Annotated in this window: 199 protein-coding genes, 1 tRNA gene, 1 other RNA gene, 15 pseudogenes and 1 riboswitch (1 of these 217 cut by a window edge); of the genes and pseudogenes, 102 read left to right on the top strand and 114 right to left on the bottom strand. The window is 70.3% G+C overall.

Annotated features, from left to right (window positions below; all coding sequences use genetic code 11):
* The 3 genes in view from H1D24_RS24505 to H1D24_RS24495 are tightly spaced (at most 26 nt apart) and all read left to right on the top strand, a layout consistent with a single transcriptional unit that may run on beyond the window.
* Window positions 1-344: the final stretch of an MBL fold metallo-hydrolase gene (locus tag H1D24_RS24505; RefSeq protein WP_181659814.1), read on the top strand. Its footprint begins 1036 nt before the window's first position; 344 of the gene's 1380 nt are visible here — the last part of the coding sequence; its start codon lies beyond the left edge, outside the window; the stop codon is at window positions 342-344.
* A 26-nt stretch (window positions 345-370) separates the two neighbouring features.
* Window positions 371-742, top strand: coding sequence for a rhodanese-like domain-containing protein (locus H1D24_RS24500; protein WP_181659813.1), 372 nt, complete (start codon window positions 371-373; stop codon window positions 740-742).
* Window positions 739-1509: a sulfite exporter TauE/SafE family protein gene (locus H1D24_RS24495; protein WP_181659812.1), complete on the top strand. Its 771-nt coding sequence runs from the start codon at window positions 739-741 to the stop codon at window positions 1507-1509. The genes H1D24_RS24500 and H1D24_RS24495 overlap by 4 nt, the downstream gene beginning before the upstream one ends.
* A 40-nt stretch (window positions 1510-1549) precedes the next feature.
* Here H1D24_RS24495 and H1D24_RS24490 read toward each other — a convergent pair.
* Window positions 1550-1701, bottom strand: a pseudogene (locus H1D24_RS24490) (metal-sensitive transcriptional regulator); the annotation flags it as partial.
* Window positions 1702-1715: 14 nt separating this feature from the next.
* Between H1D24_RS24490 and H1D24_RS24485 the strand changes: the two are divergent.
* Window positions 1716-2057: pseudogene (locus tag H1D24_RS24485) on the top strand (YgaP family membrane protein); the annotation flags it as partial.
* 105 nt (window positions 2058-2162) lie between these two features.
* Here H1D24_RS24485 and H1D24_RS24480 read toward each other — a convergent pair.
* The 5 genes from H1D24_RS24480 to H1D24_RS24460 form a co-directional block, all read right to left on the bottom strand.
* A complete protein-coding gene (locus H1D24_RS24480; RefSeq protein WP_181659811.1) occupies window positions 2163-3041 on the bottom strand; it encodes a F510_1955 family glycosylhydrolase in 879 nt (292 codons plus the stop codon).
* Window positions 3042-3174: 133 nt separating this feature from the next.
* Window positions 3175-3837: a DUF305 domain-containing protein gene (locus H1D24_RS24475; protein ID WP_181659810.1), complete on the bottom strand. Its 663-nt coding sequence runs from the start codon at window positions 3835-3837 to the stop codon at window positions 3175-3177.
* A 94-nt stretch (window positions 3838-3931) separates the two neighbouring features.
* Window positions 3932-4387, bottom strand: a complete 456-nt coding sequence (locus H1D24_RS24470) for a DUF6153 family protein (protein WP_181659809.1) — start codon at window positions 4385-4387, stop codon at window positions 3932-3934.
* A gap of 224 nt (window positions 4388-4611) precedes the next feature.
* A complete protein-coding gene (locus H1D24_RS24465; RefSeq protein ID WP_181659808.1) occupies window positions 4612-6894 on the bottom strand; it encodes a heavy metal translocating P-type ATPase in 2283 nt (760 codons plus the stop codon).
* Between the two features lie 119 nt (window positions 6895-7013).
* On the bottom strand, window positions 7014-7310 hold the full coding sequence (locus H1D24_RS24460) for a heavy-metal-associated domain-containing protein (protein ID WP_181659807.1): 297 nt from the start codon (window positions 7308-7310) through the stop codon (window positions 7014-7016).
* Window positions 7311-7583: 273 nt separating this feature from the next.
* Between H1D24_RS24460 and H1D24_RS24455 the strand changes: the two genes are divergently transcribed.
* The 3 genes from H1D24_RS24455 (at window position 7584) to H1D24_RS24445 (ending at window position 10609) form a co-directional block, all read left to right on the top strand.
* Window positions 7584-8045 (top strand): hypothetical protein, encoded by a 462-nt coding sequence (locus H1D24_RS24455; RefSeq protein WP_181659806.1) that lies wholly within the window; start codon window positions 7584-7586, stop codon window positions 8043-8045.
* A gap of 150 nt (window positions 8046-8195) precedes the next feature.
* On the top strand, window positions 8196-9326 hold the full coding sequence (locus H1D24_RS24450; protein ID WP_181659805.1) for a PLP-dependent cysteine synthase family protein: 1131 nt from the start codon (window positions 8196-8198) through the stop codon (window positions 9324-9326).
* Window positions 9323-10609 carry an MDR family MFS transporter gene (locus H1D24_RS24445; protein ID WP_258564271.1) on the top strand — a complete coding sequence of 429 codons (1287 nt, stop codon included), beginning with the start codon at window positions 9323-9325 and terminating at the stop codon, window positions 10607-10609. The genes H1D24_RS24450 and H1D24_RS24445 overlap by 4 nt, the downstream gene beginning before the upstream one ends.
* Before the next feature lie 15 nt (window positions 10610-10624).
* On the opposite strand, the gene H1D24_RS42580 is transcribed toward H1D24_RS24445, so the two are convergent.
* The gene (locus tag H1D24_RS42580; RefSeq protein ID WP_309484427.1) at window positions 10625-10972 is read right to left on the bottom strand and encodes a DUF3105 domain-containing protein; all 348 of its coding nucleotides are present in this window, start codon (window positions 10970-10972) and stop codon (window positions 10625-10627) included.
* A 273-nt stretch (window positions 10973-11245) separates the two neighbouring features.
* Here H1D24_RS42580 and H1D24_RS24435 point away from each other — a divergent pair, with 273 nt between their 5' ends.
* The 6 genes from H1D24_RS24435 (at window position 11246) to H1D24_RS24410 (ending at window position 16673) form a co-directional block, all read left to right on the top strand.
* Window positions 11246-11833: a hemerythrin domain-containing protein gene (locus H1D24_RS24435; protein WP_309484422.1), complete on the top strand. Its 588-nt coding sequence runs from the start codon at window positions 11246-11248 to the stop codon at window positions 11831-11833.
* Window positions 11834-12078: 245 nt separating this feature from the next.
* Complete coding sequence (gene ctaD, locus H1D24_RS24430; protein WP_181659802.1) at window positions 12079-13809, top strand: aa3-type cytochrome oxidase subunit I; 1731 nt, start codon at window positions 12079-12081, stop codon at window positions 13807-13809.
* On the top strand, window positions 13806-14165 hold the full coding sequence (locus H1D24_RS24425; protein ID WP_181659801.1) for a hypothetical protein: 360 nt from the start codon (window positions 13806-13808) through the stop codon (window positions 14163-14165). The genes ctaD and H1D24_RS24425 overlap by 4 nt, the downstream gene beginning before the upstream one ends.
* A 154-nt stretch (window positions 14166-14319) precedes the next feature.
* Window positions 14320-14877 (top strand): DUF1360 domain-containing protein, encoded by a 558-nt coding sequence (locus H1D24_RS24420; protein WP_374064342.1) that lies wholly within the window; start codon window positions 14320-14322, stop codon window positions 14875-14877.
* A gap of 11 nt (window positions 14878-14888) precedes the next feature.
* The gene (locus H1D24_RS24415; RefSeq protein WP_181659799.1) at window positions 14889-16244 is read left to right on the top strand and encodes an FAD-binding oxidoreductase; all 1356 of its coding nucleotides are present in this window, start codon (window positions 14889-14891) and stop codon (window positions 16242-16244) included.
* 63 nt (window positions 16245-16307) lie between these two features.
* Window positions 16308-16673, top strand: a complete 366-nt coding sequence (locus H1D24_RS24410; protein WP_181659798.1) for a VOC family protein — start codon at window positions 16308-16310, stop codon at window positions 16671-16673.
* A gap of 46 nt (window positions 16674-16719) precedes the next feature.
* On the opposite strand, the gene H1D24_RS24405 is transcribed toward H1D24_RS24410, so the two are convergent.
* The gene (locus tag H1D24_RS24405; protein WP_181659797.1) at window positions 16720-17757 is read right to left on the bottom strand and encodes a rod shape-determining protein; all 1038 of its coding nucleotides are present in this window, start codon (window positions 17755-17757) and stop codon (window positions 16720-16722) included.
* A 152-nt stretch (window positions 17758-17909) separates the two neighbouring features.
* Between H1D24_RS24405 and H1D24_RS24400 the strand changes: the two genes are divergently transcribed.
* Window positions 17910-18167 carry a hypothetical protein gene (locus tag H1D24_RS24400; RefSeq protein WP_181659796.1) on the top strand — a complete coding sequence of 86 codons (258 nt, stop codon included), beginning with the start codon at window positions 17910-17912 and terminating at the stop codon, window positions 18165-18167.
* A 77-nt stretch (window positions 18168-18244) separates the two neighbouring features.
* Here the strand turns inward: H1D24_RS24400 and H1D24_RS24395 are convergent, their stop codons facing one another.
* The 3 genes from H1D24_RS24395 to H1D24_RS24385 form a co-directional block, all read right to left on the bottom strand.
* Window positions 18245-19681, bottom strand: coding sequence for a carboxyl transferase domain-containing protein (locus H1D24_RS24395; RefSeq protein ID WP_181659795.1), 1437 nt, complete (start codon window positions 19679-19681; stop codon window positions 18245-18247).
* Window positions 19674-21179, bottom strand: a complete 1506-nt coding sequence (locus tag H1D24_RS24390) for an acyl-CoA synthetase (RefSeq protein WP_181659794.1) — start codon at window positions 21177-21179, stop codon at window positions 19674-19676. The genes H1D24_RS24395 and H1D24_RS24390 overlap by 8 nt, the downstream gene beginning before the upstream one ends.
* A gap of 150 nt (window positions 21180-21329) precedes the next feature.
* Complete coding sequence (locus H1D24_RS24385; protein WP_181659793.1) at window positions 21330-22670, bottom strand: SLC13 family permease; 1341 nt, start codon at window positions 22668-22670, stop codon at window positions 21330-21332.
* Window positions 22671-22887: 217 nt separating this feature from the next.
* Here H1D24_RS24385 and H1D24_RS24380 point away from each other — a divergent pair, with 217 nt between their 5' ends.
* Window positions 22888-23607, top strand: a complete 720-nt coding sequence (locus tag H1D24_RS24380) for a FadR/GntR family transcriptional regulator (protein WP_181659792.1) — start codon at window positions 22888-22890, stop codon at window positions 23605-23607.
* Window positions 23608-23668: 61 nt separating this feature from the next.
* On the opposite strand, the gene H1D24_RS24375 is transcribed toward H1D24_RS24380, so the two are convergent.
* The 3 genes and pseudogenes from H1D24_RS24375 to H1D24_RS24365 form a co-directional block, all read right to left on the bottom strand.
* A complete protein-coding gene (locus H1D24_RS24375; RefSeq protein ID WP_181659791.1) occupies window positions 23669-24082 on the bottom strand; it encodes a PIN domain nuclease in 414 nt (137 codons plus the stop codon).
* Entirely contained in the window at window positions 24079-24339 is a 261-nt protein-coding gene (locus tag H1D24_RS24370) for a type II toxin-antitoxin system VapB family antitoxin (RefSeq protein ID WP_181659790.1), read from the bottom strand. Before H1D24_RS24370 ends, H1D24_RS24375 begins: the two co-directional genes overlap by 4 nt.
* 78 nt (window positions 24340-24417) lie before the next feature.
* A pseudogene (locus H1D24_RS24365) lies at window positions 24418-24940 on the bottom strand (hypothetical protein).
* Here H1D24_RS24365 and H1D24_RS42575 point away from each other — a divergent pair.
* The 8 genes from H1D24_RS42575 (at window position 24929) to arfA (ending at window position 32900) form a co-directional block, all read left to right on the top strand.
* Window positions 24929-25315 carry a hypothetical protein gene (locus H1D24_RS42575; RefSeq protein WP_258564269.1) on the top strand — a complete coding sequence of 129 codons (387 nt, stop codon included), beginning with the start codon at window positions 24929-24931 and terminating at the stop codon, window positions 25313-25315. The pseudogene H1D24_RS24365 and the gene H1D24_RS42575 sit on opposite strands and share 12 nt — an antisense overlap.
* Window positions 25291-26061 carry an IclR family transcriptional regulator gene (locus H1D24_RS24360; RefSeq protein WP_181659789.1) on the top strand — a complete coding sequence of 257 codons (771 nt, stop codon included), beginning with the start codon at window positions 25291-25293 and terminating at the stop codon, window positions 26059-26061. The genes H1D24_RS42575 and H1D24_RS24360 overlap by 25 nt, the downstream gene beginning before the upstream one ends.
* Entirely contained in the window at window positions 26061-26909 is an 849-nt protein-coding gene (locus tag H1D24_RS24355) for an SMP-30/gluconolactonase/LRE family protein (protein ID WP_181659788.1), read from the top strand. Before H1D24_RS24360 ends, H1D24_RS24355 begins: the two co-directional genes overlap by 1 nt.
* 203 nt (window positions 26910-27112) lie before the next feature.
* Window positions 27113-28462 (top strand): extracellular solute-binding protein, encoded by a 1350-nt coding sequence (locus H1D24_RS24350; protein WP_181659787.1) that lies wholly within the window; start codon window positions 27113-27115, stop codon window positions 28460-28462.
* The gene (locus tag H1D24_RS24345) at window positions 28459-29397 is read left to right on the top strand and encodes a carbohydrate ABC transporter permease (RefSeq protein ID WP_181659786.1); all 939 of its coding nucleotides are present in this window, start codon (window positions 28459-28461) and stop codon (window positions 29395-29397) included. The genes H1D24_RS24350 and H1D24_RS24345 overlap by 4 nt, the downstream gene beginning before the upstream one ends.
* Complete coding sequence (locus H1D24_RS24340; protein WP_181659785.1) at window positions 29394-30257, top strand: carbohydrate ABC transporter permease; 864 nt, start codon at window positions 29394-29396, stop codon at window positions 30255-30257. The genes H1D24_RS24345 and H1D24_RS24340 overlap by 4 nt, the downstream gene beginning before the upstream one ends.
* Before the next feature lie 21 nt (window positions 30258-30278).
* Window positions 30279-31256, top strand: coding sequence for an arabinan endo-1,5-alpha-L-arabinosidase (locus H1D24_RS24335; protein WP_181659784.1), 978 nt, complete (start codon window positions 30279-30281; stop codon window positions 31254-31256).
* A 126-nt stretch (window positions 31257-31382) separates the two neighbouring features.
* Window positions 31383-32900, top strand: coding sequence for an arabinosylfuranosidase ArfA (gene arfA / locus H1D24_RS24330; RefSeq protein WP_181659783.1), 1518 nt, complete (start codon window positions 31383-31385; stop codon window positions 32898-32900).
* Here the strand turns inward: arfA and H1D24_RS24325 are convergent.
* The 8 genes and pseudogenes from H1D24_RS24325 to H1D24_RS24290 all read right to left on the bottom strand — a co-directional run bounded on the left by H1D24_RS24325 (window position 32806) and on the right by H1D24_RS24290 (window position 43263).
* Window positions 32806-34533: pseudogene (locus H1D24_RS24325) on the bottom strand (pyridoxal phosphate-dependent aminotransferase). The gene arfA and the pseudogene H1D24_RS24325 overlap by 95 nt on opposite strands.
* Window positions 34534-34652: 119 nt before the next feature.
* Window positions 34653-35714 carry an aldose epimerase family protein gene (locus H1D24_RS24320; RefSeq protein WP_181659782.1) on the bottom strand — a complete coding sequence of 354 codons (1062 nt, stop codon included), beginning with the start codon at window positions 35712-35714 and terminating at the stop codon, window positions 34653-34655.
* A gap of 182 nt (window positions 35715-35896) precedes the next feature.
* Window positions 35897-37141, bottom strand: a complete 1245-nt coding sequence (gene mmsB, locus H1D24_RS24315) for a multiple monosaccharide ABC transporter permease (RefSeq protein WP_181659781.1) — start codon at window positions 37139-37141, stop codon at window positions 35897-35899.
* The gene (gene mmsA / locus H1D24_RS24310) at window positions 37138-38688 is read right to left on the bottom strand and encodes a multiple monosaccharide ABC transporter ATP-binding protein (protein WP_181659780.1); all 1551 of its coding nucleotides are present in this window, start codon (window positions 38686-38688) and stop codon (window positions 37138-37140) included. The genes mmsB and mmsA overlap by 4 nt, the downstream gene beginning before the upstream one ends.
* 45 nt (window positions 38689-38733) lie before the next feature.
* Entirely contained in the window at window positions 38734-39846 is a 1113-nt protein-coding gene (chvE, locus tag H1D24_RS24305) for a multiple monosaccharide ABC transporter substrate-binding protein (RefSeq protein ID WP_181659779.1), read from the bottom strand.
* Between the two features lie 135 nt (window positions 39847-39981).
* A complete protein-coding gene (locus H1D24_RS24300; protein WP_181659778.1) occupies window positions 39982-40944 on the bottom strand; it encodes a hypothetical protein in 963 nt (320 codons plus the stop codon).
* A 151-nt stretch (window positions 40945-41095) separates the two neighbouring features.
* A complete protein-coding gene (locus H1D24_RS24295; RefSeq protein WP_181659777.1) occupies window positions 41096-42106 on the bottom strand; it encodes a zinc-dependent alcohol dehydrogenase in 1011 nt (336 codons plus the stop codon).
* Window positions 42103-43263, bottom strand: a complete 1161-nt coding sequence (locus H1D24_RS24290) for a mandelate racemase/muconate lactonizing enzyme family protein (RefSeq protein WP_181659856.1) — start codon at window positions 43261-43263, stop codon at window positions 42103-42105. Before H1D24_RS24290 ends, H1D24_RS24295 begins: the two co-directional genes overlap by 4 nt.
* Window positions 43264-43485: 222 nt before the next feature.
* On the opposite strand from H1D24_RS24290, the gene H1D24_RS44400 reads away from it, so the two are divergent.
* A complete protein-coding gene (locus tag H1D24_RS44400) occupies window positions 43486-44172 on the top strand; it encodes an SCO2400 family protein (RefSeq protein WP_445194923.1) in 687 nt (228 codons plus the stop codon).
* Window positions 44173-44231: 59 nt separating this feature from the next.
* Here H1D24_RS44400 and H1D24_RS24280 read toward each other — a convergent pair whose 3' ends face one another.
* On the bottom strand, window positions 44232-45263 hold the full coding sequence (locus H1D24_RS24280; protein WP_181659775.1) for an NADP-dependent oxidoreductase: 1032 nt from the start codon (window positions 45261-45263) through the stop codon (window positions 44232-44234).
* 90 nt (window positions 45264-45353) lie between these two features.
* Here H1D24_RS24280 and H1D24_RS24275 point away from each other — a divergent pair, with 90 nt between their 5' ends.
* A complete protein-coding gene (locus tag H1D24_RS24275; protein ID WP_181659774.1) occupies window positions 45354-45839 on the top strand; it encodes a MarR family winged helix-turn-helix transcriptional regulator in 486 nt (161 codons plus the stop codon).
* 862 nt (window positions 45840-46701) lie between these two features.
* Here H1D24_RS24275 and H1D24_RS24270 read toward each other — a convergent pair.
* Window positions 46702-47637 carry a hypothetical protein gene (locus H1D24_RS24270; RefSeq protein ID WP_258564267.1) on the bottom strand — a complete coding sequence of 312 codons (936 nt, stop codon included), beginning with the start codon at window positions 47635-47637 and terminating at the stop codon, window positions 46702-46704.
* 223 nt (window positions 47638-47860) lie between these two features.
* Between H1D24_RS24270 and H1D24_RS24265 the strand changes: the two genes are divergently transcribed.
* Window positions 47861-48673: an EI24 domain-containing protein gene (locus H1D24_RS24265; RefSeq protein WP_181659773.1), complete on the top strand. Its 813-nt coding sequence runs from the start codon at window positions 47861-47863 to the stop codon at window positions 48671-48673.
* Between the two features lie 43 nt (window positions 48674-48716).
* Here the strand turns inward: H1D24_RS24265 and H1D24_RS24260 are convergent, their stop codons facing one another.
* Together H1D24_RS24260 and H1D24_RS24255 are read right to left on the bottom strand one after the other, a co-directional pair.
* Window positions 48717-49274, bottom strand: coding sequence for a TetR/AcrR family transcriptional regulator (locus H1D24_RS24260; RefSeq protein WP_181659772.1), 558 nt, complete (start codon window positions 49272-49274; stop codon window positions 48717-48719).
* Between the two features lie 79 nt (window positions 49275-49353).
* The gene (locus H1D24_RS24255) at window positions 49354-50151 is read right to left on the bottom strand and encodes an ArsR/SmtB family transcription factor (protein ID WP_181659771.1); all 798 of its coding nucleotides are present in this window, start codon (window positions 50149-50151) and stop codon (window positions 49354-49356) included.
* Between the two features lie 231 nt (window positions 50152-50382).
* Here H1D24_RS24255 and H1D24_RS24250 point away from each other — a divergent pair, with 231 nt between their 5' ends.
* The gene (locus H1D24_RS24250) at window positions 50383-52839 is read left to right on the top strand and encodes a glycoside hydrolase family 3 protein (protein WP_309484421.1); all 2457 of its coding nucleotides are present in this window, start codon (window positions 50383-50385) and stop codon (window positions 52837-52839) included.
* A gap of 52 nt (window positions 52840-52891) precedes the next feature.
* Here the strand turns inward: H1D24_RS24250 and H1D24_RS24245 are convergent, their stop codons facing one another.
* Together H1D24_RS24245 and H1D24_RS24240 are read right to left on the bottom strand one after the other, a co-directional pair.
* Entirely contained in the window at window positions 52892-53884 is a 993-nt protein-coding gene (locus H1D24_RS24245) for an aldose epimerase family protein (RefSeq protein ID WP_181659770.1), read from the bottom strand.
* A 99-nt stretch (window positions 53885-53983) separates the two neighbouring features.
* A complete protein-coding gene (locus H1D24_RS24240; protein WP_181659769.1) occupies window positions 53984-54895 on the bottom strand; it encodes an SGNH/GDSL hydrolase family protein in 912 nt (303 codons plus the stop codon).
* A gap of 408 nt (window positions 54896-55303) precedes the next feature.
* Here H1D24_RS24240 and H1D24_RS24235 point away from each other — a divergent pair, with 408 nt between their 5' ends.
* Entirely contained in the window at window positions 55304-55798 is a 495-nt protein-coding gene (locus H1D24_RS24235; protein ID WP_181659768.1) for a DUF3145 domain-containing protein, read from the top strand.
* 174 nt (window positions 55799-55972) lie between these two features.
* Here the strand turns inward: H1D24_RS24235 and fabF are convergent, their stop codons facing one another.
* From fabF to H1D24_RS24210, 5 genes are all read right to left on the bottom strand, one after another.
* Window positions 55973-57235, bottom strand: a complete 1263-nt coding sequence (gene fabF, locus H1D24_RS24230; RefSeq protein ID WP_181659767.1) for a beta-ketoacyl-ACP synthase II — start codon at window positions 57233-57235, stop codon at window positions 55973-55975.
* Between the two features lie 125 nt (window positions 57236-57360).
* The gene (locus H1D24_RS24225) at window positions 57361-57609 is read right to left on the bottom strand and encodes an acyl carrier protein (protein WP_181659766.1); all 249 of its coding nucleotides are present in this window, start codon (window positions 57607-57609) and stop codon (window positions 57361-57363) included.
* 65 nt (window positions 57610-57674) lie between these two features.
* Window positions 57675-58706, bottom strand: coding sequence for a ketoacyl-ACP synthase III (locus H1D24_RS24220; RefSeq protein WP_181659765.1), 1032 nt, complete (start codon window positions 58704-58706; stop codon window positions 57675-57677).
* Window positions 58707-58722: 16 nt separating this feature from the next.
* Window positions 58723-59643, bottom strand: a complete 921-nt coding sequence (locus H1D24_RS24215; RefSeq protein WP_181659764.1) for an ACP S-malonyltransferase — start codon at window positions 59641-59643, stop codon at window positions 58723-58725.
* Between the two features lie 89 nt (window positions 59644-59732).
* A complete protein-coding gene (locus H1D24_RS24210; protein WP_181659763.1) occupies window positions 59733-60938 on the bottom strand; it encodes a PucR family transcriptional regulator in 1206 nt (401 codons plus the stop codon).
* A gap of 61 nt (window positions 60939-60999) precedes the next feature.
* On the opposite strand from H1D24_RS24210, the gene H1D24_RS24205 reads away from it, so the two are divergent.
* The 4 genes from H1D24_RS24205 to H1D24_RS24190 all read left to right on the top strand — a co-directional run bounded on the left by H1D24_RS24205 (window position 61000) and on the right by H1D24_RS24190 (window position 63879).
* Window positions 61000-61659, top strand: a complete 660-nt coding sequence (locus tag H1D24_RS24205; RefSeq protein WP_181659853.1) for a pirin family protein — start codon at window positions 61000-61002, stop codon at window positions 61657-61659.
* A gap of 67 nt (window positions 61660-61726) precedes the next feature.
* Window positions 61727-62212, top strand: coding sequence for a helix-turn-helix domain-containing protein (locus tag H1D24_RS24200; RefSeq protein WP_181659762.1), 486 nt, complete (start codon window positions 61727-61729; stop codon window positions 62210-62212).
* Window positions 62209-62763, top strand: a complete 555-nt coding sequence (locus H1D24_RS24195; RefSeq protein WP_181659761.1) for a PIN domain-containing protein — start codon at window positions 62209-62211, stop codon at window positions 62761-62763. The genes H1D24_RS24200 and H1D24_RS24195 overlap by 4 nt, the downstream gene beginning before the upstream one ends.
* 336 nt (window positions 62764-63099) lie before the next feature.
* Window positions 63100-63879 (top strand): alpha/beta hydrolase, encoded by a 780-nt coding sequence (locus H1D24_RS24190; protein ID WP_181659760.1) that lies wholly within the window; start codon window positions 63100-63102, stop codon window positions 63877-63879.
* Between the two features lie 146 nt (window positions 63880-64025).
* Here the strand turns inward: H1D24_RS24190 and H1D24_RS42570 are convergent.
* The 4 genes and pseudogenes from H1D24_RS42570 to H1D24_RS24170 all read right to left on the bottom strand — a co-directional run.
* Window positions 64026-64597: pseudogene (locus tag H1D24_RS42570) on the bottom strand (ATP-binding cassette domain-containing protein); the annotation flags it as partial.
* A 224-nt stretch (window positions 64598-64821) separates the two neighbouring features.
* A pseudogene (locus H1D24_RS24180) lies at window positions 64822-66585 on the bottom strand (ABC transporter transmembrane domain-containing protein).
* A gap of 406 nt (window positions 66586-66991) precedes the next feature.
* On the bottom strand, window positions 66992-67807 hold the full coding sequence (locus H1D24_RS24175) for a serine hydrolase domain-containing protein (protein WP_181659759.1): 816 nt from the start codon (window positions 67805-67807) through the stop codon (window positions 66992-66994).
* Between the two features lie 19 nt (window positions 67808-67826).
* Window positions 67827-68297, bottom strand: coding sequence for a GNAT family N-acetyltransferase (locus H1D24_RS24170; protein WP_181659758.1), 471 nt, complete (start codon window positions 68295-68297; stop codon window positions 67827-67829).
* Between the two features lie 107 nt (window positions 68298-68404).
* Here H1D24_RS24170 and H1D24_RS24165 point away from each other — a divergent pair, with 107 nt between their 5' ends.
* Complete coding sequence (locus H1D24_RS24165) at window positions 68405-68941, top strand: MerR family transcriptional regulator (protein WP_181659757.1); 537 nt, start codon at window positions 68405-68407, stop codon at window positions 68939-68941.
* Between the two features lie 5 nt (window positions 68942-68946).
* Window positions 68947-69917: pseudogene (locus H1D24_RS24160) on the top strand (aldo/keto reductase).
* Window positions 69918-70037: 120 nt separating this feature from the next.
* Here the strand turns inward: H1D24_RS24160 and H1D24_RS24155 are convergent.
* The 3 genes from H1D24_RS24155 to H1D24_RS24145 form a co-directional block, all read right to left on the bottom strand.
* A complete protein-coding gene (locus H1D24_RS24155; protein ID WP_181659852.1) occupies window positions 70038-70946 on the bottom strand; it encodes a DUF4429 domain-containing protein in 909 nt (302 codons plus the stop codon).
* 57 nt (window positions 70947-71003) lie between these two features.
* Entirely contained in the window at window positions 71004-72263 is a 1260-nt protein-coding gene (locus tag H1D24_RS24150; RefSeq protein WP_181659756.1) for an alpha/beta hydrolase, read from the bottom strand.
* 107 nt (window positions 72264-72370) lie between these two features.
* Entirely contained in the window at window positions 72371-73093 is a 723-nt protein-coding gene (locus tag H1D24_RS24145; RefSeq protein WP_181659755.1) for a TetR family transcriptional regulator, read from the bottom strand.
* Between the two features lie 114 nt (window positions 73094-73207).
* Here H1D24_RS24145 and H1D24_RS24140 point away from each other — a divergent pair, with 114 nt between their 5' ends.
* Window positions 73208-74833, top strand: a complete 1626-nt coding sequence (locus H1D24_RS24140; protein ID WP_181659754.1) for an MFS transporter — start codon at window positions 73208-73210, stop codon at window positions 74831-74833.
* 191 nt (window positions 74834-75024) lie between these two features.
* On the opposite strand, the pseudogene H1D24_RS24135 reads toward H1D24_RS24140, so the two are convergent.
* Together H1D24_RS24135 and aceE are read right to left on the bottom strand one after the other, a co-directional pair.
* Window positions 75025-75739: pseudogene (locus H1D24_RS24135) on the bottom strand (potassium channel family protein); the annotation flags it as partial.
* A 101-nt stretch (window positions 75740-75840) separates the two neighbouring features.
* A complete protein-coding gene (gene aceE / locus H1D24_RS24130; RefSeq protein WP_181659753.1) occupies window positions 75841-78588 on the bottom strand; it encodes a pyruvate dehydrogenase (acetyl-transferring), homodimeric type in 2748 nt (915 codons plus the stop codon).
* A 513-nt stretch (window positions 78589-79101) separates the two neighbouring features.
* Between aceE and H1D24_RS24125 the strand changes: the two genes are divergently transcribed.
* From H1D24_RS24125 to H1D24_RS24100, 6 genes are all read left to right on the top strand, one after another.
* Window positions 79102-79539, top strand: coding sequence for a DUF3052 domain-containing protein (locus H1D24_RS24125; protein WP_181659752.1), 438 nt, complete (start codon window positions 79102-79104; stop codon window positions 79537-79539).
* A 158-nt stretch (window positions 79540-79697) separates the two neighbouring features.
* Window positions 79698-80156, top strand: coding sequence for a peroxiredoxin (locus tag H1D24_RS24120; protein WP_181659851.1), 459 nt, complete (start codon window positions 79698-79700; stop codon window positions 80154-80156).
* Between the two features lie 167 nt (window positions 80157-80323).
* Complete coding sequence (locus H1D24_RS24115; RefSeq protein WP_067270746.1) at window positions 80324-80899, top strand: TerD family protein; 576 nt, start codon at window positions 80324-80326, stop codon at window positions 80897-80899.
* A 173-nt stretch (window positions 80900-81072) separates the two neighbouring features.
* Window positions 81073-81648, top strand: coding sequence for a TerD family protein (locus H1D24_RS24110; RefSeq protein WP_181659850.1), 576 nt, complete (start codon window positions 81073-81075; stop codon window positions 81646-81648).
* Between the two features lie 85 nt (window positions 81649-81733).
* On the top strand, window positions 81734-82882 hold the full coding sequence (locus tag H1D24_RS24105) for a DUF475 domain-containing protein (RefSeq protein WP_181659751.1): 1149 nt from the start codon (window positions 81734-81736) through the stop codon (window positions 82880-82882).
* 218 nt (window positions 82883-83100) lie between these two features.
* On the top strand, window positions 83101-83844 hold the full coding sequence (locus H1D24_RS24100; protein ID WP_181659750.1) for a TerD family protein: 744 nt from the start codon (window positions 83101-83103) through the stop codon (window positions 83842-83844).
* 305 nt (window positions 83845-84149) lie between these two features.
* Here H1D24_RS24100 and H1D24_RS24095 read toward each other — a convergent pair whose 3' ends face one another.
* Entirely contained in the window at window positions 84150-85016 is an 867-nt protein-coding gene (locus H1D24_RS24095) for a TerD family protein (RefSeq protein ID WP_181659749.1), read from the bottom strand.
* Between the two features lie 187 nt (window positions 85017-85203).
* On the opposite strand from H1D24_RS24095, the gene H1D24_RS24090 reads away from it, so the two are divergent.
* From H1D24_RS24090 to H1D24_RS24075, 4 genes are all read left to right on the top strand, one after another.
* Window positions 85204-86385 carry an HpcH/HpaI aldolase/citrate lyase family protein gene (locus H1D24_RS24090; protein WP_181659748.1) on the top strand — a complete coding sequence of 394 codons (1182 nt, stop codon included), beginning with the start codon at window positions 85204-85206 and terminating at the stop codon, window positions 86383-86385.
* A 3-nt stretch (window positions 86386-86388) separates the two neighbouring features.
* Window positions 86389-88881 carry a phosphoribosyltransferase gene (locus H1D24_RS24085; RefSeq protein WP_181659747.1) on the top strand — a complete coding sequence of 831 codons (2493 nt, stop codon included), beginning with the start codon at window positions 86389-86391 and terminating at the stop codon, window positions 88879-88881.
* Window positions 88881-89711 carry an HAD family hydrolase gene (locus tag H1D24_RS24080; protein ID WP_181659746.1) on the top strand — a complete coding sequence of 277 codons (831 nt, stop codon included), beginning with the start codon at window positions 88881-88883 and terminating at the stop codon, window positions 89709-89711. The genes H1D24_RS24085 and H1D24_RS24080 overlap by 1 nt, the downstream gene beginning before the upstream one ends.
* A 157-nt stretch (window positions 89712-89868) precedes the next feature.
* On the top strand, window positions 89869-90528 hold the full coding sequence (locus tag H1D24_RS24075) for an O-methyltransferase (protein ID WP_374064317.1): 660 nt from the start codon (window positions 89869-89871) through the stop codon (window positions 90526-90528).
* 244 nt (window positions 90529-90772) lie between these two features.
* Here H1D24_RS24075 and H1D24_RS24070 read toward each other — a convergent pair whose 3' ends face one another.
* The 3 genes from H1D24_RS24070 to H1D24_RS24060 all read right to left on the bottom strand — a co-directional run bounded on the left by H1D24_RS24070 (window position 90773) and on the right by H1D24_RS24060 (window position 93473).
* Window positions 90773-91009, bottom strand: coding sequence for an FmdB family zinc ribbon protein (locus H1D24_RS24070; protein WP_181659745.1), 237 nt, complete (start codon window positions 91007-91009; stop codon window positions 90773-90775).
* 85 nt (window positions 91010-91094) lie between these two features.
* Window positions 91095-91724 (bottom strand): DUF4383 domain-containing protein, encoded by a 630-nt coding sequence (locus tag H1D24_RS24065; protein WP_181659744.1) that lies wholly within the window; start codon window positions 91722-91724, stop codon window positions 91095-91097.
* A 258-nt stretch (window positions 91725-91982) separates the two neighbouring features.
* Window positions 91983-93473 (bottom strand): hypothetical protein, encoded by a 1491-nt coding sequence (locus H1D24_RS24060; RefSeq protein WP_181659743.1) that lies wholly within the window; start codon window positions 93471-93473, stop codon window positions 91983-91985.
* A 178-nt stretch (window positions 93474-93651) separates the two neighbouring features.
* On the opposite strand from H1D24_RS24060, the gene H1D24_RS24055 reads away from it, so the two are divergent.
* A tRNA-Val gene (locus H1D24_RS24055) sits at window positions 93652-93726 on the top strand.
* Between the two features lie 76 nt (window positions 93727-93802).
* Here the strand turns inward: H1D24_RS24055 and H1D24_RS44490 are convergent.
* The 3 genes and pseudogenes from H1D24_RS44490 to H1D24_RS24040 all read right to left on the bottom strand — a co-directional run.
* A pseudogene (locus tag H1D24_RS44490) lies at window positions 93803-94174 on the bottom strand (tyrosine-type recombinase/integrase); the annotation flags it as partial.
* Between the two features lie 66 nt (window positions 94175-94240).
* A pseudogene (repSA, locus tag H1D24_RS44485) lies at window positions 94241-94846 on the bottom strand (replication initiator protein RepSA); the annotation flags it as partial.
* Between the two features lie 297 nt (window positions 94847-95143).
* Window positions 95144-95680: a hypothetical protein gene (locus H1D24_RS24040; RefSeq protein WP_220137147.1), complete on the bottom strand. Its 537-nt coding sequence runs from the start codon at window positions 95678-95680 to the stop codon at window positions 95144-95146.
* 561 nt (window positions 95681-96241) lie between these two features.
* Between H1D24_RS24040 and H1D24_RS24035 the strand changes: the two genes are divergently transcribed.
* Window positions 96242-96697, top strand: coding sequence for a DUF6228 family protein (locus tag H1D24_RS24035; protein ID WP_220137146.1), 456 nt, complete (start codon window positions 96242-96244; stop codon window positions 96695-96697).
* Between the two features lie 185 nt (window positions 96698-96882).
* Here H1D24_RS24035 and H1D24_RS24030 read toward each other — a convergent pair whose 3' ends face one another.
* Both H1D24_RS24030 and H1D24_RS24025 read right to left on the bottom strand, forming a co-directional pair.
* Complete coding sequence (locus tag H1D24_RS24030; RefSeq protein WP_181659741.1) at window positions 96883-97461, bottom strand: SMI1/KNR4 family protein; 579 nt, start codon at window positions 97459-97461, stop codon at window positions 96883-96885.
* Window positions 97462-98534: 1073 nt separating this feature from the next.
* Window positions 98535-99344 (bottom strand): universal stress protein, encoded by an 810-nt coding sequence (locus H1D24_RS24025; protein WP_309484426.1) that lies wholly within the window; start codon window positions 99342-99344, stop codon window positions 98535-98537.
* A 153-nt stretch (window positions 99345-99497) separates the two neighbouring features.
* On the opposite strand from H1D24_RS24025, the gene H1D24_RS41770 reads away from it, so the two are divergent.
* Window positions 99498-99881, top strand: a complete 384-nt coding sequence (locus tag H1D24_RS41770) for a hypothetical protein (protein ID WP_220137145.1) — start codon at window positions 99498-99500, stop codon at window positions 99879-99881.
* Window positions 99882-100233: 352 nt separating this feature from the next.
* On the opposite strand, the gene H1D24_RS24015 is transcribed toward H1D24_RS41770, so the two are convergent.
* On the bottom strand, window positions 100234-100530 hold the full coding sequence (locus tag H1D24_RS24015; protein WP_181659740.1) for a GYD domain-containing protein: 297 nt from the start codon (window positions 100528-100530) through the stop codon (window positions 100234-100236).
* A 402-nt stretch (window positions 100531-100932) separates the two neighbouring features.
* Here H1D24_RS24015 and H1D24_RS24010 point away from each other — a divergent pair, with 402 nt between their 5' ends.
* The 3 genes and pseudogenes from H1D24_RS24010 to H1D24_RS24000 all read left to right on the top strand — a co-directional run.
* Window positions 100933-101163, top strand: coding sequence for a response regulator transcription factor (locus H1D24_RS24010; protein WP_181659739.1), 231 nt, complete (start codon window positions 100933-100935; stop codon window positions 101161-101163).
* A 348-nt stretch (window positions 101164-101511) separates the two neighbouring features.
* Window positions 101512-102246, top strand: coding sequence for an SDR family NAD(P)-dependent oxidoreductase (locus H1D24_RS24005; RefSeq protein ID WP_181659738.1), 735 nt, complete (start codon window positions 101512-101514; stop codon window positions 102244-102246).
* A gap of 36 nt (window positions 102247-102282) precedes the next feature.
* Window positions 102283-103097, top strand: a pseudogene (locus H1D24_RS24000) (ISL3 family transposase); the annotation flags it as partial.
* 118 nt (window positions 103098-103215) lie between these two features.
* Here the strand turns inward: H1D24_RS24000 and H1D24_RS23995 are convergent.
* Window positions 103216-104418 carry an MFS transporter gene (locus H1D24_RS23995; RefSeq protein ID WP_181659737.1) on the bottom strand — a complete coding sequence of 401 codons (1203 nt, stop codon included), beginning with the start codon at window positions 104416-104418 and terminating at the stop codon, window positions 103216-103218.
* 95 nt (window positions 104419-104513) lie between these two features.
* Window positions 104514-104966: a carboxymuconolactone decarboxylase family protein gene (locus H1D24_RS23990; RefSeq protein WP_258564266.1), complete on the bottom strand. Its 453-nt coding sequence runs from the start codon at window positions 104964-104966 to the stop codon at window positions 104514-104516.
* Between the two features lie 46 nt (window positions 104967-105012).
* Here H1D24_RS23990 and pdxR point away from each other — a divergent pair, with 46 nt between their 5' ends.
* Window positions 105013-106518 carry a MocR-like pyridoxine biosynthesis transcription factor PdxR gene (pdxR, locus tag H1D24_RS23985; protein WP_181659736.1) on the top strand — a complete coding sequence of 502 codons (1506 nt, stop codon included), beginning with the start codon at window positions 105013-105015 and terminating at the stop codon, window positions 106516-106518.
* 673 nt (window positions 106519-107191) lie between these two features.
* Window positions 107192-108169, top strand: a complete 978-nt coding sequence (locus H1D24_RS23980) for a serine hydrolase (protein ID WP_258564265.1) — start codon at window positions 107192-107194, stop codon at window positions 108167-108169.
* A gap of 217 nt (window positions 108170-108386) precedes the next feature.
* Here H1D24_RS23980 and H1D24_RS23975 read toward each other — a convergent pair whose 3' ends face one another.
* Both H1D24_RS23975 and H1D24_RS23970 read right to left on the bottom strand, forming a co-directional pair.
* Window positions 108387-108563, bottom strand: coding sequence for a hypothetical protein (locus H1D24_RS23975; protein WP_181659735.1), 177 nt, complete (start codon window positions 108561-108563; stop codon window positions 108387-108389).
* A 200-nt stretch (window positions 108564-108763) separates the two neighbouring features.
* Window positions 108764-109111, bottom strand: a complete 348-nt coding sequence (locus tag H1D24_RS23970; RefSeq protein WP_181659734.1) for a DUF8825 domain-containing protein — start codon at window positions 109109-109111, stop codon at window positions 108764-108766.
* Between the two features lie 244 nt (window positions 109112-109355).
* On the opposite strand from H1D24_RS23970, the gene H1D24_RS23965 reads away from it, so the two are divergent.
* Both H1D24_RS23965 and H1D24_RS23960 read left to right on the top strand, forming a co-directional pair.
* Complete coding sequence (locus H1D24_RS23965; RefSeq protein ID WP_181659733.1) at window positions 109356-109856, top strand: FBP domain-containing protein; 501 nt, start codon at window positions 109356-109358, stop codon at window positions 109854-109856.
* Window positions 109857-110057: 201 nt separating this feature from the next.
* Complete coding sequence (locus H1D24_RS23960) at window positions 110058-110327, top strand: DUF2277 domain-containing protein (RefSeq protein WP_181659732.1); 270 nt, start codon at window positions 110058-110060, stop codon at window positions 110325-110327.
* A 51-nt stretch (window positions 110328-110378) separates the two neighbouring features.
* Here H1D24_RS23960 and H1D24_RS23955 read toward each other — a convergent pair whose 3' ends face one another.
* From H1D24_RS23955 to H1D24_RS23935, 5 genes are all read right to left on the bottom strand, one after another.
* On the bottom strand, window positions 110379-110990 hold the full coding sequence (locus H1D24_RS23955) for a DedA family protein (protein ID WP_181659731.1): 612 nt from the start codon (window positions 110988-110990) through the stop codon (window positions 110379-110381).
* 277 nt (window positions 110991-111267) lie between these two features.
* Window positions 111268-111726 (bottom strand): DoxX family protein, encoded by a 459-nt coding sequence (locus H1D24_RS23950; RefSeq protein WP_181659730.1) that lies wholly within the window; start codon window positions 111724-111726, stop codon window positions 111268-111270.
* Window positions 111727-111773: 47 nt separating this feature from the next.
* Window positions 111774-114083 (bottom strand): FAD/NAD(P)-binding protein, encoded by a 2310-nt coding sequence (locus H1D24_RS23945; RefSeq protein WP_258564264.1) that lies wholly within the window; start codon window positions 114081-114083, stop codon window positions 111774-111776.
* A gap of 219 nt (window positions 114084-114302) precedes the next feature.
* The gene (locus H1D24_RS23940) at window positions 114303-115958 is read right to left on the bottom strand and encodes an alkaline phosphatase D family protein (RefSeq protein ID WP_181659729.1); all 1656 of its coding nucleotides are present in this window, start codon (window positions 115956-115958) and stop codon (window positions 114303-114305) included.
* Between the two features lie 196 nt (window positions 115959-116154).
* A complete protein-coding gene (locus H1D24_RS23935; protein ID WP_181659728.1) occupies window positions 116155-116799 on the bottom strand; it encodes an HNH endonuclease family protein in 645 nt (214 codons plus the stop codon).
* Between the two features lie 409 nt (window positions 116800-117208).
* Between H1D24_RS23935 and H1D24_RS23930 the strand changes: the two genes are divergently transcribed.
* Both H1D24_RS23930 and H1D24_RS23925 read left to right on the top strand, forming a co-directional pair.
* Window positions 117209-117793 (top strand): TMEM165/GDT1 family protein, encoded by a 585-nt coding sequence (locus H1D24_RS23930; RefSeq protein WP_181659727.1) that lies wholly within the window; start codon window positions 117209-117211, stop codon window positions 117791-117793.
* A 119-nt stretch (window positions 117794-117912) separates the two neighbouring features.
* Entirely contained in the window at window positions 117913-118578 is a 666-nt protein-coding gene (locus H1D24_RS23925; RefSeq protein ID WP_181659726.1) for an HAD family hydrolase, read from the top strand.
* A gap of 311 nt (window positions 118579-118889) precedes the next feature.
* On the opposite strand, the gene H1D24_RS23920 is transcribed toward H1D24_RS23925, so the two are convergent.
* Window positions 118890-120029 (bottom strand): peptidoglycan-binding protein, encoded by a 1140-nt coding sequence (locus H1D24_RS23920; RefSeq protein ID WP_181659725.1) that lies wholly within the window; start codon window positions 120027-120029, stop codon window positions 118890-118892.
* Window positions 120030-120209: 180 nt separating this feature from the next.
* On the opposite strand from H1D24_RS23920, the gene H1D24_RS23915 reads away from it, so the two are divergent.
* Complete coding sequence (locus H1D24_RS23915) at window positions 120210-122279, top strand: MDR family MFS transporter (protein ID WP_181659724.1); 2070 nt, start codon at window positions 120210-120212, stop codon at window positions 122277-122279.
* A 73-nt stretch (window positions 122280-122352) separates the two neighbouring features.
* Here the strand turns inward: H1D24_RS23915 and H1D24_RS23910 are convergent, their stop codons facing one another.
* Window positions 122353-122934, bottom strand: a complete 582-nt coding sequence (locus H1D24_RS23910) for a GNAT family N-acetyltransferase (protein WP_181659723.1) — start codon at window positions 122932-122934, stop codon at window positions 122353-122355.
* A 198-nt stretch (window positions 122935-123132) separates the two neighbouring features.
* Between H1D24_RS23910 and H1D24_RS23905 the strand changes: the two genes are divergently transcribed.
* Complete coding sequence (locus H1D24_RS23905) at window positions 123133-123834, top strand: hypothetical protein (RefSeq protein WP_181659722.1); 702 nt, start codon at window positions 123133-123135, stop codon at window positions 123832-123834.
* Window positions 123835-123839: 5 nt separating this feature from the next.
* Window positions 123840-124142: a hypothetical protein gene (locus H1D24_RS23900; RefSeq protein WP_181659721.1), complete on the top strand. Its 303-nt coding sequence runs from the start codon at window positions 123840-123842 to the stop codon at window positions 124140-124142.
* Between the two features lie 216 nt (window positions 124143-124358).
* Here H1D24_RS23900 and H1D24_RS23895 read toward each other — a convergent pair whose 3' ends face one another.
* Window positions 124359-124763, bottom strand: a complete 405-nt coding sequence (locus H1D24_RS23895) for a DnaJ family domain-containing protein (protein ID WP_181659720.1) — start codon at window positions 124761-124763, stop codon at window positions 124359-124361.
* 154 nt (window positions 124764-124917) lie between these two features.
* On the opposite strand from H1D24_RS23895, the gene H1D24_RS23890 reads away from it, so the two are divergent.
* Entirely contained in the window at window positions 124918-125310 is a 393-nt protein-coding gene (locus tag H1D24_RS23890) for an FHA domain-containing protein (RefSeq protein WP_181659719.1), read from the top strand.
* A 444-nt stretch (window positions 125311-125754) separates the two neighbouring features.
* The gene (locus H1D24_RS23885) at window positions 125755-127788 is read left to right on the top strand and encodes a bifunctional glycosyltransferase 87/phosphatase PAP2 family protein (RefSeq protein WP_181659718.1); all 2034 of its coding nucleotides are present in this window, start codon (window positions 125755-125757) and stop codon (window positions 127786-127788) included.
* Here the strand turns inward: H1D24_RS23885 and H1D24_RS23880 are convergent.
* Both H1D24_RS23880 and H1D24_RS23875 read right to left on the bottom strand, forming a co-directional pair.
* Window positions 127745-129454, bottom strand: a complete 1710-nt coding sequence (locus tag H1D24_RS23880) for a DUF8823 domain-containing protein (protein ID WP_181659717.1) — start codon at window positions 129452-129454, stop codon at window positions 127745-127747. The genes H1D24_RS23885 and H1D24_RS23880 overlap by 44 nt on opposite strands.
* 172 nt (window positions 129455-129626) lie before the next feature.
* Window positions 129627-130871 (bottom strand): cytochrome P450, encoded by a 1245-nt coding sequence (locus tag H1D24_RS23875; protein WP_181659716.1) that lies wholly within the window; start codon window positions 130869-130871, stop codon window positions 129627-129629.
* A gap of 343 nt (window positions 130872-131214) precedes the next feature.
* Here H1D24_RS23875 and H1D24_RS23870 point away from each other — a divergent pair, with 343 nt between their 5' ends.
* On the top strand, window positions 131215-132384 hold the full coding sequence (locus H1D24_RS23870) for a steroid 3-ketoacyl-CoA thiolase (protein WP_181659715.1): 1170 nt from the start codon (window positions 131215-131217) through the stop codon (window positions 132382-132384).
* A 203-nt stretch (window positions 132385-132587) separates the two neighbouring features.
* Here the strand turns inward: H1D24_RS23870 and H1D24_RS23865 are convergent, their stop codons facing one another.
* From H1D24_RS23865 to H1D24_RS44125, 8 genes are all read right to left on the bottom strand, one after another.
* Window positions 132588-133007, bottom strand: a complete 420-nt coding sequence (locus H1D24_RS23865; RefSeq protein ID WP_181659714.1) for an aggregation-promoting factor C-terminal-like domain-containing protein — start codon at window positions 133005-133007, stop codon at window positions 132588-132590.
* Between the two features lie 520 nt (window positions 133008-133527).
* Window positions 133528-134388: an ECF transporter S component gene (locus tag H1D24_RS23860; protein WP_181659713.1), complete on the bottom strand. Its 861-nt coding sequence runs from the start codon at window positions 134386-134388 to the stop codon at window positions 133528-133530.
* Window positions 134385-136247, bottom strand: coding sequence for an ABC transporter ATP-binding protein (locus tag H1D24_RS23855; RefSeq protein WP_181659712.1), 1863 nt, complete (start codon window positions 136245-136247; stop codon window positions 134385-134387). Before H1D24_RS23855 ends, H1D24_RS23860 begins: the two co-directional genes overlap by 4 nt.
* Complete coding sequence (locus H1D24_RS23850) at window positions 136244-137569, bottom strand: energy-coupling factor transporter transmembrane component T (protein ID WP_181659711.1); 1326 nt, start codon at window positions 137567-137569, stop codon at window positions 136244-136246. The genes H1D24_RS23855 and H1D24_RS23850 overlap by 4 nt, the downstream gene beginning before the upstream one ends.
* Before the next feature lie 14 nt (window positions 137570-137583).
* Window positions 137584-138222: an SCO2322 family protein gene (locus H1D24_RS23845; protein ID WP_220137169.1), complete on the bottom strand. Its 639-nt coding sequence runs from the start codon at window positions 138220-138222 to the stop codon at window positions 137584-137586.
* A 32-nt stretch (window positions 138223-138254) separates the two neighbouring features.
* Window positions 138255-139484: an SCO2321 family membrane protein gene (locus H1D24_RS23840; protein ID WP_181659709.1), complete on the bottom strand. Its 1230-nt coding sequence runs from the start codon at window positions 139482-139484 to the stop codon at window positions 138255-138257.
* A 137-nt stretch (window positions 139485-139621) separates the two neighbouring features.
* Window positions 139622-139711, bottom strand: a riboswitch (cobalamin riboswitch).
* A gap of 53 nt (window positions 139712-139764) precedes the next feature.
* Window positions 139765-140439 (bottom strand): P-loop nucleotide/nucleoside kinase family protein, encoded by a 675-nt coding sequence (locus H1D24_RS23835; RefSeq protein ID WP_181659708.1) that lies wholly within the window; start codon window positions 140437-140439, stop codon window positions 139765-139767.
* A gap of 44 nt (window positions 140440-140483) precedes the next feature.
* Window positions 140484-141092, bottom strand: coding sequence for a helix-turn-helix domain-containing protein (locus H1D24_RS44125; RefSeq protein WP_374064315.1), 609 nt, complete (start codon window positions 141090-141092; stop codon window positions 140484-140486).
* On the opposite strand from H1D24_RS44125, the gene H1D24_RS44120 reads away from it, so the two are divergent.
* Window positions 141027-141611 carry a phosphotransferase gene (locus tag H1D24_RS44120; RefSeq protein WP_374064345.1) on the top strand — a complete coding sequence of 195 codons (585 nt, stop codon included), beginning with the start codon at window positions 141027-141029 and terminating at the stop codon, window positions 141609-141611. The two genes, H1D24_RS44125 and H1D24_RS44120, sit on opposite strands and share 66 nt — an antisense overlap.
* A gap of 56 nt (window positions 141612-141667) precedes the next feature.
* Here the strand turns inward: H1D24_RS44120 and H1D24_RS23820 are convergent, their stop codons facing one another.
* Window positions 141668-142705 (bottom strand): Strvi_7410 family MBL fold metallo-hydrolase, encoded by a 1038-nt coding sequence (locus H1D24_RS23820; protein WP_181659706.1) that lies wholly within the window; start codon window positions 142703-142705, stop codon window positions 141668-141670.
* A gap of 277 nt (window positions 142706-142982) precedes the next feature.
* Here H1D24_RS23820 and H1D24_RS23815 point away from each other — a divergent pair, with 277 nt between their 5' ends.
* Window positions 142983-144470, top strand: coding sequence for an aldehyde dehydrogenase (locus tag H1D24_RS23815; RefSeq protein ID WP_181659705.1), 1488 nt, complete (start codon window positions 142983-142985; stop codon window positions 144468-144470).
* On the top strand, window positions 144470-144703 hold the full coding sequence (locus H1D24_RS23810; RefSeq protein ID WP_181659704.1) for a ferredoxin: 234 nt from the start codon (window positions 144470-144472) through the stop codon (window positions 144701-144703). The genes H1D24_RS23815 and H1D24_RS23810 overlap by 1 nt, the downstream gene beginning before the upstream one ends.
* Before the next feature lie 137 nt (window positions 144704-144840).
* On the opposite strand, the gene H1D24_RS23805 is transcribed toward H1D24_RS23810, so the two are convergent.
* Window positions 144841-145455: a TetR family transcriptional regulator gene (locus H1D24_RS23805; RefSeq protein WP_181659703.1), complete on the bottom strand. Its 615-nt coding sequence runs from the start codon at window positions 145453-145455 to the stop codon at window positions 144841-144843.
* A 242-nt stretch (window positions 145456-145697) separates the two neighbouring features.
* Here H1D24_RS23805 and H1D24_RS23800 point away from each other — a divergent pair, with 242 nt between their 5' ends.
* Genes H1D24_RS23800 through H1D24_RS23790 form a run of 3 tightly spaced genes read left to right on the top strand, consistent with a single transcriptional unit; the run spans window position 145698 to window position 149037 of the window.
* Window positions 145698-147203 (top strand): glycosyltransferase family 4 protein, encoded by a 1506-nt coding sequence (locus H1D24_RS23800; protein ID WP_181659702.1) that lies wholly within the window; start codon window positions 145698-145700, stop codon window positions 147201-147203.
* Window positions 147197-147967, top strand: coding sequence for a class I SAM-dependent methyltransferase (locus H1D24_RS23795; protein ID WP_181659701.1), 771 nt, complete (start codon window positions 147197-147199; stop codon window positions 147965-147967). Before H1D24_RS23800 ends, H1D24_RS23795 begins: the two co-directional genes overlap by 7 nt.
* The gene (locus H1D24_RS23790) at window positions 147964-149037 is read left to right on the top strand and encodes a prenyltransferase/squalene oxidase repeat-containing protein (RefSeq protein WP_181659700.1); all 1074 of its coding nucleotides are present in this window, start codon (window positions 147964-147966) and stop codon (window positions 149035-149037) included. Before H1D24_RS23795 ends, H1D24_RS23790 begins: the two co-directional genes overlap by 4 nt.
* 48 nt (window positions 149038-149085) lie before the next feature.
* Here H1D24_RS23790 and H1D24_RS23785 read toward each other — a convergent pair whose 3' ends face one another.
* The 5 genes from H1D24_RS23785 to H1D24_RS23765 form a co-directional block, all read right to left on the bottom strand.
* The gene (locus H1D24_RS23785; protein ID WP_181659699.1) at window positions 149086-149379 is read right to left on the bottom strand and encodes a hypothetical protein; all 294 of its coding nucleotides are present in this window, start codon (window positions 149377-149379) and stop codon (window positions 149086-149088) included.
* 63 nt (window positions 149380-149442) lie between these two features.
* Entirely contained in the window at window positions 149443-150453 is a 1011-nt protein-coding gene (locus tag H1D24_RS23780; protein WP_181659698.1) for an LLM class F420-dependent oxidoreductase, read from the bottom strand.
* A gap of 128 nt (window positions 150454-150581) precedes the next feature.
* Window positions 150582-151394 (bottom strand): DUF5336 domain-containing protein, encoded by an 813-nt coding sequence (locus H1D24_RS23775; RefSeq protein WP_181659697.1) that lies wholly within the window; start codon window positions 151392-151394, stop codon window positions 150582-150584.
* Between the two features lie 185 nt (window positions 151395-151579).
* A complete protein-coding gene (locus H1D24_RS23770) occupies window positions 151580-152578 on the bottom strand; it encodes an N-acetylmuramoyl-L-alanine amidase (protein ID WP_181659696.1) in 999 nt (332 codons plus the stop codon).
* A gap of 21 nt (window positions 152579-152599) precedes the next feature.
* On the bottom strand, window positions 152600-153193 hold the full coding sequence (locus H1D24_RS23765; protein ID WP_181659842.1) for a class I SAM-dependent methyltransferase: 594 nt from the start codon (window positions 153191-153193) through the stop codon (window positions 152600-152602).
* A gap of 315 nt (window positions 153194-153508) precedes the next feature.
* Between H1D24_RS23765 and H1D24_RS23760 the strand changes: the two genes are divergently transcribed.
* Together H1D24_RS23760 and H1D24_RS23755 are read left to right on the top strand one after the other, a co-directional pair.
* Window positions 153509-155773 carry an acyl-CoA dehydrogenase family protein gene (locus H1D24_RS23760; protein ID WP_181659695.1) on the top strand — a complete coding sequence of 755 codons (2265 nt, stop codon included), beginning with the start codon at window positions 153509-153511 and terminating at the stop codon, window positions 155771-155773.
* Between the two features lie 121 nt (window positions 155774-155894).
* Complete coding sequence (locus tag H1D24_RS23755) at window positions 155895-157373, top strand: MFS transporter (RefSeq protein WP_181659694.1); 1479 nt, start codon at window positions 155895-155897, stop codon at window positions 157371-157373.
* 38 nt (window positions 157374-157411) lie between these two features.
* On the opposite strand, the pseudogene H1D24_RS23750 reads toward H1D24_RS23755, so the two are convergent.
* Window positions 157412-157483, bottom strand: a pseudogene (locus tag H1D24_RS23750) (DNA-binding response regulator); the annotation flags it as partial.
* 215 nt (window positions 157484-157698) lie between these two features.
* Between H1D24_RS23750 and chsH3 the strand changes: the two are divergent.
* The 3 genes from chsH3 (at window position 157699) to H1D24_RS23735 (ending at window position 160805) form a co-directional block, all read left to right on the top strand.
* Entirely contained in the window at window positions 157699-158571 is an 873-nt protein-coding gene (gene chsH3, locus H1D24_RS23745; protein ID WP_181659693.1) for an enoyl-CoA hydratase ChsH3, read from the top strand.
* Window positions 158572-158714: 143 nt separating this feature from the next.
* A complete protein-coding gene (locus tag H1D24_RS23740) occupies window positions 158715-159791 on the top strand; it encodes a Zn-dependent alcohol dehydrogenase (protein WP_181659692.1) in 1077 nt (358 codons plus the stop codon).
* A 54-nt stretch (window positions 159792-159845) separates the two neighbouring features.
* Window positions 159846-160805: a 3-oxoacyl-ACP reductase gene (locus H1D24_RS23735; RefSeq protein WP_181659691.1), complete on the top strand. Its 960-nt coding sequence runs from the start codon at window positions 159846-159848 to the stop codon at window positions 160803-160805.
* A 106-nt stretch (window positions 160806-160911) separates the two neighbouring features.
* Here H1D24_RS23735 and H1D24_RS23730 read toward each other — a convergent pair whose 3' ends face one another.
* Together H1D24_RS23730 and H1D24_RS23725 are read right to left on the bottom strand one after the other, a co-directional pair.
* Window positions 160912-161082, bottom strand: coding sequence for a hypothetical protein (locus H1D24_RS23730; RefSeq protein WP_181659690.1), 171 nt, complete (start codon window positions 161080-161082; stop codon window positions 160912-160914).
* Between the two features lie 46 nt (window positions 161083-161128).
* Entirely contained in the window at window positions 161129-162373 is a 1245-nt protein-coding gene (locus H1D24_RS23725; RefSeq protein WP_181659689.1) for a hypothetical protein, read from the bottom strand.
* Window positions 162374-162650: 277 nt separating this feature from the next.
* Here H1D24_RS23725 and H1D24_RS23720 point away from each other — a divergent pair, with 277 nt between their 5' ends.
* From H1D24_RS23720 to H1D24_RS23710, 3 genes are read left to right on the top strand one after another with little or no spacing between them, the layout of a single operon-like run.
* Entirely contained in the window at window positions 162651-163505 is an 855-nt protein-coding gene (locus H1D24_RS23720; protein ID WP_181659688.1) for a Nif3-like dinuclear metal center hexameric protein, read from the top strand.
* Window positions 163502-164245, top strand: coding sequence for a zinc ribbon domain-containing protein (locus H1D24_RS23715; protein WP_181659841.1), 744 nt, complete (start codon window positions 163502-163504; stop codon window positions 164243-164245). The genes H1D24_RS23720 and H1D24_RS23715 overlap by 4 nt, the downstream gene beginning before the upstream one ends.
* Window positions 164246-164267: 22 nt before the next feature.
* Entirely contained in the window at window positions 164268-165953 is a 1686-nt protein-coding gene (locus H1D24_RS23710; RefSeq protein ID WP_181659687.1) for a bifunctional RNase H/acid phosphatase, read from the top strand.
* A 74-nt stretch (window positions 165954-166027) separates the two neighbouring features.
* Here H1D24_RS23710 and eda read toward each other — a convergent pair whose 3' ends face one another.
* On the bottom strand, window positions 166028-166690 hold the full coding sequence (gene eda, locus H1D24_RS23705; RefSeq protein ID WP_374064312.1) for a bifunctional 4-hydroxy-2-oxoglutarate aldolase/2-dehydro-3-deoxy-phosphogluconate aldolase: 663 nt from the start codon (window positions 166688-166690) through the stop codon (window positions 166028-166030).
* 83 nt (window positions 166691-166773) lie between these two features.
* Window positions 166774-167583 (bottom strand): peroxide stress protein YaaA, encoded by an 810-nt coding sequence (gene yaaA / locus H1D24_RS23700; protein WP_181659685.1) that lies wholly within the window; start codon window positions 167581-167583, stop codon window positions 166774-166776.
* A 422-nt stretch (window positions 167584-168005) separates the two neighbouring features.
* On the opposite strand from yaaA, the gene H1D24_RS23695 reads away from it, so the two are divergent.
* Complete coding sequence (locus tag H1D24_RS23695) at window positions 168006-169466, top strand: RNB domain-containing ribonuclease (protein WP_181659684.1); 1461 nt, start codon at window positions 168006-168008, stop codon at window positions 169464-169466.
* Window positions 169467-169502: 36 nt separating this feature from the next.
* Here the strand turns inward: H1D24_RS23695 and H1D24_RS23690 are convergent.
* Window positions 169503-169739, bottom strand: a pseudogene (locus H1D24_RS23690) (MerR family DNA-binding transcriptional regulator); the annotation flags it as partial.
* A 190-nt stretch (window positions 169740-169929) separates the two neighbouring features.
* Between H1D24_RS23690 and H1D24_RS23685 the strand changes: the two are divergent.
* Window positions 169930-170499 carry a Uma2 family endonuclease gene (locus H1D24_RS23685; RefSeq protein ID WP_181659840.1) on the top strand — a complete coding sequence of 190 codons (570 nt, stop codon included), beginning with the start codon at window positions 169930-169932 and terminating at the stop codon, window positions 170497-170499.
* Window positions 170500-170600: 101 nt separating this feature from the next.
* Window positions 170601-171010: RNase P RNA component class A (gene rnpB / locus H1D24_RS23680), an RNA gene on the top strand.
* Window positions 171011-171106: 96 nt separating this feature from the next.
* Here the strand turns inward: rnpB and H1D24_RS42565 are convergent.
* Window positions 171107-172957, bottom strand: coding sequence for a serine/threonine-protein kinase (locus H1D24_RS42565; protein ID WP_181659683.1), 1851 nt, complete (start codon window positions 172955-172957; stop codon window positions 171107-171109).
* A gap of 174 nt (window positions 172958-173131) precedes the next feature.
* Between H1D24_RS42565 and H1D24_RS23670 the strand changes: the two genes are divergently transcribed.
* Window positions 173132-174094, top strand: coding sequence for an ATP-binding protein (locus tag H1D24_RS23670; RefSeq protein WP_181659682.1), 963 nt, complete (start codon window positions 173132-173134; stop codon window positions 174092-174094).
* A gap of 39 nt (window positions 174095-174133) precedes the next feature.
* Here the strand turns inward: H1D24_RS23670 and H1D24_RS23665 are convergent, their stop codons facing one another.
* Window positions 174134-174316, bottom strand: coding sequence for a hypothetical protein (locus tag H1D24_RS23665; RefSeq protein ID WP_181659681.1), 183 nt, complete (start codon window positions 174314-174316; stop codon window positions 174134-174136).
* Between the two features lie 323 nt (window positions 174317-174639).
* Between H1D24_RS23665 and H1D24_RS23660 the strand changes: the two genes are divergently transcribed.
* A complete protein-coding gene (locus tag H1D24_RS23660; RefSeq protein ID WP_181659680.1) occupies window positions 174640-175233 on the top strand; it encodes a DoxX family protein in 594 nt (197 codons plus the stop codon).
* An 88-nt stretch (window positions 175234-175321) separates the two neighbouring features.
* Window positions 175322-176347 carry an aldo/keto reductase gene (locus tag H1D24_RS23655; protein ID WP_181659679.1) on the top strand — a complete coding sequence of 342 codons (1026 nt, stop codon included), beginning with the start codon at window positions 175322-175324 and terminating at the stop codon, window positions 176345-176347.
* Between the two features lie 133 nt (window positions 176348-176480).
* Here the strand turns inward: H1D24_RS23655 and H1D24_RS23650 are convergent, their stop codons facing one another.
* Complete coding sequence (locus H1D24_RS23650) at window positions 176481-176951, bottom strand: lamin tail domain-containing protein (protein WP_181659678.1); 471 nt, start codon at window positions 176949-176951, stop codon at window positions 176481-176483.
* 241 nt (window positions 176952-177192) lie between these two features.
* Between H1D24_RS23650 and H1D24_RS23645 the strand changes: the two genes are divergently transcribed.
* Window positions 177193-178839 (top strand): alkaline phosphatase D family protein, encoded by a 1647-nt coding sequence (locus H1D24_RS23645; protein WP_181659677.1) that lies wholly within the window; start codon window positions 177193-177195, stop codon window positions 178837-178839.
* Window positions 178840-178890: 51 nt separating this feature from the next.
* Here H1D24_RS23645 and H1D24_RS23640 read toward each other — a convergent pair whose 3' ends face one another.
* A complete protein-coding gene (locus H1D24_RS23640; RefSeq protein WP_181659676.1) occupies window positions 178891-179916 on the bottom strand; it encodes a Gfo/Idh/MocA family protein in 1026 nt (341 codons plus the stop codon).
* Window positions 179917-180009: 93 nt separating this feature from the next.
* Here H1D24_RS23640 and H1D24_RS23635 point away from each other — a divergent pair, with 93 nt between their 5' ends.
* The 3 genes from H1D24_RS23635 to H1D24_RS23625 are packed head-to-tail and all read left to right on the top strand — an operon-like array spanning window position 180010 to window position 183593.
* Window positions 180010-181431, top strand: coding sequence for a multidrug effflux MFS transporter (locus H1D24_RS23635; protein ID WP_181659675.1), 1422 nt, complete (start codon window positions 180010-180012; stop codon window positions 181429-181431).
* A gap of 56 nt (window positions 181432-181487) precedes the next feature.
* On the top strand, window positions 181488-182579 hold the full coding sequence (locus tag H1D24_RS23630) for a serine hydrolase domain-containing protein (RefSeq protein WP_258564262.1): 1092 nt from the start codon (window positions 181488-181490) through the stop codon (window positions 182577-182579).
* A gap of 9 nt (window positions 182580-182588) precedes the next feature.
* Complete coding sequence (locus H1D24_RS23625) at window positions 182589-183593, top strand: small ribosomal subunit Rsm22 family protein (RefSeq protein ID WP_181659674.1); 1005 nt, start codon at window positions 182589-182591, stop codon at window positions 183591-183593.
* Between the two features lie 27 nt (window positions 183594-183620).
* Here the strand turns inward: H1D24_RS23625 and H1D24_RS23620 are convergent, their stop codons facing one another.
* Entirely contained in the window at window positions 183621-184445 is an 825-nt protein-coding gene (locus H1D24_RS23620; RefSeq protein ID WP_181659673.1) for a glycerophosphodiester phosphodiesterase, read from the bottom strand.
* 149 nt (window positions 184446-184594) lie between these two features.
* Between H1D24_RS23620 and H1D24_RS23615 the strand changes: the two genes are divergently transcribed.
* On the top strand, window positions 184595-185320 hold the full coding sequence (locus H1D24_RS23615) for a bifunctional DNA primase/polymerase (protein ID WP_181659672.1): 726 nt from the start codon (window positions 184595-184597) through the stop codon (window positions 185318-185320).
* Window positions 185321-185610: 290 nt separating this feature from the next.
* Here H1D24_RS23615 and H1D24_RS23610 read toward each other — a convergent pair whose 3' ends face one another.
* The 4 genes from H1D24_RS23610 to efeO form a co-directional block, all read right to left on the bottom strand.
* Entirely contained in the window at window positions 185611-186594 is a 984-nt protein-coding gene (locus H1D24_RS23610) for an SCO2278 family lipoprotein (protein WP_181659671.1), read from the bottom strand.
* A 172-nt stretch (window positions 186595-186766) separates the two neighbouring features.
* Window positions 186767-187621 carry an iron uptake transporter permease EfeU gene (efeU, locus tag H1D24_RS23605; RefSeq protein WP_181659670.1) on the bottom strand — a complete coding sequence of 285 codons (855 nt, stop codon included), beginning with the start codon at window positions 187619-187621 and terminating at the stop codon, window positions 186767-186769.
* A gap of 1 nt (window position 187622) precedes the next feature.
* Window positions 187623-188957, bottom strand: a complete 1335-nt coding sequence (efeB, locus tag H1D24_RS23600) for an iron uptake transporter deferrochelatase/peroxidase subunit (protein ID WP_181659669.1) — start codon at window positions 188955-188957, stop codon at window positions 187623-187625.
* 37 nt (window positions 188958-188994) lie between these two features.
* On the bottom strand, window positions 188995-190152 hold the full coding sequence (gene efeO, locus H1D24_RS23595) for an iron uptake system protein EfeO (RefSeq protein ID WP_181659668.1): 1158 nt from the start codon (window positions 190150-190152) through the stop codon (window positions 188995-188997).
* Window positions 190153-190414: 262 nt separating this feature from the next.
* On the opposite strand from efeO, the gene H1D24_RS23590 reads away from it, so the two are divergent.
* On the top strand, window positions 190415-191104 hold the full coding sequence (locus tag H1D24_RS23590; RefSeq protein WP_181659667.1) for a PhzF family phenazine biosynthesis protein: 690 nt from the start codon (window positions 190415-190417) through the stop codon (window positions 191102-191104).
* 84 nt (window positions 191105-191188) lie between these two features.
* Here H1D24_RS23590 and H1D24_RS23585 read toward each other — a convergent pair whose 3' ends face one another.
* Window positions 191189-191857 carry a biliverdin-producing heme oxygenase gene (locus H1D24_RS23585; protein ID WP_181659666.1) on the bottom strand — a complete coding sequence of 223 codons (669 nt, stop codon included), beginning with the start codon at window positions 191855-191857 and terminating at the stop codon, window positions 191189-191191.
* Window positions 191858-192041: 184 nt separating this feature from the next.
* The gene (map, locus tag H1D24_RS23580) at window positions 192042-192899 is read right to left on the bottom strand and encodes a type I methionyl aminopeptidase (protein ID WP_181659665.1); all 858 of its coding nucleotides are present in this window, start codon (window positions 192897-192899) and stop codon (window positions 192042-192044) included.
* Between the two features lie 88 nt (window positions 192900-192987).
* Here map and H1D24_RS23575 point away from each other — a divergent pair, with 88 nt between their 5' ends.
* Entirely contained in the window at window positions 192988-193218 is a 231-nt protein-coding gene (locus H1D24_RS23575) for a hypothetical protein (RefSeq protein WP_181659664.1), read from the top strand.
* A gap of 81 nt (window positions 193219-193299) precedes the next feature.
* On the opposite strand, the gene H1D24_RS23570 is transcribed toward H1D24_RS23575, so the two are convergent.
* Window positions 193300-193902: a hypothetical protein gene (locus H1D24_RS23570; RefSeq protein ID WP_181659663.1), complete on the bottom strand. Its 603-nt coding sequence runs from the start codon at window positions 193900-193902 to the stop codon at window positions 193300-193302.
* A 153-nt stretch (window positions 193903-194055) separates the two neighbouring features.
* Between H1D24_RS23570 and H1D24_RS23565 the strand changes: the two genes are divergently transcribed.
* The 3 genes from H1D24_RS23565 to H1D24_RS23555 all read left to right on the top strand — a co-directional run bounded on the left by H1D24_RS23565 (window position 194056) and on the right by H1D24_RS23555 (window position 196265).
* Window positions 194056-195138 carry a sialidase family protein gene (locus H1D24_RS23565; protein WP_181659662.1) on the top strand — a complete coding sequence of 361 codons (1083 nt, stop codon included), beginning with the start codon at window positions 194056-194058 and terminating at the stop codon, window positions 195136-195138.
* Between the two features lie 107 nt (window positions 195139-195245).
* Window positions 195246-195962, top strand: coding sequence for an NADPH-dependent F420 reductase (npdG, locus tag H1D24_RS23560; protein WP_181659661.1), 717 nt, complete (start codon window positions 195246-195248; stop codon window positions 195960-195962).
* 27 nt (window positions 195963-195989) lie between these two features.
* Window positions 195990-196265, top strand: coding sequence for a hypothetical protein (locus H1D24_RS23555; RefSeq protein ID WP_181659660.1), 276 nt, complete (start codon window positions 195990-195992; stop codon window positions 196263-196265).
* Between the two features lie 13 nt (window positions 196266-196278).
* On the opposite strand, the gene H1D24_RS23550 is transcribed toward H1D24_RS23555, so the two are convergent.
* Window positions 196279-197079, bottom strand: coding sequence for a site-2 protease family protein (locus tag H1D24_RS23550; protein WP_181659659.1), 801 nt, complete (start codon window positions 197077-197079; stop codon window positions 196279-196281).
* A gap of 182 nt (window positions 197080-197261) precedes the next feature.
* On the opposite strand from H1D24_RS23550, the gene H1D24_RS23545 reads away from it, so the two are divergent.
* Complete coding sequence (locus tag H1D24_RS23545; protein WP_181659658.1) at window positions 197262-200663, top strand: AfsR/SARP family transcriptional regulator; 3402 nt, start codon at window positions 197262-197264, stop codon at window positions 200661-200663.
* Window positions 200664-200804: 141 nt separating this feature from the next.
* Here the strand turns inward: H1D24_RS23545 and H1D24_RS23540 are convergent, their stop codons facing one another.
* The 3 genes from H1D24_RS23540 to panB all read right to left on the bottom strand — a co-directional run bounded on the left by H1D24_RS23540 (window position 200805) and on the right by panB (window position 204018).
* Window positions 200805-201629: an ABC transporter permease gene (locus H1D24_RS23540; RefSeq protein WP_181659657.1), complete on the bottom strand. Its 825-nt coding sequence runs from the start codon at window positions 201627-201629 to the stop codon at window positions 200805-200807.
* Entirely contained in the window at window positions 201626-202648 is a 1023-nt protein-coding gene (locus tag H1D24_RS23535; protein WP_181659656.1) for an ATP-binding cassette domain-containing protein, read from the bottom strand. Before H1D24_RS23535 ends, H1D24_RS23540 begins: the two co-directional genes overlap by 4 nt.
* 485 nt (window positions 202649-203133) lie before the next feature.
* On the bottom strand, window positions 203134-204018 hold the full coding sequence (gene panB, locus H1D24_RS23530; RefSeq protein WP_181659655.1) for a 3-methyl-2-oxobutanoate hydroxymethyltransferase: 885 nt from the start codon (window positions 204016-204018) through the stop codon (window positions 203134-203136).
* Between the two features lie 307 nt (window positions 204019-204325).
* On the opposite strand from panB, the gene H1D24_RS23525 reads away from it, so the two are divergent.
* The 4 genes from H1D24_RS23525 to H1D24_RS23510 all read left to right on the top strand — a co-directional run bounded on the left by H1D24_RS23525 (window position 204326) and on the right by H1D24_RS23510 (window position 209407).
* Window positions 204326-205915, top strand: coding sequence for an MFS transporter (locus H1D24_RS23525; RefSeq protein ID WP_181659654.1), 1590 nt, complete (start codon window positions 204326-204328; stop codon window positions 205913-205915).
* 138 nt (window positions 205916-206053) lie between these two features.
* The gene (locus tag H1D24_RS23520) at window positions 206054-206656 is read left to right on the top strand and encodes a TetR/AcrR family transcriptional regulator (protein WP_181659838.1); all 603 of its coding nucleotides are present in this window, start codon (window positions 206054-206056) and stop codon (window positions 206654-206656) included.
* A gap of 326 nt (window positions 206657-206982) precedes the next feature.
* Window positions 206983-208005 (top strand): endonuclease/exonuclease/phosphatase family protein, encoded by a 1023-nt coding sequence (locus tag H1D24_RS23515; protein ID WP_181659653.1) that lies wholly within the window; start codon window positions 206983-206985, stop codon window positions 208003-208005.
* A 187-nt stretch (window positions 208006-208192) separates the two neighbouring features.
* A complete protein-coding gene (locus H1D24_RS23510) occupies window positions 208193-209407 on the top strand; it encodes an MFS transporter (RefSeq protein WP_181659652.1) in 1215 nt (404 codons plus the stop codon).
* 385 nt (window positions 209408-209792) lie between these two features.
* Here the strand turns inward: H1D24_RS23510 and H1D24_RS23505 are convergent, their stop codons facing one another.
* The 4 genes from H1D24_RS23505 to H1D24_RS23490 form a co-directional block, all read right to left on the bottom strand.
* Window positions 209793-211547: an NAD+ synthase gene (locus H1D24_RS23505; RefSeq protein WP_181659651.1), complete on the bottom strand. Its 1755-nt coding sequence runs from the start codon at window positions 211545-211547 to the stop codon at window positions 209793-209795.
* 224 nt (window positions 211548-211771) lie between these two features.
* Window positions 211772-213382 (bottom strand): multicopper oxidase family protein, encoded by a 1611-nt coding sequence (locus H1D24_RS23500; protein ID WP_181659650.1) that lies wholly within the window; start codon window positions 213380-213382, stop codon window positions 211772-211774.
* Window positions 213383-214150: 768 nt separating this feature from the next.
* The gene (locus H1D24_RS23495; protein WP_181659837.1) at window positions 214151-214756 is read right to left on the bottom strand and encodes a DUF305 domain-containing protein; all 606 of its coding nucleotides are present in this window, start codon (window positions 214754-214756) and stop codon (window positions 214151-214153) included.
* Window positions 214757-214833: 77 nt separating this feature from the next.
* Entirely contained in the window at window positions 214834-215499 is a 666-nt protein-coding gene (locus H1D24_RS23490; RefSeq protein ID WP_181659649.1) for a thioredoxin-like domain-containing protein, read from the bottom strand.
* 351 nt (window positions 215500-215850) lie between these two features.
* Here H1D24_RS23490 and glnA2 point away from each other — a divergent pair, with 351 nt between their 5' ends.
* On the top strand, window positions 215851-217212 hold the full coding sequence (gene glnA2, locus H1D24_RS23485) for a gamma-glutamylpolyamine synthetase GlnA2 (RefSeq protein WP_181659648.1): 1362 nt from the start codon (window positions 215851-215853) through the stop codon (window positions 217210-217212).
* A 75-nt stretch (window positions 217213-217287) separates the two neighbouring features.
* Here the strand turns inward: glnA2 and H1D24_RS23480 are convergent.
* Window positions 217288-217632: pseudogene (locus tag H1D24_RS23480) on the bottom strand (tyrosine-type recombinase/integrase); the annotation flags it as partial.
* Between the two features lie 217 nt (window positions 217633-217849).
* Between H1D24_RS23480 and H1D24_RS23475 the strand changes: the two are divergent.
* Window positions 217850-218476 (top strand): GNAT family N-acetyltransferase, encoded by a 627-nt coding sequence (locus tag H1D24_RS23475; protein ID WP_181659647.1) that lies wholly within the window; start codon window positions 217850-217852, stop codon window positions 218474-218476.
* A 97-nt stretch (window positions 218477-218573) separates the two neighbouring features.
* Here the strand turns inward: H1D24_RS23475 and H1D24_RS23470 are convergent, their stop codons facing one another.
* The 4 genes from H1D24_RS23470 to H1D24_RS23455 all read right to left on the bottom strand — a co-directional run bounded on the left by H1D24_RS23470 (window position 218574) and on the right by H1D24_RS23455 (window position 222577).
* The gene (locus H1D24_RS23470; RefSeq protein ID WP_181659646.1) at window positions 218574-219161 is read right to left on the bottom strand and encodes a GNAT family N-acetyltransferase; all 588 of its coding nucleotides are present in this window, start codon (window positions 219159-219161) and stop codon (window positions 218574-218576) included.
* A gap of 835 nt (window positions 219162-219996) precedes the next feature.
* Window positions 219997-220752, bottom strand: a complete 756-nt coding sequence (locus H1D24_RS23465; RefSeq protein ID WP_181659645.1) for a metallophosphoesterase — start codon at window positions 220750-220752, stop codon at window positions 219997-219999.
* 553 nt (window positions 220753-221305) lie between these two features.
* Entirely contained in the window at window positions 221306-221821 is a 516-nt protein-coding gene (locus H1D24_RS23460) for a DUF6188 family protein (RefSeq protein ID WP_220137141.1), read from the bottom strand.
* Window positions 221822-222211: 390 nt separating this feature from the next.
* Entirely contained in the window at window positions 222212-222577 is a 366-nt protein-coding gene (locus tag H1D24_RS23455; protein WP_181659644.1) for a hypothetical protein, read from the bottom strand.
* Window positions 222578-222713: 136 nt separating this feature from the next.
* Between H1D24_RS23455 and H1D24_RS23450 the strand changes: the two genes are divergently transcribed.
* Both H1D24_RS23450 and H1D24_RS23445 read left to right on the top strand, forming a co-directional pair.
* Entirely contained in the window at window positions 222714-222905 is a 192-nt protein-coding gene (locus H1D24_RS23450) for a ribbon-helix-helix domain-containing protein (RefSeq protein ID WP_181659643.1), read from the top strand.
* 73 nt (window positions 222906-222978) lie between these two features.
* Window positions 222979-223422 carry a PIN domain-containing protein gene (locus H1D24_RS23445; RefSeq protein WP_181659642.1) on the top strand — a complete coding sequence of 148 codons (444 nt, stop codon included), beginning with the start codon at window positions 222979-222981 and terminating at the stop codon, window positions 223420-223422.
* Window positions 223423-223458: 36 nt separating this feature from the next.
* On the opposite strand, the gene H1D24_RS23440 is transcribed toward H1D24_RS23445, so the two are convergent.
* Entirely contained in the window at window positions 223459-223881 is a 423-nt protein-coding gene (locus H1D24_RS23440) for a VOC family protein (RefSeq protein WP_181659641.1), read from the bottom strand.
* 84 nt (window positions 223882-223965) lie between these two features.
* Window positions 223966-224558 (bottom strand): annotated as a pseudogene (locus tag H1D24_RS23435) (pyridoxamine 5'-phosphate oxidase family protein).
* Window positions 224559-224791: the final 233 nt, after the last annotated feature.

The raw sequence follows: 224791 nt of genomic DNA, 5'->3' as shown, positions 1-224791 counted from the left end.
AGAGCGAGCCGCTCCGCTCCTTCCGCCGCGCCACCTTCGCCGACCTGGCCTCTGTGACCCGAGAGGAGCGCGAGCGGATCGTGGTGCTGGACGTGCGCCGGCGGTCCGAGCGGGCCGGCGGATATGTCGTCGGCTCGGTCCACATCCCGATCCATGAGTTGCACGGTCGCCTCGGTGAGGTGCCGCCCGGGGAGGTGTGGGTGCACTGCGCCGGCGGTATGCGCGCGGCGACCGCCGCATCGCTGTTGGATGCCGCCGGACGCCAGGTCGTCGCCGTCGACGACGGCTTCGGCGCCGCCGTGCACGCCGGCCTCACCATCACGCAGCCCGACAGCACCCGCTGAACACCGCCCCACGGAACGAACCACTCATGAACTCCCTCCGGGATTCCGGCCGTCCTGACGGCCGCCGCCTGACTCCCGTTCAGGCTCACCAGCAGTTCACGGACGGCCAAGCCGTCCTCCTTGACGTCCGCGAGACGGATGAGTGGAACGCCGGGCACGCCCCCGGCGCCCTGCACCTCCCGCTCAGCCGCCTGATCGCCGAGGCCGGCCTCCCGCCCGCCACGCAGGGCAGACCGGTGGTGGTCATCTGCCGCTCCGGGAACCGCTCCCGGCAGGCCGCCGAGGTGCTGGCAGACCAAGGCGTTGAGGCGTGTGACGTGATCGGCGGCATGAAGGACTGGGCCGCGCAGGGCCTCCCGGTCCTCGACGCGGACGGCCGCCCCGGAGTCGTCGCGTGAGCACACTGATCCTCGCCCTGATCGCCGGGGCCGTGGCCGGTCTCGCCCTGGGCGCACTTGGCGGAGGCGGCAGCATGCTCGCCGTCCCGGCGCTCATCTATCTGCTCGGCTTCACCCCGGCCACCGCGACCACCGCCGCCCTGATCATCGTCACGATCACCACGCTCACCGCCCTCTTCGCTCACGCCCGCGCCGGAAACGTGCGATGGAAGGCCGGTGCGGCCTTCGCCGCCGCCGGAATCATGCCGGCTGCGGCGGCCGGAGCCGTCGCCCCCCACCTGCCGCAGCCCCTGCTGACGGCGGCCTTCGCCGTCATCGCCGCCGTCTCGGCCGCGGGCATGCTGCGCCCTGCCCGCGTACCGGTCTCGGCAGGAGCCGGCACCGGCACCGACGCGCCTGTCGTGAGTCCCGGCAAGGCTGCCGGGACAGGCGCGGGACTGGGGGCGCTGACCGGACTGCTCGGAGTGGGCGGCGGCTTCCTTGCCGTACCGGCACTGGTCACGGTGCTGGCATTCGAGATGCAAGCGGCTGTCGGCACGAGCCTGCTGGTCATCGCGGTGAACTCGCTGGCATCTCTGGCCACCCGCGGGGCCACGGCGACCGGGCTCGACTGGGCCCTGATCGCCCCGTTCACCGGGGCCGCGATCCTGGGCGCCTGGGACGGCAAACGCCTGGCATCCAAGGTCTCGGGCCCGCATCTGAAACGGGCCTTCGGGATCATGCTGCTCGCCGTGGCGGCGTTCATGCTCATCGATGCCCTGGTCTGACGGTGCTCTCCGCCAGAGCGGCACCGTCAGACCAGGCAGATCAGGCCAGGGAGAGGAAAAGCTTTTCCAGCCGAGCCCGCATCTGCTCACGGCTGCCGGACTCGGCCATGTCGGAGTCGGTCAGGCAGTGCTGCAGACCGTGGCGATGATCGCGAATCCGGCCCGGTCCAGGGCGCGGGACGCCGCGGAGAGCCCGAGGCGTCGAGCGCCTCGCCGCACACGGCATTGCCGCGGCCACCCTCACCGGCGGCACTCAGGCCTGGGCCCAGCGTGGTCACGGCCTGGAGCGTCCCGCCGGCGCCCGCGAAGTCTGGGGCATGGAACGCCAGGTCCGCCTCGTCGCCGGCTCACTGGTCCTGATCGGCGTCCTGCTGGGCCTGGTCTCCCCGTGGTTCCTGATCCTCTCCGGCGGTGTCGCGGCTGGTCTGGTCTTCTCCGCGGTCACCAACACCTGTGGCATGGCAGCCGTTCTTGGAAAGCTTCCCCACAACCGCCCGCCGTCCGGCACCCCCGACCTCGACACGACCCTCGCCGCCCTCACCTCCTGAAGGCGCCTGCGGCGTACCCGGCGCGGCCAACCGGCCCAGTGGCCTCGGTTGCCCGCGCACTCGCGTGCTGCCCTGGCGGCCGCCGACCGGCGCGCGGAGGGTGGGTCAATGCCCGCCAGTCGACTCGACGGCTAGGCGCTTGGTGAAGGTCTTGCCGCCGTCCTTCGACTCGTACACCCCGTCCTGGGTGGCGGCCAGGACGTGCTCGGAGTCGATGCTGTTGAGGGCCTGGGGCTGGCCACCGGGGACGGCGGTCAGCGTCTTCCATGTCGCGCCGCCGTCCGTGCTGCGGTTCAGTCCGCCGGAGGGGTCGATGCCATAGAGAGCGTCCTCCGCCTTCCAGGACAGGTAGGCCATCACGGGCTGCTCGGCCTTGGCGAAGGTCTTGCCTCCGTCCGTGCTGCGGGCGACGCCATCCGCGGTCGTGGCGAGTACGAGGTCGGCGTCATTGGGGCTGACCGCGATGTCGAGCGCCTCCAACTGCGCCCCGTCCTTCCAACTGGACCCGTCCTCGCTGGTGCGCAGCAGGCCGTTCGTGGCGTCGTAGCCGTAGACCGTGTCGTGCGCGTAGTCGAGGGCGTGGAAGTCAGACTCTCCGGACAGGGACAGCGACGTCCAGGTCTTGCCGGCGTCGGTGCTCTTGATCAGCCCCTTGTTGCCGGGGCCGTCGGACCCGGAGGACGGGTGGCCGCTGGCGTAGAACGTCTTGTCCTGGGCCACCGTGAATCCCATGAAGTCGTCCTTGCTTTCGCCGACCAGCTCGGGCTTGCCGTTGGCGTCCGGGGTGTAGACGCCTTCGTGGGTGGCGACGTACAGGCGCTGGTCGGAGGGGTCCAGGCCCAGGCCGTGGATGTGGCTCACCGTTGTCCCGGACTCGGCGGAGGAGGCGGACGAGTCCGCGCCGTCTCCGCCGCTGGAGCAGGCGGCCACGGTGAAGGCGAGGGTCAGGGCAGTGGCGGCCGCGGCGGCATGGCGCTTGTTCATGGTTCCTCGGTGTCGTAAGTGCCCGCCGGGCGGGAGGCGGCCGGGCGCGGTTACGTGGATGGCTGGAGGCGCGACCGCCGGGCTCCTCGACGTGTCCGCCTCGGAGCCCGGAACGGTCAGTGTTCGATGCGACTCAGAGCCGGTCGAGGATGCTCTGGAGCTGCTTGACCTCGGCGGACTGGCCTTCGATGATGGCGTCGGCCATCTTCTTGGCGTCGGCGTTCTTGCCGTTCTTCTGCTCGTCCTCGGCCATGGCGATCGCGCCGTTGTGGTGGTCGATCATCATCTCGGCGAACAGCTTGTCGAAGTCCGTCCCCTTGGCGGCCTTGAGCTCCTTCATGTCCTCGTCGGACATCATCCCGTCCATGCCGGAGTGTCCGGAGTGGTCCATGCCGGGCATGGACTCCATCTCGGTCGGCTTGCCCCAGGACTTCAGCCAGCCCTGCAGCGTCTTGATCTCGGGGTCCTGGGCCTTTTCGATCTGGGCGACGAGTTCCTTGATCTCGGAGTCGGATGCGCGGCCGTCGGCCAGCTCGGTCATCTCCAGGGCCTGCTGGTGGTGCGGGATCATCGCCTGGGCGAAGGTGACGTCCGCGTCGTTGAAGTCCGCGGCAGCGGCGCTCTTGCCGGGCTTGGATGTCGCCGTGGCCGAGGCCGTGCTGCCGTGGTCCATGCCGCTCATGTCGTCGCCGTTGTCACTGCAGGCGGAGAGCACCAGGGCTCCCGCTGCGACAACGCCGACGGCAGCGATACGGCGGGAGGACTTGCGGCGCAGGGCACGCGTGAAGGCAGTCATCGTTGATTTCACCTCATGTGTTGGTTCTTTGGCTGTTTTGGCGTACGCGAGATCGCGGGGTCACGCGTGATGCGCGCCCGCGAGGCGGTTCGGCCTACAGCCGCAGGACTGACAACTGGGTGAGATCAGGTCCGCGTGGCGGAGGGTTGGGCCGCTGCGCGACGGGGCCCTGGGTGAGGAGGTTCGCCAGCCCGCCGCGGCGACGGGCGAGCGCCGCCCGCAAGAGCGTGGCGAGCACCCACGCGCCGAGCAGTACCGCAAGGCACAGCGACATGGTGTCCATCGACATGGCAGGCATGTGTGCGGACGACGACTGCGCTGGGTCCGTCGCGTGGCTCGATCCAATGGAGGTGTGAGCCTCGGCGGGATCGTGAGCCGCAGGGGCCGTATCCGTCGTCGATGCCGAGGCGTGGGACGTGGTGCTCATCTGGGCGGACGAGTCGGCTGGGTGCCCCACTGTGTGCATGACGAACACGCCGAGCGCGAGCACGACGACGAGCAGCAGGTGCCCGAGGGCGCCTCCTGTCCGTACGTATCGGCTCACGTTCACTGTGGGACCTCCGAGTCTGGCCGCTCCAGACGATCTGTTCTCCGACGATACAGAAGTAGACGGAGCGCCAGCGTGCCGCGACGGGCCGGCCTTATCCTACTAAGTTGCTTGGTGGCCAGTGGTCAGCCACCCACGTCCGTGCGCTCGCCTCGGCGAGCACCGAGGCGATTGCGGAATGCCGATGCGCCCAGCCGGTTGTCGGGCGCATCGGCATTGCTCCGTGCCTACTTGAAGGACCTCAGTCGCAGGCTGTTGGTCACGACGAAGACCGACGAGAACGCCATCGCGGCGCCCGCGATCATCGGGTTGAGCATGCCGGCGGCAGCCAGGGGCAGTGCGGCGACGTTGTAGCCGAAGGCCCAGAACAGGTTGCCCTTGATGGTGGCGAGCGTCCTGCGGGAGAGCCGGATGGCGTCCGCGGCCACGCGCAGGTCACCGCGTACGAGCGTGAGGTCGCCTGCCTCGATCGCCGCGTCCGTGCCCGTTCCCATCGCCAGACCGAGGTCGGCGGTGGCGAGGGCGGCCGCGTCGTTGACGCCGTCGCCGACCATCGCGACGGTACGGCCCTCGCGCTGCAGCCGCTTGATCACGTCCACCTTGTCCTGAGGCAGCACTTCGGCGATCACCTCGTCGATGCCGACGGTCCGGGCGACGGAGTCGGCGACGGCCTGGTTGTCGCCGGTCAGCAGGACGGGCTTCAGGCCGAGCCTGCGCAGTTCGGTGATCGCCTCGGCGCTGGTCTCCTTGACCGCGTCGGCGACGGTGAGGACGCCGCGCGCCTTGCCGTCCCAGGCGACCGCGACCGCCGTACGGCCCTCGCCCTCCGCTGCGGCCCTGGCCTCGGCAAGTTCCCAGTGGAGACCGATGACCCAGTCCTCCATGAGCTTCTCTCGCCCGACGAGCACCGCGCGCCCCTCGACCACACCCTGGACGCCGAGACCGGCGACGTTCTCGAAGCTCTCCGGGACGGGCAGGCTTCCGGTCCGTTCGGCGGCGCCTGCGGCGATCGCCTGAGCGATCGGGTGTTCGGAGGCGTGCTCCAGCGCGCCCGCCAGCCGCAGCACTTCGCGCTCGTCCTCACCCGGTGCGGCGACGACGTCCCGGAGCTGCATACGGCCCGTGGTCACCGTCCCGGTCTTGTCGAGGACGACGGTGTCCACACGCCGGGTGGACTCAAGCACCTCCGGGCCCTTGATCAGGATGCCCAGCTGAGCGCCGCGCCCGGTGCCGACCATGAGGGCGGTCGGCGTCGCGAGCCCCAGCGCGCAGGGGCAGGCGATGATCAGCACCGCGACGGCCGCAGTGAACGCGGCAGCCGGGTCGCCGGTTGCGAACAGCCAGGTCAGCAAGGTGCCCAGAGCGATGACGAGGACCACCGGGACGAAGACGGCGGAGATGCGGTCGGCGAGGCGCTGCACCTCGGCCTTGCCGTTCTGGGCGTCCTCGACGAGCTTCGCCATACGGGCGAGCTGGGTGTCGGCACCGACCCGGGTCGCCTCGACGACCAGCCTGCCACCGGCGTTCACCGTGGCACCGGTGACCGAGTCGCCGACCGTCACGTCCACCGGCACGGACTCGCCGGTCAGCATCGAGACGTCGACCGCGGAGCCGCCCTCGACGACGACTCCGTCGGTCGCGATCTTCTCTCCGGGCCGGACGACGAACCGGTCGCCGAGCGCCAACTGCGCCACGGGAATGCGTACTTCCCTGCCCCCGCGCAGTACGCAGACGTCCTTGGCGCCGAGCTCCAGCAGCGTCCTCAGTGCCGCACCGGCCTTCCGCTTGGACTTCGCCTCCAGATACCGGCCGGCGAGGATGAACGTGGTCACGCCGGCCGCGGCCTCCAGGTAGATGGAGGACGAGCCGTCCGTACGGGAGATGGTGAACTCGAACGCGTGCCGCATGCCCGGCATCCCGGCGTGCCCGAAGAACAGCGCCCACACCGACCAGCCCAGCGCGGCGAGCGTGCCGATGGACACCAGGGTGTCCATGGTCGCTGCGCCATGACGGGCGTTGGTCCAGGCGGCCTTGTGGAAGGGGAAGGCGCCCCAGACGACGACCGGAGCGGCCAGGGTCAGAGACAGCCACTGCCAGTTGTCGAACTGCAGGGCCGGGACCATCGCCATCAGCACGACGGGCACGGACAGGACCAGCGACACGAACAGCCGCTGCCGCAGAGACACGAGCTCACTGTCCGGCGCCGCCGTGGGCTGCGTCTCGCCCTCGTACACGGTCTCGGACGGGGGCGGAGGCGGCTCCTCGGCCGTGTAGCCGGTCTTCTCGACGGTGGCGATGAGGTCGGCGACCTCGACCTCTGCCCCGTAGGAGACCTTGGCCTTCTCCGTGGCGAAGTTGACGCTCGCCGTGACGCCGTCCATGCGATTGAGCTTCTTCTCGATACGGGCGGCGCACGAGGCGCAGGTCATACCGCCGATGGAGAGCTCGACCTCAGCGGTCGTCGCCGGCGTCGTCCCCGGCACCGTCTTCTCGGGAGCCGTGCTCGTCATGTGCGTATCTCCTTGTGGAGGCCGGTACGTACGGCGTCCGTATCAGCGGAGCGGCACGTACAGGCGCGGGAGGGAAATAGCGTTCCGGGCGGGGCGGGCAGCCCCGGCGGAGCTGTACTTCAGGCGCGGCCGATGAGCTCGTAGCCGGCCTCGTCGACGGCGGCGCGCACGGCTTCCTCGTCGAGCGGGGCGGTGGACGTGACGGTCACCTCGCCGGCCGCGGCGGCGGCCTTGACCGCGATCACGCCGGCCAGCGCGGAGATCTCCTGGGAGACCGCGCTCTCACAGTGGCCGCAGGTCATACCGGACACCTTGTAGACGGTGGTGACGCCGACGCCCCGGACGTCGACCGTGGCGCCGGAACCGCAGGAACCGTGGGGGGAGCAGCAGGAGCCGGAGTTCGTCTGGGAGGTCATGGCTTCTTCCTCAGGTGTGGATGCGTGGGCGGTCCTCGGGAGTGAGCGTCGTTCCCCGCTCCCTCCGTCGTCGGTAACACTATACCCCCGGGGGGTATTTTGCGCCCCTGGTTATGACCACAGAGGCCCATTCGTCGGCGACCTGCTCCCTCGCCCGCAACCCGCCGGATTCGAGTCGTTAGTGCGCTCCGTCGAGTGATGTGGGAACGGAATTGCTCACCCATACGTGGGCGAAAGCTGCCAGATCGTGACGGCCTGCTTACGATCTGTCGCATGCCGCAGGAATCTGCCGGCTGCGCGAGGGTGCGCAAGCCGGCCCTCGCCATCCTCGTGTGTCTCGTGCTGATGCTCCTGGCCCACGTGGTGGCGTGCGCCATGCATCCGGCCGACGGGCACGGGCATGCCCTGGCGACATCGCCGACGCACCACGAGGTGGCCGGTTCCGGCATCCCGCAGATCGTCCCGGATGCCATCGCCTGCTTCGAGATCCACGGAGCCGATGAGCACCCGGGCCACGGGCCCGCGTGCTGCGACCCAGCCGACTGGCCCGCCGATGTACGCGTAACCGCCGGGACCCTGCTCCTGGCTCTCCTGCTGCTCGCCCTGATTCGCCTGCGCCACCGTGCGGGGGACCCGGTCACGTCCGGCGCGCCACCGGGCCGAGGGGATACGACCGGTGCGTCGGCTCCCGCCGGACTCCACCTGCTGCGACTCGTCTGCGTCAGCCGTACCTGATCGTGCGCGCCCGGCTGGGGATCGGTGCCCGCGGCATCCGCCGCTGATGGCACAGCCCCCGGAAAACACAGCCCCCGGGCCTTCGAGCACACCCACCCGTACGGCGATGACACGCGGCCGCGTCAGCCCGGGCCGCGGAAGGACTACGTCATGAGCACGGCCCTGCGCAGCATCTCCTCGCGCGACATCAAACCCTTCCTCGCAGCACACGAACTACCCGAACCGGCCGCAACCCCGCGCCGATCTCCGGCCGGCATGGTCGGCAACACACCAGTCCTCTGGGTCGGCGAACCGTTCAACTCCCCGGGGCGCGGCTTCTGGGCCAAGCTCGAGGGCGCCAATCCCGGCGGAATCAAGGACCGCCCTGCGCTCCACATGATCGCGGTCGCCCGTGAACGTGGCGACCTCGCCCCGGGTGCCCCGATCATCGAGTCCACGAGCGGGACTCTGGGTCTTGGCCTCGCGTTGGCCGGGATCACCTACGGCCACCCGGTCACGCTGGTCACCGACCCCGGGATGGAACCGCTGATGGTGCACCAGTTGCGTGCCCTCGGCGCGCACGTCGACATGGTCACGGAGCCCCATGCGAGGGGCGGCTGGCAGGAGGCGCGCCGACAGCGCGTGCACGAGCTGCTCGTGGCCCAGCCCTCGGCCTGGTGTCCCGACCAGTACAACAACCCCGACAACGTCGCCGCGTATGCCGCGCTCGCCCTCGAACTCGTCGTCCAGCTCGGCCGGATCGATGTCCTGGTGGCGGCAGTCGGCACCGGGGGGCACTCGGCCGGTATCGCCCGCACCCTGCGCACCTTCAATCCCGAGCTCAGGCTCGTCGGCGTCGACTCGGTGAACTCGACCGTCTTCGGCCAGCCCGCGGGCCCACGCCTGATGCGCGGGCTCGGCAGCAGCATCCATCCGGGCAATGTCGACCACGCCGCCTTCGACGAGGTCCATTGGGTCGCGCCCGGAGAGGCGGTGTGGGCCTGCCGCGAGCTGGCCCGCGGCCACTACGCCAGCGGTGGCTGGAGCGTGGGCGCCGTCGCGCTCGTGGCGAAGTGGCTGGCACGTAAGGAACCTGAGAAGACCCGCATCGTGGCGGTCTTTCCCGACGGCGTCCACCGGTATTGGAACACCGTCTACAGCGACGACTTCTGCCGTCGGCACGGCTTGCTCGGCCGTGTCCCGGCCGCGGAGCCGGACGAGATCGCGCATCCAGATGAGGCCACGGTGCATCGCTGGACCCGCTGCACCAACGTCACCGTGCCGGAAGGGGCCGCGCGATGAAGCAGAAGTCCCTTATGACGCAGTTCTGTTCGTTCAACGGATGCATCCGGCTGCTGATGGTCCAGCAGTTCACCATCAACACCGCCTTCTACATGCTCATGCCCTACCTGGCAGTCCATCTGGCGGACGGACTGGGCATGGCCGCCTGGGCGGTCGGTCTGGTGCTGGGAGTGCGCAACTTCACCCAGCAGGGCATGTTCCTCGTCGGCGGCACGCTCGCCGACCGGTTCGGCTACAAGCCAGTGATCATGGCGGGGTGCGTGCTTCGGACCCTCGGCTTCGGCCTGCTCGGCTTCGTCGACTCGCTGCCCGCACTCGTCGCTGCGTCGGCGGCGACCGGCTTCGCGGGGGCCCTGTTCAATCCCGCCGTCCGTGCGTACCTCGCCCAGGAGGCGGGGGAACGGCGCGTGGAAGCCTTCGCCACCTTCAACGTCTTCTACCAGGCCGGGATGTTCGTGGGGCCACTCGTCGGCCTGGCTCTGTTGGCAGCCGACTTCGCACTCGTGTGTTCCGTCGCCGCGGTGTTCTTCCTCGCCCTTACGGTCATCCAGTTCCGCATGCTGCCTGCCCGGAGGGGCGCCCGGTCGGCTGAGCCGGCCGGTGTCTTGGCCGACTGGCGCACCGTCATCGGCAACCGGCCGTTCGTTCTCTTCTCAGCAGCCATGATCGGCTCATACGTGCTGTCCTTCCAGGTCTATCTGGCGCTCCCCTTGCAGGCGCACCGCGCGGTCCCGGATGGCGGCGACGCGGTGACCACGGGCCTGTTCGCGGTCTCCGCCGCGGTGACCGTGGCCGGGCAGCTGAAGATCACCGCGTGGGCTCGGGCCCACTGGACACCTCAGCGCACCATTGTCTACGGCATCGCCCTCATGGGCGGAGCCTTCCTCCCGCTGCTTCTCGATTCCGGCACGGTGACTGCGGACTCCGGCCTCACGGACTGGTTCACGGCGCTGGCGCCCTTGTTCGCCGCGGTTGTCCTCCTTGCCCTGGGGACTGCCGTGGTCTACCCGTTCGAGATGGATACAGTCGTCTCGCTCGCCGGTGGACGGCTCGTCGCTACCTACTACGGCCTCTACAACACCGTCTCTGGGCTGGGCATCACGCTGGGCAACCTGACTACCGGCGCCGTCTGGGACGCCGCCGCCCGCATGGGACACCCGGAGCTGACGTGGTGGGTACTCGCGGCGACGGGCGCGCTCTGCGCCGCTTGCCTCGGTGCTCTGTCCAGATCGGGACGTCTGGCTGCTCGCACCGAGCCGGAACTCACCCCGGTGACCGCGTGATGACGACGAGCACAACTAATGATTTCGCAGGGGGAATTGAGGCGAATCCGCTGAGCCCCTCATGCGCTGCAGTCCTGGCGCGCGCGGAGCACGCATGAATCGGTCTTGCGCATGTTGGTGCCGTCCCAGGGTGCTCATGAACTGGGCGACCCGTGGATCGGACGCCGTGTCGAACTTGAGCTGGTGACCCCAGGCGGTCAGCACGATCGGCGAGGACTGGTCCTGGTGAGGGCTGAGGAAGGAGTACTGGGTGGCGGAAACCGTCTTGCTCAGCGTCTCGACGTCGTCTTCGAGTCGGCCGTGGGTTCGAGTCCCACCCGCCTCACCAGCGCACTGCAGCAGGATCGTCTCTAGCTGCGGCATTGAGAGAACGAGGGTCGCCACGCGGATGCGGCGGCTCTCGTTCACCGTTCTGGACCAAGAAGACGGCTCGGCCGTCCCTCCGGATGTCGTCCTCCTCCCACCCGGGGCAATGAGGTGGTCCCACGCGGCGTCGTGCGGTTTGAGCGGACCCGTCAGGGTCACCCGCGCCGTGATGGCCGTACCTGCACCACACGGCATCCGGCATGCGGCATTCCGCATCCGGATGTCCGGTGGGGCGGGAAGATGATCTCCCGAGGAACGGAGGGGAGTGCCGTGAGCAGCGCGGAGACAGAGCGTGCCGAGGCGGCGAGGCTTCCGGAAGGCGACGTGGTCGGCGTCCTGCTGAATCAGCACGCCCGCATCCGGGATCTGTTCTCGGATGTGAAGAGCGCCGAGGGCCAGCACAAGCGGCAGGCCTTCGACGAACTGAGGGCCCTGCTGGCGGTGCACGAGACGGCCGAGGAGATGGTCCTCCGGCCGGTCGCGAAGGACGCCGCAGGCCAGGACGAGACCGAGGCCCGCAACCGCGAGGAGGAGGCGGCCAACAAGGTCCTCGCCGACCTGGAGAAGATGGACGTTTCCAGCGGAGATTTCGACACCACGTTCGCGAGGTTCGAGCAGTCCGTCATCGACCATGCCGAGCACGAGGAGCGGGAGGAGTTCCCCTTCGTGGTCCGCGAGTGCGCCGAGGGCAAGCGCAAGGGCATGGGCACGATGCTGCGGGCGGCCGAGAAGATCGCCCCCACCCACCCGCACCCTGGAGCAGCCGGATCTCCGATGGCTCAGTGGACGGTCGGGCCGTTCGCTTCCCTGGTCGACCGGACGAAGGACGCGCTGAGGGCCGCGGCACCCGGCGGCTGACCAAGACCAGGGCTGATCTACGCGAGGGAATTCCGTTACGGTCCGGACGGCGGAACAAGGCGGGCAGGGTCCGCTGTGCCTGGGGTTATTCGGCGTTTCGCCATCGCGTCTGTATCAAACGTTTAATGCCGAACGCCGTGGCGTATCCGAATGCGGGCGGGTGGCAGGCATAGGTTGCGGAGTCGGCTGGGTGCTTTTACTGCTCGCCCGGCCGGCTCACCGACCGTCTGCGCATCGAGGATTCCATGGCCACATCTACCGAGCCGGTAACGCCTGTTCCGGTAAAAGGTCGCGGGCCTGGAGCGGTGATTGCGGCATGGCTGAGCACCACCGATCACAAGAAGATCGGTCACCTTTATCTCATCACTTCTTTCATCTTTTTCCTCTTCGCCGGGGCGCTCGCTCTTGTGATGCGTGCCGAATTGGCCCGGCCGGGAATCCAGCTCATTTCCAACGAGCAGTACAACCAGGCCTTCACCATGCACGGCACCGTGATGCTGCTGCTGTTCGCCACCCCGACGTTCGCCGGTTTCGCCAATGCGATCATGCCGCTGCAGATCGGCTCCCCCGACGTGGCCTTCCCGCGTCTGAACATGCTCTCGTACTGGCTGTTCCTCTTCGGCGGTCTCATCGTCGTAGGGGGCATGCTGACCAGCAACGGCACGGCCGACTACGGCTGGACGGCGTACACCCCGCTCAGCCGGGGGGAGCGCACCCCCAACATCGGCGCCGACATGTGGATCATGGGGCTGGCGATGTCCGGATTCGGGACCATCCTGGGCGCCGTCAACTTCATCACCACGATCATCGGCATGCGGGCCCCCGGGATGACGATGTTCCGGATGCCGATCTTCACCTGGAACGTGCTGCTGACCTCGGTGCTGGTCCTGCTGGCCTTTCCGGTGCTCGCGGCCGCGCTGCTGGTGCTGGAATCGGACCGCCGCTTCGGGTCTCACGTTTTTGCGGCGGAGAACGGCGGGACGCTTTTGTGGCAGCACTTGTTCTGGTTCTTCGGCCATCCGGAGGTATATGTCCTGGCGCTGCCCTTCTTCGGTGTGGTCACCGAGATCATCCCGGTGTTCGCCCGCAAGCCGATCTTCGGGTACATGGGGCTGGTCGGGGCCACCGTCTCCATCACCGGACTGTCCGCGACCGTCTGGGCGCATCACATGTTCGCCACCGGCGCCGTATTGCTGCCGTTCTTCTCCTTGCTGACCTTTCTCATCGCCGTACCCACCGGAGTGAAGTTCTTCAACTGGATCGGCACGATGTGGAACGGTTCACTGTCGTTCGAGACGCCGATGCTATGGGCCATCGGATTTCTTGTGACGTTCCTTTTCGGCGGGCTGACCGGTGTAATCCTGGGGTCGCCCCCACTGGACTGGCATGTCACAGACACCTATTTCGTCGTGGGTCATTTCCACTATGTGCTGTTCGGCACCATCGTTTTCGCGATGTTCGGCGGATTCCATTTCTGGTGGCCCAAGATGACCGGCACCATGCTCGACGAGAGACTGGGAAAGATCCACTTCTGGACGCTGTTCGTCGGCTTCCACATGACCTTCCTCGTCCAGCACTGGCTCGGCGCGGAGGGCATGCCCCGCCGCTACGCCGACTACCTGGCATCGGACGGGTTCACGGCGCTGAACACGTTGTCGACGATCGGGTCCTTCCTGCTCGGCCTGTCGACGCTGCCATTCCTCTACAACGTGTGGAAGACCGCCAGGTACGGCAAGCGGATCGACGTCGACGACCCCTGGGGCTGGGGCCGCTCGCTGGAGTGGGCCACGTCCTGCCCGCCGCCGCGCCACAACTTCGTCGCCCTCCCGCGAATCCGCTCCGAGTCGCCGGCGTTCGTCATGAACCACCCCGATGTGCAGATCCAGCAGGAGGACATCACTCTGGGCAAGCGGGACGTCGTTGAGCCGGACAAGCGAGCTGCCCAGCCGCTGACCGGTGACGAGGACAGCCGATGAGCCGTCGCCCCCCGGAGGACGCCGAGGCAGCGGCCGGTATCGCGCAAGTCGAGGGGTACCTGCTGTGCCAGGCAGAGATCCGGACGGCGCGGGCGGAGGGGGATGCCTTCGCCCGGCGTATGGCCTGGCTGACCACAGCCCAGCACGAAGAGGTCGCCCGGCACTACGCCGACGAGCGGCTCGCGCTGTCCAAGGAAATGCTGGGGGCGGTGGCGGCTCGCTGCGCCGAACTGCAGGACGAGTACGAGGCGCGGTACCTGGCTCTTCGTCAGCGGCTGTTGTGCAGGTGCGTGGCCTTGCTGCTGGTCTCCTGTGCACTGTCGGCCGCGGCCGGCTTTCTCACCCTGTACCGCTGAGCCCGACGCCTCTGCCGATCGCGCCGGTTCTGTCCGATCGCCTTACTGTGATGTCGAGGGCAGCCCGGTCCTTTGAGGTGTCGATCTGTGCGAAACCGAGACGGGAGCGGCACGGCGAATGGGCACAGCACCTGGTGGCCGAGCCGGACGGCACGTGCAGAGGCTTCTCCGGCGTACTGAGCAGGCCTACTCGGTCGGACACGAGCGGCCGCTGGGCGGTTACGTGGCGACTTTGGCGGGGTTCGGCGCGTACACGGGGGCGTGGGCCGCGGTGGTCCGGCACCGTGGCCGGCCGTTGCCCGACCGCCCCGATCCGTGGGACGTGGCGTTGGCCGCCGTGGCGACCTTCCGGCTGAGCAGGCTCCTCAGCAAAGCGCCCGTGACCAGCCCGCTGCGTGCTCCCTTCACGACCTACGCCGGTGCGCAGGGGCCGGCCGAACTGCACGAGACACCGCGTACCGAGGGCAGAGAGACGGTGGGCGAACTGGTGTCCTGCCCCTTCTGCATGAGTGTCTGGATCGTTTCCACCCTCACCGCCGGCCAGTTGCTGTGGCCGCGTGCGACGAGGACGGCCATGGGTGCGTTGACGGCGCTGGCCGGGGCGGATGCGCTGCAATTGGCGTACAGCAGGGTCGCGGACAGAGTCACCGACACGGCCGCCGAGACGGCCGGCGACAAGGACACAACCGGCTCCGACCTGATCGGGGGCTGAAGGAACTGATCATGACCCAGGCGAAAATCGTCCGGCGAGGCGACAGCGCGTATGAAGCCGTCCTGTCGGAGATGGTCTGGAACGACCTCAAACCGCAGCGGTTCCCCGAGATGATCGTCCGGGCCGAGTCGGAGCAGGACGTTCAGGAGGCCCTGCGACTGGCCCGCTCCAGAGGGCTCCGCATCGCCGTACGCGCGGGCGGCCACAGCTGGATCGGTTCCCCGGTCCGCGACGGCGGCATGCTCATCGACCTGTCCGGGCTCCGCCAGTGCGTCGTGGACCCGGAGGCACGGACGGCCGCCGTGCAGCCCGGCGTCACCGGAAGCTCGCTCGCCGCCCAACTCGCCCCGTACGGCCTCGCCTTCCCGGCCGGGCACTGCGGGAGCGTGGCCGTGAGCGGCTACCTGCTCAGCGGTGGCCTCGGCTGGAACTCCAGCGCATGGGGACCGGGCTGCGCAAGCGTCCGGGCGATCGAAGCCGTCACCGCGGACGGGCACGGCGTCCGGTGCAGCGAGCACGAGAACCCCGACCTGTTCTGGGCGGCCCGCGGTGCGGGCCCCGGCTTCTTCGCCGTCGTCACGCGCTTCCATCTGCGGCTGTGGGATCTCCCGGCCGCGATCCTGGAGACCACCTACACCTTCCCGCTCGCGGAGCTCGGGGCCGTCGCGGCATGGGCCACGGAAGCCGCGGACCGGCTCCCGCCCACCGTCGAGTCGTCCTTCCTCCTGGGGACGGCCGATCCGTCCGACTCGGCCGCGCCGTACCGGCCCAAGGTGGTCAAGGTCACCGCCACCGCCTTCGCCGCCTCGCGCGACGAGGCGGTCAGGTCCCTGGAACCGCTGCGGACCTGTCCCCTCGCCGACCGGGCCCTCTCCCGGCAGGTCGACAAGCCGACAACGTACGAATCCCTCTACGCCACCTCCGGGACCCTGTGGCCCGAGGGACACCGGTGCGCGGTCGACACCCTGTGGTCCGACGACACCTTCGAGACGCTGCTGCGCAGGCTCGCGCCCTTCGTTGCGGAAGCCCCCTCCGAGCGGTCGGTCGTCCTCGCACCCTTCTGGCCCGCGTCCAGGGACAGGGGCCTGTCGCGGAACATGGCCTTCTCGGCGCTCGGCGACACCTACGTCGCCCCGTTCGCCATCTGGAGCGATCCCGAGGACGACGACCTCAACATCCGCTGGCTTCGCGACACGATGGGCGCCGTCGAACCCCTCGGCACCGGCCACTACGTCGCCGAGGCCGACCTCACCGCCGCGCCCTCGCGTGCCGAGCGCTCCTATACGCCCGAGGCGTGGCAGCGTCTGCAGGCCCTGCGGGCGCGGTACGACCCGGAGGGCCTCTTCCACACGTACCTCACGACGTGAGCGGCGGCGTACCCCGGCGTGGGCCGTGTGGCCCCGGCCCTGAACCCGTGTGACGATGAAGCCATGATCAATGGCGCTCACGTCATCCTCTACAGCCGGGACGCGGTCGCCGATCGTGCCTTCATCCGGGACGTGCTCGGGTTTCCGGGAGTCGACGCCGGCGGCGGCTGGCTGATCTTCGCGCTGCCGCCCGCGGAGGTCGCGGTTCATCCCTCCACGGAGCGGCCGAGCCACGAGCTGTATCTCATGTGCGACGACATCGAGGGCACGGTGGCGCAACTGAGGGACAAGGGGGTGACGGTGGGACCCGTGAACGATCAGGGGTGGGGACTGCTCACCGCGGTGACGCTGCCCAGCGGCGCGCAACTCGGTCTGTACGAGCCGCGGCACACGGTCGCGCACGGCGGGGCCGGCGGGGCCGGCGCCTGAGGGCCGCCGCGGCGGAGGGTCTGCTGTGTAGCCGTTGCCGTTGCCGTCAGCCCGCCAGTTGGTCCAGGACCAGCGGCCGGACCCTGCCCTCCAGCATCGCGCCCAGGCCTAGGATCGCGCACACCTCGGGGCGTTCCGCGATGGTCACCGGCATACCCGTGGCGTCCCGCAGCATCTGGTCGAGTCCCGGCAGCAAAGCACTGCCGCCGACCATCATGATGCCGCGATCGGCCAGATCGGCCACCAGGTCCGGCGGGCAGTCCCGCAGCACCTTGCCGATGCCGTCGAGTACGGCGGTCAGCGGCGGGTGGATGGCGTCGCGCACCGCCGCGGTGTCGACCTGTACGGAGCGGGCGAGGCCCGTGGCCACGTCACGGCCATGGATCTCCGTGGTCGACGGGCCGTACGGCGTGAGGCCGTTGCCGGAGAGCGCGATCTGCAGCGGCCGCACCGACTGGGACGGCAGCATCAACTCGTGGTGGTGGCGCAGATGCTGCACGATCGCGTGGTCGATGGCGTCACCGCCCACCGGGATCCGCTCGGCGGTCACGATCGAACCCAGTGAGAGCACGGCGACCTGAGTCGTGGCCGCCCCGCACACCATGATCATGGTGGCCTCGGGCAGCTCGACGGGCAGTCCGCAGCCGACCGCCGCGGCGATGAGGGTGTCCACCAGCTCCACACGGCGCGCACCGAGACCCACCAGCGTCTCGACGGCGGCGCGCTGCGCGAGCGGGTCGGCCTCGTACGGGGTGCAGGCGGCGGCCCGCAGCCGGGGTTTGCGGCGAAGGTTGCGGCGGAGCTTCTCGCCGATGAGGCCGCGCAGCATGCGCTGGGCCATGTCGATGTCGACGACGGTGCCGCCGGAGACGGGACGTACTACACGGATGTACGAGGGTGTGCGGCCCGTCATCTGCTCGGCGAACGCGCCGACCGCGATCAGCGCGCCGGTCCGGGTGTTGACGGCGGCGGCACTCGGCTCGTCCACGACGAGGCCCGCCCCCTTCACGTACACCCGGGTCCTGGCAGCCCCCAGGTCCACGGCGACATGGCAGCGACGCAGCTGATCCAGATTGACGGTCATGGCGAGTCCTCCCGAGAGCACAGACCGTTCGGGCCGCCGGACGGCGGTCCTTCTCTGCATCGTCAGGCGCTGGTGCGGGGTGCGCGCGCTGGGATGGGCCGGGAGGGTGGACGGCCGTACGGGTGATCTCGAACGCGGTGCTTGGAGCCCGTGTGGGGGTAGATCGGCCGGTTCCGGACGGCAGGGCAGGATCCGCTGGCGGAATCGGCGGCGGCTCGCTCGAGGTGTCGTACGACGACGGCGCGACCTGGACGGCCGTCGACCTGGAACGGGATGGAGAGAAGGCCGCTTGGCAGGGGCTTCTGAAGGTGCCGGACAGTGCGGAGTTCGTGTCGCTGCGCGCGTCGGTGAGCGATGACCGGGGCGGGTCCGTCACCCAGGAGATCATTCGGGCAGTGGGGGTGAGGTAGCCCGGCGCACATGGGTGTGCGGCGCCGTCCTCCTTCCGGCCCTTCGGGGTCCGGGTGGAGGCGGCGCCGCACGTGTCTCAGCGTGTCTGTTCCGGTTCCTGCTCCACGATGCCGCGTACGACACCGAGCTCGGCCAAGTCCTGCGGGCGGAGGCGGAGTTGGTCGGCCGTGGAGCGGATCTCGTCCCCCGGGCGCTTGAGTATGGCGGCCGCGAGCTCGGGGGCGATGACCGAGAAGTAACTGTCCGGAGTGGCCCAGGTGTTGTCGGGCGCCGCCAGCGCCAGCGCGCCGCCCGAGCCGCCCTCGCCGATGACCAGGCTGGTGATCGGCACGGGTGACGCGGCGACGGCCGCGAACAGGTCCGCGATGGCAGCTCCGGCCGCGGCCCGCTCGGCCTCCGCGTCATTGGCGGCACCCGGCGTGTCCACCAGCGTCAGTACCGGGATCCGCAGCCGCCCGGCCAGCCGGACCAGCCGCGCCGCCGTCCGGAATCCCGCGGGCCGAGTGGCCGTACCGCACTGAGCGGCGTACGCGACGGTCCTCCCGTCGTGCTTCCCGAAGCCGCACACCATGCCGGGATCGGCGCCGCCGCAGCGGTCGCCGCTGATGGCGGCCCGCCGGGTGAAGTACGCATCCAGGTACGCCTGGGCGCGGGGGCGCTCGGGGGCCCGGGCCTGCTGGACCGCGTCCCAGCCGGTGCGGGGGAGTGGGGTGGCGGCGAGGGCGTGGGGTGGGGGAGGTGCGACCCGTTCGGTCGCCGGGTCCACGGTCGTCAGCAGCTCCAGCCACAGGGCGACCTCGGCCCGGAGCCGGTCCGGGGCCACGACCGCGTCGATCGCTCCCCCCTCCAGCTGCGCCTCGGCCGTGTACGCGTACGGGTCCGCGTCCTGCGGCCGTACGCGTGCGCCGGCGAAGCCCACCTGAGCGCCCGGGAGGGCCAGGATCACGTCGGCGCCCGCGCCGAGCGTGGCCCAGCCGCCGCCCGTCGTCGGGTCGCGGAGGACGGCGAGCTGGGGCAGGCGGGCCTCGCGGGTGAGGACGGACTGCCAGGCGACCCGCTGGAGTTGGGCAAGGGCGCGCATGCCCTCCTGCATACGGCTGCCGCCCGTCGCGATGAGGGAGACGACGGGGAGGCGTTGCTCGCGCGCGTACGTGTAGGCCGCCTCCAGGCGGTCGCCGGTCCGCTCGCCGAGTGAACCGCCGAGGAAGCCGAACTCGAAGGAGATCAGGACGCAACGCGTGCCGCCCACGCCGTTGTCGCCGCCCACTCCCTCCGTGCCGCCCACGGTGGCCGTGCCGCAGACCACCGACTCCTGCTCGCCGGTACGGGCAGCGGCACGCGCGCGTGAGTCGTCGTAGCCCTGCCAGGAGAGGGGGCCGTCGGGGGCGTACTCGGCGGTGGGGGAGACGAGTTCGTGGAAGTCGTCAGCCAGGAGGGCGACGGCTTCGCGGGCGGTGAACCGGGCGTCGCCAGGCCTTCCGCTCCCGGGCCGCCCGGTGCCACCGTCAGGCATGGAGCGCCCGCTTCATGATCTTGCCCATGTCGTTGCGTGGCAGCGCGTCCAGATAGCGCACGATGCGCGGCCGCTTGTGCGGGGCGAGGCGGCGGGCGACATGATCGGCCAACTCATCCGAGGACGGCGGGGAATCGGGTGCGGCGGGCACGATCCACGCCACGATCCGCTCGCCCAGATCCTCGTCCGGTTCGCCGGTCACGGCCGCCTCCCGCACCCCTGGGTGCTCGAGCAGCGCGTTCTCGATCTCACCCGCGCCGATCTTGTAGCCGCCGCTCTTGATGAGGTCGGTGGCCTTGCGGCCGACGATGCGTACGTATCGGTCGGGGTCGCGTACCGCCATGTCCCCCGTGCGGAACCAGCCGCCCTCCGCGAAGGCGGCCGCGGTCGCGTCCGGCCGATTCAGATACTCCGTGAACAGGTTGGGCCCGCGCACCTGGATCTCGCCGACGCTCGCCCCGTCATACGCCTCGACGGTGGCACCGTCCTCGTCGACGAGCCGCAGCTCGACGCCCGGGAGGGGGACGCCGACCGTGCCCGCGCGCGGCTCGCCGTCCGCCCGGACGCTCGGCCGGGGGTCCGGGGGTGTCCACCGGGATGAGCACAGCATGAGCGTCTCCGTCATGCCGTAGCGCTCGATGACGCGGCGGCCGGTCGCGGCCGCGATGCGCTCGTGGTCGTGCACCGGGAGCGCGGCGGACCCCGACACCAGTAGCCGGGCCTGCGCAAGGCCCTTGGCCAGCTCGGGCTCGGCGGGCAGCACCTCGGCGATGCGGTGGTACATGGTCGGCACGCCGAACAGCATCGTGGCGCCGGAGTTCAGCTCCCTCGCAACACCCTCGGTGCTGAACCGGCCGAGATGCCGCACCGAGCCGCCCCGCCGCAGCGGACCGAGGATCCCGAGGATCAGACCGTGCACATGGAACAGCGGCAACCCGTGCACCAGCACGTCGTCGCCCGTCCACTGCCAGGCGTCCTCCAGCGCGTCGAGCGTCGCGGCGACCGCGCGGCGGGGGAGTACGGCGCCCTTGGGCGGGCCGGTGGTGCCGGAGGTGTAGACGACGAAGGCGGGGGCCTCGTCGTCGATCTCGTCGGCGGGGCGTGATGCCGGGCCGTCCGCAGCCGCCGCCCGTTCGCCGGCATCCACATCGATACGGGGCAGCGCGGCGAGCGCCGGAGGGAGCTCTTCTCCGGGCGCCGCGAGCACCAGCGACGGCGCGCTGTCGGAGAGGATGTGCGCGAGCTCCTTCTCACCCGACTTCGGGTTGAGCGGCACGGCCGCGACTCCGGCCTCCAGCGCGGCCACCACCCCGACCGCGGTCTCGAGGGCGGGCGTGGCCCAGACGGCGACACGGCCCGCACCGCGGATGCGCTCGGCGAGGGAGCCGGTCACGGCGGCCAGTTCGCCGTACGTCAGGGCGCGGTCACCGAACCGCAGGGCGGGCCGGTCCGCACCGGCGCCCGGACCTGCGCTCAAGGCCGGAAAGAGAGAGGACACGCGTCGTACTCCTTGCTGGTCGCTGTCGCTGTGGCTGTGGCTCTTGGGTGTGGCTCTTGGCTCGGTTGTCGTGGGGTCGGTCGTCGGCAGGTGCCAGGTTTGCTCTACCAGTAATGTTCCGTGCCCGGCGGGTCTGTGCCGTGCCGCAGGTCACCCGAATCCCGGCACGACCATCGCCAGCCACACCACGGCGGGGACCACGGCCACCACGATCCCCCCGTAGATCATCAACTGCCGGAAGAAGCGCTCGCGATCGACGTCCGGTGCCGCGGCCAGTACCAGCGCGCCGTTCGTCGAGAACGGGCTGACGTCCACGACCGTCGCCGACACCGCGAGCGCCGCCACCATCCCGATCGCACCGATCTCGCCCTGTGCGAGGAACGGCACCGCGAGCGGGATCAGCGCGCCCATGATCCCCACGGATGAGGCGAACGCCGAGACGATCGCGCCGATGTAGCAGAGCAGGACCGCCGCCAGCAGCGGGACGCCGATGCCACTGACGCCCTCACCGGCCCATGTGATGGTGCCCATCTCGTCCAGGACGCCGACGTACGTGAGGACACCGCAGATCAGCAGCACCGTCGGCCAGGCGATCTGGCCCACCGCGTTCCGGCTGTCCGCCGGCCAGCAGGCGCTGAGCAGCACGGCCAGGGTGATCGCCGTCAGACCGGCGTCGAGGTCGAAGGCGAGGACGGCGACGACGAGTGCGACCAGGGCGGCGAGCGTGGCGATGCGGGCCGGAGTCAGGAGGGCGTCATCCCCGGTCCCCGTCCCGGTTCCGTTCCCGCTGCCCGTACCCCCGTTCCCGCTGCCCGCAATCCCGCTTCCGCCGTTCGTGACCCCCACCGCCGCGGGGACCTGCTCACCCTTCGTCGCGCTGCCCTTCGCCCAGAGCTTGAGCCCGCCGAAGAGGACGAACACGATGCCCGCGATGACGAGATTGACCACGAGGGATGCCAGGAAGAGCGTGATCTCGCTGCCGGGCAGCTTCTCGCGCTCGACGATGCCGTTGACGATCGAACCGTAGATGCTGATCGGCGAGAAACCGCCGGCCTGCGCGCCGTGCACCACCATCGCACCCATCAGCAGCGGGCTGATCGAGTAGCGGGCGGCGAAGCTCAGCGCGATCGGCGCGACGATGGCGACGGCGGCCGGACTGACCGCGCCGATCGCCGTCAGCGCACCCGTGAGGGCGAACATCACCCAGGGAATCAGCGCCACGCGGCCGCGCACCAGCCGGATCGAGGCGTGCACGAGCCAGTCGGTGGTGCCGTTGGCGCGCGCGATCGCGAAGAGATACGTGACGCCGACGAGGACGACGAAGAGGTCCCCGGGGAAGCCGGCGAAGATGCCGTCGGCGTCGAGGCCGGCAACCAGCTCACCGACCGCGAACGCAGCGGCGAAAGCGAGCGCGCCCATGTTGATGGAGCGGGTGGTGGCGATGACGAACACCACGACGAGCACGAGGATCGATATCAGTTCGGCGGACATGCGGGCTCCCGTCCCTGGGTCCCTTGTGTGAGGTGGATCAGTGGCTGAGCCACTGATCCATTTGGCCAAGCGGTTGCCCCACATTGGGCGTCGTTCCGAGGGAGCGTCAAGGGGTCGGACATAAATTGGCTCAGCCACTTGACCAATGAGCCACCTAACCACTGCCCGTAACCCGGTGTTACGCTCGCCACGGGCGGATCACGCGAGGGGGAACCACATGACCGACGCACTGCGCCCGATGGCCAAACCGCGCCTGTACGAGCAGGTTCTCGAGCGGCTGCGCCGTTACGTGGCCGAAGGCGGCCTGAAGGCCGGCGACCGCCTGCCGCCCGAGCGCGATCTGGCGCAGCGCCTGGGAGTCAGCCGGGCCTCCGTGAAGCAGGCGATCGTGGTCCTCGAGGTCCAGGGCCTGGTGGAGGTCCGCCACGGCGGTGGCACCTACCTGGTGCGGGACAGCCTCGACGCGGAGCCCGTGGAGCGGTTGGTCGAGCGGCGGCGGCGCCTTCCCGATGTACTCGAAGCACGCGAGGCGCTCGAGACCAAGCTCGCCGAACTCGCCGCGGAGCGCCGTACGGAGGACGATCTCGCCGCCCTGAGCCTCGCGCTCTCCCACATGGCCGACGAGATCGCCGAGGGTGCACACGGTGTGGAGGGCGACCGCCTGTTCCACGCGGCGGTGACGGCCGCGGCGCACAGCAGCCTGCTCGCCGAGTTCATGCGCTCCATCGCCGACCAGATCACGGAGAGCCGCAACGAGTCGCTCCGCCAGCCGGGCCGCCCCGCCCGGTCCCTGGCCCAGCACCGTGCGATCCTGCGCGCGATCGAGGCACAGGAGCCCAAGCAGGCGGCCGCGGCGATGCGCCGCCATGTACGGACGGTCGCGAAGGTGCGGTTGTTGGACTGGAACCCGGACGACGAACGCGCGCCTGTCGACTGACGGCCGCGTCGTGCGGGCCGCCGGCGGCTTCAGCGCGGCCGGCCTCGGCCCCCTCCAGAACCTAGTCCTTGAGGTCGATCATGCGGACCGGCTGCCCTGTCGTCCGGGCGATCGTGTCGAAGTCGTGGTCGTAATGGAGAAGGGTGAGGTCGGCCTCTTCGGCGACGGCGGCCACGAGGAGATCGATGGGTCCCCCGCTGCGGTGCTCGCCCTTGGCGGTGAGCTGTCGCTGGACGACGCGGGCGCGCCGGTAGATGCCATCGGGCATGGGACACCACGCGTACTGGGTGCTGAACGCCTTCTCCATCCGCTCGCGGTCTCTGGCCGAGCGAGCCGAGTAGAGGACTTCGATCTCTGTGATGTCGCAGATCGCGACAAGACCGGCGGCGATCTTGTCGTCCCACTCGGTCGTGGTGTGGCCGAGCAGGACGCGAGCGAGGGCGGAGGTGTCGATGAGGTAGTCGGCGACGTTCACTCAGCTCCTCCCGTGCCGCCGACGTGCTCCGCTTCGCGAACGCCACCGCGGTACTTGCGCTTGTCCAGGAGGATGTCCATGTCCAGAGCGCCGTCGGCGACCAGCTGGCGCGCTTCCTCGAGGGCCCGCAGTCGCCGGTAGCGGGCGGTGACCTCTCGCAGTGCCGTGTTGATCGTGTCGCGCTTGGTCTTGGTTCCCAGCTCTATGGCGGCTGCTTCCAGGGCTTCGTCGTCGAGGTCGATGACGGTACGGCTCATGGCTGCCTCCTGAGATATACGGGGATCGACATCATGATACATGACCTGCTGTATATCAGCGGCTGCGAGATGCTCGGCTCACTCCACCGACGTCAGCCGCTGCAGCAGCCCCCAGGTGAACTCGGCGACGGCCCGCCGTCGTGCCCCATCCTTGTCCGGCGCCGTGAAGCCGAGGCGCCAGCGCGTGGGGGCCGTGCCCTCCATCGGCCGGGCGGGCGCGAAGGCGCGGGCCACCTCGTCGACCGTGCAGGACCACGGGCGCAGGTCCTCGACCGTGCGCAGCGCCGGGCCCGGGGCGCCGGGCGCCCGGATCAGCCACTCGTTCCACACCGCGCCGTTCGGGGCGAGGAGCACCTCGAAGCGGAGGTCGGGCCAGAGGGGGACCGGCCACAGCAGGGCTTCGCATTCGAGGTCGCCGATCCTGCGGACCGTGGTCGACTCGGGAGTGCCGAGGACGGAGCGGTACCGGGAGGCCGCGCCACGCGCGCGTGGGGAGCGGACCATGGCCTGCCAGCGGCGATTCGCCTCGCGCATGTCCGCGAGCGAGACCCCCCAGCTCGCGCCGGGCATCCTCGACGAGGTCCGGATTGTGGTCCGCCATGCGGCGAAGCAGCACCAGCTGGAAGTCGCGGCGCGTGAATGGGCTGCCTTTCGGGCGCCCACCATGATCTGGACGGTCAGGCTGGTCACGACGGTCAGGCTGGTCACTACGGTCGGACTGATCGGGCTGATCCGGCTGATCCAGGTGCTCGAAATGCGCGGGCATGCCGCCTATCGTCGCGCACGGGTGGGCGCCCTGGGCCCGGGCGGGGAGCGGCACCCGGCCCTGCGCCGGGAGCGCGCGGAGAGCGACACCCTGCCGCCCGCCCATTGCCCTGCAAAGAGCGCTCCGCATAACCTGTGTTCGTCATTCCGGTCGACCGTTGAAATTTCGAACATGAGGGAGGGGTCGTGGGCCGCCTCGTACCCGCCGTGACCCGGGCGCTCGACATACTCGAGCTCTTCCTGGACGGTGACGGCACCCTGTCCGCGCCGGACATCGTCCGCAAGCTACAGCTGCCCCGCACGACGGTGCACGAGCTGGTCACCACGCTCGCCGCCCGGTCCTACATCGTCCCGGTCCAGGGTCAGCCGGGCCGCTACCGGCTCGGCGTGCGCCCGTACCAGCTCGGCAGCCGGTACGCCGAGCAGCTGGACCTCGCGGCCGAGGGCCAGCAGGTGGCCCGTACCGTCGCCGAGACCTGCGACGAGACGGTGCACGTCGCGATCCTCGAGGGCACCGACGTCATCTATATCGCCAAGGTGGACTCCACGCACGCCGTCCGCATGGTCTCCGCCGCGGGCCGCAGGCTGCCCGCGCACTGCACGTCCGTCGGCAAGATGCTCCTGGCCTCCCTCCCGGACGACGATCTCGCCTCCCGTGTCCCGGACGACGCGGATCTGGTCGCGATGACCGCCAACAGCATCACCGACCCGGCCGCGCTGCGCGAGGCCCTTGCGGTGATCCGCGAGCGCGGTGTCGCCGTCGAGAGCCGCGAGTCGAACCCGGACGTGAGCTGTGTCGCGGCGCCGGTGCGCGACCGTACGGGGCGCGTCGTCGCCGCGCTCTCCATCTCCGTACCCATGATCCGCTGGAGCGACGAGCGCCGGGTCGAGCTGGAGCAGCTCGCCGCCAAGGGTGCGGCCGACCTGTCCGAGCGTCTCGGCTACCGGGGGGTGTGATGGGCGTCGAGCTTGCGGTGCGCGAGTACGCCGAGCTGGGTGAGGGTCCCACGTGGGACGTCGACGCCCGGCGGCTGATCTGGGTGGACATCCTGCAGTCGCGTGTCCATACGTACGACCCGGCCGACGGCCGCCGGACGGTCATGGTCACGGAGCAGCACGTGGGTGCCGCCAAGCCCCGCGCGGGTGGCGGCCTCGTCGTCAACCTCCGGGACGGTGTCGGGCTCTACGGCCCGGACGGCCGTGACTTCCGCTGGCTGCACCACGATCCCGTGCCCGGCCGCCGCGCCAACGACGCGGCCGTCGCGTCCGACGGCTCGCTCTGGGCCGGGACCATGCGCTACGACGAGGCGCCGGGCGGTGGCACGCTGACGCGGATCACCGGCGACGGCACCACGCAGGTCGTCCTCGACGACGTCGCCGTCAGCAACGGCACCGGCTGGAGCACCGACGGGCGGCTGATGTACTACATCGACTCGCCGACGCGGCGGATCGACGTCTTCGACGTCGAGGATCCCGAACACGTGGTGAACAGGCGCCCGCTGGCCGTCATCGAGGACGGCGCCGGCTTCCCCGACGGGCTCACCGTCGACGCGGACGGGTGCGTCTGGGTCGCGCTGTGGGACGGCGGAGCGATCCGCCGCTACACACCCGCAGGCGAGCTGGACCATGTCATCGAACTGCCCGTGCGCCGGCCCACGGCGTGCGCGTTCGGCGGCGCCGGCCTGACCGACCTGTACATCTCCACCGCCCGTACGGGACTTGAGGCACCGCATCCACTGTCCGGCTCGCTGCTGGTGGTGCCGGGGGCGGGGAAGGGGCTGGCCCAGCCCGCCTTCGTGGGTTAGCCGAGCAGGCATCTGTCCCGGAAGGCCCTCGCCCGCGCGTATGCCGGCGAGGGCCTTTCTGCTGCTCTGACGGCCTTCAGGGCCTTGGAAATCCATGGAACTTGAAAGTTTTGCGCAACCCATTGACGCGAAACCTGTTCGACTCTACGGTCCGGTTCGAAGTTACGGGCACCATTCGGAATATCGAACAGTAAGGGTGGGGTATGGGACGACCTTCCCTGAGCCGTAGGCAACTCCTGGCCGGTATCGGCGGGTTGGGCGTAGCCGGGAGTTTCGCCTTCGCGGCGGGCGGCACCGGCGCGGACGCGCTCGCCTCGAGTGCGAGCACCCGGGTCCGCTACTGGAACCTCTTCAGCGGCGGCGACGGCTCCAACATGATCGCGATGCTCGACGCCTTCCGTAAGGCGAACCCCGCCATCGACGTGAAGGACTCCACCCTCCAGTGGGGCAACCCCTTCTACACCAAGCTCGCCATGGCGGCCGCGGGCAACCGTGCCCCCGAGCTCGGCGTGATGCACATGGGACGGGTCACCGGGTTCTCGCCCGGCCGCCTCCTGGACCCCTGGGACGTCGAGCTGCTAGCCAAGTACGGCGTACGGCAGGAGGACTTCAACCCCGCGCTGTGGAGCCGCGGCGTCATCGACGGCAAGCTCTACGCCCTCCCGCTCGACATCCACGTCCAGCTCTGCTTCTACCGCAAGGACGTGCTGAAGAAGGCGGACCTGCTCGGCGACGACGGCCGGATGATCCCGGTCACCTCCACCGACGAGTGGTTCGACGTCCTGAAGAAGGCCAAGCAGGCCCAGAAGAAGGGCCTGCAGACGATCGGCCTGTGGACCAACGACCAGAACTTCCAGTGGTGGTTCTTCGTCGCCTTCTACACCCAGCTCGGCGGCGAGTGGTTCGACGACGCCCGCACCGAGGTCCTCTTCGACGCCGACAAGGCCACCCAGGTCCTGGAGTTCCTCCGGCAGCACGTCACCGACGGCTACGTCATCCCCGGCGCCCCCACCGGCGAGCAGTTCATCAACGGCGCCCCCTTCACCTGGGAGGGCAACTGGTCGGTGCCGGTCTTCTCCGGCGCCAAGCTGGACTACGGCGCGACCCCGCTGCCGCCCGTCTTCGGCAAGCAGGCCACCCACGCCGAGTCGCACGCGTTCGTCCTGCCCCACCAGGCCGGCCGCGGCGGCGCCACCAACGAGGCCGCGCACCAGCTGGCCGCGTACGTCGTCCAGCACGCCCTGCAGTGGGCGGCCGGCGGCCACATCCCCGCCTATACGCCGACGCTCTCCACGCCCGAGTACCAGAAGCTCACCCCGCAGAACGAGTACGTGAGCGCCATGGACCACCAGGCCACCGAGCCGAAGGTGTGGTTCGCGGGCTCCACCGGCGTGCTCGCCCAGGACCTCGGCCCGGTCGTCGTCTCCTCGACGATGGGCTCCGCCAAGCCGGCGGCCGTCGCGCAGACGATGAAGAAGCGTCTCGCCAAGCTCCTCGTCTCGAAGAACCCGATGGACGGCAGGACCGCCGCGCAGGGAGGTGCGGTCGTATGACGACCAGTGCTCAGACCGTCGTCGCGCCGGCGCGCGTGAAGTCCGCGACCGCGGTCGCGACCGTCCGCCGCAAGCAGGGCTTCCAGCACGGGGGCTGGTTCATCGCCCCGTTCCTGGCGCTCTTCGCGCTTTTCGTGATCTGGCCGCTGCTGCGCGGCGTCTGGCTCAGCTTCACGGACGCCAACATCTCCGGAGAGGACACGAGCTTCGTCGGCCTCGACAACTACCGCGAGGCCCTGGGCGACTCGGCGATGTGGGACGCCCTCGGCCACAGCGCGTACTTCACGCTCCTCGTCGTGCCCTGCATCACGGTCATGGCCTTCCTGCTCGCGATGCTCGCGCACCACATCGAGCGCGGGAAGTGGCTGTGGCGGCTGTGCTTCTTCGTGCCGTTCCTGCTGCCGTCGACCGTCGCCGCCAACATGTGGCAGTGGCTGTTCACCCAGGGCATCGGCCTGTTCAACGAGACCCTCGGGATCGACACGCCCTGGCTGACCGACAAGTCGTACGCGATGCTCGCCATCGTCATCCAGACCCTGTGGTGGACGGTCGGCTTCAGCTTCCTGCTCTACCTCGCCGCGCTCCAGGGCATCCCCGGCCACCTGTACGAGGCCGCCAAGCTGGACGGCGCGAACGCCTGGCACCGCATCGTCCACATCACGCTGCCGATGCTGCGCAACATCACCGGCCTGGTGATCGCGCTCCAGATCCTCGCCTCGCTCCAGCTCTTCGACCAGGCCGTCGTGATGATGGACTTCAGCCCGGGGCCGGAGCTGAGCACCCGCTCCTTCGTCCAGTACACCCTCGAACAGGGCTTCACCAGCTACCGCGTGGGCTATGCCTCCGCGATGTCCATCATCTTCTTCGTGATCATCGCAGTCGTCGCCCTGGCGCGGATGTGGCTGCTGCGCAACCGTGAGGAGGGCGGCCGATGACCACCGCCGCGACGACCGTACCCACCAAGTCCCGCAAGCCATGGACGCCCAGCCAGATCGTCCTCACGCTGATCGGCGTCGCCGTCTCCGCCGTCTTCGTGGCGCCGATCGCCGCGTCCCTGTTCACCTCGCTCAAGTCCGAGGCCGAGGCGGCCGAGATCCCGCCGCACTGGCTGCCGAAGGTCTGGACGGGCCAGGCGTGGAAGGCCCTCTTCGAGACCGGGAACATCACCAACTGGTTCGTCAACTCCCTGGTCGTCTCCGTCTGTGTGACGTCCATCGTCCTGCTCGTGAGCGCGCTCGCCGGATACGGCTTCGCCCGCACCGAGTTCCGCGGCAAGGCCGTCCTGATGGGCCTCGTGATGAGCGGCCTGATGATCTCCCCGGCCGTCCTCGGCGTCCCCCTGTTCACCACGGTCCAGCAGATGGGGATGGTCGACACCTACTGGGGCATGATCCTTCCGCAGTGCGCCCCCGCTGCGATGGTCTACATCCTCTACAAGTTCTTCCAGGGCATCCCCCGCGAACTGGAGGAGGCCGCCTTCATCGACGGCGCCGGCCGCTGGCGGGTCTTCTTCACCATCGTGGTCCCGCTCGCCCGGCCCTCGCTCGCCGCGGTCGGCATCTTCACCTTCATCGCGTCCTGGAACAACTTCCTGTGGCCGTACATGGTGACCAACAACCCCGACCTGATGACCATGCCGAACGGCATCGCGACCGTCATGAACTCCTACGGCATCCAGTGGGCCCAGCTCATGGCCGGCGGCCTGATGGCCGGACTCCCGCTGATCATCGTCTTCGTCTTCTTCCAGCGCCAGATCGTGGCGGGTGTGGCCCACACCGGCCTCGCCGGCCAGTAACGCCCGAGAGGAACCACGCAGTTGAAGCGCCTCAGATACGCGGCGGTCCTCGCCGCCGCCCTCCTCGCCCTCCTGCCCACCACCGCCCAGGCGGACACCGCCTACCCCGACCCCCTGCCGATCACCGGCCAGGAGATCATCCACGACCCCTCCGTCATCCACCTCAAGAACGGCCAGTACGTGGCCTACTCGACGGGCGGCGTGATCGGCGCCCGCCTCTCGGCGGACCTCGAGCACTGGGCGGACTCCGGGAACGCCTTCGCCGAGCCGCCGAGCTGGTGGTACGAGTACAACGACACCGGTGACCCGTGGGCGCCCGACATCTCGTACCGCGACGGGAAGTACTGGCTGTACTACTCCGTCTCGTCCTGGGGCTCCAACCACTCCGCGATCGGCGTCGCCACCTCGCCGAGCGGCCTGCCGGGGACCTGGACCGACCACGGCAAGGCCTTCAGCTCCGAGAGGACCGACAGCTGGAACGCCATCGACCCGGCTGTGATCAAGGCCGAGGGCAAGCTGTGGATGGCCTTCGGCTCGTACTGGACCGGCATCCGCATGGTTGAGCTCGACCCGGAGACGGGGAAGGCCCTGCCGGGCGAGGCCGTCCACCACCTGGCGACCCGCCCCGACGCCCCGTACGCGGTGGAGGGCCCGTACATCGTCAAGCACGGCCGCTACTACTACCTCTTCGCCTCGTACGACGCGTGCTGCTCGGGCGTGAACTCCACGTACAAGATCCGGGTGGGCCGGTCGGAGTCCGTCACCGGGCCGTACGTCGACAGCGACGGCACCCCGCTCCTCCAGGGCGGCGGCGACCTGCTGCTCGCAGGGCACGGCCGGTTCATCGGCACCGGAGGCGAGTCCGTCTTCCGCGACAAGGGCCGCGACATCCTCGCCTACCACTACTACGACGCGAACGACAACGGCACGCCCAAGCTGGCCCTGAACCCGCTGAGCTGGGGCAGGGACGGCTGGCCGACCGTCGCGGCCTGGGACTGAGACCGGCCCGGGACCGAGCGCGACAGATCAGGCGGGCGCGACCCATTGACCAGTGGTCGCGCCCGCCTTAACGTCTGTCCGATGTTTCGGTCAATGTGCGCAATATCGAACATAATTGAGGGAGAAATGACCACACCCGCCCGCTTCACCCTGGACCCCGCCTTCACCGTCGGCGACGTCAACCCCCGTATCTTCGGCTCCTTCGTCGAGCACCTCGGCCGCTGCGTCTACACCGGCATCTACGAGCCGGACCACCCGTCGGCCGACGAGGCAGGCCTGCGCACCGACGTGCTGGAGCTGATCCGTGAGCTCGGCGTCACCGCCGTCCGCTACCCCGGCGGCAACTTCGTCTCCGGCTACAAGTGGGAGGACTCCGTCGGCCCGGCGGACGAGCGGCCGCGCCGGCTCGACCTGGCCTGGCGGTCGACGGAGACCAACCGCTTCGGCCTCTCCGAGTACATCGCCTTCCTGAAGAAGATCGGCCCCCAGGCCGAGCCGATGATGGCGATCAACCTCGGTACGCGCGGCGTGGCGGAGGCCCTGGAGCTCCAGGAGTACGCCAACCACCCCTCCGGCACCGCCCTTTCGGACCTGCGCGTCACCCACGGGGACAAGGACCCGTTCGGCATCCGCCTGTGGTGCCTCGGCAACGAGATGGACGGCCCCTGGCAGACGGGCCACAAGACGGCCGAGGAGTACGGCCGTCTCGCTGCCGAGACCGCCCGCGCGATGCGCCAGATCGACCCGGAGCTGGAGCTGGTCGCCTGCGGTTCGTCGAGCCAGGGCATGCCGACCTTCGCCGACTGGGAGGCGAAGGTCCTCGCCGAGACCTACGACCTCGTCGACTACATCTCGCTCCACGCGTACTACGAGGAGACCGACGGCGACCGCGACTCGTTCCTCGCCTCCGCCGTCGACATGGAGTCCTTCATCGAGAACGTGGTCGCCACCTGCGACCACATCGGCGCCCGCCTGAAGTCGAAGAAGAAGATCAACCTCTCCTTCGACGAGTGGAACGTCTGGTATGCGTCCAAGCTCCCAGCCCAGATGGAGGAGAACACCCGCGACTGGGCCGAGGCCCCGCGCCTGCTCGAGGACAACTACAGCGTCACGGACGCCGTCGTCTTCGGCTCCCTGCTCATCGCCCTGCTGCGGCACGCGGACCGGGTGACCGTCGCCTGCCTCGCCCAGCTGGTCAACGTCATCGCGCCCATCCTGACCGAGCCGGGCGGCCCGGCCTGGAAGCAGACCACGTTCTTCCCCTTCGCGCAGGCGTCCCGGTACGGCCGCGGGCAGGTCCTCGACGTACGCGTGGACTCGCCGACGTACGAGACGAAGCGGTTCGGCGAGGTGCCGCTGCTGCACGCGACCGCCGTCCGGGACCCGGAGACGGGCGCGGTGACGGTGTTCGCCGTCAACCGCAGCCAGACGGAGCCGCTGCCGCTCGAAGTGGGCCTGCACGGGCTCGAGGTGACGTCGGTCGTCGAGCACACCGCGGTGGCCGACGCCGATCCGGAGGCCAGTAACACGCTCGACGAGCCGGAGCGGGTCACCCCGCACGCGGTCGCGGGGACGGCCGTCCAGGAGGGCACGCTGAGCGCCACCCTGGAGCCGCTGTCGTGGAACGTGATCCGGCTGGCCTGACCGACCGACCCGACCTGAGGACATGCCGGTCCCGGGCGCCGTAGAAATCGCTTGCCCGGGACCGGCAACTTTCCAGTAGTACGCGGCGACACGGATATGACGTTGCCTCAGTACGGAAGGGACATCCGGAAATGAGCACGAACCCCAACACGCGCCGCTTCATGGTCATGTCCGTCGGAGCCGCCGCCGCCCTCGCCGCCCTCGGCGGCCTCCCGCAGTCCGCCTCGGCCGCCGAGACCGCCCCCATCGGCTTCGGCGCCGGCACGACGGGCGGCGGCAGCGCCGCACTGGTCACCGTCTGCACGAGCGACGTATCGCCCAGCACGGCCGCCAGCGCACGGCCGGCTCACCTCCCCGGCAGGGGCTGGGGGGAAGCGGCCAGGCCCGCCGACCGGACCTGCGCGGCCAGCCCCACCAGGCCGGCGCCGTTCGTGGAACCGACCAGCCGGTCCACCGCCGCCGTGCCCGAGCTGTACTGGGTCCCTCGGCCCAGCTCGGGCACGGCGGCTCCCCTCCCGCTCCCGTAGAGCACCTGTTCAAGGCCGGACACCAGGCGCAGGACGTCCGGCTGCGGGCGCACCACGAGGCGCAGGAAGCGGCTGGAGCTGCCGATCTTGTTGCCGCACTCGCGGACCATGATCCGGTGCTCGGTCAGCAGGCGGTCGCGTACCTCGGTGCCGTCGGTGCCCACGGGCAGCCGTACGAAGAGGAAGTTGCCCTGCGAGGGGTAGACGGTGAGGCCGGGCAGCGCCGCGAGAAGGCGGGACATCTCGATGCGGTCGCGGCGGACCAGGTGGAGGCTCTCCGCGTACTCCCGGCCGTGCTCCTTGAGCATGAACACCACCGTCTCCGCGAAGGAGTTGAGGTTCCATTTCGGCAGGGCGGCGCGGACCTTGCCCGCCAGCGCCGGATTGGCGACGAGATAGCCGAAGCGCACGCCGTGCAGCCCGAAGTTCTTGCCGAGGCTGCGCAGCACGATGACGTTCGGGCGCAGCATCGCGTCCTGCACGACGCTCGGTTCCGTCTCCGCGTCGGAGAACTCCAGGAACGACTCGTCGACGACGACCAGGTCGAGGTCTTGGAGCGCGTCGAGGAGCGAGAGCACGGCCCGCCGCGACTGGTAGCCGCCGTCCGGGTTGTTGGGGTTGCACAGCACCGCCACGCGGGAGCCTCTGGCCCGTATGAACTGCACGTACGCGGCCGGGTCCAGCGCGAAGCCGTCCGCCTCCGGCAGCGGGAACATGTCGACACGCTTGCCCGTCTCCATCGGCTGGTCGGTCCAGCGGCCGAAGGTCGGGACGGGCACAGCGAGCGACTCGCGGACCAGCAGGTGGTCGATCCAGGTGATGAGCTCGGTGGAGCCGTTGCCCATGGCGACGCACTGCGCGGGCAGTCCGAGCACCGCGCACAGCTCGGCGGTGATGGTGTCCGCGCTGCTCGGGTAGTACGTCAGGATCTCGCGCAGCCGCACCGACAACTCGTCGAACATGGCGGGCGACGGGAAGTACGGGTTGCACGGGATGCAGAAGTCCGTCGGGCCGCCCCCCTCGCTCTCCCTGGTGAGCGCGGCGTACGAGGGGCTGTGCGCTGCGGTGGCGCGGAACAGCGAGGTGACGTTTCCTGCCGGTGCCAAGGGATCTGCCTCCCGTCCGTGGGCGGCCCGCAGTGGCTGCGTGGCCGCCCCTTGGTACGGATACGGCAGGGGGCGCGTTCAACCAGAGGGGCGCATGAGGCGCACCTCCCACAACGGTTTTACGCGCTGAACGAGTGCACCGTCGTCGATCGGTATGTCTCGCCCGGGCGCAGTACCGTCGAGGGGAACGACGGCTGGTTGGGGGAGTCCGGGTAGTGCTGGGTCTCCAGGCATACGGCGTCGCCCTGGCGGTAGATGGTGCCGCCCGTGCCGACCAGAGTGCCGTCCAGGAAGTTGCCGGAGTAGAACTGCACGCCCGGCTCGGTGCTGGCCAGCCTCAGCGCCCGGCCGGACGACGGGTCCTTCAGAGTCGCGATGTGCTCGGGCTCCGCCGTGACGCCCTTGTCCAGTACCAGGTTGTGGTCGAAGCCCTGGGCGTACAGCAGTTGCTGGTGAGCGACACGGATGTCCTTCCCGACGGTCTTCGCACGCCGGAAGTCGAACGGCGTGTCCGCCACGTCCGCCAGGTCACCAGTGGGGATCAGCCCCGAGTCGACCGGCGTGTAGCGGGAGGCCGCGATCTCCAGCTCGTGGTCGTGGATCGAGCCGCTGCCCTCGCCCGCGAGGTTCCAGTAGACGTGGCTGGTCAGGTTGACCACCGTCGCCCTGTCCGTGGTCGCCTCGTAGTCGATGCGCCAGTCGCCGTCCGCGGTCAGCGTGTACCTGACCTGCGCCTCCAGAGTGCCGGGATACCCCATCTCGCCATCGGCGCTCGTGTGGGTCAGGACGAGCCCGACATCGGAGTCCGAGGCGAACGGCTCGACGTCCCACACCCGCTTGTCGAAGTCCCCACCGCCGTGCAGCGAGTTCTCGCCCTCGTTGGCCGACAGCCGGTGGCTTGCGCCGTCGAGCGTGAAGCGGCCCTTGGCGATGCGGTTGCCGAAGCGGCCGATGAGCGCCCCGAAGTAGGGGCTGGACGCCACGTAGTCGTCGAGGCCGGCGAAGCCCAGCGACACGTTGGCGTACCGGCCGTGGCGGTCCGGGAGCTCCAGCGACTGGACGATCCCGCCGTACGACAGGACCTTCATCCGCGTGCCGCCGTTCGCCAGCGACCAGCGGTGCACCTCGGTGCCGTCCGCGAGCCTGCCGAAGAGTTCCTTCACCGGGATCACCGGGCTCACCGGTCCCCTCCTGTCCTCTGTCCTTGTTGCTGTTGTTGCTCTTGCTGCTCTTGCTGCTCTTGTTGCTGTGTTGCGTTGCGTACGCCGTGCGCGCCGCGGCGGCGGCAGCGAGTCCCGCTGCCGCCGCCGCGACGATCACTGTGCGTCTGTACCTTGCCCGTGCGGCTCAGAAGCCGAGGGGGTCAGGAAACGCCCTTGCGCTTGTTCCACACGTCGAAGCCGACGGCCGCCAACAGGGCCATGCCCTTGATGACCTGCTGCCAGTCGGTGCCGACGCTGAGCAGGTTCATGCCGTTGTTCAGCACGCCGAGGACGAGACCACCGATGATCGCGCCGAGGACAGTGCCGACACCGCCGCTCGACGATGCGCCACCGATGAACGCCGAGGCGATAGCCTCGAGTTCGTAGTTCAGGCCCGCCTTCGGCGAGGCCGCGTTCAGACGGGCGGCGATCGCCAGACCCGCCAGGGCCGCGAGCACGCCCATGTTCACGAAGACCAGGAAGGTGACCTTCTTGTCCTTCACGCCGGACAGCTTCGCCGCCGGCAGGTTGCCGCCGATCGCGTAGATGTGCCGGCCGAAGATGGCGTTGCGCATGACGTAGCCGTAGCCGACCACCAGTGCGCCCAGGACCAGCAGGATGATCGGCGCGCCCTTGTAGCTGGCGAGCAGCAGGGTGACCACGAGGATCGCGGAGACCATGGCGACGATCTTCAGCAGGAAGATGTTGCGCGGCACCACGTCCAGCGCGAACTCCTGCTGGCGCTTTCGGTCGCGGACCTCCTGGAGGACGATGAAGGCGATCAGGCCGAAGCCCAGCAGCAGCGTGATGTTGTGATAGTTGGTCGTCGGGCCGACCTCGGGCAGGAAGCCGTTGCCCATCTTCTGCAGCCCCTCGGGGAAGGGGCCGAGGGTCTGCCCCTCCAGGAGGATCTCCGTGACACCGCGGAATACCAGCATCCCGGCGAGGGTGACGATGAACGACGGTATGCCGAGATACGCGATGAAGTAGCCCTGCGCCGCGCCCGCCACCGCGCCCGCCAGCAGACAGAGCACCACGGCGACCGGCCACGATATGTGGTGCTGCACCGTCAGCACGGCCGCGAACGCGCCCACGAACGCCGTCAGCGAACCGACCGACAGGTCGATATGGCCCGCGATGATCACCAGCATCATGCCGATCGCGAGGATCAGGATGTAGCTGTTCTGCAGGACCAGGTTGGAGACGTTGCGCGGCAGCAGCAGGTCGCCGTCGGTCCAGATCGCGAAGAGGGCGACGATCAGGCCGAGGGCGAGCAGCATGCCGTACTGCCGCATGTTGCGGCGCAGGCCGTCCAGCATCAGCTGCAGCAGGCCTCCGCCCGCACCCGATCGTGTCCCGCCCGGCGGCGCCGGGGCCGGGCTCTTGGCGGTCAGTTCCGTGCTCATCGCGTTACCTCTTTGTCCTTCGTCATCTGGCGCATCAGCGATTCCTGCGTGGCCTCGGCACGCGGGAACTCAGCCGTCAGCCGCCCCGCGGCCATCGTGTAGATGCGGTCACACATACCGAGCAGCTCCGGCAGCTCGGAGGAGATGAAGACGACCGCCTTGCCCTCGGCCGCCAGTTGGTCGATGACCGTGTAGATCTCGTACTTGGCGCCGACGTCGATCCCGCGCGTCGGCTCGTCCAGGATCAGCACGTCCGGACCCGCGAAGATCCACTTGCTGAGGACGACCTTCTGCTGGTTGCCGCCGGACAGCTTGCCCACCGGCTCGAACACGGTCGGCGCCTTGATGTTCATGGACTTGCGGAACCGCTCGGCGACCTGCCGCTCCTCGTGCTCGTCGACCACACCCCGCTTGGCGACCTTGCTGAGGGCGGTCAGCGAGATGTTGCGGTTGATGGTGTCGATGAGGTTGAGGCCGTAGTGCTTGCGGTCCTCGGTGACGTACGCGATCCCGTGCCCGACCGCCTCGGAGACGGTCTTCGTACGGATCTCCTTGCCGTCCTTGAGGACCGTGCCGGTCCCGTACAGGCCGTACGTCCGCCCGAACACGCTCATCGCGAGCTCGGTGCGGCCGGCGCCCATGAGGCCCGCGATCCCGACGATCTCCCCGCGCCGCACGTTGATGGACACATCGTCGACCACCTTGCGCTGATGGTCGATCGGGTGGTGCACCGTCCAGTTGCGGATCTCCAGCGCCGGGGCGGCGCCCGTCTCCGGCTCGTGCGGGGTGCGCTCCGGGAAGCGGTGGTCGAGGTCGCGGCCGACCATGCCGCTGATGATCCGGTCCTCCGTGGTGTCCGGCGCCTTCACATCGAGGGTCTCGATGGACTTGCCGTCGCGGATGATCGTCACCGAGTCGGCGACCTTGCGGATCTCGTTGAGCTTGTGGGAGATGATGATCGAGGTGATGCCCTGCTTCTTCAACTCCAGGATCAGATCGAGGAGTTTGCCGCTGTCCTCGTCGTTCAGAGCCGCGGTCGGCTCGTCCAGGATGAGGAGCTTCACCTTCTTGGACAGAGCCTTGGCGATCTCCACGAGCTGCTGCTTGCCCACGCCGATGTCGGCGACGCGGGTCTCCGGGTGGTCGGAGAGACCGACCCGGCGCAGCAGCTCGGTGGCGTGCCGCAGTGTCTCCCTCCAGTCGATGAACCCGCCTTTGGCGTGCTCGTTGCCGAGGAAGATGTTCTCCGCGAGGGAGAGGTACGGCGACAGCGCCAGCTCCTGGTGGATGATGACGATGCCGTGGTGCTCGCTCGCCCGGATGTCTTTGAACTCGCAGACCTCGCCCTCGAAGAGGATGTCCCCTTCGTAGGTGCCGTGCGGGTGGACGCCGGAGAGGACCTTCATCAAGGTCGACTTACCGGCGCCGTTCTCCCCACAGATGGCGTGGACCTCGCCCTGCTGGACGGTCAGCGTGACGTCCGAGAGCGCCTTGACGCCGGGAAAGGTCTTGACGATCGAGCGCATTTCCAGGACGGGTCCCGCCATGGTCTTGCCTTCCAATCAGTGGTGAATCGTCGGTTGGTGGCGGGGTTACTTGAGGTCGCTCGCCTTGATGTAGCCGGAGTCGACGACGACCTTCTGGTAGTTGGCCTTGTCGACGGCGACCGGCTCGAGCAGGTACGCCGGGACGACCTTGGAGCCGTTGTCGTAGGTCTCGGTGTCGTTGACCTCGGGCTTCTTGCCGTTGAGCACGGCGTCGACCATGCTCGAGGCCACCTTGGCGAGCTCGCGGGTGTCCTTGTACACGGTCATCGACTGCTCGCCGGCGATGATCGACTTCACCGAGGCCACCTCGGCGTCCTGCCCGCTGATGACCGGCAGCGGCTTGTCCTTGGAGCCGTAGCCGTCCGACTTCAGCGCCGAGAGGATGCCGATGGAGATGCCGTCGTACGGCGAGAGCACCGCGTCGACCTCGTCGGTCTTGTACGACTTGGTGAGGATGTCGTCCATGCGCCGCTGCGCGGTGGCGCCGTCCCAGCGCAGGGTGGTGACCTGCGTCAGCTTGGTCTGGCCGGACTTGACGACGAGCTGCTTCTTGTCGATGTACGGCTGCAGGACCTTCATCGCGCCGCCGAAGAAGTACCGGGTGTTGTTGTCGTCGTTGGAGCCGGCGAAGAGCTCGATGTTGAACGGGCCCTTCTCGCTGCCGTCCTTCAGGCCGAGCTTCTCGACCATGTAGGTGGCCTGGAGCTCGCCGACCTTCTCGTTGTCGAAGGACGCGTAGTAGTCCACGTTCTCGGTGCCGAGGATGAGGCGGTCGTAGGAGATCACCGGGATGTCGGCGTCCTTGGCCTGCTGCAGGACGTTGTTCAGCGACTTGTTGTCGATCGCCGCGACGATCAGCGCCTTGACGCCCTGGGTGATCAGGTTCTCGATCTGCGAGACCTGCTGGTCGGGGTCGTCCTCGCCGTAGACCAGCTTGGTCTTGTAGCCCTTGGACTCCAGGTCCTTGACCACGTTGTTGCCGTCGGCTATCCAGCGCTCGGAGGACTTCGTCGGCATCGCGATGCCGATGGTGCCGCCCTTGGCGCTGTCCTTGGTCTCCTCGCTGCCGCCCTCGCTGCTCTGGCCGCAGGCCGTGAGGGTGAGTGCCATGGCTGCGGCCACGGCGGTGGCGAGGGTGACGGCTCTGCGATTGCGCATGATCAACATCCTTGGTGTGGGGTGACGCTCGGTCTGGCGAGAGAGCGCGACGAGCGAGATGTGGCGGACCCGTGTAGGTCGTGTCGGATTCTGCGCGGCCGTGTCATCTTCTGTGAAGAGGGTTTGGCCGGAACGTTATGTGGGAATTGCGAACCGGTTCAGCTGGCCGGGCAGTCGGGAGCCTAGCGGGGACATGCCACCGTCGGCGCCGTGTCGGGCAAGAAGATCCAGAACGAGGCGGCCGCGTCGCACCCGCTCACGCGCGGTCGCGAGCACGGTGTCCCGCATATGGGCGCCGTACGGGTAGATGCCGGGGGCCTTGGAGAGCCCGAACTTCAGGTACAGCGGGGCACCGCGCCGGATGAGCTCCGCCGCGTCGTACATCCGCACGTAGCCGCCCAGGTCGTCCGGAGCCTCGACATACAGGTCCATCGGCGCGCGACTGACCCGCCGGATCTCGGTGAGGTGCTGGAAGGTGAGATCCGAGGGGATGTTGATCGAGTCGCCGCCCAGCTGCTCCCAGACCGAGTACGAGGCCGGGTTCACGGGGCCGACCAGCGCGGACACCTTGAAGGTGGTGTCGGCGGGCAGCACGCCCTGGGCGCGCATCCGGTGCAGCAGCCACAGCACGCCCTCGTCGGCGACGAGCAAGCACTTCACGCCCAACTCGGTGGCGCGCAGGGCGTCTTCGACACAGCCCGCGAGGGCGTCGTGGCCGCGCGCCCGCAGACCGGCGCCGCCGGACTGGGTGCGCGTCGCCGCCCCGATGTCCCAGGTGCCGCGCGGACCGGTGAACAGGCAGAGCTCGATGTCGCGTTCGGCGCAGGCCTCGACCATCTCGGTGATCTCGGCGTCGGTGAGCATCCAGACGCCGCTGCCCTGGCTGATGCGGTGGACCGGCACATCGAGCCGGGAGGTCTCCTTGAGGACCACGGCGAGCGCCTCAGGCCCTTCCACGGACGGGATTTCGGTGCGCCAGGTGCCGCCGTCCGGGAAGGAATGCGGTGAGGCGTCGGCCGGTTCCGGTGCGGGTGCGCCGAAGCCGAGCGGGCCGAGGGCGCTGTCGCCGGGGCGGCGGGGGGCGATGGGCTCGGGCACGGTTCTCCTCGATAAGTCGTTCAGCTGTGTTGATAGTCGATCAACGGCGTCTGTGCGGCCGCGTTTACGCGTTTGATATCTCGTACGAGGTTCGGAGCTGTGGGTGTACGCCGGTACGGGGGTGTCAGGAGCCCCCGTACCGGCGTACGGTCTAGGCCGCCGGCTTGAGCAGGACCTTGCCGACCTTGGGGTCGCCCGAGCCCACCAGCTCGATGGCCTCGGCGAAGCCCGTGAGGGGCAGCTCGTGGGTGACCAGCGGCAGCGGGTTCAGCAGCCCGGCGCCGAAGGCCCGTACGGTGTGCGCCCAGGCCGCGGGCGGGGCGCCGAAGACGGTCTGCACCTCGAGCTGGCGCACGACGAGGTCCGTCGGGTCGAGCCCGTCGGCGCCCGGCGCGGGGATGCCGGTGAGGACGAGCCGCCCGCCGCGCCGGAGCAGGGCGGCCGACGTACGGGCGGCCGAGGCCGATCCCGCGGTCTCGATCACCACGTCGAAGTCGTCGGGAAGCTCCTGATCGCGCGTACGGAAGTCGGTGGCCCCGAAGGACAGCGACATCTCGCGCCGGTCCGGGCGGGTGCCGACCACAAGGAGTTCGGCGGGCGATCCCGCCGCGAGGAACTGCACGGCGAACATCCCGAGCGTTCCGGTGCCCACCACGGCGACCCGCTCGCCGGGCCGCGCGTTCGCTTTCAGCGCAGCCGCGGCGATGCAGGCGGCGGGCTCGAGGAGCGCGGCGCCCGTCAGATCGGCGTCGTCCGGCAGGATGTGGAGAAGCCGGGCCGGAAGCGTCAGCGTGGCGGCCATGGCGCCGGGCTGCGTGAACCCGGTCTCCTCGTAGCCCGCGGTACACAGCGTCGTCTCGCCCGCGTGGCACCGGTCGCACACCTGGCAGTTGCGGAAGCCCTCGCCGACGACCTTGCGGCCGACGAGCCCGGCGGGCACGCCGTCGCCGACCGCCTCGACGGTCCCGGACCACTCGTGGCCGGGCGTGAGGGGGAAGCGCACATAGCCCTCGGGCCGGTTGCCCTGGTAGATCTCGCGGTCGCTGCCGCAGATCCCGCTCGCGTGCACGCGGACGAGGGCCTCGCCGGGCGCGGGGTCGCGCGGCGTGTGCGCGACCAGCCGGTAGGAGCCGGGCGCGTCCAGTACGACGGCGGTGCTCACTGCTGCCCCTTCTTCGGGGCCCGCTTCTCCCAGCCCTCGGCCCACAGGTCGAACCGGGCCTGCTGCTGCGGGAACTCGGCGGCCGCGTCGGTGTCGAGCTCGACGCCGAGACCGGGTGCGTCCGAGATGTGGAAGTAGCCGTCGACGACCTGCGGGGCGCCCTTGACGACCTTCTTGATCTCCGCGTCCGCGAAGTCGTTGAAGTGCTCCAGGATCTTGAAGTTGGGCGCGGTGAAGCCCACCTGGAGGCTCGCCGCCGTCAGCACCGAGCCGCCGACGTTGTGCGGGGCGACCAGCATGTAGTGCGTCTCCGCGGTCGCCGCGAGCTTGCGGGTCTCCCAGATGCCGCCGATGTGGCCGACGTCGGGCTGGATGATGTCCACGGCCTGGCTCTCGAAGAGCTCGCGGAACTCGATCCGGTCGTGGATGCGCTCACCCGTCGCGACCGGCATGTCGACCTTCGCGGCGACCTTCTCCAGCGCCTTGAGGTTCTCCGGCGGCACCGGCTCCTCCAGCCACGCGGGCTTGAAGGGAGCGAGCTCGCGCGCGAGCCGGACGGCGGTCGCGGGCGAGAAGCGGCCGTGCATCTCCAGCATCAGCTCGGAGTCCGGGCCGATCGCGTCCCGCACGGCCTCGATCAGCGACACCGCGTACAGGCTCTGCTCGTGGTCCAGCTCGAAGTGCCCCGTCCCGAACGGGTCGATCTTCAGCGCCTTGTAACCGCGCGCCATGACCTCCTGCGCGGCCTTGTGGTACGCCTCCGGGGTGCGCTCGGTGGTGTACCAGCCGTTGGCGTACGCCTTGACCTTGTCGGTGACCTTGCCGCCCAGGAGCTGCCACACGGGCACCCCGAGGGCCTTGCCCTTGATGTCCCAGCAGGCCATCTCGATCACGGCGATGCCGGACATCACGATCTCGCCCGCGCGGCCGTAGTCGCCGTACTTCATGCGGCGGACCAGGTCCTCGACAGCGAACGGATCGGAACCGATGATGTGGTTGGCCTCGGCCTCGCGCAGATAGCCGAGCAGCGCATCGGTGTGGCCGAGCATCCGGGTCTCGCCGACACCTGTGATGCCCTCGTCGGTGTGCACCTGGACGTACGTCAGGTTGCGCCAGGGCGTCCCGACCACGTATGTGCTGATTCCGGTGATGCGCACGGAAATTGCCCCCAGTGCTTGTTCGAAATTTCGGCTCACGTTCGAAATGCTGGCGAGACAGTAAGGACGGCGCAGGTCGAGTGTCAATGGTTCAGGCACATATGTGTTGCGGCGACATGCCGCAGAGGTCTCGCCCGGCGCACCGGAACGATCTATTCCCTACACAATTTTCACACCAGTCACTTTCTCCGTAACCGGCGCTGCACCTAGCCTGCGTGCGTCATGGACTACTGCCACCCGTGCCGAAGGCACCTCAATGGCGCCCTCGCCTGCCCGGGGTGCGGAACGCCCGCCGAAGCCTGTCGCCAGTATGCGGAGGCCGTCGCCTCCCAGGAGGCCGCGGACGGATTGGGCGAGGCGTACGACGAAGAGACGGAGTACGCCCAAGGGGATCGCCGCGGCAGGGGAGGCCGAGCCTCCGCCCGGGCGCGCCGCCGCAGGCGCCGCCGAACGCTGTTGATCACCGCGGGACTTGTGCTCGCGGTCGGCGGCCTGAGCCTGGCCGAACTGGCCTCCGAGGCGCCGGGCGACAGTAAGACCTCCGCGGCGCCCGGCGGTGCGGCGGACGATGCCATGGACGACTTGCCGACCGCTGCGAGTACCGCGGAGTCGATCGGCGGCGAGGTGGGCTCAGGCGTGGACTCGGCGGATGCGGAGCCCTCCGGTGCCTCGCCGTCGGCGTCGGCATCCGAGAAGGGCAAAAAGAAGAAAAAGGACGAAGAGGATAAGGCGGGGGAGGATCAGTCAGGCTCGGAATCCGGCTCGTCGGCCCCGGCCGCGACGCCCTCGTCCCAAGGCTCGACGATGACCGCGCCCCCGGCGTCGGCACCTCGGCCGACCGCTTCCGCGCCGACGCCGGACCCGGAGCCGTCGGAGACGTGCACACGCTTTCTGTGGTGGTGCGCCTGAGCTGATGGCGGGACCGTGGGGCGTCGGCCGCATCGGCCCACGCCCCACGGCCGCAACGGTCAGCTCTCGAGCGTGACGATCATCTTCCCGGTGTTCTCGCCGCGCAGCACCCCGAGGAACGCCTCCAGGTTGTTCTCGATGCCCTCGACGACGGTCTCGCGGTACTTCAGCTCACCGGAGCGGACCCAGGCGCCGACCTCCTGGACGAACTGCGGCTGCAGGTCGTAGTGGTCGCCGACGAGGAAGCCCTCGATACGGCCGCGGGTCTGGATCAGGCGGGCGAGGTTGCGCGGGCCCGGCGCGGGCTCGGTGGCGTTGTAGACGGAGATCATGCCGCAGACGGCGATCCGGCCGCCCCTGTTGAGGGAGCCGATAGCGGCCTCGAGATGGTCACCGCCGACGTTGTCGAAGTAGACGTCGATGCCGTCCGGGGCGGCCTCGCGCAGCTGCTGGGAGACCGCGCCGTTCTTGTAGTTGAAGGCCGCGTCGAAGCCGTACTCCTCGACGAGCAGCTTGACCTTGTCGTCCGAGCCCGCCGAGCCGATCACGCGCGCCGCGCCCTTGAGCTTGGCGATCTGGCCGACCTGGCTGCCGACGGCGCCGGCCGCGCCGGACACGAAGACCGTCTCGCCCTCCTTGAACCCGGCGACGCGCAGCAGTCCCGCGTACGCGGTCAGGCCCGGCATGCCCAGCACGCCGAGGTAGGTGCTCAGCGGCGCCGCCTCGGGGTCGACCTTCACGGCGTACTTGGCGTCCACCGCCGCGTACTCGCGCCAGCCCTCGTAGTGAAGGACGTGGTCGCCGGCCTGCAGGCCCTCGACGTCCGACGCGACGACGCGGCCGACGGCACCGCCCTGCATCGGCTCGTTGAGCTCGTACGGCGCGACATAAGACTTGGCCGCGGACATCCGGCCACGCATGTACGGGTCCACGGACAGGACGAGGTTACGCACGAGCACCTGGCCCGGGCCGGGCTGCGGCATCTCCACCTCGCGCAGGGCGAAGTCCTCCGGCTTGGGCCAGCCGTGCGGGCGGCTGACCAGGTGCCATTCGCGGCTGGTCGCGGGAAGCTGGTCGGGGCTCACGGACATGGGAGGCGCCTTTCAGAGATGTTTCATGTTCTGAAACAACCATGCTCCTGAATATTTCAGGGTGTCAAGTAAAGCGGTAGCCTGGGGGCCATGACCGGCCCGAACACCCGCACAGACTCATTGACCCTCGAGGTCGTCGAACTCATCGGCGCCGTCGTGGCGCGCTACCACGAGGAGTACGAGCAGGCGGCGGGCCGGCATGCGCTGACGGGCGCGCAGGCCCGTGTACTGGGGCTGCTGTCCCTGGAGCCGCTGCCCATGCGGCAGCTCGCACAGAAACTGAAGTGCGAGCCGTCGAACGTCACCGGGATCATCGACCGGCTGGAGGCCCGCGGCCTCGTGGAACGCCGCCCCGACCCCGCCGATCGCCGGGTGAAGCTGGCCGCACCCACGGAGGAGGGCCTGCGCACGGCGCGAAGCCTGCGCGAGTCACTGGACTTCGCACGGCGGCCCCTGGCGGGCCTGTCCCAGGACGAACGGGTGTCCCTGCGGGACATGCTGCGCAGGATGGTGGGCGCCGGCGGTGACGTCGCCGACGCCGTGAATGTGGGTACGGACGGGGACAGCGGCGTCTGACCGGGCTCTGGGGGGGCGCCGACGTCTGATCGGGCCCCGGCCGGGGGCGCCGACGTCCGACCGGGGCTGAGGGGGTGCCGTGCGGGGCTGACGGGGTGCCGTGACCGACTGGCCCTGGCGTGGTTGCGGCGGCGGACGGGCCGGTGCCCTGGCTGCGGGCAGGGCGCGTCGTGGTCGGGGCGCGATGGACTGGCCCCGGCGTGGTTGCGGCGGCGGACGGGCCGGTGCCCTGGCTGCGGGCAGGGCACCGGCGTGGTCGGGGCGCGATGGAATGGTCCTGGCGTGGTTGCGGCGGCGGACGGGCCGTGCTGAGGCTGGTGCCCTGCCCGGGCGGGCAGGGCAGTCGCCCGATCGCGACCACCACCCCTGCGCTCGGGGGCGATGGTGCGGTGGCAGCCGCGTGTGCCGCCGGGCCTCGGGCTCGTAGCGGGCTGCGCCGGGTGACGTCGGCACCCCCAGCGCGCTGCGGAGGGGGAGCCGGCTCGGTGGCGTGGGGCCGTGGCGTGCTGCGCTTGGGTGACGGCACGCGCAGTGCGCTGTGGAGGGGGAGTCAGCGCGGTGGCGCGAATGGCGGCGGAGCCGCCGATGTAGCCGCGCTGCCCGGACATCCCGGCGGCGGGCTTGGCCGCCCGGCCCTGCCGAATGGCGGCCTGGCCCGCGCGCGTGGTGGCCTGGCCCGCGCGCGTGGTGGCCTGGCCCGCGCGCGTGGCGGCCTGGCCCGCGCACGTGGTGGCCTGGCCCGCGCGCGTGGTGGCCCGGCCGACCTGCGGCGCGTAGCCCACCCGCGCCGCGGCTCCCGCCGACGCCCGTCGTCACGTCGCGTGGACGGTCACGTCGCGTCGCCCTCACGTCACGCGGACTCTCACGTCGCGTGGACCGCCACCACCACCCCCTGGTCCGCCGCAGGCGCAGCCGCCGCCGTGACGCGGACCGCGGCGGCGCGGGCCAGGTGGCCCGTGCGGGCCGCGGTGGCGAGGAGGAGGGGCTGGAGCCGCTCCAGGCCGGAGACCAGGAGCTCCTCGCCTGCGATCAGGACCGGGCGGAACGTCTTCATGGCCTCGGCCGCGGCCTCGACGACGTCAGCGAGGGGTGGGAGCGCGGAGCGGACCACCCCGGCCCCGGCACCCGCCGCCCGTTCCGCCAGCGCGACCTGGAGCGGCAGCAGCGGGGCGAGCGCCGCCGTGAGCGCGTCGGCGATCCGGCGCAGCTCGGGACCCGAGTCGCGCAGTACATCGGCGGCGGCCAGCAGAACGGGTGTGAGGACGAGCAGCGCCCCGGCCGCCACCCCCGCCGCGGCCGGCAGCAGCGGCGACGACGCCTCGACCAGCTCACTGATCGCGGCCGCGCACTCTTCGACCGCGGGCTCCACCGCGTCGAGCAGCGGCAGCAGGCTGTCTCCGAGCGCGGTGAGCAGCGCCTGCGTGGGCTGACTCACGGGGTGAACGGCAAGCGGCGCACCGGTCGCGCCGAGCCGCGTGAGCGTGTCCACGATCCGGTAGAAGGCCTCCTGCGCCTGCGGCGACGCACTGGCCTCGGCGAGCTCTGCGGTGGTCTCCTGCAGCATGCGCAGCATCTGGGAGCCCGAACCGTCACGCGGATCAAGGGTGTTGACGACGATCCGCGTGATGTTCCCCGCGGTGTCGAGCAGCCGGCCGGAGAGCTCCCCCGTGCTGCGCGCCATGCGCACCACGGACTCCACACCGGGGACGGACGGGATCTGGATCGGCATCGCGATCGGGATCTGGATCGGCATCGCGATCGGGATCTGACTCGGGATCGGGATCTGAATCGGGTTCATGGCCCTCCTCGTTGCTCCGGTGCGGCGCGTGGCGGCGGCCGGTTCCGCACTCAGCATGCCCTCCCCATGTGAACGTACGGGTTCCGTCGGGGCAGTCGTTGCCTCAAAGCCTTCTCGTTGCAGGTGAGTTGAATCGGCACCGACGCCGGCGACAGCTACGGGAAGCAGCTACCAGTCCAGGCACCGGCCCACCCAAGTCGCCCCGCCAGGTATCGTTCGGGCCATGCATGATCTTGGGGTGGGGTTCGCATACCTGGCCAAGGGCCAACGCTGGGTTGCCCGACACAGGCGCCAGTACGGGTTCGGGCTGCTGCCCGGCCTGATCACCCTCGTGCTGTACGCCGCCGCACTGACCGCGCTCGCCCTCTGGGGCGGGGACTTCGTCGGCTGGGCCACACCCTTCGCCGACGACTGGGCCTCGCCGTGGCTCGGCCTGTTCCGCGGCTTCCTGACCGCCGTCCTGTACGCCCTGGGGCTGCTGCTCGCGGTCCTCACCTTCACGGCGGTGACCCTGCTCGTCGGACAGCCCTTCTACGAGGCGCTGTCCGAGAAGGTCGACCGCTCCGTGTCGCCCGACGGCTCCGCGCCGGAGTCGGGGCTGCCGCTCTGGCGGGAGCTGTGGATCTCCGCCCGGGACAGCCTCCGCGTGCTCGTCAGGGCCGGACTCTGGGGCGTACTGCTCTTCGCCCTCGGATTCATCCCGTTCATCGGCCAGACGGTGATCCCGGTGCTCGGCTTCTTCGTCACCGGGTTCTTCCTCTCCCAGGAGCTCACGTCGGTCGCGATGCAGCGCCGCGGTGTCGAACTCCGCGACCGGCTCGTCATGTTGCGCGCCCGCAAGGCGCTGGCCTGGGGTTTCGGGACGCCGCTGGCCGTGTCCTTCCTGGTCCCGTTCGTCGCGGTGTTCCTGATGCCCGGCGCGGTGGCCGGCGCGACGCTGATGGCGCGGGACCTGCTCGGGGAGAGCGCCCGGGACGACAGCGACGACGAAAAGGCGGACGACGAGATGGCGGAAGGCGAATCAACCGCCTCATGACCGCGGGGCGGTACGGGTCAGCCGCACCGCGGGGCGGTACGGGTCAGCCGCCGCCCAGCAGCCGGAGGAAGTCCCGGAACACCTCCGGCATGTCCACCTCGTCCGGGGCCAGCAGCCACTGGAACTGCAGCCCGTCCATCACCGCCACCATCAGCGGAGCCGCCTGCTCGGGGGTCAGCCCTCCGGGCAGCCGGTCGCCGTACTCGGCGCGCAGCACCTGCGCCATGTTCCCGCGCACCGCGGCGTACCGCCGCGTGAAGAACTCCCGCGCCGGATGCCCCTCGGTGACGCTCTCGCCCAGCAGGGCCGAGAAGGTCTGCACGATGCCGGGCCGCATCGCGTTGTACTCGACGAGTGAGCCCAGCAGGTCGAGCCGCCACTGGGAGTCCGGCACCGAGTCCCACTGGTCGCGTTCCTCCAGTACGGCGACGAGCAGCGCCTCCTTGGTGGGGAAGTAGTGCAGCAGCCCCTGCTGCGTGAGCCCGACCCGCTCGGCGACCGCCGCCAGGCTGGCGCCCCGGTAACCGCGCTCGGCGATCACCTCCAGGGCGGCGCGCAGAATCTCCGCACGGCGCTCCTGGCTTCTGGCCCTGGCAGCCATGGTGTCGGTCTCCTTCCCCTGGCCTGCCGCCTCCTCGCTCGCCGGGGGCGGCTCGGCCGGACCAGTAGAACAGCTGCGGTTACTCGGACGCGGGCTCCGGCAGTGCCTCGCCCGTCTCCAGCAGCGTCTTGAGGCTGGACAGCAGCGCCGGCCAGCCGCCGCGGATCATGTCCAGGACGGTGCTGCCCGGGTCGAAGCCGTCGTGGACGACGGTCAGCTTGACCATCTGCCCGAGCGGTTCGATCTCGAAGGTCACCTTGGAACGGCGCTCGGCGGAGATCCTGGCGAGCACGTCGTCGCTCACCCCGGCGGACTTCGCCCACTCCGGTGTGAAGGTGTGCCAGGTGTAGGACAGGCGGCGGAAAGGCTCCGACTCGAGGACCACCTGAGCGGGATCGGCGGTCCTGTTCCCGCCCTCCTCCCAGACCATCGCCGAACCGGTGTTCCAGTCCGTCTCGAAGGCCACGCCCCAGTAGCGGCGGGTGAAAGCCGGGTCGGTCAGCGCCTGCCAGAGCCGTTCCGGTGTGGTGTTGATGTAGGTCGTGTAGACGAACTCGTCGCTGGTCATGGGCTCTTGCTCCAATGCTCGCTTCAGGTCGGCGAGCGCGCGCACCCGCTCACGGTCGTACTGGTGGATCCAGCGCTCGGCGATGGCGTTGATCGGTGCCGCGTTGAGGTAGTGCAGCTTCTCGCGGCCGCGCCGCACCGTGGTCACCAGGTTCGCCGTCTCCAGTACCGCGAGGTGTTTGCTGACGGACTGGCGGGCCATGGAGAGCCCGGCGCACAGTTCGCGCAGGCTCTGCCCGTTGCGGGCGTTCAGGCTGTCCAGCAGCCGGCGGCGACTGGGATCGGCCAGTGCCTTGAACACCTCGTCCATCGTCTCTCGCCATCCCCTTCATGCAGCCGTATGGCTGCCTGAACCATAGGCAGCCATACGGCTGCATGTCAACGGGTACCCCTGGTACCCCTGGGTCCAGGAGGGTCCGATGCCTCCAAAGCCGGGGAAATATAACGAGAGCATAACGAAACCTACCACTCTACAGGCCGCCAGGTGCAGGATGGGTGGGCGTCCAAGGGACGTCAGGGACTTCAACGAGGAGGTGCCACCGTGGCGGAGACCCACGCGGACCAGGCCCGCGAGGCGGCGGTGCAGGCCGCGCTCGGCAGGCTCGATCTCGACGCGAAGGCGCGGCTGCTCGCCGGACAGGACATGTGGTCGCTGCCCGCGCTGCCGGAGATCGGCCTCGCGTCGCTCGTGATGTCGGACGGTCCCATCGGTGTCCGCGGCGTCCGCTGGAGCGCCGACGACCCGTCCATCGCGCTGCCGTCCCCGACGGCGCTCGCCGCCACCTGGGACCCGGACCTCGCCCGCCGCGCCGGCACCCTTCTGGCCCAGGAGGCCCGCCGCAAGGGCGTCCACATCCTCCTCGCGCCGACCGTCAATCTGCACCGCTCCCCGCTCGGCGGCCGCCACTTCGAGGCGTACAGCGAAGACCCGTATCTCACGGGCCGTATGGGCACGGGTTATGTGCAGGGCGTGCAGTCCGGCGGCGTCGGTACCACTGTGAAGCACTTCGTGGCGAACGACGCCGAGACCGACCGCTTCACCGTGAACAACGTCGTCTCCGCCCGCGCCCTGCGCGAGCTGTACCTCGCCCCCTTCGAGGCCATCGTCGAGAACGCCCGCCCATGGGGCATCATGACCGCCTACAACTCGGTCAACGGCACGACGATGACCGAGCACCGCCGGCTCGTGAACGAAGTCCTGCGCGGCGAATGGGGCTTCGACGGGTTCAACGTCTCGGACTGGTTGGCCGCCCGGTCGACGGCGGGTGCCATCGATGGCGGCCTCGACGTCGCCATGCCCGGCCCGGTGACCGTGTACGGCGAGGCGCTGGCCGCCGCGGTCCGCGCGGGCGAGGTCGAGGAGGCGAAGGTCGACGAGGCCGTACGCAACGTGCTGCGGCTCGCCGCCCGCGTCGGCGCCCTCGAAGGCGCCGACCCCGTCGTGACCGAGCCGCCCGCCGAGATCGACGGTGAGGCCCTGGCCCGCGAGATCGCACGCCGTTCCTTCGTGCTCGTACGCAACAAGGCCGTTCAGAGCGGCCCCGTCCTTCCCATCGACCCCGCCCGCGTACGCAAGATCGCGCTCCTCGGCGCCGCCGCCCGCGACGCGCGCGTGCTCGGCGGCGGATCGGCGAGCGTCTTCCCGAGGCGCATCGTCTCCCCGCTCGACGGCCTCACCGCGGCACTGCCCGCCGCCACGCTGACGTACGCACTCGGCGCCGATCCGACCGAGGAACTCGCCGCCGCCGGGAAGGGTTTCGAGCTGCGGGCCGTGTGCCGCGACGCCGCGGGAGAGATCATCGGTACGGCGTCCGTGCCGGGCGGCCAGATCCAGTGGCTCGGCGGCGACCTGCCCGAGGGCGTCTCCTACGACGCCCTGCACAGCGTCGAACTCACCGGCACCTTCACCCCGCGCGAGAGCGGCGCCCACTCGTTCGGCACCCGCGGCCTCGGCGGCTTCCGGCTCACCGTCGCGGGCGAGGTGCTCTTCGAGGGGGCGCAGGGACTCGGGCCGGAGTCCGACCCGTTCGAGGCGTTCTTCGGCGCGCCGGTCGAGCGCGGCCGGGCCGAGCTGACGGCCGGCGAGCCGGTCGAGGTCTCCCTCCAGCACATCGTCGCCAAGATCGACGACGCCCCCGTCCAAGCCGTCGGCTTCTCTCTCGTCCACCGCGAGCCGCAGCGCGACGCCGACGAGCTGATCACCGAGGCCGTCGAGGCCGCGCGCGAGGCGGACACGGCGATCGTGGTCGTCGCCACCACCGACCGCGTCGAGTCCGAGGGCTTCGACCGCACGGACCTGCGGCTCCCGGGCCGCCAGGACGATCTCGTACGAGCCGTGGCCGCCGTCAATCCGAACACGGTCGTGGTCGTCAACTCCGGCTCCCCGGTCGAGATGCCGTGGCGCGAGGACGTCGCGGCCGTCCTGCTCAGCTGGTTCCCCGGCCAGGAGGGCGGCGCCGCGCTGGCCGACGTCCTGCTCGGCGCGTACGAACCGGCCGGCAGGCTGCCCACGACCTGGCCCGCGACGCTCGAGGACGCCCCGGTCACGCAGGTCACCCCCACCGACGGCGAACTCCATTACTCCGAGGATGTGTTCATCGGCTACCGGGCCTGGGACAAGACGGGCACGACACCCGCGTACCCCTTCGGCCACGGCCTCGGCTACACCGACTGGACGTACGAATCGATCGAGACGGACGGCACCACGGTGACGGTCCGCGTCCGCAACTCCGGCGGGCGCGCGGGCCGCGAGGTCGTCCAGATCTACGTCGCTCCCGCCGAACCCGCCGCCGACCGGCCGGTGCGCCAACTGGCCGGTTTCACAGGCGTCGAGGCGGCACCGGGCGAGACCGCCGAGGTCACCGTCGAACTCCCGCGCCGCGCCTTCGAGATCTGGGACGAGCAGTCCGGCGCCTGGGCGGCGGTGAAGGGGGCGTACGAGATCCAGGCGGGCCGGTCGGTCGCGGACCGCCGCCTGAGCGCGACGATCGAGGTCTGAGCGAGAAGATCAAGGTCTGAGCCGGTCCTCAGGGGGCGGGGTGCGGCGTGCGTCAGCCCCGCACCCCGAACCCGTACACCGTCTCCGACCGGTACACCTCGCCCGGCCGCAGCACCGTGCTCGGGAACTCCGGCCGGTTGGGGGAGTCGGGGAAGTGCTGGGTCTCCAGGGCGACACCGGCGCCCGGGGCGTAGCGACCGCCGTCGAGGTGGTCCCCCGTGTAGAGCTGGAGGCCCGGCTCGGTCGTGGCGACGGTCACCACCCGACCCGATGCCGGGTCAAACAGCTCCGCGACCGGCTCGGGAGCGCTCGTGACCCCCTTGTCCAGCACGAAGTTGTGGTCGTACCCGCTGCCCACCTTGCGCGGTGTGCGGAAGTCGAACCGGGTGCCGGACACCTCCGCCAGCTCGCCGGTCGGGATCAGGTCCGCGTCGACCGGTGTGATCCGGGACGCCGCGATCCGCAGCTCGTGCCCGGCAGCGGCGGCGGCACCGGCGTCGGCGCCGGACAGGTTCCAGTAGCTGTGGTTCGTCAGGTTCACCACGGTCGGTGCGTCGGTCACCGCCTCGTACGCGATGCGCAGCGCGCCCGACTCGTCCAGGGAGTACGTCGCCGAGACCTCCAGACGGCCCGGGAAGCCCTCCTCGTCGCCCGGGCTCACCCGTGACAGCCGCACTCCCTGCTCCACCGGCTCCGCGTCCCACACCCGCTTGTCGAAGCCCTGCTCACCGCCGTGCAGGCTGTTCGGCCCGTTGTTCTGCGCCAGGTCGTAGAGGGAGCCGTCGAGCCGGAAACGGCCGTGCGCGATCCGGTTCGCATAGCGTCCGACCAGGGCGCCGAGGTACGGCCCGGAGTTCTCCAGATATCCCCGGAGATCGGGCAGCGCCAGCGCCACCTGGGCGGTACGCCCATCCCGGTCCGGGACCTCGGCCGACTGTACGATCCCGCCGTACGTCAGGACGCGGACGCGCACACCGGCGCGCTCCAGGGTCCAGCGGTGGACGGGCGTGCCGTCGGGAAGCGTGCCGAAGAGTTCGCTGTGCATGATCAGGACCCTACGCCCGGGCCATGGGCGGCGCGTGATCAGGGCGCCCGCTGCCGACCGGTACTACACCGCTGACCGGTACTATCCCGCCGACCGGTGCTACTCGGGCGCGTTCTTCGCCGTCACCGTGCGGTAGGCGATGGAGGCCAGGCGCGACTGCCCGTCCTTGCTGGGGTGGAACCAGTCCCAGTGGCTCAACTGCTGGGTCCCGAACCGGTACTCGAACACCGCCCCGCCGTCGAACCGGCAGCGGTCGTCCTTCGCGCACACGTCCCTCAGCACCTTGTTGTAGGCGACCACGCGCTTCTGCACCTTGTCCCGCCGCTTCATCGCGGCCGCGTCCACCACATCGGCGTCTCCCAGCATCGACGGGCAGATGCCCAGCTTCCACACCTGCTTGCCCATCGGATTGGTGCGCCCCTGGGACCAGAGCCGCTTCAGGTTCGGCACGCTCGCCACGTACACCTGCGCCTTGGGCAGCTCGCGGCGCAGCGTCCGCATCGCGTCCTCGAACTGGTCGCGGAAGTCGCTCACCTTGGTCATCGCGGACGTCGACGAGCGGCATGCGTCGTTGGCACCGGCCATCACCGCCACCAGTGCGGGACGGCGCGCCGCCGCCTTCTCCATCTGCGCGGCCACGTCCGCCATCCGGGCACCGGTCACGGCGTAGTTCCAACTGTGTGTGGCGGCACGCTGCTTCCCCAGCAGCCGCACCGCCAGGCTGCGCACCTTCGTGTCACTGCCCGTCGCCCAGGACACCTCGGGACAGTCGGAGAGAACCGAACACGCGTCGAACCCGCGGGTGATGGAGTCCCCGACGGCGGCCACCGAAGCCGGGCTGCGGTCCCAGGCCGGGGTGGGCTTGGGGGAGACAGCCGCCTGACGCTTCGAGGAGGCGCCCGGACCGGGGGAGTTGCCGCCGGCACTGCAGGCGACCAGACCGGAGGCGCCCAGAAGAACCGCCGTCACCCCGGCGACGGCGGCATGCACGCGGTGGCTGCGCTTCCGCATTCCTGCTCTCCTCTGTCGTTCGGACCACCCCTTGGGAACGTTGCACCTGGGGCAGCCGTTCCCGGGGACCCGTATGCGACAGGATCCCCGGACCGGACGCGAGGGGACGCGCCCCGCCCCCCGGGCGGCGGCACCTGGGGGTCCCGCCGGGTGAATGCCGGGCGTTTCCCGGCAGCGGGACCGACGGTACGTCACACTCCTTGCCCCGCCGCACGGTAGCCTCGGCCCCGTGGCGCCCGGCCACTGCCCGCTCGGCAGCGACAGGGCGGCCGGTCGACCCAGCGGCACCCCGCGGTACCGGTTCCGCTAAATTACAACAAGTCTGCTCTGCCCCTTTTGAGGAATATCGCTCGGCACGGGCGCGAGGCCGCCGGGAACGGCGCACCTCGTCCCACACTGGAGGTCCCGGTGACGACACGTGGAGTTCTGTACGTGCACTCCGCTCCGCGCGCGCTGTGCCCGCACATCGAATGGGCAGTCGCGGGCGTGCTCGGCACGCGCGTCAACCTCGACTGGGTCAGGCAGCCCGCATCGCCGGGCACGTGGCGGTCCGAGTTCTCCTGGCAGGGCCAGGTGGGCACGGCCTCCCAACTCGCCTCCGCGCTGCGCGGCTGGCATCTGCTGCGCTTCGAGGTCACGGCCGAGCCCTGCGCCACCGCGGAGGGCGAGCGCTACAGCGCCACGCCCGAGCTGGGCATCTTCCACGCCGTCACCGGCATCCACGGCGACATCCTGATCCCCGAGGACCGACTGCGCGCCGCGCTCGCCCGCGCGCAGCACGGCGAGACCGACCTCGAGGCCGAGATCACCAAGCTCCTCGGCAAGCCCTGGGACGACGAACTGGAGCCCTTCCGGTACGCGGGCGAGGGCGCACCGGTGCGCTGGCTCCACCAGGTAGTCTGACGGGACCCCTCTTTGCGCCTAAACCGGCGCCGCTCTCGCGGACCTGGTTGCTCGCCGTGCGGGTTCCAATTGATGGTTTGGGTGTTCTTCGCTTTCAAACACCGCGCGCAGCGCGCAATACGTTGAAGGCCCGCCCCGGGATGACGGGGCGGGCCTTCAACGTACGTACGGTTGCTAGACCGTCCGGAAGGCCAGTACCACGTTGTGGCCGCCGAAGCCGAACGAGTCGTTGAGCGCCGCGATCCGGCCCTCGGGCAGGGCGCGGGCCTCGCCGCGGACCACGTCGGCGTTGACCTCGGGGTCGAGGTCGTCGACGTTGATCGTCGGCGGGGCGATGCGGTGGTGGAGCGCGAGGACCGTGGCCACGGTCTCCACGCCGCCGGCGCCGCCCAGCAGGTGACCGGTCATCGACTTGGTGCCGGAGATCGCCATGTGGTCGACGTCGTCGCCGAACACCTTGCGCAGCGCCTTGATCTCGGCGACGTCGCCCTGCGGCGTCGACGTGGCGTGCGCGTTGATGTGCGCGATCTCGGCCGGCTTGAGGTCGGTCCCGTCGAGCAGGTGCTGCAGCGCGTTCGCGATGCCGTTGCCGGACGGCTCGGGCTGCGTGATGTGGTGGCCGTCGGCCGAGATGCCCTGGCCGACCGCCTCCGCGTAGATCTTGGCGCCGCGGGCCCTGGCGTGCTCCTCCGACTCGAGGATGACCACGCCGGCGCCCTCGCCGAGGACGAAGCCGTCACGGCCCGAGTCGTAGGGACGCGACGCGCCCTGCGGGTCGTCGTTGTTCTTGGACATCGCCATCATGTTGCCGAACGCGACGATCGGCAGCGGGTGGATGGCCGCCTCCGTGCCGCCCGCGACGACGACGTCCGCACGGCCGGTGCGGATCATCTCGATCGCGTAGCCGATGGCCTCCGCGCCGGACGCACAGGCGCTGACCGGTGTGTGGACACCGGCGCGGGCACCCACCTCCAGGCCGACGTTGGCGGCCGGGGAGTTGGGCATCAGCATGGGGACGGTGTGCGGCGAGACACGGCGTACGCCCTTTTCCCGCAGCACGTCGTACTGGTCGAGGAGGGTCGTCACGCCGCCGATGCCGGAGGCGATGACCGCACCCAGGCGGTCCGGGTTGACCGAAGCATCCTCGCCGGCCTTGCCGGTGAAACCGGCGTCCTTCCAGGCCTCCTGAGCCGCGATCAGCGCGAACTGGGCCGAGCGGTCCAGCTTGCGGGCCTGCGGCCGCGGGATGATCTCACCCGGGTCGACGGCGATCTGCGCGGCGATACGGACCGGCAGTTCGGCGGCCCACTCCTGCTCGAGGAGGCTGACGCCGGAACGGCCGGCGACCAGTGCCTCCCAGGTGGAGGCTGCGTCGCCACCCAGCGGTGTGGTTGCGCCGATACCGGTGACGACCACGGTGCGATTGGTCGAGCTCACAGGAATTCTTTCTCCAACGGATAAGAGGATTCAGCGGCGCCACCGCCGGGTGGCGGAGCGGCGGGCACTTGGTCCTTGATCCGGGCACAGCCCCTGATCACGGACCCAAGCCCTTGATCGGTCGATCAGGCCTGGTGCTTGAGGATGTACTCGGTGGCGTCGCCGACCGTCTTGAGGTTCTTGACGTCGTCGTCCGGGATCTTGACGTCGAAGCGCTCTTCGGCGGCGACGACGACCTCGACCATGGACAGCGAGTCGACGTCCAGGTCGTCGGTGAAGGACTTGTCCAGCTGGACGTCCTCGGTGGGGATCCCGGCGATCTCGTTCACGATCTCGGCGAGACCGGCGACGATCTCTTCCTGAGTGGCGGCCATGTTGGCGCTCCTTCGTATGTATCCAGAGGGTGTGGCGGTTTCCGCCCGGAAGATCCGGACGGTGCCTAGGGGAGGGTAACGACCGTTGCGGCGTATGCGAGACCCGCCCCGAAGCCGATGACGAGCGCGGTGTCGCCGCTCTTCGCCTCGCCGGTCGCCAGGAGCCGCTCCATCGCGAGCGGAATCGAGGCGGCCGAGGTGTTGCCGGTGGTTTCCACGTCACGGGCGACCGTGACGTGCTCCGGCAGCTTGAGAGTCTTCACCATCGAGTCGATGATCCGCATGTTGGCCTGGTGCGGAATGAAGACGTCCAGGTCGTCCGGGGCGATTCCGGCCGCGTCCAGCGCCTGCTGCGCGACCTTCGCCATCTCGAACACGGCCCAGCGGAACACCGCCTGGCCCTGCTGGGTGATCGCGGGGAACTTGATCTCGCCCTTGTCGTCGAGCGGCAGCTGCGCCACATCGCCGACGCGGAAACGGTCCCACGGGACGGTCTGCTTGATCGTCTCGGACTTGTCGCCCTCCGAACCCCACACGGTGGGGCCGATGTTGGGCTCCTGGGAGGGGCCGACGACGACCGCGCCCGCGCCGTCGCCGAACAGGAAGGCCGTCGCGCGGTCCTCCAGGTCGGTCAGGTCACTGAGCCGCTCGACGCCGATGACAAGTACGTACTCTGCCGAGCCCTCGACGACCAGGCCCTTGGCGAGCGTCAGACCGTAACCGAAGCCCGCGCAGCCGGCCGAGATGTCGAACGCAGCGGCCTTGTTCGTGCCGATCTTGTCGGCGATCTCGGTGGCGACGGCCGGGGTCTGGCTGAAGTGCGAGACGGTGGAGACGACCACGGCGCCGATCTGCTCGGCCGTGATCCCGGCATCGGCGATCGCCTTGCCGGAGGCCTCGATCGACATGGCCGCGACCGTCTCCTCGGGCGATGCCCAGTGGCGGGTCGCGATGCCGGAGCGCGAGCGGATCCACTCGTCGGACGAGTCGATCTTCTCGAGGATCACCTCGTTGGGCACCACCCGGGTCGGACGGTAGCCGCCGACACCGAGGATGCGCGCATACGGGGAACCCTTGCTGGGCTTGATCTTCGACATGCTCCGGGGCTCCTTCTCAGGCCGTCTGCGCGCTGTGCTCGGCGATGAGTTCGCGGGCAGCGTCGAGGTCGTCGGGGGTCTTCAGCGCCAGCGTGTGGACGCCGGGCAGCGCGCGCTTGGCGAGGCCGGTCAGCGTCCCGCCCGGGCACACCTCAAGCAGCGCGGTCACACCCAGCTTCTGGAACGTCTCCATGCACAGGTCCCAGCGGACCGGGTTGGCGACCTGGCCGACCAGGCGCGAGACGACCTCGGCACCCGTTGTGACCGTCTCGCCGTCCTTGTTCGAGACGTATGCGACCGTCGGATCGGCGGGCGTCAGGGCCTGAGCCGCCTCGGCGAGCTTGTCGACCGCGGGCGCCATGTGCCGGGTGTGGAAGGCGCCGGCGACCTGCAGCGGCACCACGCGGCGTACGCCCTCGGGCTTGTCATCGGCCAGCGCGGCGAGTTGCTCGACGGTGCCGGCGGCCACGATCTGGCCCGCGCCGTTCACGTTCGCCGGGGTCAGGCCGAGCTTCTCCAGATGCGGGACCACGGTCTCGGGGTCCCCGCCCAGCAGGGCGGACATACCGGTCTGCGTGATGGCGGCGGCCTCGGCCATGGCCAGGCCCCGCGTGCGTACGAGCTGGAGGGCGGCGGTGTCGTCCAGGACGCCCGCGAAGGCGGCGGCGGTGATCTCACCGACGCTGTGTCCTGCGACCGCGCCCGGCGTCACCTCGAGTGCGGAGGCCGACAGAAGACCGGCGGCGACCAGCAGCGGCTGCGCCACGGCGGTGTCGCGGATCGCGTCCGCGTCGGCCTGCGTGCCGTAGTGGGCGAGGTCGAGCCCGATGGCGTCCGACCATGTGGCGATGCGGTCGGCGGCGCCGGGAAGATCGAGCCAGGGGGTCAGGAAGCCGGGCGTCTGAGCGCCTTGGCCGGGAGCGACGAGTACGAGCACTCTCACACTCTCTCTTGTGGACGGCCGCAGCCGCCCGTGGGGACAGGGACGAAGAACCGCAGGGGGAATTGTAGGCCCCCGACAATTGGCTACGACTGAGGATCGCCGTTGGTCAAGCGCCCGAGAATCAGGGCGATGCGCAATGTGAACGCGGAGCGTACATCGGAAGGCGACCAGCCGGTGACGTCAGTCACACGTCGGAGCCGGTAGCGGACGGTGTTCGGGTGAACGAAAAGCATTCGGGCAGCCCCTTCGAGGGAGCTCGCCTGCTCCAGATAGACGCTCAGGGTCTCCAGGAGCGCCGAGCCGGCCTCCTCCAGCGGTCTGTAGATCTCCTCCACCAGTTGTTCGCGTGCGGAGGGATCCATGGCGATCGCACGCTCCGGAAGCAGATCGTCCGCGAGCACAGGACGGGGAGCGTCCTGCCAAGCGAGGCACGCCTTGAGCCCGGCCGCGGCGGCCTGCGCGGACCTGGTGGCGGCCAGCAGGTCGGGGACGATGGGTCCTGCCACCACCGGCCCCGGGGCATACGGCCCGATCAGGGCTTTCGCGACCCGGAGCGGATTGTCGTCGCCGCCCGCGATGACGACCAGGCGGTCGCCCAGTACCCCGGTGAGGACCTGCAGCTTGGCATGGCGGGCCGCGCGGCGGATCGCCTCGACCGTCAGCTCGCTGTCACCGTCGGGAGCCGTTCCCAGCACCACGCACACATGCTCGGGGGAGTTCCAGCCGAGGGCGGCGGCCCGCGAGACGGCGCCCTCGTCGGCCTCGCCCGACAGCACCGCGTTCACCACCAGCGACTCGAGGCGGGCGTCCCACGCACCGCGGGCCTCGGCCGCCTGCGCGTACACCTGCGCGGTGGCGAAGGCGATCTCCCGCGCGTACACGAGCAGGGCCTCGCGCAGCACCGACTCGTCACCGGGCGCCGCGACCTCCTCGATCGCGGACTCCATCACCTCGATGGTCGTACGCACCATCTCGACGGTCTGCCGCAGGGTGATCGCCCTGGTCAGCTCGCGCGGCGCCGTGCCGAAGACATCCGTGGAGATCGCCTGGGGCGCGTCCGGGTGCCGGAACCACTCGGTGAACGCGGCGATACCGGCCTGTGCGACCAGACCGATCCAGGAACGGTTCTCCGGGGGCATCGCCCGGTACCACGGCAGCGTCTCGTCCATCCGGGCGATGGCCTGCGCGGCGAGGCTGCCGGAGGATTTCTCCAGCCTCTTCAGTGTCGCGGCATGCGGATGCGGGACGGATGCGGGATGCGCAGGCAGCGCGGCTTCGGGTTCGGGCACATGGACAAGACTGCCTCATCCGGACGGACGGTCCGCCAGTCGGGTCTACCGTGGATCCGTGATGGACGTACGGCGCGCGGGCGAGCGCTACCCAGGAGGGGACCCGGCCACCGGGATCGAGTCCCTGCACGCCTTCTCCTTCGGGCCCCACTACGACCCCGGCAATCTGCGCTTCGGCGCCGTCATCGCCTGCAACGAGGAGCGCCTCGCGCCCGGTGCCGGCTTCACCGAGCACCCGCACAGCCACACCGAGATCGTGACCTGGGTCGTAGAGGGCGAACTCACACACCGCGACTCGCAGGGCCACGAGTCCGTCGTACGGCCGGGCGACGTGCAGCGCCTCAGCGCGGGCGGCGGCGTACGGCACGTCGAGCGCAACGACGGCGCGGAGCCTCTGGTCTTCATCCAGATGTGGCTGGCCCCCGAGGAACCGGGCGGCGACCCCGCGTACGAGGTCGTGCACGGCATCGCGGACTCGACCCCTTACGCGGTGCCGGAGGCGGGCGCGATGCTGCACGTACGCCGCCTGACACCGGGCGAGCGCACCGCCGTCCCGGACGCCGCCTTCGCGTACGTGCACGTGGTCCGGGGCGAAGTCCGCCTGGACGGCGTGCGGTTGGCCCCGGGCGACTCGGCCCGCATCGCCGACGCGAAGGGCCTGGAGCTGGAGGCGGGGGCGGAGGGGCCGGCGGAGGTGCTGGTGTGGGAGATGTCGCCCTGAGCCCTCGCTTGAGACAGCTGGGCGATGCGCCTTGCGATTCTTTCGAATTACGAGAATCCTTGCCCCTATGACCCTTATGACAGACCGGACGGTACTGCCTCCCAGCGTCCCGGAGGAGCGCCAGGAGCTGGACGAGCTGGCCGCGCTGGTCACCGACACAGCCGAAAGCGCGGCACTTGTCGGGCCGGATGGCACACTGCTACGGCTGCCACCGGCCGTCCACGAAATCCTGGTGCAGGTCATCCTCGCCATGCACGCCGGCCGGGCCATCACCATCGCCCCACGCGCGCAGCGCCTGACGACCCAGGAAGCCGCCGACGTGCTCGGCGTCAGTCGTCCCACCCTGGTCAAACTTCTGGACGAGGGGAAGATCCCGTACGAGCAGCCTGGGCGCCACCGACGAGTGCGGCTCGACGATGTGCTCGCGTATCAGGAGGCGCGCAGGGCCGAGCGCAGGCGCCGCCTCGACGACCTGGTGCGTGAAAGCGAGGATCTGGGCCTGTACGAGAACGGGAACGACGGGTCGGAAGAGCCGAGCAGCCCCTCGCGATGATCAACGCCGTACTTGACGCCTGCGTGCTCTTTCCCAATGTCCTACGGGACACCATGCTCAGTCTGGCCGAGCGCGATCTGTTCCGCCCGCTGTGGTCCTTGGAGATCCTCAGCGAGGTGCGCCGCAACGTGCTGGCGAAGCGCCCCGTGGACGCGCAGGCACTGGACCGCACCATCGCGCTGATGAACAGCGCCTTTGACGACGCCCTCGTCGAGGATTGGGAGCCTCTCGTCCCCGATATCGAACTCCGGGACCCGGACGACCGGCACGTTCTGGCGGCTGCGATCAGCGGTCGGGCCCATGCGATCGTCACCTTCAACACCAGCGACTTCCTCGGTCCGAAGCCCCTGCCTGGCGACATCGAGATCTTCCATCCCGACGCGTTTCTGATCGATCGGTTCGACGAGTCCCCGACCTCGGTGATCAGCGCGCTGACCGACCAGAGCAAGCGCTACCGCAGACCGCCGATGGATCTGGGAGCCCTCTTGGCTCGACTGGATCGATGCGGCGTTCCTGAGTTCGGTGAGGAGGTGCGACGGCATATCTGGTAGGGCCGGTCACTGTTTCCGGGGTGCGGGCCTTTTCGGCGTGCCTGGAGCTTCGCTCTGATGCTCGCGATGACGGCCGGTGAGCATTTGGCGGAGGGGGACTCGGCCCGGATCACGGAGCCCAAGGGACTGGATCTGGTGGCGGGGGCTGCGCTGGCTCCCCGAAACCCAGGCACTACAGGTACCGAGATCGTGGCCTGAAGTCGCCGAGGAGGAGCTCGCGCGCCGCCTCGTCTGCCAGACTGGTCGGGTGATCGCCAGGCTGGCGCGGAGCAGGAAATCCCCCCGGCGGTGCGGATTCGGTTGCTGGCACCTGCGGTTGCTGGTCGAATGCCGCTCGTGACAGGCATTCATGAGTCCTCGATGATCTATGAAGCGGCCGACGGTAGCGAGCTTCCGATGTTGGTCTTCGAACCTGCTGGGGGCAGACAGCCGGCGGCCGGTGTCGTCTTGTTTCACGGCGGCGCTCTGCGCAAAGGATCGGCCGACGAGCTGACTCCGCATTGCCGGCAGCTGGCGTTGCGGGGCATCTTCGCGGTGTCAGCCGGGTATCGGCTGCTCGATCAGGGCGCTATGGGCATCGTCGACTGCGTCGCCGACGTCCGGCGGGCGATCGAACGTTTCGGAGGGTTGGCTGCGTCGCGTGGGCTCGGCGCGTCACGTCTGGCGTCTGGTGGCAGTTCGGCAGGTGGTCATCTCGCGCTCGTCGCTGCGATGACCAACCATGAGGCGCCCTGTCCGGCCGTCGAGCCCGGCGTCGCGGCCGTCGTGGCGCTCAATCCGCCGGTCGATTTGCTCGCCTTCTCACCAGAGCGGCAGCAGTGGATTGAGGAGGACATCGGCGTCGCTGCGGGAAGGGCGATCGATTACTCGCCCATCGAGTTCGTGCGGCCCGGCAATCCGCCGATGCTGATTCAACATGGGACGGACGACAAGGTCGTGCCGATCGACCAGGTGCGGCGGTTCCGCGATGTGATGGTGCAGGTTGGCAATGAGTGCGTCTTGCTTGAGCACGAACGCGCTGAGCATGCGTTTCATTACCCCGGCCCCGGTGGACACTTCGACGCCGTGATAGACGCTACCGCTGAGTTCCTCCTCGAACGGCTCGCGGCAGGCTGAGCTGCCCGACCTTGCCCCAACACCTGAAAGTCCGGAGTTCCCGCAGGTCATCGGGCTCCTCGTGGCCTGCCCGGCTAGACCTCGGCAGGGGAGACGCCGTTTGACGAGATGTCCGCAAAAGGAACAGGCACTATCTGATCAGGTAGGCCCTTGAGAACGGACGAAAGAGCGCGTTCGACATCGCGCGCGGTGGTGGGGTCCAGCATCGCTGTGGCTTCGTCGAGTATGACGGTGTGCGGGTCGGCGAGGATGACGCGGGCTAGTGCAAGCTGCTGGGCTTGCCCGGCATCGAGCCGGTGTCGAGTGGGGCTCAGGTCGGTGTCGAGGCCGTCGGGCAGGTTGTCCAGCCAGCTGGCGCCGACGGTGGCAATCGCCGTGCGCAGCTCGTCGTCGGAGGCCGATGGTTTGGCGATGAGCAGATTCTCGCGTACCGACGCTTGGAGCACGTGGTGCTCCTGGGTGACCAGGATGATCTGGCGGCGCAACTGCTCGGGCGGCAAGCCGCGACGGGGACCCCGCCCACGGTTACGGATCCGCTGAGCGGCGTGTCGATCCGGGCCAGCAGCCGACCCAGGGTGGACTTTCCCGCGCCCGACCGTCCGACGATCGCCAGGCGCTCTCCAGACCGTACGGTCAAGTTGACGCCGTGGAGCACATCGGGCCCGCCATCGTAGGCGTAGTGGACGTCAAGAACCTTGATCCGGTCATCCGCAGGCACGTCCGTGCGATCGATCTGGTGAACATTGCCGGCTCCGGCCTCGATGGCGTTGACGATACGTCCGAACAGCCATGGCCCGGCCAGTCCGGCGACGGTAGCGAGCGAGTTGAACAGGAGTATCGAGCTGAACGGGCCCTTCTCGCGGCGGATGAGGCCGAACGCCGCGCGACGCGCCTCGGCCGGAGAAGCGGTGGGAAGCAGGTCACCTGCCAGCGCGGCGCCGCTCATCGCGCTGTGCTCGGTGCCGGCGGAATCCCGATGCCTCTCTGCGGCCCGGGATCGTGCTCGTCTTCCAAGCCCCGGGATACCAGTCGCCGGCATCCGGGTTCCCGCTCCAACAGATCGTGGTGGGTCCCTGTAGCGGCGACGCGGCCCTCGACGAGGTAGTGCACAACGTCTGCCCGGTCCAGCAGCAACGGGGAGGTGGTGGTCACCATGGTCGTGCGGCCGCTGCGCCCGTCGTACAGTCGGGCCGCGATCGTCGCCTCGGTGCGCGCGTCCACCGCTGACGTGGGCTCGGCAGCGACGAGCACCTCAGGATCGGCAAACAGCGCGCGAGCGAGGCGGATGCGCTGCCGCTGGCCGCCTGAGAAATTCCGGGCCTGGGACGCGACGGTCGAGGAGAGTCCGTTGGACAAGCCCTTGACGACGTCCTCCGCAGCCGCCTGGTGCAGCGCGCTGAGGACGGACTGATCATCCGGATTCTGTCGGCCGGCGACGACCTGGCGCAGTGTGCCTGCGAAGATGTCAGCTTCGTTGTCGGCCACCAGGATGCGATCGCGAATCCGTCGAGGTGCTATGGCAGCGAGCGGGATGTCGCCCCAGGCAGCCTCCGAGGGCTGAAACCGCCCCATGCGGTCGACGACGGCCTGGGCGTCCTGCGGCCGCGCGCTCACCACGGCCGTGAATCGGCCGACAGCGACCTCGACGCCGGAGGCCGGATCACGCAGGCTGGCGGCTTCGCTCGGCCCGTCGCCCGTCGCGGGCACGCCCGCCGTTTCCTGTCGCAGGTTCAACAGCGCGATGACCCGCCGCGCGGACACCACGGCCTGAGAAAGGTACGAGCCGTTCTCGATCAGTTCCGTCACCGGGATCACGAGGAAGGCGACGTAACCGTAGACAGCGACGAGGTCTCCGATGGAGATGGTGTGCTGGGCGGCCAGCCGGGCGGCCAGCCACGTCACGGCAGCCAGGAAAAGCAGCGGGAGCCCGACGCCGAGGGTGGGTACCCAACTGGCGACAGACGCGACCCGGAAGCCCTCATCGCGCAACTGCCGGGATTCCCTCCGGTAGCGTTCGGCGAATCGGTCCTTCCCGCCGATGCCGTTGAGCAGACGCAGGCCCTCGACGATGTCGACCAGGTGATCCGTCAGCTCGCCTTGCCGCTGGCGGTAGCCCGAGCCGACCTCTCGCAGTCGTCCGAGCACCGGTCCCACGGTCGCCGCGACCACGGGAACCCCGAGCAACACGATCAGCGCCAGCAACGGCGAAATGGACAGCAGCATCCCAGCCACCACAACGTAGGCGACTACGGCGCCCACTCCAGGGCCGACGATGGTCAGACTCTGGCTGATGACCCACACGTCGCCGATCCCGATCGTGGTTATCTCGCCGGCCGTGACCCTGCGTGTGAGCGCGCTCCCCAGCCTGGTGGACTGTTCGACGACCGCGTTGACCGTCCTGAAAGCGGCATCCATACGCACCTTCGTGAGTGTGCGGTGACGGGTGATGGCAACCACACCGTTCAGCACGCCCACCGCGAGAAGCACCAGGACTCAGCCCACCAGCGAGGAATAGTGCCCCGATCGTAGCCCGTCGTCGACAGCGCGGGAGAGCACGTAGGGCGGCAACGTGAGGCCCAGCATCCAGACGACCCCCAGCACCATTGCGAGCAGGACCCGCCGACGCTGGCTTGTGACCAGCCACCAGATGTACCGCAGAGCTCCGCTGACATCCTGGTCACGAGGACTCGTGTGCTGGTCTCTCACTGGTGCAGACCCCATTTCTCACGCGCTGGCGTACAACAGCTCGGCCTCACACATGCACGCGAAGAACACGTCGGACTCCGCCCAGATGTAACGTCCGCAAGGTGAGTTGCGGAACAAGCGCGCGGCGGGTGCACGCCGCACCCATTATTACGAACGGACAGCGGCAGGCCAGCGTCGTGCGTCCAGCCCGCAGCGGCACGCGAAAGCACAAACGAGACGTTCCGTATCGAAGCCGACGCAGGCGCTCGAGGCAGGGCCGCCCCCTACGGGCAGCTGCATCTCAGCCTGGCCGAGGCTGAGCAGTTGCCGCCGAGCTGCGTCTTGCCTTCGGCGATGACGGGCCGGAGACTGTTCGACGTGCCGGACGCGGTGAAGCGGGCCGTCTCGGGTTTGTGGCGCGGCGTCATCAGCGGCGCAGTTCGGCCAGCACCGCATCCGTAAAAGCAGGCCAAGCCTCAACCGCCCACGGCCCGAACGCCCGGTCCGCAAGGGCCACGCAAGCAGCCCCCGCGACGGGGTCGATCCACAGGAACGTCCCCGACTGCCCGAAGTGCCCGAACGTCCGAGCCGAGGACGAACTCCCCGTCCAGTGGGGCGACTTGGAGTCCCGGATCTCAAAGCCGAGCCCCCAGTCGTTGGGGTTCTGGTGCCCGTACCCGGGAAGGACCCCCTTCGTCCCCGGATACTGCACGGTCATCGCCTCGGCCACCGTCCGAGGATCGAGCAACCGCGGCGCCTGCACCTCCGCCGCGAACCGGACGAGATCGTCGACCGTCGAGACGCCGTCCTTGGCGGGCGAGCCGTCGAGCGTCGTGGAGATCATGCCGAGCGGCTCCAGGACGGCCTGCCGGGCGTACTCGGCGAACGGGATGTCCGTCGCCTTGGCGACATGATCACCGAGCACTTCGAAACCCGCGTTCGAGTACAGCCGCCGCGTGCCCGGCGCCGCCGTCACCCGGTGCTCGTCGAAGGCGAGCCCGGACGTGTGGGCCAGCAGATGCCGGACCGTCGAGCCCTCGGGTCCGGCCGGCTCGTCGAGTTCGATCGCGCCCTCTTCGTATGCGACCAGCGCCGCGTACGCCGCGAGCGGCTTGGTGACCGAGGCGAGCGGGAAGCGGTGGCCCGTGGGACCGTGAGCCCCCAGGAGCCTTCCGTCCGCGCGGACGACGGCGGCGGCCGCGGTCGGGACCGGCCAGTTCTCGATCAGCGCCAGGCTCTGCATGCGTACGAGCGTAAGCGCCTTACAAGATCAGCCGCATCGAGGGGTCCGGCTTGCGTACGAAACCGAGCGAGGCGTACAGCGGCTCCGCCTCCGCGGAGGCGTTGAGGTCCACGCTGCCCGCCCCGCGCTCACGGAACCAGTCGAGCAGCGCGCCCATGCACGCGCGTGCATACCCCATCCGCCGCTGGTCCGGGTCCGTGGCGACGCTGAAGACGTAACCCACCGCGCCGTGCGGATTGCCGGCGCGGCCGATCCGGTACTCCATCGTCCCGGCCACCATCGTCGCCAGCGCACCCGGCCGGTCCGGATGGTCGAGGACGAAGGCCGCGAAGTCCCCGTCTGGATCCGTGAGTCTGCCCCGCAACGTGATGGCCGACTCCGCGTGCCAGTCGGTCCGCTCGCCCTCGGCGAAGGCCGAGTCGATCATGATCTGGCGCAGCCTTATCAGTTCCTCGGCGTCTGCGGGTCCGGCGCGGCGTACAAGATTCATGATCGGCACGCTAGCGACCGGGCCCCGCGCCGTCCTCCGATTTTCGCCCGGGATTTGACCGGTCTGCGCTTGCTTGGAGTGCACTCCAAGGTCATAGCGTGGGGGCCATGACGGTGATGGAAACCACGGCCACGCCCGTACGGACCACAACCAGCACCAAGACCGCCACCACAGCACGCAGGACCGGCGCCTCGGCCGCCACAACGATCGACGCCAAGACCGACGTCTGCGCCTCGGCCCCTGAGGCGCATCCGCGCCCGGACGGCCAGGACCGCTACACGATCAGTGAAGTCGTCGCCTTCACCGGACTGACCGCGCACACCCTGCGCTGGTACGAGCGGATCGGGCTGATGCCCCACATCGACCGCTCGCACACCGGACAGCGCCGCTACAGCAACCGCGACCTGGACTGGCTCGCCTTCGTCGGCAAGCTCCGCCTGACCGGGATGCCGGTCGCGGACATGGTCCGCTACGCCGAGCTGGTGCGCGAGGGCGACCACACGTTCCACGAGCGGCAGGAGCTGCTGGAGTCGACCCGTAGGGACGTTCTGTCCCGTATCGCCGAGCTCCAGGACACGCTGGCCGTGCTCGACTACAAGATCCAGTTCTATGGCGGCGCCCGACCGGCGCCGGAGAGGGCTTGAGCCTGATGAGTGGTATGCCGACGATGCGACTGGGGACCGACGGGCCCGAGGTGGGTGCCCAGGGTCTCGGCTGCATGGGGATGAGCTTCGCCTACGGCCCGACGGACGCCGACGAGGCCCGGGCCACCCTGGAGCGCGCGCTGGAACTCGGGGTCACGCTGTACGACACCGCCGACGCGTACGGCATGGGTGAGAACGAGAAGTTCCTGTCTCCCTTCGTCACAGCGCACCGCGACGAGATCGTCATCGCGACGAAGTTCGCCCTGTCCATCCCGCCGGACGAGCCGACGAAGCGGATCATCCGCAACGACCCGCCGTACATCCGTGAGGCCGTCGACGCCAGTCTCCGGCGCCTGGACGTCGACGTCATCGACCTCTACTACATGCACCGCCGCGACCCGAAGGCGCCGATCGAGGAGACGGTCGGTGTCATGGCGGAACTCGTCGCCGCCGGCAAGGTGAAGCACCTCGGGCTCAGCGAGGTCACGGGCTCCGAACTGCGCGCAGCCCAGGCTGTCCACCCCATCGCCGCGGTCCAGTCGGAGTGGTCGCTGTTCAGCCGCGACATCGAGGACCGCGTGGTCCCGGTCGCCGCGGAGCTGGGTGTGACGCTCGTGCCGTACTCGCCGCTCGGCCGCGGCTTCCTCACCGGCTCGTTCGTCAACGCGGACAAGGACCTCACCGCCGACGACTTCCGCCGCCAGCAGCCCCGCTTCACCGGCGACAACGCGGCGGCCAACGCCGCTCTGCTGGAGCCGGTGCGCGCCGTCGCAGACGCACACGGTGCCTCCCTGGGCCAGGTCAGCCCGTCGTCCCCATTCCGGGCACCCGCAAGCGCACCCGTGTCGAGGAGAACGTCGCCGCCACGGGCATCACCCTCACCGACGACGACCTCGCTCTGCTGGAGCCCATCGCCGCCAAGGTAGCGGGAGACCGCTACCCCGACATGTCGTTCACGTCGGCGGGGCGGGAGTAGCGCGGGCCGCGCCGGGCCGAAACGGCTCGGCGCGGACGGCTTCCGCGGTACGGGCCCAGGTACGCGGGCCCGAGGGACGGCGGCCGGGCGAAGGTCCTGGGTGGGGCCGTGGGGCCCGCGTCACAATTCCGCCAGCAGCTCGGCCTTCTTCGTCGTGAACTCCGTGTCCGTCACCAGGCCCGCCTTGTGCAGCTCGCCGAGGTGGCGGATGCGCTCCGCGATGTCGGCCGGGTCGGGCCGCGGGGCCCGCACCCGGGCGACCGGCAGGGACTCGGCTTCCGCCCCCGTGACCGCAGGCGGCCCGGAGGCCCGCACCGCCGCCAGTACCGACGCGGCGAAGGGCAGCGACTCGTGCACCGGCCCGTAGCCGAGCCCGAAGACGACCGACGCAGGATCCTGGTCCGCCTGCGCCGGCCGCGCGACGGACGCCTCGCGGTGCAGCAGCCGCAGATGGCCCTGGAAGACCTCGGGGGAGCGCCACTCGACTCCGCTCAGCTCTCTCACCCGGAAACTCTGGTCGCCGGCCTTCCACTTCGCCGACGAAGCACCCGTCCAGAACCACCGGAAGGCCACCGACTCGCCGTCGAAGGACGCCTTCCCGTCGTACGCCTTGAACTGCAGCGGCGGCTTGGGCGCGGCCACGAGATAGCGCTCCGGGTGCCCGCCGTCGTCGCGTGCGTCGCCAGGTGTGAGCACGGCCCGAAGCTCGTCCGCGTAGTACTCGGCGAGCGTCTCCCGCTCTGCGGGAAGCACAAGCCGGTACGGGTCGCTGTGCTGCTTGAGCTGGCCCGCGGCCGCCTCCATGAGCGGGTCGGCGCCGGGTCTCGGCACGGCATGCAGTACGACGGTCCCGCGCTTCCCTGGAGTCAGGGTCACCGCCGCGATCGCCTCGTGCGGGATGCGGCGCTCGCCGAGCACCTGGAAGAGCTTCGGCGCTCTGATCCCCCGTTCGAAGCGGATGAGCACGGAGTCGGACTCGAACTCCCAGGCGGCATGAAATCCGGCCAGTACGTCACCCATGCGGCTCATCGTATGCGGCACGCGCGCGTGCGTCCCTCCTGCGACGGGCCGGTGTTTCTTCGATTTCTACGCGCGTCGGGCCGTCGTCGCCCCGGACAAACCGCTCCCTGCCCCGGACAAACCGCTCAGGCACGCGTCGTCCTCGCCTGCGCAGCGCACCGCGCGGTACGCACCGACGCCGATCTCGGCGAAGTTGGCGAGGCTCTGGGTGCCCGGCTCGAAGTAGCCCGCGTGCCCCGTCGCACCGTCCGCCGAGAGGACTCGAGCGCCGAACCCCGCGGAGACCGGATCGGCGCCGTGACCGAGCCCGCCGACCTCCAGATACGGCACGTCCCGGATCCAGTCGTCGCTGTCCCGCATGGCCCAGATCCGTGCACCGGTGCCGAGCTTCGAGGCCTTGTCCGCACGCATGCCCGGACTTCCGGCGACGGCTATGTCGGTGACCCGGTCCGGCAGGCCGCGGGCGGCGACGCCGCACACCACGGAGCCGTAGCTGTGGCAGTACAGAGCGACGTGAGAGCGCCCCGGCAGCGCCCGCACGAGTGCGTTGAGGCGCACCGCGCCGCTCTCGGCCCGCATGGCGGTGGCCGCCTCCACGCCGAGCCCGGCGGGCGCGGTGTAGTCGGCCCACGCGATCACGGCGATGGGGGCACCCCCGGAGGAAGTCCGGTGGTGGCCGGCCGAGCGCTCCGCGCGGTACAGGGCCCGGGCCATGCCCACGGGAGCCGAGTACTTGCGGTCGCTCCGCTGAAAGGTCAGCAGATTGGTGTCGACCCCCGGTACCACCACGGACACCCGCTTGGCCCGGTCGAGATTCCCGAAGACCTCGGCGACGCGACCGCCACCCATGGGGTCGAAGGCGAGGATCTTGCGTCCCGGCCGCATCAGCAACTCCAGCCGGTGCATCCGGCGTGCCGCTCCATGCTGACCGGCGGCGGACAGTCTCCTGTCCTGCATGCGCCCCCGTTCGACCTTGCGTGCCTGGTCAAGGGCGATGCGGTTCGCGCGATAGCGCAGCTTCACCGGGGCACCGTTCATATTGCCCACCGCGAGCGGGTAGCGCTGGGCGAGCCCCGTGCGCTGGTACGCGCTGAGCGAGGCGAAGAAGCGGGCGATCCTCCGGGGCGGGGAGTCGAGTCCCGGCAGCGGGCGCCCGTGCAGGTGACCGTGTTCCCAGGCCGACCGGGAGGCCTCGAGCGGCGACGAAGTGCCCCGGTGATGGCGTACGGCCGTCCAGCCGGTGGTGGCCAGCATGACGAAAACGACGGCGAGCGCAAGCAGTGCGCGCCAAACGTTGAGTTGCGGGTGCGAATCCAAAGAAGTCACTGCGGGACACCCTAGGAGAACGGCGCGCCAACCCATGCAACCGGTGAGGGAGATCACGTTTCTCGAGGGGTAATTGGGTTAAAACGGGCGCACCTTGCGCCAGGTCGTCACAGAGCGTGCACGCCACTTCCGTCTCGTTCGGGTCCTCGGCATCTGCGGTTCCAGTCCTCCGCCAGCGCCGGTCCTATCTGGTCGAGATACGACTCGGTGACGCGGCGCATCGACTCGATGCTGGTGTCCTCGCCCGCACCCCACAACCGCCCGGTCAGCCGCATCACCCCGCTGAACGCGGCCACCACGACCCGGGGCCGGGGGTCGGTGTCCACGTCCAGGCCCTCGCGCTCGGCGATCACGCGCGCGACCTCCTCCTCCAGCTCCGAGGAGCGGCGCAGATGGGCGGCGAGGAGCGTGGGTGTCGACTCGATCAACTGATAGGTGCGCATGTGCAGTTCGACGGGGATGACCTCCTCGATGACCTCGCCGAGTGTGTCCCAGCTGTCGAGGAGGGCGCGGCGCAGCGCATCCAAGGGGGCCTCGTGTGCGGGCCTTTCGCGCACGGCCGCGACGAAGTGGGACTCCACCATGTCCTGGACGGCGAACGTGGTCTCTTCCTTGTTGGCGAAGTACCGGAAGAACGTGCGCTGCGAGACGTCGACGGCGGCCGCGATCTCGTCCACGGTCGTCTGCTCGTACCCCTGAGTTGTGAAGAGTTCGAGCGCTGCGTGCAGCAGGGCGTCACGGGTGCGCTGCTTCTTGCGTTCGCGCAGACCGGGCCGCGCCGCCGCGCCGGCTGGTTCCGCAGCTTCCGCCGCCTGTTGCCGCGTCCTCACTCCAAGGCCTCTTTTCGCCTGTTCGGGCAGCTCAGAATACCTCCGGGCAACATGACAGTTACCGACTTGTGAATCGGTTTGTCAACTGTCAGTGACTGTCATAATCTCGCCGGTATGACTAGTCAGACCACCGTCGACAAGACCGGTCCGGCGGACGAGGCCCCGGCGGCCGCGCCCGCACCGGCACCGGCCAAGGGGCTGCGCGGCCACCCATGGCTGACGCTCATCTCCGTCGCGATCGGCGTGATGATGGTCGCCCTGGACGGCACCATCGTGGCCATCGCCAACCCGGCCATTCAGAAGGACCTCGGGGCCTCGCTCGCCGACGTCCAGTGGATCACCAACGGCTACCTCCTCGCGCTGGCCGTCGCACTGATCACGGCGGGCAAGCTCGGTGACCGCTTCGGCCACCGGCAGACCTTCCTCATCGGCGTCGCAGGCTTCGCCATCGCCTCCGGAGCCATCGGCCTCTCGAGCAGCGTCGCCCTCGTCATCGTGTTCCGTGTGCTCCAGGGCCTGTTCGGCGCGCTCCTCATGCCCGCCGCGCTCGGCCTGCTGCGGGCCACCTTCCCCGCCGAGAAGCTCAACATGGCGATCGGCATCTGGGGCATGGTCATCGGCGCCTCCACGGCAGGCGGCCCGATCCTCGGCGGTGTGCTCGTCGAGCACGTCAGCTGGCAGTCGGTGTTCTTCATCAACGTGCCGGTGGGCGTCCTGGCGGTCGCCGTCGGCCTGTGGATCCTCAAGGACCACCGCGCCGAGAACGCGCCGCGTTCCTTCGACATCCCCGGCATCGTCCTGCTGTCGGCCGCCATGTTCGCCCTCATCTGGGCTCTCATCAAGGCCGGTGACTCCTGGGGCTGGGGCAGCGGCAAGACGTGGGGATTCCTCGTCGCCGCGGTGGTCTGCTTCGCGGTCTTCGCCATCTGGGAGACCAAGGTCAAGGAACCGCTCATTCCGCTGGGCATGTTCCGGTCCGTGGCGCTCTCCGCGGGCACGGTGCTGATGGTGCTGATGGCCTTCGCCTTCATGGGCGGGCTGTTCTTCGTCACCTTCTATCTGCAGAACGTGCACGGGATGAGCCCCGTCGACAGCGGTCTGCACCTGATGCCGCTGACGGCCATGATGATCGTCTCCTCGCCGCTCGCCGGCGCCCTGATCACCAAGTTCGGTCCGCGTGTGCCGCTGGTCGGCGGCATGGTCCTGACGGCCGTCGCGATGTTCGGCATGACCACGATGACCATCGACACCGGCACACTGCCGATGTCCGTCTGGTTCGGTCTCCTGGGCCTCGGCCTCGCCCCGGTCATGGTGGGCGCCACCGAGGTCATCGTGGGCAACGCCCCGCTGGAGCTCTCCGGCGTCGCGGGCGGTCTGCAGCAGGCCGCGATGCAGGTGGGCGGCAGCCTCGGTACGGCGGTGCTGGGCGCCGTCATGTCGAACAAGGTCAACTCGGAACTGGCGGGCAACTGGAAGGGCGCCGGCCTGCCGGACGTGCCGCCCCCCGGCCTCGACAAGGCCGCGACCATCGGCTACGTGCCGGAGCAGATCGCCAAGGCGCAGGGCATGACGCCCGAGATCCTCGGCAGGATCACGGGAGTCATCCACGACACGTTCATGTCCGGCATGGGCCTGGCCTTCACGGTCGCCGGCATCGTCTCCGTCATCGCGGCGCTGGTCGCCGTGGGCACGAAGCGCGGCGCCAACGCGGAGGCCGGCGCGGGCGGAGTCCACATCTAGGAGTCCACATCCAGTCGTGGCGCACCTACGTACGAAGGCCCCGCCGCTCCGGCGGGGCCTTCGCCCGCCACAGCGGCACCCGCCACAGCGGCACCCGCCACAGCGGCACCCGCCACAGCGGCACCCGCCACAGCGGCACCCGCCACAGCGGCACCCGCCGTGGCGGCACCCGCCGTGGCGTCTCCGGCGTCCGACAGTGCCGCAACCTGCGCCCGAAGCGCCCTGACCTCCTCCGTCAGCACCTGGATCGCCGCCGTCTGCCGACGCTCCTCCACGTCGTCGTCGAACCGCGCGATGAACCACGCCGCGATATTGGCGGTCACCACACCCAGCAGAGCGATACCGGACAGCATCAGCCCGACCGCCAGCACCCGGCCGAGCCCCGTCGTCGGCGCATGATCGCCGTACCCGACGGTCGTCATCGTCGTGAACGACCACCACACCGCGTCGCCCAGCGTCTTGATGTTGCCCGTCCGGCGACTCCCGCTCCACCGACAGCACCGCCAGCGAGCCGAACATGAGCAGGCCCACGACAGAGCCCGCCACATACGTCGTGAGCCGTACCTGCGACGCCATCCGGGCCCGCCGTCCGACCAGCAGCAGCGTGGAGACGAGACGCAGCAGCCGCACCGGCTGGATCAGTGGCAGCACCACGGCACACAGATCCAGCCGGTGCGATCGGACGAACAACCATCGGTCCTCGGCGAGTACAAGGCGTACGAAGTAGTCGGCGGCGAACGCGCCCCAGACCACCCACTCGACAACCGTGCACGCGACCTCGACGGTCCTGCCCGCATCCGGCTTCACGATCGGTACGGCGTACGCGACGGCGAACGCCACCGCGAGCGCCATCAGCGGCCGCTGTGTGCGGTGCTCCCAACGGATCTGTGCCGGTTGTACGTTCATGCGCGCATCGTAGGGAAAGCGGGCAGGACGCGCGGAACGCCGAAGGGGCGGCGGACCCGCGGCCCGCCGCCCCTTCGAGTGAACTGACGTACTGGAACGTCCTACGCGTCGCCGCCGGCCGCGCCCGGATCGGCCGCCGCCACATCGAGCAGCTGGTAGCGGTCGATCGCCTGCTTGAGCGCCGAGCGGTCGATCTTGCCCGCGTTGGCGAGCTCGGTCAGCACCGCGACCACGATCGACTGCGCGTCGATGTGGAAGAACCGGCGGGCCGCGCCACGCGTGTCGGCGAAGCCGAAACCGTCGGCGCCCAGCGACTGGTACGTGCCCGGCACCCAGCGCGAGATCTGGTCCGGAACCGACCGCATCCAGTCGGAGACGGCCACGAACGGGCCATCGGAGGCGGAGAGCTTCTGCGTCACATACGGGACGCGCTGCTCCTCCTCCGGGTGCAGCAGGTTGTACCGCTCCACGTCGACGGCCTCGCGGCGCAGCTCGTTCCAGGAGGTCGCCGACCAGACGTCCGCCCTGACGTTCCACTCCGAGGCGAGGATCTGCTGCGCCTCGACCGCCCAGGGCACCGCCACACCCGAGGCGAGGATCTGCGCGGGGAGTTCGCCCTGCTCACCGGCCTTGTAGCGGTAGATGCCCTTCAGGATGCCGTCGACGTCCACGTTCGCGGGCTCGGCCGGGTGCTGGATCGGCTCGTTGTAGACGGTGAGGTAGTAGAAGACGTCCTCGCCGTGCGGGTGCTCGGGCGACGAGCCGTACATGCGGCGCAGACCGTCCTTGACGATGTGCGCGATCTCGAAGCCGTAGGCCGGGTCGTAGGCGACACAGCCCGGGTTGGTCGACGCGAGCAGCTGCGAGTGGCCGTCGGCGTGCTGCAGCCCCTCACCGGTCAGCGTCGTGCGTCCGGCGGTCGCACCCAGGACGAAGCCGCGCGCCAACTGGTCGGCCATCTGCCAGAACTGGTCGCCGGTCCGCTGGAAACCGAACATCGAGTAGAAGACGTAGACCGGGATGAGCGGTTCGCCGTGCGTCGCGTAGGCCGAGCCCGCGGCGATCAGCGACGCCGTGCAGCCCGCCTCCGAGATGCCGTCGTGCAGCATCTGGCCGGTCGGCGACTCCTTGTACGCGAGCAGCAGATCGCGGTCCACCGCCTCGTACTGCTGGCCGAGCGGGTTGTAGATCTTCGCGCTCGGGAAGAACGAGTCCATGCCGAAGGTGCGGTACTCGTCGGGCGCGATCAGCACGAAGCGCTTGCCGATCTCCTTGTCCCGCATGAGGTCCTTCAACAGCCGGACGAACGCCATGGTCGTGGCGATCGACTGCTGACCGGTCCCCTTCTTCACGCTTGCGTACGTCTTGTCTTCGGGGAGGGCCAGCGGCTTCGAGCGCACCACCCGGGTCGGGACGTAGCCGCCCAGTCCCTTGCGGCGGTCGTGCATGTACTGCATCTCCTCCGATTCGCGGCCCGGGTGGTAGTACGGCGGCAGGCCGCCCTCGAGCTGCTTGTCGGAGATCGGCAGATGCAGCCGGTCGCGGAAGCGCTTCAGGTCGTCGACCGTCAGCTTCTTCATCTGGTGGGTCGCGTTGCGGCCCTCGAAGTTCGGGCCGAGCGTCCAGCCCTTGATGGTCTTGGCCAGGATCACGGTCGGCTGGCCCTTGTGGGCGCGGGCCGCCGAGTACGCGGCGAAGATCTTCCGGTGGTCGTGACCGCCGCGGCCCAGGTGCAGGATCTGGTCGTCGGTCATGTTCTCGACCATCTTGCGCAGCCGGTGGTCGCCGCCGAAGAAGTGCTGCCGGATGTACGCGCCGGTCTCGGTCGCGTACGTCTGGAACTGGCCGTCAGGCGTGGTGTTCATCTTGTTGACCAGCACGCCGTCCCGGTCCTGTGCGAGCAGCGGGTCCCAGGACCGGTCCCAGATCAGCTTGATGACGTTCCAGCCGGCACCCCGGAAGATCGACTCCAGCTCCTGGATGATCTTGCCGTTGCCGCGCACCGGTCCGTCGAGGCGCTGCAGGTTGCAGTTGACGACGAACGTCAGGTTGTCCAGGCCCTCCCGCGCGGCGATGGACAGCTGCCCGAGCGACTCCGGCTCGTCCATCTCGCCGTCGCCGAGGAACGCCCACACGTGCGACTTCGAGGTGTCGGCGATGCCGCGCGCCTCCATGTAGCGGTTCATCCGCGCCTGGTAGATCGCACTGATCGGACCGAGGCCCATGGAGACGGTCGGGAACTCCCAGAAGTCCGGCATCAGCCGCGGATGCGGGTACGACGACAGGCCGTACGGAGCCTTCGACTTCTCCTGGCGGAAGGCGTCGAGCCGCTGCTCCGAGAGGCGGTCGAGCATGTACGCCCGCGCGTAGATGCCCGGCGACGCGTGTCCCTGGAAGAACACCTGGTCGCCGCCGTCGCCCTCGTCCTTGCCGCGGAAGAAGTGATTGAAGCCCACGTCGTACAGCGACGCCGAGGAGGCGAACGTGGCGATGTGGCCGCCGACACCGATGCCGGGGCGCTGGGCGCGCGAGACCATCACGGCCGCGTTCCAGCGGGTCGCGTTCAGGATCCTGCGCTCGATCTCCTCGTTGCCGGGGAAGAACGGCTCGTCCTTGGTGGCGATCGTGTTGACGTAGTCCGTGCTGCGCATCTCGGGCACGGCGACGCGCCTCTCGCGAGCGCGCTCGATCAGCCGGAGCATCAGATAGCGGGCGCGTTCACGACCCCGCTCGTCGACGGCGGCGTCAAGGGAGTCGAGCCATTCCTGGGTCTCTTCGGGATCGAAATCCGGGACCTGGCTGGGAAGGCCGCCAATGATGATCGGGTTGCGATCGGATCCGGAAGCCACGCTGTTCCTTCACTGTCTGGGAGCCACTGACTGGGACCACTGCTGGGGCTTGGTTCTGCTGGTTGCGCCGATCCCCATCGTGTACCTAGGGGACGGATACGTCATCTCTACCGATAGGTAACCGCTTGTCCGGCAGCCCTGTGGGGGCTCGACCACATAGGAACGATACGCCCGTCTGCGCCTCCCCCAGTGCCTCAAGGGCCTGGGAGGTGCCCCCAGATCCGTAACGGAGTTCGGCCCTCTCTGGCACTCGTGGGGGCGAAGTTGGCAAACTCGGACAGAACAGTGGGCCACGGGTCGTCCGGATGGCGCGATTTCCCGCCTGGAGTTGCGGCGAGACGGCCGGGAACGTCACCGTTTCGGCGGTCTCGGGGGCCGGGTACTTGCGCGATCCGTCCGGCCCGTGTGGACTACGGCCAATGCTTCGCGCACGCGCGTGGCTGGAAGACTTCCCCCAGGGCTCCGCCGGAGCCGGGGGAAACCCCCATAGGAAACATGATCAGGAGGCAACCCGTGAGCGCGACCGCGGACCACGCGGAGGAGCGGACTAACCCTGCCGCGAGGCTGGGGTTCCAGCCCGAGCAGGTGGTCCAGGAGATCGGCTACGACGATGACGTCGACCAGGAGCTCCGCGAGGCCATTGAGGAAGTCATCGGCGGCGAGCTCGTGGACGAGGACTACGACGACGTCGCGGATGTCGTGCTGCTGTGGTTCCGCGAGGACGACGGCGACCTGACCGACGCGCTGGTCGACGCCACCACGCTGATCGACGAGGGGTCTCCGGTGCTGCTGATGACGCCGAAGACCGGCCGTGACGGCTATGTCGAGGCGAGCGACATCAACGAGGCCGCGCAGACCGCGGGTCTGTCCCAGACCAAGAGCGTCAGCGTCGGCAAGGACTGGATCTGCAGCCGTCTGGTCACGCCCAAGGCGGCGGCCAAGAAGCGCTGAACCGGTCCCGGCCCGGCAGCTCGCCCTGCCGGGCCGGGCACGGCCGCCGCGAGGCCCCCACCGACGCACGTCGGGCGGGGGCCTCGCGCATCGCGGTGCACGGGCCACTGCGTAGGGTGGGCGTCATCCGAACAGCCCCATGGAAGGGATGCGTGACTATGGCGATCGAGGTCGGCACCAAGGCCCCGGACTTCGAGCTCAAGGACAACCACGGCCAGGCCGTGAAGCTCTCCGACTTCCGTGGCGAGAAGAACGTGGTGCTGCTCTTCTACCCGTTCGCTTTCACGGGCGTGTGCACCGGCGAGCTGTGCGCCCTGCGCGACGAGCTGCCGACGTTCGTCAACGACGACGTCCAGCTGCTGGCCGTCTCCAACGACTCCCCGTTCACGCTGCGCGTCTTCGGTGAGAAGGAGGGCCTGGACTACCCGCTGCTGTCCGACTTCTGGCCGCACGGCGAGGTCTCGCGCGCGTACGGCGTCTTCGACGAGGAGAAGGGCTGCGCGGTGCGCGGCACCTTCATCATCGACAAGGAGGGTGTGGTGCGCTGGACCGTCGTCAACGGTCTGCCGGACGCCCGCGACCTGAACGAGTACGTGAAGGCTCTCGAGACCCTCTGACGAATCCTCGGCCCGCATGTCCCGGCCCCCGCGTCTCGTGCCCGACACCCTGATTGTCAGGGCTCAGGGCCTGCGGAGGCCGGGAACCCGTCACTAGGATCCACTCGTTGATCCGATGCCAACGCACGACGGGGGCTCCCCGCCCCTGAACACCATTGGGAGGACTCGTGGGAGTCAGCCTCAGCAAGGGCGGCAACGTATCGCTGACCAAGGAGGCGCCGGGCCTGACGGCGGTCATGGTCGGCCTGGGCTGGGACGTCCGTACCACCACCGGTACGGACTTCGACCTGGACGCCAGCGCCATCCTGACGAAGGAGGACGGCAAGGTCCGAAACGATCAGGACTTCGTCTTCTTCAACAACCTCAAGAGCGCCGACGGCTCCGTGGAGCACACCGGCGACAACCTCACCGGTGAGGGCGAGGGCGACGACGAGCAGATCAAGGTGAACCTCGCCGGCGTGCCGGCCGATGTCACCAAGATCGTGTTCCCGGTGTCCATCTACGACGCCGAGAACCGCCAGCAGTCGTTCGGCCAGGTGCGCAACGCCTTCATCCGCGTGGTCAACCAGGCGGGCGGCGCGGAGATCGCGCGGTACGACCTCTCCGAGGACGCCTCCACGGAGACCGCGATGGTCTTCGGCGAGCTCTACCGCCACGGCGCGGAGTGGAAGTTCCGGGCCATCGGCCAGGGCTATGCGTCGGGCCTGCGCGGCATCGCGCAGGACTTCGGCGTGAACGTCTGAGCCAGGCCCGTCTGCTTTCCCGACCGGCGCCGCACACCGAGTGCGGCGCCGGACGGCTTGGGAAACTCAAGCGATCAGCAACCACCCCCGGCCGGGGGTGCGGGGGGCCTGCGGCGGACGGCCGCCGATGTCACGCCGCCCGGTACATGCAGCAGCTCGGGGAGGACCAGATCATGGGCGTCACGCTAGCCAAGGGGGGCAATGTCTCCCTCTCCAAGGCCGCACCGAACCTCACGAAGGTGATGATCGGGCTGGGCTGGGACGCACGCTCCACCACCGGAGCCCCCTTCGACCTCGACGCCAGCGCCCTGCTGTGCAGCGGCGGCCGCGTGCTGGGCGACGAGTGGTTCATCTTCTACAACCAGCTCAAGAGCCCGGACGGCTCGGTCGAGCACACCGGCGACAACCTGACCGGTGAGGGCGACGGCGACGACGAGTCGATCCTGGTGGACCTCTCCACGGTGCCGGCCGGCTGCGACAAGATCATCTTCCCCGTCTCGATCCACGAGGCGGACAACCGCGGGCAGACCTTCGGCCAGGTCAGCAACGCCTTCATCCGCGTCGTCAACCAGGCGGACGGCCAGGAGCTCGCGCGCTACGACCTCAGCGAGGACGCCTCCACGGAGACGGCGATGATCTTCGGCGAGCTCTACCGGTACGGCGGCGAATGGAAGTTCCGGGCCGTGGGGCAAGGGTACGCGTCGGGCCTTCGGGGCATCGCTCTAGACTTTGGGGTCAACGTCTCGTAAAGCCGGGTACGGCGGGGGGAGACCCTCTCCGGATTTCGTCCGGGGGTAGCCCGGGGTAACCCCCCAACACACGATTGGGTAGCCAGTGGTTCTGAAAACCTTCGGCTGGTCGTTCGCGGTCACCGCGCTCGGCTTGGTCGCAGCGGTGTTCTACGGGGGATGGACCGCGTTCGGGATCGTGGCGATCCTGTCCATCCTCGAGATCTCGCTGTCCTTCGACAACGCAGTGGTCAACGCCGGAATCCTGAAGAAGATGAGTGCCTTCTGGCAGAAGATCTTCCTCACGATCGGCATCCTCATCGCCGTCTTCGGCATGCGGCTGGTCTTCCCCGTCGTGATCGTCGCTGTCAGCGCCAAGATCGGTCCGATCGACGCGGTCAACCTCGCACTGACCGACAAGGACCGCTACCAGGAGCTGGTGACCGACGCCCACCCGTCGATCGCCGCCTTCGGTGGCATGTTCCTGCTGATGATCTTCCTCGACTTCATCTTCGAGGACCGTGACATCAAGTGGCTGGGCTGGCTGGAGCGACCGCTGGCCAAGCTCGGCAAGATCGACATGCTGTCGGTCTGCATCGCCCTGATCGTTCTGATGATCACCGCGATGACCTTCGCGACCCATGCCCACCAGCACGGCGGCGCGCACGTCGACAAGGCGGAGACCGTGATGCTCTCCGGCATCGCGGGTCTGATCACCTATCTCGTCGTCGGCGGACTCTCCGGCTTCTTCGAGGACAGGCTCGAGGAAGAGGAGGAGCGCGAGCACGAGGAGGAGGAAAAGGCCAAGCGCGCCGGCAAGCCCGTCTCGGCCGTCAAGCTGGCCGGCAAGGCCGCGTTCTTCATGTTCCTCTATCTCGAGGTCCTGGACGCGTCCTTCTCCTTCGACGGCGTCATCGGCGCCTTCGCGATCACCAACGACATCGTGCTGATGGCGCTCGGCCTCGGTATCGGCGCCATGTACGTCCGGTCGCTCACCGTCTACCTGGTCCGCCAGGGCACCCTCGACGACTACGTCTTCCTGGAGCACGGCGCGCACTACGCGATCGGTGCCCTCGCCGTGATCCTCCTCGTGACCATTCAGTACGAGATCAACGAGGTCATCACCGGCCTCGTCGGTGTCGTTCTGATCGGCTGGTCCTTCTGGTCGTCGGTGCGCCGCAACCGGGCTCTGGCGGCGGCCGAGGGAAAAGCTGAGGCCTCGGACGACAAGGCCGAGGTCTCGTCCGGGGTCTGATCCGACTGGCATCGGCCCGGGTCTGATCCGACGGGCAGCGGCCCGGGTCTGATCCGGCTCGCAGCGGCCGGGGCTTGTCCGGTTTCCGGGTGTGACCGGGTCCGGAGTGAGGAACGCTCAGTGCGGGGCGGCCATCGAGGACGAGTCCTCGTGGCCGCCCCGCGGTCATGTGTACGAGGCGCACATGCGTATGAGGCGCATAGGACGTGGGGGGCGGTATGTCCTTCTGGGACGGTCTGTGGCGCGGTCGCTCGATGCAGTTCGAGTCGGGCAGCGCGGCGAGCAACTCCATCGAACTCACCAAGCGGAACCCGTCGGTCTCGCTCACCCAGCAGGGCGCGGCAACCGGCAATCTGCGCATCAATCTGTCCTGGCAGATGCGTACGTCGGACATCCACGGCAAGCCGCGGGGGAGCGGCAGCCTGCGGCATCCGTTCAAACTGTTCAAGCCCGATGTGGTGCAGGCACACACCCAGGGTGTGGTCAATGTGGACCTCGACATCGGCTGCCTGTACGAGCTGATGGACGGGGACAAGGGGGTGGTGCAGCCGCTCGGCAGTTTCTTCGGCGCCCTCAACGCCCCGCCGTTCGTGAAGCTCAGCGGCGACGACCGGTTCGGCTCCCCGTCGGGCGAGACGATCTACGTCAATCTGGACCACCGCGAGTCCATCAAGCGTCTGCTCGTCTTCGTCTACATCTACGACCAGACCCCAGCCTTCGACCGTACGCACGCCAAGGTGACGCTCTACCCCAACAACGGGCCCCGGATCGAGATCAGCCTCGACGAGCGGGCGCCCCAGGCCCGCTCCTGCGCCGTGGTGTCCATCGAGAACATCAAGGGCGAGCTCATCGTGCGCCGCGAGGTGAAGTTCGTCTACGGCTTCCAGGCGGAGCTGGACCGGCTCTACGGGTGGGGGCTGCAGTGGGGGCGGGGGTACAAGACGAAGACGGGCGGCCGCTGAGGCGCTCCGCTGGGAGGCCGGGAGGGCGTGCCGTACGCCGCCGGGCTGCGGCCGCGCGTGGCCGCGCGCGCACCTCTGTGGGTCGGGGCCGCGCCCCCTGTCTGCAGCTGCGGGCCGACGGGGTCACTGTTGTGGGCAGGCGTTATGCAGGGCGATGGGGGTCCCCCTGCTCTGGGGGCACCTCCCAGCGTTGGCTGGGGGAGAAGCCGAGAGCTTGGAGGAGGGCGGGCGCAACCCACGACGGCGGGCGCGTTCCGTACGGCCTGCGCCCGGGGGCCGTAAACGGCTGAGAGGGGCCCGGCCGCTCACCGGCCGAGGAACTGCGGACCCTGCGGCGGCAGCCTGAAGTTCGGATCCGGCATGGGGGCGATCGGCTGCGGATAGCCGTATGCGGGCCCTGGCTGCGCGGCCGCGGGCTGAGCGGCCGTGGGGCCGGGATAGCCGTACGCAGGTTCCGCCGCAGGCACAGAAGCGGGTGCCTGCGGCGGATAGCCGTATCCGGGCTGGGCCGTCGGCTGTGCTGCCGTCGGCGCCGCTGCAGGCTGCGTGGCCGCCGGCTGCACAGTCGTCTGCTCCGGCGGCAGCGGCAGCGACGCCGGAGCGTCCGGCTCGGCCTCGCCTGCACCCTCCGACTCGTCCACGGAGATACCGAAATCCGTGGCCAGCCCCACGAGCCCGTTCGAATAGCCCTCGCCCAGCGCGCGGAACTTCCACCCGTCCCCGCGCCGGTAGAGCTCGCCGCAGATCAGCGCGGTCTCCGCACCCGTCTCCGGCTTGACGTCGAAGTACGCGAGCGGCTCACCGTCCGCGTCGGCGGCGTCGTGCAGCAGTATGCGCAGCGCCCGGATCTGGTCGAAGGACACATCGTCCGCCGACGCCACGAGCAGCACCCGGCTCACTTCGGCGGCCATCCCCGCCAGGTCCGTCTGGATCGTGTCCGTCAGGCCCTCGGTCACGCGCTTCTTGCCGAGCCGCCAGACCTTGCCCGAGGGGTGGCGGGGCTGGTTGTAGAAGACGAAGTCCTCGTCGGACCGCACGCGGCCGTCGGGCCCCAGCAGCAGCGCCGACGCGTCCACGTCCGGGACACCCTGGCCCGGGGTCCAGCGCAGCACGGCGCGCACCGCCGTGGCCTTGATCGGGACGTTCGAGCCCTTCAGCATCGCGTGCGTCATGCGGTCATCCTGCCCTCCCGGTACGGGTGGGGACAACGCGGGGTTCCCAGGGCCGACTTTCGTCTTGCGCACTTCCGACATGGGCGGGTTACCTGAATTTCATGGCCGGCGGGAACCTCTGACACGGATGTCTACGTACTATTACCGGCCACCATCAACGAGCCACCTTGGCGATACGGGGAGTCACATGCGTCATTTCGGGCACATCGCCCCTGAGGTGCGTCAGCGCCTCTTCCACCAGGAGCCGTGCGACTTCACTGCCGGCTCTCCGGCGCGGATCCTCTCCGTGGCCCTCGGCGCGACCCTGTACAGCCCGGCGACCAGACCACGCCTGGCCGACGACATCGTCAAGCAGGCCGGCCGGGGTGTCGTCTCCATGGTGGTGTGCCTCGAAGACTCGATCGGCGACGCGGATGTCCGGGACGCCGAGGAGAACCTCGTACGTCAGTTCAGCGACCTCGCGGAGCGCCCCACCGTAGTGGCCGGGGACCAGGAGCTGCCGCTCCTGTTCGTCCGGGTCCGCGCCCCCGAGCAGATCCCGAACCTCGTTCAGCGCCTCGGTGCCGCGGCCCGGCTGGTGTCCGGCTTCGTGCTGCCCAAGTTCACCGAGGAGCGCGGCGTGCCCTTTCTCGAGGCGATCGCCGCGACGGAGGCCGCGAGCGGGCTCCGGCTCTTCGCGATGCCCGTGCTGGAGTCGCCTGAGCTTCTGCACCTGGAAACGCGCGTAGAAACGCTGACGGGCATCTTCCGCACCGTCGACAAGTACCGGGAGCGCGTGCTCGCGCTGCGGCTCGGCGTCACCGACTTCTGCTCGGCGTACGGGCTGCGCAGGTCGCCCGACATGACCGCGTACGACGTGCGGATCGTGGCCTCCGTGATCGCCGACGTGGTCAATCTGCTGGGCCGGGCCGACGGCACGGGTTTCACGGTGACGGGACCGGTGTGGGAGTACTTCCGGGTCCAGGAACGCATGTTCAAGCCCCAGCTGCGCCGCAGCCCCTTCCTCGAGGGCCGCGCGGAGGACCTGCGCGAGACGCTCATCGAGCACGACATGGACGGCCTGCTCCGCGAGATCGCCCTCGACCACGCCAACGGCCTGCTCGGCAAGACCTGCATCCACCCGTCGCACGTGCTGCCCGTGCACGCGCTGTCGGTCGTCAGCCATGAGGAGTTCAGCGACGCACAGGACATCCTGCGGCCCGAGCGGTGCGGCGGAGGCGTCATGCGGTCCGCGTACACGAACAAGATGAACGAGGTGAAGCCGCACCGCGCATGGGCCGAGCGCACCATGCAGCGCGCCGAGGTCTTCGGCGTCGTCAAGGAGGATGTCAGCTTCGTCGAGCTGCTCACCGCCGGTCTGGTCGACTGAGGAATGCAAGGAACTGTGAACAACGTGGTGTGGTCCGGGACGTGGGTCGCCCAGCGGCTCGGTGTCGAGCTCGAGGGCGACGAGAAGCTGCACGACCTGCTGGGTCTCGCGCTGCGGCGCAACCCCAAGCGGGCGCATCTGCTCGTGTCGAACGTCCTGGGCAAGCATGTGCCGCAGTCGCCGGCGGTGGTGTACGGCCAGGGGTTCGAGCTCGGCGAGCGGGTGCGGGAGCTGCTCGGCGCCGACGAGGCAGGGCGCGCCGTGGTCCTCGGGTACGCGGAGACGGCCACCGGGCTCGGCCACTCGGTCGCCGACGGCGTGGGGCTCGCCTCGTATCTGCACTCGACGCGGCGCTCCGTGCCGGGAGTAGCGCAGGCCGGCGGCTTCGAGGAGTCGCACTCGCACGCCACCTCGCATCTGCTGCTGCCCGAGGACCCCACGCTGCTCGCGGGCGACGGCCCCCTGGTGCTGGTGGACGACGAGTTCTCCACCGGGAACACGGTGCTCAACACCATCCGCGCCCTCCACGGCCGCTACCCGCGCGAGCGGTACGTGATCGTGGCCCTCGTCGACATGCGCTCGACCGCCGACCAGGGACGCCTCGACGAGTTCGCCCGCGAGATCGACGCGCGCGTGGACCTCGTGACGGCGGCGAGCGGGACGGTGCGGCTCCCGGAGGGGGTGCTGCAGAAGGGCCAGGAGCTGGTCGCCGCGTACGAGTCGGCGCAGCAGCAGGGCGTCCGGGCCGCAGGGGCTGCTGCGGCGGCCACGCGCGTCGAGCTGCACTGGCCGCAGGACGTGCCCGACGGCGGACGCCACGGCTTCACGCCCGCGCACCGCGAGCGCCTGGAGCACGCCCTGCCCGCCATGGCGGAACCTATTGCCGCCGCCCTGCCCGGCGACGCCCGGCGCGTCCTCGTCCTCGGCTTCGAGGAGCTGATGTACGCGCCTCTCCGGCTGGCCGGGGAGCTGGAGCGCACCCTGGAGGCCGACGTCCGGTACTCCACGACGACCCGCTCACCCGTCCTGGCGGTCGACGACCCCGGCTATGCGATACGCAGCCGCATCGTCTTCCCCGCCCACGACGCCCCGGACGACGGACCCGGCGAGCGCTACGCCTACAACGTCGCGGGGGCGGGCTTCGACGCCGTCGTCGCCGTCGTCGACTCCGCGGCCGACACCCCCGAACTGCACGCGCCTGACGGCCTGCTGGCGCAGCTCGCCGCGCACGCCCCGCACGTCGTGCTGGCCGTCGTCCCGTCCTACGTCCCGTCGTACGCCGCCGCGTACGTTCCGTCGCGCGCCCCCGGGCGCCCGCGCGCCACCGAAAGGCACTCCATGCTGCCAGAGCCCCTCCGCGGCCCGGCCTTCTCCTCGTACGCACCCGACGAGGTCGGCTGGCTGCTCCAGGACCTCTCGGACGCCCCGCTCGAGGCGCCGACGGAGGAGCGCGAGGAGGCCATCCAGAGCGGCGGCGCGCACTACGCCGAGTCGCTGCCCGTGGAGTACCAGCCGAGCCCCGCGTACCAGGAGCTCTTCCACGCCGCCCTGGAGGCCTCGGCCACCCGTATCGCACAGGCGGTCGGCGTCGTGACGGAGACCGTGCTCGCCGAGCGGTCACCCCGCCCCGTGCTGGTCTCGCTCGCCCGGGCCGGCACGCCCGTCGGCGTACTGATGCGCCGCTGGGCCCAGCACCGCCACGGCCTCGATCTGCACCACTACGCCGTCTCCATCGTGCGCGGACGCGGCATCGACGCCAACGCCTTGCGCTGGCTGGCCGCCCACCACGACCCGGCCGACGTCGTCTTCGTGGACGGCTGGACCGGCAAGGGAGCCATCACACGGGAACTCGCCCAGGCCCTGGTGGAGTTCGAGAAGGCGGAGGGGGTCAGCGGGTTCGACCCGGAGATCGCCGTGCTCGCCGACCCCGGCTCGTGCGTCCGCACCTACGGCACCCGCGAGGACTTCCTCATCCCCTCCGCGTGCCTCAACTCCACGGTCTCCGGCCTGATATCGCGCACCGTGCTCCGCGCCGACCTGGTCGGCGCGGACGACTACCACGGCGCGAAGTTCTATCGGGAGCTCGCGGACGCGGACGTCTCGGGCGCCTTCCTGGACGTCGTCGCGGCCCGCTTCGACGAGGTCGCCGACGCCGTGGAATCGCAGGTCAAGGAGCTGCTCTCCGCGGATCGGGCCCCCACCTGGGAGGGCTGGGCCGCCGTCGAGCGGATCAGCGAGGAGTACGGGATCCACGACGTGAACCTCGTCAAGCCGGGGGTCGGCGAGACGACGCGCGTGCTGCTGCGCCGCGTCCCCTGGAAGATCCTCGCCCACAGCGGTGCGGGCGCCGACCTCGACCATGTGAGGCTGCTGGCCGAACAACGCGGCGTCCCGGTGGAGGAAGTGTCAGAACTCCCGTACAGCTGCGTGGGGTTGATCCACCCCAAGTACACACGGGGCGCCACGGGCGCCGACGGCAAGGCGGTGAGCAACTGATGACGGTGCTCGTCGCCAGCGACCTCGACCGCACGCTCATCTACTCCAGCGCGGCGCTCGCCCTCGGCATGCCCGACGCCGAGGCACCGCGGCTGCTCTGCGTCGAGGTCCACGAGAGCAAGCCCCTGTCGTACATGACGGAGACGGCTGCCGGTCTCCTCGCCGAGCTGTCCCGCACGGCCGTCGTCGTCCCGACCACCACCCGCACCCGCAAGCAGTACGGCCGCATCCGCCTCCCCGGCCCGCAGCCGCGGTACGCGATCTGCGCCAACGGCGGCCATCTGCTCGTCGACGGCGTCTCCGACCGCGACTGGCGGCGGCAGGTCGATGCCCGGCTCGCCGACGAGTGCGCCTCGCTCGACGAGGTTCGCGCCCACATGCTCGCCACCGCCGACGCGTCCTGGTTGCGCAAGGAGCGCGTCGCGGAGGACCTCTTCGCCTATCTCGTCGTCGAGCGGGACCTGCTCCCCGAGGGCTGGGTCAAGGAGCTCGCCGACTGGGCCGACGGCAAGGGCTGGACCGTCTCCCTCCAGGGCCGCAAGATCTACGCCGTGCCGAAGCCGCTCACCAAGAGTGCCGCGGTGTACGAGCTCGCCCGCCGCACCGGCGCCGAACTCACCCTTGCAGCCGGGGACTCCCTCCTCGACGCCGACCTCCTGCTCGCCGCCGACCGGGCCTGGCGCCCCGGCCACGGCGAACTCGCGGACACCGGCTGGACGGCACCCGGGATCACCGCTCTCGCGGAGCGGGGGGTCGCCGCGGGTGAGGAGATCCTGCGGCGGTTCGCTGCGGGGGTCGTTGGGGCCGCTGCGGGCGACGGAGAGGTCTGAGGCTCTCTTCGGTGCCTGAGGGTCTCTTCGTATCTCTTCGAACGGTGCCTGAGGTTCTCTTTGCCCGCTGTTGCCCGGTGTTGCCCGCCGGGGGAGGACTACTCTCGCAGAGAGCCGGCGGTACTCCACCCTGCGAGAGCTGAGCGAGGAGATCCACGTGACCCACAGCAAGAGCACTCCGCTGACCGAAGAGCTGTACGCGTACATGCTCGGGCACAATCCCCCGCTCGACCCGGTGCAGCGCATGCTCGTCGACGTCACCCACACCCAGCTCCCGCTGGTGGCGGGCAAACAGGTCGCTCAGGAGCAGGGGCCGCTGCTGGCGTTCCTCGTACGGTTGACCGGAGCCCGGCGGATCGTGGAGGTCGGTACCTTCACGGGACTGTCGGCCCTGTCCATGGCGCAGGCGCTGCCACCCGACGGCACGCTGCTGACCTGCGACGTCTCGGAGGAGTGGACCAAGCACGCGCGCGAGGCCTGGGCGAAGGCCGGTGTCGAGGACAAGATCGAGCTGCGGATCGCACCCGCGCTGGAGACGCTGGCCGCGCTGCCGGCGGAGCCGAGCATCGACATGGCGTTCATCGACGCGGACAAGGAGAACTACGTCGGGTACTGGGACGCCCTGGTGCCGAGGATGCGCCAGGGCGGGCTGCTCGTCGTGGACAACGTCTTCCTGCACGGCGGCGTGACCGATCCCGAGGCCACCGGGCCGGCGGCGGCGATCAAGGAGTTCAACGAGCGGGTGAAGGCCGACGAGCGGGTCGAGAGTGTGATGCTCGCGGTGGCGGACGGGCTGACGCTGGCCCGGAAGGTGTGAGTGAGGCCCGGAGGTGTGAGTGAGGCCCGGAGGTGTGAGCCACGTCCGGAAGTGTGAGCCACGTCCGGAAGTGTGAGCCACGTCCGGAAGGTGTCAGCCACGTCCGGAAGGTGTCAGCCACGTCCGGAAGGTGTCAGCCACGTCCGGAAGGTGTCAGCCACGTCCGGAAGATGTGCATGTCCGGAAGACGTGAGCGACGCCGCCTGGTGGCGGCGTCGAGCCCACACGTCGGATAGCGCGGCGGTCAGCCGCAGCAGCCTCCGCCGCAGCAACCGCCACCGCCACCGGCACCACCGCCGGGGCTGGTGCGGCCGGAGGCGGCCGACGCCGACGCCGTACCGCCGACCGCGACTGTCGAGAGCAGCTTGACGGTGTCGTCGTGCCCGGCGGGGCAGTCCGCGGGGTCGGACGACTCGGCCATCGGACGGCTCAGTTCAAAGGTGTCGCCGCAGGTCCGGCAGCGGTACTCGTAGCGAGGCATGCCCACAGAGTATCGGGCGGGTGCGGGGACGGCACGGAGTACCGCGGACGGTTATGGAGCGCGCTCGGCCACCGCGTTCACGTGGTCACCGCTGCGGTGGCCGCCCTGGTGCGACGCCCCTGCTGGTGCTGCTGTCGGCACCGGCGTCCAGACTGGGGTCCGGCCTCAGGTGGCCGCGCCCGGGCAGCGAGCGCTGCCGTTCCTCCTCGGCCGCCTGTTCCGGATGGCGCTGACGCCAGTACGGGTTGTCGTGCGGCAGGGCCGATCCGACCCGGCCGTACATGCCGAAGAACATCAGCATCACGCCGACGACGAAGCTGAACAGCACATTCGGGATGCGGAAGGCGAGGAAGTTGAAGCTCGTGTCCAGCAGGGCGAGGTTGACGAAGCCGCTCAGGATGAAGGCGACGCCGACGATCATGTTGACCGTCGAGGCGAAGTTCCCGCCGATCACCATCCCGACGAAGAGCAGAAGCCCGATGCAGATCGACAGCACGCTCAGCGCGCCGTTGGTACTCAGCCCGGCGACCGTGTCGCCGCGCGTGTCGAAGAAGCCGACCTTGCCGATGAGCCCGAAGATCCCGAAGGCGACCAGTACGAGACCCATCAGACCTGCGCCGACGCGGTAGAACTTGCTGAGGCGGTGGTCGACGGGCAGATGCTCGTCGAGACTGAAGTGCCGCTTGGTCTCCGGGTGAAGTATGTGCGTTGCCATGTCCGCCCTCCTTGCCGCTCGCGGAGGCCGCGCGTACGGGATGTATCGCGGGGAGGCGCGGCATGGCGCCGCGCCGCGTACGTAACACCAGGATCCGCCTGGGGCCCGGACATCGCCAACCTCGTGCGGGCCGCGCTGCATCGGCACGGGTCCCGGGCGGCCAGGAGCGTGGAAGTCGCGGGACGGGTCCCGGGCGGCCAGGAGCGTGGAAGTCGCGGCACGGGCTGTGGCGACATCGCCGCCCCGGGTCGCGCGGGCTCAGGCGCCCGCCGCCCCCCGTTCGTCCCGGATCTGGCCGACAACCCGCGCCACCGCACGCCGCACAGCCTCCGTCTCCGTCAGGAAGTGCCAGTAGTCGGGGTGGCGCCCCTCCAGCGTGGCGATGGCGCGTTCGAGACGGGCCACGGAGTCGTCCAGCGGTCGCGCATGCCGGGGATCGGGGGTATGACGGCCCGCCATCGCCAGTCGCTGCGCGTCGCGGATGGCGAACCGGGTGCGCTCGATCTCCTGCTGCGGGTCCTTGGCCACCGCGTTGAGGCGCTGCAGCCGGTCCCCGGCGGCCGACACCGCCTCGTCTGTCGCGTTCAGCAGCGCCCGTACCGTGGAGAGAAGCGAGGTCGCATCCGGCCAGCGCTGCGCCTCACGCGCCTGCTGCGCCTCCCTCAGCTTCGCCTCGGCCTGCCGGACGTTCTCCTCCGCCTGCTCCGGCACCCGCTGCAGGTCCTGCCAGCACGCGGCCGTGAAGCGGCGCCGCAGCTCGCTCAGCACCGGGTCGACCTGCCCCGCGCGGGTCGTGAGGGCTTGCGCGCGCGTTCGCAGCGAGACGAGGCGGCGGTCGATCTCTGCGGCCCGTTCCGGCAGCCGCTCGGCCTCCGCCCGCACGGCCTCCGCGTCGCGCGCCACTCGCTCGGCCCGCTGCAGGGTCTCGGGTACGCCGTGCCGCCCGGCGCCCTGGTTGAGTTTGGTGAGCTCCGGTCCGAGGACGGCCAGCCGGGCGGCGAGATCGTCGGCTTTCAGCCCCGATCCGCGTACCGCGTCGAGGGCGTTGCTTGCGGCCAGCAGCGACTGCCGGGCCCGCTCGACAGCCGGGGCCAGGCGCGCCAGCTGCGTCTCGGCCTTGTCGAGCAGCGGCCCGAGCCCCTCGGAGAAGCGGTCGAGGTCCTTCTTGACCTTCCCCAGCTCGTCCCTGGCCCTGGTCAGCTCGGTCCGGGCACGCGCCGCCACCGAGGCCTCGAGATCGTCCCGGTCGAGGTCATGGGCGTCTACCGCGGTGATGTACTGCAGGCTGGCCTCGTCGATACGGCGGCCCAGCGACTCGAAGTCGGACACCGCCCGCCGGGCCGCGGGGGAGTCGTCGACCGCGGTGATCGTCTCGATCGAGATCCGCAGATCGCGCTGTGCCGTGTCCAGCTCGTAGAAGGCGGCCGCGGCGGCATCCTTCGCGGCCTGCGCCTCGGCCCGCTGGCTCTCTCCACGCCCGCCGAACCACCGCCGCGTACCGCCACCGGCGAACGCGGCCGGGAGCGTCGCGGCGAGGAGGGGGAGTGGGAGGAGGAACAGGATGGCCATGTCGCGGAAGGTGCCGGCCGTACCGGCCCTGATTCCGGCGGCTGCTCTGGTCCCGGCCTCGGCCGTGGTCCCGGCGTCGGCCGTGGTGCTCTTACGAAGACGGGGACGCACGTACTGACTGGGCGGCACATACGGCGTGAACGGCTGTGGTGTGTACGGCTGTGAAGGTGTCGCCGTCACGTCCCTCTCCCCGTGCTGTCATCCGCAGTGCCCGGTGTCATTCTCCCACCCGTTAAGGACGAACACACGGGCCGTTTAGTTCGCACTCCGCACCGTGACTTTGCCGTCCTCGGTCCCCCAGCCTCGATACGGGTTTGCGGGGCAGGGGCGCAGGCAAGGTAGGCTGTCGAGTCGTCCCGGGCGCGTAGCTCAGCGGTAGAGCGCTGCCCTTACAAGGCAGATGTCGGCGGTTCGAAACCGTCCGCGCCCACCAGCGCAAAGACCCCCAGCCGATCTTGGCTGGGGGTCTTTGACATCCGGATCTGACATCAACGGCGATGGTGGCGATGTCAGGAGCGGTCGAGCCGCCTCCTGAGCAGCCGGTCCATGTGGCTGACGGCCTCGCGCTGGGTGTCCTGGACGACGTGCGTCTAGATGTTCATGGTCACGGCAATCTGGCTGTGACCCAGGATCTCCATGACGACGCGGGGCGCCACACCGGCCGCCGTGAGCAGGGTCGCTGTGCCGTGCCGGGCGTCATGCAGCCGGATGACGCGAAGCCCGGCGTTGCTGGCGACGCGCGTGAACGAGCGGTAGACGTTGCGCTGCTCGATCGGCCGACCGGTGCGCGTCGTGAAGACGTAGTCAGTCTCCGTCCAGCGATCTCCGGCACGCTCACGCATGGCGGCCTGGCGCATTCGCTGCCAGCGCAAGGGAGCGATATCGCGGGCGATGGACGCGGCGAGGGCCGATTCGCCGGGCGTATGGCCGTGTCCGGCGTACTGCCAGTCGGCGAGGGTGAGCACGGTGTCTGGCTCGCGGTCGTCGAGGTCGAGGGCTTCGCGTTCTTGGGCGGTGCGGTAGTCGGCGTCGGCCTGGCGGAGTTCGCCGAGGGTGGTGGAGTAGCGGCGGGACTTTGAGGAGAAGTGACCGCGGAAGCCGAGCATGTGCGCCCAGGCCCAGAGGCGGCGGTCCGGGTAGAGCGGGTCAAGCGTCTTGCAGGCCTTGATGAGGCGGCGGGTGTGGTCGGGGACCTGGTGGCGCTCGAGTTCGGCGAGTTCGCCGATGCGGCGGTCGAAGGTGCCGGTGTTCTCGGCTGCCTTGGTGGCGTACTTGGCGACGTAGGAGGCCACGGCCTGTTCGGTGATGTCGGAGCCGTCGCCGAACGCCTTGACCGGGCGTACGTCGAGCTGGGTGCCCCAGCGGAAGATTCGGGCGGGTTGGTCGTCGGCGGCCGCGGCGGAGACGGACGTGTAGCTGTGGTGGGCGGCGGCGCGGATCGCGTCGGCGAGTAGGCCGACGGTTGCCCACGACGGCGGTGGGCTCTCGGGTCCCTCGGGGCCGTCGAGTCGGATGACGGCGTGGAAGTGGACGGCGCCGCGTTTCCCGCGCACGGCGCGGGAGCGCGCCGCCTTTCCGGCGCGGCCCGCCTCCTGTCTTCGCCCTGGCTGGCCGCGCCCGGCGGCGCGCTCGCGGCTGCGGGCGTGAAGTGGGAGACACCCTCCGTGGCTGGGGCGGTCGGCTCCGCGACTTTAGCCAGCCACTTTGGCGCGAGCCTCGAAGATCATGGCCCCAACGTCGCGCTTTAGCGGGCAGGTCAACAGACTGCCCGACGCGCCGGAAGCTTACGGGGCCATGATCACTCGCGCCAAAGCAGCTCCTGGCCAAAGTCGCTACGCCGACCTAGTAGCTCACTTGCGGGCCAGCGCGGCGCGCACGGCCTTGGTGTCTGTGCCCATGGTCTCGTCGATGTTGACCGCTTGATCGACGAGCCACGCACCCCGTTCGCCGGGAACGAGCCGCAGCGCGGTGTGGATGATCATGCCGGGTGCCGCCGTACCGGCCTCGAAGGTCACCCGCAGTCCGATTCCCGCCGGGTGTGGGCCGAAAGCCTCGACCTCGACCGCCTTACCGGTGGTCACCCGCGCGTCCGGGTACTCGCGGATCCGGGGCGTCCTAGTGATCTCGACGCACTCTGCGATGGTGTCCGCCCCGATGCGCTGCCGCAGGCGTTCGGTCCGGGCTTCGCAGGCGGCCTCCCAATCCCGGTCCACCGAGGCCTGCTGAAAGGCTCGGGCTGCCTCGATCGCAGCCGCCGCGGGCTCCTTGATCGCAGCCGCAGCGGGCTCCTTGCTTCCACCACCACCGCCGCTGGTGTCGTCGTCACCGTCGCAACCGGCCAGCGGCAGGACCATCGCCATCACGAGCGCCCCAGCGGCACGTCCCATCCGAGCAGCCACGTCCTGTCCCCACCCTTCATCGGCCCCCAGCACCGTTCGGAGGATTACAGCACAGGACCGGAGTCGGGCTATGAAGGCCTTCGAGCAGGTCATTACGCAGTGGTCGAGGCGGTCTCGCCGTCGATAGATGGGAAGCTGGGCCGTTTCTGACTTCGGTCGGGACGTAAACTCCTCACCGGCCGCATGAGTGCCGAATAGGCTGCTGTGGGCTCATTCCTGCCGACCGCCCCGAGTACATGACGATGAAGACGGCGGCGACACGCTCTACTTCCCCTCCGCGGAGCCGATCGCTATCAAGCGCGCGGCCGACTGAGTGTCTAACTGCGTGACAACGCCGACGCACAGCGGCGGACAACCCCGCACACCTGCGGACCATCACCACAGCTCAGAGACATACCAATCCGAGGTCCAGACCCCACCCAAGTTGCTTCGGGACGAAGAGGTCACCGCACCACAGCCGCACCAGGGCCCGCTGTACGACGTGGTCAGAGATCACCCCGGTTTACAAACCCGTGGTTGCTGGGCACGCCGTGGTTCTAACCTGCACAGATGGTGCAGGTAGAAGAGCCCGACGGACCGGCAGTCCACATAGGGGGCGGAAGCCCGTATGACATCCAGCTACAGCTCTACCAACTGACGTGCCCCTATGCCGGAGATGGGGACGACCCCACGCGAGACTTCCTCGTGCACGTGCAGGGTGATCATTTGAGCGTCGAGACTTTGGTGAGGACGTGGGACGGTGACGGCCTTGACGTCTTCCTGGCCGCGCTGGCAGAGGACTTCCGAGGGTGGGCGGGGGAGCGGACGTGGAAGTCGCTGGAGCATGATCTGACGCTCTCAGCGGAGCACGCGGGCCACTGCGTCCGCCTCACATGGGGCCTGCATGACCGACTCCCCGACAATGCTTGGCACTTCGAAGCGACGACAGAACATGCGCCGGGTGAAGACATGCGCAATCTCGCCGCTGAGGTCCGTGCGTTCCTACAGTCCGACCCGCAGTCGTAGCCAGCTGTACAGCAGAGAAGTACAGCAACCACAGCAACCTGCCGCACCCAGTGCCACCCCCAGCGCCTTCGGCGCAACCGCGATGACGGTCATCGACCGATCCACATGGAGCTACGGATCAGAAGGCGCTTGTGCAAGGGCCTGCCATTCGGGGCGGGCTCGCTCGGGCAGCCCTCGGCTGAGACCTACCCGTCGACGTGCTCAGACCACCATCCTCGATCAGCTTGCCAATCCTGGAACCAGGCCACGAAGTCAGCCTCTGGCTCGCCTGCCTCCCCCGCGTCCGCGTACGGAGCCGCGCATCCATCTCCCAGCCACCAGACCCGGCCGCGCTGAGGCCCGGTGACCACAAGTACCCAGAACTCGCAGTCACGGTTGCCGCCCAGGAGGACCGAGCCATTCTGATAGATGCCGTGGAGTAGAGGTGAGTGCTCATCGTCGTCGTAGTAGTCGTACTCCCACTGCCACTCCTCCTCCAGAGGGAACGGCTCAGTGAACTTGCGTACAGCCGCTCCATCGAATGGTTCGGGACTGAGCCAGCAATCGGCCTTCCAGCCCTGCCAGTTCTCAGGCAGTCCTCCCAACGGCAGGAGCCGGTGTGCCAGGGACACGCCCTCCAACGAACCGTTGGACACCTCCGCGACGAACGTACGGTAGGGCTCTGGCAGTTCGATGCCGTGAGCGGTTTCCCACGCCCGTACGCCGGCCCAGCCGAGGGGAGACCGTCGAAGATCTCCGGGCACAGCATCGCTGAGGACGGACATTGCACCTCTCAGGCGGTACCGCTCTGAGCTACCTGTCATGTACGTAGTGAACACCAGGCCGGACGGCAAAGGCCGCGACCCAGAGTGCAACAAGAGTCGGCTGCCTCACCGCCACCGCGGCACCGTGCCCCATCCGTGTCCGATCGTGCCAGGAACCGCGGGGAACCACGGTGGCGAGCAGTCACCGCGCAGCGCAACGACCCCCGACCGATTCACCTGGGCAGGGGCTGTTTCACCTTGCGGTGGGTGTGGGATTTGAACCCACGGTGACATCGCTGCCACGACGGTTTTCAAGATCGTCGGCGGCTTGCCCGGGCCATCCAGACTCCGCCGACCTTCGCTTTTCATCGCGTGGGCCTCACGACATGTCCCAGCGCGACGAGACCAACCCCCACGGCGAGCAGTGACAGGGAATGGAAGTTCCAGCTGATCAGCATCAACAGCGCGCCCGCTCCCCAGAGCCGGGGTTGCCGCACTCGTTGCTGAAGCCACTGGCCCGGCATGCGGCCAAGAAGCAGAGCGTGTACCCCAATAACGGCGAAGACGATGGACAGCATGAAAGGTGAATCTTGATCGCGATCGGGGACGGTTTCAGTAGCGTGGCGCTCCAGTGAGACCGGATCCGCGCAAAGCAGCGTGAGTCTGTGTGAGGCGGTGTAGGCCAGTTCGGCAAGGGGCTCGCCCTCGCACACATCCCCACAACTCGCAAACCACACCCTCCACCGGCAGTACTCGTCTGGGGATACACCGCAACCGCCAGATCGACGCCTCCACCACGAACCGTCTGGAGCCGGTCCACACCGGCGATCCGGTCAACCTCACCTCGACGGTGACCTGTACCGCAGTACCGTCCCGGGACCGTCACCTTCACCGACGCTCAGGGGATCGGCTCCGCCACCCTCGTTACCCGAGACTCACCGACGGTGACCTCGCCGTCACGGCGCACATGAGGGCAACACCGTGTGCCACCCTCCACCTCCGATCCCGTCACCGTTCCCGCCGAACTCCGATCCCGTCACCGCCGAACTGACGGCGGGGAACTCACGCGACAGGCATCCCTCACGTGGCTCCGGTCATGCCTGACTGCGGACGACGGCGACGGGGCAGTGCGCGTGGTGCAGCACCGCCTGGCTCACCGAACCCAAGAGCAGCCCGGCAAAACCGCCGCGCCCCCTGGCTCCGACGACCACGAGCTGGGCGGTCTTGCTCGCCTCGATCATTACCTCGCGGGTTTCGCCGCTCACCACTTCTTGCCTGACCGTGACGTCCGGATACCGCGCCGTGCGGCCGGCGAGCGCGTGGGCCAGCAAACGCTCCGCGCTCTCGGCGCCCGTACCGACCGGCGCATAGTCCGGCAGCCACGCGTGCACGGCGACGATCTCAGCCCCGCGTAGCGCCGCCTCGGCGAAGGCGAAATCGACCGCCTTCCCACTGACAGGGGAGCCGTCGACGCCCAGCACGATCGGCCCGGCACCAGCCGGTTCCTCGCGGACCACCATCACCGGACACTGGCTGTGGGCGGCCAGGGACACTGCTGTTGATCCCAGCAGCATGCCGATGAAGCCCCCCATACCCCGGGGGCCGACGACCACCAGGTCCGCGGCTCGCGACTCAGCCTCCAGCACCGCCACCGCGTCGCCGGTCACCATGGCCTCGCTGACCTCCACTTCAGGCGCCACGCTCCGGGCACGCTGCGCGGCCTCGTTCACCAGGCGATTGAGCGGCGACGGGTCCAGCGGCGCATACATGGGCCTGACCGGCCAGCTGAAGGCGTGCACGACACGCAGCTCCGCACGACGCCGCTGGGCTTCCCGGGCGGCCTCTTCCACCGCGGCAAGACTCGACGACGAGCCATCCACTCCTACGACGACCAGCCTGCCCACCGCGCCTCCATTACTCGCTTCAGCTCCAAGCTTCACCCCGGCGATGCGTTGCTGCCATCTGGCCAGGCCGCCTGGGTCGGTCGCGAATTTCAGCATCCCGGCACATCTGCGCGCAGCGCAGATCGACTTCGTGAAGATGTTTGCGGACGCCTTGTGCTTGGACCAGTTCCACCTCAGCGGCAATTCCATGGGCTGCGTCGTCGCCGCGCCTACCGCCGCGACCAGGACGTCTTCGACCCGGGCATCACCGTCGAGGACAACCTCTCCCTGATCGTCGACTACGCCTCGGGCGCCTCCATGACCTACGCGCTCAACGCCCACTCGCCCTGGGAGGGATACGTCATCGGCGTCAACGGCACCAAGGGCCGCGCGGAACTCACCGTCGTCGAACGCGGATCGGTGACCACGGACACCGACGGCCACGTGATCATCGACCCGAGGGGCTGGGGCCGCGGGGGCGGAGTCGGGCAGCGCGGTCAGCCCTTGACCATCCTGCTCTCGGCGCTGGTAAATCCCTTGTCCCACCAGTGTCCATAGCGCCGGTAGACGGCTGGATCGCGGCGGGCGAGCAGTGCTGACAGCGGCTCCGCCTCCTTCAGACCCGGCGGACCGCCTCCGCCACATCGAGGCGCCGGCGTTCGAGCAGGAGCTGACGGTCCAGGGTGGCCAGGGCGAGCTGCCGCGCGGTGAGGCTCATGCGCGGAGTATCCCGCCCTTCCGTGCGCGCGAGGCGGCCGACCAGCCGGCCGAGCCCGTTGCCGTCCTTGGCGTCGGCCGCCGGAAACGGGCCTCCATGACACCCGGAGTGCAGGCTCGTGCATTTCCAGGGCGAGGGCCCTCGACCTCTCAGGTCCAGGGCCCGTTCGCATTTTTCAGGTCTGACATGTCCTCAGCCGGCGGCCTTGGCGATGATGCGATCCATCTCCTCTCGGCCAAAGGCCCGCAGGGTCGTGGTACGGACGTTGCCCACCCCGCCGAGCTGCAGGAGGGCCGCGGTGGCGGTTTCGTCGTCGGGCGCCTCGACGACGGCCACGAGGTCGTAGGGACCGACGGTCCAGTAGATGTTCAGGAGCTTCGCCCCGAGCTTCTGTGCCGCTGAGGTGAAGGCCTCGGCACGCTTCGCGGTGTCCTTGTAGTTTCGGATCCCTTGATCGGTCCAGTTCAGCAACGTGACATACGTCGGCATGATCTTTCACCTTTCATGAGGGAACACATCGAGGCTAATCCTGGGCGTAACCGCCGAAACATGCACAAGATGTGCGCCCGGCGAGCCAGAAGGCCCAGGTCATCCAGTACGAGTCCGGAGGCCTGGTCCCCGTGTCTTTCGCGGCGCCCCTGAGGGGCGCGGTGCCACTTATGGGCCAGATGGGACCGGAGGGGTCGCACACCGCCCGATCTGATCGTCATCGCGCTGTGGCGAGCCTGCCGACGGGCCCTGTGACACGTCTGTGACAGTCCGCGGACGCCGTCATGAAGTCGCCCGTGCAGGCTTTTTTGAAAGAGGACAAATGGCCTTATTCGGACATTTGCCTCCTGCTTCCGAGGGTGTGAGCAGCGATGAACGAGCCGATCCGCCGGAGAACATCCCATGAGCCTGACAGTCACCATGCCGAACGCCGAAGCTTCCGCACCTTCGCTGGCTCCGCGTGAGCGGGAGACGCTGCGGCATATCGCCGAAGGGCGCACCTACGTGCAAACGGCCCGCCACATGGGGCTCTCCAAGCACACGGTCGACGCGTATCTCCGCCGTATCCGGGCCAAGCTCAACATCAACAGCACGGCCGAACTCACCCGAGTGGCCATCTCCCTGGGGCTGTAACGCCGGCCATCGTCGTGACGGCGATGCGAAACCGTCCGCGCTGTAGGATCCGCGACTTCGTTAGCAATGAAGGCCGTCGTTAGCAATGAAGGCCGTTCGTTAACAGTGACTAGCAAATCCGCGACTGCCTTAGCAATGGTTACGGTCGGTAGTGGTCGGCTGTGCGGAACTTCCGGTCTCTGCCTGCCTCGGGCTTTCTGCTATCCGTACGGTCCGACCGCTCGCTCTGCAGACAGGTTCGATCGCGGCGTCTGATTCTCGCCAGCATTCGCCGTGGCCGGTTGATGTGCTTGCTGGGTGCGGCCGCTCAACACGACGGTCGCGAAGCCATCATGAGAGGACCTGACTGTGAAGATCGCGCTCGTCACCGGTGCCAACCGGGGGATCGGTTTGGCAGCTGCTCGGCGGCTCGCACGTGAATGCGGCCACGTGATCGTTGCTGCTCGGAAGTCCGACGCCGGGGCGGAGGCAGCGGATCGGCTGTCTCGTGAGGGGTTCTCGGTGAGCAGCCTCACGATGGATGTCACCGACCCGGCGTCGGTGCGTGCGGCCGCGGCTGAGGTCTCCGAGCGCTTCGGGCATCTCGACGTGCTCGTCAACAACGCGGGAATCCTGCCGGAGGCGACCAACGCCGATCCGAAGGAGGTCCTCGACCTGGCGATGTTCGAGCAGACCTACGCCACGAACGTTCTGGGCCCGGTCGCCGTCGTGGAGGCGTTCCTGCCGCTGATTCGCAAGAGCCCGGCGGGGCGGATCGTGAACGTTTCCAGCACGGTGGGCTCGCTTGCTCATCAGACCGACCCGAACTCTCCGTGGCACTCCATGGTCGTGCCGGCCTACCAGTCCTCCAAGGCTGCCCTCAACGCGATCACGATCGTGCTGTCCAAGGCGCTCGCCGACACCTCCATCAAGGTGACCTCAGTGTGTCCCGGATGGGTACAGACTGATCTCGCGCCTGGCAACAAGGAGCAGGCACCCGTCACCCCCGAGGAGGCTGCCGAGGTCATCGCTCAGGCTGCGGCCCTCAGTACCGCTGACGCGACGGGAACCTTCATCGACGCTAACGGACCCGTGAAGTGGTGAGGCCGACTCGGGAGTCTCCTCGTTCGAAGCGGTCGGGTGCCCGACGCTGCCGCTGACAACGGCTTCGCCCATGCTGACCTGTCCACGTTCTGCCGGCTTGACGAGCTCGGCCTCGTAGCCGTCGGGCAGCGGCTCGAACCTGACCGCGCGGTGATCGCCTGCCGGATCGTCGAGCCGGACCAGTGGTGCCGCCGCTGCGGCTGCGAGGGCGCCCCGCGCGACAGCGTGGTCCGCCGGTTGGCGCACGAGCCGCTCGGGTGGCGTCCGACGATGCTGGAGGTGGTGGTGCGTCGCTATCGCTGCACCGACTGCGGGCACGTGTGGCGCCAGGACACCACCCGCGCGGCGGAGCCGCGGGCGAAGCTGTCACGCCGCGGGCTGCGGTGGGTACTGGAAGGGATCGTGGTCCAGCACCTGACCGTGGCGCGTGTCGAAGAGGGACTCGCGGTCGCGTGGAACACCGCCAACGACGCCGTCCTGGCCGAGGGCAAGCGGTCCTGGCCGAGGGCAAGCGGTCCTGATCGATGACGCGCGCCGGTTCGACGGTGTCAAGGTGATCGGGGTCGACGAGCATGTGTGGCGCCACACCCGCCGCGGCGACAAGTTCGTCACCGTGATCATCGACCTGACTGGGATCCGCGACGGCACCGGCCCAGCCAGGTTGCTGGACATGGTCGAGGGACGCTGCAAGCAGGCGTTCAAGACCTGGCTCGCCGAGCGTCTCGAGTGGCGTTGAGGTGGTCGCGATGGACGGGTTCACCGGCTTCAAGACCGCTACTGCCGAGGAGCTCCCCGAGGCCGTCGCGGTCATGGATCCCTTCCACGTCGTCCGCCTGGCCGGCGACGTCCTCCATGGCCAGATCACTGCTCGAGACCGGCGGATTCAGACCCCAACTACACCCTCGATCGTGAAGAGCCCAGAAACGGGGGACAGCCGTTTTTCGAGAGCAAGGCGGGCGGACCGCCGCCTCACTCGGCGGAGACGGCCGCAGTGCGGCGGGCCCCGCCCACCACGAGCAGCGTGAGGGCGGCGAGGACGGCGCCGATCCACAGCACGCTCGTGGTGGTGAGGCCGTCGACGGCCAGGCCGCCGAAGAGCGCGCCGAGCGCGATGGACAGGTTGAAGGTGGAGACGTACAGCGAGGAGGCGGCCTCGGTGGTGTCCGGTGCGGCGTCGAGGATCCAGGTCTGGAAGGTGACCGGCACCGCGCCGTAGCCCAGGCCCCACAGGACCAGGACGGCGCCCGCGGTGAGGGCGGTGTTGCCGACGAGCGCGAGGAGCACCATGGCCAGAGTGAGAACCACGGAGATGCCCGCGGCGGTCTGCCGCAGCCGCTTGGCTACGAGCGCTCCGGCGATGAAGTTGCCGCAGATGCCGGCGACGCCGAAGGTCAGCAGCAGCACGCCGATCATGTTGTCGTCTACTCCGTCGTCCTGGAGGATCGGCCGGACGAACGTGTAGGCCAGGAAGTGGCCGGTGATGACGAGGAAGGTCATGGCGACACCGGCCCGCACGCCCGCGTTGCCCTTGAAGACCTTCGGCAGGTCCGCGAACTTGATGGTCTGCTCCGCCGGCACCCTCGGCATCAGGAAGACCATGCAGGCGAGAGAGGAGAGGCCGAGGATCCCCACGGCGGCGAACGCGGTGCGCCAGCCGCTGAGGTCACCGATGAACGTTCCGGTGGGAACGCCCAGGACGGATGCGGTCTCGACACCGCCGAAGATGACGGCGGTGGCCCGGGGGACGTGCTTGTCCGGCACCAGCCGCAGCGCGATGCCGCCGGCGATGGACCAGAAGCCACCGACGCTGATGCCGATCAGGAAACGGGCGGCCAGGACGACCGCGAAGCTGGTCGCGAAGGCGGAGGCCAAGTTGGCCGCGCCCACCAGGCCGACCAGGACCGCCAGCACGATACGGCGGTCGACGCGACCGGTGGCCACGGTGACCAGGGGCGCCGCGACGGCGGCGACCAGGCCGGGAACGGTCACCATCAGCCCCGCGGTGCCTTCCGACACGTCCAGGGCCGTGCCGACCGGGGTGAGGAGACCCACGGGCAGCAGCTCGGAGGTCATCAGGGAGAAAATGCCCAGGGTCACCGCCAGGACGGCCAGCCAGCCCTTGACGGGCGAACGGCCTGTGGTGGCGGGCACCGGTGTGTCGACGGTGGTCACGGCTTCGTCAGCCCTTCGGTCGGGAAAGCGGTCCAGGCATGCCGCGGGCGGTGGCCCCGATGGATGGGCCACCGCCCGCGGGGAGGAACTGTCGGTCACTCGGTACCGGGCGTCTTGCGCGTGGTGACGTTCATCCGGTTCCACGCGTTGACGGTGAAGATCAGTGCGATGAGCTGGGCGAGTTCCTTCTCGCCGAAGTGCTGGGCGGCCTCGTTGTAGACCTCGTCCGACACGCCCTCGGGCAGGCGGGTGACGGCCTCGGTCAAGGCCAGGGCGGCCCGCTCCTGCTCGGTGAACAGGCTCGACTCCTCCCAGGCGGAGAGCTGGTAGATGCGCTCCTCCCTCTCCCCGGCCTTGCGGGCGTCGGAGGTGTGGTAGTCGATGCAGTACGCACAGTGGTTGGTCTGGGAGGCGCGGATCTGCACCAGCTCCAGGAGGACGGGGTCGAGCCCCTCACGGGCGGCGGCGTCGAGGGCGAGGACGGCCTTGAAGACCTTGGGGGCGACGGTGGAGAAGTTCATGCGCTGAGGCACCTGAAAAGCTGTCATGCCATGACCCTAAGAGCGGAATCGACCCACGGTATGGTGCATTTCCATGGCAGAAACATGGGTCAATGTTCCCGAGTTCGGGGCCTCCGAGGTCGGACCGGGCCAGGTCGCGGGAACCAACCTCCACCTGGAGCTCTCCGGAGAGGGAAGCCTGCGGAGCCAGCTCATGCACGCCCTGCGGGAGGCCATCCGCTCCGGCCGGCTCGCCCCCGGCACCCGGCTGCCCCCCTACCGAAGCCTCGCCCACGATCTGGGCATCGCCCGCAACACCGTCGCCGACGCCTACGCCGAACTCGTCGAGGAGGGCTGGCTCTCCGCCCGCCAGGGCTCCGGCACCAAGGTCGCCCGGCGCGCCACACCGCTCCCTCCGGACCAGGCGCGCCGCCCGCAGCGCCAGACCCGCCGCCGCATCCTGCACGACCTGATGCCGAGCTCTCCCGACGCTGCCGCCTTCCCGCGTGCCGCATGGCTCACCTCCGCGCGCAGGGGCATCGCCGCGGCCCCGAACAACGCCTTCGGCGTGGGCGATCCGCGCGGCAGGGCGGAGCTGCGTGAGACGCTCGCGGAGTACCTGGCACGCGCCAGGGGCGTGCGCACCGAGCCCGACCGGATCGTGATCTGCTCCGGCTTCGCTCACGGACTGAAGTTGCTGGGCAGCGTACTGAAAGGCCCAGTCGCGGTGGAGTCCTACGGACTGGACTTCCACCGGGGCCTGCTCGAAGACGCGGGCCTGCGCACCGTCCCGCTGACGGTCGACTCGTACGGGGCCCGGATCGACGAGTTGCCGGGCACCAGCGCCAAGGCCGTACTGCTCACGCCCGCGCACCAGTTCCCCACCGGCGGCCCCCTGCATCCAGAACGCCGAGCGGCGGTCATCGACTGGGCCCGCTCCTGCGGTGGAGTGCTCGTGGAGGACGACTACGACGGCGAGTTCCGCTACGACCGGCAGCCGGTCGGCGCCGTACAGGGGCTCGACCCCGACCGGGTCGTCTACATCGGCTCGACCAGCAAGAGCCTCTCACCGGCGCTGCGGCTCGGCTGGATGGTGCTGCCGGGACGGCTCGTCGACGACATCCTCGCCGCCAAGGGGCCCCGGGAGATGTGGTCGGGCGTCGTCGACCAGCTCACCCTCGCCGACTTCATCGCCTGCGGCGCCTACGACCAGCACCTGCGCCGCATGCGGCAGCACTACCGCCGCCGCCGCGACCTGCTGGCGAGCACGCTCGCCGAACGCGCCCCCCACATCAGGGTCAGCGGTATCGCGGCAGGACTCCATGCCGTCCTCGAACTGCCGAAGAACACCGAGGACGCGGCACTGCGCGCGGCCCGGCGGCAGGGGCTGGCCGTCGACGGACTACGCCCCTACCGCCACCCCGACAGCACGATGCCACCGCGTGACGGCCTCGTCATCGGCTACGGCACACCGCAGGACCACGCCTTCGCAGCAGCCCTGGAGGCCCTGTGCCTGGCCCTGCCCGACCAGCCGTCGGACCACCGGCGAAAGCCGGCACCGGCCCGGCCGAGTGGCGGGCCGGCGGCACGGAAGTCATAACCGGAGAACAGGACGGCGACACCCCGGACCGGGTGCCGCCGCCTCGACGCGCAAAACCGGCGTTCACCGCGACTATTGATCCCTCACCGTGTGTCGCCGACCCGATCGCGGAGAACCATCGATTGCTCAGCATCCACCGACATCGCCATTGCTCACTGTGCCCGGATTCCGATGTTTCCGCAGGAACCAGTGCTCATGAAGTCGCGAACCTTACACGCGCACCCACCAGTGCGAAACCCAGAAGGCCCGCCAGTGCGAACCCCGGAAGATCCACCAGTGCGAAATCCAGAAGACCCGCCAGTGCGAAGACCCCCAGCCGATCGAGGCTGGGGGTCTTTGGCATCCAGGCTGGGGGTCTTTGGCATCCAGCCCGGGGGTCTTTGGCGTTCAGAGCAGGGCGAGTTGGTCGCGCAGGGCTTCGCGGTCGAGTCGGGTGTTGCGGGCGATGGCGCCGGCGGTGACGGATTCACCGGGGTGTGGTCGTGTCTAGGCCTACCGGCTTACCCGACAAGCCAGGCGCATCCCGGGCTTGTAATGTCGGCCTCAGGCGCCGAGCTGCACCGAATTGCCAGAATCGATACTTACCAACCTTGCTGTGGACGATATCGGGCCGGGTCTGCTGTCGTGAAGCTGAAGCTCGCCGGCGGGCCGGAAGATGCGGAAAGGGAAAGAATTGGCGCTCAGTAAGATGGCTTCAAAGGTGACATTAGGAGTAGTCGTCGCGGCGGTCTCCACTTCGGCCGTCGCTCCTGCTGCCACGACAACCGTATCCCGTGAGACACGGCACAAAATATTCGCGTTCCAGCGAATCAAGGGCGGCCTCGTTGAATGCTCATCCGCAAAACCCGGACTGGCGAATCTTCTCACTCGGGACATAGCGAAGTCGCTGGTGAGTCGCGACAGCCGCGCCTCGCTGGCGCTGTATGACCGAACCACCCGTACCTCATGCACGTACGGCGCGGACAAGCACTACGACTCTGCGAGTATCGTCAAGCCGATAATACTGGGGGCGCTGCTCCTGGAAAAAGGCGTCGACCTGTCCGAGGGGGAGCAGGATCTGGCCAGGGAGATGATAGTGAGCTCGGACAACGATGCGATGTACACCCTGTGGGAAAACTTGGGCCGCAAAAGGATCCAGAGATTTCTGGACAAGGCCGGAATGAAGAACACCATCCTCGACGAAGAGGATTTCATGGGCCTGACCCAGGTCACAGCAAGGGACCAGGCCAGACTCCTTGAGCTGCTCACCGCCGACGACAACTCGGTCCTGAACGCGGAAGCGCGCACCTACCTTCTGAGCCTCATGCACGACGTGCAGAAGGATCAACGGTGGGGAACTCCCGCCGGGGCTCCCCCGGACGCTGCCGTACAAGTCAAGAACGGCTGGCTTCAGCGTTCCCGGACCGGGCGCATGGATCCCTGGGACCGAGGGGACTGGAAGGTCAACAGCATGAGCGCCTTCACCGGCGGTGCCTACGACTATGGCCTCGTGGTCCTCACCGAGAACAACAGGGTCCCTGAAGGCGAGTCGCCGCAAGTGGGCTGGGACTACGGCATGGATACGGTTGAGCGCGTGGCAAAGGCCATTCACCATGACTTGTACCCGGATCGGACTCCCCGGGTCTCCCAGGCAGTCAAAGGCGATAGGTGAAGCGCCGTAGGCGCAGGTGACCTTGGGATTCGCGAACTCGGGATTCGACGTCAATGCGGGCTCACGCGATAGGCGTGAGCCCGCATCGGTGGTGTGGCCCTTCGGCGGCTCCGGTTATCCGGGCCGTGAAGCGCCAGGGACCGGGGACCGGTGGCGACGTTTCGGTCGTTGCGAGACGGGCAGTCGCGCACCGGTCGGTGCAGTGTCGATGGGAGAGTTAGTCCAGGTCCCGTTCGATCTGCTGCTCCCGGACCTGCTCCTGGCGCTGGGTCTCGAGGTTCTGCACGGTGTAGCGCGCCTGCTGCCCGCTGCCCTGCACGTCCTGGATCACGCCCGACTGCTTCTGGTTCATCTCGTCCCGGTATTCCACCCGGTCGCCCTGGCGGTGTGGCATGGTTGCCTCCCAGTGTGATGTAGGTCGGAGAGGGCTGGCCCGGCTTGTCACGGCCGCGCCGCCCCCGTCCGTGCGCCTGCGGCTCCGAGGCGCCTTGACCAGGACACCTCCGCGTCGATGGCGCGGCAACCGGTGTCGGCCGAACAGGGGAAATCTCGGGGACGTCTCGCCGTGTCGGTTGCCTTTTCCCAACTGGAGAGCTATTGGTCCGCGTTCGGCTCCCGCTCCTCGTGCGCGTGCTTCAGCTTCATGCGGGCATCCACCGCGTCCGGGCCCGACACTTCCGACCAGAAGCGGTGGCACGTCACGAACACCGCGAGTTCTCGTTCGCGTTGGCGGAGCTTCTCCACCTCGGCCTGTTCGTCCGCCGTCCAGCCGGGGGAGGCCGGGCGCTCCACCTTGCGCCAGCCGGTGTCGTCGCTGAAGCCGTCCAGGGGCTCGACCGACCAGGGCAGCCGCTTCAGCAGGGCCAGGAGTTCTGCCCGGACCTGATGCAGCTCCTCCTGACCGGCTAGGAGGTCGCTCGGGAAGTCATGGGTCACAGACACGCCGCAATGCTACGCCTGTTCGATTTTTGGATGCGAGTTCCTTCTGGGACTTCATGCGAACGTGTCGATCCGGGGCGTAAGCCGCTCGTATCACGCTCGTATAGAGGGTTGAGAGTCGGGCAGCGGGGAGAGGTCCGCGCCGTCGTCGGGCCGTGCCCTGACGGCCGCACCACGGCTGGGCGTGTCCCGGCACCCGAAAAATCAGGGGACTTCCGCCGCCGTCCGCCGGTAGCCTCTCGTGATCATGGAACCGATCGACGAGAAGGCCATACGGACATCCTTCGCCAACTGCTCGAAGGGTGAGGCGCAACGCATCAGCCTTCCTCGGGGACTGGCCGAACTGCCCTGGCCGGACATGGACTTCCTGGGCTGGCGCGATCCGGGCGCGCCGGACCGCGGCTATCTCGTCACGGTACGTGACGACCGGCTGGTGGGGGTCACGCTCCGTGCACCGCAAGGCATCCGGCGTGGTTTCACCAAGACGACCGTGTGCTCCCTGTGCCTGACGGGACATCCCGGCACCGGAGTGTGTCTGCTGGTTGCGCCGCGGGCGGGCGTGGCGGGGCGGCAGGGGAATACCGTCGGGGCGTACGTGTGCGCCGACCTGGCCTGTTCGCTCTACCTGCGGGGCAAGAAGCAGACAGGGCTGCGTGTGCCATACGAGGAGACCCTGCCGCTCGAGGACAAGATCGAGCGCACCCTCACCAACCTCGATGCCTTCCTCGACAAGGTTCTCGCTGACTGAGTCCAGGAGCTGAGTCCGGCCGCCGAGTCCGGGAGCTGAATTCGGCCGCTGAAGCCGGGAGCTGAAGCCGGGAGCTGAATCCGGCGCGCCGGCCCCGGGAGCCGAATCCGAGCTGCTGATTCCGGCCGCTGAAGCCGCAGGGGACTGCCACCGGGGTTCCATTCCGGGCCGATTGTCAGTGGCCGGGGTGACACTGGACGCATGTGCCGCAGCATCAAGACGCTCCGTCCGCCCGTACTCCCCGAAGAGGCCACCGGGGAGGAGATACGGGCCGCCGCGCTTCAGTACGTGCGGAAGGTCTCCGGGTTCCGTGCCCCGGCCGCCCACAACCAGGAGGTGTTCGAGCGCGCCGTCGACGTGATCGCCGAAGCGACCGCGGAGCTGCTCGCCGGACTGGAGGTACGGGGGCAGGGGCGGCGCGCCGAGGGGACCGCGCCGCGAGAGGCGGCCGCGGTGGCCGACACGGCCTGACGGGCGCTGCCACGTACGGGGTCCGCCGCAGCCTCAGCCTGCCGGGACCTCTTACGCCTCAGCGGGCCGCCGCATCACATAAGCCGCAACTGCCCCCGCGCCGACCAATGCGGCGAACGAGACCGCCGTGGCGAGCCATGTCGTGCCCAGCCACTGGGCGCCGAAGTAGCCGAGGCCGACGCTGTAGGCGGCCCAGGCGATGCCTGCCAGGGCCGACCAGGGCAGGAACTCGCGGACCTTGCGGTGGGCCGCGCCTGCGCCGAAGGAGACGACCGAGCGGCCTGCAGGGGCGAAGCGCGCGAGGACGACCAGGGCGCCGCCGCCGCGGGCGAGTGCCGAGCCGAGTCGTTCCTGCGCGCTGGCGAGACGGCGCGAACGGGCGATGGCGCGGTCCAGGCGTTCGCCGCCGCGCCAGGCCAGCCGGTAAGCGACCAGGTCGCCCATGACCGAGGCGGTCGCCGCGGACAGGATGAGGACCAGGATGTCGGGGACCTGCCCCGCCTGCCCCGTCTCGGCGCCGGAGCCGGCCGCCGCGGCGGTGGCCGCGGCGATCACCAGGACACCGCTCGGCAGGACGGGGAGGAACACGTCGAAGAGGATGGACAGGGCCACCACGGCATAGATCCATGGGCTGCCGGTCAGCGACCCGACACTCTCCAGCACCGAAACTCCCCAGTCGACAGAACAGCGCCGCGATGTCGCGGGGAGCGGCAGGGGCGGCCTGATGACAGCCATACAGCGTACGCGTGAACGTCACCCCGGATTAACCGGGGCTCGCTTGTCCGTGACGGCCGGGAACGGCGACGGTGCCGGCGCCCGCGTATGCGTGCGGGAACGGCGACGGCGCCCGCCCTCGCGTATGCGTGCGGGAACGGTGACGGCGCCCGCCCCCGCGTATGTGTACGGGAGCGGGCGCCGTCGTGACGCGAGGAACGTTCCGTCAGGCCGTGACCGGTGAGCGCTTCTCCGGAGCGGTCGCCGTCTCCTGCGCGTCCGTGCCACGGGACGCGAAGAGGCGGTCCAGGCCAAACGCGCCCGAGCCGGTGAAGACCAGCAGGAACATCGACCAGCAGTACATCGCCGCGAGCTCGCCGTCGTTCTGCAGAGGCCACAGCGCCGACGGCTGGTGGACCTTGAAGTACGCGTAGGCCATCGCGCCCGACGAGATGAAAGCCGCCGCGCGGGTGCCGAGGCCGAGCGCCACCAGGCCGCCGCCGACGAGTTCGATCACGGCCGCGTACCAGCCGGGCCAGGTGCCCGTCGGGACGGTGCCGCCGCCCATCGCTCCGCCGAGGACGCCGAAGAGCGACGCGGCGCCGTGGCAGGCGAAGAGCAGGCCGACGACGAACCGGAACAGGCCGAGGGCATAGGGCTGGGCGCTGTTGAGACGTCCAGTCATGGTGGGCGGTCTCCTTCGGTTGGGGACGAACCGAGCGAGATAACAGGTTAGGCGTGCCTTGCTGATGGTTGCAAGTTCAACATTCGGCCACCGGTCCGCTGCGAAGGCAACTCCGCTTTCGCTTCCGGTTCCGCGTCGCCGCGCAGGCCGGGCGCTGTGCGAAGCACCTCGCGGGCCACGGCGTCGGCGTCCGACAGCGTGACCGAGTCCACACCCGGCCTGGCCCCGGCCGCGGTCACCCAGTGCACCCCTTCGGTGGTCACCCCGAAGGCGAACCGTCTGGGGTGTGGCCGGCCCTGCCGGTCGATCAGACGGTAGGGGCGCGGTGTTACGTCCAGCCCCCCGGTTTCGTAACGGCCGACGGAATGCGGCCGGCACTGGCCCGTCTTCAGCAGGCCTGCGAGCAGGTCGTCGGCCGTACGTCGCAGGTCCGGTTCCGGTAGCCGCGCCTCGACGAGCGTCGTGACGCGGACGGCGGAGCCGGGCACATCGGGGGAGTGTGCGGCGAAGGCACCGTCCACCGGGCGCACCTCCAGGCGCGGGCCCAGCACCTCCAGCACGCCCGCCTCGATCAGTGCCGCCATCTCCTCGATGCGCCGCCGGGGCGGGCCGATCGACAGGAAGGCGTTGAGCGGGGTGTACCAGCGGTCGAGGTGGTCGCGGCGGGAGGCGCCGGCGAGGCCGCCGTGGTCGACGATCTGACGCAGTTCGTTGCGGAGGTCGCGCAGCACGTCGAGGGCCGCCTTCACCGGGCCGGCGACATTCCCGAGCGCCGCCTGCGCCGCGTCCTCGCGCAGATACGCCAGCAGCCAGTCGCGGAAGTCGCCGGGGCCCGAGAACGAACGATCCCCGTACGGGCGCGAGATCCTGTCCCACGACCAGCGGTCGGCCGCCGCGATCCCGAACTCATCGAGCACGAGGGCCTCTTGAGGACCCCGGTGCGCGGTGGCGAGAAATCGATCGCGGAAGTCTTCCGGCGTCCGGGCGGGGGAGCGTCCCGGGGTCCGGGCGGGGGAGCCTCCCGGGGTCCGGGCGGGGGAGTGTCCCGGGGTCCGGGCGGGGGAGTGCCCTGGTGTCCGGCCGGGCGGGCATCCCGGCGTCACGCCCGCAGAGTTTCCCGGCCCCTCGCCCGTGGAGTCCCCTCGCGTCCCGCCCCTGTCCGCGTCCGCGTCCGCGTCCCGCCGACCCGGTCTCCGCGCCAGCAGCGCCTCGTAGTAGACCGTCTCCACTTCCTTGGCGACCAGCGGCCATATCTCCGTCAGGAAGTCCGGCGGATCGCCGGAGTCCGCACGCTTACGGAAGCCCGCTATCGCCTCGGGCGTCAGGACGGCCGGCTGGTGCCGACCGTAGGGGCCCTTGGCGTTGTCGCCGCGGGCCTGGTACGGGACGCCGCGCCGTGACCCCGCGTACAGCCGCGGCTCGCTGCCGGACGGCAGATAGCGCAGCCCGCGGTTGCCGGGCACGTAGCGGCCGCCGCGGCCTTCGGTCAACAAGGCCATGTGATCGAAGAAGTTGAGGCCCAGGCCCCGCAGCAGAACCGGTTCGCCCGGGGCGACGGCCGACAGGTCCAGGTCGGCGGGGTTGGCGGGCGGGAAGTGGCGCAGGTCGTGCCGCCGCGCGTGCTCCGCGAGCCGCTCCTGGGCCGGGCCGCCGACGACCGGCAGATGACCCTGGGCCAGCACGACGGCAGAGAGGCCACGCAGCTCGACGCCGCTGTCGAGTACGAGGCGCTGGCGGCCGTCCGGTTCGTCGTCGAGCTTGACCGCGCGCGCCGTGTGCACCTCGACCCGCACCGCGGGCGGCGCGCCGCGCACCACCTCGCCGAAGACCCATTCCAGGTAGCGCCCGTAGTAGGCGCGCGTCGGATAGTCGTCCGGTCGGAGGCCGTACGCCGAGCCGCTGCCTCCCTTGTCCTCGCTGCCCCCCTTGCAGCCGCTGCCGCCCCCGCTCTCGCCGCTGCCGCCGCCGCTCTCGCCGTCGCCGCCCCGAGCGTCGCCCCGGTCCCCCCGGCCGTCGCGCTCGGCGGCCCACTCGTACAGGCTCGGGCCCGGTCGCACGGGCCCGGAGCAGTCCACGCTGTCGTCGGTGAACAGCGTCACCTGCGAAGCGACCGTGTTCATCAGCAGTTCGGACGGCTGTGCGGTCCGCCAGACGCGGCCGGCGCCGGGCGGTGACGGGTCGATGACGTGGACCGTCAACTGCGTTCTCGGCGACAGCAGCTCGGGCGCGGAGGCGCAGAGGCGCTCCAGCACACTCGTGCCGCGCGGTCCCGCCCCGACAAGGGCGACGGCCGCGCGGGTCTGCCGGGGACCGGGGCCGTCGGGAGGTCCTGAGGGGTGGGGGGTCGCGGCGGTCAAAAGCGTGGCTCCCGGAGCATGTGCGGCTGCTTGTGTTGCGGCTGTGCTGCTTCTGATGTGGTGGCTGCTGTCGTACGAGGTCCGCCGGAAGCGGACGGTCCGGCTCATCATGCCGTCGGAACCGGGGACAGCCCTACCGATTGGCGGATGCCCGGCCCTCGGTGTGGGCCGTGTCACGGGCAACACGCAGCATCGCAGTCATCGCACTCAACTCGGGCGTTAACGCGTGAGTTCGGACTCTTCCACCTGTTCCAGACGCGGCACGCCGCCACGCCGCCCCGTACGCGCCTGTTCCAGCCGCAGCGCCGCCGAACGGCCGCGCAGAGTGAGCGTCATCAGCTGGTTGCCGAACCAAGGACCGGCTGTTTTCCGCCAGTTGATCGTCGTCTGTCCGTTACGCGCGTGCCGTGCGAAGCGCCGCCCCAGCGCCTGTCCCATGCGGCTCCAGCCGAACCGGAAACCGACCCTGATCGACGCCGGGATGGAGTTGTGCACGGGCGAGCAGGTCAGCTGCAGCACCCGGGCGTCCGGATCGCGCCCCTCCGGCCAGGACGGCTCCGCGACATACGCATGGTGGACGTCCCCGGACAGCACGCAGACCGTGGCCGGCGCTCCCGGACCCGTACCCGCCTCGGCGATCAGCGCGGTCAGCGCATCGAAGGACGCGGGAAAGGCCGCCCAGTGCTCCAGGTCGGCGCGCCTGCGCAGGTCTTCCGCCATACGGGCCCAGCGCGCGCCCCGCTCGCCGCGGCAGAGCGCGGCGTTCCACGCCTCGGCGTCATGGACGAGAGGGGGCAGCAGCCATGGCAGCGACGTGCCGATCAGCAGGTGGTCGTAGGACCCGTGGGCGTCCAGGGCCTGTTCGCGCAGCCAGTTCGCCTCGTCGGCGTCGTGCATCGCGCGGTTGGCCTCGTCCAGGACGCGTGCCGCCCGCGTGTCGACCATCAGCAGGCGTACGCGGCCGAAGTCGCGGCGGTAGCTCCAGCGGACCGACGAAGGATCGGCGTCTGCGCGGGCGGCGAAGGACCGCAGCACCTCGGTGCCGTCGGGCGTCGCGCGGACCGCCGTATACAACGCGTCCCGCTCCAGTTCGTCCGGCGGGAGGTTGCCCAGGTGCTGATGGACCCAGTACGACATCAGGCCGCTCAGGAGGCGCTCGCGCCACCAGGGCGTGGCCCGCATCGCGGCGAGCCAGGACTCGCTCGTGTTCCAGTCGTCGATCACGTCGTGGTCGTCGAAGATCATGAGGCTGGGGACGGTGGAGAGCAGCCAGCGCATCTCGGGGTCGAGCCACGACTCGTAATAGAGGTGCGTGTACTCCTCGTAGTCCGCGACCTCGGTGCCGGGCGGCTCGCGCAGATCCCGGCGGGCCGCCAGCCAGCGGCGGGTGGCCTGGGAGGTCTCGTCCGCGTACACCTGGTCGCCCAGGAGCAGCAGCACATCGGGCCGCTCGGCGGAGGGGTCCGCGGCGAGGCGGGCGGCCAGGGTGTCCAGTGCGTCCGGCCCCACCGGGTCCTTCTCGTCCGCGGGCGCCGCGGCCCACCGGCAGGAACCGAAGGAGACCCGGAGCGGGGAGGCCTCGGCGGCGGAGTCGTGGAGCGTACGGATCGTGCTCGGCGGGAACGGCGAGTCCGGCAGCGGCCACACGGGGGTGCCGTCCAGCATCACCTCGTACGCCGTCTCGGTGCCGGGTGTGAGGCCGGTCACCTGGACGAGCGCGTAGTGGTGCCCGTCGATCTGGAACGTGCGCGCGCGGCCCCACGACCCGTCGGCGCAGCGCACCTCGGCCGTGCACGGACGGCTCGCCTCGACCCATACGGTCGCCGACGAGCCGTCGACATATCTCAGCAGCGGTCCCAGGCGCAGCCGTGCCATGGTGATCACCCTCCTCCGTCGCCCCGTACGGTACGGAACGACGGAGGCCGGCGGGGAGGTTCCGGTAAACGGCGGCCGACGATCTGCGGCCGCTCAGGGTGATCGATTCAGCAGCCGCTGAGGACGAACGGTGATCGGTTCAGCGGCCGCTGAGAACGAACGGTGATCGGTTCAGCGGCCACTGAGAACGAACGGTTCAGCAGCCGTTCAGGGTGCTCTGCAGTGCGCTCTTCTCCGCGGAGTCCACAGAGAGGCCGTAGTAGTACTTCACCTGGACCCAGGCGCGGGCGTAGGTGCAGTGGTACGAGGTGCGGGACGGCATCCAGGTGGCCGGGTCCTGGTCGCCCTTCGACTGGTTGACGTTGTCCGTGACGGCGATGAGCTGAGGACGGGTCAGGTCGTTGGCGAAGGCCTGGCGGCGGGACGTGGTCCAGCTGTCGGCGCCGGAGTCCCAGGCCTCGGCGAGCGGGACGAGGTGGTCGATGTCCACGTCGGACGCGGCGTACCAGGTCGCGCCCTCATAGACGGAGTACCAACTGCCGCTGGTCGCGGCGCAGCTGGAGTCCTGCACGACGTTCGTGCCGTCGCGCTTGAGGACGACCTCACGGGTGTTGCAGGTCCCCGACTGCGTGATCCAGTGCGGGAAGAGGTCGCGGTTGTAACCGGTGCGGTCCTCGGTCGCGACGGTGAGAGAGGCGAGGTAGGTGCGGGCTGTGGTGGCGCTCACAGGGGTGGGGAGGGCGGCCGAGGCTGCCGGACCGTTGAAAAGTCCGGTCATGGCTATCAGCCCGGTGAGTCCGGCGAGTATGCTGAGTCGTCGACGCGCGTAGATCTTGGGCATGCGAACTCCCTTGTAGTGGGGGGCTGTTGACCGTGCAGAGCGCGTTCAGGGTGGCGGCGCCAGGTTTCGAACGGATGCGCGCCAGGTTAGAAAATAGTGACGCGAACATGACACAACAAGAGGTGTGTCGTTCCCGTTGCCGTCACCTCGGGACCAATGGCCCATGCACCCGATGCCTCGACGTCCCGTACGATGGACGGCGCAGAAGGGGAGTAGCCCGATGCCGGACCGTCGACATACTGCTCAGCTCGTCTGAGCCGGCGCCCGGAGGCAGGCCTTGTGGCCGGCCGGCGAGACCTTCGGCAAGCAGTGCTCGTGCACACATCCGTGTGCGTCCATGTGCGCTGCCGTGCCGAGGTGTCGCATGTGAGCAACCTCTCGGCGGGCGGCCCCGACCGATTGAGGAATCTTGATCAGCATCAGTGTGATGGCGCTTGTCTTCGGCGTCGTCTTCCTTGCCGAACTGCCGGACAAGACCGCGCTGGCCGGGCTCGTCCTCGGCACGCGCTACCGCGCGTCGTACGTCTTCGCCGGTGTCGCCGCCGCCTTCGTCGTCCACGTCACGCTGGCCGTCGCGGCGGGCAGTGTCCTGACCCTGCTGCCGGACCGGATCCTCCATGCCCTCACCGGTGTGCTGTTCCTCGGCGGCGCCGCCATGCTGCTCCTGCAGAAGGGCGGGGACGAGGGCGAGGAGATCCGCAAGCCGGAGAACCAGGGCTTCTGGAAGGTCTCGGGCGCGGGCTTCATGCTCATCCTGGTCGCGGAGTTCGGTGATCTGACGCAGATCATGACGGCCAACCTCGCCGCCCGCTACGACGACCCGCTCTCCGTCGGACTCGGTGCCGTGCTGGCGCTGTGGTCCGTGGCCGGCCTCGGCATCCTCGGCGGCCGGGCCCTCATGAAGCGGGTGCCGCTGGCGCTCATCACCAAGATCGCGGCCCTGCTGATGCTGGGGCTCGGCGTGTGGAGTCTGTACGAGGCGGTGGCGCCCTGACGGATTCGTTTTGTATCGTGGAGGAACAAAGTGGCTTCGCCCGTTCACCCTGACCGGCGGGCGGAGCCGCTTGACCTCCCGGACCTGTCCGGAACCCCCTCTCCCCTGGAGCTCTGCCGATGACGGCGCACCCCACCACCGTTCTGACCGCACGTGCACTCCTCCTGGACATGGACGGCACCCTCGTCAACTCGGACGCGGTGGTCGAGCGCTGCTGGCGGCGCTGGGCGGACGGGCACGGGCTGGACTTCGACGAGGTCATCAAGATCGTCCACGGGCGACAGGGGTACGCGTCCATGGCGCTGCTGCTGCCGGACCGGCCCATGGAGGAGAACTACGCGGACAACGCCCGTGTCCTGGCCGAGGAGACCGCCGACGTCGAGGGCGTCGTGGAGATCGCCGGGGCCGGCGACTTCCTCGCCTCCCTTGCCGGGTTGGCGCACGCGCTCGTGACGTCGGCGGATGTCGCCCTGTCCACGGCGCGTATGGCTGCGGCGGGGCTGCCGCTGCCGCCGGTCCGGATCACCGCCGAGTCCGTCGGCGCCAGCAAGCCGGATCCCGAAGGGTTCCTGAAGGCCGCCGCCGAGCTGGGGGTCGACCCCGCCGACTGCCTGGTCTTCGAGGACTCCGAGGCGGGGATCCTGGCGGGGCGCTCCGCGGGGATGCGGGTTGTGGGGGTCGGCCCTCGGGCGGCCCAGTACGGGCCGACGGTGCATGTTGCGGATCTGTCCGGGGTGCGGGTCGAGGGTGGGGCCGACAGGGTTGTGCGGGTGCGGGTGGGGTGACGGCGCCGGGCCGCCGTCCGGCGGCCCGTGCCGGGCCGCGTGTCACCGTGCGGTGCCGTACGCCCCGGGGGCGGCCCTGTCCTACGGGCGCAGGTAACACCGCACGTTGCCGTACGTCGTGGGTTGTGCCCACCCGTTCCTCCCCCAGTGCCTTGAGGGCCTGGGGAACCCCCGGCGGAACGCTTGCCCACACCGGGCCAACGGGGTGCCCCCGCGACGCGTACCCCCACCGGCCTGCGGGCGCCACGCCACCTGAGGGGACGTGCTGGTGGCTTCGGAGCCGTAGGGGAACCCGGAGCCGTCGGGTTCCCCTACGGCTCCGACGTCTCGCTTTCCAGGCTTCGCCGCGTCTGCGGCCCATACGTCCCGTTCTCGCGGATCCCGCGCGCCCTCTGGTAGCGGCTCACCGCGTCCTCGACCGGCCAGTCGTACTCCCCGTCCGCATCCCCCACGTACAGCCTCAACTGCTGCAGGCGCTGCTGCAGTTCCACGACCTCCGGCCCCTCGTCGCCGCGCCGCAACACCTGCGAGCCCCCGTCCCGATCCGTGGGCGTCGAGCTGGCCGTGGCCGTCGCGCTGGTCGCCGACGGTGCCGCCGTCGCGCCCGCCGCCGACCGGGACGACGATGACGTACTGCCGTTCTTCGACGGAGACGGCGACGAGTCCGGAGACGAGGAGCGAGCCGGGGACGGGTCCGCCGACGCCGAGGCGGACCCGGGTACGGACTCGGACGCGGTGCGCGACGTCGGCGCCGGGTCGACGGCATCGGGCACGCTCATGCGGGTGTCGTCCGGGAGGGCACTGCCCCGGTCCGGCTTCTCGTAGGAGAACAGGCCGCTCACGACGGCGCCGGTGGCCAGCACTGCGACCACCGACCCCGCCGCGCCGACCAGTGCGAGACGCCGACGCGTCCGGGGTCTGCCGAGCGGTTCGCCGTACGGCTCATCCTCATACGGTCCGGCAGCCGCGGCAGACGCCCGGCCCGACTGCCCGGCTGCAGGCCCGCCCAACAGTGCGGCCGACTGCCCGCCCGACAGCGCCGCCGACTGTCCGGCCGAGAGCGCGGCAGGCTCTCCGGGCACGGGCGGCCTGTCACCGATCGAACCTCTCGGGTGGCCGGACGACTCGTCGGCCGGGTACTCCGCGAACACCTCCGCCGCCGCGAACAGATCCACATCCGCCGGACTCGGCGCCCCACCCGCTGCACCCGGCTGGAGCGTCGTGCCCACCCCTGGCGCGGCGCCCGAAGGGCCGGCAGACCCAGAGGCCGGCGAGGCGACGGGCCCGGAGTCCCGACGGGCGTCGTGGCCCGAAAGCGAGACGTAGGGGCGGATGCGCAGGGGATGGAAGTCCTCCGCTGCAGCCACGTCGGCGGACCTGGCCTCCCGTACGGCGTCCGCCGACCGCTCGGCGCATGTGCAGGCGGCTGCCCCTTCCTCGTCTCGTGCCATGCCGCATTCAGGACACTGCTGTCCGCTCGTGCTCACCGTCCGGACCCCTCCCTATGAGCTCCAGCGATTATGCAGATCCCGTGGAGGGCGGCGCAGGCGCTCAGGAGGACTCAACAGGCCATAACGGGTGACACCGACCACGATGGAGAGGAACAGGCCCCAGGCCACCAGGAGGTGTCCATGTCCCAGGACGTGAGCGACACACACCCCGCCGGGCATGGCATAGGCCAGGAAGGCCATGTCCAGGGCGGGGTGCTCGCCTCGATCGGCGCGTTGCTGCTCGGCATGCTGCTCGCCGCGCTCGACCAGACCATCGTCTCGACGGCGCTGCCGACCATCGTCAGCGATCTCGGTGGCATGGAGCACCTCTCGTGGGTCGTCACCGCCTATCTGCTCGCCTCGACGGCAGCGACCCCGCTCTGGGGCAAGCTCGGCGACCAGTACGGCCGCAAGAAGCTGTTCCAGGCGGCCATCGTGATCTTCCTGATCGGCTCGGCGCTGTGCGGCATGGCGCAGAACATGCCGGAGCTCATCGGGTTCCGCGCGCTGCAGGGGCTCGGTGGCGGCGGGCTGATCGTGCTGTCGATGGCGATCGTGGGCGACATCGTGCCGCCACGGGACCGCGGCCGTTACCAGGGGCTGTTCGGCGCGGTCTTCGGCGCGACGAGCGTACTGGGGCCGCTGCTCGGCGGGCTGTTGACGGAGCACCTGAGCTGGCGCTGGGTGTTCTACGTCAATCTGCCGGTCGGGATCGTGGCGCTGCTCGTGATCGCTGCCGCGCTGCACATCCCGCGGCGCGCCACCCCGCACACCATCGACTACCTGGGCACGTTCCTCATCGCCTCCGTCGCCACCTGCCTGGTGCTGGTCGCCTCGCTCGGCGGCACCACGTGGGCCTGGGGCTCGGCGCAGATCATCGGTCTTGCCGTGCTGGGCGTCGTGCTGGCCGTCGCTTTCGTGGCCGTGGAGCGCAGGGCCGCCGAGCCGGTGCTTCCGCTGAAGCTGTTCCGGATCAGGACGTTCACGCTGTCCGCGGTGATCAGCTTCGTCGTCGGGTTCGCGATGTTCGGGGCGATGGTCTATCTGCCGACGTTCCTGCAGATCGTGCACGGCATCTCGCCGACCCTGTCGGGCCTGTACATGCTGCCCATGGTGGCCGGCCTGCTGCTGGCCTCCACGGCGTCCGGCCAGATCGTCAGCCGCACCGGACGCTGGAAGGTCTTCCCGGTCGCCGGCACGGGCATCACGACGCTCGGACTCCTTCTGCTGCACCAGCTCGACGAGAACAGCGGTACGGGCGAGATCAGCGCGTTCTTCTTCGTGTTCGGCTGCGGACTCGGCCTGGTCATGCAGGTGCTGGTGCTCATCGTGCAGAACGCGGTGTCGTACGAGGACCTGGGCGTCGCGACGTCAGGGGCCACCTTCTTCCGCTCCATCGGCGCCGCGTTCGGTGTCGCCATCTTCGGCACGATCTTCGCGAACCGGCTCGGCGACAAGCTGACGAGCGCGTTCGCCGGCCGCCAGCTGCCGCCCGGCATCACCCCGGAGACGCTCGAGGCCGACGCCCGCGGCATCGAGCAGCTCCCTGCCGCGCTCCGGCCCGCCGCCCTGCAGGCGTACGCGTCGTCGATCACGGACGTCTTCCTCTACGCGGCGCCGGTCGCCCTGGTCGCCTTCGTACTGTCCTGGTTCCTGCACGAGGACAAGCTGCGCGGCTCGGTGACGGCGCCCGACACGACCGAGACCCTCGCCAGCAACCCCGTCGAACGGTCGTCGTACGACGAGGTGGCGCGCGCCCTGTCCGTGCTCGGCACGCGCGAAGGACGCCGCGAGATCTACGAGAAGATCACCGCGAAGGCCGGCTACGACCTGCTGCCCGCGGCGAGTTGGCTGCTGCTGCGCATCAACCGCTACGGCTCCGCCGAGCCGGGCGTGCTCGCCGAACACAGCGCCGTGCCGCTGAACATCATCACGGCCGCGGCCCGCCAGATCGAGGAGCGGCACCTCGCCGTACGCGAGGGTCTGACGCTCCACCTGACGGAACAGGGGAACCGGGTCGCCGAGAAACTGGCGCAGGCCCGCGAGGAGTCCCTCGCCGAGCTGCTCGGCGACTGGTGGACCCGCGACCGCCCCACCGACCTCGCCCAACTCGTCCGGGAACTCAACAGGGAGCTGTGCGGCAGCGATGCGGAACGGCCGCACGACGGACCGGTCCAGAAGCGGCCGCACGGCGTCGAGGCGGGCGTCTGAGCCGCCAGTGCCGCCAGTTCCGGGTGCCCCCGGCCGGGACTCCTGGCCGTCAGCTCCCGGCCGGTCCGAGCCGTCAGCCCTCGGCCGCGAGCCTCTTGCTGAACCAGTGCTCGGCGTATGCGCTCGCGTTGTACGCCTCGATCTCCTCATAGCCGTGGCGGGCGTACAGCGCGCGGGCCTCCACCAGGTCGTGCCGGGTGTCCAGGACGACGCGGTCGGCGCCGAGTGCGCGGGCAGCGTCCTCGGCCGCCGCAAGCAGAAGGGCCGCGCCGCCCTTGCCGCGCATCTCCCTGCGTACGAAGAACCGCTTGAGCTCTCCCGTCGAGGCGTCCAGCAGCCGCATCCCGGCCATGCCCGCCGGCTCCCCGTCGTACCGCGCGACCAGCAGCACCCCGCGGGGCGGGACGAAATCGGACCCGGGGTCCGCCGCGATCTCCCGCTCCAGCTCGTCGGGCGGCGTCGAGCGCCCCTCGTGGAGCTCATACCAGCGGTCGCTGACCTCCGTGTAGTACGCCCGCCAGAGGGCCACCGCCACGGGGGAGTCGAACGCCTCCGGAGCGACGGTCCACGGCCCCTGTGCCGTGTCCGCCTTCGCCGGCGAGTGAGGCGTTGTGCCCGTGATCCTGTGGGCCGTCGTGCCCGTCGCGTCGGTCATGGCGCTCATTGTCGGGGCGGGCCCGGCGGCGGGTGCAAGCGGATTTAGAGATGCTCACAACGCCTGCCCGGACCGGCGCCCGGCGGGGCTGCGGGCCGGAGACGGGCGGGCGCCGTTTGAGTGCGGGTATCCGGGCAACCCGGCGCAGGGACAGGAGCTACGACAGACCATGCGAAAGACCCAGGAGGGCAGCCGGCCATGTCAGGCCTGACCATCGCGCTGATCGTGATCGCGGTCGTGATCGTGCTCGCCGCCATCGGAGCCTTCGCCGCCACCGCCGTGCTCGGAAGCTCGCGCGGACTGAAGCGGCGCTTCGGACCGGAGTACGAACGGACGGTCGCCCGCCACGACGGCGACACCAAAGCAGCGGAACGGGACCTCACGGACCGCGTGAAGCGGCACGGCTCACTCCGTACGCGCCCCCTGGAACCCGCCGCGCGGGAGGCGTACGAGACCCGCTGGACGGATGCGCAGGAGCGCTTCGTCGACTCGCCGGGCGATGCGGTGACCGAGGCGGACCGGCTGCTCGCGGAGGTTGCGGCGGCCCGCGGCTTCCCTGACGGCGTGCACTACGAGGAGCAGGTGGCCGCCCTGTCCGTGCACCACGGCACGCACGTCGACGGCTACCGCCGGGTGCACCGGGTGGCCCGGGCCGGGACCACCGGCGGCACGCAGAGCAGCCTGTCCGGCACGGAGGAGATGCGCGCCGCCATGCTCGACGCGCGCGCCCTCTTCGACGACCTGGTGGCGGAGCACGGCACCCGCGCGGGCCGGTCCGAGGGGCAGGGCACGGGCCGCAGCAGCGCCGCGGACGCCACGGGCCGGTCTCGCGAGGACCGCGGGGGCGGGCGGTTCCACTCCCTGTGGGCCTTCAACCGGCATCACCCGAAGAGGAGTTGAGCGGCATGGCCGACTACGAGGGCACGGGGACGCTGCTGCCGCCCGATGAACGCGACAAACTGACCGCCCGTCTGCAGCACGCTGTCAACGCGTTCGTCGACAGCCCGAGGGGCGCGGTCGAGGAGGCCGACGAGGTCCTGCACGAGGCGGTCAACCGCGTGACGAAGACCCTCGCACACCGCCGCCGTACGATCCGCACCGCCTGGCAGTCCATGGGTGAGGGCGAGGAGCGCACGGCGGACACGGAGCAGCTGCGCCTGGCGCTGCGGGACTACCGGGAGACGGCGGAGCGGCTCCTGAGCCTGTGACGGACGGACGGACGGTCGGTCCGGACGGCGGTCCGGACGGCGGCCCGGACGGGCGGTCCGGACGGCGGCCCGGGCAGCGATCCGGACAGCGGTCCGCCGGTCGGTGGCGGCGGCCGGCGGACCGCCCTCGAGCGGCCCCTGCTTGCGGGCAGGGGCCGCTTTGTCGTACCAGCTCCTGCCAGCTGGGTCGTACCAGCTCCTGCCAGCTGGCCGGGCTCACCGCTGCCGGCGCTCGTGCCAGTCCCTCACCACGGCCTCGACGTCGAACGGCGCGAGACCCAGCAGAGGGCCGGGCGGCGGCCGGCGCAGCGCTTCGCTGATCTTGTCGTTGATGTCGGCGATGATCCGCCGGACCACGGGCTCCGACGGTGCCGCGGCGGCCGCGGCGCGGGCGTCCTCCGCCTCCTTGCGGAGGGCGAGCGTGGGCGGGAGATGGGAGAGGCCCTCGCGGGCCATCTTCTGCTTGACCCACCACATCTCGTCGTACGAGGTGTCCGGGCCGTCCGGCAAGGGCTTGCCGGCCCCCGGAAGGCGGGCGAAGTCGCCGCGCTCCTCCGCCTCGCGAATCTGCTTGTCGATCCAGGACTCGAAGCTGACACCGGGTGGCTTGCGCTCGGTCATGTGTTCATTGTCTCAGAGGTGAAGCTTCGTCCCGGAGGGGCGGTGGCGGCCGTGTCGTGTGTCACCTCCACGGGCCCGGAGGCTCGCCAGCGGCCTATCATGCGGCCGCGGCGCGGCAACCGTGCCCGGACTTCGGCGATTTGAAGGAGCGCACGTGCTCGAGCTCACCATGGCCTCGGTGTCGGACGCGGACGCAGCGGCTACCGCGGGCATGACCATCGCCGAAGCGCCGAGCGCCCCGGGCGCCGTGCTGCGCGTGGGGCGGGACAAGAGCGTGTGCCGGCTGGTCACGCCCGACGACTGGCTGTTCGTGTCGCGCGTACACCTGGAGTTCGTCTGCGGACCGGATGGGACCTGGACGGTCACCTGGCTGCGCGGCTCGCAGCCGGACCCCTCGTCGGAGGTCCGGCTGGTGAGGGGCGGGGCAGCCCAGCCCGTCGGGTACGGCGCGACGGTGTCGCTGCCGCGCGGCGGCTCCGGCGAGCTGATCATCGCCGACCGGAGCAGGCCGCGCAGTGTGAACGTGGGGTTCTACCACGAGGGCTGAGGCGGCCGGAGGCTTGAGTTCCCTTCCCTCCGACACACGGGCCGGCACGAACCCGTCGTAACCCTTGCTGCCGACGGGCCCCTGGACCGGCCTGGGGGCTTCGCTTCCAGGCCCGGATCGCCCTTCAGCCATGTCCACAAGATCCCCCAGGCAACGCCGGGGTGCCTCAGGAGTGCCCCCAGACTTCCATCACGGGCCTTGGGCGGAAACCCATTCGCCGCGCATCATCGACATCCGGTCAAATGTCCGGAGGCAGTCAGGTGAATCAGGGGTGGCGTGCGTCTCACCCCCAAGGTGATGCGAGGCTCCTCGGGGGCCCTGAGGCTCTCGGGGGCCGGACAGGTCCAGGACAAGGAACCGGGCGCGGGGGCGTGCGGTCCCGTGCGGCAAGGCACGGGGCGACGAGGCACGAGTTGACGGACGGGGCGGGAGGGCCGACGCGGCGTGGCGAACGTGGAGCACGGTGGAGCGGGTAATGCCTTGGGGGCGGGGGCGTCCGGAGTGGCGACGGCGCGACTGGGAGCGGCCCGCGCCGCCCTGTGGGTGATCGCCGCCGTCCTTGCGATACGCCAGGTCGCGGCGGTGCTGCGGCTGCCTCCCGGGGAACGGCTGACCGACCTGGAGACCTGGACCGGGCCGGGCGGTGTCCTTCATGTGGAGGGCTCGCTGTACGACGCGGACGTGTTCACCGGCACTCCTTTCGCCGGCCTCGTGCTCAGGCCACTCACGAGCGCCGCCGAGGAAGCGCTCGGCTGGGGCTGGACCTTCGGCACCCTGCTGCTCGTCGTGGTGCTCGGCCTGGTCGCGGCCCGCGCCCTGCCGCAGCCGGTGTCCCGCCGCACGTCGCTGCTGGCCGCGCCCGTGGCGATCTGTCTGCTGATGATCTCGCTGCCGGTGCGCAACACCCTGTATCTCGGGCAGACCAGCATCCTGCCGGTCCTGCTGGTGCTGCTCGGCTGCTTCGCGGCCCGCGGTGAGCGCCTCAGCGGGGCGCTCATCGGTGTCGCCGCGGCCCTCCAGCCGACCGTGCTGCTGTTCGCGCCGCTGCTGTGGCTCACCGGACGCAGACGCGCCGCCGCCTCCACCGGCGTCACGTTCGCCGCCTGCACCGCGCTGGCCTGGGCGGCCCTTCCGCATGACTCCCGGACGTACTGGGTGCACCATCTCGCCGGCGCGGGCCTCGGCGAGCGCCCGGACAGCCTCGCCAACCAGTCGCTGCACGGCGCGCTGCTGCGGCTCGGACTCCAAGGGCCGCTCGAAACAGCGCTGTTCCTCATGCTGGGCGCGGCCGTCGCCGTCGTCGGGCTGCGCCGCGCGGTGCGGTACGCGCGCGACGGGCAGCTGCTGCTCGCCGTCGCGCTGACCGGCTGTGTCGCTGCCGTGGTGTCGCCGACGACCTGGCAGCACCAGCTGCTGTGGGTGCTGCTCGCCGTGGTCGGCCGGGTCGGCAGGCGGGAGTCGGACCGCTACGTCTGGCCGGTCGCTGTCGTCCTGGTGATGACGCTGCCCGCGAAGATGATGCTGCCGAACATGGCGATGCTCCATCCGCTGCGGGACAACGTGGTGCTGATCGCCGCGGTCGCCGCCGCCTGCGCCGTGCCCTTCCTGCCCCGTACGTCGCCGTACTACCGGACACCGGTCCCGACCGACTACGCCGAGCCCGCCCCGTCCCGGTGGAGCCGCGTGCCGCTGCTGCCCTTCTGGCGCCGCGTGCTCAGCCGCCCGAACCTGCTGCTCGAACTGCTGCTGATACGCGTCGGCTACTCCGCCTACTCGCACGTCCGCCTCGCCGCGACCGGCGGCCGGGCCGCCGCCGAGGAACACGGCGAGCAGATACACGCGATAGAGAAGGCCCTCTTCATCGACATCGAGCACTGGGCCAACCACACCGTCGTGAAGGTGCCCTGGCTGGAGGGCTTCTTCAACTTCTACTACTCGTCGTTCCACTTCGTCGTACCGCTGACGATCCTCGGCGTCCTCTATGCGCGCCGCCCCGCCGACTACCGCTGGGCGCGCTCCGCGCTCGGCCTCGCCACACTCCTCGCCCTCCTCGGCTTCTGGCTCTACCCGCTCGCGCCGCCGCGCCTCATGCCGGACCTCGGCTTCGTCGACACGGTCCACGGTGTCCAGGACTTCTCCCAGCCGGACTACGGGGCGCTGACCGCGCTGACGAACCAGTACGCGGCGATGCCCTCGCTGCATTTCGGCTGGTCACTGTGGTGCGGCATCGTCATCGTCGTCCTGGCGCCGAAGTGGTGGATGAAGGCGCTGGGGCTGCTGCACCCGCTGTTCACGGTCTCCGCGATCGTCGTGACCGCCAACCACTGGGTGCTGGACGCGGCCGGCGGCGCCGCCGTCGTCGGCGCGGGCTTCGCACTCACGCATGTGCTGTCCGGGCCGCGTTCCCGCATCCCGCTGAAGGCCGCAGGCGCCGTCAGCACCGAGCCGGAGAAGGCGCCCGACCGTACTCCGAGCTGATCCGGTACTCGCCCGGCGCGGACACCGTCAGCCGCGTGAACTCGCCGTGCCGCTCCAGGCATCCGCCCTTCGCCCGGAGCCACGGCGAGTACGCGACGCGCACGGTCACCACGCCCGGCCGCGGGACGCGGACCACGATGTCCGAGCTGGTCGTACGCACGACGGTGGCGGGCGTCGAGACCAGCGGCACGGCGTCCTGGACGCGGTAGACGCGCCAGTGCGCGTCACTCCACACGGGTTCCAGCCAGGACGGTCCGCTGCGCACGAGGCGCGCCTCCTGCTCGGCGGGGCCGTCCGGTTTCCCCGACGACAGCACCACGAACCCCACCGCCCACCGGTCCAGCCAGGCCCGGTACGTCGCCGCCGAGAAGGACCCGTCGTAGAAGAGCCGCCCGCGCTCGACGTCGAGCTGGCGGTTCCAGCCGCGCGCCATGTTCACATGCGGCGCGAGTGCGGTGGCCTCGCGATGGTTGCGGGCCGGGACCACCTCGACCCGGCTACGGTCGGCGCCGAGCCGCCGCAGAGCCCCCACCACACCCTTGGTGTCGGCTGCCCAGGCGGGCACGGTCGTCGACACCACCAGGTCGTCCCGGGTCTTCTGCACCACCCACCCCGAGGACAGCACCAGCGCCACCGCGAGCACCAGGCTGCGGACGACGGGCAGGCCCGGCCCGAGCAGCGCGCCGCGCACGGCATGCAGCCCGGGTGCGGACACCACGCCGCGTACGGCGGGCAGCCCGGATGCGAGCAGCGCGGCGAGCAGCACGGCCGGGGCCAGCAGCTCGGTGAGCCGCTCGACGTTCGTTCCGATCGGGGACGGAACCAGATACGTGAGCACTGTGCCGGCGGCGTACACCGCAGCACCCCACCGCACCACCCGCCACGAACGCGGCGCCGCCACCACGACGGCCAGGCTGTACAGAACCGGCGGCCAGATACGGGAGAACGGCATGGGCTGCTCGCCGCTGAACGGAAACAGCAGCGTCGTCACCCCGACCACGACGACAGGCGGCACCAGCAGCACGACGGCCCGGACACGGTCGCGTACGAAGAACCAGCCCGCCCCCGCGACCATGACGAACAGCCCGGCCACCGGACTCGCCATGGCCGCCAGCCCCGCGCACACGGTCGCGAGCCACGCGCGCCGTTCCGACACCAGCAGCAGACAGGCGGCGAGCCCGAAGGCCACGCCCAGTGCGAACGTCGTACGCCCCGACGCCACGTTGCACCACAGGGCGAGCGAGGCGAGCAGGGCAGGCCCCAGCGGCCGTCGTATCCCGGTGCGTACGAAGATCACCGCGGCCAGCCAGGCCGCCGCGAGCCCGGAGATGACCGTTACGGTGCGCACGCCGAGGCCAGCCATCAAGTACGGCGATATGAGGCTGTAGTTGGCGGTGTGCATACCGCCGTACCAGAACAGGCCGTACGCCGATCCGCCGTGCCGGGACGCGAACTCGGCCCACGCCTCCTGGGCCGCCAGGTCGCCGCCGCCCGTGGCGAGGAAGATCCACCACACCGCGTACAGGGACAGCGTGGGGACGGTCGCGATCAGCGGGATGCGATGGCGGCGGACCAGGCCGAGAAGCCCGCGGGGTGGTTGGGGGAGTTCCTTACGGGGTGATGACCCGCCTGCTGTGCGGGGGCCGGACAGCTCGGCGGAGACCAAGGCACTGTTTCCATTCGAAGGCTACGAGGGGCAAGTGAATCAGGTGACACTTGCCTGGACGCTGCCCAGGACGGATTCGTTCACGCGGTCCGGCCTCCGGGAGGCAGGGGCGGGGCGTAGGGGGGATGCCCCTGCCTCCGCGGAGGCAGGTCAACGGGCCGGTGGGGACCGGTCACGCGGTGCTGACCTGGAGCTCCTTCACGCCGTTGAGCCAGGCCGAGCGCAGCCGCCGCGGGTCGCCGGCCAGGCGCAGATCCGGCATGGCCTCCGCCACGGCGTTGAAGATGAGGTCGATCTCGAGGGTGGCGAGGGATTTGCCGAGGCAGTAGTGGGGGCCGCCGCCCCCGAAGCCGAGGTGCGGGTTGGGGTCGCGGGTGATGTCGAAGACGCCGGGGTCGGTGAAGACCTCCGGGTCGTGGTTCGCGGACGAGTAGAAGATGCCGACCCGGTCGCCCTTCCTGATCTGCTGCCCGCCGAGCTCGGTGTCCTGCGTCGCGGTGCGCTGGAAGGAGACCACGGGCGTGGCCCAGCGGACGATCTCCTCGGCGGTCGTCGCGGGACGCTCGCGCTTGTACAGCTCCCACTGGTCCGGGTGGGTCAGGAAGGCGTGCATGCCGTGGCTGATGGCGTTGCGGGTCGTCTCGTTGCCCGCGACCGCGAGCATCAGCACGAAGAAGCCGAACTCGTCGGAGCCGAGATTGCCCTGGTCCCCGGCGGCCACGAGCTGGGTGACGATGTCCTTTGCCGGGCACTCCTTGCGGGCGGCGGCCATGTTCATCGCGTACGAGATGAGCTCGGTGGCGGCTTCGGCGGCCACGTCCTCGGTGATGGCGAACTCGGGGTCGTCGTACGCCACCATCTGGTTGGACCAGTCGAAGATCTTGATGCGGTCGTCCTGGGGAATGCCGATCAGCTCGGCGATGGCCTGCAGGGGAAGCTCGCAGGCGACGTTGGTGACGAAGTCGAAGGAGCCGTCCGGGCCCGCGCTCGCGAGGGCCGTCTCGACGATCGAGCCGGCGCGGGCGCGCAGGGCATCCTCCAGCGAGCGGATGGCGCGCGGGGTGAAGCCGCGCTGCACGATCTGGCGGACCCGGGTGTGTTCGGGCGGGTCCATGTTGAGCATGATCAGCCGCTGGACCTCGATCTGGTCGCGGTTGATGTGCTCGTTGAAGCGGATGATCGCGGTGTTGAGGTTCGAGGAGAAGAGGTCGGGGTGCGTGGAGACGTACTTGACGTCCGCGTGCCGGGTGACGGCCCAGTAGCCCTCGTCCTGGAAGCCGGCGATGCCGGGCTGCTGGGCGATCCAGCGGACCGGTTCGGCCTTCCGCAGCTCGGCGAACTCCGGGAGGGGTACGCGGTGGTGGAGCACATCGGGATCGGTGAAGTCGAACCCTTCGGGCAGCGCTGGACAGGGCATCGGCAACTCCAGGTGTCCTGGTCTGAAGGCTCTGACGGCCCAACCGTCCCCGGGTCTGACGGTCCATCAGAAAATGAAGGTGTCCGGCAAGGTAGTAACGGGTTCTACAAGTCGCAAGGGTCGCGACAGGGTGAATTGCGTGCAGGAGGGGTGCAAGGTGCCGCAAGGTGCGTGCACGACCCTTGCGGCGCGGGGTCCCGGCTCAGCAGACTGCGGGGAGAACTGGTACGCGTTCTAGTTCTTCGATTGTTCGTTGACCGCGACCATCAATTGAGGAACCGACGCGGCGAGCAACCAGGTCCGCGAGAGCGGCGGCGGTTCAGCCGCAAAGAAGGGAGCCCCCATGGCCGCGGAACCCGTCATCGTCGAAGCCGTACGCACCCCCATCGGCAAGCGCGGCGGTGCGCTCGCCAATCTCCACCCCGCCTATCTGCTGGGCGAGACCTACCGCGAACTCCTCGCCCGTACGGGCATCCAGGCCGACTGCGTCGAACAGATCGTCGGTGGCACCGTCACACACGCCGGCGAGCAGTCCATGAATCCGGCGCGCACCGCATGGCTCACGATGGGCCTGGCGCCCGAGACCGCGGCCACCACCGTCGACTGCCAGTGCGGCTCCTCGCAGCAGGCCTCGCACATGACCGCCAACATGATCGCGGCGGGCGTCATCGATGTCGGCATCAGCTGCGGCGTCGAGGCGATGTCCCGTGTGCCGCTCGGCTCCGGCTCCAAGCACGGTCCTGGCAAGCCCTTCCCCGACGAGTGGAACGTCGACCTGCCCAACCAGTTCGAGGCGGCCGAGCGCATCGCCCGGCACCGCGGACTGACCCGCGAGAACGTCGACTCGCTCGGCCTCATCTCGCAGGAACGGGCCGCGATCGCCTGGTCCGAGGAGCGCTTCAAGCGCGAGACCTTCGCCGTGCAGGTGCCGACGACCGAGGCGGAGCAGGCCGGAGGCCAGGGCATGTGGCGGCTCGTCGACCGTGACGAGGGGCTGCGCGACACCTCGATGGAGGCGCTGGGGCGGCTCAAGCCGATCATGCCGACGGCCGTGCACACCGCGGGCAACTCCTCGCAGATCTCGGACGGCGCCGCCGCGATCATGTGGGCGTCCAAGCGGATGGCGCGAGCGCTCAGGCTCAGGCCGCGCGCCCGTATCGTCGCCCAGGCCCTCGTGGGCGCCGACCCGCACTTTCACCTCGACGGCCCCATCGACGCCACGCGGGCCGTGCTCGGCAAGGCCGGGATGTCCCTGAAGGACATCGACATCGTCGAGATCAACGAGGCCTTCGCCTCGGTGGTGCTGAGCTGGGCGCAGGTCTTCGAGCAGGACTTGGAGAAGGTCAACGTCAACGGCGGGGCGATCGCGCTGGGGCACCCCGTGGGGGCGACCGGGGCGCGGCTCATCACCACGGCGCTCCATGAACTGGAGCGGCGGGACAAGGAGTTCGCGCTGATCGCGATGTGCGCGGGCGGGGCGCTGGCGACGGGGACGATCATTCAGCGGCTTTAAGCGGTCGTGCCCTCGTTGTGGGCAGGCGTTCCTCCCCATGTGCCTTAAGGGCCTGGGAGGTCCCTCCAGGGCGATGGGGGTCCCCCTGCTCTGGTCGGCTGACGGCCTCTCCCGCGTCGGATACGACGAAGGCGGCGGCACCCCGCAATGGGGGTGCCGCCGCCTTCGTATGCGACGGGCCTCAGGCCCGAGCGGTCGTCGGCTCAGTACCAGCCGTGCGACTGCCAGAAGTTCCACGCGGCGACCGGGCTGCCGTAACGCGAGTTCATGTAGTCCAGGCCCCACTTGATCTGCGTCTGGGGGTTGGTCTTCCAGTCCGCACCCGCGGAGGCCATCTTCGAGCCCGGCAGCGCCTGAACGAGACCGTACGCACCCGAGGACGCGTTCGTCGCCGTGACATTCCAGCCGCTCTCGTGCTCCACGATCTTGCTGAAGGCCTTGTACTGCGCGGCGTCCGGGATCAGCTTGTGCGCGATCGCCTGGGCCTTGCCGGTGGACGCAGCCGCGGGAGCGGCCTGGGCGGGAGCGGCGGCGAACAGCATGCCGGTGGTGGCGGCGGCCACGGCGGCACCGGTGAGGGCCTTCTTCGGGGAAGCGATGCGGCGGAAGAGAGCGACAGTCACAGGGGGAACCTCTTGGTTGGGGGCAGGGCGTCGCACGCAGCCCACAGCCGTGCACGGGAGCCGTGCGGGAGGCGGGGGAAATGCGTCGGCGCCGCGACCCGTGAGGGCACGTCGGCGCCGTGCGACACATCCAGAGAAGCAGGGCCGCCGAAACGCCGCAACCACCCCTTTTACTAGTGGAAGTCGCATTCGAGAAGAAAGTCCTTTGTGTGACCCGGCTCTCAATCCCCAGGTCAGGCGGGCAATATGACGCGCTCACGTCATGAGGCACGGCTACGAGGCCGTCTAGTAAGTGACCAAGGCCACGTGAAGGGCCTCACTTGCTTGGGTCCCTTTTCGTCACGGACTGCGTGCGAAGCCGCACACTCCGCATATGGCGAATCCGGCGAAATGTGACACAAGCCCCAGGTCGTATGTGACGGAGTTCGCATGCAGGTACCGGCGGTCGGCGCCCGGAATGTAACCGACGCCTCGCAGCGCCCCCAACCGGGCAGAACATGACCGGACGCCCACGAAGTGGCTAGGAGCGATCAGGCGCTTCGAACGTGACCGTCGCCTCGAAGGCGGCCCGCCGCGTGGCGCGGCGCAGCGCCTTGAGCAGGGCGGGCCCGAGCGCCAGGGTGAGCACCACGGTCACCGCGGCCCGGCCGAGGTCCCAGCCGAGCGAAGTGGCCAGGTAATAGGCGACGAAGTGCACCAGATTCTGGGCGAGTGTGCCGTCCGGGTCGCGCGCCATCCCCGGCGGGAGCGCCCCCAACAAGAACGGCCAACCCCACAGGTTCATGATCAGGCCGTACCCGAAGGACGCCACGAACCCGTACGCGGCGAGCATCAGCACCTCGCCGCGCCCCCGCAGCCGGTCCGGGCCCGGCAGTAGACCGGCCCCCATCGTGAACCAGCACAGCGACAGCATCTGGAACGGCATCCACGGGCCGACGCCTCCGGTCAGCAGGGCCGAGGCGAACATCGTCACGGCGCCCAGCACGAACCCGAAACCGGGCCCGAGCACACGGCCGCTGAGAACCATGAGGAAGAACATGGGCTCGATCCCCGCGGTACCCGCGCCGATCGGCCGCAGCGCCGCGCCGGTGGCGGCCAGTACGCCCAGCATGGCCACCGCCTTCGGGCCGAGACCCGACTCCGAGACGGTCGCGGCGACGACCCCCACGAGCAGTACGAGCAGCGCCGCGAACAGCCAAGGTGCGTCCTGCTCATGCGCGCTGAGCCCCGAGTCCGCATCGGCGAACAGGGGCCAGCCGAAGGCGATGACCCCGATGGCGCTGACGAGCACGAGAGCGCCCACGGAACGGGGACCGAGACGGACGGCCCGGGCCTGGGGCTGGCTCTGGTCGTGGGTCTGGGCGTGGGTCGGATCAGTCATGCCAGCGCCTCCCTGACCTGGGACACCGTCAGCCACCGCTCCGGCGCGAGCACCTTGGTGACCTGGGGCGCGAACGAGGGGGATGCCACGACGACTTCGGCGGTGGGGCCGTCCGCCACGATCTCCCCGTCGGCCAGGATGACGACGCGGTCGGCCAGCTCGGCCGCGAGTTCCACGTCGTGCGTGGCCAGGACGACGGCATGGCCCTCGGCCGCCAGCCCGCGCAGGACGGACACCAGCCGGGCCTTCGCCGCGTAGTCGAGACCGCGGGTCGGCTCGTCGAGAAGCAGCAGCGGCGGCCGGGCCGTGAGCACCACGGCCAGGGCGAGCGCGAGCCGCTGCCCCTCCGAGAGGTCCCGCGGATGCGTGTCGTCCGCGATGCCGGGCAGCAGCTCGGACACCAGTGCCCGGCACGTACCCGGCGCCGCGCCCGCGTCGCCGTCGGCGGCCGCACACTCGGCGCCCACGGTGTCGGCGTACAGCAGATCGCGCGGCTCCTGCGGTACGAGGCCGACGCGCCGGACCAGCTCACGCGGCCCCGCACGGTGCGGTACCGCGCCTCCGACCCGCACCGAGCCTGACGTGGGGGCGACCAGACCGACAAGAGTGGACAGCAGGGTGGACTTTCCGGCGCCGTTGCGGCCCATCAGTGCGACGGTCTCGCCGGGGACGGTGGAGAAGTCCACGTGACGCAACGCCTGGACCCTGCCGCGCCGGGCACCGAGCCCCTCGACGACCGCAACGGGCTCGGCATCCGGGGCGGGCAGGCCGGGTGCATCGGGTACGTCGGTGACGTCCGCTACGTCCCGCTTTCTGCGCCAGGGCCGCCACCGCGTGAGCCACGGGCGGTCCTGGCGCGTGTCCGAGCCGGGCCTGGGCGGCGGCGTCGGGCGGGAAGGGGCCGCGTCCACGCGGCCTTGGGCGCCATCCACGCGGTGGTGGGCACGATCCACGCGGTCGTGGGCACGATCCACGCGGTCGTAGGCACGGTCCCTTCGATCGTGGGCCCGGTCCGCACGTCCGCGGGACGGATCCGGCCCGGGTCCCGCCAGCCGTTCCCGCAGCCCCCCGGCCTGCCGCCGGGCGTCCCGCACCGTGAGCGGCAGGGGCGACCAGCCGGCGAGCCGCCCGAGGTCCACCACCGGCGGGTACACCGGCGAGACGGCCATCATCTCGGCGGGCGTACCGAGCACGGGTGCCGCGCCCGGTTCGGCGAGCAGCAGGACCTGGTCCGCGTACTGCACGACCCGTTCCAGCCGGTGCTCGGCCATGAGCACGGTCGTACCGAGGTCGTGGACGAGCCGCTGGAGCACGGACAGGACCTCCTCCGCCGCCGCGGGGTCGAGAGCGGAGGTCGGCTCGTCGAGGACCAGCACCTGAGGATGCGGGGTGAGGACCGAGCCGATGGCCACGCGCTGCTGCTGCCCGCCGGACAGTGTGGCGATGGGCCGGTCGCGCAGATCGGCGAGGCCGAGCAGGTCGAGCGTCTCCTCGACCCGCCGCCGCATCACCTCCGGCGGCAGCCCCAGCGACTCCATGCCGTACGCGAGTTCGTCCTCGACCGTGTCCGTCACGAAGTGGGAGAGCGGGTCCTGGCCTACGGTTCCCACGACGTCGGCGAGTTCGCGCGGCTTGTGGGTACGGGTGTCCCGCCCGGCCACGGTGACGCTGCCACGCAGCGTGCCGCCCGTGAAGTGCGGCACAAGCCCGCTGACGGCCCCGAGCAACGTCGACTTGCCGACCCCGGACGGCCCGACCACGAGCACCAACTCGCCCTCGGGAACGGTGAGTTCAACCCCTCGTACGGTGGGCGCAGAGGCGCCGTCGTACGTCACGGAGACATCCTCGAAACGGATCATGAGGGTTCCTTGGGGAGGTGGGACCTGGGTGCGGGGGAGGGTTCCGGCGGGGCGGAGCCCGTGGTGCCTGCGGAGGCGGGCGGCGCGGCACCAGCGGCCTCGGCCGAGGCGGGCGGCACCGGCACGTGCACCGCTGGAGCCGCAACGGGCGCTGCTGGAGCCGCAACGGGCGCTGCTGGAGCCGGACCGGGCACCACTGGAGCCGGAACGGGCGCCGCTGAAGCCGGAACAGGTGCTACGAGCGCCGGAAGCAGCCCCAGCAGCACCGCCGCCGCGGGCAGCAGCGGCAGCCTGGGCGCGGACAGCGGTACGACGCCGGGGCGGAGGGCCGCGGGATCGTACGAACCGGAGACGATCAGCGCTGCCGCCACCACCACCCCCGAGCCGGCGACCAGCCAGGCCCGGACACCCCACGCGTCCGGCCGGTACCGGGTGCGCACGGACCGTCGGCCGCCCAGCCACAGTCCGGCCAGCGCGGCCACGAGCCCGGCGAGCAGCACGGGCAGGCCATAGGTCGCACCCTCCGCGGTGAGCAGCCCGTACGTTCCGGCGCACACACCGATGAGCCCGCCCAGGGTCAGTACGGCGGTGGTGCGCCGGACGGCGGCCGGAACCTGGGCGGTCCGCCCGTATCCGCGGGCGTCCATCGCGGCTGCCAGTGCCACCGACCGCTCCAACGCGCCCTCCAGAACAGGCAGTCCGACCTGCAGCAACCCGCGCAGGCCGCGGTCCGGACGCCCGCGCAGCCGCCGCGCGGCCCGCAACCGCTGCACATCCGCGATGAGATGCGGCGCGAAGGTCAGCGCGACGACGACGGCGACCCCCGCCTCGTACAGGGCACCCGGCAGCGACTTGAGCAGCCGCGCAGGATTGGCGAGGGCGTTGGCCGCGCCCACGCAGATCAGCAGCGTGGCGAGCTTCATCCCGTCGTACAGCGCGAAGACCAGGCCCTCGGCTGTCACCCGGCCGCCGACGCGCACGCCCTGCGCCCACTCGGGAAGCGGGACCTCGGGCAGGCTGACGACGGTGTGCGTGCCGGGAATGGGCGATCCGAGGAACACCGCGAACACCAGCCGGATCCCGATCACGGCCAGTCCGAGCTTGACGAAGGCACCGTACGACCGCGCCCAGGGCGCCTCCGTCCGCCGTGCCACGACGACGTACCCCGCGACCCCGATGAGGAGTGCGAGCAGCAGCGGGTTCGTGGTCCGCGACGCCGCGGTGCCGAGCCCGAGCGCCCAGATCCACCAGGCGCCGGGATGCAAGGCGTTGCTGCGGTCCGCTTCGGGGGCGAGCCCGCGTCGGAGCGCGGTGCTGGTCATCGTCGTGGCCCCGCTCAGCCTCGGCGGCGGCGTGCCTGCCAGATCACGGCGACGCCCAGCACGGCGACCACGGCGATACCGGCGACCAGACCCAGCGAGGGCCCGCCGCCCGCCGCCTTCGTGGACACCACCGCGTCGTTCCCGTCCGACGACGCCGACACGCCGGGACGCCCGGCGCCGGACACCTGCTCGCCGCACCCTGTCTCCGGATAGCCGGCGATGGCGCACAGCAGCGCGTTGCTGTCGTACCGCAGCGGCCCGGCCACGGCGGCGAGCGCGTCGGCGGTGGTCGCGTCCTCGGCGATCCGCGCGCAGGCGGTACGCGGCTTCGGCGGCGTCTCGCCGTCCGGCGCGTCCTCGGCCGTGCCGAAGTCGAGGACGAGCGCGACCCGTTTGGTGCCGTCCTTCGCCGGGGTGTCGGCGCAGATCGCGGCGAAGCCGGCGTCCCCGCGCGGCTTCGTGGAGTCCTGCGAGTCCTCGCTCACGGCGAACCGGAAGCCCTGCACGGCCCCGTCCTCGGGGCGCACGAACGACGGCCCCTGGCTGGCGTACGCCCATGCGCCGCCGTCTCGCTCCCAGAACGACCAGTAGCGGTAGCCCACGGCCTGCGCCTGCCCGGCACCGAGCAGGACGCCCAGCACGGTGAGCAGCAGGCCGAGGGCCGGGGCGGCGAGCCGGTGCCGTATCACAGCTGCTGCTTCTTGTTACGGCCGCTGAGCAGGAAGCCGATGCCGATACCGGCGACGAGACCGACGCCGATGATCCAGTAGACGCCGTACCCGGTGTTGACCTGCGTGGAGACGTCCTTGGCGCCCTTCTGTTCGGACGCCTGCGGGGCCGGGCCTGTTTCGTTGAGCAGGGAGACCAGGTCCTCGCCGCCGAAGTCGCGCGGGTCGGTACCAGTGGCGTGGGCCGCGAAGACCAGCTGGGCGTACGCCGCGGGCCCGCTCTGCGCGGCCCAGTCGGCGGAGTTCTTCTCCAGCCACGCGATTGGCTTCTTCGTGTACTTGGTCCATCCTTCCGCGGCAAGTGCGACGACCGCGTCGGCGGTGTTGCCGTAGTCGGGCTGGTCTTCGGCACCGGCCAGGACGGACTTCAGATAGCCGTTCACGAAGAGGGTGTCGGCGAGGTAAGCGGCGCCGTTGCGAGCGGCCTGCTCGGGTGTGAGCTTCTTGTCGCTGTTGCCGCAGATGTAACCGTCTTCCGGTTTCTTTCCGGCGGTCGTCACGAGTCCCTTGCCGAGCATGCCGAGCACGCCTGCCGCCGTGGCGTCCGCGTTGGCCGCGAGCTTGCCCTTCTTGTCGGGCTGGTAGGCGAAGGCGCCGCCGCCGTCCTCGTCGCACGGGATGGAGAGCCGCACAAGCGCGTCGTACGGGGACTTGCCACCCTTGGACTTCACATCCGCCGGCTTCTCACCCGCGGCGGCCAGCGCGCCGACAACCACACCCGTGGAGTTGGTGTCGCTCGCCCCGCCGGGCGCGTACCCCCAGCCGCCGTCCTCGTTCTGCACGGACTTGAGCCACGTCACGGCCTTGCCGACCTGCTTGTCGTGGCCGCCGAGCGCGGCGAGCGCCTGGACGGCGGCTGCCGTGCTGTTGCTGTCGACGGCGGTCTTGGCGTCGCACGCCTTGTCCGCGTCGGCCCGGTACGCCGCGAAGCCGCCATCCGCGCACTGCTGCCCCGTCAGCCAGTCGACGGCCTTCGTGGCGGGCTTCACGCCCACGGTGTCCTGCGCCAGAAGCGCGAGAGACTGCCGCCACACACCGTCATACGTCGGGTCGGACGTGCCGTAGAGCCCGGAGGGAAGCGCCACGGACGGCGACGGGGACGCGTCGTCCGCCAGGGCGGCCGGAGCCGTGGCCGTGCCGATCACGGCGATGGCTGCCAGTACCGCGGCGCTGCGGCGAACGTTCATGATCGGCGGGTGCCTCTCCCTGCGGGGAGCCGGGCAGCACGGGCACACACACGGGCACCGGGCGGCTCCGGCTCCGTATGCCTCGACGGTGCCGGTCACCGGCGGGTGCCGGTGACGCGAGCCGGTCACGCTCGACGGGGCATTCCGACTCGCCGACGAGGGTCACGCGATGGCGACGACGACGGCTCACGGCTGCGGGTCAGCGCCGGAATTGCACCGGCTTCCCCCCGGTACGAGCATGATGACGACGGGCCCACTCTACCGGCCCTTACGCGAAGTCCTACTGGCCCGTAGGGCGAGGCTTCCGACCCGCTCGTTCCTTGATCTGCTCGTAGATGGCGTCGTCCATGCCCTCGGACGTCAGTGCACGTCCGCTGTTGAAGACGGGGAGGGGGCGGCTGTGCCGGTCTTGAGGCGTGGCTGTCCCGTGCAGCAGCGCCCCGACCCGCGCGGCGACGGCGACGGTGTCCACCGGGCCACTGGTGTCGACGATCGCAGTCGGCCCGCCGAGCCGCAGCGGTCCCGGATACGACTCCCGCAACGCTGCGATCCTCTTGGCGACCTGCTCGTCGCTCAGGTCGGGGTCGAGATGCCCGGGATGTCGTCGCCGGGCTCGGAACCGCTGGGCCGCAAGCCCCGGATCGCAGTCGCAGTACACCTCTACGAGCCGTGCCCCGAGACCGCGCAGCCGCGCGGGCGCGGTGTCGTGGTGCCACCAGTTGACCAGCACGGCCTGCCCGGCCTCCGCCGCGAGCGCGAAGAGCACCTCGTCGGCAGCCCGGCTGAGCCGCTGTCTCCACACGCCGTCACCGATGCCGAGCGAGTCGTAGAGGGCTTCGAGGATCGTGTCCTTGTCGACGACGGGTAGTCCGAGGCGCGTGCTGATGCCGAGGGCCAGAGTCGTCTTGCCGCTGGCGGGCAGCCCGGAGACGATCACGAATGCCTTGTCGGTCATGATTCACTTCATACCGCACTTCGATCCGAGATCGCCCTCGCTGGTCACGACCCGGGTTCAGGGCTTCCTGACGCGAGTTGGCGGGGTGGAGCACATGCGGTGCAGGGCGGGGCGGGCGAAAGGCAGGCGTGCAGAGCCGACCGTAGCCGGGTGTCGAGCCGGTTGCGCTCGTCGCGGCTCTTGGGCGTAGGCGGGAGGAGCGCAAACGGAGCGGCGACAGTGAGGATGAGTCGTCCCGTGGACTCCAGATCTTTGTGGAAGCGCAGCACATCGAGTCGCTCGTACAACCAGTGCAGTGCCTGCGTGTGCAGGGGCGTGGCCGGTCCGGTCAGCGACTTGAGGAGCAGGTCGGGAGCCGTCCGGGCGGCTGCCTCCGTCACCGGGTGTTCCCGTATCAGGCGTGCGGCGCGTACAACCTGCTCGACCGCCAGGCAGAGCGGGGGGAACGGGTCACCGACCTCGGCGGCCGCGTGCAGCACGCGTCGCAGCTCGCACGCCGGGCGCACTCGGCGAGGTGCGTCAGCTGGCTGCGCGCACGTCTCCATCGCGCTCACCGCCGACCCCGTGTAACCGATCCTCTTGCCCAACTGCTCCTGGGACAGCTTCTGCTGCTCACGCATCGTGCGCGCGATCTCGGCGACGTACCGCCGCATCGGCCGTACGCCCGCCGATCCGCTCGACTGTCCGGGCCGACCATGCTGGAGGCGTTGGCCGGTGGCGTGCTGACCGCGGCAGAAGCGGGGGCGACGCTCGCGCGGCTGCTGCGCGAACTGCATGCCCTTCCGGCCCGTGTATCCGACGACCCCGGCGTCCGTGTCCTGCACCTGGACCTGCACCCGGAGAATGTGCTGCTCACCCAGCGGGGTCCGGTGGTGATCGACTGGGCCAACGCCGAGGAGGGGCACCCGGACCTCGACTGGGGGATGTCGGCCGTCATCCTGGCGCAGGTTGCGGTGAACAGGGAGCCGCACGCGCAGATGGCCCACGAGGCACTGGCCGCACTGCTTGCCGACTGCGCGGACCCGGCTGCCCGGACAGACACGAACTGCGGGGGCCTACACCAGGCCGTGGAGCGGCGGGCGGCGAATCCCACCATGAGCCGACGCGAGGTGGAACTCCTTGACGAGGCACAGACCTTGATACGCGAACTTCTCACTCGGACCGGTCGCTGAACCGCCAGGGGGCCTGGGAACGGCCAAAGGGTGCCGCGGCCGCGTACAGCAGAAGGTCACACCGCCACATACGCCACCGGATCACTCCCCGCCACCGCCTCCGCCCGACCCAGCTTCACCAGGCGGCGCAGATGGGCCTCCGCCTCCGAGACCGCGATGGTGCGTGAGCCGTAGGGGATCTGGTCCCAGGGGCGGTTCCACTCCATGCGCTCGGCGAGCTGCCAGGGGTTGAGAGGGTGGGCGAGGTGGGTCAGGAGGTCGGTGAGGCGGTCCTCGTGGTGGGTCAGCAGCTCGCGTACGCGGGACGCGGCGTCAGTGAAGGCGTGCTGGTGGGCGGGGAGGACCTCTGCCGCGCCCAGGCGGCCGATCCGCTCCAGGGAGTCGAGGTAGTCGCCCAGGGGGTCGGTCACGGTGGCGTCGTCGGGGTCCTCGTGCAGGCCGATGTGCGGGGTGATCTCGGGGAGCAGGTGGTCGCCGGAGAAGAGGCGGCCGCGGCCGGGGAGGCCCGCCGGGTGGTTCTCCTCCAGGTGCAGGCAGACGTGGCCGGGAGTGTGGCCCGGTGTCCAGATCGCCCGGAGGCGGCGGCCGGGCAGGTCGAGGAGTTCGCCGGGCGTGATGTCGCGGTCGGGGAGCGCCGCGTCGAAGCCTGGCAGGGTACGCATGCGGCCGGACGCGCGGACGGCGAGCAGTGGGGCCACATGCTCCTCGGGGGCGCCGGCGGCGATGAGCTTGCCGGTGATGTAGGCGTACCAGCGGTCGGGAGGGTTCTCGCGGGTACGGCGTACGACGGAGGCGTCCGCCGCGTGCATGGCGATCCAGGCGCCGGACGCCTCGCGGACCCTGGCCGACAGGCCGTGGTGGTCGGGGTGGTGGTGGGTGATGACCACACCGTGGATCTCGGCGGGCGAGGTGCCGCAGGCCGTGAGGCCGTCCGCCAGCGCGTCCCAGGAGGCCGGGTCGTCCCAGCCGGTGTCGATCAGCACCGGGCCGCGGTCGGTGTCGAGGACGTAGACCAGGGTGTGGCCGAGGGGGTTGTCCGGGATGGGGACCCTGAGGGAATGCACACCCCCGCGGTGGTCGGTCACCTGTGTCATCGACTCCCCACTCCCTGACGCCTCATCAGCTCTGCTTGCAGTTCTGCTTGGAACAGGATGTTCAACTCCAACTGTAGAGTAGAACAAGTTTCATTGGTCGCTTGAGACGACCGACTTCGGGGCGCCCCAGGTGTGCCGGGCGCCTGGCGGGCGACCCGTCGGGTGTTCCTGTGCCGTCCGTGGACTCCTCCGACTGGAACTGGTATCAGTTCTGATGCAGCGTCAGATATTGGCGTGCACGCCCAGGATCGCCCAGCTCCCCAGGAGGCAGTCGCCCATGACCGAGCTCGTGGAACACGGACAGCTGTTCATCGGCGGAGAGTTGACCGACCCCCTCGGCGCGAACGTCATCGAGGTGATCTCGCCGCACACCGAAGAGGTCATCGGCCGCGTGCCGCACGCCGCGCCCGCCGACGTCGACCGCGCCGTCGCCGCCGCCCGCACGGCGTTCGACGAGGGGCCCTGGCCTCGTATGACACTCGATGAGCGGATCGAGGTCGTCGGCCGGATCAAGGACGCGATAGCGGTGCGCCACGAGGAGATCGCCCGCGTCATCTCCTCCGAGAACGGCTCCCCGTACTCCTGGAGCGTTCTCGCGCAGGCGCTCGGCGCGATGATGGTGTGGGACGCCGCGATCACGGTCGCGCGCTCCTTCACGTACGAGGAGGAGCGCGACGGCGTTCTCGGGAAGATCCTCGTCCGGCGTGAGCCCGCGGGCGTCGTGGCGGCCGTGGTGCCGTGGAACGTCCCGCAGTTCACGGCCGCCGCGAAGCTGGCACCCGCGCTGCTCGCCGGCTGCACCGTCGTCCTGAAGCCGTCGCCCGAGTCGCCCCTCGACGCGTACATCCTCGCTGAGATCGTCAGGGAAGCCGGGCTGCCGGAGGGCGTCCTGTCGATCCTCCCCGCGGACCGCGAGGTCAGCGAGTACCTGGTCGGGCACCCCGGCATCGACAAGGTGTCCTTCACCGGGTCGGTCGCCGCCGGCCGGCGCGTGATGGAGGTCGCGTCCCGGAACCTCACGCGCGTGACGCTGGAGCTCGGAGGCAAGTCGGCGGCCGTGATCCTGCCGGACGCCGACCTCGACACCACCGTGCAGGGCATCGTCCCGGCCGCCTGGATGAACAACGGCCAGGCCTGCGTCGCCCAGACCCGCATCCTCGTGCCGCGCTCCCGCTACGACGAGTTCGCCGACGCCTTCGCCGCCGCGGCGAGCGGCCTCGTGGTCGGCGACCCGCTCGACCCCGCCACCCAGGTCGGCCCGCTCGTCGCCCGGCGCCAGCAGCAGCGCAACCTCGACTACATCCGCATCGGTCAGGAAGAGGGCGCCAAAGTCCTTACGGGAGGCGGCCGTCCGGCGGGTCTCGAGCGCGGCTGGTACGTCGAGCCCACGCTCTTCGGCGACGTCGACAACTCCATGAGGATCGCCCGCGAGGAGATCTTCGGCCCCGTCATCTCCCTGCTCCCGTACGGCGACGAGACCGAGGCCGTGAAGATCGCCAACGACTCCGACTACGGCCTGAGCGGCAGCGTCTGGACGGCGGACACGGCCCACGGCATCGACATCGCCCGCCAGGTCCGCACGGGCACCTACTCCGTCAACACCTTCAGCCTCGACATGCTCGGCCCTTTCGGTGGCTACAAGAACTCCGGCCTCGGGCGGGAGTTCGGGCCCGAGGGATTCAGCGAGTATCTGGAGCACAAGATGATCCACCTGCCTGCCGGATACGAGGGGACAGGCGCGGGCCACGAGGGAGCGGGTGCCTGATGGGCGACCGCTGGCACGTGGAGGTCGACCGTTCCCTCTGCATCGGCGCCGCGATGTGCACCAACCACGCCCCGGACGACTTCCGCCTCGACACCGCCCGCCAGTCCCACCCCGCCGACCCCGACACGGACGCCAACGAGCGGGTGCTGGCGGCGGCGGAGGGCTGCCCGGTGGAGGCGATCACGATCACACTCGTCGGATCGGGGGAACCGGTCTTCCCACCCGAGGAGTAGGTACGGGCCTTCCCGCGGAGGAGTGGTGCGGGCCTTCCCGCGGAGGAGTAGTGCGGGCCTTCCCGTCAGAGGAGTAGGCAGGGACCCGCCCAGCCGGAGGAGTAGGCAGCGCCTCTCCGGCCGAGGAGCAGGCGCCGTCAGCGCGGTGGCGACGTGACGTCGATCAGCCGGCAGACCGTCTCGATGTCGATCTTGACCTGGGCGATCGAGGCGCGGCCCGAGAGCCAGGTGATGAGCGCCGAGTGCCAGGTGTGGCCGATGACGCGGACCGCGGAGAGCTGTTCGGGGGTCGGGTCGTCGATGCCCATGGCGTCGAGGATGATCGCCGTCGTCTGGCGGGAGACCTGGTCGACCTCGGGGCTGACGCTGCGGTCGGCGAACGTCAGGGCGCGCACCATGGCGTCCGCGAGGTGCGGTTCCCGCTGGAGGGCGCGGAAGGCGCGCATCAGGGTCTCGGCGACCCGATCGGCGGGCGACTCGCCGGCCGGCGGGCGCTTGCGCAGTGTCGTGTGCAGATGCTGCAGCTGGTCCTGCATGGTGGCGACCAGCAGATGGACCTTCGACGGGAAGTACCGGTAGAGCGTGCCGAGCGCCACCTGTGAGGACTCGGCCACCTCGCGCATCTGCACCGCGTCGAAGCCGCCCCGGCTGGCCAGTTGCGCGCTGGCGTGCAGGATCCGGCGGCGGCGTGCCTCCTGGCGTTCGGTGAGCGGAGGGGTCGCCGATTGCGCGATCTTGACTTCCGCAGGCATAGGTCCCGTTCCATGACGTTCAGCAAGAAGAGCGAGGAAGAACACGGAAAAGCGATGACACAGCATGGCAGGGCGCCCGGACGGTGCGTGCCGGCCGTGGTGCGAATCACCTGATCCGCTGCTCACAGCGCGGCTACCTGCCGGTAAATTCAGTGGTCCTTGAGCGATCAAGTCTGAAACTTGTTCTAGATTACCGCCCACGCGTAGTCTCGCGTGAAAGTGTCGTGAGAAGGGGGCCCGGAGTGACCGCTGAGGCCATTGAGACAGGCCCTCGTGCGGGCTCCGCCGCCGACTCCGCCCCGCAGCCGTCCAGAGGGCCCGCAGCGCGCGCCGACCGCCGCGCCGGAAGCACCGGCGCCGGTGACGGGCCGCTGCGCATCGCGCTTCTCACGTACAAGGGGAACCCGTTCTGCGGGGGCCAGGGCGTCTACGTGCGCCACCTCTCGCGCGAGCTCGTCCGGCTCGGCCACCAGGTCGAGGTGATCGGCTCCCAGCCGTATCCCGTGCTCGACGAGGGCGAGGGGCTCGAGGGCCTCACGCTCACCGAGCTGCCCAGCCTCGACCTGTACCGGCAGCCGGACCCCTTCCGCACCCCGAAGCGCGACGAGTACCGCGACTGGATCGACGCCCTCGAGGTCGGCACGATGTGGACCGGGGGCTTCCCCGAACCGCTGACCTTCTCGTTGCGCGCACGGCGCCATCTGCGCGCGCGGCGCGGTGAGTTCGACGTCGTCCACGACAACCAGACCCTCGGGTACGGGCTGTTGGGCGGCGCTCCGGCGCTCGGCGCGCCGCTCGTCACGACCATCCACCACCCCATCACCGTCGACCGGCAGCTGGAGCTCGACGCCGCAGCGAACTGGAGGCGGCGCGCGTCCGTCCGCCGCTGGTACGCCTTCACGCGCATGCAGAAGCGCGTCGCCCGGCGCCTGCCGTCGGTGCTCACCGTCTCGGGTACGTCGCAGCAGGAGATCGTCGACCACCTCGGGGTGCGCGGGGACCGTATCCACGTCGTGCACATCGGGGCCGACACCGAACTGTTCTCGCCCGATCCCTCCGTGGCCGAGGTGCCGGGCCGGATCGTGACGACGTCCAGCGCGGACGTGCCGCTCAAGGGGCTCGTGTACCTGATCGAGGCACTGGCGAAGCTGCGCACCGAGAACCCCGCCGCCCACCTCGTCGTCGTCGGCAAGCGCGCCGAGGACGGGCCGGTGGCCCAGGCCATCGAGCGGTACGGGCTCGAGGGCGCCGTCGAGTTCGTCAAGGGCATCTCCGACGCCGAGCTCGTCGACGTCGTACGGTCCGCCCAGGTCGCCTGTGTCCCCTCCCTGTACGAGGGGTTCTCCCTGCCCGCCGCGGAGGCCATGGCGACGGGGACGCCCCTCGTCGCGACGACGGGCGGAGCCATCCCGGAGGTCGCCGGGGCCGACGGCGAGACATGCCTCGCCGTGCCGCCGGGCGACGCGGGCGCGCTGGCCGCCGCGCTCGCGCGGCTCCTCGGGGACCCCGAGCTGCGGCTACGGCTCGGCTCCGCCGGGCGGGAGCGGGTGCTGCGGCACTTCACGTGGGCGCAGGCGGCACGCGGTACCGCCGAGCGGTACCGCGAGGCGATCGCCGAGTCCGCGTCCGCCGGTCTCAGCCACTCCACGGCCGGCGGCCCCAACGGCTCCCCGGGCCAGGTCCTCCAGGCCGCCCCCGAAACCCCCACGACCCCCACCCCCGACCGCGAAAGCAGGGCCACGTGCTGACCGTCGACTTCTCCCGGTTCCCGCTCGCCCCGGGTGACCGTGTGCTGGACCTCGGGTGCGGGGCCGGGCGGCACGCCTTCGAGTGCTACCGGCGCGGCGCGCAGGTCGTGGCCCTCGACCAGAACGGCGAGGAGATCCGCGAGGTCGCCAAGTGGTTCGCGGCGATGAAGGAGGCAGGGGAGGCCCCGGCCGGGGCCACGGCCACCGCCATGGAAGGGGACGCCCTCGCGCTGCCCTTCCCCGACGAGTCCTTCGACGTCGTGATCATCTCCGAGGTCATGGAGCACATCCCCGACGACAAGGGAGTGCTCGCCGAGATGGTCCGGGTGCTGAAGCCGGGCGGCCGTATCGCTGTCACCGTCCCCCGGTACGGGCCTGAGAAGGTGTGCTGGGCCCTCAGCGACGCCTACCACGAGGTCGAGGGCGGCCACATCCGCATCTACAAGGCGGACGAGCTGCTCGCCAAGATGCGCGAGGCCGGACTCAAGCCGTACGGCACGCACCACGCCCACGCCCTCCACTCGCCGTACTGGTGGCTGAAGTGCGCGTTCGGTGTCGACAACGACAAGGCGCTGCCCGTGCGCGCGTATCACAAGCTGCTGGTCTGGGACATCATGAAGAAGCCCCTCGCCACCCGGCTCGCGGAGCAGCTGCTCAACCCGGTCGTCGGCAAGAGCTTCGTCGCGTACGCCACCAAGCCGCACCTGCCCAAGGCCGCGGCGGCCCAGGACGCCAGCGCGGTCGCCGGGGCGGCCCAGGCGTGACGAGCCCCGAGAGGACCGAACACCTCGTCCTGCCCGGCGTCCTCACCGCCGAGCAGGCCGCCGCCACCGTCCGGGCCGTCCTCGGCGTCCAGCGCGAGGACGGGGCGATCCCGTGGTTCCGCGGGCACCACCTCGACCCGTGGGACCACACCGAGGCCGCGATGGCACTGGACGCGGCCGGTGAACACGAGGCGGCCGCCCGCGCGTACGAGTGGCTGGCGCGCCACCAGAACCCGGACGGCTCCTGGTACGCGGCCTACGCCGACGGCGACCCGCATGACGTCACGGACCGCGGCAGCGAGTCCAACTTCTGTGCGTACATCGCCGTTGGCGTCTGGCACCACTACCTCGCCACCGGCGACGACACCTTCCTCGACGGCATGTGGCCCACGGTCCGCGCCGCGGTCGAGTTCGTACTGAAGCTGCAGCAGCCCGGCGGCCAGATCGGGTGGAAGCGGGAGGCCGACGGCACACCCGTCACGGACGCGCTGCTCACCGGCTGCTCCTCCGTCCATCACGCGCTGCGCTGCGCGCTCGCCATCGCCGAGCAGCGCGAAGAGCCGCAGCCCGACTGGGAGCTGGCCGTAGGGGCGCTCCGCCATGCGATACGCCGCCACCCGGAGCGGTTCCTCGACAAGGACCGCTACTCGATGGACTGGTACTACCCGGTCCTCGGCGGCGCGCTGACGGGGGTCGAGGCCAAGTCCCGTATCGAGGAGGGCTGGGAGCGCTTCGTCGTCCCCGGGCTCGGCGTACGCTGCGTCGTCCCCAACCCCTGGGTGACGGGCGGTGAGTCGGCCGAACTCGCCCTGGCGCTCTGGGCGGTGGGCGAGTCCGACCGGGCCCTGGAGATCCTGCAGTCCATCCAGCACCTGCGCGATCCGGAGTCGGGCCTGTACTGGACGGGCTATGTCTTCGACGACGGGGTGATCTGGCCCGAGGAGCTGACGACCTGGACGGCCGGTTCCGTGCTGCTCGCCGTCGCGGCCCTGGGCGGGGACGAGGCGACCTGCGCGGTGTTCAGCGGGGAGCGCCTGCCGTGGGGCCTGGACCCGGACTGCTGCGCATAGCGGGCCGCTGCACACGGCGGGTGCCGTGGGTGCAGCGGCCTGCTGTCGTCAGTCTCGGTGCAGCCGGTTGGCGATCGCGTGCCCGGCGACGAGGTACACGACCGCCGCGAGGCCGTAGCCCGCGACGACGCGCGCCCACTCCGCGTCGAACGTGAACAGGTCGTGGGACCAGCCCGCCAGCCAGCGGGCGGCGTCATGGATGAACTGCACGAGGTCGTTCGCGCGGTTCGCGTCCAGCAGGTACATCAGGATCCACAGGCCGAGGATGACGGCCATGATGTCCGCGACGGTCGCGATGACCGTACCCGCCTGTTTGGTGCCGTTCGGATATCGAGGCGACATACCTCTCGGATTGCCGCTTGTGCGGTCGCGAAACCCCGTGCGGCGGACCTGCTGCTCGTAGGGCTATGAGTTCAGCTCCGCCAGGACGCGCAGCGTGTGCGGGTCCGGTGCGAGGACGAGGAGGTCCGTGACCGGTCCCTTGCGCCACAACTCCAGCCGTTCCGCGATGCGTTCGCACGGCCCGACCAGCGAGATCTCGTCCGCGAACGCGTCGGGCACGGCGAGCACTGCCTCCTCGCGCCGCCCCGCGAGGAAGAGCTCCTGGATGCGCCGCGCCTCCTCCTCATACCCCATACGGGCCATCAGGTCGGCGTGGAAGTTGCGCGAGGCGTGCCCCATGCCGCCGATGTAGAAGCCGAGCATCGCCTTGACGGGCAGCAGACCCTCGGCGACGTCGTCGCAGACCTTCGCGCGGGCCATCGGCGCGATGAGGAAGTCCTCGGGCAGGTGGGCCAGCGACGCTTCGTACACCTCGGTGCGGGTCGGCGACCAGTACAGCGGCAGCCAGCCGTCCGCGATCCGGGTCGTCTGTGCGATGTTCTTCGGACCCTCGGCGCCGAGCAGGACCGGCAGATCGGCGCGGAGGGGGTGGGTGATCGGCTTGAGCGGTTTGCCGGTCCCGGTGCCGTCCTCGCCGCGGTACGGGTGGGCGTGGAAGCGCCCGTCGAGCTCGACCGGGGCCTCGCGCCTGAGGACCTGCCGGATCACGTCCACGTACTCCCGGGTCGCGGTCAGCGGCGACTTCGGGAACGGCCGTCCGTACCAGCCCTCGACGACCTGCGGCCCGGACAGGCCGAGGCCCAGCATCATCCGGCCGCCCGAGAGGTGGTCGAGCGTGAGCGCGTGCATCGCCGTGGTGGTGGGGGAGCGGGCGGACATCTGCGCCACGGCGGTGCCGAGCCTGATACGTGACGTGTGGGCCGCGATCCAGGTCAGCGGCGTGAAGGCGTCGGAGCCCCAGGACTCGGCGGTCCACACGGAGTCGTAGCCGAGCCGTTCCGCCTCGCGGGCGAGTTCGAGGTGGCGGAGGTCCGGGCCGCGGCCCCAGTAGCCGAGTGCGAGTCCGAGGCGCATGCCGGGCCCCCTCCGGTCGCGGTGTACGTAGCTGACGATGCGTCAGTTTCGGTGTCCGGTGATTGTACGGCAACGGCCCCCCGCCCGGAAGGGCGAGGGGCCGACGAGTGGGGCTCAGTGCTACGGCGTCAGCCGCGCTGGATGCCCGTGGTGTCCTGCAGCACGCCGCGGCGGCCGTCCTGCGTCTGGGCCACCAGGGCCGGGCCGCGCTGGTCGACCGCCAGGTACCAGGTGCCGGGAGCGAGTTCGGCGATCGGCGTCTGCGAGCCGTCCTCCGCGAACAGCGGACGCGGCACCGGCACGGCGAACCAGAACGGCGAGAACTCCGCCGCCGGCTGGGCCTGCGGGTGCGGCTGCGGCTGCGGGGCCTGGGCCTGCTGCGGCTGACCCGGCTGCGCACCGTATGGCTGGTGGGGCTGGCCCGGCTGGCCGCCGTAGGGCTGCTGCTGGACGCCCGGGTAGCCGTAGCCACCCTGAGGCTGGGCGCCGTAGGGGCTCGGGGCCTGCGGGCGCGGGGCGGGGAGGAGGGCGCCCTTCAGGGCGGGAACGAGCGGGGTGGCGATGGCGGCGCCGGCCAGGACCAGGGTGGCGATCAGGCCGAGGACGAGGCCGGCACCGGCGTTCTCTGCGTCGATGATCCACCAGAACGAGCCCCACGCGGCGGCGAGCGTCAGCGCCACTCCGAGCTGCCCGAGGTCCAGACCCACCACCTTGCGCGGCTGCGGCAGCCCGCGGGCGACCACGACCAGTGCGGCACCGATCACACCGGTCATGTACGTACCGAGCGCGAGCGAGAGGAGTTCCCAGGAGTTCGGGGAGTCTACTGCCGCGTCGCAGAAGTCGCCGCTGCAGCCGGCTACGTCGAGGAACGAGGCGACGAACAGCAGCACCGCTGCTCCGATCACCACGCCGTCGCCTCTAGTGAGGGAGCGGATATTCACTTCAGATCCTTCGTCGTCGTCTCATCGGTCGTCGGTGGGCGTCGCTGTCGCCATGCCGGCGCGCTGTCGGCCGCCGTTGGCCGCGAGGCTCGCGGTGCGCAGCGCGGGGATGGCCCCCCAGATCGTACGGTCGACATTATCGTCCGGCCGCTCGGGGTGTCGTCCGGGACGGCAGCTACCGGGATCTACCCGCGCAGGAAACTCACGATTCCCTCAGAGATCCCCTGCGCCGCCTTCTGCCGCCATGCGCCGCTCGTCACGAGGGCCGCGTCCTTGCTGTCGCGCATGTTGCCGCACTCGATGAACACCTTGGGAACAGTGGAGAGATTGAGCCCGCCCAGGTCCCGGCGGACGACGAGGCCCGTGCCGTTGCCGACGTAGTTGGAGGGGGCACTGCCGGTCACCCGGACGAAGTTGCCCGCGATACGTTCGCCCAGCTCGCGCGAGGGGCCGACGATCGCGCGGGTGTCGGCGGCACCCGCCTTCACGGACCCGGGAAGGATCACGTGGAAGCCGCGGTTGCCCGCCGCGGAGCCGTCGGCGTGCACGGACACGACGGCGTCGGCGCCCGCCTTGTTGCCGATACGGGCGCGCTCGTCGACGCACGGTCCCCAGGCGCGGTCGCCGTCCTGTGTGAATCTGACGGTCGCCCCCTGCTTTTCGAGCAGCGCGCGCAGCCGACGGGAGACGTCAAGCGTGAACTGCGCCTCGGCGTAACCGGCGTTGGTGGACGTGCCGGTCGTGTCGCACTCCTTGCGGTGGGTGCCGATGTCCACGAGGCGGCTGATCTCGGCCGTGTGCCGGAAGTTCCCCGGGTTGTGGCCCGGGTCGATCACGACGACCTTGCCCTTGAGCGGGCCGGTCGCGGCGGGGGCGGAGGACGAGGCCTCGTCGCCCTGGTTCCCGTCGTTCTTGTCCCCGTCCGTGCCGTCGTCGGCGTCGTCGGGCTTGTCCCGGTCGGACGCGGTCGGGGACGCGGGCGCTGCGCCCGCCGCCGCGGACGACTGCTGCTGCGACGGCGGCGCGGCCTTCGGAGTCCCGCCGTCGCCGGAGTCGGCCACCGCCTGCCAGACGAGCCACCCCGCGAGAGCCGCCGCCACAGGGGCGACGACCGCCACGGTCAGCGGCCCGCGACGGGACCGGCGCGGCGGACGGGGATCGCTGTCCGGGAATGCGTACGACACGGGGCGACTCTAACCGCGAGGTCAGCTGCCGTGGCCGGTTCGACACAGGACGCGCAGCGAGTCGGTCACCGAGACCTCCGTGAACGCGCCGGACTCGAGGGCCCTGAGGTAGACGCGGTACGGGGCCTGGCCGGTGAACTCGTCGGCCGGGTCGGGGAACACGTCGTGGATCACCAGCAGACCGCCCTCGGCCACGTGCGGTGCCCACCCCTCGTAGTCGGCGGTCGCGTGCTCGTCCGTGTGGCCGCCGTCGATGAACACCAGGCCCAGCGGGCTGCTCCAGAGGCGTGCGGCCTGCGGCGAGCGGCCCACGAGCGCGATGACGTGGTCCTCGAGGCCCGCCTTGTGGAGGGTCCGGCGGAACAGGGGAAGCGTGTCCATCCGGCCGATCTCGGGATCGACGGTCTCCGGGTCGTGGTACTCCCAGCCCGGCTGCTGCTCCTCGCTGCCGCGGTGGTGGTCGACCGTGACCGCGGTGACGCCGGCCGCGCGGGCGGCGTCGGCGAGCAGGATGGTGGAGCGGCCGCAGTATGTGCCGACCTCGAGGAGCGGAAGCCCGAGCCGCCCCGCCTCGACCGCCGCCGTGTACAGGGCGAGCCCCTCGGACACCGGCATGAAGCCCTTGGCCGCCTCGAACGCGGCGAGCACGTCCGGCTTCGGTGCCGATGCCGATGCCGATGCCGGTGCCTGGGCGTGTGCCTGGGCCGGGGCCTGTGGGGTGGGCTCGGCTGCCATGCGGGGTTCCTCCGGGTTGGGGCGCCAGGTACGTCTCGTACGTGCGTGTGGGTGCCCCCATGCTGCCGTACACCTCCGCTGCCTGGGGCGACGGGGTGCGGACACTGCTGCTGACCTTCCGTCAGATTGAAACGTGTTCTACCCTGTCGGCGGCTCGGACGACCCAGTCGCGGCGACCGGTGAGCGAGGATTCACATGGGGATCGGCATCACGGCGGAGCAGCGGGAACTGGCCCAGGCCGTGCGCGGCTGGATCGCGCGCACCGTGCCGCCGGAGGAGGCGCGGGGGCTCCTCGACGCACCGCCGGGCGCCGGTGGCCGTCCGGCGTACTGGGACGAGCTGGCCGGGCAGGGGCTGCTCGGCGTCCACCTTCCCGCGGAGTACGGCGGCGGGGGCGGTGATCTCGTCGACCTCGCCGTCGTACTGGAGGAGGCCGCGCGGGGCGCGCTACCGGGGCCGTATCTGTCCAGTGTGCTGGCGTCGGCCGTGCTGTGCCGGGCCGGGGTGGGAGAGCTGGTGCGTGCGCTGGGTTGCGGCGAGCGCATTGGGGCCGTGGCGCTCGGCACCGGCACGATGACGGCTGTCCCGTGCGAGGGCCCTCTGGACCCTGCCGGTGCCGAACGCGGTTATGTGCTCGAGGGCACCGCGCCGCCCGTACTGTCCGGAGCCGACGCCGATCTCCTGCTGCTGGAGGCCGAGGCGGCGGGCGGCACGCTCTGGTTCGCCGTCGACGCGGCCGACCTCGTGGTGCGCCCGCACGACAGCGCCGACCCGACGCGGCCCACCGCCGAGGTCACGGCGGACGGTGTACGGGTGCTGGCGGACCGGGTGCTCGCCGTGGACTCGGCGCTCGTACGGGACCTCGCGGACCTCGTCCTCGCCGCAGATGCCTGTGGCACCGCGGCGTGGGCGCTGGACACGGCCGTGCAGTACGCCAAGGTGCGTGAGCAGTTCGGGCGGCCCATCGGGCGGTTCCAGGGCGTCAAGCATCTGTGCGCGGACATGCTGGTGCGGGTCGAGCAGGCGCGGGCGCTGGTGTGGGACGCGGCACGGGCGGCGGACGAGGCGGCGGACGAGGAGCCGTCCGGTGAGCGAGACGGGTCCGATCGGCCAGGCGTCCGTGGTGCCAGCGGCGTGGTCCGCGGTGTCAGGGGCCTCGTCACCGCGCTCGCCGCCGGTGCCGCGCTGGACGCCGCGTGCTCCTGCGCCAAGGACTGCGTCCAGATCCTCGGCGGCATCGGGTTCACCTGGGAACATGACGCGCATCTGTATCTGCGCCGGGCGCTGGTCGCGCGGCAGCTGGCGGGGAACGGGGACGCACATCGGCTGCGGGCCCTGCGGCCGGCCGAGGGCGGGGCGCGCCGCGAGCTGCGGCTGGAGCTTCCCGAGGAGGCGGAGCCGTATCGGGCGCGGGCGCGGAAGGTGATCGAAGGAGTACGCGGGCTGGACCCGGCAGCGGCCCGCCGTGCGCTCGCGCCCACCGGCTACGCCGCGCCGCATCTGCCCGAGCCGTACGGTCTCGGCGCCGGCCCCGTCCAGCAGCTCGCCGTACAGGCTGAGCTCGCGGCAGCCGGTGTGCGCCTCAGCGACCTCTCCGTCGCCACCTGGGTGGTGCCCTCGCTGATCGCGTACGGGACGGAGGACCAGAAGGAGCGCCATCTGCTGCCGACCCTCCGCGGCGACCTGCTCTGGTGCCAGCTGTTCTCCGAGCCCGGCGCCGGGTCCGACCTCGCATCCCTGCGGACCAGGGCCGAGAGGACGGCGGACGGGCGGTGGCGGATCAACGGGCAGAAGGTGTGGACGTCGGCGGCCCACCGCGCCGACTACGGCATCCTCCTCGCCCGTACGAATCCCGAGGCGCCCAAGCACAAGGGGCTCACCTACTTCGTCGTCGACATGAAGCGCACCGACGGGATCGGTATCCGTCCGTTGAAGGAGATCACCGGCGAATCGATGTTCAACGAGGTGTGGTTCGACGACGTGCTGCTGCCGGCGGACGCCGTGGTCGGCGCGGTCGACGAGGGGTGGAAGGTCGCCCGCAACACGCTCGGCAACGAACGCGTCCACATGGCCGACCAGTTGACGTTCGACACGGGCCTCGAGGCGCTCATCGCGCGCGCCGCCGACCTGGACGGAGCCGGCAGGGCCCGTATCGGGGCGCTCATGGCGGAGGCGCACGCGCTGGCCTGTATCGGGCTGCGCACGACCCTGCAGCAGGTGTCGGGAGTGGAGCCGGGCGCGGGCGCGTCCGTCCGCAAGCTCGTCCAGACCGCGCACCAGCAGAAGGTGGCGGAGCTGGCCCTGGAGCTGCTGGGCCCGGCGGGCGCGGTGCGCGAGGGCGCGGGGGAGCGGGCCGTGCACGGCTTTCTGCTGTCGCGCTGTCTGACCATCGCGGGCGGTACGACGCAGGTGCAGCTCAACGTGGTCGCCGAACGGATCCTCGGCCTGCCGCGAGACTGACGGACGGCGGTGAGGCGAGCCCTGGTTCCTGTCGCCTATGTGGTGAGGCGAGTCCTAGTCCCTCTGGCCGATGTAGCGTGCAGCGAAATCCCGATGCCCTGAAGGCCGGACGATTGAGAGCATGGCACCCATGTCCCGAGCCGCCACCGACACCTCCCCGTCCGTCCGCCGCAGCGCCCCGCCGACCTGGCTGGTGGTCGCCGCGGCCTGTGCCGGACAGTTCCTCGTGGTCCTCGACGTGTCCGTCGTCAATGTGGCGCTGCCCTCGATGCGGGCCGATCTGGGGTTGAGTGCCCCGGGACTGCAGTGGGTGGTCAACGCGTACTCGATCGCCTTCGCCGGGTTCATGCTGATGGGCGGCCGGGCCGGGGACCTGTACGGGCGCAAGCGCATGTTCCTGATAGGCCTCGGCCTGTTCACGCTGGCCTCGCTGGCGGGCGGAATCGCGCAGGAGGGCTGGCAGCTGCTCGCCGCGCGCGCCGCACAAGGGCTCGGCGCGGCCGTGCTCGCTCCGTCGACTCTGACGATCCTCACGTCGGCCGTGCCGGAAGGAGCGGCACGCGCGCGTGCCATCGCGACGTGGACCGCCGTCGGAGCGGGTGGCGGGGCGGCCGGCGGCTTTGTCGGCGGCGTCCTGGTGGACACGCTGTCCTGGCGCTGGGTGCTGCTGATCAATGTGCCTGTCGGCGCCCTCGTGCTGGCCGGGGCCGTGCTCTCGCTCACGGAGAGCCGGGGCGGGGACGGACGGCGGCTCGATCTGCCGGGCGCGCTGCTGGTGACGGCCGGGCTCGCCACGCTCTCGTACGGCATCGTGCAGACGGAGGCCGAGGGCTGGGCAGCGGCCGCCACGCTGGTGCCGCTGTGCGCGGGCCTTGTGCTGCTGGGCCTCTTCCTGCTGACCGAGGCGCGCAGCCCGACACCTCTGATGCCGCTGAAGCTGTTCCGCCTGCGCTCGGTGTCATCGGCGAACGCGGCGATGTTCCTCTGCGGCTCCGCCATGTTCTGCATGTGGTTCTTCATGACCCTGTACGCACAGAACGTGCTGGGCTACACGCCGCTGGGCGCGGGGCTCGCGCTGGTCCCGAGCTCGCTCGCCGTCGTCCTCGGCTCGAAGCTCGCGCCGCGCGTCATGCGGTTCGCGGGCGCCCGGTACGTCGCGGTCGCCGGGACGCTGGTGGCCGCGGCCGGTTTCGGCTGGCAGTCGACGATGGGCGCCCACGGCGCATATGTCACCACCATCATGCTGCCGGGCATCCTGATGATGGCCGGCGCGGGCCTCGCGGCGACCCCGCTCGCCTCCCTCGCCACGTCGGGGGCGCCCTCCGGAGACGCCGGGCTGGTCTCGGGCCTGGTCAACACCTCGCGCGTCATGGGCGGCTCGCTCGGTCTGGCCGTGATGTCGACACTCGCGGCGTCGCGTACCGCAGGCGGCACATCGGCGGAGGCGCTGGCCGCGGGCTATGCACTGGCGTTCCGGACGAGCGCGCTGGTCCTGGTCGGTGGCGCGGTGCTGATGCTGCTGTGGCTGCCGCGGGCCTCGGGCGCCGCGCGCCGCACGGACTCGGCCTCGGCCGGTGGCCGCGCGCCGTCGCCCCAGTGATCGCTCGGTGCCCGCGGCGAGCGGGTGTACTTCCCTAGGCCCTGCTGCCGCGCCTCGCGAACCGTCTCCATGCGGTTGCGCGTCCCGGTCTTGCCGATCGCCGACGACAGTCAGTTCCGCACGTCGTACCTGACAGGACGTCAGGAGCCTTCACAACTACCGGCAGCTGGGCTATACATGGGGTCGCCGGACTGGAACGCGTTCTAGAACGTGCGGGTTTCACGGCCGGTCCGGACGGGCCCGGTCCGGTCCAGTGACGACCTCGGTGCGACCGACGGTGCGGACGGCCGCACCGAGGTCTTTCCCCGCGAGGAGCAGGAGTTCCATGCCCATTGACGCCGCCAAGGCCACCGCCGCCGAGCCCCGGTCCGCGGAGATCGCCTGGGACCACAAGGACGTCCAGCTCTACCACCTCGGCATCGGCGCGGGCGCGAACCCCGACCGGGACAACCCCGCCACCGACCCCGACGAGCTGCGCTACGTCCTCGAGTCCAGGCTGCACGTCCTGCCCAGCTTCGCGACCGTCGCGGGCGCCGGCATGGGCGTCGTGGGCGGCCTCTCCACACCCGGCATCGACGTGAACCTCGCGAACGTCCTGCACGGCGGGCAGACCATCGAGCTGCACCGCCCCATCCCGGTCAAGGGCACAGCGGTGTCCACCTCGCGGGTCGCGGCCGTCTACGACAAGGGCAAGGCCGCCGTCCTCGTACTCCGTACCGAAGCGGCCGACGACGACGGGCCGCTGTGGACGAGCGACGCCCAGATCTTCGTACGGGGAGAGGGCGGATGGGGCGGCGACCGCGGACCGTCCACGCGCCTCGAACCGCCCTCGCGGGAGCCCGACCGGACCGTCGAGCGGGCCGTCCGCCCGGACCAGGCCCTGCTCTACCGGCTGTCCGGCGACTGGAACCCATTGCACGCCGACCCAGAGTTCGCCAAGCTCGCCGGCTTCGACCGGCCGATCCTGCACGGTCTGTGCACCTACGGCATCACTCTCAAGGCGGTCGTCGACACGCTCCTCGGCGGGGACGTGGCACGCGTCCGTTCCTACAGCACGCGTTTCGCCGGTGTCGTCTTCCCGGGCGAGACCTTGCGCATCCGGATGTGGCAGCGGGACAGCAGCGTCCAGGTGTCGGTCACCGCGGTCGAGAGGGACGACGCGCCCGTGCTCGCCGACACCGTGGTCGAGCATTCGTGATCGCTCGTTCGTGATCGCCTTCGTGATCGCCTTCGTCATCGCCTTCTTCACTGCCTGATTGTTCGTAGCCGCCGAAACGCTCATAACAGCGAAACAGTCGTCGACCATTCGTGATCGTCGGACCTCCTGAGGGGAGCCGCACCATGCGCGCAGCCGTACTGCACGAGATCGGCCAGGACAAGCTCGAGGTGCTCGACGACGTCGAGGCGGTGGGCTTCGGCCCGGGCAGGGTCAGGGTCCGCGTACGGGCCGGCGGGCTGTGCCACTCGGACCTCTCCGCGATGGGCGGCGTGCTGCCGCAGCCCGCGCCGTTCATCCCCGGGCACGAGGGCGCGGGCGAGATCCTGGAGGTCGGCGAGGGCGTCACGAACCTCGAGCCGGGCGACCGTGTGGTGGTGTGCTGGCTCCCGGCGTGCGGCCAGTGCCCCTCCTGCAAGCGCGGGCAGACCGAACTGTGCCTCGCCGGGTTCATGAACGCGGGCACCCCCAACTTCAAGCGCCCCGGCGGCGACGTCTTCGGCTTCGCGGGCACCGGCACCTTCGCCGAGGAGGTCGTCGTCGACGCCGCCTGTGCCGTGCCCATCCCGGACGACGTGCCCTTCGACATCGCGGCGCTCATCGGCTGCGGTGTGACGACCGGGCTCGGCGCCGCGCTCAACACGGCCGATGTGGAGGCCGGTTCGTCGGTGGCCGTGATCGGCTGCGGCGGCGTCGGCATCTCGGCGATCCAGGGGGCGCGGCTCAAGGGCGCCGCCGAGATCGTGGCCGTCGACCCCGTCGCTTCGCGACGTGAGGCCGCGCTGAGGTTCGGCGCCACGCGGGCCGCCGCACCGGAGGAACTCGCCGACGCCAAGCAGGAGATCACCGGCGGCGAGGGCTTCGACTACGTCTTCGAGGTCGTCGGAAAGTCCGCGACCGCCCGGACCGCGTACGAGACGACCCGGCGCGGCGGCACGCTGGTCGTCGTCGGCGCGGGCGCCATGGACGACTTCCTGCAGCTCAACATGTTCGAGCTGTTCTTCGACGAGAAGCGGATCCTGCCCTCCATGTACGGCGGCGGGGACGTCATGCGCTCGTACGAACGCACCATCGCGCTCTGGCGCGCGGGGCGCATCGACCTGTCCGGTCTCATCACGCATCGCGTGCCGCTCGCCGAGATCAACGAGGCGCTGGACCAGATGCGCACGGGTGCGGCACTGCGTACGTGCATTGAGATCTGACCGTTCCTGAACGCAACGTCCGTGATCGAAACGTCCGCGATTGAAGGGACCGTGATGTCACTGCCACTCGAGGGCCTGTCCGCGATCGTCACGGGAGCGGGCCGCGGCCTGGGGCGGGCCGAGGCGCTGGAACTCGCCCGGCTCGGCGCGAGCGTCGTCGTCAACGACTACGGACAGCCGGGCAGGGACGGCTCCGGCGAGGGCTCGGCCGGACCCGCCGAGGACGTCGCGGCCGAGATCCGCGCGGCGGGCGGCTCGGCGGTCGCTCACACCGGCGATGTCGGCGACTTCGAGGAGGCCGGTGCGCTGGTCGATCTGGCGATCGGCACGTTCGGCAAGCTCGACATCCTGGTCAACAACGCGGGCATTCTGCGCGACCGGATGATCTTCTCGATGACCGAGAGCGAGTGGGACTCGGTGATCAGGGTGCATCTGAAGGGCCACTTCAACACGACGCACTTCGCGTCCGTCCACTGGCGCGAGCGCTCCAAGGCGACGGGAGGCCCGGTCCACGGGCGGATCATCAACACCTCGTCCGAGGCTTTCGTCGCCGGATCGGCGGGACAGCCCAACTACGCGGCGGCCAAGGGCGGCATCGTCGGGCTGACGACATCGACGGCACTGGCACTCGGCAAGTACGGCGTGACGGCCAACGTCATCTGCCCGCGGGCCCGGACCCGCATGACCCAGGACGTCTTCGCGGCCATTCCACCTGATCCGGGCAACGGGCAGCCCGGTGACGGCCGGTTCGACCCGCTGGCGCCCGAGCACGTCGCCCCGCTCGTGGGCTATCTGGCCTCGCCCGCGGCGGCCCGGGTGAACGGCCAGTTGCTCGTCGTGCACGGCGGCATGGTCGCCATCGTCGAACGCCCCAAGGTGGCCGCCAAGTTCGACACCGCGAAGGAGCTCTTCTCCTACGAGGAGCTCGACGAGCTGCTCTCGCCGTACTACGAGGGGCGTCCGGCGAACGAGACCTTCGCGGCGGCGGAGGTGCTGGGTCTCAAGCGCGGGTAGTTCCGGGGCCGGCTGCTGTCGCGAGCACGGGACGTGCGAGGAGCCCGGCACCTGCGCACATTCCGCGCAGGTGCCGGGCTCCGGGCATCTTCCGTCTCCGCGGGCCTCAGCCCTCGTCGGACGGCTTGCGATGCCGGCCGCGCGGGTCCGGCGTCTCCACCGTGCCGCCCTCCAGGGCGGACTCCGGGCCCCGGTGCCTGCCGTGGCCGTCGGGCTGGTGCGCGGCAGCCCGCGGGTCGTTGGTCGTCGTGTCCGTACTGCTTCTGGTTTCCGTCATCCGGTAGGTCACCCCGTAACAAGATCTTTCGGTGCAGCGGGCGAGTCTAACCGGCGGCCTCACGGCCGTTGAGAGGTGCCTGCTGCAACGGGACCGGGCGTGGTCCCGCGGCCGCGGCGGGGTTCGTCTCCACCCTCTCCCACCGCGGCTTTCGCACCGTTGCTCCGGACCCGGGGAGTGAGCTCGCGTCCGAACCCGAGCCCGCGCCCGAGGCCGAGTCCGATCCCGAGGACGGTCCTCCGCCGGGGGCCGGGGCGGCGGGCCGGGGCGTCTCCGTCGGCGCGGGCACCCGCGCCACCCCGCACGGCACGGCAGTCGTCGCATACGGCAGCCGGAGCACCCCGTCCCGCGTCCACAGGCCGGCCCCGGCCAACCAACCCTCGGGGGCGGGGAGTTGATGCACGTGCTTCTGCGCGGGCCGCCACACTCCCAGCCAGCTGCCCGCCGCGCCGTCGATCCGCAGCGCCACCGCGCTGCTCTCCGGCATCAGCGCCTGCCCCGGCTGGATCGCGAACGGCGTCACCGCGCAGTCGGTCAGCCGCAGGCACTCGGGGAAGCGCACCGGCAGCGTGCTCCCCAGCACCCCCCAGCCCAGCCGGTCATGGCCCGGCGAAGGGGCATCGGAGCGGATCAGCAGCAGCCCGCTGTCGGCGTCCGCGAGCAGCAACCGGTCGTTGCTCTCCTCGGTGATCTGCAGGAGCGGCGACACCTCGCCGCCGCGCTCCAGGTCGACCGCGACCGTCTTGGTGCGCCCGTCCAGCCGCCGGTCCAGGGCGAGCATCCGGCCCGTACGGTCGAGCCAGACGCCGCCCGAGCAGCGGCCGGGAATCTCAGCGACATGCTCGGGCCCGAACGCGCCGCCCGCCACCAGCCATACCGCCGTCGACTGTTCGCCCGCCGCGAGCGCGTACGCGCGCGAGCCGCCGGGCGCGGGCGGCAGCAGGCTCAGCTCTCCGCACTGCACGGTCCCGAGACGCAGCTCGCCGGTCTCCGGACCGGTCGGATAGAGGAGCGAGAAGGCATGCCGTCCGGCCGTGACGCGGTGGATCAGCACGCGCCCGTCGGTGAGGGGGAGCACCTCGGTGCCGGGCTCCTCCGGCTGGTTCGCGGGCAGCGGCACCGCATAGGGCTCGGGCCCGTCCAGCGTCCACCGCTCGGGGAACCAGGACCGACCGTCGTACGCCAGCCGCGCGGCGTAGGAGCCGTCCGCGGCGATCATGCATGCCGTCCGCCGCATGCCGAACGCTTTCTGCTCGTTCTCCGCAACCGACTCGATGGCAAGGGCCGTCATCGTGGGTCACCTCCGGCGCCGAAGCTAGTTTTCGTACGCGTTCGCGTGGCACCAGCGGACACCCGCTTCACACCAAAGGGTGGCGATGCCCCGATTCGCCTGAGGAAGTGGTGGGGCTTGTGCTGAGCCGGGGCGGGTGCCGAAGGTATGTCAAAGGTTAGGGAGCCTCATCAACTGCCGTCTGATCTCTGTTCGAACCAGGGAGCGCCCGCGGCGATCAGCCGGGTCCGCGGGAGCGGCGGCGGCTCGGCAGCAAAGACGAGTTAGCCTGTCCCTCGTGCCCCGTCTGTCTGAAGTCACCGCCGCGCTCGACGCACTCTGGCCCCCCGAGCGGGCCGAGGGATGGGACGCGGTCGGCACCGTCTGCGGCGAACCGGACGCCGAGGTCTCGCGAGTGCTGTTCGCGGTCGACCCCGTCCAGGAGATCGCCCACGAGGCCGTGAAGCTCGGCGCCGACCTGCTGGTCACCCACCACCCGCTGTATCTGCGCGGTACGACGACGGTCGCGGCCTCCCACTTCAAGGGCCGCGTCGTGCACACCCTGATCAAGAACGACGTCGCGCTGCACGTGGCGCACACCAACGCCGACCGCGCCGACCCGGGCGTATCGGACGCCCTCGCGGGCGCGCTGGACCTCCGGGTCGTGGGACCCCTCGTCCCGGACCCGACGGATCCCGAGGGCCGCCGCGGCCTCGGCCGGGTCTGCGAGCTGGACCACCCGCTGACCGTGCGCGAGCTCGCCGAGCTCGCCGCGAAGCGGCTGCCCGCCACGGCGCAGGGCATCCGCGTCGCGGGCGACCCGGACATGCTGGTGCGTACTGTCGCGGTCAGCGGCGGCTCCGGCGACAGCCTCTTCGACGACGTGCGTGCCGCCGGCGTCGACGCCTTCCTCACCGCGGACCTGCGCCACCACCCGGTGTCCGAGGCCCGCGAACACAGTCCTCTCGCGCTGCTCGACGCGGCGCACTGGGCCACCGAGTGGCCCTGGTGCGAGCTGGCCGCAGCCCAGCTCGACGAGATCTCCGACCGGCACGGATGGGGACTTCGCGTCCACGTCTCGAAGACGGTCACCGACCCCTGGACCACCCACGCGGCGTCAGCCGCACCCACCCCTTCTGGAGCCCCCAACTGAACGCCGCGCCCGCCGACCAGATCCGACTCCTCGACGTCCAGGCCCTCGACGTACGCCTGCAGCAGCTCGCGCACAAGCGGAAGTCGCTGGCCGAGCACGCCGAGATCGAGTCGCTGAACAAGGACCTGACGCAGCTGCGCGACCTGCTCGTCGCCGCGCAGACGGAGGAGAGCGACTGCGCCCGCGAGCAGGACAAGGCCGAGAAGGACGTCGACCAGGTCCGGCAGCGCGCCGCCCGCGACCAGCAGCGCCTGGACTCGGGCGCCATCACCTCGCCGAAGGACCTGGAGAACCTCCAGCACGAGATCGCGTCCCTCGCCCGGCGCCAGGGCGATCTCGAGGACATCGTGCTCGAGGTCATGGAGCGCCGCGAGTCCGCGCAGGAGCGGGTCGCCGAGCTGACGGAGCGGGTCTCGTCCGTCCAGTCGAAGATCGACGACGCGACGGGGCGCCGCGACGCCGCGTACGAGGAGATCGACGGCGAGACGGCGTCGGTCACCAAGGAGCGCGAGGTCGTGTCCGCCTCCGTGCCCGCGGACCTGCTGAAGCTCTACGACAAGCTGCGCGGGCAGCAGGGCGGCATCGGCGCGGCCCGGCTCTACCAGCGGCGCTGCGAGGGCTGCCGCCTGGAGCTCAACATCACCGAGCTCAACGAGGTGCGGGCCGCGGCCCCGGACGCCGTGGTGCGCTGCGAGAACTGCCGCCGCATCCTGGTCCGTACGTCCGAGTCCGGCCTGTAACGCGCTGCCAGGGCGGCTGCGCATGCGTGAGTTCATCGTCGAGGCCGACGGCGGCTCCCGGGGCAACCCGGGGCCCGCGGGCTACGGCGCCGTCGTGAAGGACGCGGCCACGGGGGAGACCCTGGTGGAGGCCGCCGAGTACATCGGGACCGCCACGAACAACGTGGCCGAGTACCGGGGCCTGCTCGCCGGCCTCAGGGCCGCGCACGAGCTGGACCCGGCGGCGCGCGTGCGCGTACGGATGGACTCCAAGCTGGTCGTCGAGCAGATGTCCGGCCGGTGGAAGATCAAGCACCCGGGCATGAAGCCGCTCGCGGCGGAGGCGAAGACGGTGTTCCCGCCGTCGCAGATCACCTTCGAGTGGATCCCGCGGGAACAGAACAAGCACGCGGACCGGCTGGCCAACGAGGCGATGGACGCGGGCAGGCGGGGCGAGCAGTGGGCGGCTTCGCGCTCTTCGGCGGAGCTGGGCGCCGGCCCGTCCGGTCCCACCGTGCTCGTCCCGTCGGGGCCGCCCGGGGACGCGGCAGCGGGGGCGGCCAGGGCTCGGGCAGCGATGGCGGGTGCGGCTTCGCGCGGGGGTGGCGGGGCGGAGACGGCCGCCGCCGCGGGGCGGCAGGGGCAGGCCGCTGCTGATCTGCTGGAACAGGGGGTGGGTCAGCGGCCGGGAGCCGTGGCGTCGGAGGCTGCTCCGGGCGCGACCGCCGAGCGTGGCACGGTCGAGGGCGGCGCCAGGAGCGACGCGGGCAGGCACGCTGGGGTCGGCGCCCCGCCGTACGCCGAGGCGAAGGCCGGCGCGGGCGCGCAGGTCGATGCCGGGACGACGGCTGGCGCTGTCGGCGAGGCTCTTGGGGGCGCCGGGGTTGATGTGCGGGCGAAGGCCGGCGCGGGCGCGCAGGCTGGCGTCGGTGCGGATGCCGGTGCCGGTGCCGGTGCCGGTACCGGTACGAAGAGGGGTGCTGTCGCCGAGGCCCCTCGGGAGGTGGCGGCTGACGTGCGGGCGAAGGCCGGCGCGGATGTGCGGGCGGCTCGGAGCGTCGCCGTGGGTACGCCGCCCGTCGGCTGGGCTGCGCCCCCCGATCTGGGGGCGCCCGCAACGCTCGTACTGCTGCGGCACGGCGAGACCCCGCTGACCCGCGAGAAGCGGTTCTCCGGCAGTGGCGGCAGTGACCCGGCGCTGTCGGACGCGGGCCGCGCCCAGGCCGACCGTGTCGCGGCGGCGCTCGCCGCCCGCGGCACGATCCAGGCCGTCGTCTCCTCACCGCTCAGGCGGTGCCGCGAGACCGCGGGAATCGTCGCCACCCGGCTCGGACTCGAGGTGAGCATCGAGGAGGGGCTGCGTGAGACGGATTTCGGCGCGTGGGAGGGCCTGACGTTCGCGGAGGTACGGGACCGCTACCCCGACGACCTGAACGCCTGGCTCGCCTCGGCGAAGGCGGCACCGACCGGTGGCGGCGAGAGCTTCGCGGCGGTCACCCGCCGGGTCGCCGCGACCCGCGACAAGCTGATCACCGCGTACAGAGGCCGCACGGTCCTCCTGGTCACGCATGTCACCCCGGTCAAGACGCTGGTACGCCTCGCACTCGGCGCCCCGCCGGAGTCCCTGTTCCGCATGGAACTCTCGGCGGCCTCGCTCTCCGCCATCGCGTACTACGCGGACGGGAACGCGAGCCTGCGGCTGCTGAACGATACGGGGCACCTCCGGTAGGCCAGGGGCTCCGCCCCTGGACCCCGCTGGGGGCTCCGCCCCCAGACCCACTTGTCGCCCTTGCGGGCTCGTCCTCAAACGCCGGACGGGCTGATATCACGCAACGCCGCCGCCTCCCGCGCCAGCGTCTCCACCCGGTCCCAGTCCCCGGCCGTGACCGCGTCCCGCGGCACGATCCAACTGCCGCCCACGCAAGCGACGTTCTTCAGGGCGAGGTACGCCGCCGCGTTCGCGAGGCCGACGCCGCCCGTCGGGCAGAACCGGGCCTGGGGGAGCGGACCGGCGAGGGACTTCAGATACGCGGTGCCGCCGGCCGCCTCCGCGGGGAAGAACTTCATCTCGTTCACGCCGCGCTCCAGCAGCGCCACGACCTCCGACGTCGTCGAGACGCCCGGCAGGAACGGCACGCCGGACGCCTTCATCGCCTCCAGCAACCCGTCCGTCCAGCCGGGGCTGACCAGGAAGCGGGCCCCGGCGGCCAGCGAGTCGGCGACGTTCGCGGGGGAGATCACGGTGCCCGCGCCGACCACCGCGCCCGGCACGTCGTCCGCGATCGCCCGGATCGCGCCGAGCGCGGCGGGCGTCCGCAGCGTCACCTCGATCGCCGGCAGCCCGCCCGCGACCAGCGCCCGCGCCAGCGGCACGGCATCGGCGACGTCCTCCACGACGACGACGGGGAGAACGGGGGCGAGGTCCAGTACGGATGAGGAGAGCGGCGGCGTAGTCATGGGGCTCATCCTGCCGCGCCGTATACAGCATGTGCAAAGCGCGTTGCGCATACTGCAATGGATGGACTTCGGGTCTCAAATGGACTTCGGGCTCAGTGGATCTCCGTCACCACGACATCCAGCGCCCACGCCCGCCCCGCCTTGGCAGGCGGCTCCGCCTCGACCACGTAGCCGAGGTCCCGCAGCGCGTCGACCAGCGCGGCCGGGTTCTTGGGCTCGGCACCGGACGTCAGCAGGCCCCGTACGATCCGGCCCTTCGTCGCCTTGTTGAAGTGGCTGACGACGGAGCGCTTCTCCACGCCGTCGACCATCTGCGAATGCAGCACTCGCACGGTCGCCGTGCGCTCGGCGACCTCGCCCTTCGGCTTCCACGCGGCCGCGTACGCCGACGACCGCAGGTCCAGGACCAGCCCGTCGCCGGCGGCCTCGGGCATGACCGAGGCCAGCGGTGCCCGCCAGTACGCGGCGAGCGCGCCGAGCGCCGGGAGCTTCACTCCCATCGAGCAGCGGTAGGACGGGATGCGGTCGCCGACCCGGACCGCGCCCCACAGCCCCGAGAAAACCAGCAGCCAGCGCTTCGCCCGCCGCTTCGCGGCCGGGTCGAGGGACGCGAGGTCCAGCGCGTCGTAGAGGACGCCCGTGTAGATCTCCCCGGCCGGCCGAGCGCCTGCCGTCCGCAGCTCCGCGTTCTTGGCGATCTCGCCGCGCAGGCCCTCGCTCAGACCGAGCACCTCGCGGGCCTTCTCGTTCTCACCGGGGTCTCCCGCACACAGCTCGACGAGCTCCTCCAGCACCGCCTGCCGCGCCTCGGTGAGCCCCGGCAGCGACAGCGAGTCCAGCTTCAGCGGCGCGCCGCGCCCGGACGGGGCCTTGCCTTCGGACGGCGGCAGCAGCACGAGCACAGCGGATCTCCTTCAGGGCGTGAGGGACAGCGGAACGGGCACGGTGCGATGCGGCGCCCGGCGTCAGGGTACGGGGTGCCCTGGGGGCTGCCTGTGGGCACCGGGTGCCGCTTGGCGGCTTCCGCCGCTGCGCGGCCGACCCGCCCCGCCCGACCACCACAGGGCTGACCGTCGGCCCTCGCCGTTACGGCGTACAGACGCGGACCGACGCGCAGCGAGGGGGCGACGCCGGCTGACCGCCGCGGTCACCGGACCCGCCCCGCGGCACCGGGCACCCGGCCTGTCCGGCCCGCGCCGGCACCCGAACCCGCCCCGCTGCCAGGGCGAATCCGCCGCACCCCGCCGCGACAGCGGATCCACCCCGCCCGCCGCCCCGCCTACCACAGCATGCCGTCGCCCCCGCCCCGGCCTACGCTCGGTCCATGCCCCGCCGTCATCTGAAGGTGACCGCCGCCGTCGATGCCCCGTTGCGGACGGCGCTGCGTGGGCTGCGTGTGGAGCTCGCGGTGCCCGAGACCTTCCCGGCCGCCGTACTCGACGAGGCGGAACAGGTCGCGCAGGCGCCACGGCTGCCCGATCGCGACGCGACGGACCTGCCCCTCTTCAGCATCGACCCTGCCGCTTCCCAGGACCTCGACCAGGCGATGCACCTGTCCCGGCGCCCCGGCGGCGGTTTCCGGGTCCGTTACGCGATCGCCGACGTGGCCGCGTTCGTCACCCCCGGGCTGGCCCTCGACACCGAGGCCCACCGCCGGATCACCACCCTCTACTTCCCGGACCGAAGGGTGCCGCTGCACCCGGCCCTGATCGGGGAGAGCGCCGCCAGTCTGCTTCCCGGTCAGGCCCGCCCGGCCGTCCTGTGGACCCTCGACCTCGACGCCGACGGCCGCACCGTCTCCACCGACGTACGCCGCGCCCTGGTCCGCAACCGCACCCGGCTCGACTACGCAAGCGCCCAGCGGCACATCGACGCGGGCACCGCGGAGGAACCGCTCGCTCTCCTCCGGACCGTCGGCACACTGCGCGAACGACTGGAGGCCGAACGCGGCGGCATCTCCCTCAACGTCCCCGAACAGCAGATCATCGAGACACCGGCGCACGGGCCGGCCGCCGGAACCTACGCACTCACCTACCGCGCCCCGCTCCCCACCGACCGCTGGAACGCCCAGATCTCCCTGCTCACCGGCATGGCGGCCGCCGAGCTGATGATCACCCGCGGAACCGGCGTCCTGCGTACCCTCCCCGCCGCCCCCGACGGCGCCGTCGGCCGCCTCCGCCGTACCGCGAAGGCCCTCGGCATCGACTGGCCCCACCACGTCCCGTACGCCGAACTGGTCCGCTCACTCGACCCGCGCCAGTCCCGTCACGCGGCGTTCCTGCAGGAGTGCACGACCCTCCTGCGCGGCGCCGGATACACGGTCTTCAGCGGCGGCAGGGTCCCCGAGTTCCCCCTCCACGCCGCCGTCGCCGCGCCCTACACCCACTGCACCGCACCCCTGCGCCGCCTCGTCGACCGCTATACGTCCGAGGTGTGCGTGGCGGCCGTCGCGGGCCGGGAGCCGCCCGAGTGGGTGCTCGCGGACCTCGACGCACTGCCCGCGAAGATGGCGGAGGGGACGCGGCGCGCGGGCACGGTCGAGCGCGAGTGCCTCGACATCGTCGAGGCCGCGCTGCTCATGGACCGGATCGGCGAGGTCTTCGACGCCTGTGTGGTGGACGTCAAGGAGCACGAACCGACCGCCGGAACCGTGCAGTTGACCGCCCCGGCGGTCGTCGCCCGCATCGAGGGCGGTACGGAGCCGCTGCCGCTGGGGGAGCGGCTCCGGGTCCGGCTCAGGCAGGCGGATCCGGGCAGGGCGAAGGCGCTGTTCACCCCCGCGTGACGTCGCGGGCTCGTGGATCCGCGGGACTCGTCGATCCAGCACCTCGGCGAGGTCGCGCCCGGCGTCGTCCGCGAGCGCGTCCCACACCTCGGCGAGCCCAGCCCCGGCTCCGTCAGCCCGCCGGATATGGGCGAGAACGACGGCGTGCCGCAGCCCGTAGTCGCGGTAGCCGTTGGCCCGCCGCTCGGGCTCGGGCAGCAGCCCGAGATGGTGATAGTGCCTGATGGTCCGCGTCGTCACACCGACGACGGCGGCGATCTCTCCGATCTGCATGCGCCCAGTGGAAACATTGACGCTGCGGCAGGGTCAAGCGGAGGTGAGGGGTTCTACGGAGCACGGGAACGCCGACAACTTTCCGTGATCGTGTGCCACGATCGAGGTAAGAACCCTCGATCTCAGGGACGGCTGATCTCGAATGTCCCAGTCTGGCGAGCGACCGAAGAAGGGGCGTGACATGACTGCCATGGCACAAGAGCCGCTCATGCAGGCGGACCTGCTGCTGGAGGGCTTCCTGGCGCTGGATACGCCGGAGGGCTTCCGGGCCGAACTGATCGAGGGGGAGATCGTTGTGACGCCGCCGCCGGACGGGGATCACGAGGACTACATCAACCAGATCGTGAAGCAGGTGCTCAGGCGGTCCCGAACCGACATGGACGTCTCAGGCAACAAGGGACTCAAGCTGAAGAGAGCGGGCGACTGCCCGAAGGACCATGTCATCCCGGACAGCACCTTCGCTCCCAGCGCACTTCGCCTCTTCCGCGGCGCGGAACCGTGGATGCCCTGCCCCGACGTGGCCATGGTGGTCGAGGTGACGTCCTCCCGGCCGAGCGTCGACCGCGAGGCCAAGCGCCGGTGCTACGCACGCGGCGAAATCCCCCTTTACCTGCTGGTCGACCGTGACAAGTCCTCCGTCACCCTGTTCAGCGAGCCCGAAGACGGCGACTACCGGCAGCACTGCGCGATCAGCTTCGGCAAGACGCTGCCTCTCCCGGAGCCGTTCGGCTTCGACCTGGAGACCGCGGAGTTCCTTTGAGGGCCTTCACGCGAAGGCCTCACGTAAAGGGACCCACGACCCGCCCGACCCTGCACGCCACCGGCCCCCGCGCACACCGGTACCATGGTCCACACGGCAGACGAGCCGGGCGGACGGCCGCGTGAAGATCCCCTCGCAGGGAGCTTCCCGAGGAACGTCCGGGCTCCACAGGGCAGGGTGGTGGCTAACGGCCACCCGGGGTGACCCGCGGGACAGTGCCACAGAAAACAGACCGCCGGGGACCTCGGTCCTCGGTAAGGGTGAAACGGTGGTGTAAGAGACCACCAGCGCCTGGGGTGACCCAGGCGGCTCGGTAAACCCCACCCGGAGCAAGGTCAAGAGGAGCCGCCGTAACAAGCGGCTCTGCGCGGACGATCGAGGGCTGCCCGCCCGAGTCCGCGGGTAGACCGCACGAGGCCGGCGGCAACGTCGGCCCTAGATGGATGGCCGTCGCCGGAGGGCCCGCGAGGACCCTCCGGAACAGAACCCGGCGTACAGCCCGACTCGTCTGCCCTGTGGCCCTCACCAGGGAAAAGTCCGACCAGGGCCACAGGCCTCCTGCTGTTGGAGCTCCCCCCGCGTACCTGGGGATTCCCGGGGGTTCCGGTCACGTGCGCGTGAACACGTATGTCACCGACGGCGAGCCATACCGGATGTGGTCGTCGTCCACGCGCGCGACGTGCCAGCCGTCCGTCGCCTCCGAGGCGCACTGGTGATCCTCGGGGGAGAAGTCGGTCATCTCCTGCTGGTCGAGGAAGATCCGGGTCGAGGTCACGCCGGTGATGGTGTGGACGTACCGGCACCAGCCCTCGTCGTCGTAGTACGTCACGGTCACCGTCTTGCCGTTGTCCGGTGCCGACGGGATGACGACCGTGTCCTGGCCGTCCGCCCACGTGCCGGCGAACGCGGCCGGGAACTGCGCCCCCGAGTCCGGCGTCGAGTCATCGCCCGCCGGCGGACCCCCGGCCTCGTTGTTGTCGCCGTCCTCTCCGGCGTCGCCCGACGACGGCGACGGGTCCGCGCCTCCGCTGGGATCCGGCGGTGTGGCGCTGCCCGACCGCGATGCGGACGCCGAAGGCGACGCCGAGTCGGACTCCGAAGGCGACGGCGAGGCGGACTTCTGCGGCACCGCCGAACTCGCGGACACGGAAGGCCCGTCGCCGGGCAGCCGCGCACTCCCGTCCGCGCCGCCCGATCCCTCCCTCTCGGCCCAGGGCAGCAGTACCCAGGCGCCCACGCCCGTCACGACGACGGTCACGAACACGAGGCATACGACGAGCAGGCGCCGCGCGCGGGTACGGCCCCGCGGCTGCTGCGAGGGGTCGGTGGGAGCGGCTGCGGCTTCCGGACCGGAGCCGCCCGCCGTGCCCGCACCCCGTCCCCGCAGCACGACGGTGCCCACGTCGTTCTCCCCGGCGTCGCCAGCACTGGCGTCAGCGGCTGCCAACTCCTCAGCCGTACGCCGCGCCTGGCGCTCGAGCAGCTCCACCAGGTCGGCAGGAAGCCAACCGCCCTCATCCCCGTCAGCCGTCCCGGTCGAGCCGTCGGTCTTCCCGGCCGAGCCGTCAGCCGTCCCGGCCGAGTCGTCGGTCTTCCCGGCCGAGCCGTCAGCCGTCCCGGCCAAGCCGTCGGTCTTCCCGGCCGTTCGTTCCAGCACCTCGTCCACACTGGGCCGTTCTTCCGCAGGCTTCCGCAGGCAGGCGGCGACCAGGGCGTGCAAATCCCCGTCCATGGAAGCGAGTTCACTGAGATCGGGCTCGCCTTCCACGATGCGGAACATCTGCGCGTGCGGCCCGATGGCCGGGTCCCCGAACGGCGCGACTCCGGTTGCCGCGTACGCCAGCACCGCACCCAGGCAGAACACGTCCGCGGCGGGACCGATCTGCTCGCCGAGTACCTGTTCGGGGGCCATGTAGCCGGGTGAGCCGAGGGTGATGCCGGTACGGGTGAGGGTCGTAGCGGTCTGGGCGACGTGGCGTGCGATGCCGAAGTCGATGACGCGCGGCCCCTCGGGGGCGAGCAGCACGTTGGACGGCTTGAGGTCGCGGTGTACCAGGCCGGCGGAGTGGATCGCGCGCAGCGCCCGCCCGAGCCCGTCCGCCAGCGCCCACAGGGAACGCGCGGGCAGCGGTCCGTACATCGAGCCGACGACTTCGGCCAGCGACAGCCCCGGCACGTACTCGGTGGCCACCCAGGGCGTCTCCGCCTCGGTGTCGGCGTCGAGTACCCGCGCCGTCCGCTCCCCGCCGACCGTGCGCGCGGCTCGCACCTCGCGCCGGAACCGATTGCGGAACTCGTCCTGGCCGGCCAGTTCCCGGTTGACGACCTTCAGCGCCACCGCGCCGCCGCCGTCGGCCGCGCGTGCCAGATAGACCCGCCCCATACCGCCGCGCCCGAGCAACCCGAAAACCTGGTAACCACCGACAACCCGCGGATCGTCCGCCCCCAGCGCGTCCATGACAGATCACCATACCGGCGGGCCACGCCCGCCATGAACGCACCGCATGGCCCCAGGGCCTGCCCTCAACTCCGCTGCTCACTCATCAAGTTGAGTGAACCGCGATTTGACAGCCTCACAGCGACCCCGCTAGATCTGGCCACATGACATTCATTTTCAGCTCGGGGGTCCGTGGTGCGCGTCGCGTTCGTCGGTAAGGGCGGGAGCGGCAAGACCACGCTGTCGGCCCTCTTCTCACGTCATCTGGCCCGCTCAGGCGCGCCCGTCGTCGCCATCGACGGCGACATCAACCAGCATCTGGCCCAGGCCCTCGGTCTCGACGACGGTGAGACCTTCGACGCGCCGCCCCTGAGCGCGCGACTGGCGGAGATCAAGGACCATCTCCGGGGCGACAACCCGCGTATCACCTCGAGCGCAGCCATGATCAAGACCACCCCGCCCGGCCGGGGCTCGCGCCTGCTGCGACTGCTCGGTGACGACGCGGTGCACGCCCACCACGTCCAGAACGTGGGCGGGGTGCCGCTGATGGTCACCGGTGAGTTCGACGAGAGCGATCTCGGAGTGGCCTGCTACCACTCCAAGCTCGGGGCCGTGGAGCTGTACCTCAACCATCTCGTCGACGGGCCCGGCGAGTACGTCGTCGTCGACATGACCGCCGGCGCTGACGCCTTCGCCTCCGGGCTGTTCACCCGGTTCGACATGACGTTCCTGGTCGCCGAGCCCACCCGCAAGGGCCTCTCCGTCTACCGCCAGTACCGCGACCACTCCGAGGAGTTCGGCATCCCGGTCGCGGTCGTCGGCAACAAGGTCACCGGCGAGGACGATCTGCTCTTCCTCAAGGAGCACGTCGGCGACCATCTCCTGGCGTACTTCGAGCAGTCCTCCTGGGTGCGGTCCCAGGAGCGGGGGCGTCCTCAGGGTGACCTGGAGCCGCACAACGTCCATGCCCTGCGCCAGCTGCGGACCGCTCTCGACGGTCGGACCAAGGACTGGGAGGCCTTCCAGAAGCACGCCGTCGAGTTCCACCTCCGCAACGCCGCGGCCTGGGCCGACAAGGCCACCGGAAGCGACCTCTCCGCGCAGGTCGACCCCGGCTTCCGGCACGGCCCGGCCGCCCTGGGCTCGGCCTCTGCCTGAGTGCGGCCGCCCAGACTCCCCGCCCAGCCGGGGCAGCCGTCAGGAGGTGTCCAGGGCCCTCCGGAGCACCCCGACCCCCTGCTCGACGGCGGCCCCGGCCGCCTGGGTCTCGCGCAGGGGGTCGAGCATCACGAAGTCGTGGATGACGCCCTCGTACCGCCGACGCCGGAGGACGTGAACGAGCTCCTCGTCCCAGGCTGCGCCCGCAGCGTGTCCGGCCACGACGCCGAATACGCCGAACGGGCGTTCACCGTGCGAGCACCCTCACGGCGCGATCCGAGGAGATTTCCGCGTCCATCGCGTCGTCGCTGCACGTCCTCACTGCGCGTCGTCACTGCGCGAGTGAGCGGGCCGTGACGCGGGCGAGGTGGGAGGCGAAGACCTCCTCCGCGGTCCATGGGCGCAGCCTGCCATGACCCCGACCGCCACCACTCGAACGGCCGCACGGGCCGGGTGCCGGGCCCGGTGTGATGCGACGGTGGAGAGGGCACTCGCGAAGCCCTGGACCCGTACGTCCCTTGAACCGCACGCCCCGAGGAGTTGCCGTGACCTTTATCGACCGACGTGACCTGGGCCTTCTGCTGCTTCGCCTCGGAACCGGCGGGGTGCTCGCCGCCCATGGCACCCAGAAGCTCTTCGGCTGGTTCGGCGGCGGCGGAATCGAGGGCACCGGCGCCATGATGGAGTCCGTCGGTTACAAGCCGGGCAAGGCGAGCGCCGTCGCCGCCGGGCTCGTCGAAACGGGTGGCGGCGCGCTCCTCGCCCTCGGTCTCGCGACGCCCGCGGCGGGAGCGGCCGCGGCCGGCGGGATGGCGGGGGCGGCGGCTGTGCACGCACCCAGCGGTTTCTTCGCCCAGAGCGGCGGATACGAGTACGCGGCGTTCCTCGGCCTCGTGCCGGCCTGCCTCGCCATCAGCGGGCCGGGCCGCATCTCCCTCGACCACGCCCTGGGCCACCTCGTCAACCGCGACTGGATGGTCCCGGTGGCGTTCGCGGCCACGGCCATCGGCACGATGGGCGTGATCGCGGCACGGAACAGGCACGTACGACTGGCCCAGGCGGCGCCCTCCGAGCAGGAGGTGAAGGAGGGACCGTTCGGCGAGGAGCCCGCGGGCGGAGCTGCGGCGCAGGGGGTATGAGGTCCCGGCTTCCCGACCTCAGGAATCAGGCCTGAGTCCGGCAGAGGGATTGCCTTCGCGTGCACTCCAACTCGTAGCGTTCAGCGGTATGGAGACCAACGAAGCGGACTCGTCGTACACAAGGACCCTCGGACGCAGCGGAATCGAGGTGAGCGCCCTCGGTTTCGGCTGCTGGGCCATCGGCGGCGAGTGGCAGGCCCCGGACGGGAGCCCGCTCGGGTGGGGCAAGGTCGACGACGAGGAGTCGGTGCGCGCCGTGCGCCGGGCGCTGGACCTGGGTGTGACCTTCTTCGACACCGCCGACGTGTACGGGACCGGGCACAGCGAGCGCGTACTGGGACGGGCCCTCGGCAGGCGCAGGGCGGACGTCGTGGTGGCCACCAAGTGGGGCAACCTCTTCGACGAGGAGCGCAAGGCCCTCACGGGCAGCGACGACTCACCGGCGTACGTACGGCGTGCGCTGACCGCCTCGCTCGCCCGGCTCGGCACCGACTACGTGGACCTCTACCAGCTGCACCTGTCCGACGCGGACCCCGAGCGGGCCGCTCTCCTGCGGGACGCCTGCGAGGATCTCGTACGCGAGGGGCTCATCCGCGCGTACGCATGGAGCACCGACGACCCGGCGCGCGCGGCCGTCTTCGCCGCGGGCCCGCACTGCGCGGCCGTCCAGCACCGCTGCAACATCCTCCAGGACGCGCCCGAACTGCTCACGCTGTGCGAGGAGTCGGACCTCGCCAGCATCAACCGCAGCCCGCTCGCGATGGGGTTGCTGACCGGCAAGTACGTGCCGGAGAGCACGCTCGCCGCCGGTGACATCCGCAGCGCGCCGCCCGCCTGGCTGCCCGGGTTCGCCGCGGGCGGCGGCGCCGATCCGGAGTGGCTGGCGCGCGTCGAGGCCGTACGGTCCGTCCTGATGAGCCGCGGGCGCACCCTCACCCAGGGCGCACTGGCCTGGCTGTGGGCGCGCAGCCCGCGGACGGTCCCCATTCCCGGCTTCAGGACGGTGGCGCAGGCGGAGGAGAACGCGGGGGCGCTGGCGTACGGGCCGCTGGCGAAGGAGGAGTTGGCGGAGATCGAGCGCGTACTCGGGGCTCAGGGATCCACGAAGGCGTGAACCAGAACAACCGCTCCGCGGCGGCCCAGGGCGTTCCCGCGCTCCCCATCGCGGGCCCCCCTTGGTCACCTGGTCACCGCGGAGCGGTTGTCCACCCCCGTCGAAATGGTCCTGTGGGCCTTTTGCTGCGCGGTCAGTGGCAGTTCTTGTAGCCGTCGTCCGACGTCGTCCAGGAGCAGGAGTCCAGCAGCGTGCCGTTCGGCTTGATCAGCCGCGCCTTGTCGCTGGTGTTGTTCCAGACGTACCAGCCGCGTCCCCAGTAGCGGACGCCCGCGGCGTTGGTGCCCTTGCCGGTGCGGACCTTGACGGTCTTGCCGGCCCCGATCCGGTAGCTGCCGAAGGTGTACGTGTAGCCGGTGTTGTCCTTCAGTTTGTAGCCCTTGAGCTGGATCGCGGAGCCGGTGTTGTTGTGGATGTTCACCCACTCCGCGTTCAGTGAGGAGTTGGAGCCGCCGTCCGAGCCCGGGCTGTCGTACTGGATGTAGCCGAGGTGCAGACCGCTCTGGTGCGCCGCCGAGGCCGCCGAAGCCGGGGTTGCGACGAGCAGGGGCGCGGTCAGGGTCGCTAAGGCGACGGCTGCCTGGACCAGGGAACGTATGCGCAAGTTGTGCTCCAACTGTGAAGGTCCGGTGGAGAGGAGTTGAGCATAGGGGCTCCACCTGACCCAAAGGTGGCGGTGTCTCACATTCCGCTTGTGCAAATTCTTCTTGTGCGGGTGTGTGCGGATGTGAGTGGGTCTTATGCGGAACTCATACGTCCGCCATCTTCTTGTTGTGCACGTGACAGGCGTCGGTCGCCCCCCGCAAATTCAATGCCCCTGACAACAACCGTCAGGGGAGGGCCAGATGACACCCGCACGTCCGACGCCACCGTCCGAGCACGACCCCGAACTCCGCGCCGCCGCCCGCCACCTCGGCCGCCGCCGCTTCCTCACCGTCACCGGCGCGGCCGCCGCGCTCGCCTTCGCCACCAACCTGCCGGCCGCGGGCGCAGCGAGCGCCGCCGAACTCGACGCGGCCCAGATCACCGAGAACCCGTTCACGCTCGGCGTCGCCTCCGGCGACCCGCTCCCCGGTTCCGTGATCCTCTGGACCCGGCTCGCCCCCGCGCCGTACGAGCCCGACAGCGGTCTTCCGCAGGAGCGCGTCACCGTCCACTGGGAGCTCGCCCACGACTCCGGCTTCCGTCGGATGGCCAGACGCGGCACCGCCACCGCGCACCCCGAGTTCCACCACTCCGTCCATGTCGAGGTCTCCCACCTCGACGCCGGACGTGTCTACTACTACCGCTTCCGCGCCGGGAGTTGGGTCAGCGAGACCGGCCGCACCCGCACCGCGCCCGCGGCCGGCAGCCGGCCCGGCGCGCTGACGCTCGCCGCGGTCTCCTGCCAGGCGTACCACGACGGGTACTTCACCGCGTACCAGCACCTGGCGCAGGACGACGTCGACATCGTCTTCCACCTCGGCGACTACCTCTACGAGTACGCCGTCAACTCGGTGGGCGGCTACCGCAACTACACCGACCGCACCCTGCCCGCCCACTTCAACCGCGAGACCATCACGCTGGAGGACTACCGCCTGCGGTACGCCCTCTACAAGTCCGACCCCGACCTGCGGGCCGCGCACGCCGCGCACCCCTTCGTCGTCACGTGGGACGACCACGAGACCGAGAACAACTACGCGGGCGACATACCCGAGAACTCCGTACCGCCGGAGGAGTTCCTGCTGCGCCGGGCCGCCGCCTACCGCGCCTACTGGGAGAACCAGCCGCTGCGCCGCCCGCAGCAGCCCGAGGGCCCCGACATGCAGCTCTACCGTCGTCTCCACTGGGGCCGGCTCGCGCAGTTCGACATCCTCGACACCCGGCAGTACCGCTCCAACCAGGCGTACGGGGACGGCTGGCAGTACCCGGGCCCCGAGTCCGAGGACCCCTCGCGCACGCTGACCGGCGAGACCCAGGAGCGGTGGCTGCTCGACGGATGGCGGAACTCGCAGGCACTGTGGAACGTCGTGCCGCAACAGGTCACCTTCTCGCAGCGGTACAACACCACGACCCTGCCGTCCAAGGTGTCCATGGACGCCTGGGACGGCTACCCGGCCTCCCGTGAACGCGTCCTCGCCGGGGCGGAGTCGGCCGGAATCGACAACCTGATGGTGCTCACGGGCGACGTGCACGTCGGCTACGCCTTCGACATCAAGCGGGACTTCGGCGACCAGGCCTCGAAGACCGTCGGTACCGAGATCGTCGCGACGTCCGTCTCCAGCGGCCGGGACGGCGCGGACAAGCCCGCCAACTGGGACACCTATATGGCGGCCAACCCGCACATGAAGTTCTACAACGGGCGTCGCGGCTATGTGACGGTCGAGCTGGGCGCCGGGTCCGCACGCGCCGACTTCAAGACGGTCAGCGCGGTGACGACGCCGGGGGCGCCGATCACCACGGCCGCGTCCTTCGTGACGGAGGCGGGGAACCAGGGGCTCAACCCCGCCTGACCGGGATCGAGCCCGCCTCACGCGGACGCGGAGGCGGGCGCCGGAACCGGCTCAGGCCGACACGGCCTGAGCCGCGAGGTCCGTCTCGCCGGGATAGCGGACGCCGATGCGGTCACGTACCGCGTCGAGCGTCCGCATCACCGCGAGGGAACCGTCGAGCGGCACGAGCGGGGACTCGGTCTCGCCCGCGCGCAGGCAGCGCATGACCTCCACGGCCTCGTGCTTGAGGCTGGCGGCCGTGCCGGCGGCCGGGTCCGCCACGAACTCCTCCGGGTCGCGGCCGTCGCGGTGCAGTACGAAACGGTCGGGGTGGAAGAAGCCGTACGGGATGTCGATGCGGCCCTGCGAGCCGGTGACGGACGCCATGACGGGGGTGCCCCCGATGATGGAGCAGTGCACCAGGGCATGAGCACCGCTCTCCCACGAGAGCAGCATTCCCGTCTGGAGATCGACGCCCTCGTCGGAGAGCACCGCTCTGGCCGTGATGTCCGACGGCTCACCCAGCAGCAGCTGCGCGAACGACACCGGATAGACGCCCAGATCCAGCAGCGCGCCGCCGCCCTGGGCGGGATCCCGCAGCCGGTGCGAGGCGGGGAACGGGCCCGACAGCCCGAAGTCGGCCTGGACGGTGCGGACTTCGCCGATCGCACCGTCGTCCACCAGCGCCTTGAGTCGCCGTATGAGCGGGTTGCAGTACATCCACATGGCCTCCATCAGGAAGAGGCCGCGCTCCCTGGCCAGGCCCACCAGCTCCTCGGCTTCGCGCCCGTTGAGCGTGAACGACTTCTCGCACAGCACGTTCCGGCCCGCCTCCAGGCACAGGCCCGCCGCCTCGCGGTGCGCCGAGTGCGGCGTCGCCACATAGACGACGTCCACCTCGGCGTCCTCGGCCAGGGCGCCCCAACTGCCGTACGCCCGCGGGATGCCGAAGCGCTCCGCGAAGGCCTTCGCCGAGGCGTCCGTCCGCGAGGCCACCGCGACGACCTCCGCGTCCGGCAGGTCCAGCAGATCCGCGGTGAACGCGGCTGCGATCCCGCCGGTCGCCAGAATTCCCCACCGCACCGGTTGTGTCGTCATCGAGGTTCCCTCCCTGTTCGCCCTCCGGCGGTCTCGACCACCGCGTTCGAGCTGAGAGCATATGGGGCGGAATCAAGGACCGGGAGGGGGGCCATGCGCGAGCGCGGCCGGAGGAAGTCAGCAGACGCAGGGGCGGACGGCGCCATAGGCCATGGCCCCGTGGAGGACGGCCCCACAGACGCGGGGCAGCGGGGTTCCAGAGGGGTGAAGGGCGGAGAGGGTCAGGCTGCCGGGCCCGTTGCCGCCCGCCGCACCGGACTGCTCGTCACTCTGGTGCTCGCCGGGCTCACCGCCGTACCGCCGCTCTCCATGGACATGTACCTCCCGGCGCTCCCGGAGGTCACCGACGCGCTGCACGCGCCCGCGGCGACGGTTCAGCTGACGCTGACCGCCTGCCTCGCGGGCATGGCGCTCGGGCAGCTCGTCGTCGGACCCATGAGCGACAAATGGGGCCGCAGGCGCCCGCTTCTCGCCGGGTTGCTCGTGTACATCGTCGCCACCGCGGTGTGCGCCTTCGCGCCCAGCATGGAACTACTCATCGCTTTCCGCCTGGTCCAGGGCCTGGCGGGCGCCGCGGGCATAGTGATCGCCCGCGCGGTCGTCCGCGACCTGTACGACGGCGTGGAGATGGCCCGCTTCTTCTCCACCCTCATGCTGATCTCCGGCGTGGCCCCGATCGTCGCCCCCCTCATCGGCGGACAGGTGCTGCGGATCACCGACTGGCGCGGCGTCTTCGTCGTCCTCACGGTGATCGGCGTCGCCCTCACCGCGCTCGTCTGGCGCGTGCTGCCGGAGACACTCGACCCCGACCGGCGGCACGCGGGCGGCACCGCCGAGGCGCTGCGCACCATGCGCGGCCTGCTCGCCGACCGGGTCTTCACCGGCTACATGCTCGCCGGCGGCTTCGCCTTCGCCGCGCTCTTCTCCTACGTGTCCGCCTCGCCGTTCGTCATCCAGGAGATCTACGGCGCGTCCCCGCAGACCTTCAGCCTCCTCTTCGGCATCAACTCGGTCGGCCTGATAGCCACCGGCCAGATCAACGGAAAGCTGCTCGTCGGCCGGGTCAGCCTCGACAAGGCCCTCGGCTTCGGCCTCGCCGTCATCACCGCCGCCGCCACGGCCCTGCTGCTCCTGACGACCGGCGTCTTCGGACCCGACGCGGGACTCGTCCCGATCTCCGCCGGACTCTTCGTGCTGATGTCCGCGATGGGTCTGGCCCTGCCCAACACCAACGCGCTCGCCCTCATGCGCACCCCGCACGCCGCGGGCTCCGCGTCCGCGCTGCTCGGCACGTCCTCCTTCCTCATCGGAGCGATCGCCTCGCCGCTCGTCGGCATCGCCGGCGAGGCCACGGCCGTCCCGATGGCCGTCGTCCAACTGGCGTGCGCACTGGTGGCGGTCGCCTGCTTCGTGGCACTGTGCCGTCCCTGGCAGCCGCGCGCACAGGAAACGAGCCTGCGCGCCGGAAGCGGGGCCCCGCAGCGGAAGAGCGCCCGGGAGGAGGCGGAGCACTGAGCGCACCACGACTGCGCACCGGCACCCCGGAGCGCGCAGGGCTCGACCCCGACGAGATGCGGCGGCTCCTGGCGGAGGTGCGGGCGCTGCCCGAGGGGGAGCGGCCCTGGTGCGCGGGCGTGGTCGTGCTCGCCGGGCGCGGCCCGGTGATCGCCGTCGAGGAGGCGTACGGCTGGGCGGAGCGCTACGCGGCGTACGACCCCGAGACGGACACGGGCGTCGAGCTGCCGCGCGAGAGGTGGGTGCCGATGACCACCGACACCTCTTTCGACCTGGCGTCGCTCACCAAACTCTTCACCTCCGTCGCCGCGGTGCAGCAGATGGAACGCGGCACGCTCGGCATCGACGCGCGCGTGGCGGCGTACGTTCCCGAGTTCTGGGCGGCGGCCGAGCACGGCATCACCGTGCGGCAGCTGCTCACCCACACCTCCGGGCTGCGGCCCGAACTGCCGCTGTACGACTGCCCGGACCAGGCGGCACGCCTCGCCGCGCTGCGGGCCGAGGCCCCAGTCACCGAGCCCGGCACGTACTGCTACTCCGACCTCAACATGCTGCTGCTCCAGCACGTGCTCGAACGCATCGCGCGCCGACCCCTCGACGTCCTCGTACGGGACGGGATCACGCGGCCCCTCGGGATGACGGCCACCGGCTTCGGCCCGCGCCCGGGTGCCGCCGCGACCGAGGACCAGCGCAGGACCTGGGCGAAGGCGGACCGCGGGATGCTGCGGGGCGTGGTGCACGACGAGAACGCCTGGGCGCTGGGCGGTGTCGCGGGTCACGCCGGTCTCTTCTCGACGGCGCGGGATCTGGCGGTGCTCTGCCGGGCGCTGCTGGCCGGCGGCTCGTACGGTACGGCGCGCATCCTCGGCCCCGACTTCGTGGAGCTGATGCTGACGCCTCCGGGGCTGGGCTTCCGTATCGACCAGCCGTGGTTCATGGGCGAGCTGGCGGGGCGGGGTGAACCCGGCGGCCCGGGCGCGGCGGGGCACACCGGGTTTACGGGCACGTCGCTGGTCCTGGACCCGGCGACGGACACGTTTCTGGTGCTGCTGGCCAATACGGTGCATCCGCGGCGGCGGGAAGCGGGCAGCAGACCCCGGGCGGCGGCGGGCACACGGCTCGCCCGGGCCGCGCGGGGGCGGTCTTAGAATCGCTGGGTGAACGCCCCTGTTTCCGCTACCCCAGCCGAGACCCTGCGCACGGCCCTCGCCGGCCTTCTTGACGGTCTGCCGCCGACGCAGGCCGCGCAGGCCGTGGACCGGCTGATCGCCAACTACCGGGGGCGCACTCCCACCGACGCCCCGGTGCTGCGTGACCGCTCGGACGTCGCCGCGTACGCCGCGTACCGGATGCCCGCGACCTTCGAGGCGGTCCGCTCGGCGCTGGGCGCGCTTGCGGAGGCCGCGCCCGCCGAGTGGGCGCCGGACAGCCATGTGGACGTGGGCGGCGGGACGGGCGCGGCGACCTGGGCCGTGGCCGCGACCTGGGACGGCGAGCGGCCGGTGACGGTGCTGGACTGGGCGGAACCCGCGCTGGCGCTGGGCCGCGAACTGGCCTCGTCCTACGAGCCGCTGAAGTCCGCGGTGTGGCAGCGCTCTCGTATCGGATCGGCGCTCACCATCGAGAGCACTGATCTGGTGACGGTGTCGTATGTGCTGGGCGAGCTGACCGACGGCGACCGTCGGGCGGTGGTGGACGCGGCGGCGAGCGCCGCGCGGTCCGCTGTCGTGATCGTCGAGCCGGGGACGCCGGACGGCTACGGGCGGGTGATCGAGGCCCGCGACCGGCTCATCGCCGCCGGGTTCCGGATCGCGGCGCCGTGCCCGCACAGCGCCGCGTGCCCCATCGTCCCGGGCTCCGACTGGTGCCACTTCTCGGCCCGGGTGAGCCGGTCGTCCCTGCATCGCCAGGTGAAGGGCGGCTCACTGGCGTACGAGGACGAGAAGTTCAGCTACGTGGCGGCCACCCGGTTCCCCGTCGCCACGGCTGAGGGCCGTGTCGTCCGGCGGCCCCAGATCCGCAAGGGCCAGGTCCTGCTCGACCTGTGCTCGGCGGACGAGGCGCTGCGCCGCGAGACGGTGACCAAGCGGCACGGGACGCTGTATCGGGCGGCTCGCGATGCCGACTGGGGGGACGCGTGGCCGCCGGCGGCCGCCGACTGAGGCGGCACCCGCCCGGCCCCGCCGCGCCTACCGACCTCCGGCCCCCGTCAGCAGCGTCGGTGCGTCTGTGATCACGCCGTTGCAGCCCAGCCGCAGTACGCGGTCGCGCTGTTCGCGGGTGTTCACCGTGTGCGCCCACACCCGGGGGATGCCCGAGCGCACGGCGCGTACGAGATCGGAATCACGCGCCCGGTAGTCGACGTCAAGGACGTCCACGAAGGACGCCCAGCGCTCCGGCCGGTCCGTGCGCATCTGCTTGTGCGAGCGCCACAGCTGGGAGACGAGCCCCAACCGGTGGGCGCGCCGGGCGACTTCGGGGTCGTTGGAGTTGACCAGCACCGAGCGGATCAGGCCGCGGGTGCGGATCATCCTGGCGAGCGTGTCGAGGCTGTCCGGGTCCTTGGCCTCCAGCATCAGGACGACGTGGCCGCCGAGGCGGTCGAGCACCTCGGCGACGGTCGGCGGCCGCTCGGCGCGCCAGCGGCCCGGCAGCTTCGGGTCAGGCCGCAGCCGTACCTTCTGCCACTCCCCGAGGGTGAGCCCGCGCACCGGGCCCTTCGTGCGGGTCGTGCGGTCCAGGGTGGCGTCGTGCATCGCCACCACGGTGCCGTCGCGCAGCATCCGCGTATCGACGTCGAGGGCGTGGGCCGAGCCCCGCCGGTACGTCGCCATCAGTCCCGACATGCTGTTCTCCGGCACCTCCAGGGCGCCGCCGCGGTGTGCGGTGTAGACGACGCGGGGGAGCGCGTCGATCGTCAGGGGGGCGCCTCCCCATTCCAGGGGAGTGAGGCCCGCGGCCGGGCCCGCGACGGTCAGCGTCGCCAGGCCGGCCAGCACAGTCCTTGTGACCATGGCGACCACGGTAGGGGGAGGTATGCGGTAAATGTCCGCATTGACACCCGCGGTTGGTATCGCCCCACGTACCCCGGATGTGGACTGCGGTCACCGGGGGCTCAGGATGGTGGCACCATGGACGAAACGTCGGCGAGATGAGGGGATACATGGGCGCAGGGTTCGGCCACCGGTCCGGCGGGCAGGGCAGGATTTCCCAGTGGCTGCGCGCTCGTCGTCCGAAGGACACGGGCGATGACGCCCGTCGCGAGGCCCTGTTGCTGGCCGTCGCCTCGGAGGGACTGCCGCTCGCGCCGGCCGCGTACCCCTCGGGGTACGGGTGTTCCTGCGACCGTATCGGCTGTCCCACGCCCGCCCGGCACCCCGTCTCCTTCGCCTGGCAGACCCAGTCCACGACGGACCGCGCCCAGATCGAGCGGTGGGCGCGGCATCAGCCGCAGGCCAACTTCATCACCGCGACCGGCATGGTCCACGACGTGCTCGACGTGCCCAGGGAGGCGGGGCTCGAGGCGTTGGAGCGGCTGCTCGCCGACGGGATCGACGTCGGGCCCGTCGCCGAGTCCGGCGGCGACCGTGTGCTCTTCTTCACGGCGACACGCGGTACGCCCGAGGATGAGGACGAGTGGTGGCCCTGCGAGCTGGACTGCCACCCCGAGACGATGGACGAGCACCCGGGCCTGCGGTGGCACTGCCGCGGCTCGTACGTCCTGGTCCCGCCGGCCCAGCTGCCCGGCGGGGCGAGCGTGACCTGGCTGCGCGGGCCGGAGCTGGCGCTCCCGGACCCGCTGACGCTGCTCGAGACCCTGACGGATGCCTGTGCCCGCTATGCGGGGCAGGAGCCGGACCACCTGACCGCCTGGCCCCTGCGGGGCTGACGTGCCTGCCTGGCCCCTGCGGGGCTGACCCTCCGGCCGTCACTGGCCCCTGCGGGGCTGACCCTCCGGCCGTCACCGGCCCCTGCGGGGCTGACCTGCCTGCCTGACCCCTGCGGGGCTGACCCTCCGGCCGTCACTGGCCCCTGCGGGGCTGACCCTCCGGCCGTCACCGGTCCTCGCAGCTCCGGCCCTCCCAGCACTGGCCATCGCAGCAACGGCCCCTTCAGGGGGGGCGGCGCGCGCGTCGGCCAGGCGTCCGTTCGGCCCCGTCGAGAGGCGGTCCCGGCCGCCTACTCGCCCCTCGCCCCCGTCAGCCCCTGGATCCGGCTGAGGATCTTGATCCTGTCGTCCGAGGCGGTCTTCGCCGGGTCCAGCACTGCCTGGTTGGAGACCCACTCCAGGGTGAGCGACTGCTTGGGCTCGCCCGTCATCAGTGCCTCGATGTTCGCGTCGTTGACCGTGAGGGTGACACCCTGCGCCGCGGTCTGCTTCTCGTAGTGGTGCGTGGTGAAGAACACCAGCGCCCCGCCGTCGTCGGTGCGCAGGCCCACCGGCGCGTAGTCGCCGGACGTCAGAGGCTCGTCGACGTACTGCCGGGCCAGGCCGGGCCTGCTGGCGTTCTTCTCGCGGGCGGCGCGCCACTGCGAGGTGTGCGTGCCGGGCGCGAAGGAGGTGCCGCCGTCCTTCAGATAGGTCGCGTACGAGCGGCTCAGATCCTTCGGCTCGACCGCCAGGTCCGCGGCGTTCGCGGTGACCGGCTCCGCCCAGCCGTCCTTGTCCTTCTTGAACTCCGGTATGTCGTCGGGGGAGAGGACCGTCAGATACGAGACCTCCCACACCTCGTCCGCGCCGCCCCGCGTGAACACCAGCAACCAGCGGGCGTTCTCGCTCTTGTTGGAATGGGTGTCGGCGACGAACCAGCGCGGCCAGCCGGCCTTCTTGGGGATGGTGAACTCCGCGTCGGTCAGCTTCAGCGGCACATGGGACGGGTTGCCGTCCGGATGGTTCGTATGGCCGGCCTTGTGCTTCGCGGCGTCGATGTCGGCGAGCGCGCCGGTCACGCGATCCGCGTCCACGGACTGGTCGTACATCTTGTCGGCCTTGTTGTACGCGATCAGGAAGTCCTTGAGGGCGCGTGCCGCCTCGGCCTTGGTCGCGGCCGGGACGACCTCCCGCTCCCCGTGCACCGTCACGCACCCGCTCGCCGTCACCGACAGGGCGCTCATCAGCGCCACCGACACGGCCGGTCGGCTGAGACTGCGAAGCTTAGACATCGGGTTCCCCTCACCTTCCCCTTCCCGGGGCCGAACCTTACCGGGGTCAGGAACAGCGCGAGTGCGGGGATCACGTACGGCGCCCGCACCGTGACCTCGGTCGCGGGAACCGGGGCGGCGGTGCGGGCACTTGGATCAGCGCGGGCCGATGATCAGCCGGCGATTCGTCCGGTCAGATCTCCTCGCCGACGGGACGGGCCTCCTTCGCCCTGGCGCGCCCGGATCCCACGCGCATCGGGGAGAGGAACAGCGCGAGCGTCGGGATCAAGTACAGCGCCCACACCGTGACCTGAAGCACCGTCGGGTTGGGCTGGAAGTTGAACACACCCTTCAGCAGCGTCCCGTACCAGCTGTCCGGCGGGATGGTCTCGCTGATGTCGAAGGCCTTGTTGGTCAGGCCCGGCAGGATGTCGGCCTCCTGCAGGTCGTGGAAGCCGTACGCGAGCACGCCCGCCGCCACGACGACCAGCATGCCACCCGTCCAGGTGAAGAACTTCGCCAGGTTGATGCGCAGCGCCCCGCGGTAGAAGAGCCAGCCGAGCGCGACCGCCGTGGCCAGACCGAGCACGACGCCGGCCAGCGGGGCGTACGTGCCGTCGTTCGAGGCGCGGACCGACGCCCACACGAACAGCGCGGTCTCCAGACCCTCGCGGCCGACCGCCAGGAAGGCGGTGGCGACCAGCGCGCCCGTGCCCATCTGCAGCGCCGCGTCCAGCTTCCCGTGCAGCTCGGACTTCAGATGGCGCGCGGTGCGGCGCATCCAGAAGACCATCCACGTGACCAGGCCCACGGCGAGGAGCGACAGCGTGCCGCCGAGCGTCTCCTGCGCCTCGAACGTCAGCTCCTGGGAGCCGAATTCCAGCGCGCAGCCGAAGCCGAGCGCCAGCGCGACGGCTACCCCGATGCCGATCCAGATGGGCCGCAGCGCGTCACGCCGCCCGGTCTTCACCAGATACGCGATGAGGATGCAGACGACGAGGCTCGCCTCGAGCCCCTCGCGCAGGCCGATCAGATAGTTGGCGAACATCTCACGCCTTCCCGGAGAACAGGGCCCGGCCCCACCAGTCGTCCTTGTCGCGGACGCCCGGCGGGATCGCGAAGATCGCGGAACCCACGTGCTGGATGTACTCGTTGAGGGCGTCGGCGCGCGCCAGGCTCTGCTGCACCGGGATGAAGCCCTTGCGGACGTCGCGCTGGTACGCGAGGAAGAACAGCCCTGCCTCCAGGCGGCCGAGGCCGTCCGTGCCGTCCGTGAAGGAGTAGCCGCGCCTCAGGATCTTCGCCCCGTTGTTGGTGTCGGGGTGCGCGAGCCTCACATGCGCGTCCGGCAGCATCGCCTTCAGGAACGGCTCGTCCCGCTCCTTCGCCTTGCCGACCGGCGCCCCCTCACCCTTGTCCCGGCCGAAGATGTCCTCCTGCTCCTGCAACGAGGTCCGGTCCCACGTCTCGATGTTCATCCGGATACGGCGCGCGACGAGATACGAACCGCCGGCCATCCACGCAGGGCCGTCCGAATCGGACACCCACACGTGCTTGGCCAGTTCAGCCGTGTCCGTGCCCGCGATGTTGCGCGTGCCGTCCTTGAAGCCCATGAGGTTGCGCGGGGTCTGCTCCTCGGGAGTCGTCGAGGACGTCTTGCCGAAGCCCAGCTGCGACCAGCGGATGGCTACCTTGCCGAAGCCGATGCGGGCGAGGTTGCGGATGGCGTGCACCGCGACCTGCGGGTCGTCCGCGCAGGCCTGGATGCACAGATCGCCGTCGCTGCGCGCCTTGTCGAGGTTGTCGCCGGGGAACTTCGGCAAGTCCAGCAGGGCCTCCGGCCGCTGCTCCCGCAGCTCGAACCTGTCGAACAGGGACGGCCCGAAGCCGATCGTGAGCGTCAGCCGTGAGGGCTTGAGGCCCAGCGCCTCGCCGGTGTCGTCCGGCGGCGCCTCGGCGAGACCGCCGTACGCGCCCTCGCCCACCGTCCGCCCGGCGGTCATCCGGTCCGCCGCCTTCGTCCAGTCGTTGAGCAGCTGCACGAACTCGGCACGGTCGTCCGTCTTCACGTCGAACGCCGCGAAGTGCAGCCGGTCCTGCACCGGAGTGGCGATGCCCGCCTGATGCGCCCCGTGGAACGCCACGGCGGCGCCGGACTCGGCCGCGGGCGCGGGGGAGTCCGCCGACCGCGCCACCGCGACGGCGCCGCCCGCCGCGGCGGCACCGAGCGCGAGCCCGGCACCGCCCCAGCCGAGCAGCGAACGCCGCGACGGGACAGTGGAGTTGGCCACCGGCGCAGGCGCCGGTTCCTCCGCGGTCCCCGTCGGCTGTTCCGGCTGGTCGGAGAGTTCCTGCTGTTCCTGCGCTACGGGCTGTTCCGCCATGGTCTTCCCTGCCTGACGTCCCTGGACCTGCTGCTGCCTACTTGACGACGACCGCGGCCGCGAGCTTGGACAGCGGCTCCGCAAGCGCGTTGACGGCGTCCGACAGCTGCTTGCGCTCGTCCTCGCCGACCTTGTCGTAGGAGGTGAACTCGTAGGAGTCCTTGTTCTCGCGGTACTTGTCGAGCAGCGCGTCGAGCGCCGCGAACTGCTTGTCGAGCTCCTTCGTCAGCGCGGTGTCGTTCTCGGAGGCGACCGGCTTCAGCAGCTCGTACGACTTCTCGGCGCCCTCGACGTTCGCCTTGAAGTCGACCAGGTCGGTGTGCGAGTAGCGCTCCTCCTCGCCGGTGACCTTGCCGGTGGCGACCTCGTCGAGGAGCTCCTTGGCGCCGTTGGCCATCGAGGTCGGGGTGATCTCGGCCTTGCCGACGCGGTTCTGCCAGTCGGTGAGGTCCTTCACCAGCAGATCGGCGAGCTCCTTGTCCCGGTCGGTGATCTTCTTGTCCTGCCAGAGGGACCGCTCCAGGCGGTGCCAGCCGGTCCAGTCCTTCTCCAGGTCCTGGCCCTCCTCGAGACCGTCCTCGCGGACGTCGACCTTCGGGTCGATGTCCCCGAAGGACTCGGCGACCGGCTCGGTGCGCTCCCAGCCGATACGCGAGTCGGCGTACGCCTTCTTCGCGGCCTCGATGTCACCGTCCTTGACCGCGTCCGCGAAGACCTTCACCTTCGGCAGCGTCTCGTCGGCCTGCGCCTGCACGTACTTGCGGTACGCGGCGACAGCCGCGTCGAGGCGCGGGTCGCGCTTGGCGGTCGTACCTCCGCCGGTCGCCTTCACGTCCTGGCGGATGCCGTCGCCCTTCATGCCGGGCTTGCAGGCGATCCGGTAATCGCCCGCCTTCACTTCAGCGGTGACCGTCTGCTTGGTGCCCGGGCCGATGTTCTCGCGCTCGGTGACGACGCGGTCGTCCGGGAAGAGGATGTAGACCTCGGTGACCTTGGAGCCCTTGTTCTCGATGGCGAGCTCGATGTGCCCGGCCGGGAACTCCTTCTTGGAGACCTCGCACTTGGTGTCGGTCGCGGTCACCGCGATGACGCTGTCATCGCCCTGTGCACTGCTCTTCTCGGTGCAGCCCGTGACGGCGGTCAGAGCGGCCGCGGTCGCGGCGGCGGTGACGACGGAGAGTCTTACGGCTCGCATTCGGGCTCCAAGGAGGTTCATGGAAAGGGCACAGATAAGAGGTGAGGCGGGCCTAACTTATCTGAGCCTTACCTCACCAGTACCTGCCCGTCCAGTGAATCTCCTCTCATTGCAGACGTACGAGCACGACTTGATCACGGTGGCCCAAAGCAAACCTCATACTCCGGTCAAGTGCGGGTCAAGGGCCCCGCTTTGGGCTGATCACGACGCCGCCGGCCCCGGGGCGACGACCTCGCGGCGCGGGTGATGTTTCAATGCGCGGGTGACTAGCTTCGACGTACTGCGGGTCTTCTGCGGGCCGGGCGGTGGATACGGCAACGAGCTGGGCGTCGTCCGCGACGGCTCCGTGCTGCCGGACCCCGACGACCGGCAGGCGTTCGCCGCCAAGCTCGGCTTCAGCGAGACCGTGTTCGTCGACGACCCCGAGCGCGGGGTCATCGACATCTACACCCCCACGCTGCGGCTGCCCTTCGCCGGCCATCCCTGCGTGGGCACGGCGTGGCTGCTCGACGTACCCGAGCTGGTCACCCCGGCCGGGGTCGTCGGCGCCCGCCTGGACGGCGAGTTCAGCTGGATCGAGGCCCGGGCCGAGTGGGCGCCGCCGCGTACGCTCCGCCAGTACGGGTCGGCGGCCGAGGTCGACGCCCTTCCCGTCCCGGCGCCCGGGGAGTGGATCTACGCCTGGGCCTGGGAGGACGAGTCCGCGGGGCGTGTCCGCGCTCGGGCCTTCCCTGGTCGCGACGACGGTATCGACGAGGACGAGGCGACGGGGGCGGCGGCTCTGCTGCTCACCCATGAGCTGGGCCGTGCGCTGAACATCATCCAGGGGAAGGGGTCCCAGATCCTTACGGCGCCGGGGCCCGAGGGGTGGATCGAGGTGGGCGGCCGGGTGCGACAGGCTGGATTTTCCAGCCCGTCTGGGGGCACCTCCTGGGGGCACCCCCAGCGTTAGCTGGGGGAGTTAGCTGGGGGAGCTTGAGGACCGGGGGTCCAGGGGGCTGGCCCCCCGGTTACGGGAAGGGGCGGGGTGGGGGGATCAAGCACTCAGCGGGAACTCATCCCCCAGCGCCCTGAACACCGCCGTGTTCAGGGCGAACGCCCGCTTGCACTCCGCGACGATCCGCTGCTTCTCGAGGTCGTCCACCCGCACCCGGTCGAGCAGCTCGCGATACCCCCGCTTGAACGCGGCCGGGTTGGTGATCCCCTCGAAGACGTAGAACCGCACCCCGTCACCCTTGCGTGAGAAACCCCAGGTCCTCTCCGCCTTGTCGCGGATGATCTGGCCGCCGGACAGGTCGCCGAGATAGCGGGTGTAGTGGTGCGCGACGTACCCGCCCGGCCATGTGCGCGCGCACTCGGCGACCCGCGCCGCGTACGCCTTCGTCGCCGGCAGCGCGGCCAGCGTCGAACGCCACCCCGCGCCCCGCAGATGCGCGAGGTCACGCTCCAGCGCGGACAGCCGCAGCAGCTCAGGCCGTAGGAACGGACCCGCCACCGGGTCGTCCGCCAGCCTCTGCGCGCCGCTCTCCAAGGCCTCGTACACGAACCACAGCTGCTCCGTGTACCGCGCGTACGCGTCGACGCCGAGCCTGCCGCCCAGCATGTCGCTCATGAACGTCGTGGTCTCCGCTTCCGTGTGCGCATCGTGCGACGCGGTGCGGATGAGCGTCGAGAACGCCGTGGCCGGCGTGTCCGACGAGTTCATGAGGACCTCCGGGGCGAAGGGGAGCGACGGTAGCCGGTCAATATCTTTTATGGTTAGGGTCACCTAAGTCAACAGTTTCCCGACTCCCTGTCGGTAAAACCGTACCTCCGATTCCCGGTGTCACCCACATGGAAGAAGCCCGCTCTTAGAGCGGGCTTCCCGATGAGGTGCTTGAGGTGCGGAGCTACGGCAGCGTGAGGATCTCGGCCCCGGTGTCCGTGACGACCAGCGTGTGCTCGAACTGCGCGGTCCGCCGCCGGTCCTTCGTCACGACCGTCCACCCGTCGTCCCACATGTCGTACTCATGCGTGCCGAGCGTCAGCATCGGCTCGATCGTGAACGTCATGCCGGGCTGCATCACGGTCGTCGCGCGGGGGCTGTCGTAGTGCGGGATGATCAGGCCGGAGTGGAACGACGAGTTGATCCCGTGACCGGTGAAGTCGCGGACCACGCCGTAGCCGAAGCGCTTGGCGTACGACTCGATGACGCGGCCGATGACGTTGATCTGGCGGCCCGGCCGGACCGCCTTGATCGCGCGGTTCAGGGACTCACGCGTCCGCTCGACGAGCAGCCGCGACTCCTCGTCCACGTCCCCGACCAGGTACGTCGCGTTGTTGTCACCGTGCACGCCACCGATGTACGCCGTGACGTCCAGGTTGATGATGTCGCCGTCGCGCAGGATTGTGGAGTCGGGGATGCCGTGGCAGATGACCTCGTTGACTGAGGTGCACAGCGACTTCGGGAAGCCGCGGTAGCCGAGCGTGGAAGGGTAGGCGCCGTGGTCGCACAGGTACTCGTGTGCGACCCGGTCCAGCTCGTCCGTGGTCACGCCGGGCGCGATGATCTTCGCGGCCTCCGCCATCGCCCGCGCCGCGAGGCGCCCCGCGATCCGCATCAGCTCGATCGTTTCGGTGCTCTGCACCTCCGGGCCTGTGTACGGCGTGGGGCCGGGCTTGCCCACGTACTCCGGGCGCCGGATGTTTCCCGGGACCGTGCGGGTGGGAGAGAGCTCCCCTGGTACGAGCAGTGACTGGCCAGACATATCAAGGAGTGTATCCAGCAGCCGTGGGGCACCATGGCGGCGTACTCCGAGGATCCATGAGGAACTCAGGCGATGAGGAGCCGGTGCGATGGCCCTGTTCAAGAAGCGGACGGTCGGGAAGCCGGGCGAGTGGTACTACTGCCTGGAGCACAAGAAGGTCGAGGAGGGGCCGGAGTGCCCAGGGAAGGACCGCTTCGGGCCGTACGCCACCCCGGCGGAGGCACAGCGGGCCCTGGACATCGCGGCCGAGCGGAATCTCCAGTGGGAGAACGATCCCCGGTGGCATGACGCCGCCGCGCGGGGCGAGGACGACGACTGAGCTGAAATAGCCCGTCCGGCGATTGAGGACGAGCCCGTCAGGGCGATCCGGGGTCCGGGGCGGAGCCCCGGCGGCACGCCGTCACCACCGTGACGGCGGCGGAGCCGTCAGCTGGTCCGCCAGGCGGGACAGGCGGTCGCGGAACCGCCTGCGGCCCCGCGTCTGGGGCAGCGTGTTCTCGCCCGCCGCCGCGCTGACCAGGTGCTGGACGGTGTCCAGGTCGAGCTCGGGGTTCTCCGGTACGGCGAGGGCCTCGTGCGCCATGGCGTGCAGGTCGCGGTCGCCGGAGTCCAGCGCGAACACGGTGGCCCCGGACCGCCGCGCATCGTGCACCCGCTCCAGCAGCGGTGCCCCCGGTGCGTCCGGCGCCACCACGAGCAGCGTCTCACCGCGTTTCGCCGCCTCGACCCTGCCGAGCCCGACGGAGAGGTGCGCCGGGTCGCCGGGGCGCACCCGGTGCCGTACGAGTGTCGGGGACAGCGCGGGTGTCCCCGACCACGCGGCCTCGTCCACGAGGTGCGCGGCCAGATGCCATGGCTCGTAGTCCTCCGTGCCCACCAGCAGCAGCCCGCCGCCGTGCGGCACGACGGAGGACCGCAGCGCGGCCGCGAAGTGGCGCGTGGTGCCGAGCCACTCGGTTCCGGCGAGCACTTCGCGCAGCAGCGCGACCCGTACGGCGTCCATGTGTCCGCATCCTGCCGCAACTGGTAAGTGGTCAGGCCGAGTTCACCGCGAATTCGCTCAAGGTGGGCAACAGGCGGCGAAACTGAGCCGCTGATCAGTCGGCTGCGGGTTCAGTGCGGTGACCGGGCGGTCACCGAGAGGGGGGAGGCCGTCATGGCAGGCGAGGTTTCCGTACCGTTCCGGGCCGGGCGTGAGGGGTACGCGAGTTTCCGGATCCCGGCAGTGGTCCTCACCGGGAAGGGCACGGTCCTCGCGTTCTGCGAAGGGCGTGTCGGTTCCCGCGCGGACCACGGGAACATCGACATCGTCCTCAAGCGGTCCACCGACGGCGGCCGCACATGGGGCCCGCTCCAGGTGGCCGCCAGGAACGGCGACCATCTCTCCGGCAACCCGGCACCCGTCGTCCTCGACACCGGCCGGATCCTGCTGGTGCACATACGGAACGCCGCCTCGGCGACCGAGGACGCCATCCGGCGCGGCAAGGTCACCGCCGCGGACGGACGCCGCGTATGGCTCCAGCACAGCGACGACGACGGGCTCACCTGGTCGAGGCCGCGGGACATCACCGGCCGGACCAAGAAGGCGGCCTGGCGCTGGTACGCCACCACGCCCGGGCACGCGATCCAGCTGACGAGCGGCACGGCGAAAGGACGCGTCGTCGTCCCCGCCAACCACTCGCTCCCGCCCACCGGCACCGACAACGGCACCGAAGGCAAGTACAACGGCGGCCACTGCCTCCTCAGCGACGACCGTGGCGCCACCTGGCGGATCGGATACGTCGACGACAACACCAACGGCGTCGTCAACGTCAACGAGACGACCGCCGCCGAACTGCCCGACGGGCGTGTGTACTTCAACACCCGCAACGACTCTCCCTCCCCGGGCAACCGCGCGGACGCCCACTCGCGCGACGGCGGCCAGACCCTCGTCAAGCCGTTCCGTCCGCAGGCGGGCCTCACCGGGCCCGTCGTCGAGGGCAGCGTGCTCCAGCTCCGCGACCCGGACCTGCTGCTCTACTCCGGCCCCGCCGATGGCTCCCGGGCCCTGATGACGATCCGCAGCAGTACGGACGGCGGCACCACCTGGCGGACCGCCTACACGGTCGACGGGCTCCCCGCCGCGTACTCCGATCTCGTACGCGTCGACGCGGCGACCGTCGGACTCCTCTACGAGACGGGTGACTTCAGCGCGTACGAGACGATCACGTTCCGGCGCGTGCCCGTGGCGGAGCTGTAGGGAACCTGCAGTCGCGGGCCGAGCTACCCGGAGGGGCCGTACGGCGTGATCCAGCACACTGCCCGGGCGAGGTGATCCCTGCCGGGGCCTGCACGTATCGTCGCCGTATGACTTCCAGTGATGACGCGAAGACGGCTCCCGCCAAGGCCCCCGCCAAGGACCCCTGGGACCTGCCCGACGTGTCCGGTCTCGTCGTCGGCGTCCTCGGCGGCACCGGCCCGCAGGGCAAGGGCCTCGCCTACCGGCTCGCCAAGGCCGGCCAGAAGGTGATCATCGGCTCGCGGGCCGCCGACCGGGCACGGACGGCGGCCGACGAGCTCGGGCACGGCGTCGAGGGCGCGGACAACGCGGAGTGCGCGCGCCGCAGCGACATCGTCATCGTCGCCGTGCCGTGGGACGGGCACGCGGCGACCCTCGAGGCGCTGCGCGAGGAGCTCGCGGGCAAGCTCGTCGTCGACTGCGTCAACCCGCTCGGTTTCGACAAGAAGGGCGCGTACGCGCTGAAGCCGGAGGAGGGCAGCGCCGCCGAGCAGGCCGCCGCGCTGCTGCCGGACTCGCGGGTCACGGCCGCCTTCCACCACCTGTCCGCCGTCCTGCTCCAGGACCCGTCGGTCGGGGAGATCGACACCGACGTGATGGTGCTGGGCGAGTCCCGGGCCGACACGGACATGGTCCAGGCGCTCGCCGGGCGCATCCCCGGCATGCGTGGCGTCTTCGCCGGACGGCTGCGGAACGCCCACCAGGTCGAGGCGCTGGTGGCCAACCTCATTTCCGTGAACCGCCGCTACAAGGCGCACGCGGGGCTGCGCGTCACGGACGTGTAGCCCGCCCCTTTCCTGTGAACCGTGGGCATGGGGGACACTGGACGGCGTACCACCTCACGCCCCCGACAGGAGCCGACCCCCATGCCCCGCCTCGCTCTGTACACCCTCGCCGTCTGCCTCCTGTCCGTCGCCGCGGCCGTGGTCTCCTTCGTCCAGGGCAGCTGGCTGGGCATCGTGTGGGTGCTGCTGGCCGGGCTGTCGTCGAACATGACGTGGTACTACGCGCGCAAGGCGAAGGTCGAGAAGGCCGCGAGGGCGGCGGCGTCGTCCCCGGGGGAGCGGGGCACCTCCGTCACGCGCTGACGGAACGGGGCCGTTACGCGCCGACGGAGCAGACGGCGTTCGTCTCCGTCCAGAAGCGGTACAGCGACTGGCCGCAGTAGCTCTGGAACTCGTTGATGCCCAGGCTGTCCAGAATCGCGTGGATCGCGTCGAAGAACAGGACGTTCACCTCCGGGATCCACAGGATCGCGAACACCGCAAGGAGGCCGAACGGCGCGAACGGCTCCACCTGCCGGCGGATCCGCTGCGACAGCCAGGGCTCGATCACGCCGTACCCGTCCAGGCCGGGAATCGGCAGGAAGTTCAGGATCGCCGCCGTCACCTGGAGCAGCGCCAGGAACGCCAGCGCATAGCGGAACGTGACCGGTACACCGTCCAGCGCGTCCAGCCAGAACGGCGCCGTGCACACGACTGCGAACAGCACGTTGGTGAGCGGCCCGGCTGCGGAGATCAGGCTGTGCTTCCAGCGGCCCTGGATCCGGCCGCGCTCGATGAACACCGCGCCGCCCGGCAGACCGATCCCGCCCATCATCACAAAGAGGACGGGCAGCACGATCGACAGCAACGCATGGGTGTATTTGAGCGGGTTGAGGGTGAGATATCCCTTTGCTCCGATCGAGAGGTCGCCGCTGTGCAGCGCCGTACGCGCGTGTGCGTACTCGTGCAGGCAGAGGGAGACGATCCAGGCCGCCGTCACGAAGAGGAAGACGGCGAATCCCGGCTGCTCGGCGAAGCCGGTCCAGGCGGCCCAGCCCGCGACCGCCGTAATGGCCGCGATCCCCAGAAAGACGGGGCTGATCCTCCGGTCGCTGCGGCGCAGGGTGGCGGTGGCCATGGGCGGTCTCCTGAGGCTCGGGTGAGGGTGGGACGTGCGGGGGCGGTCTGATCGACCGTATCGGTGGTGTGGAGGGAACGTCCTGCGGACGGGCTGGGGTTCCTGGACTCCTCCCCGTTCACTCGTCCCGGTTCCTGCCGGGTCCGAAACCCGGAAGCGGTGCCCGGCCGTCCCCGGAGACAATGGACCCCGTGCGCTACCGCTTCCTCGGCCCCACCCAGGCACTCCGCCCCGACGGCACCCTCGTCCCGGTCGGCGGGGCGCGGCTGCGTGCGCTGCTGACGGTGCTGGCGCTGCGGGCGGGACGGTCCGTGCCCGCCGCCGTACTCGTCGACGAGGTGTGGGGCGACGAGCCGCCGGCGGACGCCACGGGAGCGCTGCAGGCGCTGGTCGCGCGGCTGCGCAGGGCGCTCGGCGCGGACGCCGTCGCCTCCGTGGGCGGCGGCTACCGGCTGTGCGCGACGGCCGAGGACATCGATCTGTACCGGTTCGAGCGGCTGGCAGGAGAGGGTGCGCGGGCACTGTCCGACGGTGACCCGGCCAAGGCGGCGGTGGTCCTCGACGACGCGCTCGCCCTGTGGCACGGTCCCGCGCTCGCCGACCTCCCGGACGGCGCCGCCGAGTCGGCCCGTTGGGAGGCCCGGCGTCTCGACGCCCGCCGCACCCGCCTCACCGCGGCGGTCGCCCTCGGCCAGGCGGAACAGGTGCTCCCCGAGCTCGCCGCCCTGTGCGGCAGCCACCCACTCGACGAGCCCCTTCACCTCCTCCACCTCCGCGCCCTCCGTGCCGCGGGCCGCACGGCCGAGGCCCTCGCCGCGTACGAGTCCCTGCGCCACGAGCTCGCGGACCGCCTCGGCTCGGATCCCGGACCGGAACTGCGGGCATTGCACACGGAGCTGCTGCGGGGCGCCGCCCCGGAGGAGCGGGGCCGCGCCGCGGCCCCGTCGCCATCGCCCTCGTACGCCGGATCCGCGGTACCCCGCGACCGTACGACGCCTCCCGCCCCGGACGGTACGACACCGCCGCCCGTCGACCGTGCGACGCCCCCTCCCCCCGACCGTGCGACGCCCCCTCCCCCCGGCAACCTCCGCGCCCGCCTGACCTCCTTCGTCGGCCGGGAGGCCGACATCGACGCCATCCGGGGCGACCTCGCGGCGACCCGGCTCGTGACGCTGCTCGGACCCGGCGGGGCCGGCAAGACACGGCTGTCGCAGGAGGCGGCCGAGACCGTCAGGGACGCGGCGCGCGACGGGGTGTGGCTGGCCGAGCTCGCGCCGGTGGACGATCCGGAGGCCGTGCCCGAGGCCGTGCTCACCGCGGTCGGGGCGCGGGAGACCGTGCTGCGCGGCGCCGGTGCCGAGGAGATGCGGGCCGTGGCCGACCGGCACGACGATCCTCTCGTACGCCTCGCCGAGCACTGCGCCAGGCGCCGCATGCTGCTCATCCTCGACAACTGCGAGCACGTCGTCGACGCGGCCGCCCACCTCGTGGAGCACCTGCTCGAACGCTGCCCCGAGCTGAGGATCCTGGCCACGAGCCGCGAACCCCTGGGCGTGCCAGGGGAGTTGCTGCGCCCCGTCGAGCCCCTGCCCCTGCCGGTCGCCCTGCGGTTGCTCGCCGACCGGGGAGCCGCGGCCCGCCCCGGCTTCCGGATCGACAGCGACGAAGAAGCCGCGGCCGCCGCCGCCGAGATCTGCCGCCGCCTCGACGGGCTTCCGCTCGCCATCGAACTGGCCGCCGCCCGTCTCCGTATGCTGACGCTGCGTCAGATCGCCGACCGCCTCGACGACCGCTTCCGGCTGCTCAGCTCCGGAAGCCGCACCGTCCTGCCCCGCCAGCAGACACTGCGCGCCGTGGTCGACTGGTCCTGGGATCTGCTCGACGAGGACGAACGAGCCGTCCTGCGCCGACTGTCGGTCTTCGCGGGCGGCTGCGACCTCGCCGCCGCCGAGGCCGTGTGCGGGGCCGCGGCTCTGCAGGCGATCGGCTCTCTCGTCGACAAGTCCCTGGTGGTCGCCGCGCCTTCGGCGGGCGGTGACATGCGGTACCGGCTCCTGGAGACGGTCGCCGAGTACGCCGGCGAGCGGCTCGACGAGGCCGGTGAGCGCGAGGCCGTCGCCCGCGCCCACCTCACGTACTACCGGGAGCTCGCCCGCCTCGCCGACCCGCTGCTGCGCGGCCCCGGGCAGAGCGCCGCGATCGAGCGGTTCGAGACCGAGTACGAGAACCTGCGCACCGCGCTGCGGCACGCCGTCGCCGCCCATGACGAGCAAGAGGCCCTGTGCCTCGTCCACTCCCTCTTCTGGTACTGGCAGATGCGGGATCTGCGCATCGAGGCCCGCAACTGGTCCCGGGAGGTCATGGCGCTCGGTCCCGACCCCTTCACCTCGCCCGCGCAGCCCGTCCCACCGGTACACGAGCGGTGCACGGACGCGCCCCCGCCGATGAGCCCCGAGCTGCTCGAAGAGGCCCGGCGCGGTGTGCATCTCGTCCATCTCGCCTGCATGGACACGGAACTGGACGCCTGGAACACACCGCAGGCCCAGGCGAAGCTGCGCGCCATCAGCGAGACGTATCGCCCGGGGATGCCGCAGACCTGCCGTAGCCCGGGCAACCTCTGGTTCTTTGCCGTGCTCCTGACCGGCGACATGAAGCGGACGCACGCCGTCATCGACGAGTCCATCCGGACCTGCCGCGAGCTCGGCTACGCATGGGAGCTGGGCATGGCCCTGCAGTTGCGGGCCAACATCCTCGCCAACCGCAGCGACTGGGCGGGAGACGCCACCCGCGACGCCGACGAGGCCCTGGAGGTCTTCACCCGGCTCGGGGACGCGTGGGGCACCGCCGAGGCGCTCTCCGCCCGCGGCGAGGCCCAGGAACGCAAGGGCGAGTACGCGGCCGCCGCCCAGACGTACGAGGCGGCGATCACCTACGCGCAGCGGCTCGGCGCCCGCGCGCAGGCGGCCGTGCTCCGCGCCCGCCTCGGCGCCGTCCTCATCGAGTCGGGGGAGCCCGAGCGGGGTGAGGAGATGCTGCGCGATGTCGTGGAGCAGAGCCGCGGAACCGCCAACGACGCCATGCCCGCGGCCCGCCTGTTCCTCGCGATGTGGCTCGGCCGCACCCGCCGCACCGAGGAGGCGCGGGAACAGCTGGAGGCGCTGCGCAGCGATTTCGGAGCCGCCGCGTTTGTGGTCTTTGCCGGGTTCATGCTCGGTGTGGAGGCCTGGCTGGAGGTGGTCGACGGCCGGTACGAACAAGGTCTGGTGAAGGCCCGGCAGGCGATGGAGCGGTCCCGCGAGCCGCTGGCGCACATGATGGCGCCCCAGATGCCGTCGGTCCATCTGACCACCGGAGCCGTCGCACTCGCCGGTCTGGACGGCGGCGGCCGCGCACGCGACGCCGCCCGGCTGCTGGGCGCGGCCCGGGCCCTGCTGCCGCCCCGGCATTTCTCCACCCCGCTGGAGCGCGAGATGCACGAGCAGGGCGAGTCGGCGGCACGCGCCGTGCTGGGCGACGAGGCCTACGACGCCGCATACGCCGAGGGGGGCGGCCTCACTCTCGACGAGGCCGCCGCCCTGCTCTGAGCTCGCTGAGCTCGTTGAGCTCGCGGAGCTCGGACACCGAACTGCGACGCGCACCGACCCGGGCCCAGCGGGACGAGCTCAGTGCCCAGCGGGACGAGCTCAGTGCCCACCGGGACGAGCTCAGTGCCCACCGGGACGAGCTCAGCTCTTGGTGCGGAACTTGTGGATCGCGATCGGCGCCATCACCAGCGTGAGGAGCGCCGACCAACCGAGGGTCACCCACAGGTCGTGCGTCAACGGGCCCTGCACCATCAGTCCGCGCGCGGCGTCGGCGAGTGAGGACAGCGGGTTGTAGTCGGTGAAGGCCTGCAGCCAGCCGGGCATCGACTCGGTCGGCGCGAAGATCGACGAGCCGAACTGCAGCGGCATCAGCACCAGGAAGCCCATCGCCTGCACGGACTGGGCGTTCTTCATGGTCACGCCCAGCGTGAGGAACACCCACATGAGGGCCGAGCCGAACACCACCGACAGACCCACGGCCGCGAACAGGCCGGGCCAGTTGGTGATGTCGAAGCCGACGAGGACGCCGACGACCAGCAGGATCGCCGTCGCGATCAGCATGCGCATCAGCTCGACCACGATCTTGGCGATCAGCACGGAGCCGCGCCCGATCGGCAGGGACCGGAAGCGGTCCATGACGCCGCTCTGGAAGTCCTGGTTGAAGCCGGTACCGACGCCCATGGAGATGTTCATGCTCGTCATCGCCATCAGACCCGGAACCACGTACTGCACGTACTGGTCCTGACCGCCGCCCAGCGACTGGCCGATGGAACCGCCGAAGACGTACACGAACAGCAGCGTGAAGACGACCGGCATCAGGATGGCGTCGAACATCGACTCCGGGTCCTGGCGGATCCACAGCAGGTTGCGGCGGACGAGGGCGCCGGTGTGGCGCAGGTGGCCGCGCAGACCGATACGGGCGTCGGCCTTGATGTCTGTGGTGACGGGGACGGTGGCGGCGCTCATACGGAGACCTTCTCGAGCTCGGTGGGCGTGGCGTCCTGCGGGGCACTGGCGCGGTGGCCGGTGAGGGACAGGAACACCTCGTCCAGGCTGGGCAGTTCGGTGGTGATCGAGGCGATCGTGACGCCGCGCGCGACGACCGCTCCGGTCACGGCGGTCAGCTGCTCGTCACTGAGGATGGGGACCAGGAGGGTGCCGCTGCCGGCGTCCACGGTCGTCGTGGCGATGCCGGTGATGCCCAGCTCGTCGAGCGCGGAGGCGAGCGGGCGCAGCTCCACCGGGTCGGCCGGGCGGATGCGCAGCGTACGGCCGCCGACCTTGGCCTTCAGCTCGTCGATGGCGCCGCCCGCGATGACCTTGCCGCGGTCGATGACGGTCAGCTCGGAGGCGAGCTGTTCGGCCTCTTCCATGTACTGGGTGGTGAGCAGGACGGTGACACCGTCGCCGACCATGCGCTGGACCTCGTCCCACACCTCGTTGCGGGTGCGCGGGTCGAGACCGGTCGTCGGCTCGTCCAGATAGAGGACCGCCGGGCGGCCGATCATGGAGGCGGCCAGGTCGAGGCGGCGGCGCATACCGCCCGAGTACGTGCTCGCGGGGCGCTTGGCCGCCTCGGTCAGCGAGAAGCGCTCCAGCAGCTCGTCGGCGCGGGCCCGGGCCTCCTTGCGGGGCAGGTCGAGCAGGCGGCCGATCATGTAGAGGTTCTCCCAGCCGGGGAGCTTCTCGTCGACGGAGGCGTACTGGCCGGTGAGACCGATCACCCGGCGCAGCTGCCGGGGCTGTCGTACGACGTCGTGGCCGGCCACGGTCGCGTGCCCTGCGTCGGGCGTGATGAGGGTGGACAGGATGCGCACGAGGGTGGTCTTGCCGGCGCCGTTCGGCCCGAGCACACCCATGACGGTGCCCTCGCGGACGTCCAGGTCGACGCCGTCCAGCGCCTTGGTCTCGCCGTAGTGCTTGACCAGTCCCCGCACGGTGACGGCACTGTTCGCGCCGCTGGGGTTCTTGTCGATTCGCGTCATGCCGACGAGGGTGCCAGCCACCACTGACAATCCACCGACAGGCCGCCGACAGCCACCTGCATCTCGCCGACAGCTCTGCACGGCGCAGGCCTACATCACTTGGCCCGTCCGGCGTTTGAGGACGAGGCCGTTCAGGCCGAAGGGGGTCTGGGTGCGCAGCCTCCAGGGACGGGCGGAGGCGGCAAAGGGGCAGCCCGCCGACGGGGGAAGATCGGCGGGCTGCCCGTGGTGCGGCGATGGCTCAGTGGCAGCGCCTAAGCGGCCCCGGGGAAGTTCAGGCACGCCCCCACGCCGCCCGGCACGCTCCCCCACTGCCTTAAGGGCGTGGGAGGTGCCCCCACTCGCCGCACCGACCAAAGGCCCAAGTAGCTCCTCCCCCATTGCCTTAAGGGCATGGGAGGGACCCCCATCGAGGACCTTCGTCCGGCACGCCGAGAGCACGCACCGAACGACGCGGGAACGCACCCGCACTTCCCCGGCACCGCTTAGTGGACGGAGTGCTCCTCCAACGGGAACGTTCCGCCGACGACATCCTCGGCGTACGCCTTCGCCGCGTCACCGATGACAGACCGCAGATCCGCGTACTGCTTCACGAACCGCGGCATCTTCCCGCCGGTCAGACCAAGCATGTCGGTCCACACCAGCACCTGCGCGTCGCACTCCGGACCGGCGCCGATGCCGACGGTCGGGATGTGCAGGCTCCGGGTGACCTCGGCCGCCAGCTCGGCCGGGACCAGCTCCAGCACGACCGCGAACGCGCCCGCGTCCTGCACGGCCTTGGCGTCGCGCAGCAGCTGCTGGGCGGCCTCCTCGCCGCGGCCCTGGACGCGGTAGCCCATGGCGTTGACGGACTGCGGGGTGAGCCCGATGTGCGCCATGACCGGGATGCCGGACTCGACAAGCAGCTCGATCTGGCGGTGCGAGCGCTCGCCGCCTTCCAGCTTCACGGCGCCGACCCCGGCCTCCTTGATCAGCCGGGTCGCGCTGCGCAGCGCCTGTACAGGGCCCTCCTGGTACGACCCGAAGGGCAGGTCGGCGACGATCAGCGCACGGTTCGTGCCGCGCACGACGGCCGCGGAGAGCATCGTCATCTCGTCGAGGGTGACGGGCACGGTGGTCTCGTACCCCAGGTGGCAGTTGCCCGCCGAGTCGCCGACGAGCAGGACCGGGATGCCGGCCTCGTCGAAGACGGACGCGGTCATCGCGTCGTATGCGGTGAGCATCGGCCACTTCTCGCCGCGCTCCTTGGCGGCGGCGATGTCGCGCACGGTGATACGGCGAGTGCCCTTGCCCCCGTACAGCGCCTTGCTGCTGTCGGACGTGCGGCCAGTGTCCTGGCCGGGCTTCTGGGCAGCCGAGAGCTGCGTCATTGCAACGGCTCCTTCTGTCATCTCGAGGCGCCCTGACGGCGTCCCCGGATCAGGTCCATGGTGGCACTACGTGCCGCCCGACGGCTAGACGGCCCCCCTTACGGACGTAGGAGCCCCGTATCACCTACGACCGTATGAGCCCGTATCACCGGCCCCTGGCCCACCGCTCACCGGCCCCTGGCCCACCGCTCACCGGCCCCCGTGCCCACAGCCGTAGGACCTTGTCGCCCCAACGTTCCGTAACGTCTCCGTAAAGGTTTTCCAATACGAGACGGTCTCGTATCGAATTGCGCCTAGGCTCGGCGCCATGACTTCTCCTGCCGTTCCGGGCCCCCGGATACCGGAGGCCGTCCACCGGCGCCGCTGGGCGATTCTGGGCGTCCTCATGCTGAGCCTGCTGATCGTGGTGCTCGACAACTCGATCCTCAACGTCGCCATCAAGACCATCTCCACCCCGGCACCCGTCGGCCTCGGTACCACGCAGAGCGAGCTCGAGTGGGCCATCAACGCCTACACGCTGGTCTTCGCCGGACTGCTGTTCACCTCCGGCCTGCTGGGCGACCGGCTCGGCCGCAAGAAGGTCCTGCTGGCCGGTCTGGCCGTCTTCGGCATCAGCTCGGCGCTCGCCGCCCAGTCCGGGTCGCCGGAACAGCTCATCGCCTTCCGTGCCCTGATGGGCCTCGGCGCCGCCTTTGTGATGCCCGCCACTCTGGCCGTCCTCATGAACGTCTTCGAGCGCGAGGAGCAGCCGAAGGCCATCGGCATCTGGGCGGGCGGCGTCGGCCTCGCCATCGCCATCGGTCCCATCACCGGCGGCGTGCTTCTCGACCACTTCTGGTGGGGCTCGGTCTTCCTGATCAACGTGCCGATCGTGATCCTCGCGGTCGCACTGATGCTGTGGCTGGTGCCGGACTCCCGCGACCCGAACCCCGGCCGCATCGACCCCGTCGGCGTCGTGCTCTCCGTCATCGGGCTCGTCCTGCTCGTGTACGGCATCATCAAGGGCGGCCAGCTCGCCGACTTCACCGACGCCGCCGTGCTGGCGACCATCGCCGCCGGCCTCGCCGTGCTCGTCGCCTTCGTCGTGTACGAGAAGCGCAGCGACCACCCGTCCGTCGACGTCACGTACTTCAAGAACAAGGTCTTCTCGGCCGCGATCGCCGCCATCGCGCTGGTCTTCTTCGCGCTGATGGGCGTGACCTTCTTCTCGGTCTTCTACACCCAGAGCGTGCGCGGGTACTCGCCGCTGCAGACCGGTCTGCTGATGCTTCCGCTGGCCGCCGCGCAGCTGATCTTCGCGCCGCGGGCCCGGCTGCTCGTCGACCGTTTCGGCAACAAGGCCACCACCACGGCCGGCATGCTGGTCATCGCCGCGATGCTGGCCGCGTTCGCCACGCTGGAGGCCGACACGCCGATCTGGATCCTCGAGGTGATCTTCTTCCTCATGGGCGCCGGCATGGCGCACATCATGACGCCGACCAGCGTCGTCATCATGCAGGCCCTGCCGCGCGAGAAGGCCGGCTCCGCCTCCGCGCTCAGCAACACCTTCCGCCAGGTCGGCGGCGCCCTCGGTATCGCCGTCCTCGGCTCCGTGCTGTCGACGGCGTACCGCAACGGCATCGAGGACAAGCTCGGCATGCTCCCCGCCGGCGCCCGCCACACCGCGGGCGAGTCCATCGAGGCCACACTCGGCGTCGCCGCGAAGCTCGGCGCACAGGGCAAGTCCCTGGTCACTCCGGCGAATGACGCCTTCCTGCACGCCATGCACGTCACGGCCCTGTGCGGGGCGGGCGTGGCGCTGCTCGGCGCTGTGGTGGTGGCCCTGTTCCTGCCGGGGCGTGCCCCGGCCGTGCAGAAGGAGGTGGAGACCGAGGAGCTGGTGGCCGCGGAGAACTGACACCCGGTCGGGTGCTCCTCCACTGCCTCAAGGGCATGGGAGGCACCACCAGTGCCTGCGCACCCGGCTTCCCGGACCCCGGCCCGAATACAGGGAGAATCGGGAGAGGCGAAGGTGAAACGAAAGGGCGGAGCATTGGTGGACCTCGCGGAACAGCAGGAGCAGCGGAGGGGCCGCCCCCGCAGCGAAGCGGTGGAGCGCGCCATCATCGACGGCGTCGTCGCGCTCGTGGAGGAAGGCGTGCCGCTCGCCGAGGTCTCCATCGAACGGGTGGCACGCACGGCGGGCGTCGGCAAGGCCACCATCTACCGCCGCTGGAGTGGCAGGGAGGAACTCTTCTGCGACGTACTGCGCGCCGTCGAGCCCGAAGACCCCCAGCTGACCGGCGCATCCATGCGCGAGGACCTGATCGCCCTCCTGGAGTCGATGCGCCTCCGCGGCCTCGCGAACCGGTCCTCCGCGCTGCTGCACAACGTGTATGCCCAGATGAAGAGTCAGCCGAAAGTCTGGGCGGTGTACCGCGCCACGGTGATAGAGCCGCGGCGCAGGCTCAGTCTCGAGGTGCTGCGCCGGGGAGTGGAGAACGGCGAGATCCGCGACGACGTCGACCTCGAGCTCGTCAACGACCTGTTTACCGGCCCGATGCTCGTACGGTCCGTGATGCGGCCCGACGACGCCGAGCTGGAGGCGGGGCTTCCGGAGCAGATCGTCGACAGCGTGCTGCGGGGGCTGCGCCCGTGACGTGAGGCCGCGCCCGGACTGCCGGGTGCGTCTGTGCCTGACGGGTTCTTCTGTGCCTGACGGGTTCTTCTGTGCCTGTTCGGTGCGTGCCTCTGTGCCTGGAGGTGCATCTGTGCCACGGGCTGCTTGTGTGAACGTGCGTAAGCGGATGTGAGCGTTTCGTCACAGAGAGCGGTTACGGTCAGCGCATCCGGAACCCGGGAAGCAGACTTGTTCGTCCTCGCGCCCGTACGGCCGTCAATGGCGGCAGGGAACGACTCCGTTCATCGCCTAGGGTCGTGAAGGGGCGGGGGAACGGTGTGCACGGCAGGCAGTGAGGCGACGGTATGGCGCAGGCGTACATGACGGAGACGGGCAGCGGCGGCTCGGGGCCCGAGCGCCAGGGGTCCCGGCTTCGGCGCCTGGTGGACCGCTGGCGCGGCGACCGCGGCATCTGGCGGCGCGGCCTCGTCGTCGCCGCGGTCGCGGTCGTACTCGCGCTGGTGATGCTCTTCCACGCACAGATCCCGAACACGGTCGGCAACCTCGGCAGCCTCACGGAGACGTTCCTGCCCTGGCTCGGCGTCCTCGTGCCGCTGCTGCTGGTTCTGGCGCTGGTCCGCCGCTCGGCCATCGCACTGATCGCGGTGCTGGTGCCGGCGATCGTCTGGCTCAACCTGTTCGGCGGGCTGCTCACCGACAAGACGGGCAGCGGCGGCAACCTGACCGTCGCCACCCACAACGTCAACGCGGACAACGCGGACCCGTCCGGCACCGCCCGCGACGTCGCCGCCTCCGGCGCGGACGTCGTGGCGCTCGAGGAGCTCACCGACTCCGCGGTGCCGGTCTACGAGAAGGCGCTGGCGGGGACGTACAAGTACCACTCCGTCGGCGGCACCGTCGGGCTGTGGAGCAAGTATCCGCTGAGCGGCACCGAGCCGGTCGACATCAAGCTCGGCTGGACGCGGGCCATGCGGACGACGGTCACCACCCCCGAGGGTGAGGTCGCCTTCTACGTCGCGCATCTGCCGTCGGTCCGGGTCAAGGCCGACGCCGGGTTCACCGCCAACCAGCGCGACAAGAGCGCGGACGCGCTGGGCGAGGCCATCGCCGACGAGAAGCTGAAGCGGATCGTCCTGCTCGGCGACCTCAACGGCACGATGAACGACCGCGCGCTGCGGGCGGTCACCTCGCAGATGCGCTCCACGCAGGGCGCGGCGGGCAGCGGCACGGGCTTCAGCTGGCCGGCGGCGTTCCCGATGGCGCGGATCGACCAGATCATGGTGATGGGCGTGGAGCCGGTGTCGTCATGGTCCCTGCCGCAGACGGGCAGCGACCATCTCCCGATCGCCGCGAGGGTCAAGCTCTGACAGGGCCCCTGCTTTGACCCGGGCCGGGATCCGCCCCTGGGTCTGCTTTCGCGCGGCCGCCTCGATTTCGCGCGGCCGCCTCGAGGCAACCCCCACTTAACCCCGCGGAATACTGAGCCTGAGAGACTTTGTTCCGTACTTGAACATACGAAAGTCCCTCCCGCTCCGTGAAAGGTCCCCATCCCTCATGCCCCTGGCCCTGCTCGCCCTCGCCGTGGGCGCCTTCGGCATCGGCACCACCGAGTTCGTGATGATGGGCCTGCTGCCCAACGTCGCGGACGACCTGCACACGTCCATTCCCACCGCCGGGCACCTGGTCTCCGCGTACGCGCTCGGCGTCGTCATCGGCGCCCCGCTGCTCGCCGCGGTCACCGCCCGGCTGCCCCGCCGGCACGTCCTCATCGGCCTGATGGTGCTCTTCGTCGCGGGCAACGCGCTGTCCGCGGCCGCCCCCGACTACCACTGGCTGGTCGCCGCGCGCTTCGTCAGCGGACTCCCGCACGGCGCCTTCTTCGGCGTCGGCGCGGTCGTCGCCACCGGCCTGGTCGCCCCCGAGCGCAAGGCCCGCTCGGTGTCGCTGATGTTCCTCGGCCTGACCGTCGCCAATATCGCGGGCGTGCCCGTGGCCACGCTCATGGGTCAGCACTTCGGCTGGCGGGCGACGTTCCTCGGGGTCAGCGCGATCGGGATCGCGGCCGTCGCGGCCCTCGCCCTCCTGGTCCCCGCCGACCGCGGCCACGCCACGAGCACCGGCCTGCGCGGCGAACTCGGTGCACTCGGCTCGCTCCCCGTCTGGCTGGCGCTCGCCACGACCGTCGCAGGCTTCGGTGCGCTCTTCGCCGCGTACAGCTACATCACGCCGATGCTCACCGGCACCGCCGGGTACTCCGAGGCCAGCGTCACGCTGCTGCTCGCCCTCTTCGGCGTGGGCTCCACGGTCGGCAACCTGCTTGGCGGCCGGCTCGCCGACCACTCACTGCGCCGCACGCTCTTCGCCGGACTCGCGTCGCTCACGGTCGTGCTCGCGCTCTTCCCCGTCCTCATGCGCACCGAGTGGAGTGCGGCGCTGGCCGTGATCCTGCTCGGTGTGGCGGCCTTCGTCACCGGGTCTCCGCTGAACATGATGGTGATGGAGAAGGCCGCGGCTGCGCCGTCGCTCGCGTCCTCGGCGAACCAGGCCGCGTTCAACCTCGCCAACGCGGGTGGGGCGTGGATCGGCGGTGTCGCCCTGGCCGCGGGCTTCGGTCTTACGTCGCCCGCGGTGGCCGGCGCCGGCCTGGCGGCGCTCGGGCTCGGTGTCGCGACGCTTGCGTACGCGGTGGATCGGCGGCGCGCGCCCGCCTCCACGGGCCGCCTGGTGGCGGCCCATGTCCCACAGCGGCGGGAGGCTGCGCGCCGCTGAGCCGTACCCGGCAGAGGTACGACGCGGGGGCACCCGCCGTCGTGGGTTGTGCCCACCCGTTCCGCCCCAGCGGAACGACTGCCCACAACGGTGAAGGCGGACCGCCACTGGCGGATAGCCGCCCACGTGCCTGAGGGGACGTGGCGATATGTGCGCCCGCAGCGGCTGGCGCAACGTGCGGGCTCGCCCGACGATGGACGGCTCGGCGCCAGACCGAGGACGTACATACCGCCGCGGCCCCGCCCCGAAGACGGAGGGGCGCGAACCCCCGACGAGAGAGTGAGCCCCGCGACGGACAAGGCGGGGCACCGAACGTCGGAAACGGTGGTGCCCTTGTCCGCTGCACCAGCGGACAAGGGCACCACCGCCCCGCGTACCCGAGGCGTCAGCCGCTCTCGCGCCAGCGGTTCGTGATCGGCAGCCGCCGGTCCTTCCCGAACCCCTTCGCGGAGATCTTCGTGCCCGGCGGGTACTGCCGCCGCTTGTACTCCGCCGTGTCCACAAGCCGCAGCGTCTTCGCGACCATCTCCCGGTCGAACCCGGCCGCCACGATGGCGTCGGCGCCCTGGTCGCGGTCCACGTACAGATCGAGGATCGCGTCCAGCACCGGATAGTCCGGCAGGGAGTCCGTGTCGACCTGGCCGGGCCGGAGCTCCGCGCTCGGCGGCTTGGTGATCGAGTTCTCGGGGATCGGCGGCGTCTGGCCGCGCTCGGCCGCTGCCTGGTTGCGCCACTCCGCGAGCCGGAAGATGGACGTCTTGTAGACGTCCTTGATCGGCCCGTACGCGCCCACCGAGTCCCCGTAGAGCGTCGAATAGCCCACGGCCAGCTCGGACTTGTTGCCCGGCGCGAGCACGATGTGGCCCTCCTGGTTGGAGATCGCCATCAGCATCGTGCCGCGCAGCCGCGACTGCAGGTTCTCCTCGGCGAGCCCGGTAAGGCCCAGTTCACGCATGTACGCATCGAACATCGACTCGATCGGCACGGTGCGGAAGTGCAGCCCGGTGCGCCGCGCCAGCTCGGCCGCGTCGCCCTTGGAGTGGTCCGAGGAGTACTTCGACGGCATCGAGACGCCGTACACGTTGTCCGCACCCAGCGCGTCGCACGCGATGGCGGCGGTGAGCGCCGAGTCGATGCCGCCGGAGAGGCCGATCAGCACGGTCTTGAAGCCGTTCTTCGCGACATACGCGCGCAGGCCCACGACCAGCGCCGAGTAGACCTCCTCGTCGTCGTCGAGCCGGTCCGCGTACCCGCCGGCGAGCTCAGGCTCGTACGCGGGAAGGGGCTCGGACGAGATCGTCAGGTGGTCGATCCGCAGCCCGTCGTCCACGAGGCCGGACGGGGGCTCGGGGCTCGCGGCCGGCAGATCCAGGTCGAGGACGACGCACCCCTCCGCGAACTGGGGAGCACGGGTGACGACCTCGCCGTCCGCGTCGACCACGATCGAGTCGCCGTCGAAGACCAGTTCGTCCTGGCCGCCGATCATCGCGAGGTACGCCGTGGTGCAACCGGCCTCCTGGGCGCGCTTGCGCACCAGCTCAAGCCGCGTGTCGTCCTTGTTCTGCTCGTACGGCGAGGCGTTGATGGAGATCAGCAGGCCGGCGCCGGCGGCACGGGTGGCAGGGACGCGGCCGCCCTCCTGCCACAGGTCCTCGCAGATGGCGAGGGCGACGTCGACGCCGTGCACCCGCACGACCGGCATGGTGTCACCGGGCACGAAGTAGCGGAACTCGTCGAAGACGCCGTAGTTCGGGAGGTGGTGCTTGGCGAAGGTGAGCGCGACCCGGCCGCCGTGCAGGACGGCGGCGGCGTTCTGCGGGGAGCCGGCCGGCTGTCCGTACTTCGGCTGGGCGGACTCGCTCCGGTCGAGATAGCCGACGATCACCGGCAGCTCCCCGAGCCCCTCGTCGGCGAGGCGCGCGGCGAGTGCCCGAAGCCCGCTCCGGGAGGCCTCGACGAACGACGGGCGCAGGGCCAGGTCCTCGACGGGGTAGCCGGTCAGCGCCATCTCGGGGAACGCGACGAGATGCGCCCCCTGTTCGGCGGAGTGCCGGGTCCAGCGGATGATCGCCTCGGCGTTCCCGGCGAGATCGCCGACGGTCGAGTCGATCTGATTCAGGGCGAGGCGTAGTTGAGGCACGGGCTCAGTGTAATCGTCAGAGCGACACGATGTAGGGGCGTCCGATGTGGGCCGCCCCACTGCCGGGACCACGCTGCCCGCGGCTCGGGGCCCCGCGGCGGCCTGCTGCCGCGTCCTTGGACGCCCGACGGCCGGTGCCATGGTCCGGGCAGCGGTGCCGGGGTTCACGGTCGGGGCGCTGCTGCCGTGCGCCCCGAACACGCATCAGCGAGGTCACACTGCCGTCACGTGAGGTAGCCGAGGTTGGTCATCATGCCGGACTCGGAGTGGTACTGGTTGTGGCAGTGGAGCATCCACAGGCCCGGGTTGTCCGCGTCGAAGTCCATGACCAGCTTGCGGTGCGGCAGCACCGGGGCCGTGTCCTTGCGCGCGCCGATCGAGTCGATGCCGGCCAGGGCGAAGGTGTGGCCGTGCAGATGGATCGGGTGCCACATGTCGGTGGCGTTGATGACCGTGAGCCGGATCCGGTCGCCGAAGCGGATCGGGTGGCGCTGGCTCAAGCGGTAGGGAGTGTGGTCGAAGGACCAGTTGAACTTCCGCATGTTCCCGGTCAGCCGAAGGCGCATCTCGTGGTCCGGTTCGCGCCGGGAGAGGGCCACGGACTCGTCCGGCACCAGGCGTCTGGCCGGCACCAGCTTCCCGTTCAGCTCCGAGGGGCGCACGCCGTACTTCGGAGCGGTCCCGCCGCCGGTGCGCAGGATGGCCAGCGCCGCGTCCTTCTTGCCCTCGGCGAGTGCGACCAGAGGGAACACCCCGTCCTTGGCCGTGACGCACACGTCGTACCGCTCGGCCATGCCGATCAGCAGTGCGTCCGTCTTCGTATGCCGGACCGGGTAGCCGTCCGTGTGGGTCACGGTCATGTCGTGGCCGCCGAGGGACACCCGGAAGGCCGTCTCTCCTCCGGCGTTGATGATCCGCAGCCGGATGCGGTCGCCGGGGCGCGCCCGGAACTCCGAAGGCGCCGTCGGCAGGCGTCCGTTGATCAGGTAGAAGGGGTAGTTCACGGTGCCGCCCATGCCGTGCAGCAGCCTGCTGTGGCTCCCTTTGAGGATGCGGGAGGGCCCGGAGGACTTCTTGCCGTCCGAGGATCCATGGCCGGAGTGGCTGCCACCCTCCTCGCCCATGTCCATGCCGCCGCCCAGCTCGGCGAGCACACCGTCCGGAGTGGAGCCGTCCACGCCGTCCAGCCAGTCGTCCAGGACGACGACCCACTCCTTGTCGTAGGACAAGGGTTCCTTGGGGTCCTCGACGATCAGTGGCGCGTACAGGCCCCGGTCCAGTTGCATGCCCGAGTGCGAGTGCAGCCAGTACGTGCCCGAGTGCTCGACTGCGAAGCGATAGAGGAAGTCCTCACCGGGCTTGATCGGGCGCTGGGTGAGGTCCGGGGCGCCGTCCATGTCGCAGCGCAGGCGAATGCCGTGCGAGTGCAGCGTCGTCGATTCGGGCAGGTGGTTGGCGAGGGAGATCTCAAGGATGTCGCCGGCGGTGACCCGGACCTCCTTGCCGGGCAGCGCATCGCCGTACGCCCACGACCTGACGGTTCGGCCGCCCAGGTCGATGGGCGTCGGGGTAGCCGTGAGGTCGAACTTGCGGACGGGTCCGGATCCGCGCTTCTTCTCGGCGGCCAGGACCTCGGGCCCGCTCGGCTCCACGTATCCCTTGGGTCCTTTGGGGACGAAGGGCTCGATGACCTGTCCGCCGGGGCCGAGACCGCCGTCCGGGGTGCGTGAGCCGGAACGGGGGCGGGAGCCCGAGTCGGAACATGCGGCCAGGAGGCCCGAGCCGGCGACCGCAATCGATGCACCGAGCACGGTGCGCCGCGTGTGTGTACGCATGACTGGATAACACCTATTCGTGGGGGTGCGTATGAGGTGCGTATGAGCAGTGGAGGACAGGCGCGTCTGCTGCTTCCCCTGCATCGCCCGGACGCGGCGCGGAGGCGCGGCCGCTTTGTACGCGGACGGGGTACGGCGAAGCAGCCGATACGCCGGCCTGGATGCGCAGCACCGACAGACGGGAGACGAGGGCCCGGCGTGATGGCGGTTCAGGCCGCGGCGTGCGTGGCAGCCGCGTGCCCGGTGCCGCCCGCAAGAGCAGGCCCGGAGAGGGGACGCGGCGCCCCGGCCGTCAGCAGCAGGAGCGTGACGCTCCCAGCGTGGCCGTGCATATGGAGAGCGGGGCTCTGCTCGGGATCATGAAGGCGGGCACGCGCGCGTGGCCTCGCGCACCGCGCTCGCCCGGCCGCGCGTGCGGCAGTGCACCGTCAGGCGTACGAATCGTCGAGCGGCCGGAGAAAGCGCCGCGGGCCGCGTCGCACGGCAGCAGCAACGGCATCAGCCGCTGGGCTGCTGTCGTACGCGCGCGTGGCGCACTGCTCCCGGTCGTCATGAGCCGCACACTATCCCCGCCCCGCGGCCACGGCCCGTCGGCCTACGCCGACCGGGCCGATTTTGGGCTGATCTTGGCAGTGGTGCACCCGGACAGCACCGCGCCCGCCCCCAGGACGGGGCGGGGCCGGTGAAGCGCCGGCCGGGAGCCGGGCGGCGCGGGCCGGTAGCCATACGCAACGTCTGCGTCCGGCCGACCAGGAAGCGCGTCCCTCCTCAGGACCGCGCCTTCGCGCCCCGCTCCGTCAGCATGTTCGTCATCAGGTCGATCTCCGACTCCTGCGCATCGACCATGCCCTGCGCAAGCCGCTTCTCCACGCCGACCGCGCACTTCTCCACACAGCCCTCCGCCATGTGGATACCGCCCTGGTGATGGGTGACCATCAACTGCAGGTAGAACACCTCGGCCTGGTCGCCGCTGAGCGTTTCCAGCTTCTTCAGCTCGGAGTCGGTCGCCATGCCCGGCATCAGCGCACCGTCCCCGCCCGAGGCCATGTCGCCCATGCCCATCCAGGTCATCGGCGGGTCGGCCGAGACCTTGGGCAGCTCCCACAGGTCCAGCCAGCCCAGGAGCATTCCGCGCTGATTGGCCTGCGTCTGCGCGATGTCGTACGCGAGCCGCCGCACCTCCTCGTCGTCGGTGCGGTCGCGCACGATGTACGACATCTCGACGGCCTGCTGGTGGTGGACGGCCATGTCCCGGGCGAAGCCCGCGTCCGCGGATTCCGCAGTCGGGGTCGCGGGACCGGCCGAGTCCCCGTCGGTGACCGCGTAGGTGATGGCCCCGCCCGCGAGGAGTACCGCCGCCGCGGTGCCGGCGATCCAGCCCGCGCGCCTGGCGGGGCGGGCGGGCGTCGCCGGACAGTCCGGGCGGGCGCGCGTGGCGGTATCCGCCGGGCTCACTGGGAGAGGCCGCCGGTGCAGGCGGCACCCGGCTCGGGCGTCTGCTTGCCCTGGACGTACGTCTCGAAGAACGTGTCCAGGTTCGGGTCGCTGGCCCCGGTCACCGTACGCTGCTTGCCCCAGGCGCTCAGCATGATCGGGTCCTGCTGGTCCTCGACCGGGCTCATCAGCGTGTACGGGGTCTTCTTGACCTTCTCCTCGAGCGCCTTCACATCCGCCTCGGAGGCCTTGCTGTTGTACGTCACCCAGACCGCACCGTGCTCCAGCGAGTGCACGGCGTTCTCGTTCTTGACCGCCTTGGTGTAGACGTCGCCGTTGCAGTTCATCCACACCTGGTTGTGGTCGCCGCCCACCGGCGGTGTCATCGGGTAGTCCACGGCCGTGGCGACGTGGTTCTGGGACAGCTTTTCGCTCCAGGTCTTCACGCCGTCCTTGTCCGTCGTGAAGTGACCCGCGCTCTTGGAGTCGCTCGCTGTACCGCCCTTGTCCTCGGACTGGGAGTTCACGAGGACGACACCGCCGACGACGAGACCGGCGACGACCACGACGCTGGCGGCGATGGTGAGCGCGCGATTGCGGCGTTCGCGGGCACGCTCGGTGCGCCGCATCTCCTCTATTCGTGCCTTGCGCGTGGCGGTGCTGCTGTTGTTGGCGGAACCCATGGGTCGAGTCCTTCGGGGGAAAGGGACGATCGGGCCCGCTGATCGTAAGGGGGCCGAACGGCGGCGTGGGTGGTCGGGGCACAGGAAAGGCCGGATCGATACGCAGCCTGATACTCCGACGAATAATTTGAGAGACCGAGCAGGCGGCCGTTACGGATGTCGGTCCGAGCAGGCAAGATGGGCGGCAGAGCAGTACCCCTGCCGTACACGAGGCGTTCAGACGGAGGTCGGCCGACCGATCAAGGTCCGCAACGCACGTGAAATGGTGTTGTGGTGGGATGCTCATGTGCCCTGGTGTCCCCGAGCGCGGGAGCAGGCGGCCTGACCAGCAAGGATGGGTGGAAGCGGAAGATGGACAAGCAGCAGGAATTCGTGCTCCGGACCCTGGAGGAGCGCGACATCCGGTTCGTACGCCTGTGGTTCACGGATGTGCTGGGCTTCCTGAAGTCGGTGGCCGTGGCACCGGCCGAGCTGGAGGGCGCCTTCGACGAGGGCATCGGCTTCGACGGCTCCGCGATCGAGGGCTTCGCCCGTGTATACGAGTCGGACATGATCGCCAAGCCGGACCCCTCGACCTTCCAGGTCCTGCCGTGGCGCGCGGAGGCCCCGGGCACCGCCCGTATGTTCTGCGACATTCTCATGCCGGACGGCTCCCCGTCCTTCGCGGACCCGCGCTACGTACTGAAGAGGGCCCTGGCCAAGGCCTCCGACCTGGGCTTCACCTTCTACACGCACCCCGAGATCGAGTTCTTCCTGCTGAAGGACAAGCCGGTGGACGGCTCGCGCCCCACGCCGGCCGACAACTCGGGCTACTTCGACCACACCCCTCAGAACGTGGGCATGGACTTCCGCCGCCAGGCGATCACGATGCTCGAGTCGATGGGCATCTCGGTCGAGTTCTCGCACCACGAGGGCGCGCCGGGCCAGCAGGAGATCGACCTGCGGTACGCGGACGCGCTGTCGACGGCCGACAACATCATGACGTTCCGGCTGGTCATGAAGCAGGTCGCGCTGGAGCAGGGCGTGCAGGCGACCTTCATGCCCAAGCCCTTCAGTGAGCACCCGGGCTCGGGCATGCACACGCACCTGTCGCTCTTCGAGGGCGACCGCAACGCGTTCTACGAGTCGGGCTCCGAGTACCAGCTCTCCAAGGTCGGCCGCTCCTTCATCGCGGGCCTGCTGCGGCACGCGGCGGAGACCTCCGCGGTCACCAACCAGTGGGTCAACTCCTACAAGCGCATCTGGGGCGGCTCGGAGCGCACCGCGGGCGCCGGCGGCGAGGCCCCCTCGTACATCTGCTGGGGCCACAACAACCGCTCCGCGCTCGTCCGCGTCCCGATGTACAAGCCCGGCAAGACCGGCTCGGCCCGCATCGAGGTCCGCTCCCTGGACTCCGGCACCAACCCGTACCTGGCCTACGCGGTGCTCCTCGCGGCCGGCCTCAAGGGCATCGAGGAGGGCTACGAGCTCCCGGCGGGCGCCGAGGACGACGTCTGGGCGCTGTCCAACTCCGAGCGCCGCGCGCTCGGCATCGAACCGCTGCCGCAGAACCTCGGCGAGGCCCTCGCGCTGATGGAGCGCAGCGACCTGGTCGCCGAGACCCTCGGCGAGCACGTCTTCGACTTCTTCCTGCGCAACAAGAAGCAGGAGTGGGAGGAGTACCGCAGCGAGGTCACGGCGTTCGAGCTGCGGAAGAACCTGCCGGTGCTGTAACCGCAGGTCAGCCTGGGTATCCCGCGAGAACGGCACGCAGGGCCGACGGTCGCGAACCGTCGGCCCTGCGGCATCTCACTGGCCCTGGGCCGTCTCTGGGCCGTCCGGCGCCGAATCGGTGCCCTCATACTTGCCGACCACAGCCCTTCGGGTCCGCCCGTCGCTGCTCGGCATGAGGTGCGTGTAGACCCGGAGCGTGAACCCCGGATCACTGTGTCCGAGGTACTGGCTCAGTGCCTTGATGTTCTCTCCGGCGTCCAGCAGGACCGAGGCGTAGAAGTGCCTCAGCGCATGCATGCCGTGCTCGCGGGCGGCCTGGTGTCGGTCGCCCGGCTTCGGCTCGGGGATCACCCCGGCAGCCACCAGGGCGGGCTTCCAGACGCGAGTGTTGAAGTCGGTCCGGCGGACGGCGCCCCCGCCATCGGGGCAGCGGGAGAGGTGGCGTGCGGGCCGGGCAACGAGGCCGGGCAGAAAGGGCCGACACGACCGAGGCGCCGTACCGCCATCGTCACGGATGCGAGAGCGTGAGCGGACCAACGCCAAGGAATGGGCCGAGGGGGAGCAGCTGCTGCCGCGCAGTGGCTGAGCCCGTCGTGGGCGCTCCGCTAGGTGCACCGCCGTTAAGACGTTGTCTCACATGGTCATGCGGAGTGGCGGAGACCAGCGTCTCGGGTGGAAGTTGCCTTGTGCCACGGGCGACTACTGGCAGACTTCTCGGGTGTTTCCTTCGCGCCCGTTCGCCTTGTCTGGCCCGCGCGTTCGTCTGGAGCCGCTGTCCCTTGAGCACGCCGAAGGGTTGTGGGCCGTGGCGGACGACGAGGTCTTCGCAAAGCTGCCGTACGACCGTCCGCCGACGGTGCACGCCATGTGTGAGTGGATCCATACTGCGCTGAGTCGTGGGGCGGTGCGGCTGCCTTTTGTGGTGGTTGTTGGCCAGGAGGTGGCTGGGACCACGTCGTACTGGTATCCGGATCCGGTGCGTCGGCAGGTGGAGATCGGATCCACGTGGCTGGGACGGGCCTGGTGGGGTGCGGGAATCAACCGGGAGGCGAAGCGCCTCCTGCTGGAGCATGCCTTCACCGAGCTGGCCTGCGAGAAGGTGATGTTCCGCACAGACCCTGAGAACATCCGATCTCAGCAGGCACTGGAACGTTTGGGGGCGGTGCGGGACGGACTGGTCCGTCGTGACTGGCCGCGCCGGGACGGGACATGGCGCGACAGCGTCTACTACTCGGTCCTGCGCAACGAGTGGGCAGGTCCATAAGCCTGTCCGATCCGCGGGCCAGCGTAATGGGCCATGATCACTCTCGCCAAAGCAGCTCCAGCCCAAGCCGCTCCGCCGACCTTCGCCTCGGACAGGCTCAATCGCCTCGGATCCGGGCGTGCAGATGCATGTCGTGTCGGCCGTCGTCATGCACGGCGGCGCTGCGCTTGGTGCCTTCCAGGAGGTAGCCGGACTTTGTGGCGACCCTGCATGAGGCATGGTTGCGCGTCGAGTGGTCCAGCTGCAGACGGTGGAAGCCGATCTCGTCCAGGGCCCAGGCAGTGAGCGCCGACAGGGCGCGCGAGGCGACACCGGCGCCGCGGGCGGCCGGGAGCACCCAGTAGCCGACGCCGGCGATGCCGTCGTCGAAGTCCAGGCCGCCCAGCGCAATCCGGCCGAGCACCTCGCCGCCGTCGCGGGTGGTGATCGCCCAGTGGCCGCCCTTCTCGCGTTGCCAATCCTGGCGGTATTCGTCGAACCACTCCCGGACCTGGGTCTCGGTGGCGGGCCGACGCGTGTGCCAGCGGCGGGTCTCGTCGTCCTGGTAAGCGGAGAGGAATGCTGGTGCGTCGGCTGGTTCCCAGGGGCGAAGCAGCAGGTTTCCGGTGGCGGGAAGCACGGGTTGCGGGGAGTCGGCGAGGAAGCCGGAGAGAATGACGGGCGGCGTCGACAGAGCGCGAGTCATGGACCATGATCGCCCGACGATGGCCACACACGTCAAGGTCGCAGACGCAGCTCCTCACCAGGTGACCGGTCCGTCGACCCTGGGCCGAGCAGGGTCGGTGTGGGAAGAATCACGCCGACATTTGCGAGCGCGGGAGGAGGCCATGTGTGCCCCTACGTGCCCGATCGGACGGCCAAAGGCGGGGAGCAGCGGGGAATCTCGGCGAGCCTCCCAGGAACGCGCAGGTCAGCGTCTTGCCAGGTCAGGCGCCACCCGGTTACCCGATCTTCCAAACTGGCGCTCTTGGCCCGGCTGCTTCGACGCTTGGCTGAGTCTTTGAGCGAACCCTAGACTCCGGACTGTGCCCGCCCTCCGAGACAAGCTCAAGCACGCCTTCTGGTCCATAGATCGGATGCTCGGCGGACAGCAGCCACCGACTCGATCCCAGCGCTTCTCCGCTCGCCATCCAATCGGCATCGGTGTGTGCACCGGGGTACCGATCCCGATCCTCAGCGCGGCGGCCACACTCGGGGATCATGGATCGTTGGGTGAGGTGTTGATCGCGGGAGGCTTGGGCGCAGCTCTGGGGACTGTCTTCGGGTTGACGGCCCTGGGGGAGCGCTACAGGCAGCGCCGTCTCCAACGTCTGGGCCTCTGGAGCGCTCCCTCCAGCGATCGTCCAGGCGGCGGCTAGACGACTCCGGAGGCATTGCAGTACAGCAGCGAAGTACAGCAACCGTGGCAACCGCAGGCGAGCGCCCCGACGCTGACAACCGTTGACGGCTCAGCCGCAGGTCACAGCGTTGATCGGTTAGGCGACCGCAGGTCAGAGACCCGGCGTGTCACTTCTGGGCGATCAGTTGGTGACGCATCGGTAATGGGTGGTCAGCCGTCCTTCATCGTCCAGGACGTGGAAGGCGAGCGCGGGAGGCTGATCCAGGTCGACGTAATCCTGAGGGTTGGCGCGGCGCTCCCAGGGAAGGCGGAGCGTGGAGACGACGCCCGGTGCCACCAGCAGCGGGCGCCCGGCAAACGTGGTGGCCGCGGCTGTGTGGGCATGCCCGCACAGGAAGGCCACGAGGTTGGGGTGGCGGTCGGCGAGCGCGGCCAACCGCTCCTCCCCGAACTGGCGGATCCCGTCGATGAAGGGCTCGTGCAGCAGGGCCGGGGGATGGTGGAAGCCGACCAGGACGGGCATCGTTCCCGGGGTTTGGGCCAGAACGCCCTCCAGCCACGTGAGCGTCTCGTCCTCCAGGTAGCCCTCGTGCTTGTCCGGTACCGAGGAGTCGCACAGCGCGATGACGACATCGGCGGCGCGGTGCACCTGATTGACCGGTGCCGCCGACCCCGGTTGCCCCAGCAGGTGTTGACGGAACGCGCCACGGTCGTCGTGGTTGCCGGGGCAGACCAGCATCGGGTGCCGGGAGACCAGCAGTTTGCGAGCCTGCTCGTACTCGGCGGGCAGGGCGTGGTCGGCGATGTCACCGGTGACCAGGACGGCACCCAGGTCGTAGGGGAGGTCGTCGAGGTGATCCATGACAGTTCGGGTGCGGTCGATGCTGCGTTGCCCGTCGTCGATATGGATGTCGCTGAGGTGAGCGATCACGACCACTGTCGGGACTCCTTCTTCGCTTCGTTTACTCGGCCATGAACCTACGGGGCCAACTGGCTATGGAGACGGACTGTCACTCGATGGCACCGCGCGCCGCCTCGCCCAGGACCTCGCCCATGTACCTGGCGTCGGATTCGCTGGTGCGCCAGTTGCTGAACGCGGCTCGCAGCGCCGGCCTGCCCGAGGGAACTTACAAGGCACGGGTCGGCGACCCAGGCCCGCCGCGTGCCACGGTCGTGCCACAACAGGCAGTCAACCACGGTCAATGGTGGTTCGTAGCGGCCGAGATGCCCCACCGGCGCGGTACCGCGCCGTAGCCGAGGTGACCTGGGCGACGGCTCATAGATCACCACCAGGCTTACAAGGCCGTGGTCGTCCGACGCACCATAGGCGCACCAGATGGAGCGGGGAACAGCGGGGAATCACGGTGACAGCGAGGTAGCCCGCCAAGGCCGCGAGCCGATCGTTCGCCGAGGTCAGAGGCCGGATGTACCCCTGGATCATCGCAGCTTCCCAAGCTGAGAGCGCGAGCGCGTTCGTAGCCTGGCCAGCGTCAACGTTGCCAGTGCTCCTCGCCTCCAGGCCCGACGATGACAGGGGAAATGCCACGTCCGATCAAGTGCCAGGACTCGAACTGCGCGTCCGGGCCGATACGCAAGCCGGCGCCGTCGCCAAAGTCGATGCTCAGGGCACCGCGGCCCTGGACATCAACAGCCGTGATCGACTGTCCGAAGAGACCGAGCACCGGGGCGAGATTTACCCCCGAGCCCGGCTCCAACTCGTGCCATTCACCGCCCGCGTCTCGGAGCAGAAACGGTGTTTCCACGATCAACTCGGCATCCACGCCGTGTCCTCCGCCCGCAGCGGGAGCGGACAGGTTCAGCCGCACCTGGTGATCGAACGCCGTGCGCTCGACGAGGCATCCGATCAGAGCTGTGGATCCTTGACCTGTACACAAAGGCGATCCCCGTCTCTGGCGGTGCCTGGTTGCCGGAGAGCGGTACAGCAGCGAGGTTCCGTCATCGCCCGGCGGCGTCTCCCATCGGCTACGAGCGACCGCAATGACCATCACTGACTGATCTGGTAGAGCTACGGATCAGAAGGCAGCCTTGTCCTCCACGTGCCCGATCGAGTACAGCAACCGGACAGGCAGTGTCCCACGTGTCCGACTGTCCTGTTAGAGCCCTGACCTGCACGAATAGACCGGACACCCCCAAAGGGGCAGTGTCCGGTGTGTCCGGCTTGAAAGGCTGCACCACGCAGGTATCCGTGGTGCAGCCCTCTGGTACGGCGCTCAGCGGGACGGCCGGAGAGGCGGCCGGAATGCTCCCCTCCGGCAAATGCGTGGCAAAGCCGGACGTCCGGAGCGAACTCCAAACAGCAAACGCGCAGCTCAGACGCTTACGTGATCGTGAGCGCGCATCTCTCTTCTAAAGCGCCTCCGCGGTCACTCAAGGCACTAGGCAGATCGCCGTGCATCGGGCAGGTCGAGCGGCTCATGGTGATGCCACAGTAGGTGTCGGTCACCGCGGCGCAGCTCTGCGTCTCCCCATTCGAGGCGCATGACCCCGGTGCCCATGGCGCACGCGTAAGCCAGGAGAACCAGCCCGACATCGGGGTCAAGCTGGCTCAAGTCCTTGTGGAACTCCTGTTCTTGCAGCTCCTCAAGCCTAAGGTCCAACTCCCCGTGCAGGGGCTCCGGACCATGGCGGCGAATCAAATCGGCTCGGAGGCCGACCGCACGGCGAAGACGAGTCACCGTGACCGGTACGTCTCGCTTGGCGTAGCGGATCGGGTACAGCACCTGGCCGGCAACAACCATCACCGTGCGCGCTGGTCCCGCACTCGCTCTTTCCGTCCGTCGCCCGTCCAGGGCCGTCCGAGGTGTGGCGGTGCCATGGCGGTGGAGCGGCTGAGGCGCGACCTCTGCCGCGGTGGTACACGTTGTGTACCATGGGGTTATGGCTCTTAAGCGCACCAACGTCTACGCCGACGACAGCGACCTTGCTCTGATCAAGGATGCCGCCGCCCGTCTGGGTGTCCCGGAAGCCGAGATAATCCGTGAGGGCATCCATCGCATTGCCCTGGCCCATCGCGTCTGGAACGAGCCGTTCGTCAGTGACGAGGAGACGTTCGACCTGGGCGGACCTTAACCGGCGACGAGATCCGTGCAGCAGTCATTGAAGGCCATGAGGCACGGGAACGCGGGAACAGGGGGCATGCGGCGTGATCGCTGTCGCCGACACGTCCGGACTCCTCACCCTCTTCAACCGTTCCGATCCCGACCACCACACCGCAAGGAAAGCCGCGGACCAGTGCGGGTTCCTCGTCGCAACGCCCTTGGCCCTGACCGAGGTGCATCAGGTGGCCACCAGCCGCGCCGGGCGCGCCGCGGCCGATGGAATCCTCCGCTCGCTCACGGCTCGTGTTCGGCAGATGCGTCTGGTCCTGGCCTCGATGACGCCGGAGATCCTTGATGCCGCTCTTTCCGTACGGGCGCGGTATGCATCGCTTGACCTTGACCTTGACCTGGTGGACGCGGTGAACGTCGCTCTCGCCGCCGAGTACGACACGGATGCTGTCCTGACCCGGGACATCCGCGACTTCCGGACCGCCCGTCCGCTGGGCGGCAGACACACCCACTTCCGGATCCTGCCCGACGATCTCTAGCTCCTCGGGACGGCGTGTCCGTCCGTCCGGACGGTCTCAGATCGCATCGCGCAGCGGTCGCGTCTCCCGTACCCGGTACTCCTGGATCGCCCAGCCGTTGCCGTCCGGGTCCTTGAAGTACATGAAAGTGGCGCCGTCGCTCGGGGCGTAGGTGACCGGGGCGGTGACCTCTAGGCCGCGTTCGACCAGCTCGGCGTGGGCCGCCTTGATGTCGGATACGCACAGCTGGAGGCCCTGGTACGAGCCGGGGGCGGGCGTCGGGCCGTCCATCGTGTTCCAGAGGCCGTCACTCAGTGCGATCGAGCAGCCGGAGCCGGGCGGGGTGAGCTGGACGATGCGCAGGCCCGGCATGACCTCCTCGTCGATGTCGACCGTGAAGCCGAGCTTGTCCCGGTAGAAGTCCCGTGACCGGTCGACGTCGCTGACGGGCAGGGGGATCACTTCGAGCGTGTATTCCATGCGGGTTCTCCTGGTCGGGGAAGATCGGTGGACGGAACAGGGGGGTCTTCGCCCCGGCAGTATGTGGAGTCGCGGTCCTTGACGTCAGCGGAACCGCCAGCGGGTCTGGTTGAACCGTTCGCCCTTGCCGAATCCGAAAGCCGTGCGCGGAGCCACTCGGAAGACCGGGGCGCGGCCCGGACCGTGGTGAAAGTACCCGTCCCGCACCTCGAAGTGCCAGATGCTGCCGTACTTGCGCTCCCAGGCCTCCGCGAGCCGGCGCAGCCGGGCGTCGTCGCTCACGCGGACCGCCTCGCCCTCGACCACCAGGTCGTGGCCGGCGTTCCAGGTGTTGGTGCCCGTGGTCAGGACCACCTGCGGGTTCTGCTCCAGGTTTCTCGCCTTGCGCTCCTCTGGGCCGGTGCAGAAATGCAGCGCGCCGTCGAGCCACACCGCGAGCAGCGGCGACGGGGGTCCCCCCATGCCGTTCAGGCTATGGGGGAGTGCGGGCGCCCGTCCGGGCGTACGGTCGAAAGCCAGAAGAGCTCCGCCGTCGTGAGCATCGCCTCCGCATCGGACCATTCGGCCGCCGTGGCCTCGGCATCGCTGTAGCGTGCGTCGAGCTCGGCGCGAGGTTCCTTGTGGGATTCGTTGCGGGCTCCTGTACGGGTTGCGTCGGGTGGTTCCTTCTGCGGCATGTTCCGGCCTCCTCCTCGATGGTGGCTGCGGAGTACAGACCGCGCAGCGGGAACGGAACTCATCGGTTCCCGTGTTCCCGCCGAAGGCGCGCGCGAGGGCTTCAGCTTCAGCCCTGGGGGGTCGCATCCTCGTGGTGGCGGCGCGGAGCGCCGCGGTATCGCTGGTGCCTTCTCGGCCGCGAAGCGGCCGGGTGTTCTGCTCTGTCTTACGGAGCCTGTGCTGCATACAGGCA

Origin of the sequence: Streptomyces himalayensis subsp. himalayensis (assembly GCF_013778455.1) — a bacterium.
GTDB classification, from domain to species: Bacteria; Actinomycetota; Actinomycetes; order Streptomycetales; family Streptomycetaceae; genus Streptomyces; species Streptomyces himalayensis.
This window is presented reverse-complemented; position numbering and strand designations above follow the sequence as displayed.

Excerpts from the sequence above, each read along its gene's own strand:
- H1D24_RS24100 (WP_181659750.1), top strand. The coding sequence starts at position 83,101 with ATGTCCTTCTGGGACGGTCTGTGGCGCGGTCGCTCGATGCAGTTCGAG.
- H1D24_RS24070 (WP_181659745.1), bottom strand. The coding sequence starts at position 91,009 with ATGCCTCGCTACGAGTACCGCTGCCGGACCTGCGGCGACACCTTTGAA.
- H1D24_RS23475 (WP_181659647.1), top strand. The coding sequence starts at position 217,850 with ATGGTCATGCGGAGTGGCGGAGACCAGCGTCTCGGGTGGAAGTTGCCT.
- H1D24_RS23510 (WP_181659652.1), top strand. The coding sequence starts at position 208,193 with ATGCCCCTGGCCCTGCTCGCCCTCGCCGTGGGCGCCTTCGGCATCGGC.
- H1D24_RS23850 (WP_181659711.1), bottom strand. The coding sequence starts at position 137,569 with ATGACCAGCACCGCGCTCCGACGCGGGCTCGCCCCCGAAGCGGACCGC.
- H1D24_RS24270 (WP_258564267.1), bottom strand. The coding sequence starts at position 47,637 with ATGAACCCGATTCAGATCCCGATCCCGAGTCAGATCCCGATCGCGATG.
- H1D24_RS23965 (WP_181659733.1), top strand. The coding sequence starts at position 109,356 with ATGGAACCGATCGACGAGAAGGCCATACGGACATCCTTCGCCAACTGC.
- H1D24_RS24240 (WP_181659769.1), bottom strand. The coding sequence starts at position 54,895 with ATGCGGAAGCGCAGCCACCGCGTGCATGCCGCCGTCGCCGGGGTGACG.
- H1D24_RS24265 (WP_181659773.1), top strand. The coding sequence starts at position 47,861 with ATGCATGATCTTGGGGTGGGGTTCGCATACCTGGCCAAGGGCCAACGC.
- H1D24_RS24345 (WP_181659786.1), top strand. The coding sequence starts at position 28,459 with ATGACGACCAGTGCTCAGACCGTCGTCGCGCCGGCGCGCGTGAAGTCC.
- H1D24_RS23695 (WP_181659684.1), top strand. The coding sequence starts at position 168,006 with ATGCCCCGCCGTCATCTGAAGGTGACCGCCGCCGTCGATGCCCCGTTG.
- H1D24_RS24040 (WP_220137147.1), bottom strand. The coding sequence starts at position 95,680 with ATGGGACGTGCCGCTGGGGCGCTCGTGATGGCGATGGTCCTGCCGCTG.
- H1D24_RS24200 (WP_181659762.1), top strand. The coding sequence starts at position 61,727 with ATGACCCTTATGACAGACCGGACGGTACTGCCTCCCAGCGTCCCGGAG.
- H1D24_RS23515 (WP_181659653.1), top strand. The coding sequence starts at position 206,983 with ATGGCGCAGGCGTACATGACGGAGACGGGCAGCGGCGGCTCGGGGCCC.
- H1D24_RS23470 (WP_181659646.1), bottom strand. The coding sequence starts at position 219,161 with ATGACTCGCGCTCTGTCGACGCCGCCCGTCATTCTCTCCGGCTTCCTC.
- H1D24_RS23805 (WP_181659703.1), bottom strand. The coding sequence starts at position 145,455 with ATGCCTGCGGAAGTCAAGATCGCGCAATCGGCGACCCCTCCGCTCACC.
- glnA2 (WP_181659648.1), top strand. The coding sequence starts at position 215,851 with ATGGACAAGCAGCAGGAATTCGTGCTCCGGACCCTGGAGGAGCGCGAC.
- H1D24_RS23860 (WP_181659713.1), bottom strand. The coding sequence starts at position 134,388 with ATGACTGATCCGACCCACGCCCAGACCCACGACCAGAGCCAGCCCCAG.
- chsH3 (WP_181659693.1), top strand. The coding sequence starts at position 157,699 with ATGCCCATTGACGCCGCCAAGGCCACCGCCGCCGAGCCCCGGTCCGCG.
- H1D24_RS23730 (WP_181659690.1), bottom strand. The coding sequence starts at position 161,082 with ATGACGGAAACCAGAAGCAGTACGGACACGACGACCAACGACCCGCGG.
- H1D24_RS24090 (WP_181659748.1), top strand. The coding sequence starts at position 85,204 with ATGCGTCATTTCGGGCACATCGCCCCTGAGGTGCGTCAGCGCCTCTTC.
- H1D24_RS23655 (WP_181659679.1), top strand. The coding sequence starts at position 175,322 with ATGGAGACCAACGAAGCGGACTCGTCGTACACAAGGACCCTCGGACGC.
- H1D24_RS24170 (WP_181659758.1), bottom strand. The coding sequence starts at position 68,297 with ATGAATCTTGTACGCCGCGCCGGACCCGCAGACGCCGAGGAACTGATA.
- H1D24_RS23620 (WP_181659673.1), bottom strand. The coding sequence starts at position 184,445 with ATGGTCACAAGGACTGTGCTGGCCGGCCTGGCGACGCTGACCGTCGCG.
- H1D24_RS23555 (WP_181659660.1), top strand. The coding sequence starts at position 195,990 with ATGGGGGACACTGGACGGCGTACCACCTCACGCCCCCGACAGGAGCCG.
- H1D24_RS23585 (WP_181659666.1), bottom strand. The coding sequence starts at position 191,857 with ATGAACTCGTCGGACACGCCGGCCACGGCGTTCTCGACGCTCATCCGC.
- H1D24_RS23920 (WP_181659725.1), bottom strand. The coding sequence starts at position 120,029 with ATGGCACGAGACGAGGAAGGGGCAGCCGCCTGCACATGCGCCGAGCGG.
- H1D24_RS24065 (WP_181659744.1), bottom strand. The coding sequence starts at position 91,724 with ATGGCAACGCACATACTTCACCCGGAGACCAAGCGGCACTTCAGTCTC.
- H1D24_RS42580 (WP_309484427.1), bottom strand. The coding sequence starts at position 10,972 with ATGCCGCAGCTAGAGACGATCCTGCTGCAGTGCGCTGGTGAGGCGGGT.
- efeB (WP_181659669.1), bottom strand. The coding sequence starts at position 188,957 with ATGGCGGAACAGCCCGTAGCGCAGGAACAGCAGGAACTCTCCGACCAG.
- arfA (WP_181659783.1), top strand. The coding sequence starts at position 31,383 with ATGACCACACCCGCCCGCTTCACCCTGGACCCCGCCTTCACCGTCGGC.
- H1D24_RS24500 (WP_181659813.1), top strand. The coding sequence starts at position 371 with ATGAACTCCCTCCGGGATTCCGGCCGTCCTGACGGCCGCCGCCTGACT.
- H1D24_RS24220 (WP_181659765.1), bottom strand. The coding sequence starts at position 58,706 with ATGTCGAAGATCAAGCCCAGCAAGGGTTCCCCGTATGCGCGCATCCTC.
- map (WP_181659665.1), bottom strand. The coding sequence starts at position 192,899 with ATGTCTGGCCAGTCACTGCTCGTACCAGGGGAGCTCTCTCCCACCCGC.
- H1D24_RS24205 (WP_181659853.1), top strand. The coding sequence starts at position 61,000 with ATGGACGTACGGCGCGCGGGCGAGCGCTACCCAGGAGGGGACCCGGCC.
- H1D24_RS42565 (WP_181659683.1), bottom strand. The coding sequence starts at position 172,957 with ATGGACGCGCTGGGGGCGGACGATCCGCGGGTTGTCGGTGGTTACCAG.
- H1D24_RS23940 (WP_181659729.1), bottom strand. The coding sequence starts at position 115,958 with ATGGCACGGCTGCGCCTGGGACCGCTGCTGAGATATGTCGACGGCTCG.
- H1D24_RS24450 (WP_181659805.1), top strand. The coding sequence starts at position 8,196 with ATGAGCACGGCCCTGCGCAGCATCTCCTCGCGCGACATCAAACCCTTC.
- H1D24_RS23755 (WP_181659694.1), top strand. The coding sequence starts at position 155,895 with ATGGCACCCATGTCCCGAGCCGCCACCGACACCTCCCCGTCCGTCCGC.
- H1D24_RS23895 (WP_181659720.1), bottom strand. The coding sequence starts at position 124,763 with ATGACCGAGCGCAAGCCACCCGGTGTCAGCTTCGAGTCCTGGATCGAC.
- H1D24_RS24140 (WP_181659754.1), top strand. The coding sequence starts at position 73,208 with ATGACTAGTCAGACCACCGTCGACAAGACCGGTCCGGCGGACGAGGCC.
- H1D24_RS24155 (WP_181659852.1), bottom strand. The coding sequence starts at position 70,946 with ATGAGCCGCATGGGTGACGTACTGGCCGGATTTCATGCCGCCTGGGAG.
- H1D24_RS23610 (WP_181659671.1), bottom strand. The coding sequence starts at position 186,594 with ATGTCTAAGCTTCGCAGTCTCAGCCGACCGGCCGTGTCGGTGGCGCTG.
- H1D24_RS23460 (WP_220137141.1), bottom strand. The coding sequence starts at position 221,821 with ATGGTCATTGCGGTCGCTCGTAGCCGATGGGAGACGCCGCCGGGCGAT.
- H1D24_RS23785 (WP_181659699.1), bottom strand. The coding sequence starts at position 149,379 with ATGTCGCCTCGATATCCGAACGGCACCAAACAGGCGGGTACGGTCATC.
- H1D24_RS23740 (WP_181659692.1), top strand. The coding sequence starts at position 158,715 with ATGCGCGCAGCCGTACTGCACGAGATCGGCCAGGACAAGCTCGAGGTG.
- H1D24_RS24425 (WP_181659801.1), top strand. The coding sequence starts at position 13,806 with ATGAGCCGTCGCCCCCCGGAGGACGCCGAGGCAGCGGCCGGTATCGCG.
- H1D24_RS24395 (WP_181659795.1), bottom strand. The coding sequence starts at position 19,681 with ATGCCTGACGGTGGCACCGGGCGGCCCGGGAGCGGAAGGCCTGGCGAC.
- H1D24_RS23575 (WP_181659664.1), top strand. The coding sequence starts at position 192,988 with ATGGCCCTGTTCAAGAAGCGGACGGTCGGGAAGCCGGGCGAGTGGTAC.
- H1D24_RS23645 (WP_181659677.1), top strand. The coding sequence starts at position 177,193 with ATGACACCCGCACGTCCGACGCCACCGTCCGAGCACGACCCCGAACTC.
- H1D24_RS24165 (WP_181659757.1), top strand. The coding sequence starts at position 68,405 with ATGACGGTGATGGAAACCACGGCCACGCCCGTACGGACCACAACCAGC.
- H1D24_RS23910 (WP_181659723.1), bottom strand. The coding sequence starts at position 122,934 with ATGACCGACGCGACGGGCACGACGGCCCACAGGATCACGGGCACAACG.
- H1D24_RS24030 (WP_181659741.1), bottom strand. The coding sequence starts at position 97,461 with ATGTCCGTCCTCAGCGATGCTGTGCCCGGAGATCTTCGACGGTCTCCC.
- H1D24_RS23550 (WP_181659659.1), bottom strand. The coding sequence starts at position 197,079 with ATGGCCACCGCCACCCTGCGCCGCAGCGACCGGAGGATCAGCCCCGTC.
- H1D24_RS23760 (WP_181659695.1), top strand. The coding sequence starts at position 153,509 with ATGGGGATCGGCATCACGGCGGAGCAGCGGGAACTGGCCCAGGCCGTG.
- H1D24_RS23440 (WP_181659641.1), bottom strand. The coding sequence starts at position 223,881 with ATGGAATACACGCTCGAAGTGATCCCCCTGCCCGTCAGCGACGTCGAC.
- H1D24_RS23450 (WP_181659643.1), top strand. The coding sequence starts at position 222,714 with ATGGCTCTTAAGCGCACCAACGTCTACGCCGACGACAGCGACCTTGCT.
- mmsB (WP_181659781.1), bottom strand. The coding sequence starts at position 37,141 with ATGAGCACGGAACTGACCGCCAAGAGCCCGGCCCCGGCGCCGCCGGGC.
- H1D24_RS23570 (WP_181659663.1), bottom strand. The coding sequence starts at position 193,902 with ATGGACGCCGTACGGGTCGCGCTGCTGCGCGAAGTGCTCGCCGGAACC.
- H1D24_RS23815 (WP_181659705.1), top strand. The coding sequence starts at position 142,983 with ATGACCGAGCTCGTGGAACACGGACAGCTGTTCATCGGCGGAGAGTTG.
- H1D24_RS24475 (WP_181659810.1), bottom strand. The coding sequence starts at position 3,837 with ATGACTGCCTTCACGCGTGCCCTGCGCCGCAAGTCCTCCCGCCGTATC.
- H1D24_RS23820 (WP_181659706.1), bottom strand. The coding sequence starts at position 142,705 with ATGACACAGGTGACCGACCACCGCGGGGGTGTGCATTCCCTCAGGGTC.
- H1D24_RS23915 (WP_181659724.1), top strand. The coding sequence starts at position 120,210 with ATGTCCCAGGACGTGAGCGACACACACCCCGCCGGGCATGGCATAGGC.
- H1D24_RS24260 (WP_181659772.1), bottom strand. The coding sequence starts at position 49,274 with ATGGCTGCCAGGGCCAGAAGCCAGGAGCGCCGTGCGGAGATTCTGCGC.
- H1D24_RS44125 (WP_374064315.1), bottom strand. The coding sequence starts at position 141,092 with ATGCGGCGGTACGTCGCCGAGATCGCGCGCACGATGCGTGAGCAGCAG.
- H1D24_RS23875 (WP_181659716.1), bottom strand. The coding sequence starts at position 130,871 with ATGCCCTGTCCAGCGCTGCCCGAAGGGTTCGACTTCACCGATCCCGAT.
- H1D24_RS23635 (WP_181659675.1), top strand. The coding sequence starts at position 180,010 with ATGCGCGAGCGCGGCCGGAGGAAGTCAGCAGACGCAGGGGCGGACGGC.
- H1D24_RS44400 (WP_445194923.1), top strand. The coding sequence starts at position 43,486 with ATGGACTACTGCCACCCGTGCCGAAGGCACCTCAATGGCGCCCTCGCC.
- H1D24_RS23925 (WP_181659726.1), top strand. The coding sequence starts at position 117,913 with ATGACGGCGCACCCCACCACCGTTCTGACCGCACGTGCACTCCTCCTG.
- H1D24_RS23780 (WP_181659698.1), bottom strand. The coding sequence starts at position 150,453 with ATGCGCCTCGGACTCGCACTCGGCTACTGGGGCCGCGGCCCGGACCTC.
- H1D24_RS23545 (WP_181659658.1), top strand. The coding sequence starts at position 197,262 with ATGGACCCCGTGCGCTACCGCTTCCTCGGCCCCACCCAGGCACTCCGC.
- H1D24_RS23960 (WP_181659732.1), top strand. The coding sequence starts at position 110,058 with ATGTGCCGCAGCATCAAGACGCTCCGTCCGCCCGTACTCCCCGAAGAG.
- H1D24_RS24415 (WP_181659799.1), top strand. The coding sequence starts at position 14,889 with ATGACCCAGGCGAAAATCGTCCGGCGAGGCGACAGCGCGTATGAAGCC.
- H1D24_RS23905 (WP_181659722.1), top strand. The coding sequence starts at position 123,133 with ATGTCAGGCCTGACCATCGCGCTGATCGTGATCGCGGTCGTGATCGTG.
- panB (WP_181659655.1), bottom strand. The coding sequence starts at position 204,018 with ATGACGCAGCTCTCGGCTGCCCAGAAGCCCGGCCAGGACACTGGCCGC.
- H1D24_RS24480 (WP_181659811.1), bottom strand. The coding sequence starts at position 3,041 with ATGAACAAGCGCCATGCCGCCGCGGCCGCCACTGCCCTGACCCTCGCC.
- H1D24_RS24010 (WP_181659739.1), top strand. The coding sequence starts at position 100,933 with ATGAGCCTGACAGTCACCATGCCGAACGCCGAAGCTTCCGCACCTTCG.
- H1D24_RS23640 (WP_181659676.1), bottom strand. The coding sequence starts at position 179,916 with ATGACGACACAACCGGTGCGGTGGGGAATTCTGGCGACCGGCGGGATC.
- H1D24_RS24410 (WP_181659798.1), top strand. The coding sequence starts at position 16,308 with ATGATCAATGGCGCTCACGTCATCCTCTACAGCCGGGACGCGGTCGCC.
- ctaD (WP_181659802.1), top strand. The coding sequence starts at position 12,079 with ATGGCCACATCTACCGAGCCGGTAACGCCTGTTCCGGTAAAAGGTCGC.
- H1D24_RS24445 (WP_258564271.1), top strand. The coding sequence starts at position 9,323 with ATGAAGCAGAAGTCCCTTATGACGCAGTTCTGTTCGTTCAACGGATGC.
- efeO (WP_181659668.1), bottom strand. The coding sequence starts at position 190,152 with ATGCGAGCCGTAAGACTCTCCGTCGTCACCGCCGCCGCGACCGCGGCC.
- efeU (WP_181659670.1), bottom strand. The coding sequence starts at position 187,621 with ATGTTCGCCAACTATCTGATCGGCCTGCGCGAGGGGCTCGAGGCGAGC.
- H1D24_RS23935 (WP_181659728.1), bottom strand. The coding sequence starts at position 116,799 with ATGCCCAAGATCTACGCGCGTCGACGACTCAGCATACTCGCCGGACTC.
- H1D24_RS24035 (WP_220137146.1), top strand. The coding sequence starts at position 96,242 with ATGGTGCAGGTAGAAGAGCCCGACGGACCGGCAGTCCACATAGGGGGC.
- H1D24_RS24385 (WP_181659793.1), bottom strand. The coding sequence starts at position 22,670 with ATGTCCGCCGAACTGATATCGATCCTCGTGCTCGTCGTGGTGTTCGTC.
- H1D24_RS23950 (WP_181659730.1), bottom strand. The coding sequence starts at position 111,726 with ATGACTGGACGTCTCAACAGCGCCCAGCCCTATGCCCTCGGCCTGTTC.
- H1D24_RS24195 (WP_181659761.1), top strand. The coding sequence starts at position 62,209 with ATGATCAACGCCGTACTTGACGCCTGCGTGCTCTTTCCCAATGTCCTA.
- npdG (WP_181659661.1), top strand. The coding sequence starts at position 195,246 with ATGACTTCCAGTGATGACGCGAAGACGGCTCCCGCCAAGGCCCCCGCC.
- H1D24_RS24380 (WP_181659792.1), top strand. The coding sequence starts at position 22,888 with ATGACCGACGCACTGCGCCCGATGGCCAAACCGCGCCTGTACGAGCAG.
- H1D24_RS23900 (WP_181659721.1), top strand. The coding sequence starts at position 123,840 with ATGGCCGACTACGAGGGCACGGGGACGCTGCTGCCGCCCGATGAACGC.
- H1D24_RS23870 (WP_181659715.1), top strand. The coding sequence starts at position 131,215 with ATGGCCGCGGAACCCGTCATCGTCGAAGCCGTACGCACCCCCATCGGC.
- H1D24_RS24275 (WP_181659774.1), top strand. The coding sequence starts at position 45,354 with ATGACCGGCCCGAACACCCGCACAGACTCATTGACCCTCGAGGTCGTC.
- H1D24_RS23725 (WP_181659689.1), bottom strand. The coding sequence starts at position 162,373 with ATGACGGCCCTTGCCATCGAGTCGGTTGCGGAGAACGAGCAGAAAGCG.
- H1D24_RS23840 (WP_181659709.1), bottom strand. The coding sequence starts at position 139,484 with ATGAACGTTCGCCGCAGCGCCGCGGTACTGGCAGCCATCGCCGTGATC.
- H1D24_RS24455 (WP_181659806.1), top strand. The coding sequence starts at position 7,584 with ATGCCGCAGGAATCTGCCGGCTGCGCGAGGGTGCGCAAGCCGGCCCTC.
- H1D24_RS23975 (WP_181659735.1), bottom strand. The coding sequence starts at position 108,563 with ATGCCACACCGCCAGGGCGACCGGGTGGAATACCGGGACGAGATGAAC.
- H1D24_RS23810 (WP_181659704.1), top strand. The coding sequence starts at position 144,470 with ATGGGCGACCGCTGGCACGTGGAGGTCGACCGTTCCCTCTGCATCGGC.
- H1D24_RS23685 (WP_181659840.1), top strand. The coding sequence starts at position 169,930 with ATGGCACAAGAGCCGCTCATGCAGGCGGACCTGCTGCTGGAGGGCTTC.
- H1D24_RS23710 (WP_181659687.1), top strand. The coding sequence starts at position 164,268 with ATGCGTGAGTTCATCGTCGAGGCCGACGGCGGCTCCCGGGGCAACCCG.
- eda (WP_374064312.1), bottom strand. The coding sequence starts at position 166,690 with ATGAGCCCCATGACTACGCCGCCGCTCTCCTCATCCGTACTGGACCTC.
- pdxR (WP_181659736.1), top strand. The coding sequence starts at position 105,013 with ATGGCAGAAACATGGGTCAATGTTCCCGAGTTCGGGGCCTCCGAGGTC.
- H1D24_RS23855 (WP_181659712.1), bottom strand. The coding sequence starts at position 136,247 with ATGATCCGTTTCGAGGATGTCTCCGTGACGTACGACGGCGCCTCTGCG.
- H1D24_RS24225 (WP_181659766.1), bottom strand. The coding sequence starts at position 57,609 with ATGGCCGCCACTCAGGAAGAGATCGTCGCCGGTCTCGCCGAGATCGTG.
- H1D24_RS24340 (WP_181659785.1), top strand. The coding sequence starts at position 29,394 with ATGACCACCGCCGCGACGACCGTACCCACCAAGTCCCGCAAGCCATGG.
- H1D24_RS23615 (WP_181659672.1), top strand. The coding sequence starts at position 184,595 with ATGGGCGCAGGGTTCGGCCACCGGTCCGGCGGGCAGGGCAGGATTTCC.
- H1D24_RS23525 (WP_181659654.1), top strand. The coding sequence starts at position 204,326 with ATGACTTCTCCTGCCGTTCCGGGCCCCCGGATACCGGAGGCCGTCCAC.
- H1D24_RS24460 (WP_181659807.1), bottom strand. The coding sequence starts at position 7,310 with ATGACCTCCCAGACGAACTCCGGCTCCTGCTGCTCCCCCCACGGTTCC.
- H1D24_RS23990 (WP_258564266.1), bottom strand. The coding sequence starts at position 104,966 with ATGACAGCTTTTCAGGTGCCTCAGCGCATGAACTTCTCCACCGTCGCC.
- H1D24_RS23500 (WP_181659650.1), bottom strand. The coding sequence starts at position 213,382 with ATGCGTACACACACGCGGCGCACCGTGCTCGGTGCATCGATTGCGGTC.
- H1D24_RS23540 (WP_181659657.1), bottom strand. The coding sequence starts at position 201,629 with ATGAGCGCCGCCACCGTCCCCGTCACCACAGACATCAAGGCCGACGCC.
- H1D24_RS23835 (WP_181659708.1), bottom strand. The coding sequence starts at position 140,439 with ATGACCGACAAGGCATTCGTGATCGTCTCCGGGCTGCCCGCCAGCGGC.
- H1D24_RS24085 (WP_181659747.1), top strand. The coding sequence starts at position 86,389 with ATGCAAGGAACTGTGAACAACGTGGTGTGGTCCGGGACGTGGGTCGCC.
- H1D24_RS24080 (WP_181659746.1), top strand. The coding sequence starts at position 88,881 with ATGACGGTGCTCGTCGCCAGCGACCTCGACCGCACGCTCATCTACTCC.
- H1D24_RS24110 (WP_181659850.1), top strand. The coding sequence starts at position 81,073 with ATGGGCGTCACGCTAGCCAAGGGGGGCAATGTCTCCCTCTCCAAGGCC.
- H1D24_RS24245 (WP_181659770.1), bottom strand. The coding sequence starts at position 53,884 with ATGCACAGCGAACTCTTCGGCACGCTTCCCGACGGCACGCCCGTCCAC.
- H1D24_RS24370 (WP_181659790.1), bottom strand. The coding sequence starts at position 24,339 with ATGAGCCGTACCGTCATCGACCTCGACGACGAAGCCCTGGAAGCAGCC.
- mmsA (WP_181659780.1), bottom strand. The coding sequence starts at position 38,688 with ATGGCGGGACCCGTCCTGGAAATGCGCTCGATCGTCAAGACCTTTCCC.
- H1D24_RS24350 (WP_181659787.1), top strand. The coding sequence starts at position 27,113 with ATGGGACGACCTTCCCTGAGCCGTAGGCAACTCCTGGCCGGTATCGGC.
- H1D24_RS23535 (WP_181659656.1), bottom strand. The coding sequence starts at position 202,648 with ATGACGCGAATCGACAAGAACCCCAGCGGCGCGAACAGTGCCGTCACC.
- H1D24_RS24405 (WP_181659797.1), bottom strand. The coding sequence starts at position 17,757 with ATGACCGTCAATCTGGATCAGCTGCGTCGCTGCCATGTCGCCGTGGAC.
- H1D24_RS24465 (WP_181659808.1), bottom strand. The coding sequence starts at position 6,894 with ATGACGAGCACGGCTCCCGAGAAGACGGTGCCGGGGACGACGCCGGCG.
- H1D24_RS24355 (WP_181659788.1), top strand. The coding sequence starts at position 26,061 with ATGGGCGTCGAGCTTGCGGTGCGCGAGTACGCCGAGCTGGGTGAGGGT.
- H1D24_RS23490 (WP_181659649.1), bottom strand. The coding sequence starts at position 215,499 with ATGGGTTCCGCCAACAACAGCAGCACCGCCACGCGCAAGGCACGAATA.
- H1D24_RS24015 (WP_181659740.1), bottom strand. The coding sequence starts at position 100,530 with ATGCCGACGTATGTCACGTTGCTGAACTGGACCGATCAAGGGATCCGA.
- chvE (WP_181659779.1), bottom strand. The coding sequence starts at position 39,846 with ATGCGCAATCGCAGAGCCGTCACCCTCGCCACCGCCGTGGCCGCAGCC.
- H1D24_RS23765 (WP_181659842.1), bottom strand. The coding sequence starts at position 153,193 with ATGCCGGTGTCCGAGGGGCTCGCCCTGTACACGGCGGCGGTCGAGGCG.
- H1D24_RS23735 (WP_181659691.1), top strand. The coding sequence starts at position 159,846 with ATGTCACTGCCACTCGAGGGCCTGTCCGCGATCGTCACGGGAGCGGGC.
- H1D24_RS23565 (WP_181659662.1), top strand. The coding sequence starts at position 194,056 with ATGGCAGGCGAGGTTTCCGTACCGTTCCGGGCCGGGCGTGAGGGGTAC.
- H1D24_RS23630 (WP_258564262.1), top strand. The coding sequence starts at position 181,488 with ATGCGGCGGCTCCTGGCGGAGGTGCGGGCGCTGCCCGAGGGGGAGCGG.
- H1D24_RS24095 (WP_181659749.1), bottom strand. The coding sequence starts at position 85,016 with ATGACGCACGCGATGCTGAAGGGCTCGAACGTCCCGATCAAGGCCACG.
- H1D24_RS24120 (WP_181659851.1), top strand. The coding sequence starts at position 79,698 with ATGGCGATCGAGGTCGGCACCAAGGCCCCGGACTTCGAGCTCAAGGAC.
- H1D24_RS24255 (WP_181659771.1), bottom strand. The coding sequence starts at position 50,151 with ATGGACGAGGTGTTCAAGGCACTGGCCGATCCCAGTCGCCGCCGGCTG.
- H1D24_RS24280 (WP_181659775.1), bottom strand. The coding sequence starts at position 45,263 with ATGTCCGTGAGCCCCGACCAGCTTCCCGCGACCAGCCGCGAATGGCAC.
- H1D24_RS24175 (WP_181659759.1), bottom strand. The coding sequence starts at position 67,807 with ATGCAGAGCCTGGCGCTGATCGAGAACTGGCCGGTCCCGACCGCGGCC.